Raw genomic sequence first — 177,465 nt, forward strand, 5'->3', positions numbered from 1 at the left:
GTTGGAGCCGGTGCCCGCACTTTCCTCGCCACAGATCGTCGCCATGCCTTCGTCAAGAAGGTTGCCGAAGAACTTCCAGCCGGTCGGCGTCTCGTAAAGACCGATGCCGAGTTTTTCGGCGACACGGTCGGCAGCCCCACTTGTCGGCATCGAGCGGGCGATGCCCGCGAGACCCTTGGCGTAGCCCGGCGCCAGATGCGCATTCGCTGCCAGCATCGCCAGGCTGTCGGAAGGCGTGATGAAGATACCGCGGCCGATGACGAGGTTGCGGTCGCCGTCGCCGTCGGAGGCTGCACCGAAATCGGGCGCATCGGGCGCCATCATCGTCTCGTAGAGCGCGCGGGCGTGCACGAGGTTCGGGTCCGGGTGATGGCCACCGAAGTCCGGCAGCGGAATGAAGTTCATCACCGAGCCCTTCGGTGCGCCCAGACGTTTTTCGATGATCTCCTTGGCGTAGGGGCCGGTGACGGCGCTCATAGCGTCGAAGACGACGCGGAAGCCGCCCGAGATCAGCTTGCGGATGGCGTCGAAGTCGAACAGGCTTTCCATCAGCGTGGCGTAGTCGGACACCGGATCGATGACGGTGACCGTCATGCCGTCGATCTCCTGCGTGCCTTCCGCATCGAGGTTGACGTCGGCGACATCGGAAATCTTGTAGGTGTCGATCACCTGGCTGCGGGCATAGATCGCGTCGGTGACCTTCTCCGGCGCCGGGCCGCCATTGCCGATATTGTACTTGATGCCGAAGTCTTCGGTCGGGCCGCCGGGATTGTGGCTGGCAGACAGCACGATGCCGCCGAAGGCTTCGTATTTGCGGATGACGTTGGAGGCCGCGGGCGTCGACAGGATGCCGCCGCGGCCGACGAGCACACGGCCGAAGCCGTTGGCAGCGGCCATCTTGATGGCGATCTGGATGACTTCGCGGTTGTAGAAGCGGCCGTCGCCGCCGATCACCAGGGTCTGGCCGGCAAAGCCTTCGAGCGCGTCGAAGATCGACTGGATGAAGTTCTCGGCATAGTTCTTCTGTTGGAACACCGGAACCTTCTTGCGCAGGCCCGACGTGCCGGGCTTCTGGTCGCCATAGGGTGTGGTGGTGACTGTTCTTATCATTCTGGCTTAGCCTTTCCCGAGAAGACCGGAATATAGAGAGACGTAACGCTCGGCACTTCTGGCCCAGGATACGTCCGATTTCATGCCCTGGGTCTGCAGACGCGCCCAGACTTTCGGTTCGTTGTATGCACGGAAGACGCGCCGGATCGCAAGACGCAACCCGTCGGCGTTGACCGGCGTGAACTGGAAACCGGTCGCGACCTTGGCCGACAATCCCGCTTCGTTCGCGTCGATGATGGTGTCGGCAAGACCGCCGGTGCGCGCGACGACAGGCACGCAACCGTAGCGCAGGCCGTAAAGCTGGGTGAGCCCGCAGGGCTCGAAGCGCGACGGGATGAGGATTGCGTCCGATCCCGCCTGCATCAGGTGGGAGAGCGGTTCGTTATAGCCGGTGACCATGCCGACATGGCCGCGGTGACGCGAGGCGGCAGCAAGAAGCGCGCCTTCGAGCGCAGTGTCGCCGGAGCCGAGAACGATGAGCTTGCCGCCCATCGCCACGATCTCGTCGGTAACCTCGGCAAGCAGATCCATGCCCTTCTGCCAGGTGAGCCGGCTGATGACGCAGAAGATCGGGCCGTTGCCCTGTTCCAGCCCGAAGCGTTCCTCGATTGCCCGCCGGTTGGCGCCACGCTGCTTCAAGGTCGTCGCGCTGAAATGCTGGGCGATCAGCGGGTCGCTTGCCGGGTTCCATACATCGGCGTCGATACCGTTGACGATGCCGGAAAGGTCGGAAAGCCTGCTCTTCAGCAAACCCTCGAGACCCATGCCGAATTCCGGTGTCAGGATTTCCTGCGCATAGGACGGGCTGACGGTGGTGATCGCATTTGCGGTCTGCAGACCACCCTTGAGGAAGCCGACATCGCCGTAATATTCGACGAACTGCATCGAGAAGGCTTCGGGCGGAAGCGCCAGCTCGGCAAAGACTTCCGGCCCGAACTGCCCCTGGAAGGCGATGTTGTGGATGGTCATGACCGTCGGTGTGGAGGCTGCGCGGCCAAAGCGCATATAGACCGGCGTCAGCGCCGTCTGCCAGTCGTGCACATGGACGATATCGGGCTTCCAACCGGCCACGACATCGCCGGCGGCGATTTCGGCCGCGGCCAATGAAAGGGCGGCGAAGCGGCGGAAGTTGTCGACATAGTCGCGGCCGGTGGCGTCGACATAGGGCCCGCCGTCGCGTTCGTAGAGTGTGGGCAGATCGAGGACCAGCAAATCGAGCCCGTCGAGATCGGCGGCGAGAACCGAGGCCGGGCTGCCGAACAGGTTGGCAAAGCTGCCCACCTTCTTTTTCTTCTTCAGCTTTTGCAGCACGGCGGGATAGCCGGGCACCAATGTGCGGGTGCGGATACCGTGCGGCGACAGCGCTGCCGGCAGGGCGCCGACGACGTCGGCGAGCCCCCCGGTCTTGACCAGCGGATACACTTCGGACGCAACGGAAAGGATGTTCATCAGAGGCGGACCTACATTCCCAGTTTGTCGATCATCGTTTGGGTGATCAGGCAAACGCCGTTTTCCGAACGGCGGAAGCGCTTCGCATCCAACTCCGGATCTTCACCGACAACGAGGCCCTCCGGAATGACCACGCGGCTATCGATCACCACGTTGCTGAGCAACGCGCGGCGACCGATCTTCACATCGGGCAGGATGACGGCATTTTCCAGTCGCGAATATGAATTTACGCGGACGCCGGTGAAAAGCAGGCTACGGTTAAGGGCAGCGCCCGAGATGATGCAGTCGCCCGACACCAACGAGGAGGTTGCCGAACCGCGACGGTTTTCATCGTCGTGCACGAATTTTGCAGGCGGCTTGATCTCGGCAAAGGTCCAGATCGGCCAGGTGCTGTCGTAGATGTCGAGCTCCGGCGTCACATGGGTCAGGTCGATGTTGGCCTGCCAATAGGCATCGATCGTGCCGACGTCGCGCCAATAGGCCTCGCGCTCGAAATCGGAACGGACGCAGGACTGGTTGAAGCGGTGGGCGACAGCCTTACCGTTGTCGACGATATAGGGGATGATGTCCTTGCCGAAGTCGCGGCTCGATTTCGGGTCGGCGGCGTCGCGCCGCAAAAGGTCCATCAGGAACTTGGTGTGGAAGACATAGATGCCCATCGAGGCAAGGGCCATCTCGGGATTTCCGGGGATGCCTGGCGGATCGGCCGGTTTCTCGACGAAGGCGATGATACGGTCCTTGTCGTCGACGTGCATGACGCCGAAGCCGGTTGCTTCCATGCGCGGCACTTCAAGGCAGCCGATGGTGACGTCGGCGCCGGAATCGACGTGCTGCTGCAGCATCAATTCGTAGTCCATCTTGTAGATGTGGTCGCCCGCGAGGATGACCATGTATTCGACGCCGTGGTCCTCGATGATGTCGATGTTCTGGTAGACCGCGTCGGCGGTGCCTTCGTACCATTGCGTCTCAGAGACGCGCTGGCTTGCCGGCAGGATGTCGAAGCTTTCGTTTCGCTCGGGGCGGAAGAAGTTCCAGCCGCGCTGCAGATGGCGGATCAGCGAGTGCGCCTTGTACTGGGTGGCGACGCCAATGCGGCGGATGCCGGAATTCAGCGCGTTCGAGAGAGCGAAGTCGATGATGCGGGCCTTGCCGCCGAAGTAGACGGCCGGCTTTGCCCGCCGGTCGGTCAATTCCTTCAGGCGGCTGCCGCGGCCGCCAGCGAGAACATAGGCCATGGCATCACGGGCCAAGGGTTGCGTACGCTTTTCCACCATTTGTCCTCCCCAAAATCATTGTTCCTCGGGATCGTCACGGCGACGTTTGCGACGCCTTGCGGCCCTCGAAATTTCTTCTTGCGCTCCCGCCGTTCGGTTCACTCCTTCGGCTGAAACACGCTATCGCTTTGTTTTTACGCATTTTCTGAAGGAAGGCCGCCAGGCACTTTTCCTGAAAATGCTCTAATCCTGTTCCAGCATCAGCGTTGCTAAGGGTGGCAAGGTGATGGTGGCTGTTATCGCTCCTGTCTTGTCCTTCTGTGCCTGAACGGCGCCGCCGTTGCCCTTGCCACTCCCCCCATAGATTTCCGCGTCGGTGTTCAGGATTTCCTTCCAGCGACCCGCGACCGGAAGCGGGATCGTGTAGTTTTCCCGATAGACGGGCGTGAAATTGGTAATGACGGCGACGAGCTTTTCGCCGGGCGCCTTGCGTAGCCAAGCAAAGACCGAATTGTCGCGATCGTCGGCGATCAGCCATTCGAAGCCGTCGCCTTCGCAATCGCGGGCATGCAGCGCCGGCTTCGAGCGATAGGTGCCGTTGAGGTCGCGCACCAGCCGTCGCATGCCTTCGTGCAGGTGATATTCGAGCAGGTTCCAGTCGAGCGCGCGCTCCTCCGACCATTCGCGCCACTGCGCAAATTCCTGGCCCATGAACAGCAGCTTCTTGCCGGGATAGCCCCACATGAAGGCGTAGTAGGCGCGCAGGTTGGCGAATTTCTGCCAGTCGTCGCCGGTCATCTTGGCGATCAGCGAGCCCTTGCCGTGCACGACCTCGTCGTGGGACAGCGGCAGCACGAAGTTTTCGCTGAAGGCATAAAGCAGGCCGAACGTCAGGTCGTTGTGGTGGTGGCGACGGTGGATCGGCTCGCGCGACATGTATTGCAACGTGTCATGCATGAAGCCCATGTTCCACTTGAAGCCGAAGCCCAAGCCCCCGGCATGGACCGGGTGCGATACCTTGGGCCAGGAGGTCGATTCCTCGGCAATCGTCAGAATGCCCTTGTGAGAGGCGTAGATCTCGGTGTTCATCGTCTGAACGAAGCGGACCGCCTCGAGGTTCTCGTTGCCGCCATACTCGTTCGGCACCCATTCGCCGTGTTTGCGCGAGTAATCGAGATAGAGCATCGAGGCGACAGCATCGACGCGCAGACCGTCTACGTGGAATTTTTCCGCCCAATAGAGCGCGTTGTTGACGAGGAACGACAGCACTTCCTGCCGACCGAAATTGTAGATCGCCGTGTTCCAGTCAGGATGAAAACCCTGGCGCGGATCTTCGTGTTCGTAGAGCGCGGTGCCGTCAAACCAGCGCAAGCCGTGCTCATCAGTCGGGAAATGCGCCGGCACCCAATCGAGGAGTACGCCGAGGCCGACCTTGTGGCAGCCATTGACGAACCGCGCGAACCCTTCCGGCTCGCCGAAGCGCGCCGTCGGCGCATAGAGGCCTGTTGTCTGGTAGCCCCAGGAGGGGTCGTACGGGAATTCGGAGATCGGCAGGAACTCGATATGGGTGAAACCCATGTCGACGCAGTAGGGGATCAGCCGGTCGGCGAGCTCGTCCCAGGACAACATGTCGCCGTTATCGCGGCGCTGCCACGAGCCGGCATGTACCTCATAGATCGAGATCGGCTGGCGGCGGGCGTCCGCCGATGCCCAATGGGCGCGATGCGCCTCGTCTTCCCAGACCTGAGCGATCTCGGGCGTCGTCACCGAGGCGGTGTTGGGCCGAAGCTCGGAGCGGCGCGCGAAGGGGTCCGCCTTCAAGGGCAGCAGCGTGCCCTCGCGGTCGAGGATTTCGTATTTATAGGCGAGACCGCCTTCGACGCCGGGGATGAAGATCTCCCAGATGCCGGTGTCGGTGCGAAGCCGCATCACATGGCGCCGCCCGTCCCAGTCGTTGAACTGGCCGACCACCGAGACGCGCTTGGCATTGGGGGCCCAGACCGCGAAATGGTAGCCTTGAGCGCCTTCATGCTCGATCGGATGGGCGCCCATCTTGTCGAACAGCCGGAGATGCGAGCCCTCGCGGATGTAGTAATCGTCCATCGGCCCGAGTACGGGTCCGAAAGAATAGGGATCAACGACGATCCACTCGCCGCCATCGTTGCGCGCGCGATAGCGCACCGGCTGGACCTTGCGCAGAGAGACCGGCCCTTCGAAGAAGCCCGCGTCGTCGCGCCGCTCGAGGGCTCCGAGTTCCTTGCCGGCCAGCGTTTCAGCAACGACACTGACTGCATCCGGGATGAAGCAGCGGGCGACGTAGTTTTTCCCCGCCGGATGAATGCCAAGAACGGCAAAGGGATCGTCGTATGTGCCCGTGAGAATGGCCGCAATGGCCGGCGTTGACAGCAGGGCTGAAGCTGCAGGTTCCGGGTCCTTGCCGGCCGAAGGGGTCATCCGGCTCTCCAAATTTCTCCGGCATATTGCCGGATGGTACGATCGGACGAGAACCAGCCCATGCGCGCGGTGTTGCGCACGGCTTGCGAATACCACGCCGAGGGCGTCGTCCACAGCTGGTCGATTTCACGCTGCGCCTTGGCATAGGCTTCGAAGTCAGCCGCGACCATGAACCAGTCGTGATTGTAGAGGCCGTCGACGAGGCTGGTGAAACGGTTGCGGTCGTCGGGTGAAAACACGCCCGAAGCGATCGCCTGCAAGGCCTGCGACAGCTCGCGCGAGCCCTCGATGATGGCGCGGGGATTGTGGCCCTCGGCACGGGCGTTGGTGACTTCCTCGGCGGTCAGACCGAAAATCTTGATGTTCTCTTCGCCGACCCAGTCGCGCATCTCGACATTGGCGCCGTCGAGCGTGCCGATCGTCAGTGCGCCGTTCAGCGCGAACTTCATGTTGCCGGTGCCAGATGCCTCCATGCCGGCGGTCGAAATCTGCTCGGACAGGTCGGCGGCCGGCACGATGATTTCGGCCAGCGAGACGTTGTAGTTCGGCACGAAGACGATCTTCAGGAGACCGCGGACGGCTGGATCGTTGTTGACGACACGGGCAACGTCGTTGGCCAGTTTGATGATCAGCTTGGCGTTGTGATAGCTCGGCGCCGCCTTGCCGGCAAACAGCTTGACGCGCGGCACCCAGTCGAGCTCGGGATGCGAGCGGATCTGGTCGTAGAGCGCCACCGCCTCGATGATGTTGAGGAGCTGGCGCTTGTACTCGTGGATGCGCTTGATCTGGATGTCGAACATTGCCGAAGGGTCGAGCTTGATGCCGAGGCGACCCTGGACGAGCTGAGCGAGCTTGACCTTGTTGGCGCGCTTGACGGCGGCGAAATGCTCCTGGAAATCCGGCTTGTCGGCGAAGGCATCGAGGGCCTGCAGCGCCTCGGTATTGTCCATGAATTCATCGCCGATCGCCTCGCGGATCAGGGTGAACAGGCCGGGATTGCACTGCATCAGCCAGCGGCGCGGGGTGATGCCGTTGGTCTTGTTGTTGATGCGGTCCGGGTAGAGCCGGTGCAGGTCGGCAAAAACCGTTTCCTTCATCAGTTCGGTGTGCAGCGCCGAGACGCCGTTGATCGAGTGCGAGCCGACAAAGGCAAGGTTGCCCATGCGCACGCGGCGATCGCCGCTTTCGTCGATCAAAGAAATGTTGCGGATTTCCTGGTCGGTGGCGCCCTTCTGCTTGCGCGCCTCGATCAGGATCTTGGCGTTGATCGCATAAACGATCTGCATGTGGCGCGGCAGCAGCCGCTCGAACAGCGGCACGGGCCAGCTCTCGAGCGCTTCGGGCAAAAGCGTGTGGTTGGTGTAGGAAATGGTCCGGCGGGTGATGTCCCAGGCCTGTTCGAAGTCCAGGCCGTGCAGGTCGGTCAGCAGCCGGACGAGTTCGGCGACCGAGACCGCCGGGTGCGTATCGTTGAGCTGGATCGCGACCGCATCGGGCAGGGACGTGAAATCGGGATATTGCTGCAGGTGGCGGCGCAGGATGTCCTGCAGAGACGCGGACGAGAAGAAATACTCCTGGCGCAGCCGAAGCTCCTGGCCGGCCGGCGTCGCGTCGGCGGGGTAGAGCACTCGGGTCAGGCTTTCGGCCTTGTTGCTTTCGCGCAGCGCGCCGATATGGTCGCCGGCGTTGAAGGCATCGAGCAGGATCGGATCGATCGGCTGTGCCGTCCAGAGCCGGAGCGTGTTGACGCGCTTGGCCCGCCAGCCGACCGCCGGGGTATCGAAGGCGGTGGCGATCACGCGCTCGGCCGGCTTCCAGACGAAGCGCTGGATTTCCTCGTCGACATTGGCGGTCTCGACGATGCCGCCGAAACCGATTTCATAGGAGCTTTCGCGCCGCTCGAACTCCCATGGGTTGCCGTGGGCAAGCCAGGTTTCGGGCAGTTCCACCTGCCAGCCATCGGCCATCTGCTGGCGGAACAGGCCGTGCATGTAGCGGATGCCGTAGCCGTAGGCCGGAACGTCGACGGTCGCCATCGATTCCATGAAGCAGGCAGCAAGACGGCCGAGACCACCATTGCCGAGCGCTGCGTCGGGTTCCAGCAATGCGATGACGTCGATATCGACCCCGAGCGAAGCGAGCGCATCACGCATCTCCTCCATCAGGCCGATATTGGTCATGGCGTCGCGCATCAGCCGGCCGATGAGGAACTCGAGCGAGAGGTAATAAACGCGCTTGGCACCGGTCGCGTAGGTCTGGCGGGTCGAATCCATCCATTTGTCGGTGATGCGGTCCCGCACCACGAGGATGGCCGCCGTCAGCCAGTCATGCGGCTTGGCGACCTTCGGATCCTTGCCGATGCGGTACTTCAAGCGTTCGAGTATTTCGACTGCAAGCTGATCGGGTTCGGAGGAACGAAGTGCGGGCTGCGGCAGTTCGTTGGCGGAAATCTTGTTCATCATCAGAACTGTCTTACCCTGTTGCGTTGGGAGGTCGCAGGCCGGAACCGACCGGGGATGGGCAATTTATGCATCGATCCGAAGCGCTTGCAACAGCTGTTTTTAAAAGGATTAGAATTGCCTGAATAGAAGGGATGCACGGTGATGCACTGACGCTTTGACGGTCGCGCGAACGAAAAATGCCGCCCGGCTGGACCGGGCGGCATAGGGATGCGCGCTTTTGTTTGTTTACTTTGTCAGGCGGGTCGCCATGGCCGAGGCCTTCTCGCCGATCGCCTTGAAGGCTGCGATCAGGTCGGCAGCTTCTTCCGCCTGGAAATAGTTGGCGGTGGTGGTCGCGCAGGACTTGAGCAGGTTCTTGCCGCGATCGGGTGCCATGAAGGCGACGGTATAGACCTGAACGTTGTTCTTGCGTGCCGTATCGCACCATTGCAGCGTCAGGGTATCGTCGCTGGTGTTGTTGTTGTCGCCGTCGGTCATGAAGACGATGTATTTCGTCGCAACCTGGCCGTTCTTGGCCTTGTGCGCGGTATTTTCAGTCGTCGCCATCACCTTGTTGTAGGCCGTCTTGAAGGCATTGCCCGATGCCGTGCCGCCGGTTGCAACCAGTGCGTTGACATAGGTCGCGGTCCCTGTTGTGCCCCAATCGAGATTGCCGGCCGTATCCTGCGCCGAGTTGTAGGAAACGGCCGCCGTGCGGACGTAAAGGTCCTTCGGGTCGGCGGTCTTCAGCTGCGCAAGCAAATCCTTCACGGCCGTCTTCAGTGCATCGACCTTGGTAATGTAGCAGGGGCTCGTGGCTGCCAGATTGGGATACTTGCCCCAGTTCGATTCCGTATAGTTCGGGCACGACGTCTTGGCCGGGTTTTTCGTGTTGGTCTTCCAGGCCATGGAGCCGGAACGGTCGAGGACGAGATACATCGACAGCGCGTTCTTGGTTTCGGTGGCGCTTTCCGCCGTGGCCCGGGTCTCGAGCAGTATCGAATCCTGCCCAAGGAGGCGTGTCATCGCGTTGAACTGAATCGTCTTCTTGTTGGCGACCGTCACCTTGAAGGCCTTGCCGGTCGCGCCGTTGGCGGTCTCAAGAATGTCGACCGTCGAAGAGTTGACCTCCAGCACTTCAGGCGGTGCCGATTTGGCCGATGCGAGAGAGCCGCTGCCGGACGCGCCATTGCCGCTGTCCGGAACGTCGACGACATTGCCGGCGGTTTGCGCCTTCAGGAAGTTTGTCGCAATTTCCTTGGCCTTGGCGATATCGGGCTTTTCCTTCGATACCAGGGCGGAGGCCGCCGCGAGTGCCGCCGCGTCGGCCGCATCCTGCATCTGGTTTTTGGTGGTTACCATCTTGGCCATGTCAATGGCGACGCCACCGGCGGCAAGGATCAATGGCATTACCAAGGCTGCCATTATGCCGAAATTGCCGCCACGGTCCTTCAGCATAGCCATGAAGGACCGGTTGATCGTGGATCGTTTTCCCATCTCTGCACACCCCAAGGAACACGTTGCAAGCTTGAGGGCAACATTAGCGGCGATGACTTACGATATCGTTCAGACGATAGATTCAATTTTAGCGGAATGCTGGAAATCCAGTGCTTACAGCAGGTTCCAGCGACACGTCGGTGTTTGAAATCGGGAATGCGATGTCTCGAAACGGGTCAGGTGACCGGAATGACGTCAACGGCCTGTTCGGTCTTCTGTCCGCCATAGCTTTTCAAGACGCCGATGACGGGTGCGACGTCGCCATAGTCGCGGCCATGGCCGACAACGATATGGTCGGTTCCGGCGGGAATATTGTTGGTTGGATCGAGTTCGAGCCAACCAGAGGTGGTGCCGCACCATATGCGAACCCAGGCATGCATGGCGTCGGCCCCTTCCAGGCGCTCCTTGCCGGCTGGTGGGATCGTTCTTAAGAATCCGCTAACATAGCCGGCGGGAACGCCGAGGCTTCGCAGCGCCACAATCATCACATGGGTGAAATCCTGGCAGACGCCGCGCTTGAGCGCGAAGGCTTCGGCCGCCGTCGTATTCACCGTCGTTGCTTCGGCATCGTAGACGAAGTCCCGGTGGATACGGGCGCAGATCGCTGTCGCGATCTGGCGTATGGTCATGCCGGGGGTGACAACGGCCCGGGCATAGTCGGCGATTTCCGGCACCTCTGCCAGCAGCGGGCTCGGGCCGACGAAATGATGCGGCGCGTCCGGGTCGACCGACCAGCAGGCGGCCAGCTCCGTCGGCAGACGGGACAGGTCGGCTGAAAAGTCCGCCGTCAGCGGCAGCGGCTCCACCTGCACGCGCGCCTGCATGCGGATTACGAGGTCGTCATGGGAGGCGCGAAACAGGATGGCGGTGAAGGGGTTGGCGAAAAAGTCGATGCTTTCGGAGCGTTCCGCCGGCATCGGGTGGCAGCTGAGCGAGCCGACGACGAGCCGCTGCCGGCCGGGCAGCGTCGCGGGCAGCACGCGTACCAGATGGCGCCCGCCGGATACGGGCACTTCGTAGCCGTAGGTGATCTTCAGGCTGATGTCGTAGAGCATGGGCGCGTCCTGCCGGTCAGCCGAGATAGGTGTGGGCGAGAATGTTGGAGAGCTCTTCCAGATCCCGCTCCAGCCTGTTGTAGACGCCAAGGTTCATTGCCTCCGGCGTCATGACCGCAAGGCCGGAGTGCAGGCGCATCGCCTCGCGATAGAAAGGCGACATCTGGCCGTTGACATAGGCGTTCGGCAGAAGCTCGACCTCGGTCTTGATCTCGTTCAGCTGGTAGAGCACCGAGCGCGGGTTGAGCGGATCGAGCGCCAGAAGGTCGGTCACGGTGAGGGCTGCCGTGTTGACATTGTAGCGCCGGCGGTGGGTCATGACGCTATCGCCGATTTCGAGCAGCATGTCGTAGGCGCCATCGGGCGCGTCGGGACCCGACATATGGCCAAGCAGCCGCGTCATGTGCAGGCCGCGCTCGATATAGCGGCCGATCGACAGGAAGCGCCAGCCGGTGAAGCGGTACATGTTTTCGTGCACGAGGCCGGCAAAGCCCGCAAGCTTGCGCAACAGCACGGTCATGGCGCGGGTGGCATCGTCACCCGACTGTACGGTCGCATGGAACTTGCGCGCCGTCTGCGACAGGTCGTTGAGCGCCAGCCATCCATCCGGCGAGAAACGATCGCGGATATTGCCGGCGCTGAAGAGCGCGCTGGAGATATTGGCAAGCAGGCTGTCGGGCACGGCCTGGCGGGTATCGATGTCGAGGGCCGCCAGGTAGTCGGTGACGTCCTGCAGCAGCGGCAGGCTCGGGTCGGCGGTCTCGGCAAAGCGGCCGTGCCAGGCGCGCAAGATGCGCAACGCCCCTTCGGCCCGCTCGATGTAGCGGCCGAGCCAGAACAGATTGTCGGCGGCCCGGCTCGGCAGGCTTCCCGGCATGTTGCGGGTGAAGCTTTCTTCGGCCGGCAGAAGCGTGGTGCGCTCGACCGGCCGGTCGCTGACGATCCAGACGTCGGCTGCCGTGCCGCCGGCCTGCATGGCGATGGCGGCAACGTCGTCGCCGGAACCGATGCGGGCAAAGCCGCCGGGCATGATCTGCCAGCCGTCGCGGGTGCGGGCGGCAAAGACGCGCAGGCTCATCGGGCGCGGCGTCAGGCGGCCGCGCACCCAGGCGGGCGTGGTCGACAGCGTCACGGCCTCCTGGCCGACAAGTTTTCCGCCCTCCGCATCGAGCCAGCCTGCGATCGATGCCGCGTCCCTTTCCGCCAGCGATGCGCCGAGCACCGACTGGCCATTGTCATCGAAGAAGGGGCGCGTGGCATAGGCCGGGCCGATGACCATGCGCTCGATACTGGCGGCGACCTCTGCCCTTTCGGATGTCTGGCCGCACCACCAGGTGGCGATCGACGGCAGCTTCTGGTCCTCGCCGAGCAGATGCCGGCAGATCGCCGGCATGAAGGCGAGGAAGGCGCGAGTCTCGACGATGCCGGAGCCGAGCGCGTTGACGATGGCGACGGACCCCGCCCTCAGCGCCTCGACGATCCCGGGCGTGCCGATATGCGAGGACTGGTTCAGCTCGAGCGGATCGGCAAAGGCGGCGTCGAGGCGCCGCCAGAGCACGCCCACGGGTTTGAGGCCCGCGACCGTGCGCACCATCACCCGTCCGCCGATAACCGTCAGGTCTTCGCCTTCCAAGAGCATGAAGCCGAGATAGCGGGCGATATAGGCATGTTCGAAATAGGTCTCGTTGGCGATCCCCGGCGAAAGCACGGCGATGCGATCGTCCGGATGCAGCTTGCGCGCCTGCAGCGTGTCGCGGAAGGCGCCGAAGAAGCCGGCAAGACGATGCACATGGGTTTCGGCGTAGAGATTGGAGAAGGCCCGGGTGGTGGCGACGCGGTTTTCGAGCGCGAAGCCGGCGCCGGACGGCGCCTCCGTGCGGTCCGAAAGCACCCACCAGTTGCCATCGGGTCCGCGGCCGATCTCGAAGGAGATGAACTGCAGGAAGTGCCCATCGGCCGGCTTGACGCCGACCAGCGGCCGGAGAAAATCGGGGTTGGAGGCGACCAGCGCCGGCGGCAACAGGCCCTCGCGCACCAGCCGGTTTTCGCCGTAGATGTCCGCAACCACCTTCTCCAGAAGCTCAGCGCGCTGGATCAGGCCCTGCGACACCGTCGCCCATTCATTCTCGTCGATCAGGACCGGGATATGCGACAGCGGCCAGCTTCTCTCCGAGCTGTCCTTGCCGCCATAGACCCGGTAGAAGACGCCGGCGTCGCGCAGGTATCGGTCAGCGCGCGCGAAGCGGTTGGCAAGGTCGGTTTCATCGAGGCGGCCAAGCGTCGAAAGCAGCCGTTGCCAGACGGGCCGCACATTGCCTTGTGCATCGAGCATCTCGTCGGCAATGCCGGGAAGGGCACGGTAGCCGAAGACCGGATCGTCATCGATGCCCAGCCGGTCTGCCGCTGCTGTCTGCTTCTTCGCCATTTACGCTCCTGGCGGACGCCTGAGATCAAGCGTCATCGGAAATTCCATCGACGGGCTTTCCGGATGAAGCAGGTAGCCTCCCGGGGTGTGGCCCCATGGCTCGAACCGCGCCAGTCGCCGCGCCTCTGCCTCGTTGCCGTTGACCGGAAATGTCTCGTAACTGCGCCCGCCCGGATGGGCGACGTGGTAGACGCATCCGCCAATCGCCCGATTCGACCATGTATCATAGATATCGAATGTAAGGGGAGTGTTGACAGGCAAAACCGGGTGAAGACCGGCGGCCGGTTGCCAGGCCTTGTAGCGGACGCCGGCAACCGCGCTGCCGTAGGCGCCGGCCTTGGCAAGAGGCACGGGACGACCATTGCAGGTCACCGTGTAGCGCTCGGGATTGGGCGTATCGAGCCTGACCTGCAGCCGCTCGACGGAGCTGTCGACATAACGCACGGTGCCGCCGATCGCTCCCTGTTCGCCCATGACATGCCACGGTTCCAGCGCCTGGCGGATTTCCAGCTTGCCGCCCTCGTATTCGACCTCGCCGCAGAAGGGGAAGCGAAACTCGAGCTGCGCTTCGAACCATTCCGGCCGGAGATCGAATCCGTGGGCGCGCAGGTCGGCAAGGACTTCCAGAAAATCCTGCCAGACGTGGTGCGGCAGCATGAAGCGGTCATGCAGCGCCGTGCCCCAGCGCACGAAGCTTCCATCGAGCGGATGCTTCCAGAACCGGGCGATCAGCGCACGCACCAGCAGCTGCTGGGCAAGCGACATGCGGGCATTGGGCGGCATCTCGAAGCCGCGAAACTCGACGAGGCCGAGCCTGCCGGTCGGTCCATCTGGTGAAAATAGCTTGTCGATGCAGATTTCCGCGCGGTGGGTGTTACCGGTGACGTCGACGAGCAGGTTGCGGAACAGCCTGTCGACCAGCCAGGGCAAGGGCGGCGGCGCTGCGGACCCCGGCAGCGGCACCTGCGCCAGCGCAATCTCCAGCTCGTAGAGCTGATCGTGGCGGGCCTCGTCGATGCGCGGCGCCTGGCTCGTCGGGCCTATGAACATGCCGGAAAACAGGTAGGAGAGTGAAGGGTGGCGCTGCCAATAGAGCACGATGCTCTTCAACAGGTCGGGCCGGCGCAGGAACGGGCTGTCATTGGGGTTGGCACCGCCGACGACGACGTGATTGCCGCCGCCAGTGCCGGTATGGCGACCGTCGATCATGAACTTGTCGGCGCCGAGCCGGCTTTGGCGGGCCTCCTCATAAACGGCCGTAGTGATGTCGACGCACTCCTGCCAGCTGGCGGCCGGATGGATGTTGACCTCGATCACACCGGGGTCGGGCGCGACGCGGATGACGTTGATGCGTTCGTCGTGCGGCGGCGCATAGCCTTCGATATGGAGCGGCAGGCCGAGGGCTGCGGCGGCGCGTTCGGTCGAGGCGATCAGGTCGAGATATTCCTCGATGCTGGTTGTCGGCGGCATGAAGACGCAAAGCCGGCCGTCGCGCGGCTCGACGCTGATGGCCGTGCGCACCAGCCCGGCGATCTCGTCGCGTGGCGCGGCCTGTGGTGTTTCCGGCGTTTCCGACGCCTGGAAGCGCGAATGCTGCGGGCGCGCGCTGGTTTCGGCGAAATCCGGCAGGTCGTCGCGCGGAACGGTCGGGTCAACAGGATGGATGTAGGGATAGGCCGATGGAGCGACATAAGGCAGGGCGCCGAGCGGCAGGCGGTAACCGACGGGGCTGTCTCCGGGCACGAGGAAGATGCGGCCGCGGCGCGTCTGCCACTTCTCGCTCATCCAGCGCACGCCGGTTGCGCGCGCATTCCAGGCCTGCACCGGCAGCACGTAGCCGGTCGGTGCCGTCAGGCCGCGCTCGAACACGCGGGCCATGCGGCTGCGCTCCTCGGGGTCCTTCAGCTTGGAATTGGCCGGATCGACATTGTCGGGAAGGTTCGCCTCCTTGAGCAGCCAGTCGGCCGGATCCTCGAAGGCCGGCACGACCATCTCGGCGGGCACGTTCAATTCAGTTGCCACCACATGGAGCAGACGTTCTGCATCCTCTGCCGTCACATCGTGTCGCCCGTTCTCCTCGGCGATGAGATCGGGTTGACGCCAGATCGGCACGCCGTCCTTGCGCCAGTAGAGCGAGAAGGTCCATCGTGGCAGGCTTTCGCCCGGATACCACTTGCCCTGGCCGTAATGCAGGAAACCGCCGGGGGCGAAACGTTCGCGCAGCCGGCGGATGAGGATATCCGCCTTCTCGCGCTTGGTCGGCCCGACGGCCTCGGTGTTCCACTCCTCGGCCTCAAAGTCGTCGATCGAGACGAAGGTCGGCTCGCCACCCATCGTCAGACGCACGTCGTTTTCCAGCAGCACCTGGTCGACATGATTGCCGAGCGCGTTCAACGCTTCCCAGCTTTCGTCGGAGAACGGCTTGGTGATGCGCGGATGTTCGGCGACGCGCGAGACCTTCATGTCGAAGGCGAAGTCGGTGCGGGTCTCGGGATCGCCGAAGAAGCCGCCGGAAATCGGGGCGGCATTGCGGTAATGCGGCGTTGCGGCAAGCGGAATGTGGCTTTCGCCGGTCAGAAGGCCGGAGGTCGGGTCAAGGCCGACCCAGCCGGCGCCCGGCAGGTAGACCTCGGCCCAGGCGTGCAGATCGGTGAAATCGTGTTCGGTGCCGGAGGGACCGTCGAGCGCCTTGAGGTCGGGCGCCAGCTGAATGAGGTAGCCCGAGACGAAGCGGGCGGCATAACCCAGATTGCGCAGGATCTGGACCAACAACCAGCTCGAATCGCGGCACGATCCCCTGGCCGAGGTGAGCGTCTCCTCGGGCAGCTGGACGCCGGGCTCCATGCGGATGACATAGCCGACTTCCTGCTGGAGCCGGGCATTGAGGCCGACGACCATATCGATGGTGCGCTGCCTCGAGCGATCGACCAACGCCATGAACGAGGACAGCGCCGGGCCCATCGGTTCCGGTGTCATGTAGATCTTCAGATCGTCGATCAGGTCCTCAGTATAGGCAAAGGGCCAGTGTTCGGATTCTTCCTCGATGAAGAAGTCGAAGGGGTTGTAGACGGTCATGTCGGCGACCAGATCGACTTCGATCTTCAGCTCCGTGACCGGCTCTGGGAAAACATAACGGGCGAGGTAGTTGCCGTAGGGATCCTGCTGGAGATTGACGAAGTGATTGGCCGGAGAAACCTTCAGTGAGTGACTGATGACCTTGGTCTTGGAATGGGCCGCCGGTTTCAATCTTATGATCTGCGGTGAGAGCCGGATCGGGCGGTCATAGGTATAGTGGGTCAGGTGGTAGATACTGGCCTTGATCGACATACCGGATTTTATCCCCTTGATGGCAGGTCTGATACCAACCTGCGCCGATATTGACCTCTTGCGTGGGACCGTCTGCGGTCAGCCGGCAAGGAGCATACCGCAGAGCGATGCATTGGCATCAGTCGAGGATTGCGACGCTGCCGGTGGCCGACAGACGGCCCACCCGAAGGGCCGGGCGCTTTTGGCCCCCGGACAGCGTCGACAATCCTCACCGGACCGCTTGGGTCCGCTTCCGGTTCTCTCCTTGCCGAAAACCAAAATCGCTCCGGCGCAAGAGGTCAATATCGGCGCAGGTTGGTATTGCGCGCCATTCCCGGGAAGTTTGTGCAATGCGAAGAGAGAAAGCAAGCGCGAAAGACGGCGCCGGATTTCTCCGGCGCGTCTGTCGTCAGGGCCGGTAGATCAAACCGCCGGCGGGTTCAGGCGGGCAAAGCCTTCCTGCAGGTGGTAGGGGAAATGGGGGTATGCGGGTGTCTTGCCGCTGGCCTTGTCCAGCCGGCCGATCTGCTCTGCCGTCAGCGACCAGCCGACAGCGCCCAGGTTCTGGCGCAGTTGCTCTTCGTTGCGGGCGCCGATGATGACGCTCGATACCGTCGGGCGCTGCAGCAGCCAGTTGATGGCGATCTGCGGAATGGTCCTGCCGGTCTCGCCGGCCAGTTCGTCGAGCACGTCGACGATATCGTAGAGCGTGTCGTCATCAACAGGCGGACCAAACGAGGCCGTATCGTGCAGGCGGCTTCCTTCCGGCCAGGGCTGGCCGCGCCGGATCTTGCCGGTGAGGCGGCCCCAGCCGAGCGGGCTCCAGACGAGCGCGCCGACACCCTGATCGAGCCCAAGCGGCATCAGTTCCCATTCATAATCGCGCCCGACCAGCGAATAGTAGACCTGATGGGCGACGTAGCGCGGGTAGCCGTGTTTTTCCGCCGCGGCGAGCGACTTCATCAGCTGCCAGCCGGCGAAATTGGAAACCCCGACATAGCGCAGTTTGCCGGCGCGCACCAAGGTATCGAGTGTCGAAAGCACCTCCTCGACCGGCGTGCCGGCATCGAAGGCGTGCAGCTGCATGAGGTCGATATGGTCGGTGCCGAGGCGGCGCAGGGCATCGTCGACGCCCTTGATCAACCGGGAACGCGAAGAGCCGGCGTCGTTCGGGCCATCACCCATTGGCAAGGACATCTTGGTTGATATCAGCACGTCGTTGCGCCGTCCCTTGATGGCCGCGCCGAGCACCTCTTCGGAGGCGCCGTCGGAGTAGACATCGGCCGTGTCGAACAGATTGACGCCGGCCTCGATGCAGATGTCGACGAGACGGCGTGCCTCGGCATTGTCGCTGTTGCCCCAGGCGCTGAAGAGCGGGCCCTTGCCGCCGAACGTACCGGCGCCGAAACTGAGCGCCGGAACCTTCAATCCTGATGATCCAAGCCTTCTGTATTCCATCATTCGAACTCCTCGTTGCGGTCATGCCTGTGTCGGCTAGAGGAAGGTGGTGTCTGCGTCATTTGAGAGGTAGACCATTTGCAGGAACATCATTTGTGAGTTGAAGTCACATGTCTCGAAACGCGATCAACCGCTCCGGCGAAATGGCTGTCTTCGTCAGGGCTGTCGAACTCGGCGGTTTCTCGGCGGCGGCGCGCGAATGCTGCATGACGCCGTCGGCGGTGAGCAAGCTGGTGCAGCGGCTGGAAGAGCGGCTCGGCGTCCGATTGATCAACCGCTCGACGCGGCAATTGCAGCTGACGGCCGAGGGGTGTGCCTTTCACGAGCGGGCGGCCCGCATTCTCGCCGATATCGATGACGCGGAGAGACAGGCGGCCGCAGGCGATGTGCCGGCCGGGCGTGTGCGCATCAATGCCAGCGCTTCCTTTTCCACCCATGTGCTGATGCCGCTGCTGCCGGAATTGTTGAGCGCATACCCGGATCTTTCCGTCGATATCATCCAGACCGACGCCGTCGTCGACCTGATGGCGGAGCGCGTCGACATCGCGATCCGTGCGGGGCCGCTGAAGGCTTCCAGGCTGATTGCGCGCAAGCTCGGCAGCACGTCGATGACCATCGTCGGCGCGCCATCCTACTTGGCGCGTTGCGGCGAACCCGGTAGCCTTGACGAGCTGACGGCGCACAATCGCCTGAGCCTCAGCTACGCCAGGGCCGTCGACGGGTGGCCGCTCTTGTCCAATGGTGAAACGATTTTGCTGCCGCCGAGTGAAAAGGTGCGCGTCAGTGACGGGGAAGGATTGCGCCGCCTGGTGCTTGCTGGCGTCGGACTGGCAAGGATGGCGACCTTTACGGTTCGCGACGACATCGATGCCGGCCGGCTGGTGCCGCTTGTCGAACATCTCAATCCGGGGGATCGAGAAACCTTCCATGCGGTGTTTCAAGGCCAGGGTGGCGCGCTGCCATCGCGCGTCAGGGTGATGCTCGACTTTCTGGCGGGGCGGGCACGGCTTTCCGACTGATGATGAGGCGGGAGTCCAGGGCTAGCCGCAAACGCGATTGCGACCTGCGGATTTGGCGCGGTAGAGTTCGGTGTCGGCGCTTTCGATCAGGCCTTTCCAGCCCGGATTGGCGTCGGCGCCTGCAACGCCGAAGCTTGCGGTGACGTTCAGTTCCCGGCCATCGGCAAGGGTGATCGGCGCGCGCGCCAGGTTCGACCGGATGCGCTCAGCGAGGGCACGGGCTGCCTCGAGATCGTCGCCAGGGGTGATGACGGCAAACTCCTCGCCGCCAAAACGCGCCACCAGATCAGACGAGCGCACGGAATAGCGAATGATGCGGGCGGTCTCCTTCAAGACGATATCGCCGACGAGATGGCCGTGCGTGTCGTTGATCTGCTTGAAGTGGTCGATATCCATGAGGATGAGACAGGCGTTCTTGTCGCTGCCTGCCGCGTCCTCGGCGCCGCCGATGAGTTCCAGCGCGCGACGGTTGAGCAGGCCCGTCAATTCATCCGTTTCGGCCTGGCGTTCGAGATGTTTCATCAGCAGCGTGCGCTCGTCGAGCCTCACGCGCAGCACGTCGATCGCATCGAAGAGCCGCCCCATTTCGCCTTCGCCACCCCTGCCGCTCAATCGGGCGATCGGGCGGTCGTTGGCAAGTTCGATGATGCTGTGGCGTGCGAGCAGCAGCGGCTCGAACACCAGCGATCGTGCGCGACGCATGAGGATGAGAAGGACGATGAACAAGGCGAATGTTGCCGTGCTGGCGATCGTGAGCTTTATCGAGGCCTGCGTCTTGCTGCTGGCGAGCCGCTCTACCGTTGCATCCATGAAGTCGCGGCGAAGGATTTCGAGCGGCTTCATTTTCGGAACGTAGCGGTCGGTGAATTGCTCTGCCGTCATCGGGTAGTGTCCGGTATGGCGGCCAACCGACACCACTCTGTCGATGATCGCAAAACCTTCGCCGAAGAACTCGTGTTCGATGGCGGCAATATCGGCGATGTTCTTCGGCTTCAGCCCCGGCAGCGCACCCGGCCGGCCGACGACAGACCAGATTTCCTGCAGGCGGCCGCGGGTTCGCTCGCTGTCGGCGATGTTCCTGGCTTCCAGCGGCTTTCCGACCGCCACCGGAGCCATGAGCTGGGAGGCAAGGCGGCCCCCGTCCTCGCGCAGATTGGCCAGCATATGGGCGGCGATGGCGATGCCGGCCAGATCGGGATCGGTGTTGGTCAGACGCTGGATGTTCCAGTCGAAGGCGGGGCGCATCGCGTCGATCACCGCGAACATGCCCTCGATCGCCAATTGGATTTCCTTGAGGTCGCGGCGTTCCGGCGGCAGGGCGGCGATACGGTCGATTTCGGCACGGGCGATGACAAGGCGGCGCTGGACTTCCGCCAGGATGGGGGAGAGTGCCGCTGCCGGCTCCGACCGGCTGCCATCGGTTGCGCCGGCCATGATCTCGGAGAGGGCCGCGTCGCTGCGCGACCTGAACTCGGCAAGGCGTGTCTGAACCGGGCCAGTGGCGACGCCGATGCCCATGACCCCGTTCGACGGTCCGCGCTCGGCCGACAGATAGGTCGCCGTGTCGAGAACACGGCAGAACGCCATGACTTCCACAAGGTTGCGTCGGGCGATGACGAAGTCGGAATAGGATGCGGCAATGATCTCGGTTGCCAGCACACCCGTGCAGGCCACCACGATACCAATCAGCCACTGCAACTTGCGGCGAAGCAGCTTGGCCGAGCGAATGTCGCCAACGCTCTTGCGGCCCTCTAGCTCATTGTCGGTGTGATTGGTCATTTGCGCGAAGTTGGTCCACCAATGCACCGGCTATCGTACCGGAGGTCGCGACAATTCCTTGCCGCGGAGAACGAATGCTTTCCGCGATCAGTGATACGTGCCGCAGTACTATCGCATAAGGTGTTAAATATCCTTGAAATGCCCTAAAATACCAGGGGTAAAACTGCAACTGAGGGATGCGCGCGGCGCAGGGCATGCGCAATTGGAAAAACTGTACCGACGAATGGTGCGGCTTGACCTGCCCGGGCCGTATCGGCGGGTGCCGGGCAGATCCATTCCAACGGCGTTCAGCCTCGCTGGCCGACCAGGGCGAAGAGGGCGCCTTGCGGGTCGAGCGCCTGGACGATCCAGGCGCCGCCCGGTACTTCCATCGGCTCAAGCACGATCTTGCCACCGCCGGACTTGATGCGCTCGATCGCCGTGTCGAGCGCTGGAACGCTGATGTAGTAGAGCCAGTAGGGTGAAGGGATATCCTTCGGCTTGGTCATCATGCCACCGGCCTGGGCGCCGTCGATGGCAAAGATCTGATAGATGCCCATCTCGCCCATATCCATGGCCTGGTCCTTCGTCCAGCCGAAAGCCCCGGCATAGAAGGGGAAGGCTGTGTCGAGGTCGCCGGACATCAGTTCGTGCCAGCCGATCTGGCCGGGAGCCATCGGGTCGACAGCCGGTGGGGGATCACCGATCCCGCTGAACAGGGAGAAGACCGCTCCATGCGGGTCGGTGGCGATGGCGAAGCGGCCGATGCCGGGGATGTCGTCGGGCGCACGGTGGATCTTGCCGCCCTTGGCAGCAACGTCCGCCGCCGCGGCATCGACATCGTCGACGCCGATGTAGCCGAGCCAGGCGGGCGGCACGTTCATCTCGAGTGCGCCTTCGGGCATGGTCATCAGCCCTGCGACCTGCTGCTCGCCTTTCGTAAACAGGGTATAGTTCACGCCCGGCATGCCGGCGTCGCGGGCGTCCCATCCGACGACATCCTTGTAGAAGGTTTCCGCCGCATTGGTGTCGGTCGTCATCAGTTCGTACCAGACGAATTTGCCGTGATGGCCTGCCATCTTCTGTCCTCCGGTTGCAAAGTGGGATTCTGCGCTGACCGAGGCCAATGCGCCCCGAGTGATGTGTTCGAAATTCGCTGTCAGATGCGGGTGTATTGCGCCGTCATCAGTTCCTTCCAGGTCCCGTCGTCCCTCCTGACATGGGCTGTCAGCAGCCGTCGGGATTGGTCGACAAGGGTTATTGCGTCGCGATATCTGGCCTGCTTTCCCGGGACATCGAAGTCCGGGCCATCGCAGTAAAGAGACAGCGTCCGCCCGTCGGGTTCAAGCTCGCCGTCATAGATCCACATGTGGTTCATCATCGAACCGACCCAGGTCCCGACGAAGCGACCGGATTGGGGCGTGTATCCGAGGGTCATCAAGCTCTGGCCGAAATTGCCGTCCGGCATCGTGCCGCGCCCTTCGCAGACCGTCCAGAGACCTTCGAGGCTGCGAACATGTTCGGTCCAGGGGGTGCCTTTCGCCGGCGCATCCGGCGTGTGTACCTGCCAATCGCCGAGCAATTGCTCAAGCCAGCGATGGGCCTCCTCCGGCTCCGCTTTCATCGATGTTTCCCTTCCGACGGCGACTTGCCATTCGATCTGAGATGCACGTCAAGGGTACAGGCGATTAGAAACGCACCCGACGACGAAAGGTTCCATCGTCGGGTGCGCTGCCTTGGGAGGCTTAACCGGCCTTGCGTCGAGGGGCATCTTCATATTCGTCGTGGCGACGCACGAACCCTTGCGTGCCATCCTCGTTTCGTCCCTTTGGCGCGCGGTCGAGAAGCATCAGCGTGCCGACCATTTCCTCGAGCCCGCGGGCATAGGTGGAGTAGGTATGGTAGACGCTGCCGTCGTCGGTCTTCTGGAAAGCACTGAGGCCGGGCAGTTCCTCGTGCGCATTGGCGCTTTCCAATTCGGTGAAGTTGTAGACGACCTTGCCTAAAGCGAGTTCGGCCTGAGTGAACGCGACGTGAAAGTCGCTGTTGAAGCCGTTGCCCTCGGCCGAAACCCAGGGGAAATGCCAGCCCATGCGTTTCCTGTAGGCTTCGAGCTTGGAAAGCGGCGCATTGGAGGCGGCGATCAACGTGACGTCGTGGTGATTGAGGTGCGGCAGCATGCCGTCGAAATGATCGACGAGGAACGAGCAGCCGGGGCACCCGGCTTCCCAGGTCGGGCCGAACATGAAGTGATAGACGACGAGCTGGCTGCGTCCGTCGAACAGGTCCGCCAGTGATTTTGGGCCGTTCGGTGTGTCGAAGATGTAGGACTTTTCCATCTTCACCCAGGGCAAAGCGAGGCGCGCCGCGTTGACCTTGTCTCTCAGGTGGGTGTGTTCTTTTTCCAGATCCAGAAGCGCCCTGCGCGCTTTCAGCCATTCACGCGGCGATACGACTGCATGATCCTGTCTCATGCCCGTTCCTCCTTCCAACGTTGCACTTGACTATTTACGTTGATATCAACATTAATCGATCATGTCAAAATCGCCCGTCATTCCGTTCGAGACCACAGGGTTCGTGAAGGACACATGCCTGTGCCTGCATGTCCAACGCGCGGCCCGCGCGATCGCCCGCCAGTTCGACGAGGCCCTGCGACCGCTCGATATCACCAACGGGCAGTTTTCCCTGCTGATGTCGCTCAATCGCCCTGTCCCGCCGAACATGCGTGCCGTGGCTTCGCTGCTTGCCATGGATCGTACGACGCTGACGGCGGCGCTGAAACCGCTGGAGCGGCGCGGGCTCGTCGAGGTTTTCGCCGACGAAGACGACCGGCGGTCGCGCAGGTTGCGGTTGACGCCAGAGGGCGAGCAGCTTCTGGCACGGGCCGTTCCGATCTGGAAGGCGACCCACGCGGTCGTCGACGAGAGGCTGGGACAGGATGGGCCGGCGCGTTTGCGTGCCGACCTACTACAGATCGCCTGAAGCCGAGCCAGCGCTCCAGACCGTCGTCGGGCGATCCCGCAGCATGGCGATGGCTTCGCCGATCAATGCGGTTGCCTGCTGCAGTCGCTCCTCTCCGAGTTCTGCGCCGAAGGCATCTGCCCAGACGGCCTGCCTGGCCTTGATTTCATCCAGCACCTCTTCGCCGCGCGGCGTCGGCACCATCAGCTTGGCACGCTGGTGCGCCGGATTGTCGCCGTAGGCGATCAACCCCTCGCTTTCCAACAGATCGGCGATCCGCTGAACGCCTTGACGGGCAAGGCCAAGCGCGCGTGCGGCGTCGGCGACTGACATCGGCGCGTGGTTTGCTGCCGCCAGCACCTGCCAGCGCGCACTGGTCTGGCCGGAGGGTCTGGCGAGTACGTCGCCGGCCGCGGTCAATGGGCCGGCCAGACGTAGCACCGAGATGGCGAACTCAGCGAAGGCGTCGCCGGCGGGAGTGCGAAGGGGATCGTTCATGTTGACGGCGACAACCATTGTGCGATGATGAATAATGACAGCATGTTGTCATGGCGAGTTGTTTGTCGCAAGGATTTTGATCGAACGAGGAGGAAATCGAAATGGCCAAGCGGACATACAAAGGCAGTTGCCACTGCGGCAAGGTGCGTTACGAGGCCGATTTCGATCTCGATGCCGGCACGACCAAGTGCAACTGCTCGCTCTGTGCCAAGGTGCGCTATTGGGGTGCGCAGGTCCGGCCGGGTGATTTTCGTCTGCTGTCGCAGGAGGCTGATGTCGCCGACTACCAGTTCGGTGCCAAGGTCGGGCATCACCGCTTCTGCCGTGCCTGCGGCATCGTCCCGTTCAGCCACGGCTATGTCGAGGAATTTGGCGGCGCCTACTATTCCGTCAATCTTGCCTGCCTCGACGATCTCGACCCTTCGGCGCTTGTCACAGCCCCCGTCTCTTACATGGATGGGCGCAACGACGACTGGGCGAATGCGCCTTTGGAGGTTCGGCACCTTTAGATCGGCAGTCTCTTGCGGTCGCCGTCATTTCCTTTTCCGGATTTTCCAATGGATGCAATTGACAATATGTTGTCATTATGCGAGCGTAAGACGACAGCAAGTTGTCATGTTGGCGCATTGAGATGGGCGCTGTTCTGGTCTGGGAGTGAAGGCAATGAAAATGACCTATCGGGGGAGCTGCCATTGCGGGAAGATCCGCTATGAGGCCGACATCGATCTCGACGCCGGTACCGGCAAGTGCAATTGCTCGATCTGCTGGAAGAAGCGCTATTGGGGCGCGATCGTCAAACCGGATGCGTTCCGGCTGCAGGCCGAGGAAGTCGATATTGCCGACTACCAGTTCGGTAGCTTCAGCGGGCATCATCGCTTCTGCAAGACCTGCGGGATCGCTGCCTATGGCCACGGCTACATCGAAGAGATCGGCGGCGCATACTACTCCGTCAATCTGGCTGCCCTCGACGACCTCGATCCGGCGGTGCTGGCCGAAGCACCGGTGAAATATATGGACGGCCGCAACAACAACTGGTTTCACCCGCCGGCCGAAACACGCCATCTCTAGGGCCGCCAGGCTTCATCACGGCGCAGGGCGCGCGTTTCAAACCTTTCGGAACTCGAGGTGGTAGGTGACCTCTTCGCCGGTTGTCGGATCGATGCCCGGCGCGCTGTGGATCACCAGCCGCTCGCCGTCCAGAATGTAGGGTCGAACCAGGTCGGAGGTGCCCCAGATGGGATTCCAGCTCGCATCGACATGATGGATGACCTTACCGTCCTCGAGCGTGTAGGAGCCGGCATAGGCGAGCATCGAATCGAACAGCGCCACCTTCTCCTCGTCGGTGGGCGTCGTGCCCTTCGGTGCCGGCCGGTGACGCTCGACCACCACCGCGGTCATGCGGCCGTCCGGCTGGTAGGAGAGGTAGCCGATGGGATCCGGGCCCATCGCATCGGTGATCTCGCCGGATACCACCGCCTTTCGGGTCCAGGAGAGCATTTTCCAAGTGCCGAGCAGGTCCGCTGCGTTTGTCATCGTCCACCTCAATAAAATTAGGCAAACCTAAAATAGCAGGTGAATTGTGGACGGAACAGGCCGGCTGGCCTTGGCAAGGGCGTGTGTGGCAGCGAGCGGTGCTACCCGCATAAAAAAGGCCCCCGCGAGCGGGAGCCTCCATCTCGTCAAACGTTACTCGTTTAGAGATCGCCGAGGTCGCGAACCGCGCCGCGGTCTGCCGAGGTGGCAAACGCCGCATAGGCCTTGAGCGCCGTCGTCACCTTGCGCTTGCGGATCTCGGTTGGCTTCCAGCCTTGGGCGTCCTGCTCCGTGCGGCGGCGGCTGAGTTCCGCTTCGTCGACCCGCAGGCTGATCGTGCGGTTGGGGATGTCAATGTCGATCATGTCGCCTTCGCGCACGAGACCGATCGTGCCGCCCTTTGCCGCTTCCGGGGAAACGTGGCCGATCGAGAGGCCCGATGTGCCGCCGGAGAAGCGGCCGTCGGTGATCAGCGCGCAGGCCTTGCCGAGGCCCTTCGACTTCAGATAGCTCGTGGGGTAGAGCATTTCCTGCATGCCCGGGCCGCCCTTCGGACCCTCGTAGCGGATGACGACGACGTCGCCGGCCTTGATCTCGTTGGCAAGGATCGCCTTGACCGACGAATCCTGGCTTTCAAACACGCGGGCCGGACCGGAGAACTTCAGGATGCTCTCGTCGACACCGGCAGTCTTCACGATGCAGCCGTCGAGCGCGACGTTGCCCTTAAGAACCGCAAGACCACCGTCCTTGGAGAAGGGATGCTCGACCGAGCGGATGACGCCCTTTTCGCGGTCGGTGTCGAGTTCGTCCCAACGGGCTGCCTGGCTGAAGGCAACCTGGGTCGGGACGCCGCCGGGTGCAGCGCGGAAGAAGTTGCGTACGGTTTCGCTCGTCGTGCGGGTGATGTCCCAGCGGTCGATGGCGTGGCCGAGGGTTTCGCTGTGCACTGTCGGGCAATCGCGGTTGATCAGCCCGCCCTTTTCGAGTTCGCCGAGGATCGACATGATGCCGCCGGCGCGGTGTACGTCTTCCATATGCACGTCGCTTTTGGCCGGCGCCACCTTCGACAGGCAGGGAACCTTGCGCGACAGCCGGTCGATGTCGGCCATGGTGAAATCGACCTCGCCCTCATGGGCGGCGGCGAGAATGTGCAGAACGGTGTTGGTCGAGCCGCCCATGGCGATGTCGAGTGCCATGGCGTTTTCGAACGCCTTCTTCGAGGCGACGTTGCGCGGCAGGACACTTTCGTCGTCCTGCTCATAGTGGCGGCGGGTGATATCGACGATCAGATGGCCGGCTTCGACGAACAGGCGCTTGCGGTCGGCATGCGTCGCCAGCGTCGAGCCGTTGCCCGGCAGCGACAGGCCGAGCGCTTCCGTCAGACAGTTCATCGAGTTGGCGGTGAACATGCCGGAGCAGGAACCGCAGGTCGGGCAGGCGGAGCGCTCGATGACCTTAACGTCCTCGTCGGAAATGTTGTCGTCGGCGGCGGCGACCATGGCGTCGACCAGGTCGAGCGCATGGGTCTTGCCGTGCAGCACGACCTTGCCGGCTTCCATCGGGCCACCGGAGACGAAGACGGCGGGGATGTTGAGCCGCAGCGCCGCCATCAGCATGCCGGGGGTGATCTTGTCGCAGTTGGAGATGCAGACCATGGCGTCGGCACAGTGTGCGTTGACCATGTACTCGACCGAGTCGGCGATGATCTCGCGCGAGGGCAGCGAATAGAGCATGCCGTCATGGCCCATGGCGATGCCGTCATCGACGGCGATGGTGTTGAATTCCTTGGCAACGCCGCCGGCCGCCTCGATCTCGCGGGCAACGAGCTGGCCGAGGTCCTTGAGGTGCACGTGGCCGGGCACGAACTGCGTGAACGAGTTGACCACCGCAATAATCGGCTTGCCGAAGTCGCCGTCCTTCATGCCCGTCGCGCGCCAAAGGCCGCGGGCGCCGGCCATGTTGCGGCCGTGGGTGGTGGTGCGGGAGCGATAGGCAGGCATGGACGTTTTCCTTCAAGGACGAAATGTCATTGGCTGATAGGACGGTCACCGACCGCCAGTGCACGGGGCTAACTAGCGCAAAATTGCGTGCGCGTCATCTTTTGCGTCAGATTATTTCGACGCGACACGGGCCGCATTTCCGCCGGCTATCGCCGCCTTGCAGCACTCTAGCGTCGCGTCCTTGCCTTGCACACCCGGCACGCGAACTCCTTATGAAAATCTTATGCCGGTCGACGCAAGTCGCAATCGAAACCGGACGTGGGGCGGAGGTAGCGTTTGCTCATCGACAACGGGTGAGCACCATGACCCTTCACGATTTCAGCTTTCGCCAACGCTCCGACACGCCGGACAGCCGCCCCGGCATCGGCCCCTTCCAGAGGGACCAGACCGAAGGCGGGCCAGATGCCCTGAGGCATCTGCTCGTGCGCATCGCCACGGTTCGTCGGTTGCGCGAACATCACGTCTGGGAGGCCGTGCGGTTGCTCCTCGACAGGCCCGACCTGGTGCCGGACGACTGGCCCTCGCGCCGTTTTCGCGATCTGATGGCCGCAGACGCGCTGGTCGACGCCGTGATCCACCTGACGATGGCCACCAAAGCCAAGCTCTGCCTGCGTACACTCAGCCACGAGTGCGGAGTGTGGACCTGCGCCCTTCGCTACGCGCCTGGAGGCACCGGCCGGGTCACATTCAAGGCGCGCCACGCCGATCTGGCATCGGCGATCCTATCGGCCTTCCTGCAATGCTGCCGCGTCCATCGGCTTGTTATCGAAAGCCACTGTACCCGCAGCAGTCATCTCCCAACCTGAAGGATATTTCCATGAGCGATCATTCGCTTCGCCTCGAAGGGGCGATCACGGCGCTGGTCACACCATTCAAGGACGGCAAGGTCGATGGCACCGGCCTGATGTCGCTCGTCGAATGGCAGATCCGCCACGGCATTTCCGGCGTCGTCGCCTGCGGAACGACGGGTGAGGCGGCAACGCTTTCGCGCACAGAGCGGTCGATGGTCATCGAACGCTGCGTCGAAGTCGCCGAGAGAAAAATGCCGGTAATCGCGGGCACAGGCACCAACTGCACGCAAACGACGATCGAACTGACGGCAGAGGCCAAGGCGCTCGGCGCCGATGCGGCGCTCATCGTTGCGCCCTACTACAACAAGCCCTCGCAGGAGGGGATCTATCGCCATTACGAGGCGGTGGTCCGGGCTGTCGATCTGCCTGTCATCGTCTACAACGTTCCCTCGCGCACCGGCGTCGACGTGGCACCGCGCACGCTCGAGCGATTGGCGCAACTGCCCGGTGTCATCGGCATCAAGGATGCAACGGGCGACATCGGCCGCTTCCTTGCATCGCCGCCATCCCTCAAGGCGCGGCTAAGCCAATTCTCCGGCAACGACCAGACGGCGCTGCCTTTCAACCTCTGCGGCGGCCACGGCACGATCTCGGTGGCCGCAAATGTCGTGCCGCGGCTGATGGTTTCGCTGCACCACGCAATCGCAACCGGCAACGCCCAGGCGGCCGTCGCCATCCATCAACGGCTCCAGCCCCTGTTCACCGCGCTTGAGCGCGAAACCAATCCGGGCCCGATCAAATACGCGCTGCATCTGGCGCGGGGCTTCAGCCCCGAAGTGCGGTTGCCGCTGACGACGGTGTCGCTGGAGACGGCGGCGGAAATTCGCTCGGCGCTCGAACCGTTGATCGAGGCGCACCGCAGTCCCCGCTTGCCGCTTGCCCTTGCGAGCTGAGCCCGGCCACCGATCGAATTTTCCATGTCATCGCAGATCGGACGGATCTTGCCATTGTGCGCGCCCGGTGCCGCCCTTGCCTTTCGTCAAACCCCTCAAAGGAGACAGACCATGTCACGCTTTCCCCACCTTGCCGCGCAGGCGGAACTAAGGCGCCGGTCGCAGGAGTTCGAGCCCCACCCAGCCGACAACAGTGTCGTTCGCGATGCTTTCCTCGGGATCGGCATCCGCCTCGGCGTCGTGCTTGGCCTCGCCTACGCCATCCAGACCGTCATTCCCTGGCTTGCCGGCTGAGCCGCCGCAATCTTCATCAACGAGGACCATTCGATCATGGGCAGTATGCAGCAGCCAGGGCGCGGCTTTTCGGCGCGCGCGCGTTTTGTTGTCGGGCGCGACAGTCACGGATGGTGGGTTGTTTCCGACCGTAAAGGATTGGTCGGAGGGCTTTTCACCAACGAGGCGGCGGCGATCCATTTCGCGGTGGAAGCGAGCGATCGGCACCCCGAAGACGTGTGCCGCGCACCGGACGGTGCCGCCATTGATCTCGGGACGTTTGCGAGCAGGCCGACTTCGCGCCGCACCCACTCCTGATTTCGACGTCATTGCTTCCGTCGGTCAAGGCGCCCGCCTGGCCGACGGATGAGTGCCGAACAGCGCCATGGCGCGTCCTGTTCGGATCCTGTCAGACCTTGACATCTTCATGTTAGCGATTGCTTGCAAACCCGCGCCCGCGGGTTCATTGTTTTGCGTTGACTGTGTGCAAATGGCTCTGGATAGCATGTGGCGCGGGGCCTCTTCGAAGGTTCGCTATTGATGAAGTGTCACGAGTGCGGTTGTAACATCGAGGGGCGTTTTTCGTTTTGCCCGAGCTGCGGGGCCAGACAGCAGAGCCCGTGTCCGGGCTGCGGTGCAGACTGCCTGCCCGGTTTCGCCTTCTGCCCGAATTGCGGGACACCGTTGGACAAGCCGGTGGCCGTCAAGGTCCTGGTTTCGGGACAGGTTGCCGTCATGCCCCTGCCGAGGGCGGCACGGGGTCAATCCCCAACGGTATCGAGCGACAACGAAAATGCCGACCGTCGCACTGCGACCATCCTTTTTGCCGATTTGTGCGGTTTCACCGGCCTTGGCGAGCATATGGATCCGGAGATCCTGCAAACCTTTCAAAATGAACTTTTTGTGGAGTTGACCGAAGCGGTCGAAACCTATGGCGGCTTCGTCGACAAATTCATCGGCGATGCCTTGCTGGCGCTTTTTGGCGCCCCGGTGGCGCATGAGGACGATGCCGAGCGCGCCCTTCGCGCTGCGATCGACATGATTGCGCGAGCAAACCTGATCGGTGAACGCTGGGAGGATCGCATCGGCGCGCCGGTGAACCTGCACATCGGCTTGAATACCGGCACCGTTGTCGCCGGTGCCCTGGGAGCGGGAGACAGCAAATCCTATTCGGTCACGGGTGATGCCGTGAACACCGCCCAGCGCCTGCAGTCCATGGCGGGACCCGGCGAGATTCTCGTCGGCCCCGTCACCTATCGCGTGACCCGGCATGCCTTCGCCTATGAGGCACTGGGTGCAACCGCGTTGCGCGGCAAGGCCGGCATTGTCGAGGTCTACCGGCTGATAAAGGTTCTTGACGCCCCTGGTGCCGCCCGCGGCCTGGAGGCGTTGGGCCTGACTGCACCGCTGGTCGGGCGCGACGCGGAAATGAAGCGGCTGCTCGATTGCCTGGAGCTTGCCTGTGACGGGGCGGCGCAACTGGTGCGGCTGTCCGGCGAGGCAGGGATGGGAAAATCGCGGCTCGTCCATACATTTCTTGGGCTGGTCGCCGTCGACCCGCGCTTCGGGCATGTCGTCGTTCGCAGGGCAAGCTCATCTCCGCTTGGAGAGCCTTCCTACGGCGTCCTGGCATCTGTGTTGCGCGGCGCCTATGGCATCTCGACCCTTGATACCCTGGAACGCACCACCGAGTTGCTGACAGCGGGGCTGGCCGAGATCGGCTTTGCGCCCGAAAAACTGGAACAGCTTCTGCCGCTCTTCCTGCGCATCCTGGGAATGGGGACGCAGGACGAAAGCTTGCGCCATGTCGAGCCGGAACAGATGCGTCGCCAGCTCTTTGCAGCGGTGCGCGCCATCTTCGAGCGACGCCTGTCGCGAACGCCGCTGCTGCTGGTGATCGAGGATCTGCATTGGGCCGATGCGGCGTCCCTCGATGCCATCGCCTTTATCCTCGATCGGATGGAGGGCGGTCCATTGATGATGCTGACAACGGAGCGTCCCGAGACGGCGGTCGACCGGCTGAGACCTGGCCGAACGAGCCTGACGGCGTTGAGGCTCGCGCCGCTCACCGATGCCGAAGGGCACAGGCTGTTGTCCGCCTTTTTCGGTGCCGATGGCCTGCACCGGGGGTTGGCAGGCCGCATTCTGGCGCGCGCCGGCGGGAACCCGCTGTTCATCGAAGAAATCGTGCGGGGCCTAATCGAAGTCGATGCTCTCAAGCATTTCGGCGCCGCCTGGCGCGTGGTGGAGCGCGAGGCGACCGTCGACATTCCTGTCACCATCGAAGCCATGTTGCTCGGCAGGGTCGACCGGCTGCAGCCGCAGTCGCGCAGGCTGCTTCATCATGCGGCGGTCATCGGCCCACGGTTCGATGTCGAATTGCTGCGGGTCGTCGCCGGCGACGAACCCACGATTGATGCCGCGCTGGATATCCTGTGCGATGCCGAGATTATCGAGGAGACGCGAGAGGGCCGCCTGCAGGGCGCGCAGACCTATCGCTTCACCCAGACGCTGTTGCAGGAGGTGGTCTACAACAACCTGCTTCTACGACGGCGTGCAGAGATACACGCCGTCGTCGCCGACCGGCTCGAGCGCCGCTATGGAGCGCAGACCACGAGACTGGAGGAAATGGCGCTGCTTGGCCACCACTTCAGCCAGTCGGAGGATAAATCGAAAGGCGCACGCTATCTCATGGCGGCGGGAGAACGTGCGCAGGCGATCTATGCGAACGACGATGCCATACGGTTCTACAAACAGGCGATGGCCGCCTGGGCGGAGGCTGGCGAGGAGGGGGGCGAATGGCTTGCCGCCCGCGAGCGGGTTGCCGACCTGCTCGGGCCTTCGGGGCAGCGCGATACGGCTGCGGGGCACTACGCGTCCCTCCTCGACGTCTATCGCGCCACCGACGATCGGATCTCCGCGGCCCGCATCCAGCGCAAGTTCGGACATCTGTTGTGGGAGGCAGCCCGACGCGACGAGGCGCTGGCGGCGTTCGCCAACGCGGCCCAACTTCTGCAAGACGCGGATGCGCCGATCGAAAGCGCCCATCTCTCCCAGGAGCGGGGCCACCTTGCCTTTCGCATGGGCAGCTATGCCGACGCGATCGTCTGGGCCGACGACGCCTTGAAGCGCGTCGGCGGGCTGATGCCGCAAGCTCTGCAGGCGCGACGCGAAGTGGACCGGGTGACCGCAGAAGCCCTCAATACCAAGGGCGTGGCGCTGGCGCGCCTCAACCGCGGCTCCGAGGCGATCGCAACGATCGAACGCAGCGTCGCCGTCGCGGAGGCTGCCGATCTGCTCAATGCGGCCTGCCGCGGCTATACCAATCTTGCCGTTCTCTACACGATCATCGAGCCGCGCAGGGCCATCGAGGTCTGCAAGTTCGGCTTCGACATGGCGCACCGTATCGGCGACCTTGGCTTCCAGGCGCGGCTGCTTTCCAATTTGGCCGTCGCCTATTGCACCTTCACCGATCGCTGTGCGGCCGACGGCATTCCTGCTGCCGAACGGGCGATCGCGATCGACCGCGAGCTCGATCAGCGCGACCATCTGCCGGTGTCGTTGCTGGTGCTGGGACAGATCGACCAGTGCCACGGGCGTCCTGATGTCGCGCGGCGTCTCTACGAGGAGGCTCTCGAACTGGCGTTCGAAACGCGAGAGGCGCAGCTGTTGTTTCCGTGCTATGATGGCTTGGCGACACTCTGCCTTGATGCGGGTGACCTCGAGGGTGCGGAAAGGCACTTTGCTTCGGCTCGTGACATATGCACACGGCACGGTCTCGATCCCGAAGCGCTGATGATACTGCCGTTTCTCGACTAGGGCGCTGCAGGGCAGGTCCATCGAAGGCAAGTAAGACGATCCGGATTGCAGGATCGGGCGCCAATGGCTGTCCGAAATGCAAATTTGTGTCGCCAAATCGGTTCTGCGTCAGACGCGACGGCGCGTTCGTCCCAGCGTTCGACACGTCCGCCCCGCATCTCCGCAACCCACGATCGGTACGAGGAGAAGAGATCATGATTGAACACCACAATGGACCGCTACAGCCGGGCGATCGGGCGCCGAACGTGGTCCTTGACGCCATCACCCAGGACGGCCAGATTTCCATCGACGATTTTCGCGGACGCAAGCCGGTCCTGGTCGGCCTGTTCCGTGGTCTGCATTGCCCTTTCTGCCGGCGGCAGATCGCTGCGATGGCGCAGCTCGATGGGGCGTTGCGCGAAAAAGGCATCGAGAGCCTGACAGTCGTCAATACGCCGATCGATCGGGCACGGCTCTATTTCCGCTACCATCCGTTGCCGAATCTGCTGGCGGCTTCCGATCCGGAGCGGGTTTCGCATCGCGCGTTCGGCTTGCCCAATCTTCAGTTCACCGAGGATGAGGACGAATGGCCCCACAAGCTCGCCAAGAAAACCGCCATGGCGATGCTGATCGATATGCCCGGCGAGTTGCCGACCGCGATGGATCCCTGGGCAGCCTCGTCCTATCTCGACAAGGCGGACGGCTATCAAATCATGCAGGACGACGAGCGTATGATCGCCGCCGGCGAGGGTCAGCTCGTCGGCGAGTTCCTGCTCGACCGGGATGGCATCGTGCGCTGGAGCTTTACCGAGGCCACGGCCGACGGGCACAACATGTTCGGCATGCCGCGCCGCGAGGAGCTGATGTCGGCCGCCTCGAACGTCGCCCATTGACGACGGCCGATTTGCTCCTCGGCCGTTCATCCATTTAAAACAATCTGGCCCCGGAGGAGGAATGTCTTCCGGGGCCGTCGGTTGCGTCAGGACTGACGTCAGGCGAGGGAGGCAACCGCCTCCTCGATCAGTGCGACGATCTCCGGGGCGTGCGAAGCCAGCGATGCGTGGCTCGCGTCGAGCGTGATCGTCTTTTTCGCCTTGATGCGCTCGGCCATCCACGCTTCCGTTTCCGGCGGTATCATGTTGTCGCGGCTCGAGACCTGGTACCAGCTGGGCTTCACCTTCCAGGCCGGCGGGCCGGACTTGTCTTCGAAACAGCGCCCGGCAATCGGCTTCTGCGCCACGGCCATGACCAACGCTTCGGTCTCGCCGAGATCCTGACCGAAACTCTGGCGGAACGTCGCCTGATCGAGCCAGAGGAAACCATCTTTGTCCGGCCGGATGCTGCCGGCGCCGGAAGGCGCGTCGCGGCGGGCGAAGATGCTGCCGAGACTGTCGCCTTCATCGGGCGCGAAAGCGGCGATATAGACGAGACCGGCGACATTCGGCGCGTGGCCGGCGCCAGTGATCACCGCACCTCCGTAGGAATGGCCGACCAGCAATGTCGGCCCGTCTTGCGCTGTCACCAGCCTCGATGTCCGGTCGACATCGTCGGCAAGCGACGTCAGCGGGTTCTGGACCGCGGCGATCTTGTAGCCCTTGGCATGCAGCGGCGGTATCACGTGGCGCCAATGCGAGGCGTCACCCCAGGCGCCATGGACGAGCACGATGTTCTTGATGGCTGGCATTGTCCGTTCCCTTCTTTCCCGTGGGGAGGCTCTCTAATCCTGGCTCCTTTGCCGTCGACATGACGCATGGCCGATGTCTGGCGGCTGCGTTCAGGCCGAAAGAGCAAGGTAGGGCGGCGCGGTTGGTCGGTCCATGCGCACGCCGACGATTCGCTATGCTGGTCGCGGTGAGGTCGATGGCGGCATTAACGTCGCGTGGCCCCTTTGCGCGAAGATGCGGTCACGGCAGGCAGCCTTGCTGTGGCGCCCATATGTGCGGATGGCGGCGTCTACCGGGGGCAGTTCTGTGTTGGGGGATGGACGGACATAAAACCAATATGCGCGGCGCAGCCGTTTGCCGAGCCTGCATCTGTTTTGTTGTCTCTGAGAAGGGGCAGGCGATGGGGACGTTCGCCTGAGTAAAGGATGGTGGGCGTGACAGGGATTGAACCTGTGACCCCTACGATGTCAACGTAGTGCTCTCCCGCTGAGCTACACGCCCATCCGATGAGGCGCATAGACCATAGAACCCGCTGTCGCGTCAATAGGGTTTTTGCAGGTTTTTTGACAGAAATTTTGCAGGGCGTTTTCCGCCGCTATCCGCAGCCTTTGGCCGCCGGCGGGAAGCCCCGGATTTCCGGGCTTTGCGCGTAAGTCACTGAAATGAAAAGACCGCCGAAGATCCCTGTGGATCGCGGCGGTCAATCTGAAATCCGCGCTGAACCGTCTTGAACTGGTGCGGACGGAGGCGGCGGCTGTGGAAAAATGTCTGGCCTCAGGCGGCCAGCATCTTGTTGACCTCGTCGACGAGGTCGCGGAGGTGGAACGGCTTCGACAGGACCTTGGCGTCCTTCGGAGCCTTCGAATCCGGATTGAGCGCGACGGCGGCAAAGCCGGTGATGAACATCACCTTGAGATCCGGATCGAGCTCGGTCGCCCGGCGGGCAAGCTCGATGCCGTCCATCTCCGGCATGACGATGTCGGTCAGGAGAAGCGAGAAGGGCTCTTCGCGAAGGCGATCGTAGGCGCTGGCGCCGTTGTCATAGGACATGACCTTGTAGCCAGCCTTTTCGAGCGCCTTCACAAGGAAGCGGCGCATATCGTTGTCGTCTTCGGCAAGAAGGATTTTCACAGTCATGAACTCGGCCGTTGCTTCTGTTTATTCATTGCGGATGGATTGCGGCGTTCTATCCAAGCCGCAACGGGGTAAATATCTCGTGAACGCGGCGCGTCAACTCCCGAGAAACCGGAGTGGGCGCACTATGGACACAGAGCCGGCCAACTGGCAACATGATGACAACAGCAAGAACCGCACATGGTAAAAAGGGTTCCGATGGGGGAGATGACGGAGAGGGAGCTGTTTGAGGTTCTGGAACCTGCAAGCCAGCGGATTCCCTTCGTATTCAACTCGCCGCACAGCGGTCGATCTTATCCACAGGCCTTTCTCGATCAGTCGCGCCTCGATGCGCTGGCAATCCGTAGGTCCGAAGATCACTACGTCGACGAGCTGTTCCAGAATGCGACGTTCCTCGGCGCGCCGATGCTTTTGGCGCATTTCCCGCGCGCCTTCCTCGACGTCAATCGCGAGCCTTACGAACTCGACCCGCGCATGTTCGACGGCCCGGTGCCGCCGCACGCCAATATCAGCTCGATGCGGGTGGCGGGCGGCCTTGGAACCGTGCCGCGGCTGGTAGCCGAGAACATGGAAATCTACCGCGGCCGTTTTCCCGTCGAAGAGGCGCTGACGCGGATCGAGACGATATACAAACCGTACCATGCCACCTTGCGCAAGCTGATTGCGCGCACGCACGTGCAATTCGGAATGTCGGTTCTGATCGATTGCCATTCGATGCCGGGCAACGTGCATCTGCCCGGTAGCGCCCAGCGGCCGGATTTCATCATCGGCGACCGCTACGGCACCAGTGCGGCGGCGGAGCTGTCGAGGATAGCCGTCGATCTCTTGCAGGAGTTCGGCTATACCGTTGCACGCAACAAGCCCTATGCCGGCGGCTTCATCACCGAACACTACGGCCGGCCGAGCCGGGGCCTGCATGCGCTGCAGATCGAGATCAATCGCGGGCTCTATGTCGATGAGACGACGCTGGTCAGGAAGCCTGGTTTCGGGGCGCTGGTCGACGACCTCACCAGCTTCATCGCCTCGCTCGCGCGCCATGTCGAGGACTATGGCGCCTATCTGCCGCTTGCAGCGGAGTAATCGCCGGTTTCCTGCCAGACCTCAAAAAGAACCGCGCCAATGGCGCGGTTAAGTCTAGGGAGGAAACACCCAAGGAGGGTATTTACAGTCACGAGTGACTGCATGAAAACCCTAATATTGCACTGCACAATTGTCAAGTTGAGCGACTGAAAACTTTTGCAGTGCATCAAAGGAATTTCACCGCTTCGAATGCACTGAAGCCACTGGCGCGGCACACCGTCATCGATCGCCAGCAGCGGGCTGCCTGCCTTTGCCTTTCTGCAAATTTCGGCTATGCAGATCGGACCTTCCTGCTTCCTTCCCCAAAAGAGAGTGCCATGCTGCCCGACCGCTCCTTTTTCGACCGTCTCGCCGATGCCGCCAAGGCGGAAACCTTGCCGCGCTTTCGCATCGGTACGAGCGTCGTCAACAAGATCGAGGGCGGTTTCGATCCGGTGACGGAAGCGGACCAATCGGCTGAAGCGGCGATCCGGGTGCTGATCGAGCAGAATTTCCCCGATCACGGCATTCTCGGCGAGGAGCATGGCAATGTCGGCCTTGATCGCGAATATGTCTGGGTGATCGACCCGATCGACGGTACGCGCGCTTTCATCTCCGGCCTTCCGGTCTGGGGCACGCTGGTCGGACTTTATCGCAACGGCGATGCGGTGATGGGCCTGATGGACCAGCCGTTCACCGGCGAGCGCTTCTTTGCCGATGGCACGAAGGCGCTCTATCGCGGCCCCGATGGCGACAAGGTGCTGTCGACCCGCGCCTGCGACGCGCTGTCCGATGCGGTGCTGTTCACGACCTCGCCGCATCTCTACACCGGCGACAACAAGACCCGCTTCGAGGCGCTGCAGGACAAGGTGCGGCTGTTCCGCTACGGCTGTGATTGTTACGCCTTTGCGTTGCTGGCGGCCGGCCATGTCGACCTGGTGATCGAGTGCGGGCTCAAGCCCTATGACGTCGGTGGCCTGATCCCACTGATCGAGCAGGCTGGCGGCATCGTCACCAACTGGCAGGGCGGACCGGCGGAGATGGGCGGCGAAGTCGTCGCTGCCGGCAGCGCTGCGCTGCATGCGCAGGCACTGGAAATCCTCAAGGGCTGATATCAGCGCAGGTAGGCGTGACCCTTCTCAGGCCGCTTCGCCTTCGTCCTCGTCGTCTTCATCGGGAATGATGAACGCAAGAATGGCCGCCATCGCCTGGGCGCGATAGCGATCCGCTTCGTGTAGCAGTTCGTGGCGCGCACCGTCGATCGGGATCATGTGGGCGGCGCGAAAATTGCGTGCCAGCCACTCGACGGCGATATGCGGCACCAGCCGATCGGCCGTCGGCGCCAGGATAATCGTCGGCAGGGTGATGCGGGTCAGATGTTCGCGGCGCGTGACACGCCGCACCGCGCGAAAGGCTTCGGTCAGCCAGCGCGCCGATGGCGGCCCAAGCCGCAATTCCGGATAGGCATCGGTCAGAGCAAGATTGCGCGCAAAGCGGCGGCGATCGGCCGTCAGTACATTGTTTTCAAAGGGGCGGTTGCCCTTGTCGGCGTGCAGCGGCAGACGTCCGAGGCCGAGCCAGCGCATTACCGTTGCCATGCTCGCGATGCTGCGTTCGCCGATCACCTGGCCACCGAGGCCGACAAAGGGGGCGAGCACCACCAGGCGATCGATGCGGCTCGAAAGCATCGGGGCGAGGGACAAGGCGACCAGTGCGCCCATGGAATGGGCGACGATCGAAAAGGGAAGTCGGGTGTCCGGCAGCACGATCTGCTCGAGGAAGGTGGTCAGATCGCGCTCGTAATCGGAAAAGTGTTCGACGTGGCCGCGCCCGGGCTCGGGCAGAAGCCGCTCGGAGCCCGCCTGGCCGCGCCAGTCGAAGGTGGCGACCCACAGGCCGGCAGCGTTGAGCTCGGCGATGGTCTCGAAATACTTCTCGATCGATTCGTTGCGGCCCTGCAGCAACACCACGGTGCCACGCGCAATCGGCGTTTTGGTCTTGAAGATCGCATAACGGATCTTGCGGCCACCGGCTCCATCGAAGAAGCCTGCCACGGGATTGTCCGGTATCGGATTGTCAGGTGTGGAGTGGAGGATTGTGGTCATGACGGACGAAACCAGGGTGAAGGCGCGTTGATCCTAGGCATCAGGGATAGGCGGCGGGCTTGGCGCCGTCAAAGAAAAAAGCCGGAAACGGTGGGTGAAATCCGGACGATCACCGTTTCCGGCCGCTGAAGGAGAAGGGACATGTCTCTTCAGCCCCAGGAGATTTCCTCCCAGTGTGGTTGTTCTAACCCTGATGATCTGAACCGCGGCCGAACCGTGCATTCATGCGCCGTTCACCGACAAGAATCTTGAGGTGGCATGCCTTGAACTGGCGAAATCGCATTCCCATGTTCTGCTCACGGACGCCGATAACGGGTCCGTTCACCGGTCGCGCCGCTGCCTGGATGGGGTGGCAGACCAGATATCGCAAACAGTTGCTCCCAGGAGGACACCATGCGTCACGTTGATTTTTCCCCCCTCTATCGCTCCACCGTCGGTTTCGACCGCCTCTTTACGATGCTCGACAGCCTCGGCCAGCCTGACCAGGCCCAGACCTATCCGCCCTACAACATCGAGCGTACCGGCGAAAACGCCTACCGCATCACCATGGCGGTTGCCGGCTTCGACGAAACCGAACTGTCGATCGAAGCGCGTGAACACACGCTGACGATCAAGGGCGAAAAGAGCGAGGAAAAGGCGGAAGAAAACCAGTTTCTGCATCGCGGCATTGCCAAGCGCGCCTTCGAGCGTCGCTTCCAGCTTGCCGACCATGTGGAGATCAAGTCCGCTTCGCTGAAGAACGGCCTGCTGCACATCGACCTCACCCGCGAGATCCCGGAAGCAGCCAAGCCGCGCCGGATCGACATTACGTCGGTCGCCTCGCAGCCGAAGCAGATCGAGGCTCAAAGCCTCTAATCCCTACCTCCCAAGCTTCAAATAGGCGGCGCCCGAAAGGACGCCGCTTTTTTCGTTATGTCCTGGCGGGTTCAGCGATTGCATCCGGCTCTTTGCGGGCGGCATAGCGCTGGGCGATCACGGCGCAGGCCATCAGCTGGATCTGGTGGAAGAGCATGACCGGCAGCACGATCGCGCCGATGTTCTGGCCGGCAAAGATGGCGCTCGCCATCGGGATGCCGCTCGCAAGGCTCTTCTTCGAGCCGCAGAAGGTAATGGCGATCTCGTCGGCCCGGTTGAAGCCGAGGAGACGGCTGCCGAACATGGTGACCGCAAGCACCGCTGCCAGCATGACGACCTCGATCGCGACAAGCACGCCGAGATCGGTGAGCGAAAAGGTCTGCCACAGGCCCGAAGTGACCGCCTGGCTGAAGGCGAGATAGACGACCATCAGGATCGAACCGCGGTCGACGGGCGCAAGCAGGCCCTTGCGTGCCCGGATCCAGCCGCCGATCCAGGGCTGCAGCAATTGGCCGGCAATGAACGGCGCCAGCAGTTGCAGGAGGATCTGCTCCAGCGCATCCAGCGACACGCCGCCATGGCCGCCGGCGGAAAACAACAGGCCGACCAGCAGCGGCGTCAGGAACATGCCGAAGATATTGGAGGCGGACGCAGAGCAGATTGCCGCCGGAACATTGCCGCCGGCAACCGAGGTGAAGGCGATTGACGACTGCACCGTCGAGGGCAGCACGCAGAGAAACAGGATGCCGGTGTAAAGCGCCGGCGGCAGAACCGACGACGGTACGAAGCCGACGGCAAGACCGATCAGCGGGAAGAGCACGAAGGTCGATGCCAGGATCGCCAGATGCAGCCGCCAATGAAGAAAACCGGCGATGACGACGTCACGCGACAGCCGCGCGCCGTGCAGGAAGAACACCAGGCCGACCGCTACCTTGGTCGCGATCGCGAACCAGGCGGTCGCGTCGCCCTGGATCGGCAGCACGGATGCCAGCAGCACGGTGAGAAGCAGGAGCAGGGTGAACGTGTCGGGAAGATAGCGGCGCATGTCTGTCACTGGCTCGATTGAGAAAACATCTTGCCGAGAAATGTCATTATGAAGCAGGATGCAAGGAATAACAGTTATCGTGAAAGTGGATAATGGATGCTCGATCTCGTGCAACTGCGCAGCTTCGTCGCGCTCGAACAGATGGGCAGCTTCACCCTTGCCGCGGAGAAGCTGACACTCGGGCAATCGACGGTCAGCCAGCATATTCAACGGCTTGAGGCGGCCGTCGGGCGCAAGCTCGTTGCCCGCGATACGCATCGGGTGTCCTTGACCACCGACGGCCAGGCTCTCCTTGCCCATGCGCGTTCGATGCTGGCGATCGACGACGAGGTCAAGGCGCTGTTTGCCGAAAGCAGCCTTCGCGGTCGCTTGAGGCTGGGTGTCTCGGAGGATTTCGTCACCAGCCGGCTGCCGGGCGTGCTTGAGGATTTCGTGCGCGCGCATCCGTCGGTGGAGCTGGAATTGACGGTGGCGCTGAGTGGCGTGCTCTACCAGATGCAGGATGGCGGCGAGATCGACCTGGTGCTGGCGAAGCGCCGGCTCGGCGATCCGCGCGGCGAGCTGGTCTATCGCGAGCCGCTCGTGTGGCTGGCGCGCGATCCAGAGCGCATCAAGCGCGACCGCGTCTTGCCGCTGATTGCTTTCCCGCCGCCGAGCATCACGCGCAGCGTGGCGCTCGAAGTGCTCGACCGGCATCGGCTGCCGTGGCGGATCGTCTGTACCTGCGGCAGCCTCAGCGGGCTGACGGCCGCAGCGCAAGCCGGCATGGGCGTGCTCGTCCAGCCGCGCAGCATGGCGCCTCAGGGTCTCAGGGAATTGCCTGCCGGCACCCTGCCGCCGCTCGAAGATGTCGAGTTCGTGCTGGTCCCGAGCAAGGGCGCCGACCAGAAACTGCTGGCGGCGCTCTCGACCGAGATCCTTTCGAAGGTACGGACGCTGCAGGGCCAGGCTTGAGCCCGGCCCTTCGGGCTGATCCGCCTCAGCAGGCGGCGACGAAGCGATCGACGTCCTCTGCTTTCGTGGCAAAGCTCGTCACCAGGCGGTAAAGGCCTTCGTCGGCTTCAAGGCTTCCGGCAAGATCATGCGGAACGGGCCAATCGTAGAAGACCGCGCCCTGTTCGCGCAGCTTTGCCGCCACGTCGCTTTTCAGAATGACGAAGACCTCGTTGGCGTCGACCGGCCAACCAAGCCGGCTCGTTCGCGAGGCGGCGATGCCATCTGCAAGACGGCGGGCCATCGCGTTGGAATGCCGGGCGAGGTCGAGCCAGAGGTCGCCTTCGAGATAGGCATCGAACTGGGCAGAGACGAAGCGGGATTTCGAGAACAGCTGGGCCGAGCGCTTGCGCAGGAAGTGCATCTCGTGCGCCTTGGAAAGATCGAAGAGGATGAGCGCCTCTGCACACCAGCAGCCGTTTTTCGTGCCACCGAAGGAAACGAGATCGACGCCACGCTTCCAGGTCATTTCAGCCGGCGTCGCCTCGAGGCTGACCAGCGCATTGGCAAAGCGCGCGCCGTCCATGTGCAATGGCAACTTGTGCGCCTTGGCGACAGCTGCGATCGCCTCGATCTCTTCGAGCGCGTAAACGGTACCGCTTTCAGTCGCCTGCGTTAGCGTCACCGCCATCGGCTGACCACCATGGACATTGTCGAGCGGATAGCGACGGATCTCCGCTTCGAGGCGCGTTGCGTCCATCTTGCCATGTTTGCCGTCGACCGGCTTCAGCCGCGAACCATGGGTGAAAAATTCCGGAGCGCCGCATTCGTCGGCGGTCACATGGGCTTCCCGGTGGCAGAACGCGACGCCGCCGGCGCGGCTCGCGCTGGCAAGCGCCAGCGAATTGGCGGCTGTTCCCGTGCCGACAAAGAAAACGGCGACATCGCGCTCGAAAACGTCGGACAGTCTTTTCTCCACCTTCCGGTCGAGCTCACTGGTGCCATAGGCGGAGGCATAGCCGCTGGCATGGGTCACGAGGCTCTGGGCGATGGCCGGGTGGGCTCCAGCCCAGTTGTCAGAGGAAAAAATCATCACATGTCGTCCTGTTTTACGGGCGTGTCGGCGTCGTTCGGGCGACCATAACCCACTTCCCGACCGGATCAATCACGGTCTCTGCGGAAGAGGCCAACAGAATACCAGTTTGAAACCAAAATGAAGAAAACGCCGGTTTGTCGTAATTAAATTATAAAACCTGGAAACTTTCGGCAATGTTCGGCAAAATCTCTTCCAATAATTGCTCATATGCCCCTTGCGGAGGGGGGCGGTTTCTGGCATAGAGCGCATGAAATAGGACAGCAAGACTGTCCTATTTCGGTCTAGGGACCGGAACAATCGCCGCAAGTGCCCAAAAAATCGGCATTCGGCGTATGGCGTAGGCAAATCCGCCGGATTTCATCCGGTTGTTATCGCCTGCCATCAGGATGGTCACTGACATCAATGCCTGATGATGCCGTGCATTATTTGCGACCTGATCAGGATCATGAGACGATGAATGCCCCGGCTTTGCGGCATGCGAATGCGTGCGACGGAGAGCCATGCGCGGGCGCAGGTATGCCCGGGACGTGCCGGGTTCAACAGGAGGGAAGACGATGACGGATCACACGCCATCACAGCAATCTGGGCTCAACCTCGCACACACTGTTGCGACGGCTGAAAAAACGCCCGTTTTCCCGTCTGGCCTGCCGCGAAAACAAGGTCTCTATGATCCGCGCAATGAACACGATGCCTGCGGCGTCGGCTTCGTCGCGCATCTGAAGGGCGAGAAGTCGCACCAGATCGTGCGTGATGGCCTCTTCATGCTCGAAAACCTGACGCACCGCGGTGCCGTCGGTGCCGACCCGCTGATGGGTGATGGCGCCGGCATCCTGGTGCAGATCCCCGACCGCTTCTTCCGCGAGGAAATGGCCAAGCAGGGCGTGACCCTGCCGAAGGCCGGCGAATACGGCGTCGGCTACCTCTTCATGCCGCGCGACGAGAAGCTGATCGCCCACTTCAAGGACGTGATCAACGAAGTCGTCGCCGAGGAAGGCCAGCACGTGCTCGGCTTCCGCGACGTGCCGGTCGACAATTCGTCGCTGTCAAAGGCACCCGACATCGCCGCGACCGAACCGCATCATGTCCAGGTGTTTATTGGTGCCGGCCGTGACGCCGCCACCAATGCCGAGTTCGAGCGCCGCCTGTTCACGCTGCGCAAGGTGATCTCCAACCGCATCTATGCGGAGGCGGAAGGTGGCGATCTTGGCTTCTACGTCGTGTCGCTGTCGACCCAGACCGTCGTCTACAAGGGCATGTTCCTGGCCTATCAGGTCGGCGCCTACTACAAGGATCTGGAGGACGAGCGCTTCCAGTCGGCCGTAGCCTTGGTCCACCAGCGTTTCTCGACCAACACCTTCCCGTCGTGGAAGCTGGCACACCCTTACCGCATGGTCGCCCATAACGGCGAAATCAACACGCTGCGCGGCAACGTCAACTGGATGGCGGCCCGTCAGGCTTCCGTGTCCTCGCCGCTCTTCGGCGACGACATCTCCAAGCTCTGGCCGATTTCCTACGAGGGCCAGTCGGACACTGCCTGTTTCGATAACGCGCTCGAATTCCTGGTGCAGGGTGGCTACTCGCTCTCGCATGCGGTGATGATGCTGATCCCGGAAGCCTGGGCCGGCAACCAGCTGATGTCGCCAGAGCGCAAGGCATTCTACGAATACCATGCAGCGCTGATGGAACCGTGGGATGGACCGGCAGCGGTTGCCTTCACCGACGGTCGCCAGATCGGCGCGACGCTCGACCGCAACGGCCTGCGTCCGGCCCGCTACATCGTCACTTCGGACGATCGCGTCATCCTCGCGTCTGAAGCCGGCGTGCTTCCCGTTGACGAAAGCAAGATCGTCAAGAAGTGGCGCCTGCAGCCGGGCAAGATGCTGCTCATCGACATGGAGCAGGGCCGCATCATCTCGGATGAAGAGGTGAAGTCTTCGCTTGCAACCAAGCACCCCTACAGCAAGTGGCTTGAAGACACCCAGCTGATCCTGGAAGAACTGAAGCCGGTGGAGCCGCGCGCGTTGCGTCGCGACGTCTCCCTCATCGACCGCCAGCAGGCCTTCGGCTACACGCTCGAAGACACCAAGATCCTGATGTCGCCGATGGCGACCACCGGTCAGGAAGCCGTCGGCTCGATGGGAACGGACACGCCGATCTCGGCGATGTCGGACAAGCGCAAGCTGCTCTATACCTACTTCAAGCAGAACTTCGCGCAGGTCACCAACCCGCCGATCGATCCGATCCGCGAAGAGCTGGTGATGAGCCTCGTCTCGTTCATCGGTCCGCGCCCGAACCTGCTCGACCATGCCGGCATGGCGCATGCCAAGCGGCTGGAAGTGCGCCAGCCGATCCTGACCAACGGCGATCTCGAAAAGATCCGCTCGATCGGCCACACCGAAGACCGGTTCGACACCAAGACGCTCGACTTCACCTATGACATCTCGCGCGGTGCCGAAGGCATGCCGGAGATGCTCGATCGCCTGTGCGAGCGGGCGGAAGCAGCGGTCAAGGGCGGCTACAACATCATCGTTCTCTCCGACCGCCAGGTCGGTCCGGACCGCGTCGCCATCCCGGCTCTGCTGGCCACCGCCGCCGTACACCACCACCTGATCCGCAAGGGCCTGCGCACTTCGGTCGGTATCGTGCTGGAATCCGGCGAGCCGCGCGAGGTACACCACTTCTGCCTGCTCGCCGGCTACGGCGCCGAAGCGATCAACCCATACCTCGCCTTCGACACGCTGACCGAAATGCACAAGCGCGGCGACTTCCCCAAGGAAGTCGACGGCAGCGAAGTGGTTTACCGCTACATCAAGGCGGTCGGTAAGGGCATCCTCAAGGTCATGTCCAAAATGGGCATCTCGACCTACCAGTCCTATTGCGGCGCGCAGATCTTCGACGCGGTCGGCCTGTCGTCAAAGCTCGTCGACCAGTTCTTCTTCGGAACGGCAACGACGATCGAAGGCATCGGCCTTGAAGAGATTGCAGCTGAGACTGTCGCCCGTCACAAGGCGGCCTTCGGTGCCGATCCGGTGCTGGCCAACACGCTGGATATCGGTGGCGAATACGCCTACCGCATGCGCGGCGAAAGCCATGCCTGGACACCGGATGCGATCGCGTCGCTGCAGCATGCCGTGCGCGGCAATGCGCAGGACCGCTACCGCGAATTCGCCGAGATGGTGAACACCTCGGCGCTTAGGATGAACACCATCCGTGGCCTGTTCACGGTCAAGAGTGCCGAGGCTGCCGGCCGCAAGCCGATCTCCGTCGACGAGGTGGAATCGGCCGCCGACATCGTCAAGCGCTTCTCGACCGGTGCCATGTCCTTCGGCTCGATCAGCCGCGAGGCGCACACGACGCTCGCCATCGCGATGAACCGGATCGGCGGCAAGTCGAACACAGGTGAAGGCGGCGAGGAAAGCGATCGCTACCTGCCGCTGCCCGATGGTTCGATGAACCCGGAGCGTTCGGCGATCAAGCAGATCGCGTCCGGTCGCTTCGGCGTGACCACCGAGTACCTGGTCAACGCCGACATGTTGCAGATCAAGGTGGCCCAGGGTGCCAAGCCCGGCGAGGGCGGCCAACTGCCCGGCCACAAGGTGGATGCGACCGTCGCCAAGACCCGGCATTCGACGCCGGGCGTCGGCCTGATTTCGCCACCGCCGCACCATGACATCTACTCGATCGAAGATCTGGCCCAGCTGATCTACGACCTGAAGAACGTCAACCCGGAAGCCGACGTGTCGGTCAAGCTGGTCTCGGAAGTGGGCGTCGGCACGGTTGCGGCCGGTGTCGCCAAGGCGCGCGCCGACCACATCACCGTCTCCGGCTTCGACGGCGGCACCGGCGCATCGCCGCTGACCTCCTTGAAGCATGCCGGCAGCCCGTGGGAAATCGGTCTTGCCGAAACCCAGCAGACGCTGGTGCTGAACGGCCTTCGCTCGCGCGTCGCCCTACAGGTCGATGGTGGCCTCAAGACCGGTCGCGACGTCATCATCGGCGCGCTTCTCGGTGCCGACGAGTTCGGCTTTGCGACCGCGCCGCTGATTGCGGCCGGCTGCATCATGATGCGCAAGTGCCACCTCAACACCTGTCCTGTCGGTGTCGCGACCCAGGATCCGGTGCTGCGCAAGCGCTTCAAGGGCACGGCCGAGCACGTCATCAACTACTTCTTCTTTGTTGCAGAAGAAGTGCGCGAGATCCTCGCCTTGCTCGGCGTGCGCAAGCTCGATGAAATCATCGGTGCGTCCGAATTGTTGGAAAAGGACGGCGCGCTCGCCCACTGGAAGGCCAACGGTCTCGATTTCTCGAAGATCTTCCACAAGGTCGACGCCGCGAAGGAAGAGACCTACTGGACCAGCCGCCAGAAGCATCCGATCGACGACGTGCTCGACCGCACGTTGATCGAAAAGGCCAAGCTCGCGCTGGAAACCAAGGCGCCTGTCGCCTTCGAAGCCAAGATCAAGAACGTCGACCGGTCGGCCGGCGCCATGCTTTCGGGCGCACTTGCCAAGCGCTGGGGCCACAAGGGTCTGAAGGACGATACGATCCACGTCACCCTCAAGGGCACGGCGGGCCAGTCGTTCGCCGCATTCCTGGCGCGCGGCATCACTTTCGACCTGGTGGGCGATGGCAACGACTATGTCGGCAAGGGTCTGTCAGGCGGGCGCATCATCGTCCGGCCGCCTGAAAACACGAAAATCGTGCCTGAAGATTCCATCATCGTCGGCAACACCGTGCTTTACGGTGCGATCTCGGGCGAGTGCTATTTCAATGGCGTCGCCGGCGAACGCTTCGCCGTGCGCAACTCCGGCGCTGTTGCCGTCGTCGAAGGCGTGGGTGACCACGGCTGCGAATACATGACCGGCGGTGTCGTCGTCGTTCTCGGCACGACCGGCCGCAACTTTGCGGCCGGCATGTCCGGCGGCGTCGCCTATGTGCTCGACGAGGAGGGCGATTTCGCCCGACGCTGCAACATGGCGATGGTCGAGCTGCAGCCGGTGCCGGAAGAGGACGACATGCTCGAGAAGCTGCATCACCACGGCGGCGACATCATGCACAAGGGCATGGTCGACGTCTCCGGCGACATGACGCGCCACGACGAGGAACGGCTCTACCAGCTGATCTCCAATCACCTGCACCACACGGGCTCGCCCCGGGCAAAGGCGATCCTCGATCATTGGGCAGACTACCGGCCGAAATTCCGCAAGGTCATGCCGGTCGAATACCGCCGTGCGCTCGAGGACATGGAACGTATGAAAATGGCAGAGGCGGCCGAATAGAGGCCCCGGTGAAAAGGGCTCCCGGTTCCGAAAAGGGTTCGGGGGTTCATCACGCGCGCTTGTCTAAAGCGCCTGTTCAGACGCATAGCTATCAGGATGATACGATGGGTAAGGTAACTGGTTTTCTCGAGATCGACCGGCAAGTGGCAAAGTACCAGCCGGCGTCCGACCGCATTCGCCATTTCCGCGAATTCACCATTCCGATGTCGGAACCGGAAGTGCAGAAGCAGGCTGCACGCTGCATGGACTGCGGCATTCCCTACTGCCATGGGCCAACCGGGTGTCCGGTGCACAACCAGATCCCCGACTGGAACGATCTGGTCTACAACGGCAACTGGGACGAGGCGATCCGCAACCTGCACTCGACCAACAACTTCCCCGAATTTACCGGTCGCGTCTGCCCTGCGCCGTGCGAGGAGGCATGCACGCTGAACCTCGAGGATGCGCCGGTCGCGATCAAGACCGTCGAGCAGGCGATCGCCGACAAGGCCTATGAGATGGGCTATATCGTGCCGCAGCCGGCCGTGACCAAGACCGGCAAGAAGGTTGCGGTCATCGGTTCGGGCCCGGCCGGCATGGCAGCTGCCCAGCAGATGGCGCGCGCCGGTCACGAGGTTCACGTCTACGAGCGCGAGAGCAAGCCCGGCGGCCTTTTGCGCTACGGCATCCCCGACTTCAAGATGGAGAAGAACTTCATCGATCGCCGCGTCGAGCAGATGAAGGGCGAGGGCGTCACCTTCCATTGCGGCGTCAACATCGGCGTCGACCTGCCCGTCGAGCAACTGATCGACGGGCATGATGCGGTGCTCTATTGCGGCGGCTCAGAGACGCCGCGCAATGCCGGCATTCCCGGCGTCGAATTTGCCGGCGTGCATGATGCAATGCCCTATCTCGTGCAACAGAACCGTCGCGTCGGCCGCGAGAACATCGACAGCACCGGCTGGCCGTCTGCACCGATCCTCGCCGGCGGCAAGCACATTGTCGTCGTCGGCGGTGGCGATACAGCATCCGACTGCGTCGGTACCGCGTTCCGTCAGGGCGCCGTCAAGGTCACCCAGCTCGACATCCGCCCGCAGCCGCCGGAAAAGGAAGACAAGCTCGCCGTCTGGCCGTTCTGGGCGACCAAGATGCGCACCTCGTCCAGCCAGGCCGAGGGTGCTATCCGCGAATTCCAGGTCGCGACACTGGAGTTCGTCGGCGACGAGGACGGCAACCTCATCGGCGTCAAGTGCTGCCAGGTCGACGATCGCCGCAAGCCGATTGCCGGCACGGAGTTCATCATCAAGGCCGATCTCGCCTTCATCGCTATCGGCTTCAGCGGCCCGTTCACCGACAGCGTGCTGAAGGATCTCGGCGACAAGCTGACGCTCAACACGGATCGCCGTGGCTCGACCAACGTCGTTGCCAACGATCGCGACTACAAGACCTCGGTCGACAAGTTCTGGACGGCCGGCGACGTGCGCCGCGGCCAGTCGCTCGTCGTCTGGGCGATCCGCGAGGGCCGTCAGGCCGCTCGGGCGATCGATGAGGCGCTGATGGGATCGACGATCCTGCCGCGTTGAAGACAAGCCTTCGCAAACAGGAAGGGCTCCGCCGGATCATGGCGGAGCCCTTTTTCTTTCAGGGTGGTGGTTTGCGATGTGGGGATCGTCGCGAAGAGGCGCTCCCTGTTCCATCTGACGCGCGGCTGCTATCGCTTGCAGCCGTGTGGGAAAGACCTAGTTCCGGATTACCGGATTGCTGATGACTGTTCCTGGCTTGGCGAGGCGGAAATCATCGACGCGGCCGGCAGGCGCTGCAGCCACATCGCCCTTGTCGACGAGGCGATCGCGTGGGCTCCGGCCGGTGCCCTTGTTGGGGGCGGCGTCGCCGAGCAGGCTTGCCGCGCCATCGAGATCCGGATCGGTCAGGCCGATTGGTTGCGTCTTGACGATGTCCTCGTTGGCAAGCGGTGCGGTAACGACGAGATCCTTCAGTCCGTCGGCGCCCGGTACGTCCCTGTCGGTCGCGGCGGCATCTCCGAGTAGACGTCGAATGTCCTTTTCGAGATAGAACGCGAGCTTGCGTTTGCCTGCTTTCGTCAGGTTGATGCCGTCGGCGCCGCGCAGGCGCACCTGCTGGCCATTGATGTCGGAGCCGGTCAGCACGAATTTTCCGGCCTCATCGACGAAGCCGTCCCAGATATCGACGAACTGGCCGCCGACCTTTTCGACTTCCTCGCGGTAGATGCCGTTGAACGTCACCATGTCGGCCGTCATCGCGGCTGACTGGAACGGCGGCATGCCGACCCACAGGACCGGCAGTTTTTCCTTGCGCGCAAGCTCGGCGAGCGCGTGGACGCGCTTGCGGTATTCCTCCGTCCAAAGATCCGTGCGGTATTTTTCCTTGGTGCTACCGATCTGCATCTGCTGGCGATCGTTGGCGCCGAGGCTGACAATGATGACGGCGGGCTTGATCTCACCCACATAGGCCGGCAGCGTCACCGGCCAATTGAAATAGTCCTCGCGCACCAGGCCGGACGAACCGTTCGCACGCGTCTCGATGGTGATGCCGGGCGTCATTTCGAATGCGGTCTTCAGGCCGTCGCCGAGGCTGCCGGCCATGAAGTCGCCGACAACGAGAACCTTCTTGGCGTCCGGCGCCTTTTCAACCGGCTGCGGCACGGGAGCCGCATCGGCAATGGCGGGCTTTGCCTTCTGCTGCCCCGGGACCTTCTGCCGTGGTTGACCTTGGCTCTGGTTCTGGCGGGCGCGCCTGGGCCGCGGCTGCTGCGGAAACTCGTACCGCTCGTCGATAACACGTCGTTCGCGCGTGAAGCCGCCGAACAGCATCTGGAAGAGGTTGCGCCGCTGCACCCGTTCCTGGGCTTCGGCAAAACTTGCGGCAAAACCGACGAACAGCATTGCGGCCGCGGCGATGAACATCGTCGCGACCTTGAAGGGCATTCCGCCGCCTACTGTCCGGGTCTTGGTTTTCGCTTGCATGTCTGATCATCCATCGAACGGACGGCGACAACAAGGCCGCCGTCGCGTTTCGGGCACGCGGGTCAGTTGCGCAGGGCGCGCAGCAGATGCTGCGTCGGCTGACCATCCGGCGCCAAGCCGTTCTTCGACTGGAATTCCTGGATGGCGGCCTTGGAGCCGGATCCGAAATTGCCATCGACCTCGCCGCTGTAATAGCCGAGTTCCTTCAAGCGGTTCTGCAACTCGAACTTTTCACTGATGTCGAGCGATCCGTCCGGGCGCGGCCAACGCTGCTGCATGCCGGCATAACCGGCGATCTGGTCGGCAAGAAGGCCGACGCCGAGCGCGTAGCTGTCCGACGCGTTGTAGCGCTTGATGACGAAGAAGTTCTTGGTCATCAGGAAGCCCGGACCGTCACCGCCGCTCGGCAGCTTCAGTTCGGCGCGTGAATTGCCATTGCGGAAGCCCTTGCCGTTCGGCCTGAGGAAGCCGAGCGCTGCCCATTGTGCAAGCGTCTTCGTCTGCCCCGAGTATTTCGCGGCGTTGGCCGGCGGTGCGACTTCGTAGCCCCAGGTTTCGCCCGGCTGCCAGCCGTTCTTCTTCAGGAGGTTGGCGGCCGTCGCCAGCGCGTCGGGCACCGAGTTCCAGATATCGCGATGGCCATTGCCATCAGCGTCGATCGCGTAGAGCAGATAGCTCGTCGGGATGAACTGCGTGTGCCCCATGGCGCCGGCCCAGGAGCCTGTCAGCTCGCGCGGGGTGATGTCGCCGCTCTGCAGGATTTTCAGCGCGGCGATTAGCTGTGTCTTGGCGAATTTGGCGCGCTTGGGATCGGCATAGGCAAGGGTCGCCAGCGCCCGCGGCACGTAGTGCAGACGGTCGTCCTTTTCGAGCACGGCGCCGTAGTTCGATTCCATCGACCAGATCGCCAGCAGGATCGTCTTGTCGACGCCGAAGTGCTTTTCGATTGAATTCAGCGTGCGGGCATGCTTGGCGGCCATCTCCTGGCCGATGCGCTTGGTGTAGGGGTTGACGCGGGAATCGATGTATTCCCAGATCTTGTGCTTGAATTCAGGCTGGTAATTGGCCTTTTCGATCACGGCCGCATCCGGCGTCTTCACGCCGGCAAAAGCCTTGCGATAGGTCGCCTGGGTGATGCCGCTCTTTGCAGCCGTGGCATAGAAGTTGTTGATCCAGTTCTGAAATCCGGCATCGGCGCGCGCAGGGGAGGTGCCAAGCGCGACGGCGGATAGGACGAAGGCGGCTGCGATATGACGGAAAAACGTCCTGCGGTTTCTGATCATCAGCTGTCGGTTCCGTTTCTCTGCGGAGCCTCAGCCGTCATAGCCGGGACATCTCCGCATGGTGGCAGTCTGGAGCCAGCTCAGCGGTTCGTCGACCGCCGGCGGTTCCTGTTCTCGGATCCGGCCGCAGTCGATGCAGCGCCGGATTAGGACGAATCTACAGAAACGTGGTCAACAAACCCTTTACCATGAAAAGGCCATTGCGTCTTCTCGTGGAAGAAAATGCGGTTGGGGTCGCAAATCGCATTTTTTCTGTCCCGGTTCAGCGTGCGTTCACATCGTTACGTAGAGATTGCCGCCGCACTGCAAAGCGCTGACGATTCCTTAAATTGATTTGCTTTAAGGGTTTCTACAGCAACACTCAGGATTGAAATCCTATTGAAGGAGGTACCGATGACCGACAAGCGTAAAGTCCGCAAAGCCGTGTTCCCGGTCGCTGGTCTGGGCACGCGTTTCCTGCCGGCCACCAAGGCCGTGCCGAAGGAAATGCTGACGGTGGTGGACAAGCCGGTCATTCAATATGTGGTCGACGAGGCGATGGAAGCCGGTATCGAGCATCTGATCTTCGTCACCGGCCGCAGCAAGGCCGTCATCGAGGACTATTTCGACATCCAGGTCGAACTCGACCAGACGCTGCGCGAGCGCAACAAGAAGATCGAGATCGAGCTTCTCGACAACATCCTGCCGAAGGCCGGCACCACCAGCTTCACCCGCCAGCAGGCGCCGCTCGGCCTTGGCCATGCCGTCTGGTGCGCCCGTGAACTGGTCGGCAACGAACCATTCGCGCTGTTGCTGCCCGACATGATCATGAAGGGCGAGAAGGGCTGCCTGAAGGGCATGGTCGAACTCTATGAGCAGAGCGGCGGCAATGTCATCGCGGTCGAGGAATGTGCCCCGGATCAGGCCCATAAATACGGCATCGTCGGCGTTGGCGAAAAGGTCGGCGACGGCTTCAAGATCACCAAGATGGTCGAAAAGCCCGCACCGGGAACGGCGCCGTCGAACTTCTTCATCAATGGCCGCTACATCCTGCAGCCGGAGATCTTCCCGATCCTGGAAAAGCAGGAGCGCGGCGCCGGCAATGAGATCCAGTTGACCGACGGCATGCTGAAGCTTTCCGAGAGCCAGCAGTTCGCCGCCTATCACTTCCGTGGCGAAACCTATGACTGCGGCGCCAAGGATGGCTTCATCCTTGCCAACGTCGCCTTCGCGCTGGAACGCGGCGATATCCGCCCGACCGTCGAGGGTCCGCTCAAGGCGCTGCTCAGCAGCTTGAAGTAATTTCGGTTCCGCCGAAACACGAAGGCCGCGTCCCGTTGGGGCGCGGCCTTTTCTTTGTAAACTGTCGCCGGCGCGCGGCCATGAAAGGTCCGGCCCCTGGCTCAACGCCTGAGGACGAGACCGACGCCGACGCGGGTAATGTCCGTGGGATCGCCGACGTCGCGCACGGTGCGCTCATAGCTGACGTCGCCGGTCAATGCGAGATAACGGTTCATGTCCCAGGTGAGGCCCGCCCCGGTGCGCCAGGTCGTCTCGTCGGAGGAGCGGTTATCCGAGGGGTATTTGCGGATGATCAGGGTGTTGGACAGTCGCGCGACGAGATCCGAGCGCATCTCGTGGGTGATGAGGTTGAGCAGGGTGTAGTCGATCGAGCCGGAATCGCCCGCAGTGGTCGACGGGTTGAGACCGGTCGATAGTCCGAAGAGGACGTCCGTGCCGCGCTGCGGCGACCAGTCGAGGCGACCGTCGATCGACAGGCCGCTGACGTCGCTCAACCGATCATCCTCGAAGCTATAGGTTTCGTAGCCGAGAGCGATCTCGCCGTTGAGCTTCTCGCCGAAGTCGACCTCCAGGCCGCCTCGTGTCGCGTAGCTTTGATAGGATCGCTCGAAGCCGAGCGTGTCCTGGCGAAGATCGTAGATCGACCTGCCGACCGCGGCCTCGATGAACGGGATCAAGGCCGGCGACATTTCGTAACCGACCCGTGCCGTCACGGTACCGCTGTTGCGGTTTCGGTCTTCAACGGAAAGCGTCGTGCCGTTTTCCAGTTCCACGTTACCATAGGTCTGCCGTTCGAGATCGAGCCCGACAGAGCCGCGGATGAGGCCGAAATCGCGCTCGATCGCGGCGCCCAGCCGATAGGTGTTGACGCCTGACTGGGTCTTTGCATTGGAGATCGCATTCGGATCGTCCGCGTCTTCGCGGTAGAAGCTGTAGCCCGCCCGCAGGCGCGCAATGGTTTCATCCCAGAGATCCAGGCGCAGTTCCGCGTGGATATCGGCGCGGGGTTCTTCCTCGCCTTCGCCGGAAATGTTGTTTTGTATGACGCCGGCGCCGGTGACCGTCAGTGCGTGGCGGGACCAGTCAGACGTTAACGTGCCGCGGATGCCGGTTTCCAGGTAGCCGCGGTTCTGCTTGGTATCGCCGTCCTTGCGCCATTCATGGTTCAGCGTTTCGCCGATCTCAGGCCGAAGGGTGAAGGTGCCGATGCGAACGCCGGTCGCCCTTTCTTCATCCGGATCTATTCGCGTCCGCAATCCGTCGATTGTTGGTTCGCGACGGTTGAGGCGGATGAGATCTTCATCGGAAGCCGGTGACAGGTCATCAGTGCTGACGGCACCCGTCGTCTGCGGATCCGATATCGCCGGCATCGTGGTCGCGGTGCCGGGTGCAACGACGCCAGGGGGCGTGGAATTGGCGACGGTCTGGGCGTGCGACGACAGCGGAGCGGCAAGCGCCGTGCCAGCCAGCAACAACGCCATCAGCGTAAAACGCCGGGCGTGTCTTCCGGTCGAGCATAAGTCGTCTGGCACCATCTGCCGTTTGTCCGCGAGCCTGATTGCAATCCTTTCGCAATCGTAAAGCCGCGTGGTTAACCAATCGTTTCCAAACGGGAAAAACCCTTTAGTGACGGGAAGATGGCAATGCTTCGATGAAGAGCCGCTTCGAATGCGCCCGCGGGCCTTAGGCGCTTTCGACCGTCAGGCTGCGTCCATGGCTGGCCACGATGCGCACGCGCGTGCCGGCGGGCAGATCCGGGCCTTCGACGATCCAGATCGTATCGTCCAGCCGCACCCGTCCGTGACCTTCGGCGATCGGCTTTTCAAGCACGGCCGTTCGGCCGACGAGGCTCTGTGCCCGCTGATTGAGCAGGGGCTCGTCCGTCTCCCTGGCGGACGACGAGACGAAATGACGTCCGAGGAGGACGGAGATGATCGACAGAAGCGCAAAGACGACGAACTGGACCTGCCAGCCCCACACGATCGTGTCCCACAGCAACAGCGACAGCGCGCCGGTGATCAGCGCGGCAATCGCGATCCAGATGAGGAAGACACCTGGTGCAACGACTTCGGCGGCCAGCAGGACAAGTCCGAGAACCCACCAGCTCCAGGGGCCGAGTTCAAGGATGATGCGCTGGACCATCGCTTATTTCCCCTGGGGTTCGAACGGGCCGGTGCGCGGGGTCGTCGTTGGGCGCTGACGGGCGGCGGGCGCTTGATTGTCGCCGAACACTTCCTTGGCGATCGCGCCGATGCCGCCGAGCGACCCGATCAGGGCTGACGCTTCCATCGGCATCAGGACGATCTTCTGATTGTTGGCAGTGCCGATCGCGGCGAGCGCTTCGGTGTATTTCTGGGCGACGAAGTAGTTGATCGCCTGGACATCGCCGGCAGCAATCGCGGCCGACACCATCTGCGTTGCCTTGGCCTCGGCTTCCGCCAGACGTTCGCGCGCCTCAGCGTCGCGGAAGGCGGCCTCGCGCTGGCCTTCGGCCTGCAGGATCGCCGACTGCTTGGCACCTTCGGCACGCAGGATCTGGGCGTTTCTCGAACCTTCGGCTTCCAGCACCTGGGCGCGCTTCTCGCGCTCGGCCTTCATCTGTCGCGCCATGGCATCGACGAGGTCCTTCGGTGGCGCGATGTCCTTAATTTCGACGCGGGTGATCTTGATGCCCCAGGGGTTGGCGGCGTCATCGACGACGCGCAGCAGCTTCTCGTTGATGGTGTCACGGTTCGACAGCAGCTCGTCAAGGTCCATGGAGCCCATGACCGAGCGGATGTTGGTCATCGTCAGGTTAAGAATGGCGTTCTGGAGATCCGACACCTGGTAGGCAGCCTGGGCTGCGTTCAGCACCTGATAGAAGGCGACCGCATCGGCCGAAACGCTGGCATTGTCCTTGGTGATGACTTCTTGAGTCGGAACATCGAGGACCTGCTCCATCACGTTCATCTTGGCGCCGATGCGGTCGATGAACGGGACGATGATGTTGAGGCCCGGTTCCATCGTCTTGGTATAACGGCCGAAGCGCTCAACCGTGTAGCGATAGCCCTGCGGCACCGTCTTGATTCCGGCAAAGAGAACCAGAACGACGAGGACCACAAATGCGATGACCGCAATATCCATACCGCCCAACGACAAGTCCGCCATGATCACAACCCCAGTTTGAGAGTGGCACTCTAACCCAGACGTGGGGATCGGTCAGTCGAATTCAACCGGCTGCCACAGATTTCGGCTTCAAAGCCAGCCGCTTAGCTCCCGGCGCACGACGTGTTCGAGAACCGTCATGCCCTCTTCGCTGTCGTTGAGGCAGGGAATGTGCGCGAATTTCTCGCCGCCATTGTGATGGAAGCTTTCGGCCGCCTGCTCGGCGATCTCCTCGAGCGTTTCCAGACAGTCGGATACAAAGCCGGGGTTGATCACCGCGATGCGCTTGATGCCGTCCTGAGCCAGCTTCTCGACTGTCTTGTCGGTATAGGGCTGCAGCCATTCTTCGGGACCGAAGCGGGACTGGAAGGTGACTTGCAGCTTGTCCTTCGACCAGCCGAGCTTTTCGCGCAGCAGGCGCGCGGTCTTCTGGCACTGGCAATAATAGGGATCGCCCTTGTCGAAGTAGCTCTTCGGGATGCCATGGAAGGAGGTGAGCACCACTTCCGGCTCCCAGTCGAGCGTCGCCAGGTGCCGGGTGATCGAACTGGCGAGAGCGTCGATATAGACAGGATCGTCATGATAGGGCGGCACGGTGCGCAAGGCCGGTTGCCAGCGCATCTTGAGCAGCGCCTCGAATGCCTTGTCGTTGACGGTGGCGGTGGTTGCCGCGGCGTATTGCGGATAGAGCGGGAACACCAGGATGCGCTCGCATCCGGCCTTCTGCAGCGCCTCCATCCGCGAGGCAATCGAAGGCTGGCCGTAGCGCATGCCCCAATCCACCACGATATGCGGCTGATCGGCGAAGGTCTTGGCCATCAAGGTCGCCTGGTTGCGGGTGTAGGTGCGCAGATAGCTCTCGTTCAGATCCTTGTTCCAGATCATCTCATAGGCTTTGCCGACCTTGCCGGGGCGGGTGTTGAGAACGATGCCGTAGAGGATCGGATACCAGAACAGCCGCGACCATTCGATGACGCGGCGGTCGCTCAGGAACTCTCTGAGATAGCGGCGCATCGACGTGTAGTCGGTACCATCGGGCGTGCCGAGATTGACGAGCAGCACGCCGACCTTTCCGGACTTGACGGGCGGGTGGTTGGCGGGAGCGGTCTCGGCGAGTGGCATCATCATATCGGTCCTCATGGGCCCTTATACGTCGGGACATGGTCTTCGGTTCATGTCCTTCTAAAAAGAAATGCCGGCGCGGGGAAGCCCGCGCCGGCATCCGAAGCAGAGGCAAATTGTCTTATTTTGCCGGAATCTCCAGTTCGGTGCCGACATGCAGATGGCGCGGGGCCGGCTTGCCGTTGGCAGCCGAGATCTTCGCCCAGAGGGCACCATCGCCGTAGAACGCCTTGGCGAGATCCCAAAGCGTGTCGCCCTTGGCGATCACGTGCTTCTGCGGACCGGAGGCCGGCGTGGTCGCGGCGGCACCGGCTGCAGGCTGCGTTGCCGTTGCATCGGTCGCCGGCTTGGCTTCCGTTGCCGGTGCCTCGGTCGTTGCGCCGGCGGCGGCAGCGACCTCGGTGATGCGGCCATCGGTATAGGGCTTGAACGGCTGGTGAGCGGCAAGATAGTCGGCCAGAACGGTTTCGAGACCCGGACCGTAATCATAGGCATTCTCGCCCTTGGTCTTGAACACGTCGTAGCCGTCGCCGCCATTGCGCATGTAGTTGTTGGTGACGAGCGAATAGGTCTTGGCCGGATCGAGCGGACCGTAAGCCTCTCCGTCCTTCACCTCTACCGAGACGACACGGCTGCCGACCGGCTTCGAGCGGTCGAAGGAATACTTCAGGCCGGCGACCTGCGGGAAGCGGCCACCCGCCTCTTCGAGCTTGCTCAGGCCATTCTCGAGCGCTGTCTGGATGTCGGCGCCCTTCAGCTGGAACGTCGCAACCGTGTTCTGGAACGGCAGCACGGTGATCGCTTCGCCCATCGAGACGTCGCCGGCATCGATCGAGGCGCGCAGGCCGCCGCCATTGGTGATGGCGATCGTCACGCCCTGGCCCTTGACGCGGTCAAGCATGGCGTCGGCGACGAGGCTGCCCATTTCGCATTCCTTGGCGCGGCAATTGTCACGCGAACCATCGATCGGCGCTTCGGTCTTGCCGATGATCTTGGAGCGGAGTTCCTCGATCGGCTTGGCGAGTTCGGCGACGCGGGTCAGTACCGACTGATCCGGCTTGATCGAGCTGTCGACCAGGATTGGGTCGCCCTTGGCGGCCTTCACCACGCCCTTGTCGTCGAAGGTGACGACGAGGTCGCCGAGATACTTCGAATAGGAGGCGGCCTGGACGACGGGGACCTTGTAGCCGCCGGGGTTGTCGACCATCGTCGGGTAGGGGCCTTCGGCCTTTTCGTCGGTGTTCGAGAGCAGGCTGTGCGAGTGGCCGCCGACAACGACGTCGACATCGGGGATCTTGGCGATCGCCGCAAGGTCGCGCGGGTAGCCGACGTGGGTGAGCGCGATGATCTTGTCGACGCCCTGCTTCTTCAGCTCCTCGACCGCGGCGGTTGTGGTGGCGACGTCGTCGCCGATCAGGATGTCCGGGCCGGGTGAGGAAAGCTCAGGCGTGTCGTTGGCCACGGCGCCGACGATGCCGACCTTCTGACCACCCACTTCCAGAACGATCGACGGCTTGATCCGGTCGCCGATCTTCGACTTGTAGCTCGGCAGCACGTTGGCGGTGACGACGGGGAATTCGACCTTTTCGAGGAAGCCGACAAGGCCATCCTCGCTCTCGTCAAACTCATGGTTGCCGACGGTCATGGCGTCGAACTTCATCAGGTTGAGGAATTCGGCTTCAGCCAGCCCCTTGTAGGTAGTGAAGAACAGCGAACCCTGGAAGTTGTCGCCGGCGTTCAGGAGCAAGACGTTCTTGCCCGACAGGTCCTGGCGCTTCTGGTCGATCAGGGACTTCAGGCGTGCAACACCGCCGAAGCACTCGTTCTTGCCTTCCTCCTCAGCCGAGCAGGTCGAATCGAACTTGTTGATCGATTCGATGCGGGAGTGGAGATCGTTGATGTGCAGGATGTTCAGTTCATAATCGGCGAAGGCTGCGCCCGAGGAGAGGGCAAAAATGGACGCGGTCATCAGGCCGGTCCGCATGTGTCTGATCATGATGTTCTCCTGTTTTGCCTGTTGTCTTCCGGCCGATCGCGGATCCGGGTTACGGATCTGGTCCCCACAGCCGGGGTGGCTTTGCCGGGGCGGATGTTTTCATCACTTCGGGGCGAGTTCAAGCGTTAAAGCCATCCTCCGGTTGCCGGATCTGCAACTAGGGTTAAGTCATACAACAGCAACAAAAAAAGCCCCCTTGCGGAGGCTTTGATTTGTGTGCCGAAGACAGTCTCAGCCGCGTCGCGCCAGCGAGAACTGGGCGCCGGCATCGGTGGTGCAGTTGAGCTGGCTCTGGGTGACCAGCGCGCAATTGACCTTGGATTGGGTGTTGCGCACCAGCGAGGTCATGTTGATCTCGACGAGTGTCGGGCTCAGCTTGACGTAGTTGCCGGAAGCCAGCAACTGGTTGCTGTCGGTCGTGCGGGTCGAGAAGGTGCCGCCTGCAAAGGTCGACACGATGCCATTCGGATCCGTCCATGAGCCTTCGACACCCGATGCCTGGCGAGCGGGCGGTGCCCCTCCAACTTCCCGGGGCGACGACTGGCAGGATGCCAGGGCCGCGGCGGTCGCGAGAAGGGTCAGAATTGCGAATGGCTTCATTGGCGATTTCCCTCGCTTGGTGCCGAGCGTCCGTTTCATTTCGCCGAACCATGCCGCGATCAAGAGTTGAAAGCAAGAGCGGTCGGGCCGGCGTGCCGGGCTTTTCCCATATGGACAAAAAAAGCCCGGGGCGAAAATGCCCCGGGCCGTATGCTTCGTAATGTCAGCGGTTTAGCGAACGAGGATGTTCTTGAACTGCCAGGGATCCTTGGTGTCGATGTCTTCCGGGAACAGGCCCGGGCGACCGTCGAGCGGGGTCCAGTCGGTGTAGTGGCCTTCGACCGGGCCGAGATAGGGCAGCTGCACTTCGAGGCAGCGCTTGTAGTCCACCTCGTCGGCTTCAACGATGCCGGCCTTCGGGTTCTCGATCGCCCAGACCATGCCGGCCAGAACCGCAGAGGTGACCTGCAGACCGGTGGCGTTCTGGTAGGGGGCGATGCGGCGGGTCTCTTCCAGAGACAGGCGCGAGCCGAACCAGTAGGCATTCTTGTCGTGGCCGTAGAGCAGCACGCCCAGTTCGTCGACGCCTTCAACGAGTTCCTTCTCGTCGAGAACGTGATGGACCGGCTGCGCATTGCCGCCATTGCCGAACATTTCGTGCAGCGACAGCACGGCATCGTTGGCCGGATGGTAGGCATAGTGGCAGGTCGGGCGATAGGTGACTTCGCCGTCCTTGTCGCGCACGGTGAAGAAGTCGGCGATCGAGATCGACTCGTTGTGAGTGACGAGGAAGCCATACTGCGGGCCCGGCGTCGGGCACCAGCTGCGCACGCGGGTGTTGGCGCCCGGCTGCTCCAGATAGATGGCGGCCTTGCAGCCCTTCTTGTGCTTCTTGGCGTTCTTCGGCATCCAGTTCTCGTGGGTGCCCCAGCCGAGTTCGGCCGGCTGCAGACCTTCGGAGATGAAGCCTTCGACCGACCAGGTGTTCCAGAAGACGTTGAGCGGCTTCGGCTTCTTGGTCAGCTGGGTGTCGCGCTCGGCGATGTGAATGCCCTTGACGCCGACCTTCTTCATCAGCTTGGCCCAGCCTTCGCGGTCATCCTGATGCGGCTCGTCGAACTTCACGCCGAGATCGTTGGCGAGGTTCAAGAGGCCCTGTTTGACGAACCACGAGACCATGCCCGGGTTGGCGCCGCAGGTCGAAACGGCCGTGGTGCCGCCCGGGTTCTTTTCTTTTTCCTTGCGCAGCGTTTCGCGCAGGGCGTAGTTGGTGCGCGAGGCATTGTCCATTTCGGCATCGAAGTAGAAGCCGAGCCACGGCTCGACGACCGTGTCGATGTAGAGAACGTCGAGCTTGCGGCACATCTTGATCAGGTCGACCGAACCGGTGTCCACCGACAGGTTGACGCAGAAGCCCTGGCCTTCGCCTTCGGTCAGAAGCGGCTTCAGGAGTTCCTTGTAGTTGTCCTTCGTCACATGCGCGCGAACGTGGCGCACGCCGTGGCGCTCGAAGATCTCGTTGTCGGCAGCATCCTCACGGGGCTCGATCACGATCAACCGGTTCTTGTCGTATTTGAAGTGGCGCTCGATCAACGGCAAGGTGCCGCGGCCGATCGAACCGAAGCCGATCATGACGATCGGGCCGGTGATCTCGCCGTAAACCGGATAGGTGGTGTCTGCCATTTTGGTCTTACTCCTGAGGAAACTTTCCCTGAGACGGTGTTGAAAGTGTCTGAAAATGAGGCTCGCGCCGTGTGATAGGCCCTAGAGCACAGTTTGCTGTCACAATAAAGGGCCGGCGGGTCAACGCTGATCTGCGATATTGTTTAACCAGCGATGGACAGTAGGGCCGAAATCAGGGCATCGCGCTTGCTGACGAGGCCCTTGTAGGCCGCCTGCGGCAGGTCGAGCGCGCGCAATTGTTCGACGAAGGAAAGGGCCAGCGTGGCGGCATCATCCCTCTGTCGCAAAAGAGCCAGAGGGTCGGAATAGATGCGGATGGTGAAGACGATTGCGCCGGTCTGGGGCAGTTTTCTGAGCGTCTGGCGCTCGATGCGGATGAACGCGCTTTCTTCGGTCAGGCCGATGGCGGTTGCCGAGTGGCTTTCGGATTTCGACTTGGGCAGATGCAGGGAACCATCGACATTGACAGCCCAGTTGAAGCGCTCGACGAAACGGCCGGGCGGCAGGTTGTCGAACATGCGGGCGATGAGTTCGGCATTGCGCGTGCCGTGCTCGAAACCGGGAACCGGGGCGTGGATCTCATCCATCGTGCGCCCGAACTTTTCCGCGAGCGACCAGGATGAGGGGAAAGCGATATAGGCAGCGCCCAGGCGCCAGCCGCGATCGCCGCGCTGCATGATCGCCAGATCGTCCTGAATGAGCGAGCCAGCAATCACAAGCGGGTCGTCGCCCGACAGCGCCACCCGTCGCCCGCCGACCATCATGGCATCGCCATCTTGACAGTAGAGGCCGGGATATCGTGCCGGCAGATACTCGCAGAGGGTCTGCAACACTTCGCTCTGCGCCTGCTGCGTCCCGTTTTCGGTAACGAAAACGGTATCGCGCGACTGCGCGAGCAGCTGGGCTTTCTGGTCGAGATAGTGCTGTAGCTGGTCGTCCGGCTCGATCCAGCGATCGGGATCAAGTTGGGTGAGGCCGATGGTAAAGGGCTTGGAGGAACCGTCGTAGGGCGTGTGTTTCATGCGCGATGACCGGATCATTCTCGCGATTTAACCATAATACCTTTCGTTTCGCATGGGCCGAAGCTTGTCACAAGCACTTCGTGCTATAGCTTTCATACAATCATCCGCTACGCGCCATGATTGTTGTTTCCTTGCCCGACCTGGAGGCGTTGCAGACTGAACGTGACCGGCGACCACATCAAGACTCTCATGGGCCTGCAGGCCCAAACGCCCGTGCTGATGGCTCTCTACGATCAGCACGACCGGCTGCAATTTGCCAACGAGGCTTTTCGCGCCGCCTATTTCGTCGACGCGGAGGAGACGCCGACCTGGGCCGACATCATGCGGCGCAACCACGCGGCCAGTCGTGGCACGGTTCTTTCGACCAACGACATCGAAGGCTGGATAGCATCGACAATGCATCGGCGCGGCAAGGTTCCGTTTCGGGCGATGGAGACCGACCTGCATGACGGCCGCTGGCTATGGATGACGGAAACCGTCGATGCCAAGGGACACATGCTGTGCGTTGCCGTCGACATCACGACCGTCCGCGTCGAGGAGCGTGCCTTGCGCCAGGACCGCGATTTCGCGCTCAGGGCCTCGCAGGTCGACGAACTGACCAATGTTCCCAACCGGCGCCACACCATGGGGCGGCTCGGCGAGTTCATCGCCAATTGCGCCCAGAACCCGCATATGTGGGGCTGCGTCGCCATCATCGACATCGACTATTTCAAGGCGATCAACGACCGCTACGGCCACCATCAGGGTGACGAGGTGCTGCTCGATTTTGCCCGCCAGATGCAGGAATTCGTGCGCCGCTCCGATTGCTTCGGCCGCATCGGCGGCGAAGAGTTCATGCTGATCCTGCCCGACACCACGATCAGCGAAGGCAACATGATCCTCGACCGCCTGCTCGACAAGGTGCGCAGCGCCAGGCCGCTCGCGAGCATTCCGGAGTTCTACTACACCTGTTCGGTGGGGCTGGCCGAGTACCGGGAAGGCGACGGCGTCAAGGACATCTATGCGCGCGCCGACGAGGCGCTTTACCTCGCCAAGCGCGACGGGCGCGACCGGGTGAAGCGCTATACCCTGCCGGGCTCAGACCCCGAGCTTCGCCCGGATCAGGCCCCGTAGCGAATTGCCGACATAGAGTTGGCCGCGTGCCAGATCGTCTGGTGACAGGCGGGCGACGCGCGCCTGCCGCTGGCAGATGAGTTCGGTCCTGAGCACGCCGGCCAGGAGCCCGCAGGCGATCGGCGGCGTTTTCAGCGTGCCGCTGCCGTCGTCGAGGAAGATCGAGGTGATCGTCCCCTCGCACACCTCGCCCTTCTCATTGAGAAGGAGAACTTCGTCGACCTCCGATACCGGATACTCGCCGCGCGCCGCCTCATAGACGCCACGCCGCGTGGTCTTGACCCGCAGGAGCTTGTCTTCGGACGAGAGCGGCGTCTCAGCGAGACGCACGCGCCAGACTGTGTCTGCAGCAAGAGGCGTGAAAGCTGCCGTGGTCACGGCGATTGCGCCATGCCGGTCGAGCGTCAACCTTATGCGCAGGGGAACAGTCGCGCCCTCGACGGCCTTCTGCAGCTCTGCCTGCGCCCGGTCGTGGCCGGAAAAACCCAGTCTGCGCGCCGACCGCTCCAGGCGGGCGAGATGCAATCTCAACCGGACGAAGCCGTCATCGGGCTCGTAGCGCAACGTCTCGATCAGCGAGAACTCCGTCATCGGGCGATCTCGGCATCGCCGATGGCGAAGCGCGCCTTGAGCAGGCATTCGTCATATTCGGACTGGGCGCTGGAATCAAAGACGATGCCGCCGCCAACATTGAACACGGCCTCGCCGTCGGCAAACAGCGAGATGGTGCGGATCGCGACGCTGAAGCGCATGACGCCGTTCGGCGCGATGAAACCGATCGCACCGCAATAGGCATCACGCGGGCCGTCTTCGAGATCGTGCAGGATTTCCATTGCCCGCATCTTCGGCGCGCCGGTGATCGAGCCGCAGGGAAAGAGCGCCGTGAAGATATCGGTGATGCCGACATCAGGTCGCAGTTTCGCCCGGACATGGCTGACCATCTGATGAACGGTCGGATAGGTCTCGATGTCGAAGAGTTTCGGCACGTCGAGCGTTCCGACCTCGGTGATGCGCGAGATGTCATTGCGCAGGAGGTCGACGATCATGCGGTTCTCGGCCTGCGTCTTCTCGTCGGCGCGCATCGCGGCGATGATCTCGGCATCTTCCTCTGCCGAAGCACCACGTTTCGCCGTGCCCTTCATCGGATGCGTTTCGATCCATCGCTCAGCATCAACGCGGAAGAAAAGCTCGGGCGAGCGCGAGACGAGGATCGGGCCATCCAGCGCCACGAGGGCGCCGTACTTGACCGGCTGACGCTCGATGAGCGACCAGAAGGCGGCCCGCGGGTCGCCGGACCAGCGGGCGCGGATCGGCATGGTCAGGTTCGCCTGATAACAATCGCCCTGGCGCAGGTGCTGATGCAGGCGCCCGAACCGCTCGCGATAGGTGGGAAAATCCCAGGCGGCACGCGGTTCGGCAAGAAAAGGCTCGTTCTCGATCCGGCGTTGCGGTTCGGCGAGCGGATGGTCGTCGCTCGGTGCGTCGAAGATGCCGAAGGACATCAACGGCGTTTCGCGATCCTCCTCGGCAAAGGGGGTGAGCTTCTCCTCGAACAGATGGCCGGCCTCGTAGGCCATGAAGCCGGCAATCCATTTGCCGGCCGCGTGGGCACGTTCGAGCTCGGCAAGGCCACGGTGGAATTCGGCCTTGGTCCGCGCCGTGACGATGCGCTCCGGATCAGTGAAAACCGTGGTCCGGTTTTCACTGTCGTCCCGGAAAAGCACATAGGGTGCATTTTCGTTCATCGATGCCGCTTTGCTGACAGCCTATTCAGTGGTCGACCACGGGTTCGCCGCGGATCACGCCTTATCAAGCGCCTCGAGTTCGTCGATCAGCCCTTCGATCATCGACAGACCCTGTGCCCAGAACGACGGATCGGTGGCGTCGAGGCCAAAGGGAGCCAGCAACTCCGAATGGTGCTTGGTGCCGCCGGCCTTCAGAAGCTCGAAGTACTTCGCCTGGAAGCCCTTTTCGGCGTTCTGGTAGACGGCATAGAGCGAGTTCACCAGGCAATCGCCGAAGGCATAGGCATAAACATAGAAGGGCGAGTGGATGAAATGCGGGATATAGGCCCAGTAGGTCTCGTAGCCCTCGGAAATCCGGATCGCCGGCCCGAGGCTTTCCGCCTGCACCGAAATCCACAGATTGCCGATATCCTCGGCGGTCAGTTCGCCTTCCTTGCGCGCCGTATGCAGCTTGCGCTCGAATTCGTAGAAGGCGATCTGGCGCACGACCGTATTGATCATGTCCTCGACCTTCTGGGCGAGCATGGCCTTGCGCTCGCGCTTGTCCTTGGTCTGGTCGAGAAGCGCGCGGAAGGTCAGCATTTCGCCAAAGACTGACGCGGTCTCGGCAAGGGTCAGGGGCGTCGAAGCCATCAATGCGCCCTGTTCGCCGGCGAGCACCTGGTGCACGCCGTGGCCAAGCTCGTGGGCGAGCGTCATCACGTCGCGCGGCTTGCCCATGTAGTTGACGAGCACGTAGGGGTGCGCCGACGGAACGGTCGGGTGGGCGAAGGCGCCGGGCGCCTTGCCGGGGCGCACCGGCGCATCAATCCAGCTGTCGTCGAAGAAGCGGCGGGCGATCGCGGCCATTTCGGGATCGAAGGCGTGATAGGCAGAAAGCACCGTGTCCTTTGCCTCGTTCCAGGAGATCAGCGCGTTCGGCGTTTCCGGCAGCGGTGCGTTGCGGTCCCAGAAATCCATCTGTTCCATGCCGAGCCACTTGGCCTTCATGGCGTAGTAGCGATGCGAAAGGCGCGGATAGGCTGTCTTGACCGCTTCTGCGAGCGCATCGACGACCTCGCGTTCGACCCGATTGGCCAGATGCCGGCTGTCGGCGATATCTTCGAAGCCGCGCCAGCGATCCGAGATTTCCTTGTCCTTGGCGAGCGTGTTGGTGATCAGCGTGAAGGTGCGGATGTTGGCCCTGAAGGTTTCGGCAAGCGCCATCGCCGCCTTCTTGCGCACTTCGGTCGACGGATCCTGCAGCAGGTTCAACGCCACTTCGAGCGGCATCGTCTCGCCGTCGATGGTGAAGGTCAGAGACGCCATGGTCTCGTCGAACAGGCGGTTGAAGGCGGCCGGTCCGGTCATCGACTTCTCGAGGAAAAGCTGCTCGAGCTTGTCGTCGAGCTGGTAGGGCTTGTCCTTGCGCAGGTCGAGAAGCCAGGGCTTGTAGTGCGCAGCCAGGCTGTCGTTGGTAAGTGCTGCGTCGATCACGGCATCGTCGATGCGGTTGAGTTCCAGCGAGAAGAACAGGAGATGTGCCGACATGTCGGTCAGCTTCGACTGCACGTCGCCATAGAGCTTGCCGTTTTCCGGCTTGGAGGTGTCGGAGAAATAGGTGAGGCCGGCAAAGGACGCGATGCGTCCCATAATGTCTTCCAGTGCCTCGAATTCCTTGACGGCGGCGCCGATGCCGTCGTTGCCTGCCTTCTCCGCGGCGGCAGCGAGCTTGCCTTTCCACTTGGCCTCGAACGCGATGGAATCCGCTTCGGCCTTCTTCATGTCCGAGCGGAAGGCGTCCGAGGTTGCGGACGGATAGAGATCCTCCAGCCGCCAGGAGGGCAGATCGCCGAGCCCGGCCGCAGCGCCCTGGGCGGGGCCGGCGGCGGCATGCACGACGGTTTTCTCGAGGGCGAAGGTGCGGAAGGTCATCGTCGGATTTCTCTCGTTCGTGGCAGGAAGAGGCAAGCGATACGGGTCCCATTGCTATCGCCGGCAATGGATAAAATGCAAGCATTTCTCAAAAGATGATGTTCAGCCCTTTATGGCACAGATGCCTGACGTGATTTGGCACATGACGTTGGCCAAAAGTACCGCGTGTCCAAAGCAGGAGGCTTCCGTGACATCACACATTCTTGTCATCGATGACGATCCGGTGCAGCGCCGGTTGCTGACGAACATGATCGAGCGTCTCGGTCATGTCGCGCATCTCGCCGACAATGGCCGCAGCGGCCTGGAGCTGCTGGAGCGCAAGGGCGGCATCATCAACGTCATCCTTCTCGACTTGCTGATGCCCGAAATGAACGGCCACGGCTTTCTCGATGCGCTGGCGGAACGGGGCGTCGATACGCCCGTGATCGTGCAGACCGGGCAGGGCGGCATCGAAACCGTCGTCCATGCGATGCAGGCCGGTGCCTTCGACTTCCTGGTCAAGCCGGTTTCGCCCGAGCGGCTGTCTGTGGCGCTCGGCAATGCATTGAAGATGGCGAGCCGCGACGGCAAGGTCAAAACCTCGCGCCGCCCGCGCGGCGGCGCTGTCGGCTTCGATGACGTCGTGTCGGCGAGCCCAGCGATGATCCGGGTGATCGATCTTGCCCGACGGGCTGCGCAATCCAACATTCCGATCGTGCTCGAAGGCGAATCGGGCGTCGGTAAGGAAATGGTGGCGCGGGCGATCCAGGCAGCCAGCGACCGCTCGGGCAAGCCGTTCATCACCGTCAACTGCGGCGCCATCCCGCACAATCTGGTCGAGAGCATTCTTTTCGGCCACGAGAAGGGCGCCTTTACCGGTGCCTCCGAAAAGCACAGCGGCAAATTCGTTGATGCCGATGGCGGCACGCTGTTCCTCGACGAGATCGGTGACCTGCCGCTTGAAGTGCAGGTGAAGCTGTTGCGTGCGGTGCAGCAGGGCGAAATCGAGACGATCGGCGCGCGCCATCCGCATCGGGTCAACGTGCGGCTGATCTCGGCGACCAACAAGGACCTCATCAACGAGGTGCGCGAGGGCCGGTTCCGCGAGGATCTCTATTATCGTCTCAACGTCTTTCCGATCACCATTCCGGCGTTGCGCCGGCGCAAGGAGGACATTCCGGTTCTTGTGCGCTCGTTCGTCGACCGGTTCGCATCCGAGCAGAGGCTCAGCACGCCGCTCACCGTTTCGAGCGGTGCGATGGCACTGCTCACCGCCTATGACTGGCCGGGCAATATCCGCCAGCTGGAGAACGCAATCTTCCGCGCGGTCGTTCTGGCCGAAGGCGGCGAGCTGACCGTCAAGGACTTCCCGCAGATCGCGACGCAGATCCCCGGCTACGTCGTTTCCGACCGCTCCGGCTTTTCCTGGGGCGATGCCGGGCCTGAGCGCCCCGCAGCTGTCGACCCGGCTGCAAACGTCTACCCCGATTACGCCAGCGCGGCGAAATCGATGGAGGCCGATGCATCTCACGACGGCCGTATGGAGAACGCAATTGCCAGCGTCGACGAGGGTGGAGACGTGCGCAAGCTTGCCGAAGTGGAGGAGGAACTGATTCGTTTTGCGCTGAAATTCTATCGGGGCCAGATGAGCCAGGTGGCCCGTAAACTCGGTATCGGCCGGTCGACGCTCTACCGAAAACTCAAGGATTACGGCATCGACCCCGACAATCCCCTGCGCGAGGCGGCATAAAATCGACGCATTCACGATTCATTAGCCGTGCAATTCGATCACTGCCGTTTAGACCTTGTTAGTGAAGTATTCACTATATTATAAGGGGCGGTGACGACTGTGGCATATATGCCATGCTGTCACCTTATTTGACAGTCATCTGAGACAGCGAAGCACGGTTGTCCGTCGGACGGGGATTGAATGCCAAATTTGTTCGGTTTTAAGAAGCCTCTCGGCTCCTTAGCTAGCAGACTCTGCTCGGCGATGACCCGTAAGGTGCCGCAGGTTCTGACATCCATCGCCCTCGCGGTATCGCTGGTTACCCCTGGCATGGCGCCTCCCGTCGAGGCTGCCGGCCAGACGCGCACGCTCAAGCTCTATTTCATCCATACGCAGGAAAAGGCGCAGATCACCTTCAAGCGCAACGGTCGCTACGACCCGAAGGGCCTGCAGCAGATCAACAGGTTCCTGCGCGACTGGCGTCGCAACGAGCCGACAAAGATGGATCCGCGCCTGCTCGACCTCGTGTGGGAAGTCTATACCAAGAGCGGCTCGCGCGATTACATCCACGTTGTGTCAGCCTATCGTTCGCCGGCCACCAACGGCATGCTGCGCTCGCGCTCCAAGGGCGTTGCCAAGAAAAGCCAGCACATGCTCGGCAAGGCGATGGACTTTTACATCCCCGACGTGAAGCTGAAGACGGTGCGTGAAATCGGCATGAAGTTCCAGGTTGGTGGCGTTGGCTACTATCCGACGTCGGGTTCTCCGTTCGTGCACATGGATGTCGGCGGCGTTCGCGCCTGGCCGCGCATGACCCGCAACGAACTCGCCCGTCTCTTCCCCGACGGCAAGACCATGCATGTTCCTTCCGACGGCAAACCGCTGCCGGGCTATAACCAGGCCGTTGCCGACTACAAGCGTCGTGTCGGCGCTTCGGCGATCGAAGTTGCCGGTGGCGGCGCCAAGGCGGGCGATGCCGAGAGCGGCAAGCGCCGCGGCAACCTGTTTGCCATGCTCTTTGGCGGTGGCGGCGACGAGGATGAAGAACCCACGGCAATCGCAGCCGGTCCGGGCTCCGACGACGAAGGCGGTGAAGCGCCGGCCAAGGTGCAGACGGCTTCGGCCCCCGCCGCTCAGGAAGCGCTGCCTGGCGTCGCCGGTTCCGTTGCCGCCGAGCAGCAGCCGACGGTTGCTGCCGATCAGAACATCAATGCGCCGGTTCCAGCCGTTCGTCCGGCCTTCAAGGATCCTTCGGATGGTGGCGTAGCGGTGGCACTGGTGGCGCCGCAGAAGAACGCCGCGCAGGACGCGCTGGCTGCTGCCCTGCCGCAGACGCCTGAAATGCCGAGCGAATTTGCCGACCTGGCTTCGGTCAAGGTGCCGGTTCCGCAGATGCTCGATCGTGGTGGTGTGAACGCTGCTGCCGGCGAAACGCTTGTCGCCTCGGTCGATCCGCTGGCAACCGACATGCAGGCGCTCGGCTTCGTGCCTGTGCCGGCCATGCGCCCGGCTGGCGATGCGGCCCTTGCCGCTGTCGCGGACGCCAAGGTTGCGGTCCCTGCCTTTGCAGAGCGTCCGGTTCTGGCCTCTGCCGAGCCGCCGCGTGATACCGCGGCCCAGGCATCGACACGTGTCGCACTTGCAGCCCCGACACCGGCCGAGCGCGAGCCGGTGCGGCAGCCGGTGGAAATGGCTGCCTATGCGCCGCAGGCCTCGACGAATGGTCGTGCCAATGCCTTTGACGGCGCCTTCGATACCCAGGCGGAAGCCCCGGTAAAGAGTGGCCGTCCGAAGAAGCACGATGCTGAGGCTGCGACCCGTTCGTCGGTTCGCACCGAGCCGAAGCTGACGAAGAAGATCATCTCCGAATGGGCGCTTTCGGCCGGCCGTGTCGCCACGCTTTCCAAGCCCGTGAAGGCACCGCGCTTCGTCTCAAAGACGCTGCGGACCGCCCCGACGACAGTTTATGCAGCTGGTTTCAACAGCACAGCCGGAACAACGGTCGATACGGCCCGCTTCAGCGGCAACGCCGTCAACTTCATGGAAGTGAAGAAGTTCAGCACCAACTGAGCTTCACGCAACCGAGACCCAACAAAAAACCCGCCGGCGAGAACCGGCGGGTTTTTTGTTGAAGATTGCAGAAGAAATTATTCTTCTTCGGCAGCGGCCGGGATCATGCCGAGCGCCTGCAGGTAGGTGTCGAGGATCGCTTCCTGCTCCATGCGCTCGTCGGCGTCCTGCTTGCGGATGGAGATGACCTTGCGCAAGATCTTGGCATCGAAGCCGGTGGACTTGGCTTCGCCGTAGACGTCCTTGATGTCGTCTGCGATGGTCTTCTTTTCTTCTTCCAGGCGCTCAATCCGTTCGATGAAAGCGCGGAGCTGGTCGCGTGCGACGCCGTGTGCATCTGACATGGTCTTCTCCTTTTGCGGGGAATGAAATTCTTGGGTGCCGTGACGTGCCGCGAACGGCGGCCAAGGTCAAGGGCCATTGCGCAACAACGCCGGCATTTCCGTGGCGACCGCCCGCCGCTGGGCTTTATTCCTTGGGGCGGCTGGCTTCGAAGGCGGCTTTCTGTTCGCTCGATGCTTCCCTTTGGTTCAGCGTCCGCCACTCCTCATAGGGCATGCCGTAGACGATCTCGCGGGATTGCTCCTTGTCGAGTGCGACGCCTGCCTCGTTGGCCGCGTCCCGATACCAATTGGACAGACAGTTGCGGCAGAACCCGGCCAGGTTCATCAGATCGATATTCTGCACGTCGCTGCGTTCGCGCAGGTGGGCAACGAGCCGCCGGAAGGCGGCGGCTTCGAAGGCGGTCTGCTGGTTAGGGGTGAGCTCGGTCATGATCCAATCTTTCCTCGTCTTAGGTATCGTAGGCGCCGGTGCGTGACGGGTGCCGCTCGTAGCGATGCAGGTCCGGGCGGGCGTTGAGGTCGGCAAGAACAGGAGCAAGCCGATCGGCCCATGCGGCAATGCCGGCCTCGTCGGAGATCAGGTCCTGCCGGACCTCGATCAGCGCGTGGGGAATGCCCGGCGCCATGCAGTGGCGGAACATCGTATCCCCGCGCAGCGCGCCGTCATAGGGTTCGTTATTGCCGACGACGATGTCACCCGGCGCCTCGAGCTTCTCGATCAGCGGTCGCACGGCACGCGGGTCGTTGTCCCAGAGCACGGCGGCATGCCAGGGGCGGGCAACGCCTTTCCAGGCGGGCGTGAAGGAATGGATGGAAATGACCAGCGGCGCACCACCCGACGCTGCCGCACTTCGCTCCAGCGTCTCGGCCACCGCGCGATGATAGGGGCGGTGAAAACGATTGAGCCGGCTGTTCCATTCCTCGTCTGTCATCGGATGGTTTCCCGGCACGATCGCGCCGTCGGAAATCTTCATGATCAGCGTCGGGTCGTCTTCGCCACGATTGGGGTCGATCAGAAGCCGCGAAAAACATCCGAGAACCGCCGGAGCGTCAAGCATGGCCGAAAGCCGGCGGACCAGGTGCTCGACGCCGATATCGTAGGCGATATGTCGCTGAAATGCCGCTTCCGGCAGGCCGAGGCTGCCATATTCTTCCGGCAGGCGGTTCATGGCGTGATCGGCGAGAAGCACGAGGCCGGTTGTGGGCTTGGCTTCGATAATCTCATAGGGCGAATAGGACTGCATGCCGTTCCAGTCTGCTTTCGGGGGTTGTGCTTTTTGATTGCATGCGTCGGCGACATTCACAAGAAAAACGCAACTGTTTTGCGCAATCGACACCCAATTAGCCCGATGTAATCGATTAGAGTTACGTTGACTTTCCGGGCTGGTCGTCGCAAGAAAGGCCACGCAAATCAAAACGGAGTTCCATTGGAAACCGTGTCCAGATATCCATTTTCCAAAGCGAAGTCGGGGCTGTCGACATTGGGGGCGATGCTCCTGTTTTCCCTGGCGATTTCAGGCTCATTCCTATTTGCCGGCGAGGCCCGCGCCGATTTTCGCGTCTGCAATGGCACGCAAAATCTTGTTGGCGTGGCGATCGGTTACCGCGCCAAGGAAGGCTGGGTGACCGAGGGGTGGTGGCAGGTTCCTGCGACCACCTGTGCGACCCTGATCGAGGGCGAACTTCAATCGCGATACTATTATCTCTACGCGGAAGACGCGGCCCGTGGTGGTCGCTGGACCGGCGACGTCAACATGTGCGTCGCTGAAAACGAATTCAAGATCTCGGGCGTGCAGGACTGCTTTGCCCGCGGCTTCCAGCGGATGGGATTCAAGGAATACGACACGGGGCGGCAAGGGAGCTGGATGGTTCAGCTCTCCGATACGCCCGGCACGCAGGAAAGCCAGAATTGATGAAGCGGAACAGAAAAGTCAAAATCCTCGCCACGCTCGGACCGGCGTCTTCCGACGAGCAGATGATCCAGAAGCTGCACGAGGCAGGGGCTGATCTGTTCCGCATCAACATGAGCCATGCAAGCCACGACGTGATGCGCACGCTGGTGCAGCGCATCCGCGCCGTCGAAGCGCGCTGTGGCCGCCCGATCGGCATTCTCGGCGACCTGCAGGGCCCGAAGCTGCGGGTCGGCAAGTTTGCCGAGGGCAAGGTCGAGCTCAAGGTCGGCCAGACCTTTACCCTCGACAACAAGGACGAGCCCGGCGACAGCACCCGCGTTTTCCTGCCGCATCCGGAGATCCTCGAAGCGGTCAAGCCGGGCCATCGCCTGCTGATCGACGACGGCAAGCTGCATCTGCGCGCTGAAAAGACCGACGGCAAGAGCATCGTCACGACGGTTGTTGCCGGCACCAAGATTTCCGACCGCAAGGGCGTCAGCCTTCCCGACACGCTGCTGGCCGTCGGCGTTCTGACTGACAAGGATCGCTCCGACCTTGATGCGGTGCTGGCAACCGGCGAGTTCGACTGGGTGGCGCTGTCCTTCGTCCAGCGTCCCGAGGACCTGGCCGAAGTGCGCAAGATCGCCCGCGGCCGCGTCGGCCTGATGTCCAAGATTGAAAAGCCGCAGGCGCTCGAGCGCATCGACGAAATCATCGAGCTCTCCGACGCGCTGATGGTGGCGCGTGGCGATCTCGGTGTCGAAATGCCGCTCGAATCCGTTCCGGGCCTGCAAAAGCAGCTGACGCGCGCATGTCGCCGCGCCGGCAAGCCGGTGGTCGTCGCCACGCAGATGCTGGAATCGATGATCTCCGCGCCGGTTCCGACGCGCGCCGAAGTCTCCGACGTTGCGACCGCTGTTTTCGAAGGCGCAGACGCCATCATGCTGTCGGCAGAGTCCGCTTCTGGCGAATATCCGGTGGAAGCTGTCTCGACCATGGCCTCGATCGCCAGCAACGTCGAGCGCGACCCGCACTATTCCAGCATCATCTACGCGCAGCGCACGCCCCCTGAGGCAACTGGTGCCGACGCGATTTCGCTGGCGGCCCACCAGATCGCCGAGACGCTCCGGCTGTCGGCGATCGTCTGCTACACCTCGTCCGGCACGACGGGCCTTCGCGCCGCGCGCGAGCGCCCGCAGGTGCCGATCATCGCGCTCTCGCCGATCGTGCAGACCGCCCGCCGTCTTTCGGTCGTCTGGGGCCTGCATTGCGTCGTCACCGAGGATGCGACCGATCTGGACGACATGGTCAACCGCGCCTGCCGCATCGTGGCTCACGAGGGTTTCGGCAAGCCCGGCGAACGCGTCATCATCTCGGCCGGTGTGCCGCTCGGTACGCCCGGCGCCACCAATATGCTGCGCATAGCCTATATCGGCTCGGACGGCATGAGCGGCATCTAACGGCCGCTCTCTTCCTTGGGTTGCATGATAAGGCGGGCTTCGGCCCGCCTTGTTATTTTGTCGAGGTCGATCGATCTTCCGGAGAGTTTTTCCACGGCGGCAACGACGACGTCGGTGACGACGTAGTCGGGCTTGTGGCCGAGATTGCCGATCCACAGCAGTTCCGATCCGACAATGTCGCGCGCCAGGCCGCGCGAATGGATGTCGGCGAGAACGATATCGTCACTATCGCCGCTGACGATGATCGTCGGTGCGGCTATCTCCTGATATCGCGGCGCGATCTCGCTGACATAGGCATGAAGATTGGTGACATCGACGGCGTTGTTGCGAAAGGCCAGCGGCCGTAGCACGAGCTGGGGCGCCGTCTTGTCGATGTAGTCGGCGGGCCGGGGATTGGGATAGAAGACGGAACGCGTGCCGCTGTCGATCCTTCTCAGGCCGATCGGCGCGGCGAGTGTGTGCGCGAACAGCCAGCCGACATAGGGCAGGGCCGTCAGCCGATAGTACCAGTCGACGCCGCCTGGCCAGGGATGGGTCGCCGGCGCCAGCAAGACGAGGCCAGCCGTCTTTTCCGGATGGTGAAGGGCGAAGCTTGCGGCAATCGCCCCGCCGAAGGAGTGGCCGACGATGATCGCCCGGGCCATGCCTCTTCTTTCCATCAGCTTTGCAATCGCGTCCGCCTGGCCGTCGGGCCGGTCATTCTCCCGTCCGCCGCGTTCGGAGTAACCGTGGCCAGGCCGATCGACGAACAGCATTTCCGCGCGGCCCTCGAAGGCGGGAGCAAAGGCATGCATCTGATCGAGCAGATTACCGCTGGCACCGTGGATGAAGACGAGCGGCAGCAAGTCGGCTGTTGCCGTCGCCGGCCGATGGACGCTGTTCATGCGGAAGCCGCCGACGTTGATCAGCTCACCCGAGTTCGGGAAGCGCGCGCTGATGGACTGCGCGCTGCGCAGGCTGTAGGCAATACCGACAAGCGTGAGGGCAACGATGAACAGGGCGGCTAGAACCATTGTCTCGGTGGATCCTCTCGTTCGGCAGTGTCAAACCTTCAGGGGACGGATGGCGATGCCACTCGGCTCATGCACAGCCATCGTGGCCAGATTTCGTCGACGGTGCGCTGACGGGCGAGAATAATTCCGGCAACGCGTATCAGCGGCGCCTTTACTGTACCGACGATTCTACCGATCGGTGGTCAATACGGGAGGGGCGGCGACTTGATCGGCTGCGATGCCGCTGCATTTGACCCAGGCGCAGCTTTGTCAGCGGGTTTCGGTGAAAAAGCGAGCGGGCTGAGTTCAGAGCCGTCAGGAGACAGGCGCGGCGTACCGCTCACTCATGATGCCTTGAAGCCTTTCGCCTTCGGGTCACGCGACAGGAACAGGCGCTTTTGTCCGCATGCCCATTGCGAAGGGCAGCGGTGTATCGCTGCTCCGACGGAGGACATCCGGCGGGCTTACGTCTTGCTGCCCGCGAGCTTTTCGGTCAGCTCACCCAATTGCTCCTGCGCCTTTCGGTCGGCGGGATAGATCGCCAGGAGCTGCTCCCACGCCCTCAGCGCCAGCTCGTCCTTGCCGGCCGAGCCGAGGATTTCGGCCATGCCGGTGAGCGCGCCGAAGTGGCGTGGCTCCAGCGACAGGACGTGATTGATATCGGACATCGACTTGCGATAGTTGCCCATCATGTAATGAAGCGTGGCCCGGCGGTTCCAGCCTTCGACGTAGCTGGGGGCCAGCGTAATGACCTGGTCGAGAATATCGAGCGCTGCCGGCTGCTTGTTGTCGGCGATCGCCTTGTCGGCCCATTGCATCAGCAGGTTGACCGTGGCGCTGCCGGAATCCTGCCATTCCATGCGGATCTGGTTGGCGAGCTCGCGCGCCTTGTCGGCGTCTCGTTCCTTCTTCAGGTCGGAGAACAGGGCGTCCACGCGTTGCTTGGGAGTGGTGAGGCTGGCGGCCTCGGTTTCCGGCGCCGTCTCTGCGGCGAAAGCCAGGGTGCCGACTCCAACTGAGGCGGAGAGGAGGGCGGTACACGCCAGAATCAAGGGTACAAAAACTCGCATGGCGAGCATGTTAGCTCGCCACGGAATAGTTTCAAAATCAATTCTGGGACATCGCCGAAGCGAGGTGCCAACAGAAACCAGTCTGGGCTTCAGCCCTGACGTGCCTTGAAGCGCGGGTTCTGCTTGTTGATGATATACATACGGCCCTTGCGACGAACCAGACGGTTTTCGCGGTGGCGGGTCTTCAGCGACTTGAGCGAATTCTTGATCTTCATTTTCCTGATCCGCAGGTTTCGGGGAAACAAAATTCGCCCGGTATTTCTAACAATCAAAAGCGCGCCATGCAGCGCGCTCCGTAAGGTGGGATGGCAAATACCGTGTCACCCCAGTTGTGTCAACCGCAAGAGGCCGGATTTCGGCGCCTTGCCCCGCATTTCTGTGGCTTTGAGGCTCACGTCAGGCGGGTGATGTGACCCATCTTGCGGCCCGGCCGCGCTTCTGTCTTGCCGTAGAGATGGACGAAGACGTTGTCCTTGGCAAGCCAGGCCGGCACGTCGTCGATGTCGTCGCCGATCAGGTTCTGCATCACGCAGTCGGAGTGGCGGACAGGATTGCCGAGAGGCAGGCCGGTCACGGCGCGAATGTGCTGCTCGAATTGCGAGACGATGCAGGCCGCTTCCGTCCAATGGCCGGAATTGTGCACGCGCGGCGCCATTTCATTGGCGACGAGGCTGCCGTCGGCAAGCACGAAGAACTCAACGCCGATGACACCGACGTAACCGAGCGCATCGAGGACCGCCTTGGCCGCAGCGCGCGCAGCTTCCGCGGTCGCCGCGCTGATGGCGGCGGGCACGGTTGAGGTGTGAAGAATGCCGTTGCGATGAACGTTTTCTGCCGGATCGTAACAGGCGACCGCGCCATCGACCGAGCGGGCAGCGATGATGGAGATTTCCCGTTCGAACGGCACGAAACTCTCGAGGATCAAGGGCACGGAACCGAGTGCTGCGAAAGCGCCCTGCGGGCTGTCCTGTTCTGAGCGGAACACGCGCTGACCCTTGCCGTCGTAGCCGAGGCGGCAGGTCTTCAGGACGCCGGAACCGCCAAAGTCGGCAAGTGCGGCTTCGAGATCGGCCTGGCTGTCGACGGCGTGAAACCGGGCGGTGACGATGCCGCTGTCGTTGAGGAAGCGCTTTTCCACCAGACGATCCTGGGCGGCTTCCAGTGCCTTCGGCGGCGGAAACACCGGCCGGGCGCGCGCAAGTCTCGCGGCAGCCGCGACCGGCACGTTTTCGAATTCGTAGGTGATGATGTCGCAGGCGGCCGCCAGGGCATCGAGCGCTTCGTCATCGTCATAGGCGGCGACGATCTGCTTGTTTGCCACCTGCGCTGCCGGACAGTCGGGCTGCGGCTCGAGGATGATGGTGCGAAAGTTCAGCCGTGCAGCAGACATGGCCAGCATGCGGCCGAGCTGGCCGCCGCCAATGATGCCGATGGTGGTCATGCGTCGTCTACCGGATATTCCGCGACGGCAACGGTCTGCTGCTCGCGCCAGTCGTCGAGACGGTCGGCCAGGTCGTTGTCGCTGAGCGCCAGCACGGCTGCGGCCAGCAGTGCGGCGTTGACGGCGCCAGCACGGCCGATCGCCAGCGTTCCGACAGGGATGCCGGCCGGCATCTGCACGATGGAGAGAAGGCTGTCCTGGCCGGAGAGCGCTTTCGACTGCACGGGCACGCCGAAGACCGGCAGCGGCGTCATCGATGCGCACATGCCCGGAAGATGGGCAGCGCCGCCGGCGCCGGCGATGATGACCTTGAAGCCTTCGTCGCGCGCGCCTTTGGCGAAGCTGACGAGCCGGTCGGGCGTACGGTGTGCCGAGACGATGCGGGCTTCATAGGCGATGTCGAGCGCGTCGAGGGTGTCGGCGGCGTTCTTCATCGTCTCCCAGTCGGACTGGCTTCCCATGATGATGGCGACGGGTGGGGTCGTGGTGTCGAGCACGTCTTTAAGGTTCCGCTTCAGGCGATGATGTCGGGAATGATCTGGTCTTCGATCTTGGTGATCTTGTCCTTGATGACCAGCTTCTTCTTCTTCATGCGCTGAACTCTCAGCGCATCGCAGCCGGTCTGGATCATGGCGTTGATGGCAGCATCATAGTCTTCATGTTCCTGCCTCAGCCGCGCTGCGGTCAATCTGAGTTCGGCCTGGTCCTGGTCCGGCATGCAAAGCGATCCCCATCAGCCCGGTTGCGAAGTCCTCCTCGAACCGGAATTTCATGCGCCGCTCTATCACATCTTGGGCGGTAACGGGAAGTTATCCGTCGTCATCATTTCGCCTTCGACAAATGAAAAATGGCGTGGCACAGTAGTAAGGTTACAACCATGGAACATCCGGCATTTACCTGCCGGATGCAAGCAAAAGGAAGGGACTGCCAATGACCATTGAGGCTCATCTTGCAACGCTTGAGAAAAAACATGGCGCATTGGAGCAGGAGCTTCATGCAGCAATGAACCAGCCCTCCACCGAGGACGAAATGATCAGCGACATCAAGCGAAGGAAGCTGCGCATCAAGGACGAAATCGAAAGGCTTCGCTCCTCGACTCACTGATTATGAACGGTAATTCCCAGTAACAACGGGAGGTGTCCTCTCCAAGGAGACGACGCGACAAGGTTCACAACCAATCCCCTCAACGGAAGATACGGATCGCTCGACCGGGTTTGATGCCCGGTCGTTTTGTGTCAGGCGGCGGTTACGCTTCCACCGGAGGATCACGCCCAGAACTGATCCAACCAAAGGTTGAGCCTGTCGAAGCCGGGGCGGTTGATCGCGTAAATTCGCCGGGTGCCATTGGCTTCGACCGAAACCAGATTGCAGTCCAGGAGAGCCTTCAGGTGCTGCGATACCGCAGGGCGGCTGATCGGCAATCCCACGGCCAGTTCGTTGACCGTTTTCGGCGCACGCCGCAATTCCTCCAGCAGGTAACGCCGGTTGGGATCCGCGATAGCATCGAAAGGGTCCGCAATGGTCATGAGCCGACGTTAAGCGAATTCTGGCGGGGCGGCAAGAAAATTGTGCATTGCGGCATTTTCATTTTGCCATGCAATATGATGGTTCGCTTTGATACGCTCAGGCCCCGGCCAGCAGGCTGTTGAGGCCATCCCACAAGAGCTTGAGCCCGGCGATGAAGGCCATGCTATACATGAACGGATAGAAGATCTGCGGCTTCATGCGGCGAACGATGAAGGCGCCGCAGACGGTGGCGACGATCGCCAGCGGAAACAACGTCGCGGAGATTTTCAGATTGCTCATGTCGAGCTGGCCCAGTGCAAAATAGGGGATCAGCTTGACGGCATTGAGGATGGCGAAGAAGCGAACGATCGTGCCGGTATATTCGCGCGGATCGAGCTGCAGCGGTAGCGCGTAGATCTGAAACGGCGGACCGCCGGCATGGGCGACGAAGCTGCCATAGCCGGCGAACGAGCCCCAGAGTGTCGCCGGCCCGGCCCGTTGCAGCTTGGGCTTGATTGTAATTCCATTGCGCATGCGCCAGACATTATAGACATAGCGCAGCACGAACAGCACGGTGATAAGGCCGATGATCAGCCGCAGATAGTCGCGCGAGACATAGGCCGATGTCGCCCAACCGATGAGAATGCCGGCGATGGCGCCGGGCAAAAGCATGATCAGGGTCTTGCGATCGCCATGCTTGCGCCACATCCAGAGCGAGACGAGATCCATCGCAATCAGGATCGGCAAAAGCAGCGCTGCCGCCTGAACCGGTGAGACGGCCATGGACAGGATCGGCACGCCCATCAGCGAAAGGGCCTCGCCCATGCCGCCCTTGCTGAGGCCAACGAGAAGAACCGCCGGTATGGCGACGAGATAGAAGTCGAGGTCGGGAAGCATCGGTGGCGGTTGATCCTTTTGACGTCTCCGTCTATCGGTTTTCCCGAACGAAATCGAGCGCTGGTTTCCGCCGTCGAGCGGGCACAGCCGGAAATGGATGTCATGAGCAAGACAAGTGAACGCTGCCGCCTGGTGCTGATCGCACCCGATATCGCCGATCCGGCGGAACGCGCCAAGGTGCTTGCCGACGCCCTGAAGGGCGGCGACGTCGCTTCGGTGATCGTGCCGCAATACGGCCTCGACGATGGCGAGTTCCAGAAACATGCCGAGCTTCTTGTGCCGATCATCCAGGAGGCAGGCGCTGCTGCGCTGATCGACGGCGACAGCCGCGTGGCCGGGCGCGTCAAGGCCGACGGCCTGCACATTTCCGGCAATGCCGAAGTGCTCGGCGAGGCGATCGAGAAGCATACGCCGAAACTCATCGTCGGCGGTGGCAACGCGGCCGACCGTCATCATGCGCTGGAAGTCGGCGAAGTGCGCCCGGATTATGTGTTCTTCGGCAAGACCGACGGCGACATCAAGCCGGATGCGCATCCGAAAAACCTGGCGCTGGCCGAATGGTGGGCCTCGATGATCGAGATCCCCTGCATCGTCATGGGCGGTACGGATCCGCAATCGGCGCTGGCGGCTGCCGAAACCGGGGCCGAGTTCGTTGCCCTTCGTCTGGCCGTCTTCGGCGAGCCTGAGCAGGCGCCCTCGGTCGTTGCCGCCGTCAACGCGCTTCTTGACGAAAAAGCGCCACGGTTTGAAGATTAAGACGTGTCGATGTTGTACCGACAGTCGTCAAAGCTCAGCTGGGGCGTTGCCCTCCTTGCCGCCGCCGCTACCGTCGCGACGACGCCGGTGCGTGCGCAGGAACAGCCAGTTCCTGCGCAGGAGCAATCGGTGCCCGTGCCGGAAAAGCCGGCCGATGTGCCGGGTGAAGGCGTCAATGGCGATGACAGCGGCGCTGCCAAACGCGGCCGCATCACGCCCTTCAATGGCGCAGCGATGCCGGAAGACGGCACTGCCGCCGGCAAGCCTGTGGGCAAGCCGGGTGATCCGGTAGCGAAGAAGAAGGCCGGAGACGGCACGGTGCCGTCACAAGGCGTCAACGTCTTCGACCGCATGGGCGCGGAGTTGCCGGCCTTGCCGGCGGAAAAGCCGTTTGCCGGCAAGGTTGACGAAGCCTACGGCGCTTTCCAGCGCGGTTACTATCTGACGGCGATGGATCTGGCACTTCCGCGGGCCCAGCTTGGCGATCCGGCGGCCCAGACGCTTGTTGCCGAGATCCTGCAACAGGGCCTCGGTGTCGTACGCAATGCCAAGCAGGCGGCGTTCTGGTACGGACAGGCGGCAGAGAACGGCAACCCGGCGGCGATGTTCAAATACGCGCTGATCCTGATGGAGGGGCGCTACGTCAAGCGCGACCGGAAGAAATCCGAAGAACTGATGAAGAAGGCGGCTGATCTCGGCAATGCATCGGCCCAGTTCAACTACGGCCAGACGCTGGTGGCCGACAGCCCCGGGCCCAAGGGCCTCAAGGCGGCGATGCCCTACTACGAAAAATCGGCCGAGCAGGGGATCGCCGACGCGCAATATGCGCTGTCGCAGATCTACCTCAACGTCGATGGCATCGACGAGAGCAAGCGGGCAAGGGCGAGAGGGTGGCTGCTTCGCGCCGCCCATGCCGGTTACGATACGGCGCAGCTCGACATCGCCATCTGGATGATCGAAGGCATCGCCGGCGATCGCAACCTGGAGGACGGTTTCGGCTGGATGAAGCGGGCGGCGGAAGGCGGCAATGTCGTGGCGCAGAACCGGCTGTCGCATCTCTATGTCAATGCCATCGGCACCCGGCCCAATCCGGTCGAAGCCGCAAAGTGGTATGTGCTGTCGCGCCGCGCCGGCCTCAAGGATGATGCGCTGGAAGACTTTTACCTTGGTCTCAACGAGCAGCAGCAGAAGGCGGCACTCAGCGCGGCCAACAAGTTTCGCTCGACCTGACCAGCATTTCTGGCGCCTGAATCTCGACCGTTCGGTGGGGTCAGGCGCTATTTCTCTTGAACTTTCGGGGCTTTTGTGGTCTTGAAGCCCCGATTTTAGCCCTTGGCGCCATTGCTTCCGGCACGCCCCAGGGCGGAGTGATCTTCACTCGGTTTTTTGACGACGGAACTCGATGACAAGCCTTGCCCGAACGGCAGGCGCTTCGCGTTTCGTCACACAGGTTCAATGTCCGATCGAGAAGGCTCGATCGGCCTTCGCTTCACAAGGATCGCCAGATGGCCCGTTCAGCTCTTCTCAATGTCATGGTCCAGGCCGCCTTCAAGGCCGGCAAGTCGCTCGCGCGCGATTTCGGTGAAGTCCAGAACCTGCAGGTCTCGCTCAAGGGGCCAAGCGACTACGTATCGCAGGCCGACCGCAAGGCTGAAAAGCTCATCCGCGAAGAACTGCTGAAGGCACGTCCGACCTATGGCTTCCTAGGCGAAGAAGGCGAAGAGATCATCGGCACGGATGGCGCCCATCGCTGGATCGTCGATCCGCTCGACGGCACCACCAATTTTCTGCACGGCATTCCGCATTTCGCTGTCTCGATCGCACTCGAACGCCAGGGCGAGATCGTCGGTGCCGTCGTGTTCAACCCTGCGACGGACGAACTCTATACGGCCGAGCGCGGCGGCGGCGCCTTCCTCAATGACCGTCGTCTGCGCGTGGCAGCGCGCAAGGCCCTGTCGGATGCGGTGATCGCCACCGGCACACCGCATCTCGGTCGCGGCAATCACGGCAAATACCTGATCGAGCTGCGTCACGTGATGGGCGAAGTCGCCGGCATCCGTCGCATGGGCTCGGCTTCGCTCGATCTCGCCTATGTCGCCGCCGGCCGTTTCGACGGCTACTGGGAGCGCGACCTCGCTGCCTGGGACATCGCGGCCGGCGTGCTTCTTATCCGCGAGGCCGGTGGCTGGTCGACGGATATCGACGGCGGCTCCAAGCCGGTCGACGAAGGTTCGATCGTCTGCGGCAACGAGTACATCACCAAGGCGCTGCGCGACGTCGTTCACCGTCCAATCCCGACGAAATAATCAACGGTCATTCGTTTCATGGCTGCGAAGCCTCCGGTGCACCACGCGTCGGAGGCTTTTGTTTTTCCTTCAATTCGGCGCAAAGTTCGCCTACAGCGCTCCGCGTCAAACATCACGCGCCATGGACGCTACCGCGCTTCAAACCGGCAGCATAACTTTCTCCTTAAATCGATTCCGATTTGAGGAATTATGCAGTAGGCTCCGACGCGTCGCGGCACCGTTCCGCCAAATGCAACCGGGAGAATGGTATACCCATGACGAAACTGCATCTGTCCGGGTGGGACGGTCGGGAAGGCGTGGAAGCAGATTACAATCCGCATAAGCTTTCGAGCCCCATGCACTTTTTCTGGACCATGGTGATCTTCCTGATCATCGTCGGTTTCGTCGGCGCGATTCTCTTTCGGCAGGCACACAATGCCTTTCTCGCCAATCCGGGCCTCAACGGGCTGATCCTCGGGGTGCTGCTGATCGGCATCCTCCTGGCGTTCAATCACGTGCTCGGCCTTCGCCCCGAAGTGCGCTGGTTCAATTCGTTCCGCGCCGCCGGCAGCGCCGACAAGGTCGGGCGTGACCCGGTGTTGCTCGCGCCGATGCGCGCGCTGATCGGTGGTCGCCAGACGGCGATTTCGACGACGGCGCTCAGGTCGATCCTGGATTCGATTGCGACGCGTCTGGATGAATCGCGCGACACCACGCGCTACCTGACCGGTCTTCTCGTTTTCCTCGGCCTGCTCGGCACCTTCTGGGGCTTGCTCGGCACCATCGGCTCGATCAATACCGTCATCCAGTCGCTGGATGCCGGTTCCGGCAGCACCGAAGATGTACTTGGCGCCCTGAAAACGGGCCTTTCGGCGCCGCTCACCGGCATGGGCACGGCCTTCTCGACGTCGCTCTTCGGTCTTGCCGGCTCGCTGATCCTCGGCTTTCTCGATCTGCAGGCCGGCCGGGCGCAGAACCGTTTCTATACCGAGCTTGAAAACTGGCTGTCCTCCGTCACCGACGTCGGTTCGGAACTGTCGATCGACGGTGGCCTTCCGACCGGTGCGCCGGTGGAAGAGTTGAAGCGGCTGACCGACCAGCTCGTCCGTCTCAACCATGAAGGCGGCTCCAACCAGCGTACGACGGCGGCAATGGCGAGCCTTGCCGAGGGCATCCAGGGCCTGGTCAAGAACATGCGCGGCGAACAGCAGATGCTGCGCGACTGGATCGAGGCGCAGCAGGAAGAAGCCAAGGCCATGCGCAAGACGCTGGACAAGCTGACGACACGCATCGGCCACTCCGAGCGCATTTCGGTGAACGGCGAGAAATCCGGATCGCAGGCCAAACACAGCCATGCGGACGACACCGGAGGGGAATGATCCATGGCGCTTGCCCGCAAAGGCCGCACACAGCGCACCATCGATTATTGGCCAGGCTTCGTCGATGCCCTATCGACGCTGCTCTTGTCGATCATGTTCCTGCTCAGCGTCTTCGTGCTGGCTCAGTTCCTGCTCAGCCGCGAGATCAGCGGCAAGGACGAGGTTCTGACGCGGCTGAACAGCCAGATCAACGAACTGACGCAGCTGCTGGCGCTTGAAAAGAGCGGCAAGCAGGATCTTGAAGATTCGCTTGCCAATCTGCAGGCTTCGCTCTCCCAGTCGGAAGGCGAACGCTCCCGCCTTCAGGCCCTGCTCGACAAGGGCGCCGGCAGCGCGGATGCCGCCAATGAGAAGCTGGGACGCGTCGGCGCCGAGCTCGACGCCGAGCGCCAGACCAGCGCTCGCGCCATGAGCCAGATCGAGCTTCTGAACCAGCAGATCGCGGCGCTGCGCAGCCAGATCGCGGCGATCGAGGAAGCCTTGCAGGCGTCCGAAGCCAAGGACGCGTCCTCGCAGACCAAGATCGCCGATCTCGGCCGCCGGCTGAATGTCGCGCTGGCGCAGCGGGTGCAGGAGCTGAACCGCTATCGCTCGGATTTCTTCGGTCGACTGCGTGAGATCCTGTCCGATCGCGAAAACATCCGTATCGTCGGCGACCGCTTCGTCTTCCAGTCGGAGGTGCTTTTCCCTTCGGGCGGCAACGAGCTCAATCCCGAGGGGCAGGTCGAAATGGCCAAGCTCGCCTCGGCTCTGCTCGACCTTGCCAAGGAAATTCCAGCCGAGATCAACTGGGTGCTGCGCGTTGACGGGCACACGGACAATGTCCAGCTTTCGGGCACCGGTCGTTATGCCGACAACTGGGAGCTTTCGTCTGCCCGTGCCACATCCGTCGTCAAGTTCCTGATCTCGAAGGGCGTGCCGGCCGATAGGCTGGTTGCGGCCGGTTTCGGCGAGTATCAGCCGATCGCCGAGGGCGACAGCGTCGAGGCGCGGTCGCAGAACCGTCGCATCGAGCTGAAGCTGACCGAGAAATAGCTCGCGCTGACCGAGACGACGTTCGCGTCGACCTCCTGACTCCGTACCCTTGAATTGACCTTGACGTGCGCGTAACACTTTCGACCGAGGGATGCACGACGCTTGCATCTTCGGGGATGCTGGAGAGAGCCGGCCTTCCTGAAGGCGAGTGAAACTTGCATCTCCGGGGGGGATGCGGGGAGGCGCCTTGGATGGATTGTGATGTACTGGTGGTCGGTGCCGGCCTTGCCGGTCTTGTGGCGGCGTCGGAGGCGGTAGCACTCGGCCGCAAGGTCATCGTTCTCGACCAGGAGGGGGAGCAGAACCTCGGTGGCCAGGCCTTCTGGTCGCTCGGCGGTCTGTTTTTCGTCGACAGTCCCGAGCAGCGTCGCATGGGCATCAGGGACAGCAGAGCGCTTGCCCGCCAGGACTGGATGGGCTCGTCGCAATTCGATCGTCCGGAAGATCACTGGCCACGACTATGGGCGGATGCCTATCTCGATTTCGCTGCCGGTGAGAAGCGCAGTTGGCTGTATCAGCTCGGCATGCGCTGGTTTCCCGTCGTCGGCTGGGCCGAACGCGGCGGTGGCCTTGCCCATGGCCACGGCAACTCGGTGCCGCGCTTCCACGTCACGTGGGGCACGGGTCCGGCTGTGCTCGAGCCGTTCGTACGGCTGACGCGCGAGGCCGAAAGCCGTGGTCTCGTGCGCTTTCGTTTCCGCCACCGCGTCGATGAGCTGGTAACGACCGATGGGGCGGTCACCGGTGCGCGCGGTTCGGTGCTCAAGGCTGATCCTGTCGGCCGGGGAGCGCGCAGCTCGCGTGACGTCTACGGAGACTTCGAGATATCGGCGGGCGCCGTGATCGTCACATCGGGCGGTATCGGCGGCAACCCTGAACTGGTGCGGCGCAACTGGCCGCGCAAGCGGCTCGGCCAGCCGCCGGCGACGATGGTCTGCGGCGTACCGCATCATGTCGATGGCCGGATGCTGGAGATCGCTTCCCGCGCCCGCGGCTCGGTAATCAATTCCGATCGCATGTGGCACTATACCGAAGGCCTTAGGAATTTCGACCCGATCTGGCCGGATCACGGCATCCGCATCCTGCCGGGTCCCTCGTCGTTCTGGTGCGATGCCGACGGCAATCGCTTTCCGGCACCCGCCATGCCCGGCTTCGATACGCTTGGCACGCTCAAGGCCATTCGCGACAGCGGTCATGATTACAGCTGGTTCGTCCTGACAAGGGCGATTATCAAGAAGGAATTCGCGCTCTCGGGTTCCGAGCAGAATCCCGATCTGACCGGCAAGAGCATCTCGCTTCTTCTCAAGCGTTTGGGCAAGAATCCGCCCGGACCGGTGCAGTCCTTCATGGACAAGGGCGAAGATTTTCTCGTGCGCGACCGGCTCGACGATCTCGTGCCGGCGATGAATGCGCTGACCGGCGAGAACCGCCTCTCGGTCGATCACCTGCGCGACCAGATCGAGGCGCGCGACCGCGAGATCACCAACCCTTTCTCCAAGGATGCGCAGGTTACGGCGATCCGCGGGGCACGCTCCTACCGCGGCGACCGGCTGTTGCGCACCGCCAAACCGCACCGCCTGCTGGACTCCAAGGCCGGACCGTTGATTGCCGTCCGGCTGCATATCCTGACGCGCAAGACGCTCGGCGGTCTGCAGACCAATCTGTCGGGCCAGGTGCTCGAACAGTCGGGCGAGCCGGTGCCGGGGCTTTATGCAGCCGGCGAAGTGGCAGGCTTCGGCGGCGGCGGCATGCATGGCTACAACGCGCTTGAAGGCACATTTCTTGGTGGCTGTATCTATTCCGGCCGCGTTGCCGGCCGGGGTGCCGCCGGGACGGTTTGAGTAAAGCAAACCGACCAACTTTGCTCGGCGTAACTTGCCCCTCACCCTAGCCCTCTCCCTGCCAAGCGGGGAGAGGGGACGCTGGCCGCGGTTGGTACACAGATTGTGGTGGCAGAACCTTTCCAGGCCCGAACGTGAAGCGATTTCGCTCGAGGTGTACGCGAGGCTCGGCGCCTCGGGGGTGGGCAGCGGGAGGCATGTCGCCGCCAGGCGCAGCATGCAAGGTTAAGTCGGCGCGTGCCGCAATGTCCCTTCGCCCCGCCAAGCGGGGAGAAGGTGGCGGCAGCCGGATGAGGGGCTGATCCGCCGGATGGAAACCGATCGCTTGGGATCAATCCATCTGGATGTTGGCGTCGCGAACGATGGGCGTCCACTTTGCCAATTCCGCCTTGACGTGGGCGCCGAGCTCCGCAGGCGTCGAGCCGACGATGGTGGCGCTAAACTCCTTCATGCGCTCGACCACGGCCGGATCGGCAAGCGCCTTGTTGGCGGCTTCATTGAGGCGGGCGACAACGGGTTCGGGCGTGTTGGCCGGCGCAAACAGCGCGTTCCAAGTGTAGGTTTCGTAACCTGGAATGCCGGCTTCAGCGACCGTCGGCACGTCGGGGAAGGATGGCGCCCGTTCGGCTGTGGTGACCGCCAGCGCCCGCAAGGTGCCGGCCTTGATGTGCCCGGAGGAGGACGGCAGGTTGTCGAACATGATCGGCACCTGGTTGCCGATGACGTCGTTCAGCGCCGGGCCAGCGCCCTTGTAGGGGATGTGCTGCATGCTGACGCCGGCCATCTTCTTGAAGAGTTCGCCGGAGAGGTGCAACGGCGTACCGTTGCCGGAAGAGGCGTAGGCAAATTCATCGGGCTTGGCCTTCAGGAGCGCCAGCAATTCCGCGACGGTCTTGGCCGGCAACTCCGGATTGACCACCAGCACGTTTGGCACGATGACCAGAAGCGAGATCGGCGCGAAGTCCTTTTCCGGGTCATAGGGTTTGGTTTTGAGGATCAGTGGGTTGAGGGCGTGGGTCGCGACCGTGCCCATGAGGATGGTGTAGCCGTCCGGATCGGCGCGCGCGACATTGTCGGCGCCGAGGTTGCCGCCGGCGCCGGCGACGTTCTGGACGATGACCTGCTGGCCGAGATCTTCCGACATCTTCTGTGCGACGATACGTGCCACCACGTCGGTCGAGCCGCCGGCGGCAAAGGGAACGACGAGAGTGACGGCGCGATCCGGAAAGCCTTGAGCGCTTGCCTGGGTACCAGTTCCGAAAACGGTGAGTGCAGTGAAGCCGAGCGCAAGCGCCGCTCGTCGGGTCAAGTTCGAAAACGTCATTAGGGTCCTCCCTGGACAGTCCACAACTGGCGTGGCGGCCGAAAAAAAGCCGGCACCTATAGAATAGGGTCCGGCTTTCGAGCGGCAATGGCGTGCCGGGCGTGCCGGCATCAGACTATCGTCGTGTTTGTATTACTTGTTCGGGCTCAAGAACAGCTCCTCGGCGCCGTGGTTGAACTGCAACCGTGCCAGCTTCGCATAGAGCCCGTCCTGGCGGATCAGCGAGGCATGGGTTCCCTCTTCGACCACACGGCCGTGTTCCATCACCAGGATACGGTCTGCCTTCAGGACGGTTGCGAGCCGATGGGCGATGACGATGGTCGTGCGCTCATGCAGCAAACCTTCAAGTGCCTTCTGGACCAGCGTTTCGCTTTCGGCGTCGAGCGCAGAGGTCGCCTCGTCGAGCAGAAGGATCGGGGCATTGCGCAAAATGGCGCGGGCAATGGCAATGCGCTGGCGCTGGCCGCCCGAGAGCGTAATGCCGCGCTCGCCGACCAGCGTGTCGTAGCCCTTTTCCATCCGGCCGATGAACTCGTCGGCCTGGGCGGCGACGGCTGCAGCGCGCACGGCCTCGCGGCTTGCGCCCGGCACGCCGAAGGCGATGTTGTCGTGAACGGAGGACGCAAAGATGGTGACGTCCTGCGGCACGATCGCCAGGCGGGCGCGCAGTTCCTTCGGGTCGACGGTGCGGATATCGATGCCATCGACGGTGACAGAGCCCTTTGCCGGATCATAGAACCGCAACAGCATCGAAAAGACGGTGCTTTTGCCGGCGCCGGATGGGCCGACGATTGCGACCGTTTCGCCCGGTTTGATCGCAAAGCTCAGGCCGTTCAGGCTCTTGTAATCGGGGCGTGCCGGGTAGGCGAAATAGACGTCGTCGAAGCTGATGGCGCCAAGTGCGGGAGACGGAAGGGCGACAGGATTTTCCGGCGCCTTGATATCAGGGACTTCGGTTAGCAGTTCGTTCAGCCGCTCCGCGGCGCCGGCTGCCTGCGAAAGCTCGCCCCAGACCTCGGACAGCGAGCCGAGGCTGCCGGCAGCAAATACCGAATAAAGCAGGAACTGGCTGAGCGTGCCGGCCGAGAGATTGCCTGCGAGCACGTCGCGCGCCCCGAACCAGAGGACCGCGACGACGCTGCCGAACACCATGGTAATGGCAAAGGCCGTCAGCACCGAACGCGCCTTGATCGCCGAGCGCGCGGCGCCGAAGGCATCCTCGACCGCCGTGCCGAAGCGGTTGTTGGCGATGTCTTCGCTGTTGAAGGCCTGAACGGTGCGCGAGGCGGCAATCGCCTCGCCGGCATAGGCCGATGCCGTTGCCAGCGTGTCCTGCGCCTCGCGCGAGCGGCGGCGGACGGAGCGGCCGAAGCCGACCAGCGGAAACACGATCACCGGAATTGCCGCCAGCACCAGGCTCGACAGCTTCGGGCTGGTGTAGACCATCATGCCGATGGCGCCGAGACACAGGATCAGGTTGCGAAGGGCGACCGATGCCGTCGCACCGACGGCGGACTTGAGCTGCGTGGTGTCGGCCGTCAGCCGCGAGACGATCTCGCCCGACTGGTTGACGTCGAAGAACGACGCTGAAAGCCGGGTGACGTGCTGAAAGACGTTGCGGCGGAGATCGGCGACGATGCGTTCGCCAAGGGTGATGACGAAGTAGTAGCGCGCAGCGCTCGCCAAGGCGAGGATGATGGCGAGCATCATCAGCATCGCGAAGTAGGTATTGATGAAGCCGCTGTCGGAATTGGAAAAGCCGTTGTCGACCATGCGCCTGACGGCGAGCGGCAGCGTCAGGGTCGTTATCGCCGCGGTCACGAGCGAAATTCCGGCCCCGACGACCAGATAACGGTAGCGCTTGAGGTAGGGCAGCAGCGTGGCGAGAGGGCGAATGGATTTGCGCGCTGGCGACTGGTTTTCTCGTTCGGACACATGACCCCCGTTCGCCAATCACGGAGGGGGCGGGTTTGCCCATGAGTCTTCCGCGCGGCACTTGTTATCCCGCAGACCTTGATGTATAGGCACGGCATCGAATTGGGAAGCCGTGGCCCATCAGGCGGTCTGCGGCTTCATTTACGTGTTCGGTCTCGAAGTCGCAATGCCTTGCGACAATTGGACCCTGGAACTCTAGGAAGATCATTATGAAGGCAGATATCCATCCCGACTATCACCTGATCAAGGTGGTCATGACTGACGGCACCGAATACGAAACCCGCTCGACCTGGGGTTCTGAAGGCGCCACCATGAACCTGGAAATCGACCCGAAGTCGCACCCGGCCTGGACGGGCGGCAACCAGCAGCTCATGGACCGCGGCGGCCGCGTCTCCAAGTTCAAGAAGCGTTTCGAAGGCCTCGGCCTCTAATCGCACGCTTTCTTGGCGCGTTTTCGAAGCCCGGCTCTGCCGGGCTTTTTGTTGTTCTGACTTCCGTTTCCGATGCCGGATGAGATCTCCGATCGCAGTCACATACGAGCGTGCCTGATCGGCGCACGAAAAAACCCGGCTCAAAGGCCGGGTCTGTTTCACTGGCAGCAGACTGCCGAAAATCTTCAGATCAATTGGTGCCGAAGGCCGTCTGAAGCAGCTTGATCTGCGCCTTGACGCCGTTCTGGTTGTCCGGAACGAAGGTCGAGGCTTCCTGCGGGCGGTAGATCTCGCGGTCGAGCAGGGCGACGCGGTTCTGCAGGCGCAGTGAGCGCTCGATGAGATCACGGAACGATTCCGGAAGCTCGCTCCAGCCGGGCGCGCTGCGGTCGACGTTGAAGCTGTCGAGGCGAACCTTGCTCTTTTCCGAAAGCACCTGGTCACGGCTCATCTCGCCATTGTTGACGGCGCGCTGAAGCAGGAGCCACGATGCCATCTGCATCAGGCGGGTGGTGAGGCGCATGGATTCTGCTGCATAGAGGACCGATGCCATGCGCGGCAAGACCTTGGATGCCAGGCGACCGGGACCGTCGAGATAGCTCGCGGTTTCTTCGACCAGACCCATACCTTCCGAATAGAGCGCCTTGAACTGCGCCGACGCCGCCGCGTGCCCCGCGAAACTGACGGTATTCAATCCTCTTTCGGACATGACCTGTTTTCCCTGGTTCAAACGCATCACGACAGTCGGGTAACGGGCGGCTTTGGGAAAAGTTTCCTTGCCGGCCTCTATGCCTGAAGAATGATGCCATAGCGCATTTCGCGCAAGAGCATTCTTAAGAAAGGGTTAATCTCCACAATTCTTTGCAGCGACCTATGACAAAACAAAAAAAGAGCCGCGGAAAGCGGCTCTCAAGGTAAAACAGGGAGAAAAATCAGACCCATTCGCCAGTCGGAGAAATTGTCTGAGTCCGGAAAGCCCCGGATGATCAGACAATCGCAGAGAATGCTTAATATACCGTTAAAAGAGCGCCGTTTCGGGCCAATTGTCCTTGCACAGCCGTCAGCGAAACAGGCCTTCGGCTGCCGATCGGCTTGCGGACTTGCGCTCGCGCTCGGCCTCGAGCCGGGCAATTTCCTCGTTCAGCAGCGCGATGCGTTGCATGAGTTCGTCGACCGACAAAAGTGACAGGTCGCTGCCGATCTCATGCGCCAGTTTCTTCTTTGGCTGGTCGTCGTCAAACAGGCCCATTCGATTTCTCCTCCTGTTCGGGGTCGATATCGCCATCGTTGCCGTGGGTTTCATCAAACGGCGCTGCGCGTGGCGACAGCTGCAGGCTCTCGGGCGTCACAGCCGTGCCGGTATTGATCGGCGAGAAGGCATCACGCTCGGCGACGGGCACCGGCGCGCGCATGCGGCTGCGGATGATGGCATAGGCGGTGATGAGGATGTGGGCGCAGGCGGTGATCATGAACAGCCCGTAGGGGCCGGTCGCGGTCATGACCGGGCCGCCGATGGTCGGGCCGATGATGGTGCCGATACCGTAAAGCAGCAGCAAACCACCAGAAACCTTGACGAAATCCTCGGCGGTCGCAAAGTCGTTGGCATGCGAAACGGCGATTGGGTAGAGCGCATTGGCGGCGGCGCCGTAGATCGCGATCAGTGTCAGCACGATCCAGACCTGGGTGGGTTCCACCAGGAAGATCAGGAGACCCGCAAGCGCGCCGACGCCGGCAAGGGCGGCTAGCACGTAGCGCCGGTCGATGCGGTCGGAGAGGCGTCCGGCCGGCAACTGCATGACCGCGCCCGCAAAGATTGCCACGCTCATCATCGCCGCCACCGTACTGTCCGAGAGGCCCGCCTGGCGGCCGAAGACGGCGCCGAGCGTGCCGAAGGCGCCATTGGCGATGCCGACGAGCAGGATGCCGAGGAAGGAGACCGGGGAGTTTCGGTAGAGCCCGCGCAGGTCGAGCTGCACCTGCTTCAGCGGCTGCGGCGTGGCGGCCTTCGACAAAAGGGTCGGCAGCATCGCGACGCAATAGAGAATGCCGCAGATCATGAAGAGAGTGCTGGTGGAGGTATCACCGAACGGGATCATCATCTGGCCGCCGACGACGCCGAAGAGCGTGATGGCGATGTAAAGGGAAAAGATGACGCCGCGGCTCTCATTGGTGGCGCGTTCGTTGAGCCAGCTTTCGATGATCATCGAGGTGCCGGCGGTGGCAAAGCCGGTGAGCGCACGCAGGATCAGCCACCAGGTGGGGTCGATCAGGATACCGGTCATCAGCGCGACGATGGCGATCAGCGACGAAAAGACGCTGAAGGCACGCACGTGGCCGATGCGTTTGACGACAGCAGGCGCGAAGAAGCAGCCAAGCACGAAACCAGCCGCCCAGGATGTACCGATCAGGCCGAGGATGGTGGTGGGGTAGCCCTCGGCCGTGCCTCTGACCGGCAAAAGCAGGCCCTGCAGGCCGTTGCCCAGGAAGAGAAACAGTGTGCCCAGCAGGAGAGAGGCGACGGGGAGCAGGTTATTTCTCATCATCCATCCGAAAATCGTTCTGCCGTCAGCAAGTTAGGGCGGTGTGCCCCGAATTGCCAGCCGGATTCTATCCCGCCGGTCATTGCAAATCGGCGGCGGAAACAATAGCCCTCTAATGCATCATCCCGAGAATCGGTATCGAATTCCGGGATCAAAGCAGGTGCGCGCCGCGACCGAGCGTGCGCTAGATGCGACGACAAGGTGACGGCGGTGTGACGCTTCGCCGGGTTGGGGAACTTCCCCTGAGGATAGGCTGAATATGTCAAAGGCGCTGGCGATCATTCTGCTTCTGGCGATGGCCATCCAGCTGATCTGGCCGATCGGCCTGCCGGGTCTGAGGCAGCGCCGCGATTTCTGGAAGATCGCCGTCTTCGCGATCGCCATGATGATGGTCACCGTTCTTATTCGACCCTGACGGGTTCAATCGCCAGCGCTGCGATGCCACGGTTGTACCCTTGGAAACTGTGCCGGTCGATCTACTCTGCTATGCCGTTACTCGATCAATAGTAGTAGCTGGAAAAGTGCGCAGGACAGATCATGAAGAACGCGCTAGATTGTCGGTTTCATCACGGAGATGAATTCGGGGGTTACTTGGAACGCCGCCTTGCTGCCATCCTCGCTGCCGATGTCGTTGGTTACAGCCGTCTTATAGGTGCTGACGAGACCGGTACGCTGGCCGCCATGAAGCGGCACAAAAACGAGCTGGTCGACCCGAAGGTCAGCCGGCACAAAGGCCGGATCGTCAAGCTGACCGGCGACGGCATTCTCGTCGAGTTCGCGAGCGTCGTGAACGCGGTGGCCTGCGCCGTCGATATTCAGCGCGGCATGCTCATTCGCAACGAAGACGTGCCGCAACTGAAGCGCATCGAGCTGCGCATCGGCGTGCACCTGGGCGACGTGATCGTCGAAGACGGTGATATTTTCGGAGACGGCGTCAATGTCGCAGCCCGGCTCGAGGGCCTGGCCGAACCCTCCGGCATCGCCGTGTCTGCTTCGGTCCGCGACCATGTCGGCTCCAGGCTGGATGTCGGCTTTGTCGACAAGGGCCAGCACGCACTGAAGAATATCGCGGCCGGTGTTCACGTCTATTCCGTCGCGCTGGGTGCGCCGACCAAGATCGCCAAGGTGGTGAATGGGACCCATACGGTGACGGTCGACGATGGTTATGGGCTGTCCGTCGCCGTTTTACCCTTCACCAATATGAGCCACGATCCGGAGCAGGAATATTTCTCCGACGGCATCACCGAGGACATCATCACCGATCTGTCGAAGATCTCGCGCCTCCACGTGGTCGCCCGCAACACCGTCTTCACCTACAAGGGGCGGTCGGTACGGGTCAAAACGGCGGCGCAGGAACTTGGTGTCCGCTTCATCCTCGAGGGCAGTGTGCGCAAGGCCGGCGGGCGGGTTCGCATCACCGGGCAGCTGATCGATGCGCTGACCGGTACGCATTTGTGGGCCGACCGCTACGATCGCGATCTCACCGACATATTCGCCATTCAGGACGAGATCACCCACGCCATCGTCAATCAGCTGCGCATCAAGCTTTTGCCGGAAGAGAAAAAGGCGATCGAGCGGGACCCGACGACGAGTGTCGAGGCCTATACCTATTATCTGCGCGGCCGGCGTTTCTCGCATGCCTGGACGCGCTCCTATCTGCTGCTTGCCCGGCGCATGTTCCAGAAGGCCGTCGAGCTCGACCCGAATTTTGCCCGTGCCTATGCCGGCATTGCCGATTGCGAATCCGCCCTTCGCGACTGGCATGAGCACGAGTTTCCGCTCGAAAGCATCTTAAGCACGAGCGCGCGCGCACTGGAGCTCGATCCTGATCTCGCAGAGGCCCACGCTTCCAGAGGCCTGGTCCTGCACCAGGACGGGCAAAGCGAAGAGGCTGTTGCCGAGTTCGAACGCGCTTTGGCGCTCGATCCGCAGCTCTACGAGGCAAACTTTCACTACGGCCGCTTTCTCTTCATGCGCGGCGAGTTCGAGACGGCCATCGAGTTCTTCAAACGGGCTGCGGAAATCCGGCCCGACGACTATCTTTCGCCGATCCACCTGATGAGCGCCTACAAATCGCTCGGCCAGGAGACCGAACGCGGACATTGGGCAAAGATCGGCATCAGCAGGGCGGAACGGGCGCTGGAGTCGCATCCGGAAAATTCCGGACCTGCGCATCGTGGCGCGCTGGCGCTTGCCCATATGGGTGAGGCGGACCGCGCGCGCGAATGGGCGGCCTGCGCGATCGCCATCGATCCGGAAGATATCGTCGCGCGCTACAACACGGCCTGCGTCTATTCGATCCTCGGCGATGTCGATACGGCGCTCGACATGCTCGAGAGCCTGTTGCCGCAGAGTTCCTGCTACCAGCTGCTCTGGTTCAAGCAGGATTCCGATCTGGATGCGGTTCGCCACCATGTGCGCTTCCAGGCCATGGTGGAGGCGATCGCCCAATGCGAGGCAGTCAAGCACTGATCCCTGCTGCCTAACGCCTTCAATCGGCATGGATCTAGGTAAGATCATGCAGGGCAATGGGAGTGTCACAGCGTCGCGCGTCAGTTTTCACGCGCGGCGCTGGAGGGATCAATGGCCGCGGTAGGATTGAACCGGTTGCCGTGACTTGCCTCGCGTGAACCACCAGATGCCGGCACCGGTCGTGACCAACAGGCCGGTTGCCAACAGGACAACGGCGACGAATGCCTTTTCGAAGGCCGCCCTGGCGAGCGCCACGAGGTTTTCAGCCGCCTCGGGCGATAGTTTTTCCGCCAATATCAAAGCCTCATCCAGGCTGTCGCGCGCGATCGCCGATATGCCCGCTCCTTCCGGAAGCACGACGAAGGCCGTGTAGACCACCGACATGACGCTGCCGAGCACAGCAATCCCGATGGCGCCGCCGAGTTCGAAGGAGACCTCCTCGATGGAGGCGGCCATGCCGGCGTGCTGCGGTGGGGCGTTGGACATGATGGCGCTGGAGGCGGCCGTCATCGTTGCGCCAACGCCGAGGCCGAGCACCACCAGGCTGACGATCTGGCCGAGGATGCCGGCTTCGTGCACCGCCAGAAACGCACCGAGGCCGGCAGCCGCAGTGATGAGGCCGGTGCGCAGCACCATCTCGGGGCCGAGACGCGGCAGCATCATGCCTGTGAGCGGGCCGGCGACGAAGGCGGCAAGCGGGATCGGCAGGATGAAGATGCCTGCCTCAAGCGGCGAATAGTCGGCAACGAGCTGCAGCCGTTGGCTGAGCACGAGCTCGACGCCGACGAGCGCTCCGGATGTCACCAAGGCTGCGGCGACGCCTGACGAAAAGGCGGCGTTGCGGAACAGGCGGAAGTCGATCATCGGGTGCGCGCTGCGCCTCTGCCGGCGCACGAAGACGGAGAGCGCGACGGCGCCGGTCACAGCGGCGATGAGCCCGGCCTGCGCCGATGGCTCGCGCTTGCTCATCTCCTTGATAGCATAGGCCAGTCCGACCAGACCGACCATGATCTGGACGGAGCCAAGCGGGTCCCAAGGGTGGTCCTTGTTGCCCTTGCTATCGGGAAGCACGACCACGCCGAGCAGCAGTGCCACGGCGACGATCGGCACGTTGATGAGAAAGACCGAGCCCCACCAGAAGTATTCGAGCAGGAAGCCGCCGAGCACCGGGCCGATTGCCGCACCACCCGAGGCGATCGCGGCCCAGATGCCGATCGCCAGCGCCCGCTCGCGCTCGTCGGTGAAGGTCAACCGGATGATCGAAAGCGTCGCCGGCATCATCAGCGCGGCGCCGACGGCCAAAAGCACACGGCCGGCGATCAGGACCGACGGGTTCGGCGCATAGGCAGCAATCAGGGAGGCGAGGCCGAATACGGCGAGGCCGGCAATGAACGGTCGCTTGTGGCCGAGCCTGTCGCCGAGCGTGCCGAGTCCCGGCAGCAAGCCGGCAACGACCAGTGCATAGGCATTGACGATCCAGAGTTTTTCCGAGGCGGAGGCGCCAAGATCGTGGGTGAGCCGGGGCAGTGCCGTGTAGAGCACGGTCATATCGACGACGATCAGGAACAGCGCGCTCGACACGATGGCCAGAATGAGCCAGCGATTATGCGGGGACATGGTACACCTCTGTGGCCGAACCGCTGCCTGCGGTACCTGTGGCCTTGTTGACATCAGAGCCGCTATATAAATACATACGTATGGAATTGAAAGAGGAAATCTGAAATGGGACGACGCCGGACGATCGATCGCGACAAGGTGCTGGATGCGGCGGAGGCGACGGTGAGCGCCGTCGGTGCCGCCGGCCTGACGATCGACGCCGTCGCCAAGGCGGCCGGCATCACCAAGGGGGGCGTACAATATTGCTTCGGCAACAAGGATGGGCTGATCGATGCGATGATCGAGCGCCGGTTCAACGAATTCGACAGCGCGGTGGCGGACGAAGTCGGAGGCGCGACCGATCCGGTAACGGCAATGCGCGCGCATGCGGAGGTGACGGCGCGCATGAACACGGCAGAGAACGCCCGCACATCCGGGATGATGGCGGCACTTCTGCAGCGCGAAGATCATATGGAACAGAACCGCGTGTGGTATCGCGGGCGTCTCGACAGCCTCGATCTGTCGACTGACGCGGGGCGCCGGGCGCGCCTTGCGTTTCTTGCCGCCGAAGGTACGTTTTTGTTGCGCAGTTTCGGCTTCGCCGAAATGGACGATGCGGAATGGCAGGACATCTTTGCCGATATCGTTGCCCTGGTGCCGACGGAACCCGACTGACGGGGCCTTTGGCCGCCGCGCGAGATCCGGCCGGCTGCGGGGATGCAAGCAAGGGAGAATGCATGCCGACCCCGGTCGAAGTGGTTGCCTATGACGATGCGTGGCCGCAAGCCTATGCCGCCATGTCCAAGCATCTGGCGAGCCTGCTCGGCCTTGCGGTCATCGCGATCGACCATGTCGGCAGCACGGCGGTTCCGGGGCTCGCCGCGAAGCCGGTCATCGATATCGATGTGACGATGTGCGGTCCGGAAGCGATCGGTGCCGGGAGCGCCGCCCTCGCTGCCGTCGGGTTTGCCGCACGGGGAAACAGGTACGACGATGGCGTCTGGGCATTTGCCAAGACGGGCTCACCGGGGCAGCGCGTCTATCTCTGCCCGCCCTTCAGCGATACCCATCACCGCCGCCTGATCTTTCGAGATCAGTTGCGTCAAAACGGTGAGATGGCGGTTGCTTACGCCGCGTTGAAGCGACGCCTTTCGGCCGAGTTCCCCTTCGATGGAGACAGCTACACCGCCGCCAAGACGCAATTCATCGCCGAAGTCGTGGAGCTTGCCAAACGGGGTTGATCGCCGCGCTTTTTAGATGGTGGCTGCAGCCAACTGGCCAAGATGGCCAGGCAGGTCGATCCCGCGTCCAGCGGCATTGATCGTCTCGAAATAGTCGTGCCAGCCGGATGCCGCGATGCCCGAGACAAGCGCGTGAAGTGCGGCTTCATCCGAGAACCGCCAGATGGCGAAATAGGCGTGCGGTGCGGCATGAAGCGTACCGGCATCAACCTCGCCGAAGGCGATCGGCTCCACCCCGAGGTCCGACAGGTCAGCCAGACCGCTGCCGACGGCCTCGAAAAACCTGTGGCGGCCGGCTGGGTCGAGGGCGAGCCAGGCCTGCTTCGGGGTGTAGAGTTCGCTTAGATAATGAGGCATGCGTCTTCTTTCAGGGTCTATCGAGCGATCGAAGGGCGCGCTTGCAGATTCGGGCGGTCGCAACGCTGTCGTGCTCCCGTTGCCAGCAGGCACAGAGGTCACGAACCCAATCGGGGCGGTCCTTGGCGGCGTCATTCAGCCAGTTTCCGACCGAATCCTGCACGTAGCGCGACGGATCCGCGTTCAACGGTTCAAGAATGGCAAGCGCCATTTCCGGATTTCGTTTCAACGAAGGGATGTGGCTGCACCAGACCCCGCGCGGACGCGTTGCTTCGCTGGCGAATCGGCGCAGACGGTCGGAGGGCGAGCCCGTCCAATCGGCAAGAAGGGTGATCGCGGTTGCGATGTCTTGGGCAAGTTGCGGGCGTACGGCGATCCATGACCATTCGCGAACGCCGAAATGCGGATCGTCGGCAAACGGGCGGATTGCGGCGAGGCGATCTTCAAGCGTGAGCGCAGGATTTGCGCCGACCATGAAGCAGGCCCAGCCTCTAACGGTGTCTGAGCGATGCTGCCGTAGCCATGGCACGGCGCCGTCGCCGAGCCGGTCGCGGATCAGTTCGGCGGCTAGCACCATGCGTTTGGAAATGCCGCTTCCGACCGCAGCGCCGATGGCGGCGAAAGCATCGTCGCCGACCCCCGGAACCGCCGCCCGCATCAACGTTTCAAAATCGACTGCAAGGCATTCGGTCAGCGTCGAGGCTTCCACCAACCCCGCGTTCAGCAGCGCGAGCCGCTGCGGGTCGATGTCCACCATACGCCGCGGGGCGGCGCTCATTGCGTGATCTCGCTTTCGGCTTTCGGCTGCATTGCCTTTCGTCCGCCGTCCGTATTTCGCCATGCGCGCTGGAGGAGGGCGCTCAAGGCCTGCCGCTCGCTCTCGTCGAAACCGCCAAACAGCGATGCGATCCAGCGCGTATGGGTGTCGAACAGTTCGCGCGCCGCATCCTGGCCCATTGGCGACAGCCGGACCAGCACCTTGCGGCGATCGTCCTTGCTCTGCTGCCGGGTGACAAAGCCGTCTCGCTCCAGCCCGTCGAGAAGCCCGGTGACGGTGGCGCGGGTGACGCCGGCGCGGTCGGCAAGCTCATGCGGCGAAAGACCTTCGGCCATCTGGTGCAGGAGGAACAGCAGCACAAACTTTCCCTCGGAAAGATTGTGGGGTGCCAGCCGCGCGGCGCAGTCGCGGTCGATCGCGGCTGCCAAGGCGATGACTTCGAAGCACAGGCGCAGATTGGCGGTAGCGCCGTCGCCGCGCCGTTCGGCCTCGGTGAGGAGGGCGATGTGTTTTTGCTCAAGAATTTCCATAAGGCAGCATATAGTATGGCGCCTAATTATACGTCAATCGAATTCTGCGATCAGCGCGGGAGGGTTGGCTCGCGCCGCTGATCGCCAGTCTTGCTGCTGGCTAAAGTGCGATGGAACCGTGCATCGCTGTCACGCAGGCGCCAGCGATGCTGGCCCTGCCGACAGTGCCGCCGCGTTTTCTGACGCTGACTTCGATGATGCTTCGGCGCCCCATTTCGACGCCCTGCTCGATCGTCAGGTCGACGTCGATGGCGTCATCGGGCAGCAGCGAGACGAGATAGGCGCTGAGCGCGGCCGAGGCGCTGCCGGTCGCCGGGTCTTCGATGACGTTGTCGAGCGGAGCGAACATGCGGGCACGAAGACGCCAGGGATTGTCACTCGGGCGGGCATAGAGGAACAGGCTGAAGCTGTCTTCGTCCGGCTTGTAGCGCTTGTTGGCCGCTTCGAATGCGGTGACGTTGGGACGTGCCGCCGACAGGGCAGCGACATCCTTCAGTTCGGCAACGGCGAAGGGCAAGCCGACGGAAACACGCACCGGCGTGTGATTGTCCGTCCTGACGGCATCGGGCGGGACCATGGCGCAGGCAGCGATCGTCTCGACATCGATCGTTGGTCCGATGCTCAAGGGCCGCGGCACGACGATGCGAGCGCCGGTCACCGCGCCGTCTTCCCGCGACAGGGCCACCTCGACCAGCCCGGCCCGTTCTTCGAACCGCAGCTGCTCACCAGGCACACGCCCGAAAATCTCCGCCTGCCGGCCAAGCACGAAGGCGGTGCCGACATTCGGGTGCCCGGCGAAGGGGATCTCCATCGTCGGCGTAAAGATGCGCACCCGTGCTGTGTTTTCAGGATCTTCCGGCGGCAGCACGAAGGTAACTTCGGAGTAGCCGAACTCGGTGGCGATCGCCTGCATTTGCTGATCGCTCAAACCTCTTGCGTCAGGAATGACCGCGAGCTGGTTGCCGGCGAAACGTTCCGCGGTGAAGACGTCGACAGTGACATAGTCGACGGAGTGCACGGGTGAAAAAGACGTCATGAGCGCTCGCTTCCACTTGATACGGCGGCGATCCGTGCCGCCCGTTGGCCTGGAGCGAAAGGCTTAAGGCAGGTGTCGGAGCCGGCAAAGACGGCAACTTGTCTTGGTGACAAGTTCTGTTCCGGACCACGAGGGCAGCATGAAAAAGGGGCCGACGAGCGGCCCCTTGTGCCCGAACTGGACGGACTGCCGAGCGCGCTCAGGCGGCCTTCTCAAGGTCCTTCTTCCAGCTGCCCTTGGCAGCGAGGCTGCACATTTCGGCGCGATGCGAGAAGGCACGCTGGCCGGCGGCGACGTTTTCCGCCTTGCCGTTCCAAGCGGACAGCGCTTCCTGCTGCAGGGCACGGCCGTAGGAGAAGGTGAGTTTCCAGGGCAGATCGTGGGTCGCGTTTATGGCCGAGAGATGGGCCGTTGCCTCTTCCGTCGTCTGGCCGCCGGAAAGGAATGCGATGCCGGGCACCGCCGATGGCACCGTGCGTCGGAGCACCTTGATCGTGCGTTCGGCCACCTCGGCGACGGACGCCTTGCGTGCCTTTTTGCCGTCGATCACCATGCTCGGCTTCAGGATCATGCCTTCGAGCTTCACTCGCATCTCGGCGAGCGCCTCGAAGGTGAGCCGCAGCGTCCATTCGGTCACGGCCTCGGACCGGTCGATCGAGTGGTCGCCGGGCGCACCGTCCATCAGCACTTCAGGCTCGACGATCGGAACGATGCCGGCATCCTGGCATAGGGCGGCGTAGCGCGCGAGCGCATGGGCATTTGCCCTGATGGCGCCCTGGCTCGGCAAGGTGTCCGAGATGGCAATCACGCCGCGCCATTTGGCAAAGCGCGCGCCGGCTTCGTGGTATTTCGCTAGGCGCTGGGCCAGCCCGTCGAGGCCCTCGGTGATCGTCTCGGCCGGAAAATTGGTCATCGGCTTGGCGCCGGCATCGACCTTGATGCCGGGAATAGAGCCAGCGGCGCGGATGACGTCGACCAGCGGCGTGCCGTCAGCCGCCTTCTGGAACAGGGTTTCCTCGTAGAGGATGACGCCGGAAATATACTTGCGCATCGCCTCGTCGGCGCGAACGAGCATCTCGCGATAGTCCCGCCGCGAGGTCTCGGTCGATTCAAGCCCGATGCCATCGAAGCGCTTCTTGATTGTCGCCGTGGACTCGTCTGCGGCAAGCAGGCCGCGACCGTTGGCGACCATGGCAACGGCAATGTCTTCCAGTCTTTCGCTCATGTTTTTCTCCCTAGACGGCGCCGATCGTCAACGGATCGGGCGACCACTGAAACAGTTTCGGGACCGACGGCGCACAAGCGACCGCCACGCCCCAGGCGAGGGCGCGAGTAACTGCGAGAAATTGTCCGGGAAAAAGGCAGGAAAAGCGACTGAAACGATTTAAATTATTTTAATCGGTTGAAATATCTTGGTTTTTTCTGCTTTCAGGCGCGCGGGTGAACCGCGCGCCTGAGTGCTTGGCTCAGTTCTGCTGCTTGAGGATGTCGACGCCCGGCAGCGGCTTGCCTTCCATCCACTCGAGGAAGGCGCCGCCGGCCGTCGAGACATAGCTGAAATCTTCGGTGACTTCGGCGTGGTTGAGGGCGGCAACCGTATCGCCGCCGCCGGCGACCGATACCAGCGAGCCCTGGCGCGTACGGGCGGCCGCATGCTTGGCAACGGCGACCGTCGCCTTGTCGAAGGGGGCGATTTCGAAGGCGCCGAGCGGGCCGTTCCAAACCAGCGTTTCCGCCTTGGAGATCCAGTCATTGACCGCGGCAATCGACTTCGGGCCGACGTCGAGCATCATCGCGTCAGCCGGGATGGCCGTCACATCGACCACTTCGTTGTCAGCGCCGGCCTTGAACTCGCGGGCGACAACGCCGTCTTCCGGCAGGACGATGGCGCAACCGGCTTCAGCGGCGGCAGCGATGATCGCCTTGGCGGTGTCGGCAAGGTCGTGTTCGCACAGCGACTTGCCGACATTGATGCCCTTTGCGGCGATGAAGGTGTTGGCCATGCCACCGCCGATGACGAGCGCGTCGACCTTCTTGACGAGGTTCTGCAGCAGATCGATCTTGGTCGAGACCTTGGCGCCGCCGACGATGGCAACGACGGGGCGCTTCGGCTGGCCGAGGCCCTTTTCCAGCGCCTCAAGCTCGGCCTGCATGGTGCGGCCGGCATAGGCGGGCAAGTGGTGGGCGAGGCCCTCGGTCGAGGCGTGGGCGCGGTGGGCGGCCGAGAAGGCGTCGTTGACATAGATGTCGCCATTGGCGGCAAGCGCCTTGACGAACTCGGGCTCGTTCTTCTCTTCGCCCTTGTGGAAGCGGGTGTTTTCAAGCAGCAGCACGTCGCCGTCGTTCATTTCGGCAATGGCGTTGGCCGCCTTGTCGCCGATGCAGTCGGCGGCGAAGTGCACGCGCTGGTCGAGAATGTCTTCGACAGCAGGTGCAATGGTCTTCAGCGACATCTCGGCGACCGGCTCACCCTTCGGGCGGCCGAAATGCGCCAGCAGGATGACCTTCGCGCCCTTTTCCGACAGTTCGCGGATCGTCGGTGCAACGCGTTCGATGCGGGTCGCGTCGGTGACCACGCCGTCCTTGACCGGCACGTTGAGGTCGACGCGGACAAGCACGCGCTTGCCGGCAATGTCGGTCAGGTCGTCGAGGGTCTTGAAAGTCATCAGATCGTCTCCGGTGATAGTCTTTGGAAAAGGGTGGGGTAGTCGATGACGAGGCCGTCCTCGTCCACGGGCAGGTCCGCGGCAAAGCTGCGGTCCTCGGCCTCGTAGCGATAGAGCCTGAAGTCTTCGAGGCAGGTATAGTGCTGGCCGTCCACGACAGGCTCGAACGTGTCGAACGGCACGTAGAGCATTTTCAGCCTTACGGTGTCGGCCTTGCGATCAAGACCGAGGCGGCGGATCGGCAGCGTGTTGGTGAAGGGCGTTCCGGCAAGGTCGATGTCGATGCAGCCGTCTAATTCGGGCAGCGCCAGGCCTCTGGCGGTCATCCACTCACCCGGGTGATCCGAGCGCAGATGCAGGCTCCGTCCGTCGGTCGTGTCGACCATGAGCTTTCGAACGATCCATCCGACGTCGCAATCGATCCGGTAGCGCACGCCATAGGGGGTGCCACCGCGGCTGCCGATCAGAACGCCGACGGCGCGGATGACCGCGCCGTCGGTTGTATCTGTTGACGTGAGCGTCAGATGTTCGAGCCCTTCCCCCTCCAGCGGACGCCAGCGGACCGTCGTTTGGGAAAGGGCGCGAAACATCAGAGTTAGATGAGCTTGCTGATCGCAACCGCAGTGTCGGACATGCGGTTGGAGAAGCCCCACTCGTTGTCGTACCAGGTCAGAATCGACACGAACTTGCCTTCCATCACCTTGGTCTGGTCCATGTGGAAGACCGAGGAATGCGGGTCGTGGTTGAAGTCGATCGAGACGTTCGGAGCGAGCGTGTAACCGAGGATGCCCTTGAGCGGGCCGTCAGCGGCTGCCTTGATCGCAGCGTTGATCTCTTCCTTGGTGGTTTCGCGCTTGGCGACGAACTTGAGGTCGACGACCGAGACGTTCGGGGTCGGAACGCGCATGGCGAAGCCGTCGAGCTTGCCCTTCAGTTCCGGCAGGACGAGGCCAACGGCCTTGGCGGCACCGGTCGAGGTCGGGATCATCGAGAGCGCAGCAGCGCGGGCGCGGTACAGATCCTTGTGCATCTGGTCGAGCGACGGCTGGTCGTTGGTGTAGGAATGGATCGTCGTCATCATGCCGTGGTCGATGCCGATGACATCGTTCAGCACCTTGGCAACCGGTGCAAGGCAGTTGGTCGTGCACGAGGCGTTGGAGATGACGAGGTGATCCTTCGTCAGCTTGTCGTGGTTGACGCCGTAGACAACGGTCAGGTCAGCGCCTTCGGCCGGAGCCGAGACGATGACGCGCTTGGCGCCGGCTTCGAGATGCAAGGCAGCCTTGTCGCGGGCGGTGAAGATGCCGGTGCATTCCATCGCGACGTCGACGCCGAGTTCCTTGTGCGGCAGTTCGGCCGGGTTGCGGATCGCGGTGACCTTGATCGGCTTGCCGCCGTTGATGATGATCGCATCGCCCTCGACCTTCACGTCAGCCGGGAAACGGCCGTGGATCGAATCGAAGCGCAGGAGGTGCGCGTTGGTCTCGACCGGGCCGAGGTCGTTGATGGCAACGACTTCGATATCCTTGCGGCCGGATTCAACGATGGCGCGCAGCACGTTGCGGCCGATGCGGCCAAAACCGTTAATGGCGACTTTCACTGTCATATCGGGTCTCTCCCTGTCTGAATGGCATGGTCGGAAAAAAGCGGGGCGCGCTTTCGTGCGCGCCCCGCGGCTTGATCAGGAAAGCTTGGCTTCCGCAGCGGCGATGACCGCCTCAGGCGTGATGCCGAAGTGCTTGTAGAGTTCCTTGTAGGGACCGGAGGCACCGAACGACGACATGCCGATGAAGGTGCCGTCCGAACCGATGAAATGATCCCAGCCCTGGCGAATGCCGGCTTCGACGGCGATCTTGACCGGCGAGTTGCCGATGATCGCCTGCTGGTAGTCTTCGCTCTGTTCGGCAAAGAGTTCGAAGCAGGGAACCGAGACGACGCGGGTTGAGATGCCCTTGGCGGTCAGTGCCTGGCAAGCCTTGACGGCGATTTCGACTTCCGAGCCGGTGGCGAAGATCGTCACCTTGGCGTCGCTTGACGAGATCAGGTCGTAGGCGCCGCGGGCGCAGAGGTTTTCTTCCTCATACTCGGTGCGCACGGCCATCAGGTTCTGGCGGGTGAGCGCGATGCCGGACGGGCGGTTGTGGCTTTCAAGCGCCAGCTGCCAGCACTCGGCCGTCTCCGTGGCGTCGGCCGGACGGAACATCAGCAGGTTCGGGATGGCGCGCAGCGCCGCCATGTGCTCGACCGGCTGGTGGGTCGGGCCGTCTTCGCCAAGGCCGATGGAATCATGCGTCAGCACGTGGATGACGCGGATGCCCATCAGGGCCGCAAGCCGGATCGACGGACGGCAATAGTCCGAGAAGATCAGGAAGCCGCCGGAGTAGGGGATGACCCCGCCGTGCAGCGCCATGCCGTTCATCGCGGCTGCCATGCCGTGCTCGCGCACACCCCAGTGGATGTAGCGGCCGGAGAAATCGTCCGGGGTGATCGACTTGGTCTGGCTGGTCTTGGTGTTGTTCGAGCCGGTCAGGTCGGCCGAGCCGCCGATCGTTTCGGCCAGAACGCCGTTGATGACTTCAAGCGCGTCCTCGGAAGCCTTGCGGGTTGCCGGCGACGGCTTGGTCTCGGCGAGCTTCTTCTTGTAGTCGTCGATTGCCGACGACAGGCGGCCTTCGAGTTCACCGGCGAAGCGGCGAACGAACTGCGCCTTCTTCTCGGCGTCGCTCTTGTCCAGGCGCTCTTCCCAGTCCTTGCGGGTCTTGGTCGAACGCAGGCCGGCGAGGCGCCAGGCGTCGAGCACGTCGGACGGAACGACGAAAGCTTCCGCTTCCCAGCCAAGGGCCTTGCGGGTGGCGGCGATTTCCTCGGCGCCGAGCGGCGAGCCGTGAACCTTGTGCGTGCCAGCCTTGTTCGGTGCGCCGAAGCCGATCGTCGTCTTGGCCGCGATCATCGTCGGCTTGTCGGACTTCTGCGCCTGCTCGATCGCAGCGGCAATTGCTTCCGGATCATGGCCGTCGACGGCAATGGTGTTCCAGTTGGAGGCGCGGAAGCGGGCGTGCTGGTCGGTCGAGTCGGCGATCGAGATCGGGCCGTCGATCGAGATGTTGTTGTCGTCCCAGAAGACGATCAGCTTGTTGAGCTTGAGATGGCCGGCAAGCGAGATCGCTTCCTGGCTGATGCCTTCCATGAGGCAGCCGTCACCGGCGAGCACATAAGTATAGTGCTCCATCAGCTCGGAACCGAACTCGTCGCGCAGCTTGCGCTCGGCGATCGCCATGCCGACGGCATTGGCAATACCCTGGCCGAGCGGACCGGTGGTCGTCTCGATACCGGCCGCGTGGCCGTATTCCGGGTGGCCGGCGGTGCGGGCGCCGAGCTGGCGGAAATTCTTGATCTCTTCGATGGAGATGTCTTCGTAGCCCGTCAAATAGAGCAGCGAATAAAGCAGCATCGAGCCGTGGCCGGCCGACAGCACGAAGCGGTCGCGGTTCGGCCAGGCGGGGTTCTTCGGGTCGAAGCTGAGGAAGCGCGTGAAGAGGACTGTCGCTATGTCAGCCGCACCCATGGGCAGGCCTGGGTGACCTGAATTTGCCTTCTCGACGGCGTCCATGGAGAGGAAACGGATCGCATTCGCCATCCGGTCGTGTTTTTCGCGAGAGATCATGACTGTTCCGTTTTGAGTTCGGTGGTCAGGGGACGGTCTCTATCCTCCAAAGACCGTGCAAGAAGCGGCAGACACATAGCATCTGCGCCGCGCGAGTCAACAAATACAGGCCTTCCGCGGCCATTGGCAGCATGGTTTTCAAGGGGTGATATCGCGTCGCAGCATAGTTTTTGCGCTGCGGCCGGATGAGCCGGCTATGCAATCCATCCACAGCTTCCGTAATGCTTTGCTGTAGTTGGCATTGTTGAGATTTACGTAATAGGTTTAAAAAGGAGTGAGCCGAAGCGGCGGACGGGATCCTGGCGATTCGGCCTCACGGGCGAGGTATCGAAAAACATGCCGGCAAAGACGGTCAAAGCGGCGATCGACGAACTGAAGAACGCGGTTCAGTCCCTGGAAAACGCGATCGATAGCCGTTTTGACAGGGAACGCGATCTCGGCGAGTTCGAGGGCGAGGTCCGGCGGGTCAATACGGACCGGTCGCGACTGGCACAGGAACTCGACCAATCCCAATTCCGGGCAAACCGGCTTGAAGAGGTCAACCGCGAGGTTTCCCGACGCCTCGTGACGGCGATGGAAACCATTCGAGCGGTGCTCGACCGCTGAGGTTAAGCGACATGGCGCAGGTGACAGTATCGATCGACGGCAAGGCCTATCGCATGGCCTGCGAAGAGGGACAGGAAGATCATCTGATCGAACTGGCCACGAACTTCGATCAGTATGTCGGTCATTTGAAGACCCAGTTCGGCGAGATCGGCGATCTCAGGCTGACCGTGATGGCCGGCATTATGGTCATGGACGAACTCAGTGAAGTGAACCGCCGGCTGAAGGCGCTCGAATCCGAAGTGGACAGCCTCAAGCAAGGGCGCGACGGCGCGCTCTCCGACCAGGCAAGAAGCGAGGAACTGTTGGCTTCGGCGCTGTCCGAAGTCACCTCGCAGATCCACACCATCGCGGCCAAGCTCAATGGCCGGGCAACCTCTTCGACAAACTGAGCGCTTTCGTCGGGCTGCCACTGGCGCGACGCAGGGATCGCCTCTATATATTGGATGCGGTCTGCGCTTCCCGACAGGACACACAATCCCCGGGGCCATACTCGATCTCAAGGGAGCTGTCCCTGGCCGGGCTCGTGGGTCCGGACATATGGCGCCCACCTACGTTTGTAGGCACCCGGGATCGTAAACTATCCATCGGTCGTGTGGATCGCACCTCTTTCCCTCTTTCATGCCTGCCTCACCCCGTGGCAAACGCGCTGCGGATGGCGTCGGCCATGGCGTCGACGGTCTGCGAGCGATGGCCGGGGCGGGTGCGCAGCACGACGTTGGAAAAGTCGATGACGCTGAAGCCGTCGTCTTCGGTCAGTTCGCGGCAGCCGGCGGGAATCGCGCTGCGCGACAGCGGCGCGATGGCAAGGCCGGAGACGACGGCGGCGATCAGGCCATTGCTGGTGCGGCTGGCGTAGGCAACCCGGCTCTCGATCCGGCGCTTCTTCAGGCCCTTCATCGCAAGCTCGTCACACCAGCCGCCTGCCAGGTAGGTATAGGTGGCGATCGGCAGCGGGCGGCGCTGATGGGCTTCGTGCTGGTCCGACGTTACCCAGACAGTGGGATCGACCATGAGGACTTCGTTGCGCGTCGGGCCGCCGGGTTCGAACACCACGGCGATATCGATTTCACCGGCGGCCAGCGCATTGACGTTCGATATCGATACGCCCTGCTGCACTGTCACCTCGACGCCGGGGTGAACGGCGGCGAAGGCGCCCAGCGCTTTCGGAAGGGTGGAATTGATGTATTCCTCGGAAATCCCGATCCTGACGGTGCCGGCGAGGGCCGGCAGGCGCATGGATGCTGCGGTGTCGTCGAGCAGGGCCACGATCCGGCGGGCGTTGTCTACGAGACGCAAGCCCTGCGCTGTCGGCACCACGCCGCGCGAGTGACGCTCGAACAAGGGGTCGCCGAGCATGTCCTCGAGCTTCTTCAACTGCATGCTGACGGCGGATTGGGTACGGCCGATGCTGTCGGCAGCGCGTGTCAGGTTGCCGGCGTCGGCAACGGCGAGAAAGGTTCTCAGGAGATCGCTGTCGAGCGGCGCGGACATTGCCTTCACCATCAGAGTTTCTGATGGCAGTCATGCTTGCAATTCGTTTGTCAGATGTCAACGGTCCGAGGACAATAGGCGCAACCGATAGACACCAAGGTTGTCCCGATGAGCGTTCTTGCTCTTGCCTTCTTCTCTGATCTTCAGGTCACGCTGCGCGGTCGTCTGCCAACAACGGGTCGACTGCTGTTGGCAGCCGCTTCCGTCGAGCCGCAACCGGCGGTCCCGCGTGGCAAGCCGCACCTGCTTCGCGATGCCGGGCTCGTTATTCACGATGCCGGGCTCGATGCTGTTCGGGCGGATGCCGGCTGGCGTGAACGCGCGGGCCGGGATGCGGTCTACCGCTCACACTGGCTGCTATGAAATGATATCGAGCCGGGCGGCGCGAAAGATCGCTTCTGCGAGATTGCCCGCATGCAGCTTGCGCATGGCGTCCTGCAAGGCCCTGTCGATACGGTCGAGGGGAATATCGGTCTCGCGCATCATGTCCTGACGCGTGCGGCCGCGGGCGGCCAGCGTCAGGCAACGCAATTCCAACGGTTCGAGTTCGTTCATCTGGTCCTTCATGGACGTCGGCTTTTCCACTGCTGCCTGCAGGAGCGCGTCCATACATCGAACGCGGGCATTAGTTCCTGCTAATTATTTGAAATCATGTTTGTATTTGCACGCGCCCTTGCATGTGCGAAAGCGGAACCGTTGCCCATGATGAACGGAACCCTAACTCTGTGCCGTTGCGGGAACGTCGCGTTCGACTGTCGCAAACTGTTGCAAAACAGGCGGTGACGTGGTTCGAGCTAAGGGCCGCAGCGCGCTATGCCACAGGAGTCGATGCGGGAATCGATCCGAAAACGGCGTCCTGTTTCATTTCGGGAAAAAGAATGTGGCGCCGGTCCAGTGTTTGCGCGCAGTCTGTCGGAGGGGAATGATGTCACCAAAGGATCTGAAAGCTGCCCTGCGTCGGGAGAGACTGGCGCTTCGCGATGCGATGGCGCCGGAGATCCGCATCGAGGCGAGCCTGACCATGGCCGATCACGCCGGCGACGTCATTGCGCTCGATCCCGGCCATATCGTTTCCGGTTTCTGGCCGATCCGTTCCGAAGTGGACATCAGGCCGCTATTGGCGCGTCTTCGGGAGCGCGGCGCAAGGCTTTGCCTGCCTGTCATCATGGACAAGAAGACCATCGTGTTTCGCGAACTGCTCAACGGCGCGCCTGTTATCGAGACCGGTTTCGGCACGACGGGACCCGGACCGGACGCGCCGGAGCTCGACCCGGATATCATGCTGGTGCCGCTTTCCGCCTTTGACGCAACGGGCCATCGCATCGGCTACGGCGCCGGCTATTACGACCGCGCCATCGACAAACTGCGCAACAAAGGCCACCTGCCGAAGCTGATCGGGATTGCATTCGACTGCCAGGAAGTGGCATCAGTGCCCGCTGAACCGCACGACGTCGCGCTAGACGCCGTCCTCACGGAAAGCGGCTTTCGACATTTCTAGAGTGTGGCAGGCGGTCCCCGGATTGCCAGCGACGCTCTATCACTTTGTTTTACGCAAGTTCGACAGCCACGCGCTTTTGCTCGAACTGGCTTGGTAGGATTGAACGGGCATGAGGCTTTTGTTTCTGGGAGATATGGTTGGCAAGACAGGCCGCACGGCGGTCTGGGAGCGCCTTCCGGGACTGGTCAGCGACCTGAAGCTCGATTTCGTCATCGTCAATGGCGAGAACGCCGCCGGCGGTTTCGGCATCACCGAGGATATCTTTTTAGAGACGATCAATGCCGGTGCCGATGTCGTCACCACCGGCAACCATGTCTGGGACCAGAAGGAAGCGGTCGTCTTCTGCGAGCGGCATGACCAGTTCCTGAGGCCGGCGAATTACCCCGCGGGCACGCCCGGGCGCGGATCGAACCTGTTCTTTGCCCGCAATGGCGCGCGCGTGCTCGTTGCCAATGTGATGGGCCGGGTCTTCATGCATCCCGAACTCGACGATCCCTTCAAGTCGGCCGAGGCGATCCTCGCTGCCTGCCCGCTCGGTGAACAGGCCGATGCCATCGTCTTCGATTTCCATGCGGAAGCGACCAGCGAGAAGCAGTGCTTCGGTCACTTCGTCGACGGACGGGCGAGCCTCGTCGTTGGCACGCACACGCATGTGCCGACGGCCGACCATCAAATCCTCAATGGCGGCACGGCCTATATGAGTGATGCCGGCATGTGCGGCGACTACGATTCCTCGCTCGGCATGGACAAGGAAGAGCCGCTCAACCGCTTCATTTCGAAGATGCCGAAGGGGCGCTTCGAGGCGGCGTCCGGGCCGGCAACCATCTGCGGTCTCGGGGTGGAAATTTCCGACCGCACCGGCCTTGCCGAAAAGATTGCGCCGCTCCGCCTCGGCCCGCGCCTGACGGAGACGATCCCGGATTTCTGGGCCTGAACCACCGTCAGATTGGCGATTTCCCGCTGCCGGATCCTCTCTCCCGCGCCTGATCAAGGCGCGGGATTATACGCGTATCACCTTCGCGGAATTGATTTTTTTCAAGGTGACAACCTGGCAAAATGATGGCAGGTTAACCTCACGTCAGCACCGTTTTGGACGCGGCCGACGTCCGCAAGTCTTCCACCTTGAAGTACCATCCGCAGCACAGGATTGCGGGTTCGAAATGTCGCCGCAGGTATACGGACGACCAATGTCCCATGCCGGGCGTTCTCTATTTCTACTGCAAATTGCCTGGATCGGCGTCGATCGGAGACAATTGTGCAGCGAGTTTCAAGCGTGACAGCGTTCTTTCCGCGCTCTGTTCGAAGCGTGGCGCTGTCGGTGCATTTGGAGAGCGTGCATGTTTTCAAAGTGGCATTTGCCGATGATTGTCGGCGCTTCAATTTCCCTTTTCTCGGCGACAAACGTGGCGGCGCAGGATGCGCAGCTTCCCACAGTCACGGCCGCCAAGCCGGTTGTGCGCGATGTGATCGATAGCGATGAGTTCATCGGCCGCTTCGAAGCGGTCGACGAAGTTGCCATCCGCGCCCGCGTCGGGGGGTATCTCGACGAAGTGAACTTCACCGACGGCGCCCTGGTGAAGAAGGGCGACAAGCTCTTCGTCATCGACCAGCGCCCTTACCGCACAGCGCTGTCGCAGGCCGAGGCCGCGCTCGAATCGGCGCGCTCGTCTCTCGCCTTTGCCGAGACCCAGTTCAAGCGCACGGAATCCCTGACCGGAACCGGCACGCTCTCCGTTTCCACCCTCGACGATCACCGTCGCGAATTGCTCTCGGCGCAGGCCAGCGTGCGCGGAGCGGAAGCGGCGGTCGAGCGCGCCAGGCTCGATCTCGACTATACGACAATAACGGCACCGCTGACCGGGCGCGTCGATCGCCGGCTGATCTCGACCGGCAACCTGGTTCAGGCGGATCAGACCGTGCTGACGACGATCGTTTCACTCGATCCGATCGACTTCTATTTCGACGTCGACGAGCGGCGTCTGCTTTCCTATGCGCGGGTGGCCCGCGAACGCGGCAGCGCGCTGCAGGAGGGCGGCGGCTCGCTCGAGGTCATGGTCACGATCGCCGATGCCAATGAGGCGCCGTTCAAGGGCAAGCTCGATTTCGCAGAAAACCGGCTGGATCAGGCAAGCGGCACGATGCGGGTGCGCGCCCGCTTTGACAATCCCAAGTTCGTGCTGCAGCCGGGCCTGTTCGGCCGCGCCGAGCTCGAGGGCTCAAACTCCTATAAGGCGGTGCTCATTCCAGATGAGGCTATCGGCGCCGACCAGAACGAGCGCATCGTCTACGAGGTGCGCGAAGACGGCACCGTCGTCACCAAACCGGTGCGGCTCGGCCCGAAGCTGCACGGCTACCGCGTCATCCGCAGCGGCATGACCGGCGATGAAATCATCGTCGTCAACGGCCTGATGCGGGCCCGACCCGGCACCAAGGTGAAGGCCGAGATCGTCGAGTTGCCTCCCGAAGCTCAAGCAGCGGGGACGGCTCAATGAGATTTGCCCACTTTTTCGTCGACCGGCCGATCTTCGCATCGGTGCTTTCGATCGTGCTCTTGATCGTCGGCAGCATCGCCTACGTCCAGCTGCCGGTGGCGCAGTATCCGGAAATTGCCCCGCCGACGATCGTCGTACGCGCCGCCTATCCGGGCGCTGACGCCGAGACCATCGCCAACACCGTGGCAACGCCGTTGGAGCAGGAAGTCAACGGCGTCGAGAACATGCTCTACATGTCCTCCTATTCGACCGCCGACGGCTCTATGGCGCTGACGATCACCTTCAAGCTCGGAACCGACCTCGATCAGGCCCAGGTTCTGGTGCAGAACCGCGTCTCGATCGCCGAACCGCGGCTGCCGGAAGAAGTCCGCCGCATCGGCATCACCACGGCGAAAAGCTCGCCCGACCTGATGATGGTCGTGCATCTGTTGTCGCCGAATGAGCGCTACGACCAGCTTTACGTGTCGAACTATGCCCGTACCCGAATCCGCGATCTGCTGGTTCGTCTCGACGGCGTCGGCGACGTCATCCTGTTCGGCGAGCGCGAATATGCGCTGCGCGTCTGGCTCGATCCGGAAAAACTCTCGGCCTACTCGATGACAGCCGGCGACGTCGTGCAGGCGTTGCGCGAGCAGAACGTCCAGGTTTCGGGCGGCTCGATCGGCGCGCCGCCGACACCGGGCGACAGCGCATTTCAATACACCGTCACGACCGACGGCCGTTTCAGCGATGCCCGGCAGTTCCGCTATGTCATCGTCAAGGCGACGGAAAGCGGGCGTCTGGTGCAGCTGCAGGACGTGGCGCGCATCGAGCTCGGTGCCCGCGAATATGTCAACAACAGCTATCTGGACGGCAGCCCGGCCGTGGCCCTCGGCATCTTCTCGCGGCCGGGCACCAACGCGTTGGACGCGGCCGCCGCGATCCAGAAGGTTATGACGGACGTTTCGAAAGACTTTCCAGACGGTCTCGAATACCGGATCGTCTACAATCCGACGGAGTTCATTTCCGAGTCGATCAACGAGGTCTACAAGACGATCGGCGAAGCCGCCATTCTGGTGGCGCTCGTGGTTCTCGTCTTCCTGCAATCCTGGCGCACGGCGATCATCCCGATCGTTGCGATCCCCGTGTCGTTGATCGGTACCTTCGCATTTCTCTATGCCTTCGGCTTCTCGCTCAACATGCTGACATTGTTCGGCCTGGTGCTGGCGATCGGCATCGTCGTCGACGACGCCATCGTCGTGGTCGAGAACGTCGAGCGAAACTTGGCGCGCGGCATGACCCCGCGCGAGGCGTCGCACGTGACCATGGATGAAGTGGGAGCCGCGGTCATCGCGATATCGCTGGTGTTGACCGCCGTCTTCATCCCAACGGCCTTCATCCCGGGGATTGCCGGCCAGTTCTATCTGCAGTTCGCCGTCACGATTTCTGTGGCGACGGTGATCTCTGCTTTCAATTCGCTGACGCTCTCGCCGGCACTTGCAGCGATCCTGTTGAAACCGCACGAAAACAATCACCACGAAAGCCGCAACCCGCTCACCCGGTTTGGCCGCTCGCTGGCCAACGGCTTTAACAATGGTTTCGACCGCATGGCCGAAGGCTATGCCTGGATCGTGCGCAAGCTGGTTTCGACTAAAACGGCGCTCGCTGCGGCGCTCATCGTCTTCGTCGGCCTTCTCGGGGCCACCTGGTACATGGCGCAGATCGTGCCGAGCGGCTTCGTGCCGACCATGGACCAGGGCTACGCCATCGTCGTCATCCAGCTTCCGGATGGGGCTTCGCTCGATCGTACCGATGCGGTGGTCAGGCGCGCCTCGAAGATCATCCAGGAGGTGCCCGGCGTGAAGAACGCCGTCGCCTTTGCCGGCTTCAACGGTGCGACCTTCACCAACGCCTCCAATTCGGGCGTGATCTTTGCCTCCTTCGAGAGTTTCGAAGAGCGCTTGAAACACGGCCAGGGGGCCAACCAGATCATCGGGCAGCTCTATGGCAGCCTGCAGAGCATCCAGGAGGCCTTCATCATCGCGGTTCCGCCGCCGTCTGTGCGTGGCATAGGCAACTCAGGCGGCTTCAAGATGCAGATCATGGATCGGCAGAGTTCCGACATGCGCCGGGTGCTGGGACTTGCCTACCAGATGATGGGGGCCGCCAATCAGACCGAGGGGCTGACCGGGGTCTTCACCACGTTCTCGGCGTCGAGCCCGCAATACTTCCTGGCGATCGACCGCGACAAGGCGAGGACCTTGAACGTGCCGATCCCGAATATCTTCGAGGCACTGTCGATCAACCTCGGCACATCCTATGTCAACGACTTCAACGCCTTCGGCCGTGTCTACCAGGTGCGTGCGCAGGCCGACCAGCAATATCGCCTGGAGCGGGACGATATTCTGGCGCTGAAAGTCCGCTCAGCCACTGGCGCCCTGGTGCCGATGGGCACGCTCGTGGAGATCCGCGACACGGCGGGTCCCGCCCTCGTGCAGCGCTACAACATGTACGTATCGGTGCCGATACAGGGCAACCCTGCGCCCGGCGTTTCTACCGGCACGGCTCTCGACAAGATGGAGGCGCTCGCTGCTCAGATCTTGCCGCAGGGAACGACTTTCGAGTGGACGGAGCTCGCCTTCCAGGAACGCCAGACCGGCAACACCGCGGTCTTCATCTTCGCACTGTCGGTCGTCTTCGTGTTCCTGGCACTGGCGGCGCAATATGAAAGCTGGGTTCTGCCGCTGGCGATCATCCTGATCGTGCCGCTCGGCGTGCTCTCGGCACTCATCGGCGTGTTCATGCGGGGGCTCGATAACAACGTGCTGACCCAGATCGGGCTGATCGTTCTGATCGGACTTGCGGCGAAGAACGCGATCCTGATCGTCGAGTTCGCGCGTCAGGGCGAAGATGAGGGCAAGACGCCGATCGAGGCGGCGGTCGAGGCCAGCCAGTTGCGCCTGCGGCCGATCCTGATGACCGCCTTCGCCTTCATCCTCGGCGTCGTGCCGCTGATGATCGCCACCGGCCCCGGTGCCGAAATGCGCCAATCGCTCGGAACCGCGGTGTTCTCCGGCATGCTGGGCGTAACCTTCCTCGGCCTGTTCCTGACGCCGGTCTTCTACGTTGCGCTTCGCTCGTTGCGCCGGCGCAAGACGGCTGCGGCGGGTGAACCGGAGCCGACGCCGGCCGAGTGACGCGAACGCATCGCTGTCTGTGATTTAACGCCCCGGCGGAAGCGCCGGGGCGTTTGGTTGTGAACGGGCCTGCCGGTACTGTTCGCAATGCCAGCACAATGACGCAAACGTGAGCGCGCGCTCGCCCATTGCGGCTGGACGTAACGGCGTGCTTGAACAATCCTCCTCTCGCCCGTGATGGCGGCGTTTCTCGAAAGGGGACCGTTCGCTGCAGGTACCGTGAAACGGCCGCACGATCTGTACCCAAGTCGGATTGCACTTGGGCTCAGGTCATGCGTGCGAGGTGTGAAAGGTGAAGGATGATGCTCCGCTACCTTGCCTACACTTTTGCCGCCATCTGGCTTCTGCATGTCTTCTGGCCCTCGGTCGCCCATGCGCAGGCGGCACCCGCGCAGGTGAGCCAATGTCAGGCGATCGCCGAGACCTTGCCCAAGGCGACCTTTGCCAGTTTTACGCCGGTTGCTGCCACGACGGGACAGACCGCCGCCGGCGAGGTGACAATCAGCTATCTCGGCCACTCGACCTTTCTGATCGAGACGCCGGGCGGCGTATCGATCGCGACCGACTACAACGGCTGGTTCCGCCCGGAAGCGCCGCCGACGGTGGCGACGATGAACAAGGCCCATTCCAGCCACTACACGCTGACACCGGATCCGGCGATCCGCACAGTGCTGCATGGCTGGGGTGATGACGGCGAGCCGGCACGGCACGATGTCGTTGTCGGCGATGCCTATATCCGCAACGTCACAACGGACATCCGCTCCGGCGCGATGACGATGGAGCACGATGGCAATTCCATTTTCATCTTCGAGGTGGCGGGCCTGTGCATCGGCCATCTCGGTCATCTGCATCACGAGCTTGATGACAGCCATTACCGGCAGATCGGCAGGCTCGACGTCCTGATGGTGCCGGTCGACGGCGGGCTGACGATGGGCGCCGAAAGCATGAGCCGCGTCGTGTCGCGTCTGCGTGCAGCGCTGATCCTGCCGATGCATCGGCGCGGTCCGCCGATCAATGCCTTCCTCGACATGTTCGGCGACGATTTCGACAAGAGCTTTGCGACAGGGACGAGTGTCAAAGTCTCGTTGCGTTCCTTGCCAAGCAAACCGCTGATTTATATTCTCCAGGGCGTCTGAACATCGGGATTGCCCAATGAAGTTGTCAGTGGTCGGCGTCGTTGCATTTGTGTTTCTTTCGATCGTAGCCCAGGCAACCACGGCTCTCGCCGGCGGCGCGCCGCCGCCGCGTTTGCCACCGCCCGACACGCAACAGCCCCAAACCACGCCCCAATCTACGCCACAACCAACGGCAATACCCGCCGCCGAGCAGGAAGAGTTCGTGATGCCATCCGGCAATATCGGCTGCATCTTTACGCCGGCCGGCGGTACGGCGACCTATCAGCCTGTCGACGGTGGGCCGGAATTATCCTGCGATATCATCGCGCCGCGCTACGTCAGGGCAACACTTGGACGGTCGGGTGCTGCAACGATCAATCGCGAGGTCGGCGATCCCAGCTGCTGTTCCGCCGCGCCGGTGCTTGAATACGGCGCGACGTGGTCGGGCGGACCTTATTCCTGCACCTCGGAACGGACGGGCCTTTCCTGCCGTCGCGACGACGGCCATGCCTTCGTTCTCAGCCGCGCCAGCATCTCCGCCAACTGAAAAGAAACGCCCCCTGCTGGACGGAAAGCGGCAATAAAACTATAAGGCGCCCCATTCCATTCAAATTCATGCATGCAGAGGGTGCCATGGCTGGCCATTCACAGTTCAAGAACATCATGCACCGCAAGGGCCGTCAGGATGCGGTGCGCTCGAAAATGTTTTCCAAGCTCGCGCGCGAAATCACGGTTGCGGCGAAGACCGGTATGCCCGACGCTTCGATGAACGCGCGCCTGCGTCTGGCGATCCAGAACGCCAAGGCGCAGTCGATGCCGAAGGACAACATCGAGCGCGCCATCAAGAAGGCCTCCGGCGGCGATTCCGAAAACTACGAAGAAGTGCGTTACGAAGGTTACGGCCCGGGCGGCGTCGCCGTTATCGTCGAGGCGCTGACCGACAACCGCAACCGCACCGCCTCCAACGTCCGCTCGACCTTCACCAAGGCCGGCGGCGCACTCGGTGAAACCGGCTCGGTTTCCTTCTCGTTCGACCGCGTCGGCGAGATCACCTACAAGCTTTCGGTCGGCACAGCCGACAAGGTTATGGATGCGGCCATCGAAGCCGGTGCCGACGACGTGACCACCGACGAGGAAGGCCACACGATCATCTGCGGTTTCGAAGCGATCGGTGAAGTCTCCAAGGCGCTCGAAGACACGCTCGGCGAAGCCGAAACCGTCAAGGCGATCTGGAAGGCCCAGAACACCGTGCCGGTGGACGAGGAGAAGGCACAGTCGCTGATGAAGCTCATCGACATCCTCGAAGACGACGATGACGTCCAGAACGTCTACTCGAACTTCGAAGTCTCCGACGAGGTCATGGCGAAGCTTTCCGCCTGATACTCTTCTATCTGTCCTGCATGTTCCCTTAAATCCTATCCGGTCCAAGGGCTAAAACATGCGGCAATGCAGACCGCCGCAGCGACCTTTGCGCATCCGATAGGGCGCGGACGCTGTGGATGGTGCGATCTACCCGTGTCCTGCTGGACGCGGGTTTTTCTTTGGATATCGCCGACGGGATGTCACCGATGACGTATGAATTCGCGATCTTCGATTTCGACGGCACGCTCGCCGATACCGCGGAGGGGTTCATGGCGGCGAGCAACATCGCGGCCACGCGCTTCGGCTTCCGCCAACTCTCCCTGGAGGAGTTCAAGGGGCTGCGCGCCATGAGTAGCCGCGAGATCATCGCCCATATGCGCGTGCCAATGTGGAAGCTGCCGCGGATCGCGACGTTCATGCGTCAGGAGATGGCTGCCCAAGCGCCGTCTACCCGGCTTTTCCCCGGCGTGTCGGACATGTTGACGGGATTGAAGGCGGCTGGCATCGGTATTGCGGTCGTCAGCTCCAATGGCGAAGCGGCCATTCGCACGGCGCTGGGTGAGACCGCTACTGCCGTAGACCTTTTTGAGTGCGGCGCGACGTTGTTCGGCAAGGCGCAGCATTTCAAGCGGGTCGTCAAGTTCGCCGGCATCGACCCGCTGCACGTTCTTGCAATCGGCGACGAGGCCCGCGACATCGAGGCCGCCCGCAAGGCACGCATCTCCGCCGGCGCCGTCGGCTGGGGCTATGCCGACCCGGCGTTTCTGAGATCGCTCGGACCGGATCGTTTCTTCGATCGCATGGACGAGATCCTGCCGGCCTTTCGGGCCGCGAAGGGCTGAAAGGTTACGCGGCTTTTGAAAGCTGCTGCTGCGCCTCGGCGAAGAGCCGCAGCGATTTGAGCCGCGCCGCCATGTCGAAGATCGGCATGGAGATGATCAGTTCGTCCGCCTTCGTCTGGTCGAGGAATGTCCCGATCTTCCGGCGGATGGTTTCAGGGCCGCCGACGATGGCATAGGACATCGCGTGGTCAACGAAGATCTTCTCATCCGAACTCCACAAGCCATCCATTGATGCGACAGGTGCGGGGAACCGGCCGCGGGCATTGCGTCGAAGGGCGACGAAGGATTGCTGCATCGAGGTGAAGAGGTAGTTCGCCTCCTCGTCGGTCTCCGCTGCCACGCCCATGACGCCGACCATCACGTGTGGCTTGTTGAGCGTTTCGGACGGCGTGAAGCGTTCGCGATAGATTTCGAGCGCCGACAGCAGCATGTCGGGCGCGAAATGCGAGGCAAAGGCGAAGGGCAGGCCGAGCATGCCGGCAAGGCGCGCGCTGTAGTGGCTCGAACCGAGAAGCCAGATCGGAACATTGGTGTCGGCGCCCGGAACCGCGATGATCGCCTGATTGTCGCCAACGGGCCCAAGCAGTGCCTGCAGCTCGACGACGTCGTTGGGGAAGTTGTTGGCACTCGCCTCCATGTTGCGGCGGAGCGCCTGGGCGGTGCGCATGTCGGTGCCGGGCGCGCGGCCAAGCCCGAGATCGATACGGCCGGGATAGAGCGCTGCGAGCGTTCCGAACTGCTCGGCAATCACCAGCGGCGAATGGTTCGGCAGCATGATGCCGCCGGAGCCGACGCGGATCGTCTTCGTGCCGGCCGCCACATGGGAAATGACGATGGAGGTCGCAGCGCTGGCGATGCCCTTCATGCCGTGGTGTTCGGCGAGCCAGAAGCGCTTGTAGCCGTTTTCTTCGGCCGCCTGCGCCAGGAGCCTGGAGTTTTCCAGCGACTGGGCGACACTGCCGCCTTCGGTGATCGGGGAGAGATCGAGGACGGAGAACGACGCCATGAGCAAGGCCTTTGTTGAGCAAAATTGATTGAATGCCTATGTAAGGTCAAAATTCCTCAATCCAAGGGCGCTGGCCGAGATTTCCCGCCGGGGCACTCCCCTCATGTGGATGTTTTTGTTTTGTTCACTTTTTGCTGGCAGCGTCCCGACACGCAGCATAGGGTGAAATTCATGCAGACCACGATTCGCATCATCGGCATCGATCCGGGCCTTCGCCGTACCGGCTGGGGCATCATCGAGACGCTCGGCAATTCGCTGCGCTTCGTTGCCTCCGGCACGGTGACGTCGGACGGAGACATGGATCTCGCCTCGCGGCTCTGCCAGCTGCATGACGGCCTTGCCGAAGTCGTGCACAGCTATCAGCCGCACGAGGCGGCGGTGGAGCAGACCTTCGTCAACAAGGACGCGACGGCGACGCTGAAGCTCGGCCAGGCCCGCGGCATCGCCATGCTGGTGCCGGCACGTGCGGGCCTGAGGGTTGCTGAATACGCGCCGAACGCCGTCAAGAAGGCCGTGATCGGTGTCGGTCATGGCGAGAAGCAGCAGATCCACATGATGCTGAAGGTCCTGATGCCGAAGGCCGAGTTCAAGGGCAACGACGCTGCCGACGCGCTGGCGATCGCCATCTGCCACGCGCACAACCGCTTGTCGGCGACCAGCCGGCTTGCGGCCCTGATGGGGTAGTTGCGCTTCTGCCGTTAATTTCCGATGGTCGGTCCGACCGTCCCGCAATCCATCCATGAGAGACGACGCCACATGATCGGCAAATTGAAGGGTACCATCGACGAAATCGGCGAGGATCATGTCGTTCTCGACGTCCATGGCGTCGGCTATGTCGCCCATTGTTCGGCGCGCACATTGTCGAAGCTCGGTTCGGCGGGCGAGGCGGCGGTGTTGTTCATCGAAACCTATGTGCGCGAGGACCAGCTGAAGCTGTTCGGCTTCCTGAGCGCACTGGAGCGCGAGTGGTTCCGCCTGCTGCAAAGCGTGCAGGGGGTGGGCTCCAAAGTGGCGCTTGCGCTTCTGTCGACGCTGACGCCGGGCGAACTTGCAAACGCCATCGCGCTGCAGGACAAGACCTCCGTGTCGCGCGCGCCGGGCGTCGGCCCAAAGGTGGCCGTGCGCATCGTCACCGAACTGAAGAACAAGGCGCCGGCCTTTGCCGGCGAGATGTCGGGCACGATCGGCCTCAAGCAGGAACTGGGCGAGGGCGTTGCCTCAGCACCGGTTTCCGATGCCGTGTCGGCGCTGACCAATCTCGGCTACTCGCGCGACCAGGCGGCAAATGCGGTCGCCGCGGCGCTGAAGAACGCCGGCGAGGATGCCGACAGTGCCAAGCTGATCCGGCTCGGTCTCAAGGAATTGGCGCGATGACCGCTTGCCTTGTCGGGCCGGCCGATGCAAAACGGCCATATTCTTTGACACCATGCATACGAATGCCCGATCGATTGGAACGGATGGATGACTGATGCCGCACGCCTGATAACGCCCGACAAGCGCGGCGAAGATCTCGATGCGACCATGCGTCCGCAGTCGCTGGACGAATTTACCGGCCAGGCGGAGGCGCGCGCCAACCTGAAGATCTTCATCGAAGCGGCCAAGAACCGCGGCGAGGCGCTTGATCACGTGCTGTTCGTCGGGCCTCCCGGCCTCGGCAAGACGACGCTGGCGCAGATCATGGCCAAGGAACTGGGCGTCAATTTTCGCTCGACCTCCGGGCCCGTCATCGCCAAAGCGGGCGATCTGGCAGCGCTTCTGACCAATCTCGAAGAGCGCGACGTTCTGTTCATCGACGAAATCCACCGCCTCAACCCGGCGGTCGAGGAAATCCTTTATCCGGCGATGGAAGACTTTCAGCTCGACCTCATCATCGGCGAGGGGCCGGCTGCGCGCTCGGTGAAGATCGACCTGTCGAAGTTCACGCTGGTGGCGGCGACCACGCGCCTCGGCCTTTTGACCACGCCGCTGCGCGATCGGTTCGGCATTCCGGTACGGCTCAATTTCTACACCGTCGAGGAACTGGAATCGATCGTGCGCCGCGGCGCCCGGCTGATGGGGCTCGGCATGACCGATGACGGCGCGCGCGAGATTGCACGACGGGCGCGCGGCACGCCGCGCATCGCCGGTCGCCTGTTGCGCCGCGTGCGCGATTTTGCCGAAGTGGCCCGGGCCGAAGCGGTGACGAAGACAATTGCCGACGAGGCGCTGACGCGGCTGCTCGTCGACAATATGGGGCTCGACCAGCTCGATCGTCGCTATCTCTTCATGATCGCCCAGAATTTCGCCGGCGGCCCCGTCGGCATCGAAACCATCGCTGCGGGTCTTTCCGAACCGCGCGATGCGATCGAAGACATCATCGAGCCCTATCTGATCCAGCAGGGCTTCATCCAGCGCACGCCGCGCGGTCGGGTGCTCACCGCCAATGCCTGGAAACATATCGGCCTCAATCCGCCGAAAGAGGTCGAGGCGGCCCAGTTTCGATTGACGCTCGAGGACGAATGAATGATCACCCGCCGCGGGCTTTTGAAGTTTCTCGGCGGCGGCATCGCCAGCATGGCGGCACTCGGCGGTTATGCCTTTGCCATCGAGCCGCTCGCCCGGCTGAACGTGACGCGCTATGCGCTCACGCCGCCTGGCTGGACGCCGGGCCTGAAGCTGCGGGTGGTGGCATTGGCGGACATCCACGCCTGCGAACCCTGGATGTCGGCCAATCGCATCGCCTCGATCTGCCGGCAGGCCAATGCGCTCGGTGGCGATATCACCGTCCTTCTCGGCGACTACGCCGCCGGCATGAACCTGGTGACGCGCTACGTGCACTCCAGCGAATGGTCGAAGGCGCTGGCAACACTCGAAGCGCCGCTCGGGGTGCATGCAGTCATGGGCAATCATGACTGGTGGGAGGACAGGACGGCGCAGAAGAACAGCGGCGGTCTCACCTTCGGCCACAAGGCGCTCGCCGACGTCGGCATCAATGTCTACAGCAACCGCGCCATCCGGCTTGAAAAGGACGGGATGGGCTTCTGGCTCGCCGGCCTTGAAGACCAGCTTGCGCTGGTGCCGGGCAAAAAGTGGATGCGCAAGTACATGCAAGGCCTCGACGATCTCGACGGCACATTGGCGCAGGTCGACGACGACGCACCGGTGATCCTGCTTGCCCACGAACCGGATATTTTCCCGAAGGTGCCGTCGCGCGTCGCCTTGACTCTATCAGGCCATACCCACGGCGGGCAGGTCCGGTTTCTCGGCCATGCTCCCGTCGTGCCCTCCCGTTTCGGCGATCGTTATGCCTACGGCCATTTGGTCGAGGGAGATCGCAGTCTGATCGTTTCTGGCGGGCTCGGTTGCTCGATTGCGCCGGTCCGCTTCGGCGTGCCGCCGGAGATCCTGGTCATCGATCTCGGCTGATAGGCTCCCGGCCGCATGGCTTAGGCGCGTGGCCGAATGACGTATTTCGGCGTTGCCGCGTGCCCGCTATGATCCGGCAAGGAAAGAGCCGACCGTCGACGCTCGTCGAGCGCGTCCCGTTGCCTCAACCGCTTTCATGATGGCGGCGGCAATTCGAAATCCATCCATCGAAGGGAAGAGTGCATGCTGGCGCGGCGCGGGTTTCTCAAGCTTCTCGGCGGATTGATGATGGCTGGGTTCGGCACCAGCGCCTATGCCGTCGGCGTAGAGCCGTTGAAGCGGCCGCTTGTGACGTCCTACGCCTTGCGACCCGCCAATTGGCCGTCAGGGCTGAAGCTGAGGATCGTCGTTCTGGCGGATATCCATGCCTGCGAGCCCTGGATGCCGGTGAGCCGGATAGCCGGCATCTGCGATCAGGCCAGTGCGCTTGGCGGCGACATCATCCTTTTGCTCGGCGACTACATGAGCAGCCTGCGCCTGACCGGCTTCGTCGAGCCCGCCCGTTGGGCCGATGCATTGGCGCGGCTGAAGGCGCCGCTCGGCGTCCATGCGATCATGGGCAACCACGATTGGCTCAACGATCCGGTTGCCAGCCGAGCGGGGCATGGTCCGACGCTCGCGCACAGGGCGCTCGCCGGCGTCGGTATTCCCGTTTATGACAATCGTGCACTGCGCCTGGAAAAGGACGGACGATCCTTCTGGCTCGCGGGTCTCGCCGATCAACTCGAGCCGAGCTATCCGGCCCCTGATGGCTCCGGCATGATCCCGGGGCTGGATGACTTGCCGGGTACGCTGGCGGGTATCGAGGGCGACGAGCCGATCATTCTCATGGCTCACGAGCCGGACATCTTCGTCGACGTGCCCGCGCGTGTTTCGCTGACACTCGCAGGTCATACCCATGGCGGCCAGGTGAGGCTCCTGGGGTATTCACCGCTCGTCCCGTCGCGATACGGCAACCGTTATGCCTACGGACATATCATCGAGCGGGACCGGCACATGATCGTCTCGGGTGGACTGGGGCTTTCGAACTTGCCGATCCGGATCGGATCACCGCCGGAGATCGTTGCCATCGACATCGGCTAGGATCGTCACTGCCGTTGCCGTCACGATCTCGAGGCTATATCGCCAAGGAAGATGCTGAATATCTGTGTATGGAGTATGTCTACTTTATTGTATTCTTATTTTAGCCATATCTGCGCCGCGCTTTGAGCCGATTTCGACAGTAACAAGACGCCGGGCGATTAAGGGCATTAGCAGTATCACATGCCGTCCAGGGACAGACAGAAGCGGTTATAGTTCAGCGTAGATTTCATTCAGTCTGAGGGAATTTTTAGGGTGCGCCATTCGGGGTGGCGCTGTTCCCATGTGATGCTGCCGATATCGAAAAGGTACTTTCAATGGGTCTCATGTTTCTGATCAATACGCTGAGCCTCGATCCAGTCGCTGCACTCAAGACGGGTCTTCGCATACTCCATTTCATCGGCTTGGCGCTGGGATTGGGCGCTGCTACCGTTCTCGATCTGATGATCGTGCGGTTCTTCATCAAGGGGAAAGTGACCCCGGAACACTGGGCGGTGTTCCACTTCGGGTCGAAGATCGTGAATTGGGGCCTGATCCTTCTGTGGGTCACCGGCTTCGGCTTCCTTGCCTATTACGGCTTTTTCGAACCGATCAAACTCGGCAATGAAAAGGTCTGGGCGAAAATGACCATTGTCGCCATCCTGACGGTCAATGGCGCCTTCATCCATGCGGTGATCCTGCCGAAGGTGAAGATGCAGATCGGCCGTTCGCTGATGGAAGGCATGTCGACCAAACAGCGCAGCACCTTCCTCATCTCGGGTGCCGTATCGGCAACCTCCTGGTACGTGCCGTTGATGCTCGGCGCATTGCCGCAGCTCAACTTCGTCGTTCCGATGACGGTGATCCTGATGGCTTATGGCGTGCTGCTCGCAGCGGCGATCGTCATCTCGCACAGCCTTCTCTTCGTGCTTCCGGCGGACAAGAAGCCGGCCGTGCAGATGAAAACGCGGGTCGAGCCGATGATGGGTCTGCCCTCTGTTGCTTGATTTTGGGGGATCACGGGTCTGAATTTGACCCGTGACCGAAAGGAAAGGCCCGGCGTCGCACACGACGCCGGGCCTTTCTGCTTTGGGCGGTGCGAATGGCCGTGGCGAACAGGTGAGCGTCAGGCGAGCAGGCTCGCCACGCTTGCTTGGAGCCGTTTCAGCCCGCCCGGCTGCCAGCCCAGTGCGCGGATCTTCTCTGTATTCATGGTGTTGAACGCCGTCAGCACGGCCGGGGCGGGAAGGGCATGAGGGCTTCCGCTGATATTCTTGACCAATGCCAGGATGGCACGATTGTCTATGAGGAAATCGGAGACGTTGAACACGCCGTCCGGCAGGCTGCTCGATGGTGTTTCGAGGACAAGGCGCACGGCGGCGGCGACATCGTCACCATGCACCTCGGTGCCGGCGCGCGGAACAATCGCACCACCCGAAAGATAATCATCGAAAAGCGACTGCCATTTGTGACAGCCGCCCCGACCTGGCCGTCCGTAGACACCGGTCACGCGCAGGCTCACCGCCTTGAAACCGTCCGTGTTCAGCTTGGCGAGTTCGTTTTCGGCTTCCAGCTTGAGGGCGCCGTAGAGGCTGTCAGGGTGGCAGGGCGTCTCTTCAAAGAGGTCTGCTCCCGGCGATTGCTTGCCGTAGACGGCGCGGCTCGACAGGAAGACGCACCGCTTTATCCCCTGGTCGCGCGCGGTTCGAAACAGGCTGGCCGAGCCATCGAGATTGCTGCGGCGGAACCCTTCCGGGTCACTCCCTTCGCCGCCACGATAACGGCCTTCGACATGCTGGAAGGCGGCGTGGACGAAGTGGTTGACGTGGCGGAAGGCAGGGCTCTGGTCGATATCCGGGTCCAGTGTCAGCGCAACGAAGGCCACGGGTTTCGAAAACAAGGCGGGAGCGGGCGGCGTGCGGCCGCCGACAACCACGTCGTATCCGCTCGCCAGCAGATGCTCGACGATGAAGCGTCCGACAAAGCCGGTGCCGCCGGTGACGAGCACGCGACTCATGACGGGACCGGATTGGCGAGAGTTGCGATGTCCGGAATGCCCTCGCCGGTCAGATAGGCGAACCAGAGATCGATCAACGGCTGAAGCTGCTCGGCGCGGGGGTGATCCTTCTCCCACGGCTTTTCATACTGATAGTGCAGCACGCCGATCGACGACCAGTCCCAAAGATCGGGCAGGTTGAACCAGACATATTGCAGCATGTTCATGGTCACCGGCAGGCCGTGCCAATCGGGAAAGAAGGTCTGCAGGAAGGTCTGGTCGGTACGCGGCCAGAAGGCGTCGGGCGCATCGAGCCTGTCGAGCATTGCTGCGAACGTCACCGTCGATGGTTCGGCGACAAAGACGCCCGAATTCAGCCGGTGAAAATCGGCAAGGCTTTCATAAACATTCGGCGCCGCGGAAAACTCCGGGTAGTGAAAGAGCCGGTCGATGTTTTTGAGAACGATGGCGTCCGCATCGATGAACACGCAGCGACGGTAGGCCGTCAGTTGCCAGAGCCGCAGTTTGCAGAAATTGTCGAGCGGTGAGTGAAAGGCCGGCTTGCGCCCCTTGGTGAACGGCGCCTTGTCGTGGACGTTGCGGCGGGTGTGGCGTTCGTTGAAGGCATGCGAGAGCGGCAGCAGATCGGTTTCGACAAGGCGGCAATCGAAGGCCGAAAGCGGCGCGAGTGCCTCGGCCGACACGCCGCCCGTGTGGAGGACGACGATATCGGCCGAGGTCTTCGTCAGACGGATCGAGCGGGCGAGCGCGCGGGCGCCGAGCGCATAATCATCGTTGGTGACGAGCGTCACGAACGCATGGTTGGAGGCGGCGGGGGAAGAGGGGCGGAGCCCCTCCAGTTGGTCTTCGATCGATGTCATGAAACGGATTTCAGCCGCTTGCCCTCGGGATCATGGTTGATGCGCGTGGCGATATCCCTGGTCCAGGCGGACATGGCCGGGACGCGCGCGCGATCGACGCGATAGGCGAATTTTTTGGCGACATCGACGATTTCGGACAAGAGGCCATCTCGGAGGCGGGTCGGATCAAGGCCGAGCGACAGGAACTTTTCGTTGTGTACGACCAGCTCGTTTTCCGCCGCTTCCTTGCGCGGGTTGGGCAGCCAGGCGATCTGCGAGCCGGATATTGCAGCGATCATTTCGGCGAGATCGCGCACACGATGGGTTTCGGTCATCTGGTTGAAGATCTCGACACGGCTGCCGCGGGCCGGCGGCTGCTTCAGCGCCAGCTCGATGCAGCGAACGGAATCCTGGATGTGGATGAAGGCGCGCGTCTGGCCGCCGGAGCCATGAACGGTCAGGGGATAGCCGATCGCTGCCTGGATGAGGAAGCGGTTGAGGACGGTGCCATAGTCGCCGTCGTAGTCGAAGCGGTTGATCAGCTGGGGGTGTCGGCGGGTCTGTTCGGTATGGGTGCCCCAGACGATGCCCTGGTGCAGATCGGTGATCCTGAGGCCGTCGTTCTTGGCGTAGAACTGGAACAGCAATTGATCCAGGCACTTGGTCATGTGGTAGATCGAGCCGGGATTGGAGGGGTAGAGGATCTCCTGGCTCACGGTTTGCCCTGCCATCGTCTCGATTCCCACGGGCAGATAGCCCTCGGGGATCGCCGCGCCGACGGTGGAATATCCGTAGACGCCCATGGTGCCGAGATGGACCAGATGCGCGTCAAGTTCGAGTTCGACCAATGCGTTCAGCAGATTGTGGGTGGCATTGACGTTGTTGTTGACGGTGTAGTTCTTGTGCCGGTCGCTCTTCATCGAATAGGGCGCGGCGCGCTGTTCGGCGAAATGCACGATCGCGTCGGGGCGATGGTCCGCCAGCCAGTTCTTTAAGAGATCGTAGTCGCGGGCAAGATCGATCAGGTTGAAGTGGATGCGGCGGCCGGTCTCGGCATGCCAGATGCGGGTGCGCTCCTGGATCGAATCCATCGGGGTCAGGGATTGAACACCAAGTTCCGTGTCGATCCAGCGGCGCGAGAGATTGTCGAGGATGTGAATGTCGTGGCCGGCATCGGAGAGATGAAGGGCCGTTGGCCAGCCGACGAAACCATCGCCGCCGAGGATCGCAATCTTCATGCACGGATCTCCTGATCAGGAAGGAAAGCTGTGCCACGTGTAGGATAGGATTGTGACAGGGCTGCAATGCTTGCAAATGCGTTTTTGTTCCTGCACAGGATCTGGGAAATTCTAGTCGGAGAGAAGCATGTCCCTGATCTCGCTTGCTGGCGAATTGACCGAAGACGGCCATCGGCTGGTCCAGCGCGTCTACTATGAAGACACCGATTTTTCCGGTGTCGTCTACCATGCCCGCTACCTGCATTTCATGGAGCGTGCCCGGACGGATTTTCTGCGGCTCTTGGGTGTGGAGCAGGCGACGCTGGCGATCGAAGGGGACAGCGAAGGGCTCGTTTTCGTCGTGCATCGCATGGAGATCGACTTCAAGGCGCCGGCGCGCATGGACGATATCCTGACGATCGGCACGGTCACCGAGAAAGCCGGCGGCGCCAAGATGGTACTGCTGCAGGAGATCTGGCGCGATGGCCAGCTGCTGATCGCCGCCAAGGTGATCATCGCCGTCATCAATGGCCAGGGCCGCCCCCGCCGGCTGCCCGAAGCGCTGGCGACAAAATTTACACGGGCAAGGCAAAGCGCAGGCTAAGTCGGTCCCGTTGCGAGCATCGCAGCGTCCGTTTCGAAGGGCGCTTTTGTTGCCGGAAGGCCGCTTAAAAAACGAGCCTAAGCGCTTACTCGGGCAGCGCGTCCAGAATCTTTCTGGTCAGGGACTGCCTGGTGTCGCCAAGGTCGGACCAGGGGTCGACGCCGCTTTCGATCCGTTCAAGGATTTCGGGAATGTGGAAACCGTTGGCCGCATCGAGATCTGAAAGCTCGCTCCAGCTGACGGGCGTCGCCACCGGCCCGCCGGCGCGGGCCCGGGTGGAGTAGGGGGCGATCGCGGTGGCGCCGCGCTCGTTCCTCAGCCAGTCGATGAAGATGCGGCCCTTGCGCTTCGCCTTTGACATGGTGGCGATGAAATGGTCCGGATCGCGATCGGCGAACCCCTGGGCAAAGGCCTTGGCGAAGCGTTTGGCTTCGTCCCAGGGTGCGCGGGGCGTCAGCGGAACGATGACATGCACGCCCTTGCCGCCGGTCACCATCGGCACCGATTTCAGGCCGATCTCGTCGAGCGCAGCGCGGAGGCTTAATGCTGCCTTCTTGACGGTCGTAAAGCCGACGCTCGGATCGGGGTCGAGGTCGAACACCAGCCGGTCCGGCGTCTCCAGCTTGTCGACGGGCGATCCCCAGATGTGGAATTCGAGCGTTCCCATCTGAACCGCGGCGACAAGCCCCTTGGCGTCGCGCACATACATGTAATTCTCGGTATCGCCGGAGGATTCCTTCACAGGCGTCTCATGGATTTCGCCCGGAAAACCCTCGCTGGCATGCTTCTGGTAAAAGCATTGGCCGCGACCACCCTGCGGACAACGCATCAGCGAGAGCAGATGACCGCCTGCAAAGGGCAGCATCTTCTCGGCCACGACCGCGTAGTAGTGGGAGAGATCGAGTTTGGTGATGCGCTCACCCTCGAACAGCTCACGCTCCGGATGCGTGATGCGAATGCCGAGAACGGTGTCGTCCGCATCGCGGTTCGCCTCGCGCGATGTCTTGCCCCGAGCACGCTGGGCTTTGCCCGAAGCGCGTTTGGCGGTGTCTGGTGTGTGTTCGGCACGCGCTTTGGGCTCTTTCGTTACCTTCGGTCTTTCGAGTGTCACGGTCTTTGCCTCCTTGTCGCGGCGCAGCCCTTCGAAGGCGCCGTGACGAATGTGTCCGTCGTCGGTGAATTCGGCGAAGTCGACCTCGGCGACCAGATCGGGTGTCAACCAGATTGCGTCTCGGGCGATCTCATCCGGCACTGTCGCGAAAGGTGGCGTTTTGCGCCGGCGTTTGGCAAAGGCGTCGGCAAGCTCTTCCATCCGCGCCTCGTCGAAACCAGTGCCGACCCGGCCCTGGTAGACAAGTTTGCCATTTTCGAACGTTCCGACGAGCAGCGAGGCGAAGGCGCGTCCCTTTTTCGCGGAAGGAGAATAGCCGCCGATCACGAATTCCTGGCGTTTCGTGCATTTGATCTTCAGCCAACTGCGCGTGCGCCGGTTCTGGTATGGGGCGTCCGCTTCCTTGGCAATGATGCCTTCCTGGCCGGACTTGCACATGGCGGCAAAGACCTCGGCGCCGTTGCCGCGCACATGCTCGCTGTAGAGCACCGTGCCGGACGGGCCCATGGCATCGAGCAAGGCTTTCAGCTCACGCTTTCGTTCGACCAGCGGCGTCTTGCGCAGGTCGCGGCCATTCAGCTCCAAGAGATCGAAGGCATAAAAGCGGATGTCGCCGCCGTGTTTCAGCGCTTTCTGCAGTGCCGAGAACGACGAGCCTTCACCGCCTGCCGCCACTGCCTCGCCGTCCAGCAGAGCCGAGTTGCAGTCGAGTTCTGCCAGCGTGTCGGCAATCGTGTGAAACTTCTCGCTCCAATCGAGCCCAGTGCGCGTGTAGCACACGGCCTCGCCGCCACCGACCGCCACGAGCAGCCGGTAGCCGTCGAATTTCACCTCGTTCAGCCAGTCGTCGCCCTCAGGCGGCGCTGAGACAAGCGTGGCAAGTTGCGGATTTTGAAAGGGCGGCGGTTTGCCTGATCGCTTCTGCGTCATTCGTTTCGGGCGCTCCTCGGCGATTGCACCAGCCTTCACGTTGGCGGCGGCGCTCTTTTCAGACTGCCAGACGTGTTTCTTGCTTTCGCCTTTTCCGTCGGCAATCTCCGTCATGGTGCGGCCGGTAAAGACGCTGGTCATGTGGTTCTCGATCAGGCTTTCGCCATAGTCGGAGGCGACCTCGTCGGTCTCCTTGATCAGCAACCAGTTTTCGCGCTTTTCGCCCGGACGCGGTCGCATGCGCACCAGCGCCCAGCCGCCTCGCATGCGCTCGCCATGCAGGTGGAACTTCAGCTTGCCTACTTGCAACCCTTCGTCAGGATCGTTGTCGGGTTCCCACCAGCCGGCGTCCCAGAGCATCACGGTGCCGCCGCCATACTGCTTTTCCGGGATCGTCCCTTCGAAATCGCCATAGGCCATCGGGTGATCCTCGGTGCGCACCGCCAGCCGCTTGTCGTCCGGATTGAGGCTCGGTCCGCGGGTCACCGCCCAGCTCTTCAGGACACCGCCCCACTCCAGGCGAAAATCGTAATGCAGCCGGGTTGCATCGTGTTTCTGTACGAGGAAACGCTTCTGGCCCTTGCGCGCCGGTGCCGCCTTGCCCACGGGCTCACCTGTCTTGGAAAAATCGCGGCGCCGGTTGTATTCGGAAAGCGGGTTCTGGCGGGCAGCCATCGGTCACCTCACGCGGATTTGCGGCGGCGGGCGGTCGAGGCCGGTTTCGCTGGCGGCTTTTTGCCGCTACTTTCGAGACTCTTTTTCAGGGCCGACATCAGGTCGATGACGTTGTCGCTTCCAGATGAAGCCCGTTCGTCTTCATCCACCGAGACGCGGGCCGCCTTGCCCTTCATCTTGCGCTTGACCAGATCTGTCAGCGCGGCGGTGTAGTTGTCCTTGAAGACGGCGGCATCGAACGGCGCCGTCTTGCGGTCGATCAGTGCGGTTGCGACATCAAGCAGCTCCTTGTCCGCCTTCTTGCCTGACAGGCCGGAGAACAGCGGGTCCGCCTTGCGCAGCTCGTCGGCGTAGCGCAGCGTCTCCAGCAGGAGGCCGTCGCCGCAGGGTTTGACCGCAACGAGATATTCCCGGCCCCGCAGAGTCAGCTGGCCGAGCCCGACCTTGGAGGCAGCCCGCAGGGCATCACGCACAACCCGATAGGCATCCTCGGCAAGGTCGTCGGTCGGCACGAGATAATAGGGCTTGTCGAAATAGATCGGTGATATGTCGCTCGCGCCGACGAACTGCACGAGCTCCAGCGTCTTCTTCGTCTCCAGCTTGATCGAATCCACTTCCTTCGGCTCCAGCAATACGTATTTGCCGGGTTCGTATTCGTAACCCTTGACGATGTCGTCGGTGGCCACAGGTCCGATACCGTCGACGACCTTTTCATAGTGCACGGGCTTGCCCGACGGCTCGTGGATCTGGCGGAACGAGACGTTGGCGCCGGAGCGTGTGGCGCTGAAAAGCTCGACCGGGATCGAGACAAGGGAAAGCCGGAGCTGGCCCTTCCAGAGCGCGCGGGAAGGCATCAGCGTTCTCCGTTCAATGGTTTGGCGGTCTGTGCGCGGGCTGCATCGTGGGCGAGGGCCTGCTCGATGCCTGCGATGTCTTCGCTGGTAATGGCGGGGATGGGATCGGCGACGATGGCCTGCAGCACTTCGCTCGACAAAACGCCGTTGGCGAGTGCCTCCTCGAGGGCGGCGCGCGTTTCGCGCTCGGCCTTCAGCTGCGCATAGAGCGCGAGAATCAGGCGGTCGCGCTGATCGAAGCGCTGGGCGGCGGCTCGCCGGTCGCGGTGTCGTGTCGTTTGCGTGTTCATGCCCCGAAAACGTCCGCCGCGCGGGGAAGTTCCGCGATGGGCACGCGCAGACGACTGCGGCCGGAAAGACACAGTCGCGGTAACACTCCCTTAACCATAATGGTGTCTTAATCAGCCCATCAGGATTTGTGCAGCGCACGTCATCCTTTGACCAAAATTGACGGCAAGAAGGCAACCATAAGCTAATAAAGGTCGCGATGGTGCGACCAGCGGCGGCGCCGGGGCACTCTTGCAACAGGACGTTTGGGCTACCCGGTCACGAGCATGAGCCGCTCTTGCCGGGTGTTTGGATTCGGGGACTGAAAACGATGGAACAGGTTGGATTGGCCGCAGCCACACACGATGTGAGCCTCTGGTCGCTCTTCATGCAGGCGGGCCTTGTCGTGAAGCTGGTCATGCTCGGGCTGATTGCAGCCTCCGTGTGGACATGGGCGATCGTCGTCGACAAGACGCTGAACTACGGTCGTGTCCGTCGCCAGCTCGACGGTTTCGAGCAGGTGTTCTGGTCGGGCCAGTCGCTGGAAGAGCTGTACCGCACCCTCTCCGACCGCCAGACGGCGGGCATGGGCGCGATCTTCGTGTCGGCGATGCGCGAATGGAAGAAGAGCTTCGAGCGCGGGGCGCGTTCGCCGATCGGTCTGCAGATGCGCATCGACCGGGCGATGGACGTGACGCTTGCCCGTGAATCGGAATCGCTCGAAGCGCGCCTCGGCTCGCTCGCGACCATCGGCTCGGCGGCACCCTTCATCGGTCTTTTCGGTACCGTCGTCGGTATCATGACCTCGTTCCAGGCGATCGCCGGTTCGAAGTCGACCAACCTTGCGGTCGTGGCGCCCGGTATCGCCGAAGCGCTCCTGGCAACCGCCATCGGTCTGCTCGCCGCTATTCCCGCCGTTATCGCCTACAACAAGTTTTCCGCCGACGCCGGCAAGCTGTCGGCGCGCATGGAAGCCTTCGCCGACGAGTTTTCCGCGATCCTGTCGCGGCAGATCGACGAGAAGCTGCAGAACCCGCGCCAGGCGGCGCAGTAATCGCCAGAGAGCACGGAGACCAAGCTGATGGGTATGTCGGTTGGCGGAGCCAAAGGTTCGGGTGGCGGTCGTCGTCGCCGCGGCGGCAAGAAAGCGATCATGAGCGAGATCAACGTCACACCCTTCGTGGACGTGATGCTTGTGCTGCTGATCATCTTCATGGTCGCTGCACCGATGATGACGGTCGGCGTGCCGATCGACCTGCCGGAAACGCAGGCAAAGGCGCTCAACTCCGATACGCAGCCGATCACCGTTTCGGTCAACCCGGCAGGTGAAATCTACCTGCAGGAGACCGCGATCGCGATCGACGAGGTCGTGCCGAAGCTCGAGGCCATCGCCACCACCGGCTACAACGAACGCATCTATGTTCGCGGCGACACCAATGCCGATTACGGCACGGTGATGAAGGTCATGGCGCGCATCTCGGCAGCCGGGTTCAAGAACCTCGGTCTCGTGACGCTGCAAGAACAGGAAAAGTGATCGTCCACGATGAAGGGCAGTCTCGCCACATCTGGTCTGCTGCACGCTCTGGTTCTCACCTGGGCGATGGTTTCGCTCGGCAGCCCGGCTGATTTCCAGGTCGCCGACGTCGAGGCTTTGCCGGTCGACATCGTCCCCTATTCGGAAATGACGCAGGTCCAGCAGGGCGACAAGAAGGCGCCGAAGAAAGAGACGTCGTCGCCGGTTCCGACCAAGCGTCCGGAAACGAACCAGCCAGCCGAGAACGTCGGCGACAACGACACGGACCTGAAGACGCCGCCGACGCCGAACGCCAAGCCGTCGAAGAGCGAAGCCACGGCCTCGCCGGAAAAGAACGATAAGCCCGAACCGACGCCAGATCCGGTCGAGCAGGAAATCAAGAAGGTCGAGGAGACCAAGCCGGCTTCAGAACCAGCAACCGAAGTGGCGGCGCTGCCGGAAGCCAAGCAGGAAGTGAAGCCGGAGACCAAGCCGGAACCGGCGCCGGCCGAAGAAAAGCCGGCCGAAAATCCGGAAGCCGAAGCGCTGCCGGAAAAGGTGCCGACGCCTGCGGCCAAGCCCAAGGTGGAAAAGCCGGCACAGTCCGCAAAGACACCCGACCGCAAGAACGAACAGACGCCGAAAGAACAGAAGAAGCAGGCCTCCACGGAGGAAAGCAAGTTCAACGCGGATGAGATTGCTGCCCTGCTCAACCGGCAGGACCCGTCTGCCGGTGGTGCCAAGCGCTCGACGCAGGAGGCGGCTCTCGGCGGCAAGAAAACCATCGGCGTGGGCTTGAGCGCCAACGAGATCGACGGCGTGAAAGGCCAGATCCAGGGCAACTGGTCGCTGATCGCCGGCCTGACCGGCGTCGAGGAAGTCCGTGTAACGGTCCGCGTGCAGCTCGACCCGTCGGGCAACATCGTCGGCACGCCGGAAGTGACCGCGACTGGCGGCCCCGAAGGCACGCGCCGCGCCGTTGAAAGCAGCACGCTTCGCGCGATCCGTCGCTCGGCGCCGCTACAGAATCTGCCGCCTGAAAAATATGACGGCGAAAAAGGATGGAATACCCTCGTGCTGAACTTCGACCCTTCGGAATTCGCACTCTAGAGCTGCCGGGATTGGAACTTATGCCGGATAGCAAACCAACCCTGCAAACCCTTCGTACTAAGCTGAAAGGCTTGTCTCTATGATCAAGAGCTCTTTTTTCCGCGCCCTGATGGTGGCAGCGGGTCTGTTGGCCGCCTTTGTGGCGGCGACACCGGCGAATGCGGTCGTCGAAATCAACATCAACAAGGGCAACGTCGAGCCGTTGCCGATCGCGATCACCGACTTCCTGCAAGGGGAACTCGGCAAGAAGATTTCCGACGTGGTCGCTGCCGACCTCAAGCGTTCGGGTCTGTTCAAGCCGATCGACAAGGGCGCCTTCATCGAGAAGATCAGCAACCCCGATGCCGCGCCGCGGTTTGAAGACTGGAAGGTCATCAATGCCCAGGCGCTGGTCACCGGTCGCGTGACGCAGGAGGCCGACGGCCGCCTGAAGGCGGAGTTCCGGCTCTGGGACACGTTTGCGGGTACGCAGATGACCGGCCAGCAGTTCTTCACCCAGCCTGAAAACTGGCGCCGCGTCGCCCATATCATCGCCGATGCGATCTATGAGCGTATCACCGGCGAAAAGGGCTATTTCGATACACGTGTCGTCTACGTCGCCGAAAGCGGCCCGAAGACCGCCCGCAAGCGCCAGCTTGCGATGATGGACCAGGACGGGGCAAATGCCCGCGCCCTGACGAACTCGAACGATCTCGTCCTGACGCCGCGCTTCTCGCCGAACCGTCAGGAAGTCACCTACATGTCGTTCGAAAACAACCAGCCGCGCGTTTACCTGCTGCAGCTGGAGACCGGACAGCGTGAAGTGGTCGGCAATTTCCCGGGCATGACCTTCTCGCCGCGCTTCTCGCCGGATGGTCAGCGCGTGATCATGAGCCTGCAGCAGGAGGGCAATGCCAACATCTACACGATGGACCTGCGCTCGCGTACGACGACCCGCCTCACCAGCACGGCGGCGATCGATACCGCGCCGTCCTATTCGCCTGACGGTAGCCAGATCGCGTTTGAAAGCGATCGCGGCGGCCGCCAGCAGATCTACGTCATGGGTGCAGATGGCTCCGGCCAGCGCCGCATCTCCTTCGGCGACGGCTCCTATTCGACGCCGGTCTGGTCTCCACGCGGTGACCTCATCGCCTTCACCAAGCAATCGGGTGGCAAGTTCTCGATCGGCGTGATGAAGCCAGACGGTTCGGGTGAGCGCATCCTGACCACGGGCTTCCACAACGAAGGCCCGACCTGGGCGCCGAACGGTCGCGTGCTGATGTTCTTCCGCCAGAACGCCGGTGCCGGCGGACCGCAGCTCTACTCGATCGACCTCAGCGGTTACAACGAACAGCCGGTGCCCACCCAGGGCTTTGCGTCCGACCCGGCCTGGTCGCCGCGGCTTGAATAGCAGGCTCTCATTTGCGGCGGGGATTGTGGCAACCATGCCGCTTTCTCGCCGCAAAGTGCTGGTCTAGCAGGCGCCGAGCTTAAATTATCGATTTGTTAACCATAACTGTTGAATAGCGATTAACCGCTTCCGGTTACAGTCTGGCAACCGTGAATTCAGACACTTCTCAAGGAGACCGGCGCATGAGCCGAATTGACACCCCGGCCGCAGGCCGCATGCAGACCATCGCTCGCAACCCGGTCATGATCGCACTTGTCATGACCCTTGCCATCGCTGGCTGCGCGTCGAAGAAGAACCTTCCGGGCAGTGCCGGCGAGCTTGGCCTCGGCGGCGCCGGTTCGGCAACGCCCGGTTCGCAGCAGGACTTCACCGTCAATGTCGGCGACCGCATCTTCTTCGACACGGACTCGACTTCGGTTCGCGCCGACGCCCAGCAGACGCTTGACCGTCAGGCTCAGTGGCTTGCCAAGTATCCGAACTATGCCGTCACCATCGAAGGTCATGCCGACGAGCGCGGCACCCGCGAATACAACCTGGCACTCGGCGCACGCCGCGCTGCTTCCACCAAGGATTATCTGATCTCGCGCGGCGTTCCGGCCAACCGCCTGAAGACGATTTCCTACGGCAAGGAAAAGCCGGTCGCCGTTTGCGACGATATCTCGTGCTGGTCGCAGAACCGCCGTGCAGTGACCGTTCTCGGTGGCGCCGGCATGTGATCTTCCGATCACGCATCGCTAAATTATAAGGGCGGCCTTGTGCCGCCCTTTGCTTTTTTACCACACTTTGGCCGAACTCCGTTGCTTTTTCAGGGTAATTGGAAAACTGTGCGGCAATCATCCAGATGAATCGGCGAGATGTATTGCGGGCCCCGATTCCAGGGTGGGAAAACCGGTATTCGAACAGGACAAAGACATGAAGAAATTTGTCGTGGCTGGACTGCTTGGTCTCGCGGCCCTTTCGGGCCTTGGCCAGACGGTAAATGCCATGCCGCTTTCCGGGCTCCTGGCCCGAACGACACAGGCCGACACGGCAGGCTCGCACAGTCTTCCCGTCGTGAAGGTACAGGCGTCCGAGACCACGCGGATCGGCCAGCTTGAAGAACAGATCCGCTCGCTCAACGGGCGTATCGAAGAAATGAGCTTCCAGCTTCTGCAGATGCAGGAGCAGATCCGGAAGTTCCAGGAGGACAACGAGTTCCGCTTCCAGGATCTGGAAAGCGGCAAGGCCTCCCCCAAGAAGAGCGGCGCATTGCAGACGCCGAAGTCCAGCGATCAGGCGTCCGTCACCCCGGGGGTGACGGATAGCCAGACGATGGCGCCTGCCGATCCGGGCACCGGCATGGCCGCATCGGGCGCCGATCAGGGCGCAACCGGTGCCGCGCCTCCAACGACGCTTGGCCAGATCGTCTTCGACGAGAGCGGCAATCCGATTTCGACCACGACCGACGCCCAGCCTGGCGCCAACGCAACGCCGCCCGGCGTCGACACCGGCGTGGCCCTTCCGGGCGACAACGGCGGGCTCAACGCCAACCCGGACAGCGAGCAGCAGACTGCAGCGCTCGACAATCCCGGCGATCTCTATCAGTCGGCCTATGGACACGTGCTGTCCGGCGACTACAGCACCGCCGAACAGGAGTTCCGCGACTATCTCGACGTTTTCCCGCAAGGCGAGAAGGCGGCCGATGCCAGCTTCTGGATGGGCGAGGCGCAGTATTCGCAGGGCAAGTACAGCGACGCGGCCAAGACGTTCCTGAATGCGCACCAAGCGCACGCCAAATCACCGAAGGCTCCGGAAATGCTCTTGAAGCTCGGCATGTCGCTCGGCGCTCTCGACAACAAGGAAACCGCCTGCGCCACGTTGCGCGAGGTCAACAAGCGCTACCCGAAGGCCTCACCGGCCGTGCGCGCCAAGGTGACGAGCGAGCAAAGCCGCTTTGGCTGCTGAGACGCAGGCCAGCCTGGCCGTTCTCGAGACGGCGAAACGATTTCTTTCATCCCTCCATCGGCCTGCCCGAGTGCTCGTAGCCGTGTCCGGTGGCAGCGATTCCAAGGGACTGCTTCTCGCCCTATCCCAGGCGATCGAGGCATCCGGCAAAACCGATTTTTCTCTTGCAGCCTGCACGGTCGACCACGCCTTGAGGGCGGGCTCCGCCGCTGAAGCGGAGGCTGTGGCCTGCTTTTGCGCCAGGCTCGGCATCACGCATATCGTCAAACCCTGGGACGGCGAAAAGCCTACGGCAGGAATTCAGGCCGCCGCACGCGAAAAGCGCTATCAGCTGTTGGCCGCCGCTGCCGATGAACTCGGTGCCACCTGCATCGTCACCGGCCACACGCTGGATGATCAGCGCGAGACGATCCTGATGCGGTCCGAGCGCGGACAGGGGCCCGGCGCCGCAGGAATGGCGGCCGACGTGCTCTACGACAGGCGCTTCTGGGTGTTGCGCCCCTTCCTCGGGCTGCGTCGCGCCGATGTCAGGGCCTTTCTTGCGGCGGAGGGCGTGGGCTGGTTTGACGATCCAAGCAACGCGAACATGCATTTCGAACGGGTGCGGACCCGTAAGCACCTCGCTGAAACGGGCGCTGAGGCGGCTACCACATGGGACGCCGCATCGCGCGCGCGCTCCTCGGTCAAAGCGGCTGAGTGGTTGAGGCTTCATGCGCGCGTTCATGAGAACCTTGTCGTGAGCATTGCCGAAACTGCCGTCGGAACATGCGCCGATATCGACTGCCGGCGCGCGCTCTTGACAATGGCCGGTGTCGTCGGCGGACGAACGCATCCCTTGGCCGCCGACACCGCTGAGCGCGTGATGGCGTTCCTTGAGCGCAGCGAGTTGGGGCGGCTGACCGCAGGACGGGTCGTTTTCGACAGGCGCGGGACGGGTCTCTACCTCTATCGCGAGGCGCGCGATCTTCCGTTTCTCACCCTGGGGCCGGGCGAAGCCAGCATCTGGGATGGCCGCTTTGCCGTTCGGAATGTCGGAAATGGTCTGGTGAAGGTCGGTGTTCGCGACGATCGCGGGCTGCAACAGCAGAGACTTATTGCCGCAGGAGTGCCACCGGGCGTTGCCAGGCGGGCATCGCTTTCCGCGCCGCATGTTGTATCCACAGACGACAATTGCGTCGCGAACGCCGACGTCGAGCCGCGCATTTGCCCCTACGACACCTTTTTGCCGGGTTTCGACCTGATCATGGCAGACATGATTGCCGGATTGTTCGGGCGTCAGCCCTATGTTCGGTCGCCGGTTCACGATCTGTTGACAGAAATGGAACGGTAGTTGGCGGTTTGCCTTGGCAAGGCGTCGCCAGAACCCTATGTTAGGGGCAAGAAAGCGGCCCGGCGAAATGTGCGGGTCGTGACAGGTTCCGGGGAGTTCGATGAACCCTAATTTTCGTAATTTTGCCCTCTGGGCAATCATAGCGCTTTTGCTGATCGCGCTGTTTAGCATGTTTCAGCAGCCGACCGAGCGCACCGGCTCGCGTGAGATTCCGTTCTCGCAGTTCCTCAAGGACGTCGATGCAAGCCGCGTCAAGGAAGTCGTGATCACCGGCTCCAAGGTCATCGGCAGCTATTCTGAAAGCGGCGCAACGTTCCAGACCTACGCGCCTTCGGTCGACACCGCGCTCACCGAGCGTCTGGAAGCCAAGGACGTGACGGTGACCGTTCGTCCGGAAACCGATGGCTCCTCCGGGTTCCTGAGCTATATCGGCACGCTGCTGCCGATGCTTCTGATCCTCGGCGTCTGGCTGTTCTTCATGCGCCAGATGCAGGGCGGTTCGCGTGGCGCCATGGGCTTCGGCAAGTCCAAAGCCAAGCTTCTGACCGAAGCGCATGGCCGCGTCACCTTTGACGACGTCGCCGGCGTCGACGAAGCCAAGCAGGATCTGGAAGAAATCGTCGAATTCCTGCGCGACCCGCAGAAGTTCCAGCGTCTCGGCGGACGCATTCCGCGCGGCGTGCTGCTCGTCGGTCCTCCCGGTACCGGTAAGACGCTGCTCGCTCGTTCGGTCGCCGGCGAAGCCAATGTTCCGTTCTTCACCATTTCCGGTTCGGACTTCGTCGAAATGTTCGTCGGCGTCGGCGCGAGCCGTGTGCGCGACATGTTCGAGCAGGCCAAGAAGAACGCACCCTGCATCATCTTCATCGACGAAATCGATGCCGTCGGTCGCCACCGTGGCGCCGGTCTCGGCGGTGGCAACGACGAGCGCGAACAGACGCTCAACCAGTTGCTGGTCGAGATGGACGGTTTCGAAGCCAATGAAGGCATCATCCTGATCGCGGCGACCAACCGTCCTGACGTTCTCGATCCGGCGCTTCTGCGTCCGGGCCGTTTCGACCGCCAGGTCGTCGTGCCGAACCCCGATATCAATGGCCGCGAGCGCATCCTCAAGGTGCACGTTCGCAACGTGCCGCTGGCGCCGAACGTCGATCTCAAGGTTCTTGCCCGCGGTACACCCGGCTTCTCCGGCGCCGACCTGATGAACCTCGTCAACGAAGCGGCCCTGATGGCTGCGCGCCGCAACAAGCGCGTCGTCACCATGCTCGAGTTCGAAGACGCCAAGGACAAGATCATGATGGGTGCGGAGCGTCGCTCCTCCGCCATGACAGAAGCCGAAAAGAAGCTGACCGCCTACCACGAAGCCGGTCACGCCATCCTGGCGCTCAACGTTCCCTCGGCCGATCCCTTGCACAAGGCGACGATCATTCCGCGCGGACGGGCGCTTGGCATGGTGATGCAGCTGCCGGAAGGCGACCGCTATTCCATGAGCTACAAGTGGATGGTCTCGCGGCTTGCCATCATGATGGGCGGACGCGTTGCCGAAGAACTGACCTTCGGCAAGGAGAACATCACCTCCGGCGCTTCGTCGGATATCGAGCAGGCAACCAAGCTTGCCCGTGCGATGGTGACGCAGTGGGGCTTCTCCGACCAGCTCGGGCAGGTGTCCTACGGCGAAAACCAGCAGGAAGTGTTCCTTGGCCACTCGGTCGCCCAGCAGAAGAACGTGTCGGAAGCGACCGCCCAGAAGATCGACAACGAAATCCGTCGCCTGATCGATGAGGCCTACGAGACCGCCCGCAAGATCCTGACCGACAAGAACCACGAGTTCGTGGCGCTGGCGGAAGGGCTGCTCGAATACGAAACCCTGACCGGTGACGAGATCAAGGCGCTCATCCGCGGCGAAAAGCCGGCGCGCGACCTGGGCGACGACACCCCGCCGCACCGCGGCTCCGCCGTGCCTTCCGCCGGTGTGAAGAAAGAGGGCTCGTCCGGCAACAAGGGCGAAGAATCCGAAGGTGGGTTCGAGCCGCAGCCGCAATAACGGCTCCGGTTCAGACGCTTATCTCAAAAGCCGCCGCGCCGGAGGGTGCGGCGGCTTTTTGTTGCGCCGGCGCAGGATTGCACTTGGTAACGGGATGTAATGATTTCTGATGCTACGGTTGCTGCCGTTTGCATTGGTTTTGTGTCAAAGAAGATTCGAAAGCTCCCAGCCCTTGTTTTGCTGTTATAGCGCGGGAGCAACGGCAACAGCCGGAATGATATGAGGTCTGGTCAATGAAACCCAGTCGCGGAACACGCAGACAGGTAAAGCAGGCAAAGCCTGCATTGACCCAGCAGAACGATGGAGTTCTTATGAAGCGCAAGTATTTCGGCACGGACGGTATCCGCGGCCAGTCCAACATCTTCCCGATGACGCCGGATCTTGCGATGCGGGTCGGCATCGCCGTCGGCACGATCTTCCGCAACGGCGCCCATCGCCATCGGGTAGTGATCGGCAAGGACACGCGCCTTTCCGGCTATATGCTCGAAAACGCCATGGTTGCCGGTTTCACGGCAGCCGGTCTCGACGTGTTTCTGCTCGGGCCGATCCCGACCCCGGGCGTTGCCATGCTGACGCGCTCGCTGCGCGCGGATATCGGCGTGATGATTTCGGCCTCGCACAATCCCTTCCAGGACAATGGTATCAAGCTGTTCGGCCCCGATGGCTACAAGCTCTCGGACGATATCGAGGCCAGGATCGAGGCGTTGCTCGACCAGGACCTGTCCGGCCAGCTGGCCAAGGCGGAAGACATCGGCCGTGCCAAGCGCGTCGACGGCGACATCTACCGCTATCTCGAGCATGCCAAGCGCACCCTGCCGCGCGATGTCACCCTTCAGGGCCTGCGGATTGCCATCGATTGCGCCAATGGCGCTGCCTACAAGGTCGCCCCCCAGGCCCTCTGGGAACTCGGCGCTGAAGTGGTGACGATCGGGACCGAGCCGAATGGCGTCAACATCAATCTCGATTGCGGTTCGACCCATCCGGCAGCCCTGTCCAGAAAGGTGCATGAGGTGCGGGCCGATATCGGCATCGCGCTCGACGGCGACGCCGACCGGGTTCTGATTGTCGACGAGAACGGTACCGTCATCGACGGCGACCAGTTGATGGCCGTCATCGCCGACAGCTGGGCTGAGGACGGCACGCTGCGCGGCAATGCTATCGCCGCAACGGTCATGTCCAACCTCGGTCTGGAACGGTACCTCAAGGGCCGTGGCATCGAGCTGCACCGCACCAAGGTCGGAGACCGCTACGTTGTCGAGCAGATGCGCCAGGAGGGGCTGAACGTCGGTGGCGAGCAGTCCGGCCATATCGTGCTTTCGGACTTCGGCACGACCGGCGATGGTCTCGTGGCGGCCCTGCAGATCCTTGCAGTCGTCAAGCGCCTGGGCAAGGCGGTGAGCGAGGTATGCCACCGCTTCGAGCCGGTGCCGCAGGTATTGAAGAATGTGCGCGTTTCCGCCGGCAAGCCGCTTGAAGACGCAACGGTGCGCCAGGCGATCGCCGATGCCGAAGCCGAGCTTGCCAAGTCCGGCCGCCTGCTGATCCGTCCGTCGGGCACGGAGCCTTTGATCCGGGTAATGGCCGAGGGTGACGATCGCGGCCAGGTCGAACGGATTGTCGATGAGCTTATCAATGTTATCGGCAGCGTGCGCCACGCCGCGGCCTAGCCGCAACTTTGCCGGCGCATCGTGACGTCGGTTTACGGGTAGAAACGAAATGCCGGCACCTGTGGTGGCCGGCATTTTTTGTAACGCCAGCAAGCCGGCGGAAGAATGGGAATAGTAAAGATTCCTGGTAAATTCTTATGCTTAATCCAATGTTAACTGGGACATGCGATATCTGGCGCAAGAAACGCTGAGCCTGTGGGCGTTCGCCCGTATCCAGGAATTGCCGATATTCATGGAGTCATAAGATGAGAGAGTATATTTTTGGCGTTGCCGTTGCGCTGTCATTGGCGGCACCGGCCACTGCGGCTGACCTTTATATTGAGGATCCGGCGCCAGTGATTGTTCCGACAGGTGGATGGTACTTGCGCGGCCATATCGGCATGAGCAACCAGAGGCTCGGTGAGTTGCAGCACGAATTGTTCGGCGCGGTCGAGTATCACGAACTGGTGGACGAGGGCAGCTTCAACAGCGCGCCACTCGTCGGCATCGGCGCTGGCTACCAGTTCAACGACTGGCTGCGCATGGACGGTATCGTCGAGTATCGCGGCAAGGCCGATTTCGCAGCACTTGACCGCTATGGTCACAGTGGCCCCACCGGTCCCATCTGGGATGGTACAAACGACTATGATGGGGCCAAGTCCGAATGGCTGTTGATGGCCAACGCCTATGTCGATATCGCCGACTGGAACGGCGTCGTTCCCTATATCGGCGCCGGTATCGGTGCCTCGCGCAACAGCATTTCCGGGTTCCGGGACATTAACGTACCGACGCAGGGCGTCGCCTGGGCTGATAGCGATGCCTCCTGGAATTTCGCCTGGGCGCTGCATGCCGGTGTCGGCTACAAGGCGACTGACAGGCTGACTGTGGATTTCGGCTACAGCTATATGAATCTGGGCGATGCCAAGACGGGCAACATTCGCACCTACGACGACACGGTCGTGAATGCCCCGATGAACTTCAAGGACATCACGTCGCACGATTTCAAACTCGGCATGCGTTACGCCCTGCAATAGACAGAGTTCGCCGAGCGATTGCCTTTCAAAGGCGGCTCCGCGCCGCCCCCGGTCCGCTGACAAACCCGTCGATTTTTCGGCGGGTTTTTTCGCGTTATGCGCCCCCACCATCTTTCGAGGCGTTCCAGGCCGCCCGCAAACGTCTGCGCTCTGCGGAGGCACTTTTTGTTCTGCTGGGCAGGTCGAGCGCATCCGTTCCCAAGCAGGTACCTCTGGAGATCGTTAACATCGATGGGCGAGGGCTTAAGGATCATGGTTAACCGACAGTTAACCTCGGTCTGCAATAGTTAACGTCGAACGAAGCAGCCGATGGGTGGATCCCGTCCGGTGACGGCAATTGCAGCGAAAGGGCATGGGCATGGAATGGCGAAACGGGATCTGCGGAGCCACGTTCGGTATCGGCCTGCTTGCCTCGGGTGCGGCGCTTGCCGCTGACGAGGCCCTGATCGACGCGCCGGAAATCACCATTGCCCAGGAGGCGACCGGCAGCAACGGCCTCTACATCCGTGGCGACATCGGGTATGCCGGCTGGCGCGACGCCGGCGATCCCTTCTACCGCACCTTCGATGCGGGCACCGGCAGCTACAGCACGACCCCGTTCGACGACGCGCGCTTCGACAAGCCGCTTTCGGGCGCGATCGGCTTCGGTTACCAGATCACCGACACTGTGCGCGCCGATCTTACGGCGGACTATTTCGAGGGCCGCTTCGACGGCTCGGCCGTTGGTGCAAGCCCGTGTGCGGGGCAGGGAGCCGGAACGTCCTGCGCCTTGTCGACGACGGCGGATTTTTCCGCGCTGGGCCTGATGGCCAACGCCTATGTCGATTTCGGAACGCTCGCCGGCTTCACGCCCTATCTCGGTGCCGGTATCGGCGCGACCAATCTGCGCTGGAACACCGCCTTTGCCAGCGAAAGCTGCGTTGCCGGCGGCGGCGCCTGTGCCGGCGGCCCGACCACCCCATCGTTCGACGGCCACGACAGCTGGCGCTTCACCTATGCGCTGATGGCCGGTGTCTCCTACGACCTCAGCGATCGCCTGAAGCTCGATGTCGGCTACCGCTATTCGCACATCGGCGACGGCGAGATGTTCGGCTTCGGTGCCGAGGCGCTTGCTGGCGCGAGCGGGGCGAAGGGCTTCGATGACGGTCTTTCGCGTCACGAGATCAGAGCCGGCCTGCGGTTCGCTTTCTGGTAACAATCGGTCGGCGGCGGCGGTCCCGTCTTTGCTGATCTTGCCTAACCCGCCATGAATTTTCTCGATTGCGACACAAGTCGCTTGACTTCCTTCCAGACCCGCAATATTTCCGACGGCGGGACACCCTTCCCCAACGAAGGGCTATCTATCTGGAAGGATAGCACATGACGAAGCCTGCCAAGCCGGACCTCCGTCCGAACAATACCCATTTTTCTTCTGGCCCTTGCTCGAAGCGCCCCGGTTGGTCGCTCGATGCTCTCTCCGATGCTCCGCTCGGTCGTTCGCACCGCGCCAAGGTCGGCAAGACGAAGCTCAAGCAGGCCATCGATCTTACCCGTGACATTCTTGAAGTGCCGGCCGATTACCGCATCGGCATCGTGCCCGCTTCCGATACCGGCGCCGTCGAAATGGCGCTCTGGTCGCTGCTTGGTCAGCGCGGCGTCGACATGGTCGCCTGGGAAAGCTTTGGCGCCGGCTGGGTGACCGACGTGGTCAAGCAGCTGAAGCTCGCCGACGTGCGCAAGTTCGAAGCCGGTTACGGCGAACTGCCCGATCTCTCCAAGGTCGATTTCGACCGGGACGTCGTCTTCACCTGGAACGGAACGACCTCCGGTGTGCGCGTCGAAAACGCCGATTTCATCCCGGCCGACCGCAAGGGCCTGACCATTTGCGACGCGACCTCGGCCGCCTTCGCGCAGAACCTCGATTTCGCCAAGCTCGACGTCGTTACCTTCTCCTGGCAGAAGGTTCTCGGTGGCGAGGGCGCCCACGGCGTCATCATTCTTTCGCCGCGCGCCGTCGAGCGTCTCCTGACCTACGTGCCGGCCTGGCCGCTGCCGAAGATCTTCCGCATGACCTCCGGCGGCAAGCTGATCGAAGGCATCTTCACCGGCGAAACCATCAACACACCGTCGATGCTCTGCGTCGAGGACTATATCGATGCGCTGGTCTGGGCCGAGAAGGTCGGCGGGCTCAAGGGCCTTATGGCGCGCGCCGATGCCAATGCTCAGGTGATCTTCGACTTCGTCGACGCCAACGGCTGGATCGCCAACCTGGCGGTCAAGGACGAGACCCGCTCCAATACGTCGGTCTGCCTGAAGATCGTCGACAAGGACGTCTCAGCGCTTGATGCCGACGGACAGGCGGCTTTTGCCAAGGGCGTTGTCGCTCTCCTCGAAAAGGAAGGTGTCGCGTTCGACATCGGCCATTATCGCGATGCTCCGTCCGGTCTCCGGATCTGGGCCGGCGCGACGATCGAAGCATCCGACATGGCAGCGCTGATGCCATGGCTGACCTGGGCTTTCGAGACCCAGAAGGCGACGCTGTCGCAGGCAGCGGCCTAACTCCAAGCGTTTGCTTCGCTCCTAAAGGGAGCGAAGCCCTTGTACCGCATTCAAGTTCAGACCTGATCTTTTCAAGGAGGCCATCATGGCACCTCGCGTTCTCGTATCCGATGAACTGTCGGAAACTGCCGTCCAGATCTTCCGCGACCGTGGAGTCGAAGTCGATTTCCAGCCGAAGCTTGGCAAGGACAAGGACAAGCTTGCCGAAATCATCGGCAACTATGACGGCCTTGCCATTCGCTCGGCGACCAAGGCGACCGAAAAGCTGATCGCGGCTGCGACCAACCTCAAGGTCATCGGCCGCGCCGGCATCGGCGTGGACAATGTCGACATCCCGGCCGCCTCGCGCCGCGGTATCATCGTCATGAATACGCCTTTCGGCAACTCGATCACGACAGCCGAACACGCTATCGCCCTGCTCTTTGCCGTCGCCCGCCAGCTTCCGGCCGCCGATACCTCGACGCAGGCCGGCAAGTGGGAGAAGTCCCGCTTCATGGGTGTCGAGATCACCGGCAAGACGCTCGGCGTCATCGGCGCCGGCAATATCGGCTCGATCGTCTGCTCGCGCGCCATCGGCCTGAAGATGCACGTGCTCGCCTACGACCCGTTCCTGTCGAAGGAGCGCGCCGAGGAGATGGGCGTCACCAAGGTCGAGCTCGATGAACTGCTGGCCCAGGCCGACTTCATCACCCTGCACGTACCGCTGACCGACAAGACGCGCAGCATCCTCAATGCCGAAGCGCTCGCCAAGACCAAGCCGGGTGTGCGCATCGTCAATTGCGCCCGTGGCGGCCTCGTCGACGAGAAGGCACTCGCAGACGCAATCAAGTCTGGTCATGTTGCTGGCGCCGGCTTCGACGTCTTCGAGGTCGAGCCCGCAACCGAGAGCCCGCTCTTCGGCCTGCCGAACGTCGTCTGCACGCCGCATCTCGGCGCGTCGACCACGGAGGCGCAGGAAAACGTTGCCCTGCAGGTGGCCGAACAGATGTCGGACTACCTCGTCAAGGGTGCCGTTTCCAACGCCATCAACATGCCCTCGATCACCGCTGAGGAAGCACCGATCCTGAAGCCTTTCATCCGGCTTGCCGATGTGCTCGGCGCCTTCGTCGGCCAGGTGACGGAAAGCGCAATCAAGGAAATCGAGATCCTTTACGACGGCGCGACTGCTGGCATGAACACCAAGGCGCTGACCAGCGCGGTGCTCGCCGGCCTCATCCGGCCGCAGGTCGCCGACGTCAACATGGTTTCGGCGCCGATCATGATCAAGGAAAAGGGTGTCATCCTGTCCGAGGTCAAGCGCGACAAGACCGGCGTCTTCGACGGCTACATCAAGCTGACGGTCAAGACTGCCAACCAGACGCGGTCGGTCGCCGGCACGGTGTTTTCCGACGGCAAGCCGCGCTTCATCCAGATCAAGGGTATCAATCTCGACGCCGATGTCGGCAGCCACATGGTCTACATCACCAACACCGACGTACCCGGCATGATCGGCTTCATCGGCACGACCCTCGGCAATGCCGGTGTCAACATCGCCAACTTCCAGCTCGGTCGCGAGAAGGAAGCCGGTGACGCCATCGCGCTGCTCTATGTCGACGGCCCGGTTTCCGAGGACGTGCTCGACAAGCTGCGCGCCAACGCGGCGATCCGCCAGGCAAAGCCGCTGGTGTTCAACATCGATTGATCGCCGACAAATCAGTCTTGTCCGCCCATTTGCGGGCAAGGCATGCGGGCGCAAATCGGCCATGATTTTCCGGTCTATGCCCCAGAAAATGGTCTGCTTTTTGAAAGCGGATTAGAATTAAGTTCGAGAACGACCAGAACGCATCGGGCAAGCCGGTGCGTTTTTCGGTTTGAAGTGTTGATGGCAGCGATGGCAAGACAGACGTTCCGCTGGCGCGAGGCCAGCCTTCCCGACCTCGTTTCGGTTTCCGAAATTCAGCTGGTGGTGCACGAGGCGTTCCCCGAGGACGACCACGTTCTTGCCGATCGGCTGGAACTAAGCCCGGAGGGCTGCTTCATGCTGGAGGTCGGCGGCATCGCGCAAGGCTATGTGCTGAGCCACCCCTGGGTCCGGCGCGCACCGCCTTCGCTGAATTCGATGCTGGGCGAGATCCCGGACGCTGCCGACACCTGGTATATTCATGATCTGGCGCTTTTGCCTGAGACGCGCGGGTCCGGGGCAGGGGGCAATGTCGTGCCGTTGCTTGCCGATATCGCCCGAACGGAAGGTTATCGCTCCATGTCGCTGGTCTCGGTCAACGGCTCGCGCGGCTTCTGGGAGCGGCAGGGATTTTCCGTCCGCATGGACGAGCGGCTGGCATCGAAGCTTGCGAGCTACGGCGAGGATGCAGTCTATATGGAACGCGCACTGACCTGAAACGACAGGGGCGCCGGCTCGGCCGGCGCCCCTGTCTCGTCTTGCTTGTGTCGTTACCGGATCAGGCTGCGCGTCGGCCCGCAGGCCGCCACTGCTTTTCCTCGACGGTGAAATGCGCCAACCGGCCTGCAAGAACGCTGCTTTCGGAAGCGAGCGTCTGGCTTGCAGCCGATGTCTGCTCCACCATGGCGGCGTTTTGCTGCGTCATCTGGTCCATCTGGTTGACGGCGGTGTTGATCTCGCGAAGCCCGACCGACTGTTCGCGGGCCGCGGTCGCAATCGCCACGATCCGATCGTTGATCTCGTTGACCCGATGCTCGATGTCGCCGAGGGCTGTGCCCGTCGCTTCGACCAGGCGCACGCCGGCGGATACTTCGACACTCGATGCGGTGATGAGGCCCTTGATCTCCTTGGCAGCGGTTGCCGAACGCTGCGCCAGTTCGCGAACCTCCTGGGCAACGACGGCAAAGCCCTTGCCGGCATCGCCGGCGCGTGCGGCCTCGACGCCTGCGTTCAGCGCCAGAAGGTTGGTCTGGAAGGCGATATCGTCGATGACGCCGATGATCTCGCCGATCTTGGAGGAGGAGGTTTCGATGCGTCCCATGGCGGTGATCGCGTCGCGCACGACCTCGCTCGATGCCGTGGCTCCCTTGCGGGCATCGGCCACCATGCGGCTTGCCTCTTCGGCACGGTTGGTGGAGTTCTGCACGGCCGAGGTGATCTCGTCGAGCGCAGCCGCAGTCTCTTCAAGCGAGGCCGCCTGCTGTTCGGTGCGCTGCGACAGGTCGTTGGCTGCCTTGCTGATCTCATTGGCGTTGCCGTTGACGACCGAGGTCGAGTCGGCGATCGCGCTCACCGTCGAGCGCAGCGCGTCGACTGCGGTGTTGAAGTCCTTGCGCAGCTTTTCGTATTCGACGCCGAGTTCGGGGACGTCGATTGTCAGGTCGCCACTAGCAAGTCGTTCCAGTGCACCGCCGATGGTGCTGACCACATGGGCCTGGGTGCGTGAGGTCGTCTGCTGCATTTCCTCGTTGGCGTTACGTTCGCTGTCGAGCACCTTCTGCTGCTCGCGCTGGCGGATTTCGAGCGCATTGCGTTCGATCACCGAAGCGCGCAGCAGCACCAGCGCATCGGCCATGTTGCCGATCTCGTCGCGGCGGCCAGTGTCGGGGACATCCGAGCGGGTTTCATTGCGCGAGACTTCGAGCATGACGTCCTTGAGCCGGTTGATCGGGAGACTGATGGACCGGCCGATCGCCATCGCGGCGGCAAGCGTGGCGATGGCGGCAATCGCGGTGATGATAAAAGTCATCATCAGCGAAGCATTGTATTTTGCCGCGAGATCGTCGGCGTAAACACCGGTGCCGACGCCCCAGCCCCATGGCTTGAAGCCCTGGATGTAGGAGTACTTCTCGACCGGCTCCTCCGAGCCTGGCTTGTCCCAATAGTAGTTGACGATGCCGTTGCCCGGGTTTTGCGCAAGCGCGATCAGCTCGACGTTGAATGCCTTGCCGTTGGCATCCTTGAGACCGCGGATATCGGTGCCGATCAACTTCTTGGCGAGCGGGTGCGCCACCATCATGCCGTCGAAGCTGTTGATGAAGAAGTAGCCGTCCTGGCCGAAGCGCATGGCCATGACAGCTGCGATGGCGCGGCTTTGCGCTTCCTCACGGGGCAGCGCACCGCTGCGCTCCTGCTCCTCGAAGCTTGCAATCGCCGAGATCGCCGCTTCGGTGACGTTGCGCAGCATCTGCTGGCGCTCCTGGCTCACTTCGGCGTTGGCGACCTGCGTCTTGTAGGCCATCGCTGCGGCCATGAAGATCAGCGCCATCGCCGTCAATAAGTAGATACGTGTCGAAATTCTAATATTTTTCACTGCCTTAGCCCCAGGAATACAATCTGGGTCGGACAGAAACATTCATCTGCTAACCAAGCCTTAAGGCGCCTCCCTAGGTCTAGGGATTGCATTGGCGAGGCTTCACTACGCAGGCGCGCACGGTCAGTGCTTGGGTCGCCCCTTTTCGGCAATGGCGATACCGCCGAGCACGAGCAGAAGGGCGATGAGATGGAAGGTGTGGAATGTCTCGCCGATCAGCATCACCGACAGCAACGTGCCGAAGACGGGAATAGCATTGATGAACAGGCCGGCCCGATTGGCGCCGATCATCTCGACGCCGCGCACATAGAGCACTTGCGACATCAAGGATGGGAAGATGGCGGCGTAGAGGACGATGATCCAGCCGGTCATATCAGGAAAGATCGCCGTGCCGTTGCCGATTTCCCAAAACAGCAGCGGGATAGCGCTGATGAGCGCGCCGAAGGCGGGGGCTGCGATGAAGCTCTGCCAATGCATGGCGGGCTTCCAGCGAAGTGCCACCGTGTAGGCGGCATAGACGATGCAGGCGGCAATCATCAGGGCGTCGCCGAAGTTGAATTCCAGTTGCATGAGACTGGCGATTTCGCCGTGTGCGGCGGTGATCAGCACGCCGATCAGCGTCACGGTGAAGCCGATCACCTGGGCGATCGAGGCGCGGGTGCGAAACAGCATGAAATTGAACAGGAAGATCAGCATCGGGATGCCGGCCTGCAGGATGACCGCGTTGATCGCGCTCGTATATTTCAGCGCGGAGTAGAGCAGGGCGTTGAAGGTGGTGAAGCCGATCACGCCATAGGCCAGCAGCTGCAGCCAATGCTGCTTTATCTTCTGCCAATCGCGACGGATCTGCGGGGTCATCGCCACGAGGATGATGACGAGCGCAAACACCCAGCGAAGGGTTGTCAGCATCATCGGACTGACATGCCCGACGGCCATTTTTCCGGCCACGGAATTGCCGCCCCAGAAGAGTGCTGTGACGCAGAGATAGAAATAGGCCCTGGAATTCACGATGCTGCAACCTGCTGGGATGACGGGGATCGATGGCCGCAAGGGCGAGGGAGACGCCAGATATAGGCGCTAAATCCCGCGCTTGTCATGCAAAAAGGCCGGAACGCCCGTCATAACGGGGTCGCTTTCCCGGAGACAACACAGTATAGATGCGCGGGTTTTGAGAACAGCGCAACCCCGCTTGCGCCCGTCAACAGGAAGAGAATTATGACGAATGTCGTGGTGGTCGGATCCCAGTGGGGTGATGAAGGCAAAGGCAAGATTGTAGATTGGCTCTCGGAGCGCGCTGACATCGTCGTGCGCTTTCAGGGCGGTCACAACGCCGGCCATACCCTGGTGATCGACGGCGTCAGCTACAAGCTGTCGCTGCTTCCGTCCGGCGTCGTGCGTCCCGGCAAGCTCGCCGTCATCGGCAACGGCGTCGTCATCGACCCGCATGCGTTGATCGCTGAAATCGACAAGCTCGGCAAGCAGGGCGTGACGATCACGCCGGAGAACCTGCGCGTTGCCGACAATGCCACGCTCATTCTTTCGCTGCACCGTGAACTCGACGGCTTCCGCGAAGATGCCGCCTCCAACAGCGGCACCAAGATCGGCACCACCCGCCGCGGCATCGGCCCGGCCTATGAAGACAAGGTCGGCCGCCGCGCGATCCGCGTGATGGACCTTGCCGATCTCGAAACCCTGCCGGCCAAGGTCGATCGCCTGCTGACGCACCACAACGCGCTGCGTCGCGGCCTCGGCGAGCCGGAAATCAGCCATGATGCGATCATGCTCGAGCTGTCTTCGGTCGCCGACAAGGTCCTGCCGTTCATGGACACCGTCTGGGTGCTGCTCGACAAGGCGCGTCGCAAGGGTGCACGCATCCTGTTCGAAGGCGCCCAGGGCACGCTGCTCGACATCGACCACGGCACGTATCCGTTCGTCACCTCGTCGAACACCGTTGCCGGCCAGGCCGCTGCCGGCTCGGGCATGGGGCCGGGCTCGCTCGGCTACATCCTCGGCATCACCAAGGCTTACACGACGCGCGTCGGCGAGGGACCGTTCCCGACCGAACTGCATGACGAGATCGGTCAGTTCCTGGGCGAGCGCGGCCACGAGTTCGGCACGGTTACCGGACGCAAGCGCCGTTGCGGCTGGTTCGATGCGGCGCTGGTGCGCCAGTCGGTTGCCGCCAACGGTATCACCGGCATCGCGCTGACCAAGCTCGACGTGCTCGATGGCCTCGATGAACTGAAGATCTGCGTCGGATATACTCTCGACGGACAGCAGATCGATCATCTTCCGGCAAGCCAGGCGCAGCAAGCTTCGGCAAAGCCTGTGTATGTAACACTTGAAGGCTGGAAGGAATCGACTGTCGGCGCACGCAGCTGGGCAGATCTTCCGGCACAGGCGATCAAATATGTTCGCCAGGTCGAAGAACTCATCGGTGCACCGGTGGCTCTTCTTTCGACCAGCCCGGAGCGGGACGACACGATACTTGTGACGGACCCCTTTGAGGACTAGTGTCGGCGGACTGACATTGCGTCGTGATCGCAAACACATGCCTGAGCGTATGAGAAAGTTCTGATGGCGGATTTTGTTGCAGTTATTCGCAGGACCGTTGACGGCCTGTCGGAAAACACACCTGAAATGCGGGATAAGGTCTTCGAGAAGGCGCGCGCCGCCGTGCGTCGCCAGCTCGAGAATATGAATCCCCGTCCGTCGGACGACATGATCAATCGCCAGTTGGCGAAGCTCGAAAACGCGATCGTCGAGGTCGACAGCGAATATGCTGAAGCGCTCCCGGCGATCGACGACGTCGAGCCTGAGGCTGAAGCCGTCGACGCGGTCGTGCCCGTTGCGGCGGAGCCGGAACCGGTCGACGTCGCAGAGACCGCTGTCGAGCCGGTCGAGCCGGAGCCCGAGGTTGAGAGCGAACCGGTAACGGCCGCCGCCGAAGAACCGGCACCCGAAATCGTTGACGATGCCGCCGCTGTCTACGCCGATGCGCCTGTCGAGGTTCATGAGCAGCCGGAAGTCTATGCCGAGCCCTTGCCGGTCGAAGCGCCCGCTGAATATGTCGAGACCGTAGCCGAACAGGTCGAGGCGACCGAAGAACCGGCCGAGGCTGCTTGGCAGCCTCCCGTAGAGGATGAGCGGCCAGAAGCTGTGCTGCCGCATGACGAGGAAATCGTCGCGAGCGCCGAGCCGATCGCGGATGCGATCTACGATCACGCTCCCGCTGCAACGGCAATCGAGCCTGAACCCGAACCGGTTCAGGAAGCGACCTGGGATACGCCCGTTGTCGAGCCTGTCGCGGAAACGCCGGCGCGTTCGGAATGGGAACTGCCCGACTGGGAAGATACAAAGCCGGCCCCGGCACCCGCTTCGCTGGATGCAGGGCTGCACGACGTGGTCGACGACGCCGGCACGCCGGAGTTGCTCGGCATGCATCCGGTTGAGGAAAAGCCTGTCGAAATCGAACCGGCGGCCCAAAAAGCGGACGCAAGCCGGTCTTGGTCGTTCGACGACGACGACCCCTTTGCTTCTATTACCGAGCGCCCTGCGCCGAAGGCCAGCGACGCCGAAATCTCCGACTGGTCGTGGCCGGTCGAAAAGTCGGCGCCAGCGACGGCTGCGAACGTGACCGAGCCTGCAAGCCAGCAGGAGCGCGCCGTTACTGCCTGGGATCATATTGACGATCTTCTGGGTATGGAAGGCGGCGCGACCACTGCTGCAGGTGCTGCAGTGGGAGCTGCAACGGCCAAGGATACCGATCGCGGCGTCGAGATGCCGGCTGCGGCCCCTTCGCGGCCAACCTCCTACCGCACGACGCCGAAGCCTTCGCGCTTCAGCGTCAAACGTGTGGCGATTGCCGCCGGCTTGCTGCTCTTGCTCGGTGGTGGCGGATTTGCCTACTGGCAGAACCGGGAAGCGGGCAATGCCTGGATCTCCGGCATGGTGGCGTCGGTCACCTCGGCTGTTTCCGGCGCGGGCGAGACGCCCGTTGAACAGAGCACGCCCCCGGCGCAGACTGGCGAGGCCACCACGCAACAACAGCCCGGCGCGCATGACGACACGGCCGTTCCTGCAAACACATCGACGAAATTTACCCAGCGTCTTCTGGCTGACGGCTCGGAGACGGATGCCGGCCCGGCCGTGGTGAACGGTGAAAGCGTTGCGCAGGAAGGCAAGTCGGTCGCACCGCAGACTGAAGCGGGAAGACCGCAGGAAGATGCAGCCGCCACGCCAGGTGCTGAAGCCGGAACGCCTGCGACCGGCCAGCAACCAAGCGCACAGCCGGCTCAGCCGGACGTTGCCGTCGCCAGCGGCGAAAAGATGTTCCTCTACGAGGAGCGGCTCGGCCAATCCTCTCCGACGGCCATTCCGGGAACGGTCGCATGGTCGGTCAAGGAGGAATCTCCAGGTGGCGACGCCAAGCCGGAGCCGGCAATTCAGGCCCAGATCAATGTGCCTGACCGTGGCTTGACCGCCCTGATGACGATCAAGCGCAATGCGGATCCGTCGCTGCCGGCGAGCCACGTGATCGAGTTCGTCTTCTCGCTGCCGCAGAACTTCGAAGGCGGCGCTATCGACGGCGTGCAGCGCGTTTCGATGAAGCGGACGGAGCAGGATCGCGGCGATGCACTGATCGCAGTGCCCGCGAAGATCACCGACGACTTCCACATGATTGCGCTCAACGATTTTGCAGAAGCGGTCGGCAACAACACCGAGCTGCTGCGCAGCCGCGGCTGGATCGACATCCCGCTGACCTATCGCAACGGCCGCCGCGCGCTGCTGACGCTCGAAAAGGGGCAGAGCGGCAACGAGGCGTTCAGCCAGGCCATGCGCGCCTGGGGATCGTCAGGCAGCACGGCAGCGACCGGGCAATAGGCCAGGACTGGGTAAAGCGGAAAGACAACAAAAAACCCGGCGAGAACCTCGCCGGGTTTTTCGTTTCTATTGCATCCGTTCTGGATTATGCGCCTTCGACGACCCGCAGGGCCTGGGCACGTTCCAGCGCTGCCTTGCGGACGGCGTCCTGGACCTTTTCAAAGGCCCTGACTTCGATCTGACGCACGCGCTCGCGGCTGATATCGAACTCGCTCGACAGGTCTTCCAGCGTCAGCGGATCTTCGGTGAGGCGGCGTGCCTCGAAGATGCGGCGTTCACGATCGTTGAGAACCTTCATGGCGTTTGCGAGCAAAGCCTTGCGGCTGTCGAGCTCGTCCTGCTCGATCAGGATCTGTTCCTGGTTGTCGTGGTCGTCGACGAGCCAGTCCTGCCATTGTCCGGATTCGCCTTCGCTTGCCTTGATCGGCGCGTTCAGCGAAGCATCGCCGGACAGGCGACGGTTCATCGAGATGACCTCTTCCTCGCTGACCTTCAGCGTGGTGGCGATTTCCTTGACGTGCTCCGGCTTCAGGTCGCCTTCGTCGAGCGCCTGGATCTTGCCCTTGAGGCGACGCAGGTTGAAGAACAGCCGCTTCTGGTTGGCGGTGGTGCCCATCTTGACCAGCGACCAGGAGCGCAGGATGTACTCCTGGATGGCAGCCTTGATCCACCACATCGCGTAGGTCGCGAGGCGGAAGCCGCGATCGGGCTCGAATTTCTTGACGGCCTGCATCAGGCCGACATTGCCTTCAGACACGACTTCGCCGATCGGCAGGCCATAGCCGCGATAACCCATCGCGATCTTGGCGACGAGGCGCAGGTGGCTGGTGACGAGCTTGTGAGCGGCATTGCGGTCGTCGTGCTCCTGATACCGCTTGGCGAGCATGTACTCTTCCTGCGGCTCGAGCATCGGGAATTTGCGGATTTCGTCGAGATAACGATTGAGGCCGCCTTCACCAGCGGCAATGGACGGTAAATTGTTTCGGGCCATGAAGCACCCCCCTTTATAGTCTCCGGCCTCCGGGCGGCAGGCCGGGCATGTGGGTCTTCGTCAAGACCCCACGAGGCTATGAAATAAGTACGGCGAAAGCATGATTCAAGGAGTCCGGTTTCACTAACATGTGACGCCGGAGGCAAGACAGATCACGAATAGAGGCGCAGTCAAGATTGGAGTTCCGCGCCCAAAATTCAAGAGGTTGTGTTACGTCGCGGCCTGCAAGGCCTCGATCAGGGCCGCCATGTCGTCGGGCATCGGCGCTTCGAAGTGCATGGTCTCGCCGGTTGCCGGATGTTCGAACTGCAGCATGAACGCATGCAGCGCCTGACGGTGGAACTGGCTGACGACGGCCTTTGCCGCGTCGGGCAGCAGATTGGCCTTGGTGCGAAAGGCCGCGCCATACTCCGGATCGCCGATCAGAGGATGGCCGATATGGGCCATGTGCACGCGGATCTGGTGGGTGCGCCCGGTTTCGAGGTGGCATTCGACCGTGGATGCTAGGCTGGTGCCATCGGGTTTTTCCAGATAGCGCTCGACCACTTCGTAATGGGTGATCGCCTCGCGGGCGTCGTCGCTGTCCTCGCGCTTGACGGCGCGCTTGGTGCGGTCGCCGGCGCGGCCGAGCGGCGCGTCGATCGTTCCCTTCAACTGGCGTGGACGCCCCCAGACGACGGCCCGGTAGGCGCGCTCCAAGGGGCCGGTGCGGCCGTGATCGGCAAACTGATCCGACAGGTGGCGGTGGGCCGCGTCGTTCTTGGCGACGACCATGACGCCGCTCGTTTCCTTGTCGAGCCGGTGCACGATGCCGGGGCGCTTGACCCCGCCGATGCCCGAGAGGCTGTTGCCGCAATGGTGGATCAGCGCATTGACGAGCGTACCCGTCCAGTTGCCAGCACCTGGATGCACGACGAGGCCGGCCGGTTTGACGAGGACGATCAGATGGTCGTCCTCATAGAGAACGTCGAGCGGGATATCCTCGCCCTTCGGCTCCGGGTCTTCCGGCTCGGGCAGGTCGATCTCGAAGCGGTCGCCTGGCTGGACCTTCTTCTTCGCTTCGGTCACCGGCTTGCCGTTGATCGAAACGGCGCCCTGTTCGATCAGGCTCTTGATGCGATTACGCGAAAATTCGCCCGAAAGCGCCTCGGTCAGGAAGGAATCGAGCCGCCCTGCGGCGTCCTCGCCCGCCGTCAGGACTTTCCTATTGGCTGCTGCTTGTTTAAAGGGGTCGTTCATTCCGTTTTAAATCCGATAAAAGGCCAATCATGACCGCGCCCGCGCCCGATGACCAGGAAGACAAGCCGCTAGACCCGGCGATGGAAAATGTCCGCCGCAAGATGGTGAAGCTGCAGCTCGTCTCGGTAGGCGTGATGTTGGTCATGCTTATGGCTGTCCTCGCAACGATTGTCTACAAGGTGACCCGCACGGACGAGAAGGCGCCGGCGCAATCGGCAGCCATCGCCGTTCCGAGTGAAGCGCCGGTCAATGCTGTCGCCGCCCTTCCGGCCGGCTTCACGGTGACAAACGTCGCGCTGTCGGGCTCGCAGGTGCTGTTCTACGGCAATCTGCCGGGCGCCGAGCCGCGCGCCATCGTCTTTGACATTACCGCCGGCCGCATCGTTGCCGACATCACCGTCAGGACCAACTGACGGCATGGCTGCGAGCGCCCCGTCCCCGATCCGCGTCGACGATCCGGCAGACCCGCGTATCGCCGGGTTCGTGTCGATCAAGGAGCGCGACCTGACAGGGCGGCAGGGGCGCTTCATCGCCGAGGGCACGGTCGTGTTGCGCATGCTGGCGGCGGCGCACCACTCCGGCCGCGGGCTTGTGGCCGAGGCTATCCTGCTTCTCGAAAGCCGGGTGGCCGGCGTCGAGGCTATTCTGGCGGAATTTCCCGCCGAGGTGCCCGTCTATGTTGCGGCCGCTCCCGTGTTCGACGCCATTGCCGGCTTCAACATGCACCGCGGCGTACTGGCGCTTGGGCGGCGGGACGGCGTCTCCGGCCGGGACGCGCTCATCGCCTCGCTTCCCGCCTCAAGCCTTGTGCTCGCCGCCTGCGGCATTTCCAATCACGACAATATGGGTTCGTTGTTTCGCAATGCTGCCGCCTTTGGCGTCGATGCGGTGCTGATGGACGATACGAGCTGCGATCCGATGTATCGCAAGGCGATCCGCGTTTCCGTCGGCTCGGTGCTGACCGTGCCGTTTGCGCGCGAGGGGTCGGCTGCGGCGCTGATCGAACGGCTGCAGCATGGGGGCTTTGCGATCTGGGGCCTGTCGCCGGCCGGCGAAACCGATATCGGCGGAATACCACCGGCGGCGCGCACCGCCTTGCTTGTCGGAACCGAAGGTGAGGGTTTGCCGCCTGCCATCCTGAAATCGGTCCGCACCGCGCGCATTCGCCAGAGGCCCGGGCTCGACAGCCTCAATGTCTCGATGGCGGCCGGCATCGCGCTGCACCAGGTCGCCTTGATCAACGACCGGATCTGACCTGAGCGTCAAACGTACCGCGCTTTCCGGTGTTCACCTGCTGCGCCGAAGGCTTTCGGCTTTGCGCAGGTTGCGCAAAGCCGAAAAACGCGCCTGCGCGATAGGCTCTATTCTTTCGACAGGATTTGCTTTGCCCGCTTTGCCAGGCTCTTGCGGCCTGAAGCTCCGTTCGGCGCTTCGCCTGCGAGCAGGCCTGGGATCGGCGAGGTAGCGCCTTCGCGTGTTGCGGTCAGCGCCACCATGCCGGCGGCGATTTCGGCCACTTCCTCGCGCAAGGCGTCGTCATGGGCGGAGGTTCTGGAGTTGATCAGCCGCTCCGACAGGGCAGTTGCGCGGTTCTTGAGGTCATCGGAGAGCATTGTGGTTTCCAAGGGTGGCACGACGGGCTGATCGGTGAGGGGCGCAACGCTCGGCGATGGCTCGTTGCCGCTCGCGCGACGGTCCCTGCGCGCCGGGAAGGCCACGCCAGCCGCACGTAGCGCCTTGGCCGCATCCCGCATGTCCTGATTCACGTCTTTCACCTTGGTCTTCAATCGTTCGATTTCATCGGCGCGCCGCTCGAGCGCGCTTTCGCGATCGGCACCGGCTGCCAGTTCGCGCGCGAGCTTGTCCTCCAGCCGTTGCAGACGGCTGTCGTCACGGGCGAGGCGTAGTTCCATTTCCTTGGCGTGCGCGCTTTCGGTCTTCAGATCCAAACGCAGGGCCTCGCGCTCGTCGCGGAGCGTCGCAATCCGGCTCTTGTGGTTTTCGAGCTCGGTTTCGCGTGCGGCAAGATCGAGGCGCAGGTTGTCGATATCGCCCGCATGTTGCGCCAGTTGGTTGGTCAGTGCCTTGATCGTCTCGGCCTTGACGGCGTTGTCGCGTTCGACGGTTTCGAGCGAGGTCTTCATGCGCTCCAGCCGCTGCTCGAACTGGCGGATCGCCGAGCGCATGTCGGCGGCCTCGACGTTCATGTCGGCAAGCTGGGCATGCAGATCGGCATTCTCGCCGCTGAGGCGCCGCGCTTCCTGCAGCGTCTTCTCGTTGCCGAGCATCAGCGACACGCCCTTGTCGCGCTCGCGTTTCAGGGCCTGAAGGGTACGCGCGTTCTCGGCAGCGTAAGTGGCGCGGGCGGCGTCCTTCTGGGCACGCACTTCCTGAGGGCTGAGCGGCATGGTGGCCTTCAAACGGTCCTCGGCAAAGCGCACGATGCGGCGGTGAATGGCCGGCGCGACGAGAAGGCCGATGATGATCGCGGTCAGGAAGCCCAAGGCAAAGAGGAGCGAGAATTCAATCACGAGCTGGCCGTTTCAAAGCTGGACCGGAAGCAAACGCCCCACCCGACCGTAACGGTCAGGGCAAGGCGCTTCATATTACTTCCCTGCACTAAACATGACGTTTCGTGCGCTGCAAGTATTTGAGGCGGGATTTCGCCGAAGCGGACCCGCCGTCTACAGTGCCGCGCGTCTTATCAGACGCGCAAAGGTCGCTGTAGCACACTGAACTGCCGCATGTTTTCATCCTTGAATCGGATGGGATTCAAGGAAGCATGCCGCGGATCAGAAGGGGTTCCAGGTTGGGTTCTGGGTCATCTTGAGATAGCCGACGTTGACCCCGAGCCGGGCACCGATGCCGGTGCGGATCGGAACGACGACGATCTGTTCGTCGGTCAGCACGGTCATGCCGACGCCGGCCACCACATAGGCCGAACCGGAGACGCCGCCGAAGCGCTTGTAGAGCGACGGCACGCTTGGCAGGTTGTAGACCAGCATCATCGTCCGGCTGCCCTGTCCGCCCCAGTCGATACCAAGCGACGGGCCTTGCCAGAAGACGTTGTGCTGGCCGGCATTCTTGGTGTTGAGTTCGCCTTCCCCGTAGGTCAGGCCGGCAATGAAGGCGCCGGAACCTTCCTGTCCGAGAATGTAGCCGTTCGGCAGGCCGTAGCGCTCAAAGGCGCGCTCCACCACCTTGGCGAGGCCGCCGGAGGTTTCGCCGAAGAAGCCGTGACCGGCATCGACGATCTCCTGCATCGAGTATTGGCTGTTTGCCTGCTGGGCCTGGGCGGCGGATATGGCGCCTGCCATCAGGAACATCGTCGCCAGGATAGCGCGGCTGGCCGTTTTGGCTGCCATCATGATCTGCTGCATCGTTTCCTCCGTCAGGCGCGAAAATCACTCGCTTGCGGGTTTGCTATGGCCGGCATCAGCATCGATGACACGGCCAGCGGGGGTCTGGACCATTTCCCTGCAATTTGAACCGATGGTCTTAACAATCGGTTTACCAAATGTGGTGTCATTATGATCCACTGATGAACGGCTGCGCCGGGCAGCCCATGACTTGCGTCTGCGCGTCTGAGGCTTTACCGGCTCTGCTCGAGCGCGTGCCTCATGTCTGCATGCCGATGGAACCGAACAAGGAACGACGATGGCAACGAATCCGAACCTGACATTGACGGGACCCGATCTGGCCGCGCTTCTGTGCAGCCGGGTTTGCCACGACGTTATCTCGCCGGTCGGCGCCATCAACAACGGCCTGGAACTTCTCGACGAGGGCGGCGCCGACGCCGACGCCATGGACCTCATTCGCACCAGCGCTCTCAACGCCTCGGTCCGCTTGAAGTTCGCGCGTCTGGCCTTCGGCGCGTCCGGCTCGGTCGGAGCGTCGATCGACACCGGCGAAGCGGAAAGGGCGGCCAAGGATTTTGCCGCCGCCGAGAAGAAGACCGAGGTCAATTGGCACGGCCCGCGTGCCATCATCGCCAAGAACCGGGTCAAGCTGCTCTTGAACCTCTTCCTCATCGCCTATGGCGCGATCCCGCGCGGCGGTGTCATCGACATCACGCTCGAAAATCCCGAGCTCGACGCCGTGTTCACGCTGGTCTGCAAGGGCCGCATGATGCGGGTGCCCCCGCGCCTGGTCGAACTTCTGTCCGGCACGCCGGCCGAAGCAGTCGATGCGCACTCGATCCAACCCTACTACACGGTGCTGCTCGGCGAAGAATCCGGCATGGCGATCGACGTGGTTTCGACCGGTGAAGAGATCATCTTCACCGCGCGCATGGCGCCTGCCGACGCTTAAGACGGGGACCTGTCTTTTCCGATTTGAGACATGTCCGGCGCGGTGTGGCCATGGCCCCTGCGCCGGTTTTTTGCGTGGTCGCCGTTTAGGCACCCCGTAATCCGGGCTTTTCGCCGGTTTGCCGAAAAATTAATGTTTTCAGCGCTTTAAAAGTCATCCGAAAGATGGCGTTAAGCAAGCTCCGTAACGAAATCTTTGCCAAATTTGTATAGGGTTGTTTCAAGCGTGCGAATGCGCGTATAGGTAAGGCATGAAGGAGTTGGACATGCGGCGCTTGATGATTGCCGACGGCTCGGATGTCGTCAGGAAGGTTGGAAAACGTATCCTGTCCGGCATGGGCTTCCTTGTCTACGAAGCGCCCAGCGGCCTTGAGGCGCTGGTGCGCTGTGAAGCCGAGCTTCCGAACATTCTCGTGGTCGATGCCGGCCTGGAAGGCGCTCTGGATCTCATTGCCAATATCCGACGGCTGCCGAACGGTGCTTCGGTGCGCATCTATTACTGTGTCGTCGAGGCGGATCTGAAGAAGATGATGGCGGGCAAGCGCGCCGGCGCTGACGATTTCCTGCTGAAGCCGTTCGATCGCAAGATCCTGACCAGCGTTTTTGCCAGCCAGTCGATGGCGGCCTGACGCCCGACGTATCCTCATTCGGATTGAACAAGCCGCGGCGATTGCTGCGGCTTTTTGCTGCCCGGATTTCACGGCCTTGCGTGGCGCCGGAAAGCAAGGCCAGGGCATACTCGTCGCCAATTCCTCCAGGCCTTGCCGCCGCTTGCCCGATGGCGGGTCGGCAGCTTCACCAGGCATTCGACAGTCGGAGGAAGTGGGGGAGGGGCCGCGCGATTTCCGGTCGAGGAGCCATTGCCACAACGAAAAAACCCGCCTCGAAGGGCGGGTTTTTCGAAAAGGCGTCCGTTGGCGTCATGCCTGGATATGCGGGTCCATGCCGCGCCCGGACGAGAGCCTGAAATCAGGCGGTTTCGGCGTATTCCGCACCATCCGGCTCGCGCAGCACGTAGCCGCGGCCCCAGACGGTTTCGATGTAGTTGGCGCCACCGGCAGCGTTGGCAAGTTTCTTGCGCAGCTTGCAGATGAAGACGTCGATGATCTTCAGTTCCGGCTCGTCCATACCGCCATAGAGGTGGTTGAGGAACATTTCCTTGGTGAGCGTCGTGCCCTTGCGCAGCGAGAGCAGCTCGAGCATCTGGTATTCCTTGCCGGTGAGGTGGACGCGCTGTCCGCCGACTTCCACCGTCTTGGCATCGAGATTGACGATCAGTTCGCCGGTCGAGATGACCGACTGGGCATGACCCTTGGAACGGCGGACGATCGCATGGATGCGTGCCACCAGCTCGTCCTTGTGGAACGGCTTGGTCATGTAGTCGTCGGCGCCGAAGCCGAGGCCGCGAACCTTGTCTTCAATTCCGGCCATGCCGGAGAGAATGAGGATCGGCGTCTTCACCTTGGAAAGACGCAGTGTTCTCAAGACCTCGTAACCGGACATGTCCGGAAGGTTGAGGTCGAGAAGGATGATGTCGTAATCATAGAGTTTGCCGAGATCGACGCCTTCCTCACCGAGATCGGTGGTGTAAACGTTGAAACTCTCGGACTTCAGCATCAGCTCAATGCTCTGAGCTGTTGCGCTGTCGTCTTCAATTAGTAGAACCCGCATATTCTTCCCCTTTTCCGCCGCCCAAGGTCATCGTGGCCCCCTTACGCGATACGGATCCAGTCGTTGCCTGATTTGGAGGCTGCCATCAAATGGTTAACAAATTCTGATTCACTCTGGCAAGGTGTATCGAGATTGTTAAATATTTTTAGCAGTTCCCTGATTTCAAACGTGAATCCAAAATGGCACTTTTCATGCGAAACATGAGGAAATGCCGCTATCTGACTCTTCTGACTCGTTAATGCCGGGGCCGTCATATTTCGTGCCTCAGCATTTACGGAGCCTTAAATCATCACCCCTATGATTAACGATGCCCGTAAACGAAAGGTTACCAGCGGTAGGCTTTTGTTAATATCGCTGTCGATTTTTCGTTTTCTGCCTGTTGGGGCAGGCTCGACGGGCCAAATCAGTAACCGGGGTCTCGTTATCCACGGGAGTATTGCGTATGAAAGCACGTGAGAGCCTTGTCCGCCTGAAGGAATTTCAGGTCAGGGAGAAGCAGCGTCAGCTGAGCCAGCTTCAGATGATGATGGCTGAGTTCGAACGGATGACCAAGGATCTGGAAAATCAGATTGTTTTCGAGGAAAAGAAGTCGGGCATTTCCGATCCCTCGCATTTTGCCTATCCCACTTTCGCCAAGGCTGCGCGTCAAAGAGCCGACAATCTTCAGGTCTCCATTCGTGAACTGAAGATGCAGCAGGACGCAGCCGAACTCGCGCTTGAAGAAGTACAGGCCGAGTATGCGAAGGCGGCGGCGCTCGAGGAACGGGACACGACGACGCGTCTGAGGGCGTAAGCCCCTCGGCGTTTCGAGGCATATGATTTTCATTCTTTGTCGGGCGATGCCGATGGCATGGCCCGATCCGGCACGATTGTCACAAGCATAAAAGCCCGCCCGACAGTTCGGCTGTCGGGCGGGTTTTCTCATTTCGAGACTGTCTGAAGCGGTGATGTCCGGATCGTGCTTGTTGGGTCAGGCCTGCCGGATCACGCCTGCCGGATCACGCCTGAATGACATCCTGCCAATCGGGATGGCGCAGCGCCTGCGCGCGCATGAACGGGCAGAGCGGAATGATCTTCCAGCCGCCCTTGCGCGCTTCGTCGATCGCATGTTTTGCCAGCGCCTGGCCGACGCCCTTGCCGCGAAGTTCGTCGGGAACCAGGGTGTGATCGACGATAACAAGTTTCGGCGACGATCGCGAATAGGTCATCTCGCAGGTATATCCCTCGAGGGATGTCGAGTAGCGGCCGTGCGAGCCGGTTTCTTCGTGGGCGATATCCATCTCAGCATCCCTTCGTATTCAACGTTTGCGTGTTGTCGACGATGCTATCGCATGGCTGCGGCAACGGGAACCGGTTTGACGTACGCGAAGGTGAAACGCACTGTCGCCGAAATGTCGGCGACAGGAAGGGGCGGCGTAGTTTGGCCGAAAACGAAAACGGCGGCAACCGGAAAGCCGGAGCCGCCGTTCCACCTATGGCCCTGTCGTGGGCTCTTAGTGGCGATATTGCTGGATGCGTGTCGTGCGCAGACCGGCCAGACCGTGATCGTTGATGGAGGACTGCCAGGAAAGGAATTCCTCGACAGTGAGGGTATAGCGCTCGCACGCTTCCTCAAGGCTCAAAAGGCCACCGCGTACTGCGGCAACCACCTCAGCCTTCCTGCGGATAACCCAGCGCCGGGTATTCGCCGGCGGCAGATCCGCAATCGTCAGAGGACTGCCATCGGGGCCGATGACATATTTTACGCGTGGTCGCATCATTTCGGTCATGGGACTCTCTACACAAACTCAAGACCATATGTGGCTGACCTTAGCCCGCCACATTTAACATTTGCCTAAGCCGTCGGTAACAATTTGCTCATAATTTTAAATACTTCCGCACACTCCCTCGATCACTTCCGCAACATCGCCCCGGCGATCGCGACGCCCGTCGCGTTCGACAATAGCCGTCAATTTGCCCGGAAAGCTTTGGATTATCGCGGATTTTACATGGGAGCCATGCAATTACCACATTTCACTTTAACTAAAATTCTTGGTAACGAGACGCCGAAATAAAGGATGAGCGACGTTTGTGCGCTCCCGATTCATTCTTGGTGCATCGTCATATTTTCACAACCGGCCGCGTTGCTTTCGCGGGCATGCCGGAGAGGGTGGCTGTATTCTGGCTGCCGGGTGAAGTTCATGCGCCGGATGATTCTCGGGGCGGTTTGTATTCTCTCGACCAGGTGCGTTGGCGCCGGTGATGTGGTGATCAGAGATGAAGGAATCGAATGAACCAGCCTTGCTACGCGAGGCTGAGACGGCGGACATGATTTCCGAAATCGATACGGCTGCCGTGCGCACCGAGTATGAACTTCTGCATTTGCTGCGGCGGCTGATCGCGCGTTATGGCTTCGGCCATTTCATGATCGCGCGGTTGCCCCTGGCCGAGCAGCAGCGCTTCTCCGAGCGCCTGGTGCTGAGTAACTGGCCGTCCGAGCTGGTGCGCCAGTACGACGCCTGCGAGACCTTTCAGTCGAGCGTGCTGGTCGAGCGGCTGCGCAACACCAAGCTGCCGGTCGTCGGCGGCGCCGAACTGCTCGACGTTGCCGGCAAACCGGCCGACGAGGCGATGGTGCATCGCCTGCTGGCGCATCCGGAAATGGCGCGCCATTTCGCCGTCCAGTTGCATACCAGCAGCGGCGATCCCTTCGTCGCCATGCTCTCGGGACGGCGCGAGGCGCCTGTCGGCGTCGAGCAGGCAACGCTCTATCTTTCCCTCGTGCAGCTGTTCGAATGCCTTGAGCGCACCTTCGATACCGGCAGCTCGGCGCGCGAAAAGCTGTCGAGCCGCGAAATCGAGTGTCTGCGCTGGGCAGCGGCCGGCAAGAGCAGTGACGAGATCGCCATCATCCTCGGCATCTCCACCTATACGGTCAGCAGCTACTTCAAGAGCGCGACCCGCAAGCTCGATGCGGTCAACCGCATGCAGGCGATCGCCCGCGCCATGCGGCTGAAACTGATCTGAGACAGGCCGCTTCGATCGGCCAGGCGCCATAGCGCCGCCCTTGCCGCGGAGCGGACAAGTTTCTATATGTCGGCGACCAGAGCACCCCGCCTTGAAGCGGAACCGCAGAAGGCGGTGAAACAGTTCTGGACATTTTAGTGCTGCAGCGATTTTTGTGCGTCCGATCAGGGCGTGCGGCGCCGCAGAAGCCGAGAGCGTGCCGTGTGCTATTATCCCGGCATTGCATCGCATGAAGCGTGAAACTGGGGCGAGCGCTGTTGCCGCCGCCCGAAGGCCGGATTGGATCCCGTGAATAGTCTCGATTTTGACCGCAAGCCCGAAGATACGCGTGTCGTCGTCGCCATGTCCGGCGGCGTCGACAGTTCCGTTGTCGCCGGCCTGCTCAAACGCGAGGGCTACGACGTCCTTGGCATTACGTTGCAGCTCTACGATCATGGTGCCGCGGTACACCGCGCCGGCTCCTGCTGTGCCGGCCAGGACATCGACGATGCGCGCCGCGTCTGCGAAACGCTCGGCATTCCCCATTACGTGCTCGATTACGAAGCGCGCTTCCGCGAAACCGTGATCAACCCGTTTGCCGAAAGCTATGTTGCCGGCGAAACGCCGATCCCCTGCGTTGCCTGCAACCAGACGGTCAAGTTCGCCGATCTCTTGGCGACCGCCAAGGAGCTCGGTGCCGACGCGCTGGCGACCGGCCACTACATTCGCTCGCGGCCGAGCCCGAACCCGCGCTATGCCGGCCAGCGGGCGCTCTATCGCCCGACGGATGCCGATCGCGACCAGAGCTACTTCCTCTTTGCCACCACGCAGGAGCAGATCGACTATCTGCGCTTCCCGCTTGGCCATCTCTCGAAGGCCGAAACGCGGGTTCTGGCCGAAGAGATGGGCCTTGTCGTCGCCCAGAAGGCCGACAGCCAGGACATCTGTTTCGTGCCGCAGGGCAAGTACAGCGATATCGTTACGAAGCTGAAGCCGAACGCGGCGCTCGCCGGCGAGATCGTCCATCTCGATGGCCGTATCCTCGGCACCCATGACGGTATTCTCCACTACACCATCGGCCAGCGCCGCGGCATAGGCATCGCCACCGGCGAGCCGCTCTATGTTGTCTATCTCGACGCCCGCTCGCGCCGCGTCATCGTCGGCCCCAAGGAGGCGCTGGAAACGCGCCGCGTCTACCTGCGCGACGTCAACTGGCTGGGCGACGAGGATCTCGAGGACGTGGCGGCCAAGGGCTTCGACTGTTTCGCCAAGGTGCGCTCCACCCGCCAGCCGGCGCCGGCGATCCTGAAGCGCGATGCGGAAGGTCTCTATGTCGAGCTTGCCGAGGGCGAGGCCGGCATTGCTCCCGGCCAAGCCTGCGCGCTCTATTCCGGCATCGGTGAAGACGCCCGCGTCTATGGCGGCGGCTTCATCCGCAAATCCGAGCGCGAGGCCGGTGCCGAGGCCGCATTGAAGGTGCTTCTGGCAGCGCCGGCGGCCGCCTGAGGCCCCCATTTCCGATCGCGCGGGAAAACTTCACATTTTCCCCGTGACTTGGGTTGACACTGGGCGGAACCGGGCCTTATAAGCCGCCCGTCCAGTCAAGACGGCTTCTTCTTCGAAGCGCTGACGCGGTACCCGGCGGAGTAGCTCAGTAGGTTAGAGCAGAGGAATCATAATCCTTGTGTCGGGGGTTCGAATCCCTCCTCCGCTACCATTTCTTCCTGAAACACAACTTAATTAGATTAATGTTCGGTCTCTGGCGCGCGTCGCCCGAACTTGATCGCAGTCCCGTATATTGCGGACCGATGCCGCCAGCTTCCATCTTCGCGGGATCTCCCAGCTGATCACGGTCAAACCGTCGGGAAGCAATACGAATTGTGATCCTCCCGGCTCACTTCACCCATGACTATGCCGATGGTGCAGGTCCGGATAATGCGGATGCTTGTGGCGCATCGGTTCGTGCCGGTGCCAGTGGGAATGCGGCTCGGTGATCGGGCCGTCGTGGGTGTGGGTGTGATGCTCGTCGTGGATATGGGCGTGTTCGTGCTCAAGCGCCTCGTGGCTGTGTTCGTGGTCGTGGCGCTCTGCCAGGTGCAGCCAGAGGCCGAAGGCCATCAACAGGCCGGCTGAGAGGAATTGCGGGGTGACGGCGTCGCGGAAGAGGGCGATCGAGAGCAGGGCGCCGATGAACGGGGTGAGCGAGAAGTAGGCGCCGGTTCGCGCCGTGCCGAGATGGCGCAGGCCGAGCATGAAGAGGACAAGGCTGATGCCGACGCCGAAGAAGCCGACGAGGGCGGCGCCGGCGGTGAGGCCGAAGGGCGGCAGCGATGCGCCGAGCCAAAGGGCAAGCACGAGGTTGGTCGTGCCGGCCGCGAGCCCCTTGATCATGGCGATCTGGACGGGATCGGCCGAGGAGAGATTTCGCGTCAGATTGTTGTCGATGCCCCAGGCAATGCAAGCTCCTGCGATCAGCAGGCTGCCGTGATCGAGGCTGAGGCCTGCACCGTTCCACGACAGAAGCACAGCGCCGCTCAGGATGGCGGCAGCGCCTAGCAGCAGGCGACGGTCGACGTTTTCGCGAAACACCAGCCAGGCAATTGCCATCGTCGCCAGCCCCTCGAGGTTGAGGAGCAGCGAGCCGGAAGCGGCCGTGGTCTGCGACAGCCCGAACATCAGGAGAAGCGGGCCGAGCACGCCGCCAAACAGGATGACTGACATCAGCCAGGGAATGTCGTCACGCGCCAGCGGCGCCTCGACGCCATCGATCCCGACAAGCGCGCGGGCACGGTGGACGAGCGCCAGGCCGATCCCGGCGCCGAGATAAAGCATGCCGGCGAGCAGCCAGGGATCGATGGTGCCGAGCAGAAGCTTCGACAGCGGTGTCGAGGCGCCGAAGAGAACGGCGGAGCCGAGCGCCAGCGGAACGCCGGGCCAGAGGTGGGAATGATCGCTCGACATCAAATACTTTCCGACAATGCGTTGTATCGGCCATGAGGCGGCAGGTTTGGTCCATCCAAGCAGCAAAGCCTTGTCAGGGGAAGGGTTTGTTCGCATTGACAATGGGCAGGGGAGGTTTCTCCACCAGCGCCATTGGCCGTTCGCGTTTCAGGAAGACCGGTCAGCGCTGCCTGACGCAGGAGAATAGCGCAGACCGGCAGCGCAACGGTCGCGGCGATCATGGCGATCGCCGTCCTTATGCTCGCCTGTCGCCTTGCGGCCAAGAGTGCGGCAATCGGCGAGATCTGGGGAAAACACCAAGCTGGTCATCGTAATCAACGGTACCCAGATCGAAGTCATGCGCGGTATGTCGGCTGCGGTCTCGAAGCTTCGGTGCGCTGGATCCTCCGCTGTCAGCGCATGCGCAGGCGGGCGGCCCATTCCCGTTGTGGGCTGAACGCAACTTTGATCAACGACAAGGCTATGCCCGCATGTGCAGCCGAAATCCGCTCGCCTCGTCTTCTGACTATTCAGGTCGGCACCGACAGGGACACGTTGCAATCGGCGTTAGCGCAGAGCGCTGAACTGACGTTTCAATCGGCCGGCGCTGCGCAAACCAGGATCGATCTTGAGGGAGCCGATGAGGCCATCAAGGCGCTCAATGCCTGCGTGAAGTGAAAAGCCGTCCCTGCCGGCCGCGGACATCAGCCTTTCTTGGGCGATCGCGGTGAGGAGTTCGGGGCGAAGACCGTCGCCGCTTGCGGCTGCCAATGTGTGGAGGGTGAGCAGGGACATCATGGCTGGCTCCATCGTCTGATGGAGCATTCTTGCTTCCGAGCCTCGGGCAAGCCACCCGTTTCCTGCCCGGTGGAAAACGAGACGGCGCGCCTTAGCGATGGATGGACGAGGTGATCGTGCTGTAGTCCGGCAGGGTGATGTCGGCAATTTCGGCTGCCCGGTATTGGGACAGGGCAACATGCATGAAGGCAATCACTGCGACCGAGAAGGCCAGAACGGTGATGGAAACGCCGAAGCCGGTCTTGATCATGTCCGTATCCTCCAAGCCTTGTGTTTGTTGCTGAGAGACTGTCAAACCGTGACATGGAGACTATCGTGTGGCGTCGAATGCGCTGTTCCCCGGGTAACACGCCGTATGGTTACCGAAATATGAACAGGCAGTGCGGTGCTGGGCGGAGCCAAGCGGGGCAACAGCCGGCACCTTCGCTTGGCCGTGACTCTCTTTAGGCGCTCGCCCGCTTCTCCGGTGCGCGTGCGGCCCTTGAGGAGCCTCGTGCTACTTTCCGGCCCAGCCGAGGGCATCGGCGTCCATCTGGATCTTGATGCGCATTTCCATTCTGGCGGGGCTGCCGGCCGGCATCTTCGGGAAAGGGGCTGCCCGCCTGACCGCGGCGATGGCCTCGGCATCGGCCTTGCGGCTTCCGGAGGAGCGGTGAACCGCCACCGACAGCAGGTCGCCGTTCCTGCCGATGGAGAAGCGCACTTCGGTCGTCAGGGGTTTGCGCTTGCCGCGCTTTTCCTGGGCTTGGTGCTGGGCCGCCTTCGAAGATGTGGCGTCAGCGAGGGAAGGTGTGCCGACGATGATCGAGATGGCGCAAAGAAAGGGGAGAAGGATTTTCACGAGGTTCGTCCGGGCGGGCCTGAGGAGGATGCACCAACCGCTAAATCAGTTTTCGATTGTCGACGCGAGCGCCGGGTCCCGACTTTTCGGCGCCCGGCAACAATTTTTCCGTGCAGGATCGGCCGGGCCGGTCGCGCTTTGCGAGAGGATGCCAGCTTGCTATGCAATGAATGTGCGTCTGACGGGGAGCGAGGCCATGACGAAGACACGGCATGAGATCGAGGGCGAGCGGATCCGGCAGTTGATCGCCGATGTCGAGCGGTCGCAGAACGAGCGGTCGCCGGAGGATTTCCTGCAGCATTTCATGCCCGACGCCGTCTGGGTGACCGCCTTCGGACGGCGGTTGACCGGCCGCGACGAGATCGCGGCGTTTACCCGCAAGGTGCTGACGCCGGCGCTCGGCAATCAATATGCCCGCTATGAGGCAGAGCACATTTCCTTCCTGCGACCGGACGTGGCCGCCGTCAACGTGCGCCAGCGCCCAGTGCTCGACGACGGATCGCCGATCCCGGGCGAGGCGGAAGGCAGCCCGCTCTATATCCTGGTGAAGGAAGGCGAACGCTGGATGATCGCCATCGGCCAGAACACCAAGGTGCAGACGGAGGCGATCGTGGCGCAGCAGAACCAGATCATCTCTGGCGACGAAAAATAGCGCCCGTCAACTGCTGCCGGTCGGCAGGGTGGAAGCCGCGGCGCAGGTCGCTCGTCGTGACAAGCATCGGTCTTTGATGAAGGCAGGAGCCGTTGCCCGCTTGAAGGATTCGCGTTCGTGGCTATTGTGGCGAGCCGTCGCGCCCGCTTTCAGTGGCGGCGATATTGTCTGCCATTGACGTTGTCACTGGTGACATTCTCGGAATGGGTCGCCTTCGTTGGTGGCTTACGGACGCGAGCAGCAATTTATATAGTGACTTCTCAAATGACCATTTCCATTCGTCCTTCCCGCCCGTCGGATTTCCAGCGCACGTTCGACATCTGGCGCAGCGCCGTCGTCGCGACGCATGACTTTCTCTCGGCCGAGGATTTCGCCGCCATAGAAGAGATGGTTGCCACCCACTATCTGCCGCAAGCCGAGCTCTGGATTGCTGCCGATGCAGACGATGTCGCGCTCGGCTTCATGGGCATGTCGTCCTTCCCGCCCGTCGGATTTCCAGCGCACGTTCGACATCTGGCGCAGCGCCGTCGTCGCGACGCATGACTTTCTC

159 protein-coding genes, 2 tRNA genes, 1 other RNA gene and 1 pseudogene (1 of these 163 running past the window's edge) are annotated in these 177,465 nt (G+C 62.4%); 80 read left to right on the top strand and 83 right to left on the bottom strand.

Going from position 1 to position 177,465, the window contains the following annotated elements:
* The 10 genes from AC07UR_RS25410 to AC07UR_RS25455 form a co-directional block, all read right to left on the bottom strand.
* A protein-coding gene (locus AC07UR_RS25410) for an alpha-D-glucose phosphate-specific phosphoglucomutase (protein WP_173423676.1) crosses the window boundary here: on the bottom strand, window positions 1-1,110 show its 5' portion. 519 nt of this gene lie to the left of the window's left edge; 1,110 of the gene's 1,629 nt are visible here — the first part of the coding sequence; the start codon lies at window positions 1,108-1,110; its stop codon lies beyond the left edge, outside the window.
* Window positions 1,111-1,116: 6 nt separating this feature from the next.
* A complete protein-coding gene (glgA, locus tag AC07UR_RS25415; RefSeq protein WP_173423675.1) occupies window positions 1,117-2,559 on the bottom strand; it encodes a glycogen synthase GlgA in 1,443 nt (480 codons plus the stop codon).
* A gap of 11 nt (window positions 2,560-2,570) precedes the next feature.
* The gene (gene glgC / locus AC07UR_RS25420; RefSeq protein ID WP_025424848.1) at window positions 2,571-3,833 is read right to left on the bottom strand and encodes a glucose-1-phosphate adenylyltransferase; all 1,263 of its coding nucleotides are present in this window, start codon (window positions 3,831-3,833) and stop codon (window positions 2,571-2,573) included.
* A gap of 183 nt (window positions 3,834-4,016) precedes the next feature.
* On the bottom strand, window positions 4,017-6,227 hold the full coding sequence (gene glgB, locus AC07UR_RS25425) for a 1,4-alpha-glucan branching protein GlgB (protein WP_209791545.1): 2,211 nt from the start codon (window positions 6,225-6,227) through the stop codon (window positions 4,017-4,019).
* The gene (locus AC07UR_RS25430; protein ID WP_412728400.1) at window positions 6,224-8,689 is read right to left on the bottom strand and encodes a glycogen/starch/alpha-glucan phosphorylase; all 2,466 of its coding nucleotides are present in this window, start codon (window positions 8,687-8,689) and stop codon (window positions 6,224-6,226) included. Before AC07UR_RS25430 ends, glgB begins: the two co-directional genes overlap by 4 nt.
* Window positions 8,690-8,914: 225 nt before the next feature.
* On the bottom strand, window positions 8,915-10,165 hold the full coding sequence (locus AC07UR_RS25435; RefSeq protein ID WP_234903151.1) for a TadE/TadG family type IV pilus assembly protein: 1,251 nt from the start codon (window positions 10,163-10,165) through the stop codon (window positions 8,915-8,917).
* 176 nt (window positions 10,166-10,341) lie between these two features.
* Window positions 10,342-11,220 carry a transglutaminase family protein gene (locus AC07UR_RS25440; RefSeq protein ID WP_209791547.1) on the bottom strand — a complete coding sequence of 293 codons (879 nt, stop codon included), beginning with the start codon at window positions 11,218-11,220 and terminating at the stop codon, window positions 10,342-10,344.
* A 16-nt stretch (window positions 11,221-11,236) separates the two neighbouring features.
* Complete coding sequence (locus AC07UR_RS25445; protein ID WP_209791549.1) at window positions 11,237-13,645, bottom strand: circularly permuted type 2 ATP-grasp protein; 2,409 nt, start codon at window positions 13,643-13,645, stop codon at window positions 11,237-11,239.
* Window positions 13,646-16,972, bottom strand: coding sequence for a transglutaminase family protein (locus AC07UR_RS25450; protein WP_209791551.1), 3,327 nt, complete (start codon window positions 16,970-16,972; stop codon window positions 13,646-13,648). It abuts the gene before it with no gap.
* Window positions 16,973-17,374: 402 nt separating this feature from the next.
* Complete coding sequence (locus AC07UR_RS25455; RefSeq protein ID WP_209791744.1) at window positions 17,375-18,409, bottom strand: aldo/keto reductase; 1,035 nt, start codon at window positions 18,407-18,409, stop codon at window positions 17,375-17,377.
* A 110-nt stretch (window positions 18,410-18,519) separates the two neighbouring features.
* Between AC07UR_RS25455 and AC07UR_RS25460 the strand changes: the two genes are divergently transcribed.
* Window positions 18,520-19,428, top strand: a complete 909-nt coding sequence (locus tag AC07UR_RS25460; protein WP_209791553.1) for a LysR family transcriptional regulator — start codon at window positions 18,520-18,522, stop codon at window positions 19,426-19,428.
* Window positions 19,429-19,449: 21 nt separating this feature from the next.
* Here the strand turns inward: AC07UR_RS25460 and AC07UR_RS25465 are convergent, their stop codons facing one another.
* From AC07UR_RS25465 to AC07UR_RS25480, 4 genes are all read right to left on the bottom strand, one after another.
* Window positions 19,450-21,207, bottom strand: coding sequence for a GGDEF domain-containing protein (locus AC07UR_RS25465; RefSeq protein ID WP_494700210.1), 1,758 nt, complete (start codon window positions 21,205-21,207; stop codon window positions 19,450-19,452).
* Between the two features lie 287 nt (window positions 21,208-21,494).
* Window positions 21,495-22,265, bottom strand: coding sequence for a VOC family protein (locus AC07UR_RS25470; protein WP_209791556.1), 771 nt, complete (start codon window positions 22,263-22,265; stop codon window positions 21,495-21,497).
* Window positions 22,266-22,345: 80 nt separating this feature from the next.
* On the bottom strand, window positions 22,346-22,810 hold the full coding sequence (locus AC07UR_RS25475; protein WP_173423667.1) for a DUF1579 domain-containing protein: 465 nt from the start codon (window positions 22,808-22,810) through the stop codon (window positions 22,346-22,348).
* A 121-nt stretch (window positions 22,811-22,931) separates the two neighbouring features.
* Window positions 22,932-23,660 carry a DUF899 domain-containing protein gene (locus AC07UR_RS25480; protein ID WP_209791558.1) on the bottom strand — a complete coding sequence of 243 codons (729 nt, stop codon included), beginning with the start codon at window positions 23,658-23,660 and terminating at the stop codon, window positions 22,932-22,934.
* Between the two features lie 61 nt (window positions 23,661-23,721).
* Between AC07UR_RS25480 and AC07UR_RS25485 the strand changes: the two genes are divergently transcribed.
* Entirely contained in the window at window positions 23,722-24,168 is a 447-nt protein-coding gene (locus tag AC07UR_RS25485; RefSeq protein WP_209791560.1) for a MarR family winged helix-turn-helix transcriptional regulator, read from the top strand.
* On the opposite strand, the gene AC07UR_RS25490 is transcribed toward AC07UR_RS25485, so the two are convergent.
* Entirely contained in the window at window positions 24,154-24,645 is a 492-nt protein-coding gene (locus tag AC07UR_RS25490; RefSeq protein WP_209791562.1) for a MarR family winged helix-turn-helix transcriptional regulator, read from the bottom strand. The two genes, AC07UR_RS25485 and AC07UR_RS25490, sit on opposite strands and share 15 nt — an antisense overlap.
* Window positions 24,646-24,746: 101 nt before the next feature.
* Here AC07UR_RS25490 and AC07UR_RS25495 point away from each other — a divergent pair, with 101 nt between their 5' ends.
* Both AC07UR_RS25495 and AC07UR_RS25500 read left to right on the top strand, forming a co-directional pair.
* Window positions 24,747-25,154 (top strand): GFA family protein, encoded by a 408-nt coding sequence (locus AC07UR_RS25495; RefSeq protein WP_209791564.1) that lies wholly within the window; start codon window positions 24,747-24,749, stop codon window positions 25,152-25,154.
* A gap of 154 nt (window positions 25,155-25,308) precedes the next feature.
* Window positions 25,309-25,713: a GFA family protein gene (locus AC07UR_RS25500; protein ID WP_173423663.1), complete on the top strand. Its 405-nt coding sequence runs from the start codon at window positions 25,309-25,311 to the stop codon at window positions 25,711-25,713.
* 36 nt (window positions 25,714-25,749) lie between these two features.
* Here the strand turns inward: AC07UR_RS25500 and AC07UR_RS25505 are convergent, their stop codons facing one another.
* Window positions 25,750-26,178: a lipocalin-like domain-containing protein gene (locus AC07UR_RS25505; protein WP_173423662.1), complete on the bottom strand. Its 429-nt coding sequence runs from the start codon at window positions 26,176-26,178 to the stop codon at window positions 25,750-25,752.
* Window positions 26,179-26,339: 161 nt separating this feature from the next.
* Complete coding sequence (gene ilvD, locus AC07UR_RS25510; protein ID WP_173423661.1) at window positions 26,340-28,178, bottom strand: dihydroxy-acid dehydratase; 1,839 nt, start codon at window positions 28,176-28,178, stop codon at window positions 26,340-26,342.
* 302 nt (window positions 28,179-28,480) lie between these two features.
* On the opposite strand from ilvD, the gene AC07UR_RS25515 reads away from it, so the two are divergent.
* The 6 genes from AC07UR_RS25515 to AC07UR_RS25540 all read left to right on the top strand — a co-directional run bounded on the left by AC07UR_RS25515 (window position 28,481) and on the right by AC07UR_RS25540 (window position 34,886).
* A complete protein-coding gene (locus tag AC07UR_RS25515; protein ID WP_209791566.1) occupies window positions 28,481-28,984 on the top strand; it encodes a hypothetical protein in 504 nt (167 codons plus the stop codon).
* A gap of 11 nt (window positions 28,985-28,995) precedes the next feature.
* A complete protein-coding gene (dapA, locus tag AC07UR_RS25520) occupies window positions 28,996-29,922 on the top strand; it encodes a 4-hydroxy-tetrahydrodipicolinate synthase (RefSeq protein ID WP_209791568.1) in 927 nt (308 codons plus the stop codon).
* A gap of 111 nt (window positions 29,923-30,033) precedes the next feature.
* Window positions 30,034-30,216, top strand: coding sequence for a hypothetical protein (locus tag AC07UR_RS25525; RefSeq protein ID WP_209791571.1), 183 nt, complete (start codon window positions 30,034-30,036; stop codon window positions 30,214-30,216).
* 36 nt (window positions 30,217-30,252) lie between these two features.
* Window positions 30,253-30,513, top strand: coding sequence for a hypothetical protein (locus AC07UR_RS25530; RefSeq protein ID WP_234941981.1), 261 nt, complete (start codon window positions 30,253-30,255; stop codon window positions 30,511-30,513).
* A 222-nt stretch (window positions 30,514-30,735) separates the two neighbouring features.
* Entirely contained in the window at window positions 30,736-34,014 is a 3,279-nt protein-coding gene (locus tag AC07UR_RS25535) for an adenylate/guanylate cyclase domain-containing protein (protein ID WP_209791746.1), read from the top strand.
* A gap of 194 nt (window positions 34,015-34,208) precedes the next feature.
* Window positions 34,209-34,886: a peroxiredoxin-like family protein gene (locus tag AC07UR_RS25540; RefSeq protein WP_209791573.1), complete on the top strand. Its 678-nt coding sequence runs from the start codon at window positions 34,209-34,211 to the stop codon at window positions 34,884-34,886.
* Between the two features lie 98 nt (window positions 34,887-34,984).
* Here AC07UR_RS25540 and AC07UR_RS25545 read toward each other — a convergent pair whose 3' ends face one another.
* From AC07UR_RS25545 to cpdR1, 3 genes are all read right to left on the bottom strand, one after another.
* A complete protein-coding gene (locus AC07UR_RS25545) occupies window positions 34,985-35,677 on the bottom strand; it encodes an alpha/beta fold hydrolase (protein WP_209791575.1) in 693 nt (230 codons plus the stop codon).
* A 406-nt stretch (window positions 35,678-36,083) separates the two neighbouring features.
* Window positions 36,084-36,158 (bottom strand) — tRNA-Val (locus AC07UR_RS25550).
* A gap of 273 nt (window positions 36,159-36,431) precedes the next feature.
* Entirely contained in the window at window positions 36,432-36,794 is a 363-nt protein-coding gene (cpdR1, locus tag AC07UR_RS25555; RefSeq protein WP_025424823.1) for a response regulator CpdR1, read from the bottom strand.
* Window positions 36,795-36,989: 195 nt separating this feature from the next.
* On the opposite strand from cpdR1, the gene AC07UR_RS25560 reads away from it, so the two are divergent.
* Both AC07UR_RS25560 and hisN read left to right on the top strand, forming a co-directional pair.
* Window positions 36,990-37,871 carry an N-formylglutamate amidohydrolase gene (locus AC07UR_RS25560; RefSeq protein WP_173423811.1) on the top strand — a complete coding sequence of 294 codons (882 nt, stop codon included), beginning with the start codon at window positions 36,990-36,992 and terminating at the stop codon, window positions 37,869-37,871.
* 317 nt (window positions 37,872-38,188) lie between these two features.
* Entirely contained in the window at window positions 38,189-38,962 is a 774-nt protein-coding gene (hisN, locus tag AC07UR_RS25565; RefSeq protein WP_209791582.1) for a histidinol-phosphatase, read from the top strand.
* 27 nt (window positions 38,963-38,989) lie between these two features.
* On the opposite strand, the gene AC07UR_RS25570 is transcribed toward hisN, so the two are convergent.
* A complete protein-coding gene (locus AC07UR_RS25570; RefSeq protein ID WP_173423652.1) occupies window positions 38,990-39,955 on the bottom strand; it encodes an alpha/beta fold hydrolase in 966 nt (321 codons plus the stop codon).
* Window positions 39,956-40,348: 393 nt separating this feature from the next.
* Between AC07UR_RS25570 and AC07UR_RS25575 the strand changes: the two genes are divergently transcribed.
* Window positions 40,349-40,810 (top strand): Hsp20 family protein, encoded by a 462-nt coding sequence (locus tag AC07UR_RS25575; protein ID WP_077500592.1) that lies wholly within the window; start codon window positions 40,349-40,351, stop codon window positions 40,808-40,810.
* A gap of 55 nt (window positions 40,811-40,865) precedes the next feature.
* Here the strand turns inward: AC07UR_RS25575 and AC07UR_RS25580 are convergent, their stop codons facing one another.
* Entirely contained in the window at window positions 40,866-41,855 is a 990-nt protein-coding gene (locus AC07UR_RS25580; protein ID WP_209791584.1) for a bile acid:sodium symporter family protein, read from the bottom strand.
* A 96-nt stretch (window positions 41,856-41,951) separates the two neighbouring features.
* Here AC07UR_RS25580 and AC07UR_RS25585 point away from each other — a divergent pair, with 96 nt between their 5' ends.
* A complete protein-coding gene (locus AC07UR_RS25585) occupies window positions 41,952-42,809 on the top strand; it encodes a LysR substrate-binding domain-containing protein (protein ID WP_209791586.1) in 858 nt (285 codons plus the stop codon).
* 25 nt (window positions 42,810-42,834) lie between these two features.
* On the opposite strand, the gene AC07UR_RS25590 is transcribed toward AC07UR_RS25585, so the two are convergent.
* Window positions 42,835-43,881 (bottom strand): threonine aldolase family protein, encoded by a 1,047-nt coding sequence (locus tag AC07UR_RS25590; protein WP_209791588.1) that lies wholly within the window; start codon window positions 43,879-43,881, stop codon window positions 42,835-42,837.
* 557 nt (window positions 43,882-44,438) lie between these two features.
* Here AC07UR_RS25590 and gltB point away from each other — a divergent pair.
* Both gltB and AC07UR_RS25600 read left to right on the top strand, forming a co-directional pair.
* Window positions 44,439-49,163 (top strand): glutamate synthase large subunit, encoded by a 4,725-nt coding sequence (gene gltB, locus AC07UR_RS25595; protein WP_209791589.1) that lies wholly within the window; start codon window positions 44,439-44,441, stop codon window positions 49,161-49,163.
* A gap of 104 nt (window positions 49,164-49,267) precedes the next feature.
* Complete coding sequence (locus tag AC07UR_RS25600) at window positions 49,268-50,725, top strand: glutamate synthase subunit beta (RefSeq protein ID WP_209791590.1); 1,458 nt, start codon at window positions 49,268-49,270, stop codon at window positions 50,723-50,725.
* Window positions 50,726-50,881: 156 nt separating this feature from the next.
* On the opposite strand, the gene AC07UR_RS25605 is transcribed toward AC07UR_RS25600, so the two are convergent.
* Both AC07UR_RS25605 and AC07UR_RS25610 read right to left on the bottom strand, forming a co-directional pair.
* A complete protein-coding gene (locus AC07UR_RS25605) occupies window positions 50,882-52,108 on the bottom strand; it encodes an SGNH/GDSL hydrolase family protein (RefSeq protein ID WP_234941982.1) in 1,227 nt (408 codons plus the stop codon).
* Window positions 52,109-52,209: 101 nt separating this feature from the next.
* On the bottom strand, window positions 52,210-53,430 hold the full coding sequence (locus tag AC07UR_RS25610; protein ID WP_173423646.1) for a lytic murein transglycosylase: 1,221 nt from the start codon (window positions 53,428-53,430) through the stop codon (window positions 52,210-52,212).
* A gap of 393 nt (window positions 53,431-53,823) precedes the next feature.
* On the opposite strand from AC07UR_RS25610, the gene galU reads away from it, so the two are divergent.
* Window positions 53,824-54,711 (top strand): UTP--glucose-1-phosphate uridylyltransferase GalU, encoded by an 888-nt coding sequence (galU, locus tag AC07UR_RS25615; protein ID WP_173423645.1) that lies wholly within the window; start codon window positions 53,824-53,826, stop codon window positions 54,709-54,711.
* A gap of 101 nt (window positions 54,712-54,812) precedes the next feature.
* Here galU and AC07UR_RS25620 read toward each other — a convergent pair whose 3' ends face one another.
* The 8 genes from AC07UR_RS25620 to AC07UR_RS25655 form a co-directional block, all read right to left on the bottom strand.
* Window positions 54,813-56,192, bottom strand: a complete 1,380-nt coding sequence (locus tag AC07UR_RS25620; protein ID WP_234941983.1) for an outer membrane beta-barrel protein — start codon at window positions 56,190-56,192, stop codon at window positions 54,813-54,815.
* Window positions 56,193-56,394: 202 nt separating this feature from the next.
* Window positions 56,395-56,853 carry an NfeD family protein gene (locus AC07UR_RS25625; RefSeq protein ID WP_173423643.1) on the bottom strand — a complete coding sequence of 153 codons (459 nt, stop codon included), beginning with the start codon at window positions 56,851-56,853 and terminating at the stop codon, window positions 56,395-56,397.
* Between the two features lie 3 nt (window positions 56,854-56,856).
* Window positions 56,857-57,843: an SPFH domain-containing protein gene (locus tag AC07UR_RS25630; RefSeq protein ID WP_173423809.1), complete on the bottom strand. Its 987-nt coding sequence runs from the start codon at window positions 57,841-57,843 to the stop codon at window positions 56,857-56,859.
* A gap of 102 nt (window positions 57,844-57,945) precedes the next feature.
* Entirely contained in the window at window positions 57,946-58,977 is a 1,032-nt protein-coding gene (hemH, locus tag AC07UR_RS25635) for a ferrochelatase (RefSeq protein WP_173423808.1), read from the bottom strand.
* 121 nt (window positions 58,978-59,098) lie between these two features.
* A complete protein-coding gene (locus AC07UR_RS25640; protein WP_209791592.1) occupies window positions 59,099-60,973 on the bottom strand; it encodes a bifunctional metallophosphatase/5'-nucleotidase in 1,875 nt (624 codons plus the stop codon).
* A 231-nt stretch (window positions 60,974-61,204) separates the two neighbouring features.
* Window positions 61,205-61,573, bottom strand: coding sequence for an outer membrane lipoprotein Omp10 (omp10, locus tag AC07UR_RS25645; RefSeq protein ID WP_173423641.1), 369 nt, complete (start codon window positions 61,571-61,573; stop codon window positions 61,205-61,207).
* A 171-nt stretch (window positions 61,574-61,744) separates the two neighbouring features.
* The gene (locus AC07UR_RS25650; RefSeq protein WP_115419241.1) at window positions 61,745-63,196 is read right to left on the bottom strand and encodes a homospermidine synthase; all 1,452 of its coding nucleotides are present in this window, start codon (window positions 63,194-63,196) and stop codon (window positions 61,745-61,747) included.
* A 143-nt stretch (window positions 63,197-63,339) separates the two neighbouring features.
* Window positions 63,340-64,218 (bottom strand): heme-dependent oxidative N-demethylase family protein, encoded by an 879-nt coding sequence (locus tag AC07UR_RS25655; protein WP_412728401.1) that lies wholly within the window; start codon window positions 64,216-64,218, stop codon window positions 63,340-63,342.
* A gap of 162 nt (window positions 64,219-64,380) precedes the next feature.
* Between AC07UR_RS25655 and AC07UR_RS25660 the strand changes: the two genes are divergently transcribed.
* Complete coding sequence (locus tag AC07UR_RS25660; protein ID WP_173423639.1) at window positions 64,381-65,331, top strand: GGDEF domain-containing protein; 951 nt, start codon at window positions 64,381-64,383, stop codon at window positions 65,329-65,331.
* On the opposite strand, the gene AC07UR_RS25665 is transcribed toward AC07UR_RS25660, so the two are convergent.
* The 3 genes from AC07UR_RS25665 to AC07UR_RS25675 are packed head-to-tail and all read right to left on the bottom strand — an operon-like array spanning window position 65,296 to window position 68,990.
* Window positions 65,296-65,922: an aminotransferase class IV family protein gene (locus AC07UR_RS25665; RefSeq protein WP_209791594.1), complete on the bottom strand. Its 627-nt coding sequence runs from the start codon at window positions 65,920-65,922 to the stop codon at window positions 65,296-65,298. The genes AC07UR_RS25660 and AC07UR_RS25665 overlap by 36 nt on opposite strands.
* Window positions 65,919-67,076, bottom strand: coding sequence for an aminodeoxychorismate synthase component I (locus AC07UR_RS25670; protein WP_209791596.1), 1,158 nt, complete (start codon window positions 67,074-67,076; stop codon window positions 65,919-65,921). The genes AC07UR_RS25665 and AC07UR_RS25670 overlap by 4 nt, the downstream gene beginning before the upstream one ends.
* A gap of 54 nt (window positions 67,077-67,130) precedes the next feature.
* Window positions 67,131-68,990, bottom strand: coding sequence for a M3 family oligoendopeptidase (locus AC07UR_RS25675; RefSeq protein WP_173423636.1), 1,860 nt, complete (start codon window positions 68,988-68,990; stop codon window positions 67,131-67,133).
* Between the two features lie 187 nt (window positions 68,991-69,177).
* Here AC07UR_RS25675 and AC07UR_RS25680 point away from each other — a divergent pair, with 187 nt between their 5' ends.
* The gene (locus AC07UR_RS25680; protein ID WP_173423635.1) at window positions 69,178-70,719 is read left to right on the top strand and encodes a sigma-54-dependent transcriptional regulator; all 1,542 of its coding nucleotides are present in this window, start codon (window positions 69,178-69,180) and stop codon (window positions 70,717-70,719) included.
* Window positions 70,720-70,899: 180 nt separating this feature from the next.
* A complete protein-coding gene (locus AC07UR_RS25685) occupies window positions 70,900-72,768 on the top strand; it encodes a peptidoglycan L,D-endopeptidase MepK (protein ID WP_209791598.1) in 1,869 nt (622 codons plus the stop codon).
* 77 nt (window positions 72,769-72,845) lie between these two features.
* Here the strand turns inward: AC07UR_RS25685 and AC07UR_RS25690 are convergent, their stop codons facing one another.
* The 3 genes from AC07UR_RS25690 to AC07UR_RS25700 all read right to left on the bottom strand — a co-directional run bounded on the left by AC07UR_RS25690 (window position 72,846) and on the right by AC07UR_RS25700 (window position 74,356).
* Window positions 72,846-73,112, bottom strand: coding sequence for a DUF2312 domain-containing protein (locus tag AC07UR_RS25690; RefSeq protein ID WP_025424796.1), 267 nt, complete (start codon window positions 73,110-73,112; stop codon window positions 72,846-72,848).
* Between the two features lie 124 nt (window positions 73,113-73,236).
* Window positions 73,237-73,542, bottom strand: a complete 306-nt coding sequence (locus AC07UR_RS25695) for a DUF1244 domain-containing protein (RefSeq protein WP_209791600.1) — start codon at window positions 73,540-73,542, stop codon at window positions 73,237-73,239.
* A gap of 19 nt (window positions 73,543-73,561) precedes the next feature.
* Window positions 73,562-74,356: an N-formylglutamate amidohydrolase gene (locus AC07UR_RS25700; RefSeq protein WP_209791602.1), complete on the bottom strand. Its 795-nt coding sequence runs from the start codon at window positions 74,354-74,356 to the stop codon at window positions 73,562-73,564.
* Window positions 74,357-74,644: 288 nt separating this feature from the next.
* Between AC07UR_RS25700 and AC07UR_RS25705 the strand changes: the two are divergent.
* A pseudogene (locus tag AC07UR_RS25705) lies at window positions 74,645-75,025 on the top strand (DUF1036 domain-containing protein); the annotation flags it as partial.
* Window positions 75,025-76,464 (top strand): pyruvate kinase, encoded by a 1,440-nt coding sequence (gene pyk / locus AC07UR_RS25710; protein ID WP_173423631.1) that lies wholly within the window; start codon window positions 75,025-75,027, stop codon window positions 76,462-76,464. The pseudogene AC07UR_RS25705 and the gene pyk, both read left to right, overlap by 1 nt.
* Here pyk and AC07UR_RS25715 read toward each other — a convergent pair.
* The 6 genes from AC07UR_RS25715 to AC07UR_RS25740 form a co-directional block, all read right to left on the bottom strand.
* Window positions 76,461-77,477, bottom strand: a complete 1,017-nt coding sequence (locus AC07UR_RS25715; RefSeq protein ID WP_209791604.1) for an alpha/beta fold hydrolase — start codon at window positions 77,475-77,477, stop codon at window positions 76,461-76,463. The two genes, pyk and AC07UR_RS25715, sit on opposite strands and share 4 nt — an antisense overlap.
* 443 nt (window positions 77,478-77,920) lie before the next feature.
* Window positions 77,921-78,535, bottom strand: coding sequence for a tetratricopeptide repeat protein (locus AC07UR_RS25720; RefSeq protein ID WP_173423629.1), 615 nt, complete (start codon window positions 78,533-78,535; stop codon window positions 77,921-77,923).
* 80 nt (window positions 78,536-78,615) lie between these two features.
* Window positions 78,616-78,741, bottom strand: coding sequence for a type B 50S ribosomal protein L36 (gene ykgO / locus AC07UR_RS25725; RefSeq protein ID WP_053249625.1), 126 nt, complete (start codon window positions 78,739-78,741; stop codon window positions 78,616-78,618).
* A 176-nt stretch (window positions 78,742-78,917) separates the two neighbouring features.
* On the bottom strand, window positions 78,918-79,967 hold the full coding sequence (locus AC07UR_RS25730; RefSeq protein WP_209791606.1) for a 5-(carboxyamino)imidazole ribonucleotide synthase: 1,050 nt from the start codon (window positions 79,965-79,967) through the stop codon (window positions 78,918-78,920).
* Entirely contained in the window at window positions 79,964-80,428 is a 465-nt protein-coding gene (gene purE / locus AC07UR_RS25735; RefSeq protein WP_038576471.1) for a 5-(carboxyamino)imidazole ribonucleotide mutase, read from the bottom strand. The genes AC07UR_RS25730 and purE overlap by 4 nt, the downstream gene beginning before the upstream one ends.
* A 53-nt stretch (window positions 80,429-80,481) precedes the next feature.
* Window positions 80,482-80,685 carry a YdcH family protein gene (locus tag AC07UR_RS25740; RefSeq protein WP_077500646.1) on the bottom strand — a complete coding sequence of 68 codons (204 nt, stop codon included), beginning with the start codon at window positions 80,683-80,685 and terminating at the stop codon, window positions 80,482-80,484.
* 212 nt (window positions 80,686-80,897) lie between these two features.
* On the opposite strand from AC07UR_RS25740, the gene AC07UR_RS25745 reads away from it, so the two are divergent.
* Entirely contained in the window at window positions 80,898-81,071 is a 174-nt protein-coding gene (locus tag AC07UR_RS25745) for a YdcH family protein (RefSeq protein ID WP_065780944.1), read from the top strand.
* 161 nt (window positions 81,072-81,232) lie between these two features.
* On the opposite strand, the gene AC07UR_RS25750 is transcribed toward AC07UR_RS25745, so the two are convergent.
* Together AC07UR_RS25750 and AC07UR_RS25755 are read right to left on the bottom strand one after the other, a co-directional pair.
* A complete protein-coding gene (locus AC07UR_RS25750; protein WP_077500648.1) occupies window positions 81,233-81,493 on the bottom strand; it encodes an ArsR/SmtB family transcription factor in 261 nt (86 codons plus the stop codon).
* 97 nt (window positions 81,494-81,590) lie between these two features.
* Complete coding sequence (locus tag AC07UR_RS25755; RefSeq protein WP_209791607.1) at window positions 81,591-82,370, bottom strand: sulfite exporter TauE/SafE family protein; 780 nt, start codon at window positions 82,368-82,370, stop codon at window positions 81,591-81,593.
* A 102-nt stretch (window positions 82,371-82,472) separates the two neighbouring features.
* Between AC07UR_RS25755 and AC07UR_RS25760 the strand changes: the two genes are divergently transcribed.
* From AC07UR_RS25760 to AC07UR_RS25785, 6 genes are all read left to right on the top strand, one after another.
* Window positions 82,473-83,126 carry a thiamine phosphate synthase gene (locus AC07UR_RS25760; protein ID WP_209791608.1) on the top strand — a complete coding sequence of 218 codons (654 nt, stop codon included), beginning with the start codon at window positions 82,473-82,475 and terminating at the stop codon, window positions 83,124-83,126.
* A 9-nt stretch (window positions 83,127-83,135) separates the two neighbouring features.
* On the top strand, window positions 83,136-84,356 hold the full coding sequence (locus tag AC07UR_RS25765) for a tetratricopeptide repeat protein (RefSeq protein WP_173423625.1): 1,221 nt from the start codon (window positions 83,136-83,138) through the stop codon (window positions 84,354-84,356).
* 275 nt (window positions 84,357-84,631) lie between these two features.
* Window positions 84,632-85,432 carry an inositol monophosphatase family protein gene (locus AC07UR_RS25770; protein ID WP_209791609.1) on the top strand — a complete coding sequence of 267 codons (801 nt, stop codon included), beginning with the start codon at window positions 84,632-84,634 and terminating at the stop codon, window positions 85,430-85,432.
* 254 nt (window positions 85,433-85,686) lie between these two features.
* Entirely contained in the window at window positions 85,687-86,790 is a 1,104-nt protein-coding gene (locus tag AC07UR_RS25775) for a MotA/TolQ/ExbB proton channel family protein (protein WP_173423623.1), read from the top strand.
* A 3-nt stretch (window positions 86,791-86,793) separates the two neighbouring features.
* A complete protein-coding gene (locus AC07UR_RS25780; protein WP_173423622.1) occupies window positions 86,794-87,825 on the top strand; it encodes a peptidoglycan -binding protein in 1,032 nt (343 codons plus the stop codon).
* Between the two features lie 191 nt (window positions 87,826-88,016).
* Window positions 88,017-89,666, top strand: a complete 1,650-nt coding sequence (locus AC07UR_RS25785) for an FAD-binding dehydrogenase (RefSeq protein ID WP_209791610.1) — start codon at window positions 88,017-88,019, stop codon at window positions 89,664-89,666.
* A 331-nt stretch (window positions 89,667-89,997) separates the two neighbouring features.
* On the opposite strand, the gene AC07UR_RS25790 is transcribed toward AC07UR_RS25785, so the two are convergent.
* Complete coding sequence (locus tag AC07UR_RS25790; RefSeq protein ID WP_209791612.1) at window positions 89,998-90,990, bottom strand: Bug family tripartite tricarboxylate transporter substrate binding protein; 993 nt, start codon at window positions 90,988-90,990, stop codon at window positions 89,998-90,000.
* 132 nt (window positions 90,991-91,122) lie between these two features.
* Window positions 91,123-92,925: an ABC transporter transmembrane domain-containing protein gene (locus AC07UR_RS25795; RefSeq protein ID WP_209791615.1), complete on the bottom strand. Its 1,803-nt coding sequence runs from the start codon at window positions 92,923-92,925 to the stop codon at window positions 91,123-91,125.
* Between the two features lie 209 nt (window positions 92,926-93,134).
* On the opposite strand from AC07UR_RS25795, the gene rpmE reads away from it, so the two are divergent.
* Entirely contained in the window at window positions 93,135-93,356 is a 222-nt protein-coding gene (rpmE, locus tag AC07UR_RS25800; protein ID WP_053249635.1) for a 50S ribosomal protein L31, read from the top strand.
* Between the two features lie 190 nt (window positions 93,357-93,546).
* Here rpmE and rcdA read toward each other — a convergent pair whose 3' ends face one another.
* The 3 genes from rcdA to AC07UR_RS25815 all read right to left on the bottom strand — a co-directional run bounded on the left by rcdA (window position 93,547) and on the right by AC07UR_RS25815 (window position 95,896).
* Entirely contained in the window at window positions 93,547-94,065 is a 519-nt protein-coding gene (rcdA, locus tag AC07UR_RS25805) for a protease adaptor protein RcdA (RefSeq protein ID WP_077500665.1), read from the bottom strand.
* 351 nt (window positions 94,066-94,416) lie between these two features.
* Window positions 94,417-94,605 (bottom strand): DUF1192 domain-containing protein, encoded by a 189-nt coding sequence (locus AC07UR_RS25810; protein ID WP_209791617.1) that lies wholly within the window; start codon window positions 94,603-94,605, stop codon window positions 94,417-94,419.
* Window positions 94,592-95,896 carry an MFS transporter gene (locus tag AC07UR_RS25815; protein WP_209791619.1) on the bottom strand — a complete coding sequence of 435 codons (1,305 nt, stop codon included), beginning with the start codon at window positions 95,894-95,896 and terminating at the stop codon, window positions 94,592-94,594. The genes AC07UR_RS25810 and AC07UR_RS25815 overlap by 14 nt, the downstream gene beginning before the upstream one ends.
* A gap of 259 nt (window positions 95,897-96,155) precedes the next feature.
* Here AC07UR_RS25815 and AC07UR_RS25820 point away from each other — a divergent pair, with 259 nt between their 5' ends.
* Together AC07UR_RS25820 and AC07UR_RS25825 are read left to right on the top strand one after the other, a co-directional pair.
* Entirely contained in the window at window positions 96,156-96,311 is a 156-nt protein-coding gene (locus AC07UR_RS25820) for a hypothetical protein (protein WP_115419254.1), read from the top strand.
* A 122-nt stretch (window positions 96,312-96,433) separates the two neighbouring features.
* Complete coding sequence (locus tag AC07UR_RS25825; protein WP_173423617.1) at window positions 96,434-98,368, top strand: TPR end-of-group domain-containing protein; 1,935 nt, start codon at window positions 96,434-96,436, stop codon at window positions 98,366-98,368.
* Between the two features lie 108 nt (window positions 98,369-98,476).
* On the opposite strand, the gene AC07UR_RS25830 is transcribed toward AC07UR_RS25825, so the two are convergent.
* Window positions 98,477-99,985, bottom strand: a complete 1,509-nt coding sequence (locus tag AC07UR_RS25830; protein ID WP_209791621.1) for a DHA2 family efflux MFS transporter permease subunit — start codon at window positions 99,983-99,985, stop codon at window positions 98,477-98,479.
* A gap of 105 nt (window positions 99,986-100,090) precedes the next feature.
* On the opposite strand from AC07UR_RS25830, the gene AC07UR_RS25835 reads away from it, so the two are divergent.
* Together AC07UR_RS25835 and AC07UR_RS25840 are read left to right on the top strand one after the other, a co-directional pair.
* Entirely contained in the window at window positions 100,091-100,639 is a 549-nt protein-coding gene (locus AC07UR_RS25835; RefSeq protein WP_209791623.1) for a TetR/AcrR family transcriptional regulator, read from the top strand.
* A gap of 62 nt (window positions 100,640-100,701) precedes the next feature.
* The gene (locus tag AC07UR_RS25840; protein WP_209791625.1) at window positions 100,702-101,205 is read left to right on the top strand and encodes a GrpB family protein; all 504 of its coding nucleotides are present in this window, start codon (window positions 100,702-100,704) and stop codon (window positions 101,203-101,205) included.
* A 12-nt stretch (window positions 101,206-101,217) separates the two neighbouring features.
* On the opposite strand, the gene AC07UR_RS25845 is transcribed toward AC07UR_RS25840, so the two are convergent.
* From AC07UR_RS25845 to tkt, 9 genes are all read right to left on the bottom strand, one after another.
* Window positions 101,218-101,562: a DUF6616 family protein gene (locus AC07UR_RS25845; protein ID WP_173423613.1), complete on the bottom strand. Its 345-nt coding sequence runs from the start codon at window positions 101,560-101,562 to the stop codon at window positions 101,218-101,220.
* A gap of 10 nt (window positions 101,563-101,572) precedes the next feature.
* Window positions 101,573-102,340 (bottom strand): DNA alkylation repair protein, encoded by a 768-nt coding sequence (locus AC07UR_RS25850; RefSeq protein WP_209791627.1) that lies wholly within the window; start codon window positions 102,338-102,340, stop codon window positions 101,573-101,575.
* A complete protein-coding gene (locus AC07UR_RS25855; RefSeq protein ID WP_209791629.1) occupies window positions 102,337-102,870 on the bottom strand; it encodes a MarR family winged helix-turn-helix transcriptional regulator in 534 nt (177 codons plus the stop codon). The genes AC07UR_RS25850 and AC07UR_RS25855 overlap by 4 nt, the downstream gene beginning before the upstream one ends.
* 100 nt (window positions 102,871-102,970) lie before the next feature.
* On the bottom strand, window positions 102,971-103,906 hold the full coding sequence (locus tag AC07UR_RS25860; RefSeq protein ID WP_234941984.1) for a PhzF family phenazine biosynthesis protein: 936 nt from the start codon (window positions 103,904-103,906) through the stop codon (window positions 102,971-102,973).
* Window positions 103,907-104,105: 199 nt separating this feature from the next.
* Window positions 104,106-105,131 carry a class I fructose-bisphosphate aldolase gene (locus AC07UR_RS25865; RefSeq protein ID WP_173423610.1) on the bottom strand — a complete coding sequence of 342 codons (1,026 nt, stop codon included), beginning with the start codon at window positions 105,129-105,131 and terminating at the stop codon, window positions 104,106-104,108.
* Window positions 105,132-105,372: 241 nt separating this feature from the next.
* Entirely contained in the window at window positions 105,373-106,572 is a 1,200-nt protein-coding gene (locus tag AC07UR_RS25870; RefSeq protein ID WP_173423609.1) for a phosphoglycerate kinase, read from the bottom strand.
* Window positions 106,572-107,162 carry a putative glycolipid-binding domain-containing protein gene (locus tag AC07UR_RS25875; protein ID WP_209791635.1) on the bottom strand — a complete coding sequence of 197 codons (591 nt, stop codon included), beginning with the start codon at window positions 107,160-107,162 and terminating at the stop codon, window positions 106,572-106,574. Before AC07UR_RS25875 ends, AC07UR_RS25870 begins: the two co-directional genes overlap by 1 nt.
* Before the next feature lie 5 nt (window positions 107,163-107,167).
* Window positions 107,168-108,178: a type I glyceraldehyde-3-phosphate dehydrogenase gene (gene gap, locus AC07UR_RS25880; RefSeq protein ID WP_077500685.1), complete on the bottom strand. Its 1,011-nt coding sequence runs from the start codon at window positions 108,176-108,178 to the stop codon at window positions 107,168-107,170.
* A 75-nt stretch (window positions 108,179-108,253) separates the two neighbouring features.
* Window positions 108,254-110,236 carry a transketolase gene (gene tkt, locus AC07UR_RS25885; protein ID WP_209791637.1) on the bottom strand — a complete coding sequence of 661 codons (1,983 nt, stop codon included), beginning with the start codon at window positions 110,234-110,236 and terminating at the stop codon, window positions 108,254-108,256.
* A 336-nt stretch (window positions 110,237-110,572) separates the two neighbouring features.
* On the opposite strand from tkt, the gene AC07UR_RS25890 reads away from it, so the two are divergent.
* The 3 genes from AC07UR_RS25890 (at window position 110,573) to ssrS (ending at window position 111,445) form a co-directional block, all read left to right on the top strand.
* Window positions 110,573-110,842 (top strand): DUF4164 domain-containing protein, encoded by a 270-nt coding sequence (locus AC07UR_RS25890; protein ID WP_053249644.1) that lies wholly within the window; start codon window positions 110,573-110,575, stop codon window positions 110,840-110,842.
* Window positions 110,843-110,853: 11 nt separating this feature from the next.
* Window positions 110,854-111,231: a cell division protein ZapA gene (locus tag AC07UR_RS25895; protein ID WP_173423606.1), complete on the top strand. Its 378-nt coding sequence runs from the start codon at window positions 110,854-110,856 to the stop codon at window positions 111,229-111,231.
* Window positions 111,232-111,286: 55 nt separating this feature from the next.
* Window positions 111,287-111,445: non-coding RNA, 6S RNA (gene ssrS, locus AC07UR_RS25900), on the top strand.
* Between the two features lie 24 nt (window positions 111,446-111,469).
* Here ssrS and AC07UR_RS25905 read toward each other — a convergent pair.
* Window positions 111,470-112,345, bottom strand: a complete 876-nt coding sequence (locus AC07UR_RS25905; protein ID WP_234941985.1) for a LysR family transcriptional regulator — start codon at window positions 112,343-112,345, stop codon at window positions 111,470-111,472.
* Between the two features lie 96 nt (window positions 112,346-112,441).
* Here AC07UR_RS25905 and AC07UR_RS25910 point away from each other — a divergent pair, with 96 nt between their 5' ends.
* Entirely contained in the window at window positions 112,442-112,696 is a 255-nt protein-coding gene (locus tag AC07UR_RS25910; protein ID WP_209791638.1) for a hypothetical protein, read from the top strand.
* On the opposite strand, the gene AC07UR_RS25915 is transcribed toward AC07UR_RS25910, so the two are convergent.
* Window positions 112,691-112,900 carry a helix-turn-helix domain-containing protein gene (locus AC07UR_RS25915; protein WP_209791640.1) on the bottom strand — a complete coding sequence of 70 codons (210 nt, stop codon included), beginning with the start codon at window positions 112,898-112,900 and terminating at the stop codon, window positions 112,691-112,693. The genes AC07UR_RS25910 and AC07UR_RS25915 overlap by 6 nt on opposite strands.
* 358 nt (window positions 112,901-113,258) lie before the next feature.
* Between AC07UR_RS25915 and AC07UR_RS25920 the strand changes: the two genes are divergently transcribed.
* The 8 genes from AC07UR_RS25920 (at window position 113,259) to AC07UR_RS25955 (ending at window position 122,818) form a co-directional block, all read left to right on the top strand.
* Entirely contained in the window at window positions 113,259-113,831 is a 573-nt protein-coding gene (locus AC07UR_RS25920; protein WP_173423604.1) for a 5-formyltetrahydrofolate cyclo-ligase, read from the top strand.
* A 109-nt stretch (window positions 113,832-113,940) separates the two neighbouring features.
* Window positions 113,941-114,765: a TIGR00282 family metallophosphoesterase gene (locus AC07UR_RS25925; RefSeq protein ID WP_077500688.1), complete on the top strand. Its 825-nt coding sequence runs from the start codon at window positions 113,941-113,943 to the stop codon at window positions 114,763-114,765.
* Between the two features lie 403 nt (window positions 114,766-115,168).
* Window positions 115,169-116,323, top strand: coding sequence for an efflux RND transporter periplasmic adaptor subunit (locus tag AC07UR_RS25930; protein ID WP_209791642.1), 1,155 nt, complete (start codon window positions 115,169-115,171; stop codon window positions 116,321-116,323).
* The gene (locus AC07UR_RS25935; RefSeq protein WP_209791644.1) at window positions 116,320-119,499 is read left to right on the top strand and encodes an efflux RND transporter permease subunit; all 3,180 of its coding nucleotides are present in this window, start codon (window positions 116,320-116,322) and stop codon (window positions 119,497-119,499) included. Before AC07UR_RS25930 ends, AC07UR_RS25935 begins: the two co-directional genes overlap by 4 nt.
* A 299-nt stretch (window positions 119,500-119,798) precedes the next feature.
* Window positions 119,799-120,635, top strand: coding sequence for an MBL fold metallo-hydrolase (locus tag AC07UR_RS25940; protein ID WP_209791646.1), 837 nt, complete (start codon window positions 119,799-119,801; stop codon window positions 120,633-120,635).
* A 16-nt stretch (window positions 120,636-120,651) separates the two neighbouring features.
* Window positions 120,652-121,161, top strand: coding sequence for a DUF6636 domain-containing protein (locus AC07UR_RS25945; protein WP_209791648.1), 510 nt, complete (start codon window positions 120,652-120,654; stop codon window positions 121,159-121,161).
* A gap of 86 nt (window positions 121,162-121,247) precedes the next feature.
* Window positions 121,248-121,994, top strand: a complete 747-nt coding sequence (locus AC07UR_RS25950) for a YebC/PmpR family DNA-binding transcriptional regulator (RefSeq protein WP_173423599.1) — start codon at window positions 121,248-121,250, stop codon at window positions 121,992-121,994.
* A gap of 119 nt (window positions 121,995-122,113) precedes the next feature.
* On the top strand, window positions 122,114-122,818 hold the full coding sequence (locus AC07UR_RS25955) for an HAD hydrolase-like protein (protein ID WP_234941986.1): 705 nt from the start codon (window positions 122,114-122,116) through the stop codon (window positions 122,816-122,818).
* 4 nt (window positions 122,819-122,822) lie between these two features.
* On the opposite strand, the gene AC07UR_RS25960 is transcribed toward AC07UR_RS25955, so the two are convergent.
* Complete coding sequence (locus AC07UR_RS25960) at window positions 122,823-123,824, bottom strand: LLM class flavin-dependent oxidoreductase (RefSeq protein ID WP_209791649.1); 1,002 nt, start codon at window positions 123,822-123,824, stop codon at window positions 122,823-122,825.
* Between the two features lie 171 nt (window positions 123,825-123,995).
* Here AC07UR_RS25960 and ruvC point away from each other — a divergent pair, with 171 nt between their 5' ends.
* The 6 genes from ruvC (at window position 123,996) to AC07UR_RS25990 (ending at window position 129,295) form a co-directional block, all read left to right on the top strand.
* Window positions 123,996-124,508 carry a crossover junction endodeoxyribonuclease RuvC gene (gene ruvC / locus AC07UR_RS25965; protein WP_209791650.1) on the top strand — a complete coding sequence of 171 codons (513 nt, stop codon included), beginning with the start codon at window positions 123,996-123,998 and terminating at the stop codon, window positions 124,506-124,508.
* 72 nt (window positions 124,509-124,580) lie between these two features.
* Window positions 124,581-125,198: a Holliday junction branch migration protein RuvA gene (gene ruvA, locus AC07UR_RS25970; protein WP_209791651.1), complete on the top strand. Its 618-nt coding sequence runs from the start codon at window positions 124,581-124,583 to the stop codon at window positions 125,196-125,198.
* Between the two features lie 87 nt (window positions 125,199-125,285).
* The gene (gene ruvB / locus AC07UR_RS25975; protein ID WP_209791652.1) at window positions 125,286-126,326 is read left to right on the top strand and encodes a Holliday junction branch migration DNA helicase RuvB; all 1,041 of its coding nucleotides are present in this window, start codon (window positions 125,286-125,288) and stop codon (window positions 126,324-126,326) included.
* Complete coding sequence (locus AC07UR_RS25980; RefSeq protein ID WP_209791653.1) at window positions 126,327-127,229, top strand: metallophosphoesterase; 903 nt, start codon at window positions 126,327-126,329, stop codon at window positions 127,227-127,229.
* A gap of 183 nt (window positions 127,230-127,412) precedes the next feature.
* Window positions 127,413-128,312, top strand: coding sequence for a metallophosphoesterase (locus AC07UR_RS25985; protein ID WP_173423594.1), 900 nt, complete (start codon window positions 127,413-127,415; stop codon window positions 128,310-128,312).
* 314 nt (window positions 128,313-128,626) lie between these two features.
* Window positions 128,627-129,295, top strand: a complete 669-nt coding sequence (locus AC07UR_RS25990) for a hypothetical protein (protein ID WP_176354913.1) — start codon at window positions 128,627-128,629, stop codon at window positions 129,293-129,295.
* 119 nt (window positions 129,296-129,414) lie between these two features.
* Here AC07UR_RS25990 and AC07UR_RS25995 read toward each other — a convergent pair whose 3' ends face one another.
* From AC07UR_RS25995 to AC07UR_RS26005, 3 genes are read right to left on the bottom strand one after another with little or no spacing between them, the layout of a single operon-like run.
* Window positions 129,415-130,305, bottom strand: coding sequence for an NAD-dependent epimerase/dehydratase family protein (locus AC07UR_RS25995; RefSeq protein ID WP_209791655.1), 891 nt, complete (start codon window positions 130,303-130,305; stop codon window positions 129,415-129,417).
* The gene (locus tag AC07UR_RS26000; protein WP_209791657.1) at window positions 130,302-131,165 is read right to left on the bottom strand and encodes a glycosyltransferase; all 864 of its coding nucleotides are present in this window, start codon (window positions 131,163-131,165) and stop codon (window positions 130,302-130,304) included. Before AC07UR_RS26000 ends, AC07UR_RS25995 begins: the two co-directional genes overlap by 4 nt.
* A complete protein-coding gene (locus AC07UR_RS26005; RefSeq protein ID WP_209791660.1) occupies window positions 131,162-132,382 on the bottom strand; it encodes an NAD-dependent epimerase/dehydratase family protein in 1,221 nt (406 codons plus the stop codon). Before AC07UR_RS26005 ends, AC07UR_RS26000 begins: the two co-directional genes overlap by 4 nt.
* A gap of 127 nt (window positions 132,383-132,509) precedes the next feature.
* On the opposite strand from AC07UR_RS26005, the gene ybgC reads away from it, so the two are divergent.
* Window positions 132,510-132,965 carry a tol-pal system-associated acyl-CoA thioesterase gene (gene ybgC / locus AC07UR_RS26010; protein ID WP_209791662.1) on the top strand — a complete coding sequence of 152 codons (456 nt, stop codon included), beginning with the start codon at window positions 132,510-132,512 and terminating at the stop codon, window positions 132,963-132,965.
* A gap of 85 nt (window positions 132,966-133,050) precedes the next feature.
* Here the strand turns inward: ybgC and ligD are convergent, their stop codons facing one another.
* From ligD to AC07UR_RS26025, 3 genes are read right to left on the bottom strand one after another with little or no spacing between them, the layout of a single operon-like run.
* The gene (ligD, locus tag AC07UR_RS26015) at window positions 133,051-135,681 is read right to left on the bottom strand and encodes a DNA ligase D (protein WP_209791664.1); all 2,631 of its coding nucleotides are present in this window, start codon (window positions 135,679-135,681) and stop codon (window positions 133,051-133,053) included.
* An 8-nt stretch (window positions 135,682-135,689) separates the two neighbouring features.
* Entirely contained in the window at window positions 135,690-136,535 is an 846-nt protein-coding gene (gene ku / locus AC07UR_RS26020; RefSeq protein ID WP_209791668.1) for a non-homologous end joining protein Ku, read from the bottom strand.
* Window positions 136,535-136,825 carry a hypothetical protein gene (locus tag AC07UR_RS26025; RefSeq protein ID WP_209791670.1) on the bottom strand — a complete coding sequence of 97 codons (291 nt, stop codon included), beginning with the start codon at window positions 136,823-136,825 and terminating at the stop codon, window positions 136,535-136,537. The genes ku and AC07UR_RS26025 overlap by 1 nt, the downstream gene beginning before the upstream one ends.
* Before the next feature lie 308 nt (window positions 136,826-137,133).
* Here AC07UR_RS26025 and tolQ point away from each other — a divergent pair, with 308 nt between their 5' ends.
* The 14 genes from tolQ (at window position 137,134) to AC07UR_RS26095 (ending at window position 153,728) form a co-directional block, all read left to right on the top strand.
* Entirely contained in the window at window positions 137,134-137,856 is a 723-nt protein-coding gene (tolQ, locus tag AC07UR_RS26030; protein ID WP_077500707.1) for a protein TolQ, read from the top strand.
* Between the two features lie 27 nt (window positions 137,857-137,883).
* Window positions 137,884-138,336: a protein TolR gene (gene tolR, locus AC07UR_RS26035; RefSeq protein ID WP_173423585.1), complete on the top strand. Its 453-nt coding sequence runs from the start codon at window positions 137,884-137,886 to the stop codon at window positions 138,334-138,336.
* A gap of 9 nt (window positions 138,337-138,345) precedes the next feature.
* Window positions 138,346-139,425 carry a cell envelope integrity protein TolA gene (tolA, locus tag AC07UR_RS26040; protein ID WP_173423584.1) on the top strand — a complete coding sequence of 360 codons (1,080 nt, stop codon included), beginning with the start codon at window positions 138,346-138,348 and terminating at the stop codon, window positions 139,423-139,425.
* 79 nt (window positions 139,426-139,504) lie between these two features.
* Window positions 139,505-140,815, top strand: a complete 1,311-nt coding sequence (tolB, locus tag AC07UR_RS26045) for a Tol-Pal system beta propeller repeat protein TolB (protein WP_173423583.1) — start codon at window positions 139,505-139,507, stop codon at window positions 140,813-140,815.
* A 182-nt stretch (window positions 140,816-140,997) separates the two neighbouring features.
* Window positions 140,998-141,531, top strand: coding sequence for a peptidoglycan-associated lipoprotein Pal (gene pal, locus AC07UR_RS26050; protein ID WP_173423582.1), 534 nt, complete (start codon window positions 140,998-141,000; stop codon window positions 141,529-141,531).
* A 196-nt stretch (window positions 141,532-141,727) separates the two neighbouring features.
* Complete coding sequence (gene ybgF / locus AC07UR_RS26055) at window positions 141,728-142,759, top strand: tol-pal system protein YbgF (protein ID WP_173423581.1); 1,032 nt, start codon at window positions 141,728-141,730, stop codon at window positions 142,757-142,759.
* 13 nt (window positions 142,760-142,772) lie between these two features.
* Entirely contained in the window at window positions 142,773-144,089 is a 1,317-nt protein-coding gene (tilS, locus tag AC07UR_RS26060; protein WP_209791755.1) for a tRNA lysidine(34) synthetase TilS, read from the top strand.
* Between the two features lie 100 nt (window positions 144,090-144,189).
* A complete protein-coding gene (gene ftsH, locus AC07UR_RS26065) occupies window positions 144,190-146,133 on the top strand; it encodes an ATP-dependent zinc metalloprotease FtsH (protein ID WP_173423580.1) in 1,944 nt (647 codons plus the stop codon).
* A gap of 311 nt (window positions 146,134-146,444) precedes the next feature.
* Window positions 146,445-147,800 carry a phosphoglucosamine mutase gene (glmM, locus tag AC07UR_RS26070; RefSeq protein ID WP_209791672.1) on the top strand — a complete coding sequence of 452 codons (1,356 nt, stop codon included), beginning with the start codon at window positions 146,445-146,447 and terminating at the stop codon, window positions 147,798-147,800.
* A 245-nt stretch (window positions 147,801-148,045) separates the two neighbouring features.
* Window positions 148,046-148,813: an outer membrane protein gene (locus tag AC07UR_RS26075; RefSeq protein ID WP_209791675.1), complete on the top strand. Its 768-nt coding sequence runs from the start codon at window positions 148,046-148,048 to the stop codon at window positions 148,811-148,813.
* Between the two features lie 358 nt (window positions 148,814-149,171).
* Window positions 149,172-150,008, top strand: coding sequence for an outer membrane protein (locus tag AC07UR_RS26080; RefSeq protein WP_209791676.1), 837 nt, complete (start codon window positions 149,172-149,174; stop codon window positions 150,006-150,008).
* Between the two features lie 164 nt (window positions 150,009-150,172).
* Complete coding sequence (locus AC07UR_RS26085) at window positions 150,173-151,351, top strand: phosphoserine transaminase (protein WP_209791678.1); 1,179 nt, start codon at window positions 150,173-150,175, stop codon at window positions 151,349-151,351.
* 85 nt (window positions 151,352-151,436) lie between these two features.
* Window positions 151,437-153,032 carry a phosphoglycerate dehydrogenase gene (serA, locus tag AC07UR_RS26090; RefSeq protein WP_209791680.1) on the top strand — a complete coding sequence of 532 codons (1,596 nt, stop codon included), beginning with the start codon at window positions 151,437-151,439 and terminating at the stop codon, window positions 153,030-153,032.
* A 189-nt stretch (window positions 153,033-153,221) separates the two neighbouring features.
* Window positions 153,222-153,728, top strand: a complete 507-nt coding sequence (locus tag AC07UR_RS26095) for a GNAT family N-acetyltransferase (RefSeq protein WP_209791682.1) — start codon at window positions 153,222-153,224, stop codon at window positions 153,726-153,728.
* Between the two features lie 61 nt (window positions 153,729-153,789).
* Here the strand turns inward: AC07UR_RS26095 and AC07UR_RS26100 are convergent, their stop codons facing one another.
* Together AC07UR_RS26100 and AC07UR_RS26105 are read right to left on the bottom strand one after the other, a co-directional pair.
* The gene (locus tag AC07UR_RS26100; protein WP_173423573.1) at window positions 153,790-155,604 is read right to left on the bottom strand and encodes a methyl-accepting chemotaxis protein; all 1,815 of its coding nucleotides are present in this window, start codon (window positions 155,602-155,604) and stop codon (window positions 153,790-153,792) included.
* 123 nt (window positions 155,605-155,727) lie between these two features.
* The gene (locus tag AC07UR_RS26105; RefSeq protein ID WP_209791684.1) at window positions 155,728-156,612 is read right to left on the bottom strand and encodes a DMT family transporter; all 885 of its coding nucleotides are present in this window, start codon (window positions 156,610-156,612) and stop codon (window positions 155,728-155,730) included.
* Between the two features lie 207 nt (window positions 156,613-156,819).
* Here AC07UR_RS26105 and AC07UR_RS26110 point away from each other — a divergent pair, with 207 nt between their 5' ends.
* Both AC07UR_RS26110 and AC07UR_RS26115 read left to right on the top strand, forming a co-directional pair.
* Window positions 156,820-158,118, top strand: coding sequence for an adenylosuccinate synthase (locus AC07UR_RS26110; protein WP_173423571.1), 1,299 nt, complete (start codon window positions 156,820-156,822; stop codon window positions 158,116-158,118).
* Between the two features lie 63 nt (window positions 158,119-158,181).
* Window positions 158,182-160,488: a hypothetical protein gene (locus AC07UR_RS26115; RefSeq protein ID WP_209791686.1), complete on the top strand. Its 2,307-nt coding sequence runs from the start codon at window positions 158,182-158,184 to the stop codon at window positions 160,486-160,488.
* An 85-nt stretch (window positions 160,489-160,573) separates the two neighbouring features.
* On the opposite strand, the gene rpoH is transcribed toward AC07UR_RS26115, so the two are convergent.
* Entirely contained in the window at window positions 160,574-161,479 is a 906-nt protein-coding gene (rpoH, locus tag AC07UR_RS26120) for an RNA polymerase sigma factor RpoH (protein WP_077500721.1), read from the bottom strand.
* Window positions 161,480-161,689: 210 nt separating this feature from the next.
* The gene (locus tag AC07UR_RS26125; RefSeq protein ID WP_173423569.1) at window positions 161,690-162,718 is read right to left on the bottom strand and encodes an RluA family pseudouridine synthase; all 1,029 of its coding nucleotides are present in this window, start codon (window positions 162,716-162,718) and stop codon (window positions 161,690-161,692) included.
* 29 nt (window positions 162,719-162,747) lie between these two features.
* Between AC07UR_RS26125 and AC07UR_RS26130 the strand changes: the two genes are divergently transcribed.
* A complete protein-coding gene (locus AC07UR_RS26130; protein WP_173423568.1) occupies window positions 162,748-163,131 on the top strand; it encodes a hypothetical protein in 384 nt (127 codons plus the stop codon).
* Between the two features lie 4 nt (window positions 163,132-163,135).
* Window positions 163,136-163,972 carry a TrmH family RNA methyltransferase gene (locus AC07UR_RS26135; protein ID WP_209791687.1) on the top strand — a complete coding sequence of 279 codons (837 nt, stop codon included), beginning with the start codon at window positions 163,136-163,138 and terminating at the stop codon, window positions 163,970-163,972.
* A gap of 107 nt (window positions 163,973-164,079) precedes the next feature.
* Here AC07UR_RS26135 and AC07UR_RS26140 read toward each other — a convergent pair whose 3' ends face one another.
* Complete coding sequence (locus AC07UR_RS26140; protein ID WP_209791689.1) at window positions 164,080-165,249, bottom strand: coiled-coil domain-containing protein; 1,170 nt, start codon at window positions 165,247-165,249, stop codon at window positions 164,080-164,082.
* 261 nt (window positions 165,250-165,510) lie between these two features.
* Complete coding sequence (locus AC07UR_RS26145) at window positions 165,511-166,098, bottom strand: DUF1134 domain-containing protein (RefSeq protein ID WP_173423565.1); 588 nt, start codon at window positions 166,096-166,098, stop codon at window positions 165,511-165,513.
* A gap of 277 nt (window positions 166,099-166,375) precedes the next feature.
* Between AC07UR_RS26145 and chpT the strand changes: the two genes are divergently transcribed.
* Together chpT and AC07UR_RS26155 are read left to right on the top strand one after the other, a co-directional pair.
* Entirely contained in the window at window positions 166,376-167,029 is a 654-nt protein-coding gene (chpT, locus tag AC07UR_RS26150) for a histidine phosphotransferase ChpT (RefSeq protein ID WP_077500727.1), read from the top strand.
* 265 nt (window positions 167,030-167,294) lie between these two features.
* The gene (locus tag AC07UR_RS26155; protein ID WP_025424707.1) at window positions 167,295-167,657 is read left to right on the top strand and encodes a response regulator; all 363 of its coding nucleotides are present in this window, start codon (window positions 167,295-167,297) and stop codon (window positions 167,655-167,657) included.
* Between the two features lie 340 nt (window positions 167,658-167,997).
* Here AC07UR_RS26155 and ctrA read toward each other — a convergent pair whose 3' ends face one another.
* Window positions 167,998-168,699 carry a response regulator transcription factor CtrA gene (gene ctrA / locus AC07UR_RS26160; RefSeq protein WP_025424706.1) on the bottom strand — a complete coding sequence of 234 codons (702 nt, stop codon included), beginning with the start codon at window positions 168,697-168,699 and terminating at the stop codon, window positions 167,998-168,000.
* A 442-nt stretch (window positions 168,700-169,141) separates the two neighbouring features.
* Between ctrA and AC07UR_RS26165 the strand changes: the two genes are divergently transcribed.
* A complete protein-coding gene (locus AC07UR_RS26165; protein WP_077502815.1) occupies window positions 169,142-169,492 on the top strand; it encodes a flagellar export protein FliJ in 351 nt (116 codons plus the stop codon).
* Window positions 169,493-169,697: 205 nt separating this feature from the next.
* Here AC07UR_RS26165 and AC07UR_RS26170 read toward each other — a convergent pair whose 3' ends face one another.
* On the bottom strand, window positions 169,698-169,979 hold the full coding sequence (locus AC07UR_RS26170; RefSeq protein WP_209791691.1) for a GNAT family N-acetyltransferase: 282 nt from the start codon (window positions 169,977-169,979) through the stop codon (window positions 169,698-169,700).
* Window positions 169,980-170,192: 213 nt separating this feature from the next.
* Window positions 170,193-170,468 carry a CtrA inhibitor SciP gene (sciP, locus tag AC07UR_RS26175; protein WP_003527546.1) on the bottom strand — a complete coding sequence of 92 codons (276 nt, stop codon included), beginning with the start codon at window positions 170,466-170,468 and terminating at the stop codon, window positions 170,193-170,195.
* Between the two features lie 487 nt (window positions 170,469-170,955).
* Between sciP and AC07UR_RS26180 the strand changes: the two genes are divergently transcribed.
* The 3 genes from AC07UR_RS26180 (at window position 170,956) to AC07UR_RS26190 (ending at window position 173,401) form a co-directional block, all read left to right on the top strand.
* Window positions 170,956-171,705 (top strand): helix-turn-helix transcriptional regulator, encoded by a 750-nt coding sequence (locus AC07UR_RS26180; RefSeq protein WP_173423563.1) that lies wholly within the window; start codon window positions 170,956-170,958, stop codon window positions 171,703-171,705.
* A 288-nt stretch (window positions 171,706-171,993) separates the two neighbouring features.
* Window positions 171,994-173,190, top strand: coding sequence for a tRNA 2-thiouridine(34) synthase MnmA (mnmA, locus tag AC07UR_RS26185; protein WP_209791694.1), 1,197 nt, complete (start codon window positions 171,994-171,996; stop codon window positions 173,188-173,190).
* A gap of 134 nt (window positions 173,191-173,324) precedes the next feature.
* A tRNA-Met gene (locus AC07UR_RS26190) sits at window positions 173,325-173,401 on the top strand.
* A 182-nt stretch (window positions 173,402-173,583) separates the two neighbouring features.
* Here the strand turns inward: AC07UR_RS26190 and AC07UR_RS26195 are convergent.
* A complete protein-coding gene (locus AC07UR_RS26195; RefSeq protein ID WP_209791695.1) occupies window positions 173,584-174,645 on the bottom strand; it encodes a DMT family transporter in 1,062 nt (353 codons plus the stop codon).
* A 219-nt stretch (window positions 174,646-174,864) separates the two neighbouring features.
* Here AC07UR_RS26195 and AC07UR_RS26200 point away from each other — a divergent pair, with 219 nt between their 5' ends.
* Entirely contained in the window at window positions 174,865-175,302 is a 438-nt protein-coding gene (locus AC07UR_RS26200) for a hypothetical protein (protein ID WP_209791697.1), read from the top strand.
* A 211-nt stretch (window positions 175,303-175,513) separates the two neighbouring features.
* Here AC07UR_RS26200 and AC07UR_RS26205 read toward each other — a convergent pair whose 3' ends face one another.
* Complete coding sequence (locus tag AC07UR_RS26205) at window positions 175,514-175,672, bottom strand: hypothetical protein (RefSeq protein WP_173423559.1); 159 nt, start codon at window positions 175,670-175,672, stop codon at window positions 175,514-175,516.
* Window positions 175,673-175,918: 246 nt separating this feature from the next.
* Window positions 175,919-176,263, bottom strand: coding sequence for an energy transducer TonB (locus AC07UR_RS26210; RefSeq protein WP_327795875.1), 345 nt, complete (start codon window positions 176,261-176,263; stop codon window positions 175,919-175,921).
* A gap of 196 nt (window positions 176,264-176,459) precedes the next feature.
* On the opposite strand from AC07UR_RS26210, the gene AC07UR_RS26215 reads away from it, so the two are divergent.
* Complete coding sequence (locus AC07UR_RS26215) at window positions 176,460-176,915, top strand: SgcJ/EcaC family oxidoreductase (RefSeq protein ID WP_209791699.1); 456 nt, start codon at window positions 176,460-176,462, stop codon at window positions 176,913-176,915.
* Between the two features lie 264 nt (window positions 176,916-177,179).
* Window positions 177,180-177,458, top strand: a complete 279-nt coding sequence (locus AC07UR_RS26220; protein WP_209791701.1) for a GNAT family protein — start codon at window positions 177,180-177,182, stop codon at window positions 177,456-177,458.
* The last annotated feature ends 7 nt before the right edge of the window (window positions 177,459-177,465 follow it).

The organism is Ensifer sp. GW821-FHT05G01, assembly GCF_059419585.1.

What these genes read in the sequence shown, in the direction of transcription:
- glgA (WP_173423675.1), bottom strand. Translation starts at nt 2,559, where the DNA reads ATGAACATCCTTTCCGTTGCGTCCGAAGTGTATCCGCTGGTCAAGACC.
- glgC (WP_025424848.1), bottom strand. Translation starts at nt 3,833, where the DNA reads ATGGTGGAAAAGCGTACGCAACCCTTGGCCCGTGATGCCATGGCCTAT.
- glgB (WP_209791545.1), bottom strand. Translation starts at nt 6,227, where the DNA reads ATGACCCCTTCGGCCGGCAAGGACCCGGAACCTGCAGCTTCAGCCCTG.
- AC07UR_RS25430 (WP_412728400.1), bottom strand. Translation starts at nt 8,689, where the DNA reads ATGATGAACAAGATTTCCGCCAACGAACTGCCGCAGCCCGCACTTCGT.
- AC07UR_RS25435 (WP_234903151.1), bottom strand. Translation starts at nt 10,165, where the DNA reads ATGGGAAAACGATCCACGATCAACCGGTCCTTCATGGCTATGCTGAAG.
- AC07UR_RS25440 (WP_209791547.1), bottom strand. Translation starts at nt 11,220, where the DNA reads ATGCTCTACGACATCAGCCTGAAGATCACCTACGGCTACGAAGTGCCC.
- AC07UR_RS25445 (WP_209791549.1), bottom strand. Translation starts at nt 13,645, where the DNA reads ATGGCGAAGAAGCAGACAGCAGCGGCAGACCGGCTGGGCATCGATGAC.
- AC07UR_RS25450 (WP_209791551.1), bottom strand. Translation starts at nt 16,972, where the DNA reads ATGTCGATCAAGGCCAGTATCTACCACCTGACCCACTATACCTATGAC.
- AC07UR_RS25455 (WP_209791744.1), bottom strand. Translation starts at nt 18,409, where the DNA reads ATGGAATACAGAAGGCTTGGATCATCAGGATTGAAGGTTCCGGCGCTC.
- AC07UR_RS25460 (WP_209791553.1), top strand. Translation starts at nt 18,520, where the DNA reads ATGTCTCGAAACGCGATCAACCGCTCCGGCGAAATGGCTGTCTTCGTC.
- AC07UR_RS25465 (WP_494700210.1), bottom strand. Translation starts at nt 21,207, where the DNA reads ATGACCAATCACACCGACAATGAGCTAGAGGGCCGCAAGAGCGTTGGC.
- AC07UR_RS25470 (WP_209791556.1), bottom strand. Translation starts at nt 22,265, where the DNA reads ATGGCAGGCCATCACGGCAAATTCGTCTGGTACGAACTGATGACGACC.
- AC07UR_RS25475 (WP_173423667.1), bottom strand. Translation starts at nt 22,810, where the DNA reads ATGAAAGCGGAGCCGGAGGAGGCCCATCGCTGGCTTGAGCAATTGCTC.
- AC07UR_RS25480 (WP_209791558.1), bottom strand. Translation starts at nt 23,660, where the DNA reads ATGAGACAGGATCATGCAGTCGTATCGCCGCGTGAATGGCTGAAAGCG.
- AC07UR_RS25485 (WP_209791560.1), top strand. Translation starts at nt 23,722, where the DNA reads ATGTCAAAATCGCCCGTCATTCCGTTCGAGACCACAGGGTTCGTGAAG.
- AC07UR_RS25490 (WP_209791562.1), bottom strand. Translation starts at nt 24,645, where the DNA reads ATGAACGATCCCCTTCGCACTCCCGCCGGCGACGCCTTCGCTGAGTTC.
- AC07UR_RS25495 (WP_209791564.1), top strand. Translation starts at nt 24,747, where the DNA reads ATGGCCAAGCGGACATACAAAGGCAGTTGCCACTGCGGCAAGGTGCGT.
- AC07UR_RS25500 (WP_173423663.1), top strand. Translation starts at nt 25,309, where the DNA reads ATGAAAATGACCTATCGGGGGAGCTGCCATTGCGGGAAGATCCGCTAT.
- AC07UR_RS25505 (WP_173423662.1), bottom strand. Translation starts at nt 26,178, where the DNA reads ATGACAAACGCAGCGGACCTGCTCGGCACTTGGAAAATGCTCTCCTGG.
- ilvD (WP_173423661.1), bottom strand. Translation starts at nt 28,178, where the DNA reads ATGCCTGCCTATCGCTCCCGCACCACCACCCACGGCCGCAACATGGCC.
- AC07UR_RS25515 (WP_209791566.1), top strand. Translation starts at nt 28,481, where the DNA reads ATGACCCTTCACGATTTCAGCTTTCGCCAACGCTCCGACACGCCGGAC.
- dapA (WP_209791568.1), top strand. Translation starts at nt 28,996, where the DNA reads ATGAGCGATCATTCGCTTCGCCTCGAAGGGGCGATCACGGCGCTGGTC.
- AC07UR_RS25525 (WP_209791571.1), top strand. Translation starts at nt 30,034, where the DNA reads ATGTCACGCTTTCCCCACCTTGCCGCGCAGGCGGAACTAAGGCGCCGG.
- AC07UR_RS25530 (WP_234941981.1), top strand. Translation starts at nt 30,253, where the DNA reads ATGGGCAGTATGCAGCAGCCAGGGCGCGGCTTTTCGGCGCGCGCGCGT.
- AC07UR_RS25535 (WP_209791746.1), top strand. Translation starts at nt 30,736, where the DNA reads ATGAAGTGTCACGAGTGCGGTTGTAACATCGAGGGGCGTTTTTCGTTT.
- AC07UR_RS25540 (WP_209791573.1), top strand. Translation starts at nt 34,209, where the DNA reads ATGATTGAACACCACAATGGACCGCTACAGCCGGGCGATCGGGCGCCG.
- AC07UR_RS25545 (WP_209791575.1), bottom strand. Translation starts at nt 35,677, where the DNA reads ATGCCAGCCATCAAGAACATCGTGCTCGTCCATGGCGCCTGGGGTGAC.
- cpdR1 (WP_025424823.1), bottom strand. Translation starts at nt 36,794, where the DNA reads ATGACTGTGAAAATCCTTCTTGCCGAAGACGACAACGATATGCGCCGC.
- AC07UR_RS25560 (WP_173423811.1), top strand. Translation starts at nt 36,990, where the DNA reads ATGGGGGAGATGACGGAGAGGGAGCTGTTTGAGGTTCTGGAACCTGCA.
- hisN (WP_209791582.1), top strand. Translation starts at nt 38,189, where the DNA reads ATGCTGCCCGACCGCTCCTTTTTCGACCGTCTCGCCGATGCCGCCAAG.
- AC07UR_RS25570 (WP_173423652.1), bottom strand. Translation starts at nt 39,955, where the DNA reads ATGACCACAATCCTCCACTCCACACCTGACAATCCGATACCGGACAAT.
- AC07UR_RS25575 (WP_077500592.1), top strand. Translation starts at nt 40,349, where the DNA reads ATGCGTCACGTTGATTTTTCCCCCCTCTATCGCTCCACCGTCGGTTTC.
- AC07UR_RS25580 (WP_209791584.1), bottom strand. Translation starts at nt 41,855, where the DNA reads ATGCGCCGCTATCTTCCCGACACGTTCACCCTGCTCCTGCTTCTCACC.
- AC07UR_RS25585 (WP_209791586.1), top strand. Translation starts at nt 41,952, where the DNA reads ATGCTCGATCTCGTGCAACTGCGCAGCTTCGTCGCGCTCGAACAGATG.
- AC07UR_RS25590 (WP_209791588.1), bottom strand. Translation starts at nt 43,881, where the DNA reads ATGATTTTTTCCTCTGACAACTGGGCTGGAGCCCACCCGGCCATCGCC.
- gltB (WP_209791589.1), top strand. Translation starts at nt 44,439, where the DNA reads ATGACGGATCACACGCCATCACAGCAATCTGGGCTCAACCTCGCACAC.
- AC07UR_RS25600 (WP_209791590.1), top strand. Translation starts at nt 49,268, where the DNA reads ATGGGTAAGGTAACTGGTTTTCTCGAGATCGACCGGCAAGTGGCAAAG.
- AC07UR_RS25605 (WP_234941982.1), bottom strand. Translation starts at nt 52,108, where the DNA reads ATGCCCTTCAAGGTCGCGACGATGTTCATCGCCGCGGCCGCAATGCTG.
- AC07UR_RS25610 (WP_173423646.1), bottom strand. Translation starts at nt 53,430, where the DNA reads ATGATCAGAAACCGCAGGACGTTTTTCCGTCATATCGCAGCCGCCTTC.
- galU (WP_173423645.1), top strand. Translation starts at nt 53,824, where the DNA reads ATGACCGACAAGCGTAAAGTCCGCAAAGCCGTGTTCCCGGTCGCTGGT.
- AC07UR_RS25620 (WP_234941983.1), bottom strand. Translation starts at nt 56,192, where the DNA reads ATGGCGTTGTTGCTGGCTGGCACGGCGCTTGCCGCTCCGCTGTCGTCG.
- AC07UR_RS25625 (WP_173423643.1), bottom strand. Translation starts at nt 56,853, where the DNA reads ATGGTCCAGCGCATCATCCTTGAACTCGGCCCCTGGAGCTGGTGGGTT.
- hemH (WP_173423808.1), bottom strand. Translation starts at nt 58,977, where the DNA reads ATGCCACTCGCCGAGACCGCTCCCGCCAACCACCCGCCCGTCAAGTCC.
- AC07UR_RS25640 (WP_209791592.1), bottom strand. Translation starts at nt 60,973, where the DNA reads ATGATCAGACACATGCGGACCGGCCTGATGACCGCGTCCATTTTTGCC.
- omp10 (WP_173423641.1), bottom strand. Translation starts at nt 61,573, where the DNA reads ATGAAGCCATTCGCAATTCTGACCCTTCTCGCGACCGCCGCGGCCCTG.
- AC07UR_RS25650 (WP_115419241.1), bottom strand. Translation starts at nt 63,196, where the DNA reads ATGGCAGACACCACCTATCCGGTTTACGGCGAGATCACCGGCCCGATC.
- AC07UR_RS25655 (WP_412728401.1), bottom strand. Translation starts at nt 64,218, where the DNA reads ATGAAACACACGCCCTACGACGGTTCCTCCAAGCCCTTTACCATCGGC.
- AC07UR_RS25665 (WP_209791594.1), bottom strand. Translation starts at nt 65,922, where the DNA reads ATGACGGAGTTCTCGCTGATCGAGACGTTGCGCTACGAGCCCGATGAC.
- AC07UR_RS25670 (WP_209791596.1), bottom strand. Translation starts at nt 67,076, where the DNA reads ATGAACGAAAATGCACCCTATGTGCTTTTCCGGGACGACAGTGAAAAC.
- AC07UR_RS25675 (WP_173423636.1), bottom strand. Translation starts at nt 68,990, where the DNA reads ATGACCTTCCGCACCTTCGCCCTCGAGAAAACCGTCGTGCATGCCGCC.
- AC07UR_RS25685 (WP_209791598.1), top strand. Translation starts at nt 70,900, where the DNA reads ATGCCAAATTTGTTCGGTTTTAAGAAGCCTCTCGGCTCCTTAGCTAGC.
- AC07UR_RS25690 (WP_025424796.1), bottom strand. Translation starts at nt 73,112, where the DNA reads ATGTCAGATGCACACGGCGTCGCACGCGACCAGCTCCGCGCTTTCATC.
- AC07UR_RS25695 (WP_209791600.1), bottom strand. Translation starts at nt 73,542, where the DNA reads ATGACCGAGCTCACCCCTAACCAGCAGACCGCCTTCGAAGCCGCCGCC.
- AC07UR_RS25700 (WP_209791602.1), bottom strand. Translation starts at nt 74,356, where the DNA reads ATGCAGTCCTATTCGCCCTATGAGATTATCGAAGCCAAGCCCACAACC.
- pyk (WP_173423631.1), top strand. Translation starts at nt 75,025, where the DNA reads ATGAAGCGGAACAGAAAAGTCAAAATCCTCGCCACGCTCGGACCGGCG.
- AC07UR_RS25715 (WP_209791604.1), bottom strand. Translation starts at nt 77,477, where the DNA reads ATGGTTCTAGCCGCCCTGTTCATCGTTGCCCTCACGCTTGTCGGTATT.
- AC07UR_RS25720 (WP_173423629.1), bottom strand. Translation starts at nt 78,535, where the DNA reads ATGCTCGCCATGCGAGTTTTTGTACCCTTGATTCTGGCGTGTACCGCC.
- ykgO (WP_053249625.1), bottom strand. Translation starts at nt 78,741, where the DNA reads ATGAAGATCAAGAATTCGCTCAAGTCGCTGAAGACCCGCCACCGCGAA.
- AC07UR_RS25730 (WP_209791606.1), bottom strand. Translation starts at nt 79,967, where the DNA reads ATGACCACCATCGGCATCATTGGCGGCGGCCAGCTCGGCCGCATGCTG.
- purE (WP_038576471.1), bottom strand. Translation starts at nt 80,428, where the DNA reads ATGGGAAGCCAGTCCGACTGGGAGACGATGAAGAACGCCGCCGACACC.
- AC07UR_RS25740 (WP_077500646.1), bottom strand. Translation starts at nt 80,685, where the DNA reads ATGCCGGACCAGGACCAGGCCGAACTCAGATTGACCGCAGCGCGGCTG.
- AC07UR_RS25745 (WP_065780944.1), top strand. Translation starts at nt 80,898, where the DNA reads ATGACCATTGAGGCTCATCTTGCAACGCTTGAGAAAAAACATGGCGCA.
- AC07UR_RS25750 (WP_077500648.1), bottom strand. Translation starts at nt 81,493, where the DNA reads ATGACCATTGCGGACCCTTTCGATGCTATCGCGGATCCCAACCGGCGT.
- AC07UR_RS25755 (WP_209791607.1), bottom strand. Translation starts at nt 82,370, where the DNA reads ATGCTTCCCGACCTCGACTTCTATCTCGTCGCCATACCGGCGGTTCTT.
- AC07UR_RS25760 (WP_209791608.1), top strand. Translation starts at nt 82,473, where the DNA reads ATGAGCAAGACAAGTGAACGCTGCCGCCTGGTGCTGATCGCACCCGAT.
- AC07UR_RS25765 (WP_173423625.1), top strand. Translation starts at nt 83,136, where the DNA reads ATGTTGTACCGACAGTCGTCAAAGCTCAGCTGGGGCGTTGCCCTCCTT.
- AC07UR_RS25770 (WP_209791609.1), top strand. Translation starts at nt 84,632, where the DNA reads ATGGCCCGTTCAGCTCTTCTCAATGTCATGGTCCAGGCCGCCTTCAAG.
- AC07UR_RS25775 (WP_173423623.1), top strand. Translation starts at nt 85,687, where the DNA reads ATGACGAAACTGCATCTGTCCGGGTGGGACGGTCGGGAAGGCGTGGAA.
- AC07UR_RS25780 (WP_173423622.1), top strand. Translation starts at nt 86,794, where the DNA reads ATGGCGCTTGCCCGCAAAGGCCGCACACAGCGCACCATCGATTATTGG.
- AC07UR_RS25785 (WP_209791610.1), top strand. Translation starts at nt 88,017, where the DNA reads ATGGATTGTGATGTACTGGTGGTCGGTGCCGGCCTTGCCGGTCTTGTG.
- AC07UR_RS25790 (WP_209791612.1), bottom strand. Translation starts at nt 90,990, where the DNA reads ATGACGTTTTCGAACTTGACCCGACGAGCGGCGCTTGCGCTCGGCTTC.
- rpmE (WP_053249635.1), top strand. Translation starts at nt 93,135, where the DNA reads ATGAAGGCAGATATCCATCCCGACTATCACCTGATCAAGGTGGTCATG.
- rcdA (WP_077500665.1), bottom strand. Translation starts at nt 94,065, where the DNA reads ATGTCCGAAAGAGGATTGAATACCGTCAGTTTCGCGGGGCACGCGGCG.
- AC07UR_RS25810 (WP_209791617.1), bottom strand. Translation starts at nt 94,605, where the DNA reads ATGGGCCTGTTTGACGACGACCAGCCAAAGAAGAAACTGGCGCATGAG.
- AC07UR_RS25815 (WP_209791619.1), bottom strand. Translation starts at nt 95,896, where the DNA reads ATGAGAAATAACCTGCTCCCCGTCGCCTCTCTCCTGCTGGGCACACTG.
- AC07UR_RS25820 (WP_115419254.1), top strand. Translation starts at nt 96,156, where the DNA reads ATGTCAAAGGCGCTGGCGATCATTCTGCTTCTGGCGATGGCCATCCAG.
- AC07UR_RS25825 (WP_173423617.1), top strand. Translation starts at nt 96,434, where the DNA reads ATGAAGAACGCGCTAGATTGTCGGTTTCATCACGGAGATGAATTCGGG.
- AC07UR_RS25830 (WP_209791621.1), bottom strand. Translation starts at nt 99,985, where the DNA reads ATGTCCCCGCATAATCGCTGGCTCATTCTGGCCATCGTGTCGAGCGCG.
- AC07UR_RS25835 (WP_209791623.1), top strand. Translation starts at nt 100,091, where the DNA reads ATGGGACGACGCCGGACGATCGATCGCGACAAGGTGCTGGATGCGGCG.
- AC07UR_RS25840 (WP_209791625.1), top strand. Translation starts at nt 100,702, where the DNA reads ATGCCGACCCCGGTCGAAGTGGTTGCCTATGACGATGCGTGGCCGCAA.
- AC07UR_RS25845 (WP_173423613.1), bottom strand. Translation starts at nt 101,562, where the DNA reads ATGCCTCATTATCTAAGCGAACTCTACACCCCGAAGCAGGCCTGGCTC.
- AC07UR_RS25850 (WP_209791627.1), bottom strand. Translation starts at nt 102,340, where the DNA reads ATGAGCGCCGCCCCGCGGCGTATGGTGGACATCGACCCGCAGCGGCTC.
- AC07UR_RS25855 (WP_209791629.1), bottom strand. Translation starts at nt 102,870, where the DNA reads ATGGAAATTCTTGAGCAAAAACACATCGCCCTCCTCACCGAGGCCGAA.
- AC07UR_RS25860 (WP_234941984.1), bottom strand. Translation starts at nt 103,906, where the DNA reads ATGACGTCTTTTTCACCCGTGCACTCCGTCGACTATGTCACTGTCGAC.
- AC07UR_RS25865 (WP_173423610.1), bottom strand. Translation starts at nt 105,131, where the DNA reads ATGAGCGAAAGACTGGAAGACATTGCCGTTGCCATGGTCGCCAACGGT.
- AC07UR_RS25870 (WP_173423609.1), bottom strand. Translation starts at nt 106,572, where the DNA reads ATGACTTTCAAGACCCTCGACGACCTGACCGACATTGCCGGCAAGCGC.
- AC07UR_RS25875 (WP_209791635.1), bottom strand. Translation starts at nt 107,162, where the DNA reads ATGTTTCGCGCCCTTTCCCAAACGACGGTCCGCTGGCGTCCGCTGGAG.
- gap (WP_077500685.1), bottom strand. Translation starts at nt 108,178, where the DNA reads ATGACAGTGAAAGTCGCCATTAACGGTTTTGGCCGCATCGGCCGCAAC.
- tkt (WP_209791637.1), bottom strand. Translation starts at nt 110,236, where the DNA reads ATGATCTCTCGCGAAAAACACGACCGGATGGCGAATGCGATCCGTTTC.
- AC07UR_RS25890 (WP_053249644.1), top strand. Translation starts at nt 110,573, where the DNA reads ATGCCGGCAAAGACGGTCAAAGCGGCGATCGACGAACTGAAGAACGCG.
- AC07UR_RS25895 (WP_173423606.1), top strand. Translation starts at nt 110,854, where the DNA reads ATGGCGCAGGTGACAGTATCGATCGACGGCAAGGCCTATCGCATGGCC.
- AC07UR_RS25905 (WP_234941985.1), bottom strand. Translation starts at nt 112,345, where the DNA reads ATGGTGAAGGCAATGTCCGCGCCGCTCGACAGCGATCTCCTGAGAACC.
- AC07UR_RS25910 (WP_209791638.1), top strand. Translation starts at nt 112,442, where the DNA reads ATGAGCGTTCTTGCTCTTGCCTTCTTCTCTGATCTTCAGGTCACGCTG.
- AC07UR_RS25915 (WP_209791640.1), bottom strand. Translation starts at nt 112,900, where the DNA reads ATGAAGGACCAGATGAACGAACTCGAACCGTTGGAATTGCGTTGCCTG.
- AC07UR_RS25920 (WP_173423604.1), top strand. Translation starts at nt 113,259, where the DNA reads ATGTCACCAAAGGATCTGAAAGCTGCCCTGCGTCGGGAGAGACTGGCG.
- AC07UR_RS25925 (WP_077500688.1), top strand. Translation starts at nt 113,941, where the DNA reads ATGAGGCTTTTGTTTCTGGGAGATATGGTTGGCAAGACAGGCCGCACG.
- AC07UR_RS25930 (WP_209791642.1), top strand. Translation starts at nt 115,169, where the DNA reads ATGTTTTCAAAGTGGCATTTGCCGATGATTGTCGGCGCTTCAATTTCC.
- AC07UR_RS25935 (WP_209791644.1), top strand. Translation starts at nt 116,320, where the DNA reads ATGAGATTTGCCCACTTTTTCGTCGACCGGCCGATCTTCGCATCGGTG.
- AC07UR_RS25940 (WP_209791646.1), top strand. Translation starts at nt 119,799, where the DNA reads ATGATGCTCCGCTACCTTGCCTACACTTTTGCCGCCATCTGGCTTCTG.
- AC07UR_RS25945 (WP_209791648.1), top strand. Translation starts at nt 120,652, where the DNA reads ATGAAGTTGTCAGTGGTCGGCGTCGTTGCATTTGTGTTTCTTTCGATC.
- AC07UR_RS25950 (WP_173423599.1), top strand. Translation starts at nt 121,248, where the DNA reads ATGGCTGGCCATTCACAGTTCAAGAACATCATGCACCGCAAGGGCCGT.
- AC07UR_RS25955 (WP_234941986.1), top strand. Translation starts at nt 122,114, where the DNA reads ATGGTGCGATCTACCCGTGTCCTGCTGGACGCGGGTTTTTCTTTGGAT.
- AC07UR_RS25960 (WP_209791649.1), bottom strand. Translation starts at nt 123,824, where the DNA reads ATGGCGTCGTTCTCCGTCCTCGATCTCTCCCCGATCACCGAAGGCGGC.
- ruvC (WP_209791650.1), top strand. Translation starts at nt 123,996, where the DNA reads ATGCAGACCACGATTCGCATCATCGGCATCGATCCGGGCCTTCGCCGT.
- ruvA (WP_209791651.1), top strand. Translation starts at nt 124,581, where the DNA reads ATGATCGGCAAATTGAAGGGTACCATCGACGAAATCGGCGAGGATCAT.
- ruvB (WP_209791652.1), top strand. Translation starts at nt 125,286, where the DNA reads ATGACTGATGCCGCACGCCTGATAACGCCCGACAAGCGCGGCGAAGAT.
- AC07UR_RS25980 (WP_209791653.1), top strand. Translation starts at nt 126,327, where the DNA reads ATGATCACCCGCCGCGGGCTTTTGAAGTTTCTCGGCGGCGGCATCGCC.
- AC07UR_RS25985 (WP_173423594.1), top strand. Translation starts at nt 127,413, where the DNA reads ATGCTGGCGCGGCGCGGGTTTCTCAAGCTTCTCGGCGGATTGATGATG.
- AC07UR_RS25990 (WP_176354913.1), top strand. Translation starts at nt 128,627, where the DNA reads ATGGGTCTCATGTTTCTGATCAATACGCTGAGCCTCGATCCAGTCGCT.
- AC07UR_RS25995 (WP_209791655.1), bottom strand. Translation starts at nt 130,305, where the DNA reads ATGAGTCGCGTGCTCGTCACCGGCGGCACCGGCTTTGTCGGACGCTTC.
- AC07UR_RS26000 (WP_209791657.1), bottom strand. Translation starts at nt 131,165, where the DNA reads ATGACATCGATCGAAGACCAACTGGAGGGGCTCCGCCCCTCTTCCCCC.
- AC07UR_RS26005 (WP_209791660.1), bottom strand. Translation starts at nt 132,382, where the DNA reads ATGAAGATTGCGATCCTCGGCGGCGATGGTTTCGTCGGCTGGCCAACG.
- ybgC (WP_209791662.1), top strand. Translation starts at nt 132,510, where the DNA reads ATGTCCCTGATCTCGCTTGCTGGCGAATTGACCGAAGACGGCCATCGG.
- ligD (WP_209791664.1), bottom strand. Translation starts at nt 135,681, where the DNA reads ATGGCTGCCCGCCAGAACCCGCTTTCCGAATACAACCGGCGCCGCGAT.
- ku (WP_209791668.1), bottom strand. Translation starts at nt 136,535, where the DNA reads ATGCCTTCCCGCGCGCTCTGGAAGGGCCAGCTCCGGCTTTCCCTTGTC.
- AC07UR_RS26025 (WP_209791670.1), bottom strand. Translation starts at nt 136,825, where the DNA reads ATGAACACGCAAACGACACGACACCGCGACCGGCGAGCCGCCGCCCAG.
- tolQ (WP_077500707.1), top strand. Translation starts at nt 137,134, where the DNA reads ATGGAACAGGTTGGATTGGCCGCAGCCACACACGATGTGAGCCTCTGG.
- tolR (WP_173423585.1), top strand. Translation starts at nt 137,884, where the DNA reads ATGGGTATGTCGGTTGGCGGAGCCAAAGGTTCGGGTGGCGGTCGTCGT.
- tolA (WP_173423584.1), top strand. Translation starts at nt 138,346, where the DNA reads ATGAAGGGCAGTCTCGCCACATCTGGTCTGCTGCACGCTCTGGTTCTC.
- tolB (WP_173423583.1), top strand. Translation starts at nt 139,505, where the DNA reads ATGATCAAGAGCTCTTTTTTCCGCGCCCTGATGGTGGCAGCGGGTCTG.
- pal (WP_173423582.1), top strand. Translation starts at nt 140,998, where the DNA reads ATGAGCCGAATTGACACCCCGGCCGCAGGCCGCATGCAGACCATCGCT.
- ybgF (WP_173423581.1), top strand. Translation starts at nt 141,728, where the DNA reads ATGAAGAAATTTGTCGTGGCTGGACTGCTTGGTCTCGCGGCCCTTTCG.
- ftsH (WP_173423580.1), top strand. Translation starts at nt 144,190, where the DNA reads ATGAACCCTAATTTTCGTAATTTTGCCCTCTGGGCAATCATAGCGCTT.
- glmM (WP_209791672.1), top strand. Translation starts at nt 146,445, where the DNA reads ATGAAGCGCAAGTATTTCGGCACGGACGGTATCCGCGGCCAGTCCAAC.
- AC07UR_RS26075 (WP_209791675.1), top strand. Translation starts at nt 148,046, where the DNA reads ATGAGAGAGTATATTTTTGGCGTTGCCGTTGCGCTGTCATTGGCGGCA.
- AC07UR_RS26080 (WP_209791676.1), top strand. Translation starts at nt 149,172, where the DNA reads ATGGAATGGCGAAACGGGATCTGCGGAGCCACGTTCGGTATCGGCCTG.
- AC07UR_RS26085 (WP_209791678.1), top strand. Translation starts at nt 150,173, where the DNA reads ATGACGAAGCCTGCCAAGCCGGACCTCCGTCCGAACAATACCCATTTT.
- serA (WP_209791680.1), top strand. Translation starts at nt 151,437, where the DNA reads ATGGCACCTCGCGTTCTCGTATCCGATGAACTGTCGGAAACTGCCGTC.
- AC07UR_RS26095 (WP_209791682.1), top strand. Translation starts at nt 153,222, where the DNA reads ATGGCAAGACAGACGTTCCGCTGGCGCGAGGCCAGCCTTCCCGACCTC.
- AC07UR_RS26110 (WP_173423571.1), top strand. Translation starts at nt 156,820, where the DNA reads ATGACGAATGTCGTGGTGGTCGGATCCCAGTGGGGTGATGAAGGCAAA.
- AC07UR_RS26115 (WP_209791686.1), top strand. Translation starts at nt 158,182, where the DNA reads ATGGCGGATTTTGTTGCAGTTATTCGCAGGACCGTTGACGGCCTGTCG.
- rpoH (WP_077500721.1), bottom strand. Translation starts at nt 161,479, where the DNA reads ATGGCCCGAAACAATTTACCGTCCATTGCCGCTGGTGAAGGCGGCCTC.
- AC07UR_RS26125 (WP_173423569.1), bottom strand. Translation starts at nt 162,718, where the DNA reads ATGAACGACCCCTTTAAACAAGCAGCAGCCAATAGGAAAGTCCTGACG.
- AC07UR_RS26130 (WP_173423568.1), top strand. Translation starts at nt 162,748, where the DNA reads ATGACCGCGCCCGCGCCCGATGACCAGGAAGACAAGCCGCTAGACCCG.
- AC07UR_RS26135 (WP_209791687.1), top strand. Translation starts at nt 163,136, where the DNA reads ATGGCTGCGAGCGCCCCGTCCCCGATCCGCGTCGACGATCCGGCAGAC.
- AC07UR_RS26145 (WP_173423565.1), bottom strand. Translation starts at nt 166,098, where the DNA reads ATGCAGCAGATCATGATGGCAGCCAAAACGGCCAGCCGCGCTATCCTG.
- chpT (WP_077500727.1), top strand. Translation starts at nt 166,376, where the DNA reads ATGGCAACGAATCCGAACCTGACATTGACGGGACCCGATCTGGCCGCG.
- AC07UR_RS26155 (WP_025424707.1), top strand. Translation starts at nt 167,295, where the DNA reads ATGCGGCGCTTGATGATTGCCGACGGCTCGGATGTCGTCAGGAAGGTT.
- ctrA (WP_025424706.1), bottom strand. Translation starts at nt 168,699, where the DNA reads ATGCGGGTTCTACTAATTGAAGACGACAGCGCAACAGCTCAGAGCATT.
- AC07UR_RS26165 (WP_077502815.1), top strand. Translation starts at nt 169,142, where the DNA reads ATGAAAGCACGTGAGAGCCTTGTCCGCCTGAAGGAATTTCAGGTCAGG.
- AC07UR_RS26170 (WP_209791691.1), bottom strand. Translation starts at nt 169,979, where the DNA reads ATGGATATCGCCCACGAAGAAACCGGCTCGCACGGCCGCTACTCGACA.
- sciP (WP_003527546.1), bottom strand. Translation starts at nt 170,468, where the DNA reads ATGACCGAAATGATGCGACCACGCGTAAAATATGTCATCGGCCCCGAT.
- AC07UR_RS26180 (WP_173423563.1), top strand. Translation starts at nt 170,956, where the DNA reads ATGAAGGAATCGAATGAACCAGCCTTGCTACGCGAGGCTGAGACGGCG.
- AC07UR_RS26195 (WP_209791695.1), bottom strand. Translation starts at nt 174,645, where the DNA reads ATGTCGAGCGATCATTCCCACCTCTGGCCCGGCGTTCCGCTGGCGCTC.
- AC07UR_RS26200 (WP_209791697.1), top strand. Translation starts at nt 174,865, where the DNA reads ATGGCGATCGCCGTCCTTATGCTCGCCTGTCGCCTTGCGGCCAAGAGT.
- AC07UR_RS26205 (WP_173423559.1), bottom strand. Translation starts at nt 175,672, where the DNA reads ATGATCAAGACCGGCTTCGGCGTTTCCATCACCGTTCTGGCCTTCTCG.
- AC07UR_RS26215 (WP_209791699.1), top strand. Translation starts at nt 176,460, where the DNA reads ATGACGAAGACACGGCATGAGATCGAGGGCGAGCGGATCCGGCAGTTG.
- AC07UR_RS26220 (WP_209791701.1), top strand. Translation starts at nt 177,180, where the DNA reads ATGACCATTTCCATTCGTCCTTCCCGCCCGTCGGATTTCCAGCGCACG.